This is a genomic window from Arthrobacter sp. cf158, from assembly GCF_900106835.1.
In the GTDB taxonomy this organism is placed as follows: domain Bacteria; phylum Actinomycetota; class Actinomycetes; order Actinomycetales; family Micrococcaceae; genus Arthrobacter.
The window spans coordinates 72,381-303,066 of sequence record NZ_FNNR01000003.1; the positions used below are offsets into that span (position 1 = coordinate 72,381).

Sequence of the window (230,686 nt, forward strand, 5' to 3'; positions counted from 1 at the left end):
GCTGGAGTCAGGGTCGGGGTGCTGGCGTGGCCCGGGTCGCCGGCCAGCTGCAGCGGCATGCCTGGCCGCGGTTACCTGCCCGGGCCCGGGATCAACCTGCGCACCCGTGGCTTGAAACCCAAGCCTTGGTTCCTGCACTCCCGCAGGCACCTGCCGGTGCGGCGCTTCCTGAAGCCCCGCAGACACCTGCCTGTTTGGGGTCTGGTTGCCGGTGCAGAGGAGTGTTCTGGCCCATTCGGCGGGGACGATTCCGTAGCCTTTGAGGCGGGCTGGTTCACTGTCGCCTTGAAACAAGGTCCGGTCGGTCATGACGAGGTCCAGGTTGATCCCGGCGATCCCGCCGGGTGTACCGATGGCGCGTTCGATGAGGGTGTCGGCCATGACCTGCCCACGGCTGCAGGGATCGCCCGTGGACCGGGCGGTGTCGGCGGCCCGGATGAGCGCAGCATACGCGGCCACGCCGTGGGCGACGGGCAGCAGTGCCGTCAGGTAGGTCATGGTGTCCGGTGCCGGGCGCAGACTGACCGTCCGCTCGCTCGCGGCATGACTCGCCCGCTGCGCGACGGAGCGTGGGTCACGCCGGTACGCGGCAGCCTTCACGGCCGCGATGATGGACCGGTCGCCTTTGCCGTCGAACGTTCCGGTGTCGGGGGCGAGTTCTTCATCCACCGCGCACCGGTCCTCCACAGACAAACACGCCGTCTCTTTCACCAGCAGCGTGGCGCGCCACTCGTTCAACTGGCCCGATTCCAGGGCGGCCAGGGTGCGGGGCATCTCCACCACCAACGCTTTCGCCAATCCCAACAGCCGGAAGCCACGGTGAGGGGATTCCCTCCGCGCCAACGCCACCTGAGCGCCCACCCCCTGGCCGCGCTCAGACACAGGCACACCCGCCGCAGCGTGTTCCTGCCGCTGCGCAAGATCGAAGGCCACAGCTATCCGCGCCTGAAGGCCGGTAATGGCGGACTTCAGATCCTCCAAGGCCCGCAGTTGATTGATCAGATCAGCGCTGACGGTGCGGGGCGAAGGAGGAGCATCAACCACAGGCGCCACGGCTGACACAGTGCCTGAAGCCGTGCTGGAAACGAGGGGTGAGAGTAGCGAAGGAGAAGGCTCACGGACCAGCGCAGCAGCTGGCGCCGCACCCGCTTTGTGTTCCCTCATCTGCTCCATGCTCACACTCTGCCAGCAGGCACCGACATTACTAGCTCTGCGGCTACCCCAAGCTTGCCGGGGTCCGGAAGCCCGTATCCCGTCAAGCAACAAGGGGTGCCCATAGTCCGGGGCACGAGCCATCGGGGTGGGTCGCTGAACCATCCCACCCTTGTCCGCGTCTTCACATCAGGGGAGGATATTCCACATCGTCGGGAGGTTCACCATGGTCCAGCTGGAGAAGTTCGAAAAGTACTTGATCGAAGAGTTCTATGACGATTACCGGTCGGGGGACATGTCGCATAAGACCTTCACCAGGCGGGTAGCGTTCATCATGGGCAGCATGACGGCAGCTGCGGCCGCCATGACGTTGGTGGGCTGCACGCCGGAGGAGGTTCCCCGAACCACGGATCCGATGCCCACGCCGTCGCCCACGTCCTCCGCGGCCTCGCAAGGAACTGCGGCGCCTGGGAATGCCACAACGGCAGTTCCCAATGCGAAGAGCCCATTGTCTGTTCCGGAGGGTGCTGCCGGGCTGACAACTGCCACAGTGACATTCACCTCGGGCGGGACTGAGACCAGTGGCTATCTTGCCCGGCCGGAGGGAACTCAAAAGGGCCCTGCGGTTCTGATCTGCCATGAGAACAGAGGCCTCACTCCACATATCCAGGACGTTGCCAGACGCTTCGCCAAGGAAGGCTACGCGGCGCTGGCATTGGATCTGCTGAGCAGGGAAGGCGGTACGGCGAACATGGACCCGGATGCCGTCCCGGGTGCACTCACACAGGCAGGCGCGCAACGGCACGTTAACGACTTCAAAGCCGCTTTCGGCTACCTCACTAGCCAGGATTTCGTCGAATCAGGCCGCATTGCCATGATCGGGTTCTGCTTCGGTGGCGGCATCACCTGGCAGGCATCCACCGAGATCGCAGGGCTCAAGGCGACATCGGCCTTCTACGGTCCTGCGCCGGATCTGGCCAAGGTGCCCACCATCAAGCCCGCAGTGTTTGGCGTCTACGCAGAGAAGGACGCACGGATCACCGGCGCGATGCCACAGCTGCAGGAAGCCCTGGACGCTTCAACGGTCAAGCATGAGCTCAAGGTCTACCCGGGCGTTGACCACGCGTTCCACAATGACACCGGGGAACGCTACGTCCAGGCACAGGCAACAGCTGCGTGGAACGACACACTGATGTGGTTCAAGGACAACGTTTAACCCAACCAGAGATCATCCCTGCAACCGCGCCGCCTCGCTCGCCAACTCGGCCTCCAACGTCTCGATACTCGGCAGGCTCGCCACCAAATCATCCGGCAGCGAGTCCGCCAGCGAGGTCCGCCACTCAGCGATGCCCACGGGAGCATTGAAACCACGCAGTGCGTACTCAGCCACCACGCTGTTCTTTTCTTTGCAGAGCAACAAACCAATGGTGGGCTTGTCGTCGGGATGCGCCATGAGGTCGTCCACGGCTGCCATGTACATGCCCAACTGCCCTAGGAACCCTGGCTCGAACTTCACTGCCTTGAGTTCGATCACCATGTAGCAGCGCAACTTCAAGTGGTAGAAGAGGAGGTCTGCAAAGAACTCGTCGCCGGCAATTTCCAGCCGAACCTGCTCACCGACGAAAGCAAAGCCCTGCCCCAGCTCCAGCAGGAACTTTTCAACATGCTTGACCAATTGCAGCTCCAAGTCCCGTTCGGTGTGCCGATCAGACATGGCAAGGAAATCAAAGACATACGGATCCTTGGTGGCCCGCTGCGCGAGGTCGGAATCAGTCGGCACCATGGTGGCTTTGAAGTTGGTGATGGCCTGCCCGGAGCGCTCGTGCAAGCGGGTTGAGATCTGGTGGGTCAGCACGTTGCGCGACCAGCCATGTTGGGCAGCTGCCGCTGCGTACCAAAGCCGCGTGGCGGCGTCGTCGAGCTTTTCCAGCAGGGCGATCTGGTGGTACCAAGGCAATGTTGCAAGCGGTTCTTGCAACAGTGGAAAGTCCGGCCACGCCTGCGCGAAGCTCTTCATGTACCGCAGGTTTCTGGGGGAGAAACCTTTCGCTTCAGGGAATCGAGTGCGGATGTCGGCCGACAACCGCGTCACCACTTTGGCCCCCCAGCCCTGCTCGGATTCCCGTTCTGCCAACTGCCTGCCAATGCTCCAGTAAGAGTTCAGGACCTCGCTGTTGGCGGCAGCCATCGCGCGGGTCCTGCCTGCGCGCACCTCCTGCGTCACCGTGTTGAGCAGTGCGGGATACCAGTGGGGCATGGAAGAGGCAGCAGGAACCTCCGGAAACGTGGCCTCGGTGGCGAGCTCTTGGGACGGCATGTGTCTCCTGTCATTTGCTGTTGGCATCACGCTAGGGGGAGGCACTGACAAAATAGTGGGGTGAGTGAAGCCGGTGATTTTGTGGACTACACGCTGCAGCGTGAGTCGTCGTGGGAGAAGGCCGATCAGGCCAGTGCACGCCTCGGTGACGCTTTGAAGGTCTATGGAGCCTCCGTGGGCGCAGTACGTGGAACAATCCGGGACGCACTGAAAAAGTACAAAAACCTCAGCCACGACGACATCACCGCCCTGAGCTCGGAACTATGGGACGAGCCGGTTTATGAACGCCGCCTCGCAGCAGTTGTTTTGCTGCAGACCAAGGTGGGGATTCTGGTCAATACGGACCTGACCCGCATTGAGGGCTTCATCCGGAGTGCCGGGACACGAGAACTCGTGGAACCCCTTGCCAAAGACGTCGTGCGGCCCCTGCTGGCCCGGCTCGAAGGGACCGCGGGAGAGCGTGCGGATCGCGTTCTGGAGCGTTGGGCGACCGACCCGGATGCAGAATTGCGCCGCGCCGCCGCCCTCGCCACGGGCACCCCACCCCTTGATAAGCACCATCCACCGGCCTAGCGTTTCCCTCAACATATGCCAGTGAATTGAGAGGCAGGTTGAATGATGGAATCGCTGTGGCTGGACCGCGAATCCCCCTTCACGTCCGATTCACTTCCCGATGAAAAACACTTTGACACCATAGTGGTGGGTGCCGGCATCACCGGACTCGTGGCGGCATTGCTGTTGTCCCGTGCGGGGCAGCGTGTGGTGGTCTTTGAAGCCCGCACGCTGGGTGCTGTGACCACTGGCAACACCACCGGCAAGCTGAGCCTTCTGCAAGGAGGCGTCCTTTCCGCACTGCGCGGCCAATACGCACTGAGGGTGGTGCAGGCGTACATGGAAGCCAACAAGACGGGCCAAGCCTGGCTGACGCAGTACCTCGAACAACAAGGAGTCCCGTTCCAGCGCCGCACGGCGATCACCTTCGCAACCACCGACGACGGCGGGCAGCGGCTCCGCAAGGAAGCTGCGGTTTCGAGGGACGTCGGTTTGGATGTGCATTTCAGCCGTGACCCCGGCTTGCCTTTCCCCGTGGTGGAGGCATTGGAACTGGAAGGTCAAGCGCAGTTTCACCCGATGGAGGTGTTGGATACCTTGGCCAAGGACGTCCGAAAGCACGGCGGCCTGATCGTTGAGGGCGTCCAGGTCCAGAATGTGGGATCGGATAGGCCCTTGGAAGTGTTCACCCGCAAAGGCACCTTCACAGCTGACACCGTGGTGCTCGCCACGGGAACGCCCATCTTGGACCGCGGCCTGTACTTCACCAAGCTCGAACCAAACCGTTCCTACGCCGCGGCGCTCCGGCCACAGGCCGGAACCAAAATCCCACAGGCCATGTACCTTTCCATTGACGCTCCCACCCGATCCCAGCGCACCCATCCCACCCCGGACGGAGAGTTGCTCCTGGTGGGAGGTTACGGGCACACGGGTGGGCGTGCGACATCACCGAAGAAGCACTTGGATGACCTTCTGGGATGGGCCAGCCACCATTACCCCGGGGCAGAGGTCACCCATACCTGGTCCGCGCAGGACTACCAGGCCACCAACCTCATGCCGTTCTTCGGCAAACTGCCACGTGGCCACGGCCGGATCTTCTTCGGCACGGGCTACAACAAGTGGGGGATGAGTAACGGAGTTGCCGCCGCGCTGTCCATGACCTCAGACATCCTGGGCGGCCAGTCCGATTGGGCAACCACCATTCATCACCGCGTCACGTCACCCCAAGGGGCCTTTCAGGCCGTACGGCTCAATGCCGGCACAGCCAAACGGATGATCGAGGACAAAGCCCGGGTCAGAAGCAATCCTGAGATAACGGATGAAACCCGCCCGCCAGAGGGGACCGGCGTCGTCGGACTCTACAAGGGCGAACCAGCCGCGGTGTCCACTGTTGACGGTAAAGTCTGCTTGGTTTCTGCCAGCTGCGCCCACTTGGGCGGCCTGCTGGGATGGAACGACGCCGATAAATCCTGGGACTGCCCCCTCCACGGGTCGAGGTTTACCCCGGAGGGCAAGTACCTTGAAGGCCCCGCGACGCATCACCTGCAGAAATCGGTGGGCAAGACGAGGGACTAACTCAGCCGGTTGACGCGGCGGAGGGCTTGGTCTGCGGCACGACGTTGCTGGCTGGCGGCCCGCACTGCGAGTTTCTTCTCGGTGTCCGCCGCATCCGCGTCCCTGGTGATGCCGATCAGTTCCGCCTCCAACGATGCCAAACGGTTCCGTGCTTCCTGGATCCCGGCCTTGAGCTTCTCGCGGCGATCGGCCAACTCGTTGACCACGTCCCACGCCTTGGCCGCCGTTTCTTCGGCGTTTTGGGCCTCCTTGTCAGCTGCCTCGAAGTGGCTGCGGGCCTCTTCCAGCGCTGCCTGTTGCTTGGCAGCGCGCCGATCCGCCAGTGAAGTGGCTTCTTCCTTCGGTTCCTTCTTCTTGGCAGCGGGCGGTTCCTTGGCTGAGGACGGCTGTTTCCTGGTTGGCTTGGCCTCACTTTTCGCGGTGACCTGCGAGCCAGTGTGGTCCTCAGGGCCCGCCGCGGCCACCGCACCCGTGAGGTCCACAGACTCGAGGCCGCTGCCACTGAGACCCCGCACCAAGCGGCCGGTTGCCACCGCGGCACCGGCGCCAGCGTCAGCCATCGCCGCCCTCATGGTTTGCTCGACGTCCGCTGCAGCAGCGCCGCTTAAAGGTGCTCCGAGCTCACCGGCCAGGTCCTTGGCAGCATGCACAGCCGATGCCAGCTGGCTTTGGCGCTGCTGTCCAAGATCGCGAAAGGCCGCAGCGTCGGCCGCTTCCTGGGCCGCTCTGAGGGAAACGCCAAAGCGCACGACGCCGTCAATCACCTCGGGCTTGTGCACGGCGAGCATGTTGACGGCCCAGGCGCCGGCGGTTGGCTTGGGGAGGGCGCCAACCTGCTTCGCCAGATCCTTGTCGCCGTCGTCTTTGGCCTTGCGGGCCAGAGCCGTACGCTCGGCCGTGAAATCGCGAGGTAACACGGCGTATAGCTCCTGGGCTGCGTCGCGGAGGTCCATGGAATCATCCTAGGGTTTCATCATGCCGGCTACGCTGACCCGTCCGCAACACCCAGCTGCTTAGGGTAGCCTAAGTCAGTGGACCAGATCATGAGCTTGCCCTTCGGCGTCGCCCTCGCGGCGCTCTTCGCCATCGTCATGATCCGCGTCAACGCCACCTACTGGATAGGGCGGGGAGCCGTGACAGGTTTTTCGCACACCCGATTCGGCAGTTCCCTCCAGGGTCCCAAAGCAGCCCGTGCCCAGGCCCTGATACAGCGCTGGGGACCGTACGCCGTAGTGCTTTCCTTCCTGACCATCGGCCTTCAAACGGCCATTAACCTTGCAGCAGGTGCCGCCCGCATGCCCCTCAGGCGATACCTCCCCGCCGCGATCACTGGTTCGGTAATCTGGGCCCTGCTCTACGCGACTATTGGCCTTGCCGCCCTGGAAGCCTGGCTGGCGGTAGCAGCGGCGTCGCCTATAGGAGCGGGACTGGGCGCCGCCGTGTTGGCGGCCTTGGTTGTCTGGGTGGTCGTAATTCGCCGGCGTCGGGCAGCAGCCAAATCAGCGGATACAGTGGTCTGAGTTCTACTGCTGGATCGGCGAAAGGCTCGGGTTGACTACTGCATTACCGGAACTGGCGGACGGCGGCTTTTACTACCAATCGCTGGGCGAGGGCCGCTACCGGTCCACGATCCACGCCCAGGGTGCGTGGAATCCCCACGAACAACATATGGCTCCGGCCTCGGGCATCATCGCCGATGCCTTGGTACGTCACGAGCCACGGGACGATGTTCGCCTGGCGCGGATCAGCTATGAAATCCTCGGGTTGATCCCCGGCGGCGAGTTCCAGGTCAGCACCTCAACGTTGAGGCCGGGCCGGACCATTGAATTGATCCAGGCGGAACTTTCGGCGAACGGCCGGGTGGCCATTCGCGCCGCCGCGTGGCGCATGATCACCAGCGACACCAGTGCGGTGGCTGCAATTGAAGATGAGGCCATGCCCGCCCCTGACGAATGCAAGCCCTGGGACGGCGCCAGCGTTTGGCCCGGCGGCTACATCCGTTCCTTGGAGATGCGCTTGGCCGAAGGCCACCGTCCTGGATCCGGCAGGGTATGGATCCGGACTTCGCACCCTTTGACGGATCAGGCAGACAGCACGGAGCTGGCACGGTTGATGGGGTTGGTGGACACCGCCAACGGGATTGCGGCCCGCGTTCCTCCGGGCGAGAACAGCTACATCTTCCCGAATGTGGATCTGCAGATCCACATGTACCGTGCTCCGGCCGGAGAATGGTTGGGCCTGGACAACAAGGTTTCCTTTGGGGCCGACGGCATTGGGTTGACGTCCACGGTGCTCCACGACATCAACGGACCGTTCGGCAGGGCAGAGCAGATCCTGACTTTGAGGAAGAGCTGATGGCGGGGGAGCGAACAAGCCTCACGGCATACCGTCAGCACGAATCGATGGGCGCGGCGGAGGACCTTGACTTCGCCCTGGAGCTTTTGAAACGCGCCCGCAGCGGGGAGCTGGGTCCATCGCTTCGCCTTTACCGCCCGAAGCCGACCGTAGCTTTCGGTCAGCGCGATGCCAATCTGCCGGGCTTTGGCGCTGCCGAGCTCGCGTGCAGCGACTTGGGGTTTCAGCCTCTGGTCCGCAAGGCAGGAGGGCGGGCAGCTGCCTACCACCAGGGCTCGCTGGTCATCGACCATGTAGAACCGCATCCCGATGCGATCGTTCGGGCCAAAGCCCGGTTCTCGGAGTTCGGAGAGCTGCTGGCTGGGGCGCTTCGCAGCGTCGGCGTCCACGCTGCAGTTGGTGAGATTCCGGGGGAGTACTGCCCTGGCGAGTTCAGCGTTCATGGCGAGGATCCGGACTTTCCAGCCCACCGGATCAAACTCATTGGCACCGCCCAGCGGGTGGTGTCCGGTGGTTGGCTGTTCAGTTCGGTGATCGTCGTGGAGAACTCCAAGCCCATCCGTGAGGTCCTTACAGCGAGTTATGCAGCCCTGGGCTTGGACTGGGACCCTGCAACTGCCGGCGCGGCAAATGACTTGCTGGCGCATCTTGACGTAAAGACGGTGGAGGATGCCGTGATTGAGGCCTACCGCGGCTACGCAGACGTGCTCGACGGCGACTTCCGCAGTCTTATGGCCTAGTGGCCGCAGCTCCTTTGAGCGGCCAACTTGCTGGGGCTAGTCTGAAGGAGTCAGCTACCTCATCACGCGAATCGCGGTGTCATCATGGGCCGGAAAAGGGATCCAGTGGAGGATTCGGACGTAGACCTCAGTGTCAGTCCGCCAGAAAAATCCGCCGCAGGTCTACCCAGCCTGACTGAAACACTCCCGCATGCCATGGCGTACATGGGTCCTTCGCGGGCGTGGAAAACGCTGAGGGCCGTCAATCAAAAGGACGGCTTCGACTGTATGAGTTGTGCCTGGCCCGACCCACCGGAACGCAAAGTGGCCGAATTTTGCGAGAACGGCGCCAAGGCGATCGGCTGGGAAGCGGAACCCTTAAGGATCCCAACGCGCTTCTGGGCTGAGAACACCCTGGCATCGCTGGAGCACCGGTCTGAGTACTGGCTGGGGCAGCAGGGCAGGCTAGTGGAACCCGTCTACAAAGCAGCAGGTTCGGACAGTTACGAACCTGTCCGTTGGGACCAGGCGTTTGAGATCATCGCTAAGGAATTACACGCACTCGACGCCCCGGACCAAGCAACTTTCTATACCAGCGGCCGGACCAGCAACGAGGCAGCTTTCCTTTATCAGCTCTTTGTGCGGGCCTTCGGGACAAACAATCTTCCCGATTGTTCCAATATGTGCCATGAGTCCACGGGCGTTGCCATGGGTGAGACCATTGGCGTCGGTAAATCGGCTATCTCCTACACTGACTTCGCCGCAGCCGATCTGATCATCATCATGGGCCAGAACCCTGGTACCTGCCATCCACGAATGCTCACAGCCCTTGAAGAGGCCAAGCTGGCAGGGGCGGCGATAGTTGCCGTGAATCCCCTTCCTGAAGCGGGCCTGATCAACTTCAGGAATCCGCAGAAACCGCGAGGTTTGCTTGGCCGGGGCACAGACCTTGCTGACCAGTTCCTTCAGATCCGCCTCGCCGGGGACATGGCACTCCTGCAGGCTCTCTCCAAACGCGTCCTCGACGCCGAAAGTGCGGCGCCGGGAACGGTCCTGGACCGCGAATTTATTGATCAGCATAGCCAGGGATTCGTTGGTTTCGCCGCACACCTGGCCACACTCAACGAGCATGATGTCCTCGAAGCCACGGGCCTGACGAGCCGCGACATCGATGAGCTTGCTGAAAGATATCTCCGTGCTGACAAGGTCATCATCACCTGGGCCATGGGGCTCACACAGCACAAGAAGGCCGTCCCAACCATCAAGGAGATCATCAACTTGCTCCTGCTGCGCGGGAACATTGGTAAGCCTGGGGCTGGTCCGTCACCAATCCGTGGACACAGCAACGTTCAGGGTGACCGGACCATGGGGATCTGGGAAAAGATGCCACCCCGCTTCCTGGACGCAATCCAGCGGGAGTTCGGCTTTGATCCGCCACGCAACCCCGGCCTCGATGCCGTGGACAGTATCCGCGGAATGCGGGATGGCAGGGTCAAAGTGTTGGTGGCTCTGGGTGGCAACCTTGTCCATGCGATTTCGGATACAGCTGTGGCTGAGTCTGCGGTCCGACGGACCCGCCTGTCTGTCCAGATTTCCACCAAATTGAATCGCTCGCACGTGGTGGTGGGTGAGCAGGCGTTGATCTTGCCTGCACTGGGCCGCACCGAGATCGACAGGCAAGACGGGGTGGAGCAGTTTGTCACGGTGGAAGACACCGTCTGCGCCGTGCACCGCTCGGCCGGGCCGTTGGAACCGATCGCCCCGGGGGTCTTGTCCGAGGTGGCCATTGTGACAGGCCTTGCCCAAGCTGTCCTGGGCCGCACCGTGCCCGTGGACTGGGCGGGCCTCCGCTCGGATTACGATGCCATCAGGGAACACATCTCCCACGTGGTGCCCGGTTTCGAGGACTTCAATGTCCGTATCCGCGAAAAGGACGGATTTGTGTTGCCCCACGGACCCAGGGACAGCCGGACCTTCCCCACAGCCACGGGCAAGGCCATGTTCTCTGTCAATGAGCTGGAGACCCTTCGCGTTCCCGAGGGCAGGCTCCTTTTGCAGACCATCCGGTCCCATGATCAGTTCAATACCAGCACGTATTCCATGAACGATCGTTACCGGGGTATCAAGAAGGGGCGAATGGTGTTGTTGGTCAATCCGGCGGACCTGGCGGAACTGGGCTGCAAGGACGGGGAGTACGTGGACGTCCACAGTGAGGCCGACGACGGTGTGGGCCGCGTGCTGCCCCAGTTGCGTTTGGTGTCATACCCCACAGCCAAGGGGTGTGCCGCTGCGTACTATCCGGAGGCGAACGTTTTGGTGCCCCTGGATTCGACGGCGGAGGACAGCAACACCCCAGCTTCGAAGTCGATAATTATTCGGCTTGAGCCGGCTGCCGCCCCGAAATTCGAGACGGCAGCCAGCCGACGACAATGACGAGGCCGGCCTAGTGGCCGCGCGCAATCCATTCGTCCAGGTGCGGCTTCTCCGCGCCGATGGTGGTGGAGTCCCCGTGCCCGGTGCGGACCACGGTCGCCTCCGGCAGAGGGAAAAGCCTGGTCCGGATGGAGTCGATGATGGTGGGGAAGTCGCTGTAGGAACGGCCGGTCGCGCCGGGTCCTCCTTGGAAGAGGGTGTCCCCGCTGAACAGCGTCGCTTCGCTGGCCAGGTGGAAGGACACTGAGCCTGGCGAATGCCCGGGGGTGTGGAGGGCCTTCAACGTTGACCCGGCGACTGTGAACTCATCACCATCCATGATGGCAACGTCCGGATCTATCTCGGGAAACACCGTGCGCCACAGCATCCAGTCGTCCTGGTGCAGGTGGATGGGGGCTTTGACGAGTTCCCAGAACGCGCCGGCGGAACTGATGTGGTCGTCATGACCGTGCGTGAGCAGGATGGCTTTGACCGTTCGCTCGCCCACAGCCTGGCGAATTGCTTCGGGGTTGTGGGCGGGGTCTATGACGATGCACTCGGAATCGTCGCCGATGATCCAGACGTTGTTGTCCACGTCCCAGGTTCCGCCGTCGAGGGAGAACGTCCCGGAGGTGACTACGCGATCGATGGTGACGTTGCCGGCGCTCACAGCTCAACCACCGATCGCAGTACGGCACCGTGGTGCATTTTGTCGAACGCTTCTTCCACCTGGTTGATGGTGATGCGCTCCGTCACGAAGGCGTCCAGATCCAGCTTGCCTTGCTTGTACAGGTCCACCAGCATGGGGAAGTCCCGGGAGGGCAGGCAGTCGCCGTACCAGGATGACTTGAGTGATCCGCCACGGCCAAAAACGTCCAGCAGCGGCAGTTCCAGTGTCATTTCCGGTGTGGGGACGCCTACCAGGACCACGGTTCCAGCGAGGTCGCGGGCGTAGAAGGCCTGCTTGTACGTTTCGGGACGTCCGACGGCGTCAATCACCACGTCTGCTCCGAAGCCACCGGTGAGTGCACGGATCGCCTCGACGGGGTCGCCAGAGGACGAGTCCACGGTGTGGGTTGCGCCGAGCTCCTTGGCGCGTTCGAGCTTCTTGGCGTCGATGTCCACAGCGATGATGGTGGTGGCGCCTGCGAGCGCGGCGCCCGCGATGGCTGCCACACCAACGCCACCGCAGCCGATGACGGCTACGGAGTCGCCGCGCTTGACGCCGCCGGTGTTGAGGGCGGCGCCCAAGCCTGCCATGACGCCGCAGCCGAGCAGGCCGACTGCGGCGGCATCGGCGTCGGGGTCTACCTTGGTGCATTGCCCGGCGGCCACCAGAGTCTTCTCGATAAAGGCGCCGATGCCCAGGGCCGGCGAGAGTTCAGTGCCGTCCTCGAGGGTCATTTTCTGGGTGGCGTTGTGGGTGTTGAAGCAGTACTGGGCCTGGCCGCGGTTGCACGCCCGGCAGTTGCCACAGACGGCGCGCCAGTTGAGTACCACGCGGTCTCCGGGTGCGACGTCCGTGACGTCGGGGCCCACTGCGCTGACCACGCCGGTTGCTTCGTGTCCCAGGAGGAACGGGAAGTCGTCGCTGATGCCACCGAGTTTGTAGTGGAGGTCGGTGTGGCAGACGCCGCTGGTGAGGATGTCCACCAGTGCTTCGCCGGGGCCGGGTTCGGGAACCAGGATGGTTTCGAGGGTTGCCGGTGCGCCTTTGGAGCGAACGACGACACCTTTGACTGCGTGGACCATGGAGAGCTTCCCTTCGGGATCGCGGGGAGCGGCCCGATTAAAATGCAACAGGGCCCGCTACGGATTCCATTCTGTCTATCACAGGTGGCAGACAGTGCGTGGATTGTTCCGTGCGGACCCCGGGCATGAAGCCGGCTAACAGGGCCTTATGCGGCGAGGCGGCTTTGGACCTCGGAAGCGGAGGGGTTGGTGGCCGCGGTGCCGTCCGGGAAAAGAACGGTAGGAACGGTGCGGTTGCCTCCGTTGAGCTTCTCGACGAGTTCGGCGGTGCCATCTACTTCTTCGATGTTGATCTCGGTGTAGCCGATGCCCTTGGCGTCCAACTGCTTCTTCAGACGGTTGCAGTAGCCGCACCAGGTGGTCGAGAACATGGTGATGGTGCCGGAGTCGGGAGTGAAATCCACAGAGCTCTCCTCAGTATTGGTCGTTTTCACGGGGTGGTTCGTTCCTATCAACGGTAACCCGGTGCCGAATAATTCCCGTTCGGCTGCGTAGCCGGGTTACGTCACTTCCGCGCTGGTGCGTTGACCTGGGAACGGGCAGACTGTTCGCATGTGTGGACGATATGTAATGGCCCGTGCGGTGGGTGACCTGCTCGCCGACTTCGATGCCGAACTTGAGAACGAGATTGCCCTCGAGAAGTCGTGGAACGTAGCGCCGACCGATGCGGTTCCCATCGTGCTGGAGCGGCTGGTGGATGACGAGGTGAAACGGCAACTCCATGTGGCTAAATGGGGGTTGGTGCCGTCATGGGCCAAGGATCCGAAGGGCGGTGCGCGGCTGATCAATGCCCGCAGCGAGACGCTGTTGGAGAAGCCATCCTTCAAGAAGGCAGCGGTAGCCCGCCGGTGCGCTGTTCCTGCGGATGGGTATTACGAGTGGAAAAAGGGCGAGGGCAAGAGCAAACAACCGTACTACGTGCACCCGGGGGATGGTCACGGATTGGTGTTCGCCGGTTTGTATGAATGGTGGCGGGACCAGGCTGCTTCCCCTGACGATCCAGGACGTTGGCTGCTGTCCATGTCCATCCTCACTGCCGACACGCCAACTGCTGAGTCAGCCCGGACCCGGCGCAGTGCCTCAGTGTTTGACGAACTCACTGCCCTCCACGATCGTGTTCCCTTGCCCATGAGCACAGAGACAATGGAAGCGTGGTTGGATCCGCGGGAGAAGGACGCTGAGGGCCTGGTGGAACTGGTCCGCTCCGGGGCGCACCATGCCGCTGGCGATTGGACACTGGACGCGGTGGGTGCCGCGGTCGGAAATGTCCGGAACAACTCCCCGGAACTCATTGAACCGGTGGAAGGTCTCTTCTAGCTTAGAGAGCCTCGTTCACCGGCACGCCGGACTGGAAGTCGCGGCCGTCCGCCTCACTGAAGGCTGTCATGACGTGGCCTTTGCTCAGCCCGTGGATTGCCGACATCGGGAAGTTGCCGGTGATGACGTTGCCGGAGTGTTCCACGCCTTTGATGTCGTAGTTTTCCTCTGCGCTGAGGGAATGGTTGAAGGAGTAGAACGAGATCGCCTCACCATTCATGAACTCAATACCGAGCCTGCGCTGTGAGGAATAATCTTCGCTGGCAGCAACAAGGCCCACGACGTAAGCGCCGGAGCCTGGGATGTTGCCGTCAATTTCGAAGACTGCCACAAGGTTGTCGTCTGCGGCGGAGATGTTGACCTGCTTCAGGAGTGCGTCATTGGTGCTCATTCCACAATCCTGCTCTGTGGACCCGCTGCCGTCCACCCCTGGGCTGTCATCCTTCCAGGAGACGCTGGATGCTGCGTGCCACGGCTGCGGTGTCGATGCCCTGCCCCTTGCGGGCGGTGAGCAGATGCAGGGCAAGCCCGTCGCTGTAGTCGGACACTGCTTCCGCGCGGGTCCGTGCTTCGGGCATCCCCATGCCTTGGAGAAGTTGCGCCAATGCCGATACCAAGCGCTCGTGCCCTGCGGCGACTACCTCGGGCTGGTCCAGAGCCAAAACGAAGCGTGCCCGGGTCAACTCAGCGTTTTCATGCGCGAGCCCTATGACGGCTCCGGCGAGTTGCTCCGCCAAGGATGCTGCCGACGTCGGAAATTCTAACTGTCCCTGCTGCAGCAGGAGGCGGTCCAGTTCTTCAACGCGATCGACGGCGGCGCTCACCAACGCGGCACGGCTGCGGAAGTAATTGGAGGTAGTTCCGACGGCGACACCGGCCTGGGCATCGACGGCACGATGGGTGAGCCCCTTGAGTCCTTGGGTGGCGACCACCGCGATCGCAGCGTCGGCAAGGTGGGTTCGGCGGTCATGCATGGGGGAAGTCTAGCTTCACCCCCTATCAACACTACAAATGTAGTAGTACAGTGTGGGCATGAAAAAAGTGGAGATCATTGGCGGCGGAATAGCCGGGCTGGCGCTCGCCGCCAGGCTCGATCCCGGCACGTTTGACGTCACGGTGTACGAGCAAAGGCCCCAACTCCCCACGGTGGGAACCACGCTGGCAATGTGGACCAAGGCCCAGGATGCCTTGGCCGAACTTGGGATACTCGGAGCAGCGCGGAGCAGGGGAGCCATTATCAAAACCGGCGCCCTGCGGGCTCCATCGGGAGCCCCCATGCTGTCCATGGAGGGGGAAGGGCTCATGGGGATATCCCGGCCTGAACTGCTGAGGCTTCTGGATTCTGCAGTGCCGGAAACGGTGACCCGGGTGACGCAAAGAGTGGATCACCTCCCCAGCGACACCTGGCTTACGGTGGGTGCAGATGGAGTCAACAGCGTCGTCCGCAGGCGCTGCTGGGGTGAAAGCAGTGCTGCCCGCGCAACTCCCTTTCTTGCGGTCCGCGGAGTAGTTCCGGGAACACCCTCGACTCATGACATCGGCGAATACTGGGGACGGGGAGAGATCTTCGGTTTGGCGCCTGCCGGGGGTGGAAGTAACTGGTACGCATCATTCCGTTCCGATCTTGGTCCGGACAAGGTGGATGTCCCCGAAGCGCTGGACGTGACGCGGGCCCGATACGCGCACTATTCCCCTGCTGTGCGGAAGGTACTCGCTGCGGCCTCCCCGGAAACATCGCTGGCGCAGCGCATCTGGACCACCCCACCGCTGCGCCGCTATGCACGGGGCAATGTGGTGTTGGTAGGAGATGCGGCACATGCCATGACCCCAAATCTTGGACGCGGCGCCTGTGAAGCGCTGGTAGATGCCGTGACCCTGGGTGGACTGCTCAACACGCTGCCCATGGAGGATGCGCTCGCAGCATATGGCAGGAAACGCCTACGCCGCACCCAGCAACTGAGGGTGGCATCATCGCTGATGGGGACCATAGCCCTCGCGCAAGGCATGCAGCCATGGAGGGATGCCTTGCTGACGCAGGCAGGCAAGCGGGTATCGAAGCGCCGGGAGAAAGCCCAGGAGGGTGTTCAACCTTCGAAGTAGGTTTTGCCGGGGCGTCGGCGTAAACTCGAACTATTCGAACATACTTTCGAATAAGGGTTATCCGGCGTGAAGAGGTGTGGAAATGGGGCTGTTCAGCGAGTCCGTGGACGTCGACTGTACTGACCTGGGCCAGCCACGGACAGTCCACTGGAAAGGGCACCCCTGCACAGTCATCAATGAACCTGTCCGATGGTATGAACGCCGCCAATGGTGGATCGAAGAAAGCCGCGCCCCCCTGGGCAGTGGAGCGGGACTGGTAGACCACGAGATCTGGCGGGTACAGCTTGAACCCCAGCAAGAGCAAACACCTGCCACCCATGCCATCACCCTTGACCTCGTCAGGCACGTAGGCAGCGGACGATGGCGCCTCCTTCGCATCCACGCCGCCGCGCCGGCGCATGCCGTAGAACCCGACGAAGCAGCGTGAACCTTGAGCTTCACCCACCTGCACGTTTCCACTGCCTTCAGTGCGCACTACGGCGTCTCCTGGCCCGAGGAACTCGCCCAAACAGCCGCAGCTGACGGCGCCACAGCGCTCGCCTGCACAGACCGGGACGGCCTTTACGGCACCGTCAAACACCTCAAAGCCTGCATGGACGCAGGTATCGACCCCATCGCCGGAGTAGACCTTGCAGTGTTTGACGACGACGGCGACCACCGCACCCAAGTCGCGGGCCGCGTCGTCGTCCTCGCCCACGGAAACAACAACGGAGCCGGCTACAGGGCGCTCTGCCGCCTCGTCTCGGACGCTCACGCACGAACCTCTGGAAAAGCCGGGGGAGCAGTCCCCGTTGCCGTAACCAGAGGAGAGCTCGCCTCAAGAACCCTCGATCCCACAACCCTCAAGCCCGTCCTGACGGTTCTGCTCGGACCGGACTCTGACGTCGGCCGGGCCATGGGAGGCCGCAAATACCTCCGGCCCAGAACCCTCTTCAAACAATGGATAGACGCCATGCCGCCAGGAACCCTCGTGGCCGAAACGGTGACCCACCTCAGCGCACCAGGCGAACCCCTCAGCACCGCCCACGCAGTACGGATGCTCAAGCTCGCCCTTGAATACAACATCCCGGCCATCCTCAGCAACGCAGTCCGCTATTGCGCCCAGGACGGCGCAGCAACCGCAGACGTCCTGGACTCGGCGCGGACACTGAAGTCCCTCCCGGAACTCTCCACAGCACCCATGCTGCAACCAACAGGACAGGGTTGGCTGAAGAACGCCCACCAGATGCTTCAACTCGGCAAAGAAATCATGAACGCAGCAGGCCAAGGGAAAGCCGACCTCAACAAACTCCTCGCCAACACTGAAGCGCTCGCCGACAAATGCCGCATTGATCCAGTCCTGGACATGGGATGGAAAAAACCAGTAGTACCCGAAGCCTCCATCCTTGGCATCGACTGCGACCCCATGATTGAACTTACCCAGCGCTGCGAAGCCGGAATCACCAAACGATTCCCAAGCATCTCCGGGGAAACAGAGAAGCAAATGCGCTCGCGGTTGGTGCATGAGCTTGGGATCATCGGCAGGCTCGGCTTTGCCTCCTACTTTCTGACGGTGGCTGAGGTTTCCCGGATGATCCTGGAAATGGGTGTCAGGGTAGCTGCCCGGGGATCAGGGGCATCCAGCCTGGTCAACTACCTGATCGAGATCAGCCAGGTGGATCCAATCCGCCACGATCTCATCTTTGAACGTTTCCTGTCGGGACGCCGCTCAACCCTTCCTGACATCGACCTTGACGTCGAATCTGCGGAACGGCACAACGTGTACCGTGAGATTTTTGACCGGTTTGGAGCCCAGCGTGTCACCCTGATGAGCATGCAAAACGGGTACAGGGCGCGAGGCGCAGTCCGGGATGCGGGAATGGCCCTGGGCATGGATGAGGGCGAAGTTAGCGATATTGCCAAGCAATTGTGGCGGTTCTCTGCGCGCAAGTTCCGTGAAGCCCTGGTGGAGAAGCCCGAGCTCCGTGATTTTGCCGGACGCGTTGAACGAGGAGGCCTTGAGGAAAACCAGCAACTTGACCTGTTGGTAGACCTTACAGAGAGGCTGGATCGTCTTCCCCGGCACATTTCGATGCACCCCTGTGGCGTGATCCTGGGGGATGCAACGCTCTTGGACCGTACTCCCGTTCAACCGAGCGGGCTGGGGTTGCCCATGAGCCAGTTCGACAAACACGACATGGATCCCATGGGAATGCTCAAACTTGATGTCCTTGGCGTACGGATGCAAAGTGCCATGGCCTTTGCGGTACGTGAAGTCATTCGCCTCCATCCTTCAAAAGCTGAAGTGGTTGCCGCAGGAAAGCACCCGGTTGAGCCGGGTGGAAAGGGGCCGGACTATATAGCTGCTGACGGCAGGATCGATCTTAATGCCGTGCCCTTTGATGACGAACCTACCTATGAGTTGATCCGGAGCACCCATACGCTTGGCTGCTTCCAGATTGAGTCCCCGGGTCAGCGTGAGCTCATCGGGAAGATGGCTCCGCGTGAATTTAATGACCTCATCATCGATATCTCCCTGTTCCGTCCCGGGCCCATGAAGTCGGACATGGTCCGTCCCTTCCTGGAACACAGGCACGGTTTCGCGCCGGAAATCTACCCTCATCCGGATTTGAAGCCGGTTTTGCAGGAAACCCACGGGGTTACGGTTTTCCACGAGCAGATTCTGAAGACATTCCACGTGATGACCGGCTGCGGATTGGCAAGGGCGGATGAGTTTCGCAGGGCATTAGGGGACGAAATCCATGAACCGGGAGTGGAGACCTACTTCCGGCGTGAAGCCATCAAGAAATACTCTCCCGAGGTTGTGGACAAAGTATGGGGGACCTTGAAGGCCTTTGGCAGCTTTGGTTTTTGCAAAGCCCACGGAGCCGCGTTCGCGGTGCCCACCTATCAATCGGCCTGGCTGAAAACCCACCACCCGGAAGCATTTCTCGCCGGACTTTGGGAACACGATCCCGGCATGTATCCCAAACGGCTGTTGGTGGCAGAAGCGCGGCGGTTGGGAATCCCCATCCTGCCGTTGGACATCAACAGGAGCCATGCCCAGTACAGAGTGGAAAGGATCCAGGACGGGTCAGATCGAGGCAAGCTTGGCATCCGGCTGAGCCTCACTGGGATCTATGGGCTTTCGGGGGCAGAACTCAAGAGAATCGTGGCAGGGCAACCCTTCGATTCCTTGGCTGACCTCCGGGCGCGGGGGAGAGTCAGCAAACCGAACATCAAAAGGCTTGCTCAACTGGGCGCCTTTGATTCCCTGCACAAAGATTCCGGGGGGAAAGCGAACCGGGCAGACCTCGTGCAACACCTGCAGGCGCTCCAAAGCAGTCCTGCAAGGAAGCCCACGGATGTCATCGAAGGACAGTTGTCGTTCGCTCTGGGTGATGTGGAGCTGCGGAATCTGGCTCCTGAACTTCCCGAACCATCCATGGTGGAGAACGTCAGGGCCGAGCTTGACCTCATGGCCGTGGATGTCAGCCAGCACCTCATGGACAGCCACCGGCCCCTCCTGGACAAGCTGGGGGTCACCACTGCTGACAAGCTGCTGGGTTTGCGCAACGGGACTGAAGTCCTGGTGGCCGGGGTTCGGATCGCAACCCAAACCCCGCCCATGCGTGGAGGAAGGCGCGTGGTCTTCATCAGCATCGATGACGGTACCGGCTGCGTAGATTCCGTCTTTTTCCATGAAGCCCAGGAAGAGTCAGGTCCTTTGCTGTTCGGTACACGCCTGCTGTTGATTCGTGGCACCACCAGAAGGACGGGCCCCAAGGGAATCAGCCTGAGCGCCAGCAAAGCCTGGGACCTCGGCCAGCCGGAAACGTTGCCATACACAGACCTCCTCCCTGCTGGAGGTGGAATGCCTGCTGAATACACGCACCAAGGACCACTGCATGGCATCTCCAGGAACCTCGCCATCACGGGCCTGGGAAGCTGAACCAGCGGCTCAATCCAGGATCGGCGCGCTGCTTTGGCCGCCCTCGCCGAAGCAGATACGATTGACGGTGGCTGGCTGTGGTCCCCGTACGCCACAAGCTATGAAGCCTTTAACTATGAATAGGAGACACCCGTGTCAGATGCCCAACAGATCACCCTCATCGTCGATGGCGAAGAGACCAAGGTGACGGAAGGGACTACCGGCGCGGAACTCTTCTTCGAGCGCCGCGACGTCGTTGTAGCCCGTGTCAATGGTGTGCTGAAGGACCTGGACCAGGTCCTGCCGGCCGATGCCGACATCGAAGGCGTCACCATCGAATCTCCCGATGGCCTCAACGTGCTCCGCCACTCCACAGCCCACGTCATGGCCCAGGCCGTCCAACAGTTGCGTCCGGACGCAAAGCTTGGCATCGGCCCGTACATCACTGACGGCTTCTACTTCGACTTCGACGTCGCTGAGCCGTTCACCCCGGAAGACCTGCGCCAACTGGAAAAGATGATGCAAAAAATCATCAACCAGAACCAGAAGTTCGTTCGCCGCGTGGTCACCGAAGAAGAAGCCCGCGAAGCCATGGCCAACGAGCCCTACAAGTTGGAACTTCTGGGCAAGAAGAACGAGGCAAGCGACGCCGCGGAAGGTGTGAACGTTGAGGTCGGCGCCGGCGACATCACTATCTACGACAATGTGGACAGGAAGAGCGGCGAGAGCGTCTGGTGCGATCTTTGCCGTGGCCCGCACCTGCCCAACACCAAGATCATCTCCAATGCCTTCGCGTTGACCCGCTCGTCCGCTGCCTACTGGCTGGGGAACCAGAACAACCAGCAGCTCCAGCGCATCTACGGAACGGCGTGGCCCACCAAGGAAGCCCTCAAGGCCTACCAGGAACGCATCGCCGAGGCAGAGCGTCGCGACCACCGCAAGCTGGGCGTCGAGCTTGACCTGTTCTCCTTCCCTGACGAGCTTGGCTCCGGCCTGCCCGTTTTCCATCCCAAGGGCGGCATTATCCGCAAGGCGATGGAAGATTACTCACGCCAACGTCACGTGGATGCCGGGTACGAGTTCGTCTACACCCCCCACATCACCAAGGGCCACCTGTACGAGGTATCCGGACACCTTGACTGGTACAAGGACGGCATGTTCCCTGCGATGCAGGTGGACGCGGAATTCAATGACGACGGCACTGTTCGCAAGCCGGCCCAGGACTACTACCTGAAGCCGATGAACTGCCCCATGCACAACCTGATCTTCCGCTCACGTGGGCGTTCCTACCGTGAACTTCCCCTGCGGTTGTTCGAATTCGGTTCGGTGTACCGCTATGAGAAGTCCGGCGTAGTCCACGGCTTGACCCGTGTGCGTGGAATGACACAGGACGACGCCCACATCTACTGCACGCGCGAGCAGATGAAGGACGAGCTCACCACCACGCTGAACTTCGTCCTGGGCCTTCTCAAGGACTACGGCCTGGACGACTTCTACCTGGAGCTCTCCACCAAGAACGAAGAGAAGTTCGTTGGCGAGGACTCGGCGTGGGAAGAGGCCACGCGCACACTTTCCGAAGTTGCAGCAGCATCCGGCCTGGAACTGGTTCCGGATCCGGGTGGAGCAGCATTCTACGGTCCCAAGATCTCCGTTCAAGCGAAAGACGCACTGGGCAGGACCTGGCAGATGTCCACCATCCAGTTGGACTTCAACCTGCCGGAGCGCTTTGAGCTGGAATACCAGGCGGCAGACGGAACCCGCCAGCGTCCGGTGATGATCCATCGGGCCCTCTTCGGTTCGGTTGAACGCTTCATGGGCGTCCTCACCGAGCACTACGCCGGCGCCTTCCCTGCGTGGCTGGCTCCCGTCCAGGTGGTAGGTATTCCCGTTGCCGAGACGTTCAACGACTACATGTTCGATGTCGTGGACCAGCTCAAGGCCGCAGGAATCCGGGCCGAAGTTGATGTCTCGTCGGATCGCTTCCCCAAAAAGATCCGGACGGCGAGCAAGGACAAGATCCCGTTCGTCCTGATTGCCGGAGGCGAGGACGCCGAGGCCGGTGCAGTGTCGTTCCGGTTCAGGGATGGCAGCCAGGATAACGGCGTGCCCGTGGCAGAGGCGGTTCGCAGGATCGTGGACGCCGTCAAGAACCGCGAGAGCTGACGGAACGGACACACAGACGGTGCAGGAGAACACAGGCGCGGCAGCCGGCATCCCCGGTGACGCCGACGTAACCGATGACTTCGGACTCGCGGGCGTTCCGGACGCTTTTCAGCGCCTGTGGACTCCGCACCGCATGGCTTACATCAAGGGCGGGCAGGATCAATTCAAGAACAAGGATGACTGCCCGTTCTGTGTGGGCCCCACCCGCACCGACGAGGAATCCCTGATCGTCCATCGCGGGAGGACCTGCTACGTGGTCCTCAACTTGTTCCCGTACAACCCAGGGCACCTTTTAATCTGCCCCTACCGCCACGTGCCTGACTACACGGACATCACGGTGGAGGAGACAGCAGAGTTCGCCGAACTCACGCAAACCGCCATGCGGGTCTTGCGGAAGGTGTCCAATCCGAGCGGTTTCAATCTGGGCATGAACCAGGGAGTCACCGGCGGCGCCGGTATCGCCGCGCACCTCCACCAGCATGTAGTACCGCGCTGGGGCGGGGACGGAAATTTTTTCCCCATCATCGCCCAGACCAAGGCCATTACGCAGACTCTTGATGAGGTCCGCAAGCTTGTGGCTGAAGCCTGGCCGGGGGAGTCGAATGCTCAATAGGCATGCGCGCGGCTTCTTCACTTCACTCTTTACCCCTCTGGCGCGTTGGCTCCTCAGGATCGGTGTGTCACCGGACGCCGTGACCATTGCGGGTACGGCCGGCGTGATCCTGGGTGGTTTGCTCCTCTACCCCCTTGGCCAGTTGTGGTGGGGCTCCGTAGTTGTGGCTTTCTTCGCCTTTTCGGACGTGGTTGACGGCATCATGGCACGCCTGCAAGGTCGCAGCGGGGGTTGGGGTAATTTCCTCGACTCCACCTTGGACCGGTTGGCCGATGGGGCGATCTTCGCAGGCCTCACCATCTGGTTCTTCACCAAGGGCGAGGACCCCGCCATAGGTACGGCCGCCGTCGTTTGCCTTGTCCTGGGCATGGTTGTTTCCTACGCACGGGCCAAAGCGGAGTCGCTGGGCTATCAAGCCAGCGTCGGGATTGCAGAACGGGCGGAACGGTTGGCCTCCGTGCTGCTGATCGCAGGGCTCACCGGACTTGGACTTCCGCCCGTGGTGTTGTTGGTAACCCTGATCCTGCTGGCACTGGCCAGCGTGGTGACCATAGTCCAGCGGATGTCCGCCGTGCACAAACAAGCAATGGCCGAAACGGGTGGGGCCGGCACGGCCTAGCCGCCTAAAGGCGGAACTCTTCCCATGTGAAGTGGCATCCGGCCAGAGTCGCGCGCCGGCGGTTGTGCAGCTGTCCTATGACAGGCCCGTTTGTTGCCTGCAAAGGCAGTAATGAATGTACTGCCACCTTGCAACGTGCGACTACTATTACTAGTACTTGGTCACCTTGACCTGAAAATCCGGTGTGCGCTGATTGCGGTCGTGTGGCTGCGCGTGCCTCCGGCAAGAAGGTCGTTTATCTACCCATAGGGGTTTTTGTGTCTACACCAGATGTAAGCAACGAAGCCGGTTCGTCCGCGAACAGCGTTACGGGCAGCAGCCGCGTTAAGCGGGGCATGGCGGAGATGCTCAAGGGCGGCGTCATCATGGACGTCGTTAACGTCGAGCAGGCCCGCATCGCTGAGGACGCCGGTGCCGTCGCCGTCATGGCGCTCGAGCGTGTCCCGGCTGATATCCGCGCCCAGGGTGGCGTGTCCCGCATGTCCGATCCCGACATGATCGATGCGATCATTGCCGCCGTGTCCATCCCGGTGATGGCCAAGGCCCGCATCGGCCACTTCGTCGAGGCCCAGGTTCTGCAGTCCCTCGGTGTTGACTACATCGACGAGTCCGAGGTCCTGACCCCGGCCGACTACATCAACCACATCGACAAGTGGAACTTCACCGTTCCGTTCGTGTGTGGTGCCACCAACCTTGGTGAGGCGCTGCGCCGCATCAACGAGGGCGCGGCGATGATCCGTTCCAAGGGCGAGGCCGGCACCGGTGATGTTTCCAACGCCACCGGTCACATGCGCCAGATCCGTGCCGAGATCGCCAAGCTGTCTGCCCTGCCCGAGGACGAGCTCTACGTTGCGGCCAAGGAACTGCAGGCCCCGTACGAGCTCGTCAAGGAAGTTGCCGCCACGGGCAAGCTCCCCGTGGTCCTGTTCACCGCCGGCGGTATCGCTACCCCGGCTGATGCTGCGATGATGATGCAGCTCGGCGCCGACGGCGTGTTCGTTGGCTCCGGTATCTTCAAGTCCGGCAACCCCGCCCAGCGTGCCGCCGCCGTCGTCAAGGCCACCACGTTCTACGACGATCCCGATGTGATCGCCAAGGTCTCCCGCGGCCTCGGCGAAGCCATGGTCGGTATCAACGTCGACGACATCCCGCAGCCCCACCGCCTCGCAGAGCGCGGCTGGTAAACAGCAAAAGAAGTACGACGCCGGGTCGGTCACCTTGATGAGGTGACCGGCCCGGCGTCGTTGTTACTCCAGTCCGCGACGCTTCAGGAGCGGTTCCAAGTGGGCGTCGCGGCCCCGGAATGCCCGGAATGACTCCAGGGGGTCGCGGCTGTTTCCCCTGGAGAGCAGCTCGGCACGGAACTTGTCTCCGTTGGCCCGTGACAGGCCGCCGTTGTCCTTGAACCACTCCACGGTGTCCGCGTCCAGCACTTCGCTCCAGATGTAGGAGTAGTAGCCCGCGGCGTAACCTGCCCCGGCAAAGATGTGCTGGAAGTATCCCGTGCGGTAGCGCGGCGGAATCAGCGGATGCGCGATGCCTGCCCCGGCAAGTGCCTTGGCCTCGAAGGCCAGGACGTCGTCCGGCACATTGGCTTCGGCCAGAACATGCCAGGCAATGTCCAGCAGTGCCGCCCCCAGATATTCAGTGGTAGCGAATCCTTCACCCCATAGTTGCGAGGCATTGAGCTTGTCCACAATGTCCTGGGGGAGTTGTTCGCCAGTGGAGTGATGGCGTGCGTAATTGGCCAGGACTTCGGGCCACATGATCCACATTTCGTTAACTTGGGAGGGGTACTCAACGAAGTCGCGGGGCACCGATGTTCCTGAGAATCGTGGATACGTCACATCGGAGAAGAGTCCATGGAGCGCGTGGCCGAATTCATGGAACACGGTGCGGAGTTCGTCAAGGGTCAACAGGGTGGGCTCGCCGGGTGCTGGTTTGGTGATGTTGAGGTTGTTGATGACCACCGGCCGCGTGGCCAGAAGGCCGGACTGTTCCACGAGCGAGTTCATCCATGCGCCGCCTCGCTTTGACGACCGGGTGTAATAGTCACCGAGGAACAGGCCTAAGCCACTTCCGTCCTCATTGCGGACCTCCCAGACACGGACATCGGGGTGGTACCCCTTCAAGTCGATGCGCTCGTGAAAAGTGATGCCGTAGAGCTGGGTAGCTGCATGGAACACGCCGTCTGTCAGGACTGTTTCGAGGGCGAAATAGGGTCGCAGCGCTTGTTCGTCAACCTCATACTTCTCTCTGCGGACCCTGGCGGAGTAGTACGCCCAGTCCCAGGGTTCCAGTGCATGGCCTGCGGATTGCGCCAACGCAGTGGCTTCTGCAGTGGCATTCCGCAGGGCGGCTGGGGCCAGTCTGCCCAGCATCTCTTCGACGGCGCTGAAAGTGGGGGCTGTCTGCTGGTCCACCACGAGTTCGGCAAAGTTGCTGAAGCCCAAAAGCGTTGCCTTCTCGGCCCGCAGCCCAACCGTAGCCGTCACGAGCTCGCGCACATCGAGGGAGCTGCCGTCCGTGCCGCGGGCCAAGGACCCCTCGAAGAGTCGACGGCGGACGGACCGGTTGTCCAGGGAGGCCAGGGCGGGCTGGTTGCTGGGCTGGATCAGGGTGAGGAGGTAATGGCCGTCATGTCCAGCGCTTTTCGCGGCTTCGGCGGCGGCAGCGACGTCGTCGGCCGGCAGCCCGGCCAAGTCCCCAACGTCGTTCAGCAGAAGTGCGGAACACTTCATTCCCTCCTTGACGCGCTGGCCGAACTCAGTGCCCAATCGTGAGAGCTCCGCGTTGACTTCGCGCAATCGCAATTGGCCGGCATCATCGAGTTGGATGCCTGACTGCCGGAATTCTTTGAGGTACTCCTGCACCAGGCGAACTGCCTCGGCATCAAGGTTGCCGGCATCGATGGCCGCAAACCGATGGTAGAGGTCACGGTTCATGTACACGGCATCCTGGTGGGCGGAGAACTTGGGTGATAACTCCGTCTCCAACCTCTTTATGGCATCTGACGCGTCTGCCGAGACCAACGTGAAGAATGCAGCTGCTGCCCTGTTCAAGAGCATTCCCGAACGTTCCATGGCCACGGCTGTGTTCTCGAAGGACGCGGGTTCGGGGTTGCCCGCGATCAGTTGGATTTCCTTCAGGTGCTCGGCCAGACCGGCGTCCACGGCCTCGGCGTAGTGCTCGGGGGTGATCCCGGCAAACGGCGGCAGTCCATACGGCAGGGGGCTGGGGCTCAGCAGAGGATTGGTCATGAAGTGACTCTTTCACGTAAGAATCGTGTCCTCAAGGGTGCCGCGCCCGGCTGGGCCGCTCTCCCGCCTTAGGATAAAAATCATGGGGAAGATCACATCTTCAATTGCCAGGTTCGGATCGCCAAAGGCGCTGACCGCGCTGGGAGGGGCGTTCCTGGCCGTGACCTTGGGTGCTTGCGGTGTCATCGCCGAGACTGATGATCAGAACCGCAGCAGCTCGGCCTCGGCTCCCGCCACTGAGTCGCCAACCCCCACCCGCACTCCCGCTCCAAACCCTACTCCCGGCAAGGGCCCGGCTTGTCCGGAGCTGAGGTGCACTTCCGTTACAGTGACCGGCGACATGCTGGTCCACACCCAACTGTGGCAGCAGGCACGGGCGGACGCCGCCGCTGCAGGCATACCCGGTTATACCTTCGTTCCCCTTCTGGAAGGACAGCGGCGCTACATCGCAAACAGCGATCTCGCCATCTGTCACCAGGAAACCCCCGTCGCAACGCCGGAGGGCCCGTTCTCTGCCTATCCATCCTTCAATGTGCCGCCGCAGATCATCAGCGCCTCCAAGAACGTGGGCTACCAAGCCTGCACCACGGCCAGCAACCACACGATTGACCGCGGGACGGAGGGGCTCCTGAGGACGCTGGACGCCCTCGACGCGGCCGGACTCAAGCACACAGGTTCATACCGTACAGAGGCGGCGTCCAAGGAAATATTGATGATTCAGACGGATGCGGCCAAGGTGGCCGTGATCATCGGTACTTACGGCCATAACGGACAAATTCCCGAGTACCCGTGGTTGGTCGACGAGCTGGACCCCGCGGCCATGATTGCCAAGGCAACCCAGGCCAAGGCGTTGGGGGCTGACATTGTGCTGGGCGTCATGCACGCCGGTGACGAGTATGCCAGCGAAGCCAATGCCCAGCAGCAGGACGTGGCGCATGCCCTGGTGGACAGCGGTCAGTTCACCATGATCTACGGGCACCACACCCATTCGGTGCTTCCCATCGAGAATTACAAGGGCACATGGATCGTGTATGGACTGGGCAACGGAGTCACGGAACTATCGCCCTGGTACGTGGTCAACAACGAAGGCTTGCTGGTAAGGGCACAGTTCAGCCAGAACACCGCAGGTGTGTGGACGGCTTCAGACCTGGCCTGGGCACCTTCGGTTATTGTCCGGGACCCTTACCGGTGGTGCTCAGTGGCCAGTGACGCACCGCAGGGAGTCTGCGCAACGCCCGCTGCCGATGCTGAAACCTACCAGCGAACCAAAGCTGTGGTGGAGTCCATGGGTGCGGCGACCGCCGGTGCCCATGAACTCCTGATCACCAAGGAAAAGTAGTCGCTAGCGCGGCCGACGGGCTGCGTGCTCGCGCGCGAGGCGGGCGTAGTCGTCGTCGGGCGCTCCCGGCACGAAGGTGCCGTACTTGCGTTCGGCAGCTGTCCTGATGAGGAAGTCGGCGATCGCCGGGTTCTTCGGCAACAGTGAACCGTGCAGGTAGCTGGCCACAACATTGTTGTACCGGGCACCCTCGTGGCCATCCTTGCTGTTGTTTCCGGCGCCCTTGGTGACAGTTCCGAGAGGTTCGACGCCGGGACCCAACGTGGTCTGTCCGCTGTGATTCTCGTAGCCCATGATGTCCCCGAATTCGGTGGACTTCATGATCACGTTGCCGATCAGCCGCTCGTCCGTACCGTGTGTTTCGACATCCAGGATGCCGATGCCCGGGATGACAGGTCCGGCGCTGGTTTTGAAGAACTTGCCAAAAAGTTGGTAGAGACCGCAAATGACCAGCATGGGTGCGCCGGCATCGGCCATCTCCCTGAGGCGGTCGGCGCGCGACTGGAGGTCATCCTGGATGACCAGCTGGCCGCTGTCCTGCCCCCCGCCCCCGACGATGATGTCGACGTCGTCAGGAAACTCGTCACCCACGTTGTATTCCAGCAACTCGGGCGTGTAACCGTGCCATTTGATGCGTTGCTGAAGGACCAGGGCATTGCCCCAGTCACCGTAGATGTTCATCTCCCGCGGGTAGAGCTGGAGGACGCGGATGGTTCCCTTGGCGGGCTGCGACCCCTGGGCCGTTGGCAGTGCTTCCGAGGTCATGAGACCACCTCAACTATGGTGATTTTGGCCAGTTCACGGCGAATGGCGAGCATGGAGGTGTAGGTGCAGAAGATTCGTTTGGGCTTGCCCCTTGAGCCATTGATGAAGGATCGCAATGCTGCTGTGATGTCGGGTTCCACAAGTCCGAAAGGTACGTCGTCATACTGCAGCCTCAGCGCCATGTCGTAGGCCCGAACACCGGTGAGTACTTCCACGCCATCATCCCTCAGGGATTCGAACTCGACATCCCACAGCCACGACATGTCCCTGCCGTCTGCGTAGTTGTCATTGATGGCGATCATGGTGGCGTAACCGCCGGCGGGGAAGGACTTCAGCCCAAGCCGGAAGCCGCTGGGGTTCTTCACCAACACTAATTCGAGCGGTTGTCCATCTACCGTCAGGCTTTCCCCGCGGCCAAATGCGGGGGCGACGTCGCCCAGGGCCTTCACAAGTTTGGGCGTGTCAACGGGGCCGGTCCCCAAAACGGCACGTGCCAGTGACAGCGCGGCCGCGGCATTGAAGATGTTGTAAACACCGCGCAGCTTCATCGCCGTGGTGACGGTCTCGCCGTCGAACTCAAAGTCAGCATCCTGCGCGCCTACCCGGCGGAGTACGACGTCGGCACCCGGCAGGTCAACTGCCTCACCAGCCGCCGCGGCTACGGAAGTCCCCGACGGGGAAGGGCCGCTGCCGGTACGCATCTCATCATCATTCGGAAAAGTGCTGCGGAGCGATTCGTCCAGGCCGAAGTAGCGCACGTCGGGGTGGTGGACTGCGTCCAGGCTGTTGACGGTGGTAGCTATCCGGGCAACCCGGGGATCTTCACGGTTCAGGACCACGGCGTCCGTGGTCCTGGAGGCGATGTGCTCCAGAAGCCGGGCAGTCTTGTCGATTTCGCCGAAACGGTCCAATTGGTCGCGAAGGACATTGAGCAGCAGGCTGAACCTCGGCTGGACTTTGTTCACGAAATGGACGGCGTGGGCCTCGTCGAGTTCAAGGATGGCGATGTCAGCGTCGAGCCGGCCCCGCCAATCCACGTCGCCCAGGAGCGAGGCAGCAACGCCCCGGGTGAAGTTGCTTCCGGTGCGGTTGGTGAAGACTTTCAATCCTTGGCTTTCAAGGAGTTCCACCACCATCTTTGTGGTGGTGGTTTTTCCGTTGGTTCCACTGACCACGGCCACGCCGTGGGGGAGGGAGGCCAGCGTTCGCTGCATGAAGCCGGGGTCGATTTTCTCGACCACCAGGCCGGGAAAAGCTGATCCTCCACCCCGGAGCCGGGACAGAGTGCGGACCAGCTTGCCGATGGGGACGCTGAAGGAAAGCATGCTCTGTAATATATCCCAGTCAGGGCATGCAACCGGGTCCGCAGGCGCCATGGAGGACCGCCGGTAGGGCGATGGCCACTATGATGGTCCAATGACCAACCCCCTTTCCGACGCTTCATCACGCGTGGGTTCAGGACTCCGGATCGGTGTACTGGCGCTCCAGGGCGACTTCCGCGAGCATATCCGCGCTGTGGAGGCCGCAGGTGCCACGGGCGTGGGTATCCGCAGGCCTGCCGAACTGGACGACATCGACGGCCTGATCATCCCGGGCGGCGAATCCACCACTATTGACAAACTGTCCCGGATTTTCGAACTCCGCGACCCGCTGAAGAAGCGCATCGCTGACGGCCTGCACGTCTACGGTTCCTGTGCCGGCATGATCTTGCTGGCCGATGAAATCGCTGATCCAGCGACCGACCTCGAGGGAAATCCACAGCAGACCTTCGGTGGACTGGACATCACTGTGCGGCGCAACGCTTTTGGGCGGCAGCGCGAGTCCTTTGAAACCGACCTCGATTTCAAGGGCCTGGATTTCAGTGCAGGCGATTCCGGCGTGGACCCTGTCCATGCTGTGTTCATTCGCGGCCCATGGGTTGAGCGCGTGGGTCCCACCGTGGAAGTACTGGCGCAGGTTGATCCGGACCACGCCAGCCACACGGCCACTTTGCATGGAGTGGCTAGAATTGTTGCAGTGCGTTCAGGCCACCTGCTGGCCACCTCCTTCCACCCGGAAGTGACGGGAGAGAAGCGCGTGCATGAACTCTTTATTCGAATGATCAGAGGAGAAGCGTAAAGCATGTCAGGCCACTCCAAATGGGCGACCACCAAGCACAAGAAAGCCATCATTGACGGCAGGCGTGCAAAGTCGTTCGCAAAACTGATCAAGAACATCGAAGTTGCCGCCCGCATGGGTGGCCCGGACCTTGCTGGCAACCCTGGCTTGGAACTCGCGGTTACCAAGGCGAAGAAGACCTCGGTACCCAATGACAACATTGACCGTGCCATCAAGCGTGGTGCAGGCCTCACCGGTGAGGTGGTCGACTACACCGAAATCATGTACGAGGCCCGTGGCCCGCAGGGTTCGGCATTGCTGATCGAATGTCTGACCGACAACAAGAACCGCGCCGCCTCCGAGGTTCGCCTCGCTATTTCGCGCAATGGCGGCACCATCGCCGACCCCGGCTCCGTCAGCTACCTTTTTGCCCGGAAGGGCGTAGTGGTGCTGCCGAAGAACGGCCTGAGCGAAGACGACATCCTGATGGCGGTCCTGGAAGCCGGCGCCGAGGAAGTCAAGGACAGCGGCGAGAACTGGGAAATCCACTCCGAACCGTCCGACCTCCAGGCCATTCGTGACGCACTGAAGGAAGCGGGCATCGATTACGAAACCGACGAAGCCGAATTCGTCCCGTCCATGCAGGTGGACCTTGACGTCGATGGCGCCCGGAAATTCATGAAGCTCGTGGATGCACTGGAAGACCTGGACGACGTCCAGAACGTCTACAGCAATGCGGACCTCAGCGAGGAAGTGCAGGCTGCCCTCGACGCCGACTAGGCGGGGCGGCTTTCAAGGGTGATAACAGACAGGAAGGCCCGGACTTGACTCTTCGCGTATTAGGAGTCGATCCGGGCCTTACCCGTTGCGGCATCGGTGTGGTGGACATCGAAAGAAACCGCCGCGCCACCATGGTTGCTGTGGGGGTTGTGGGAACTTCGGCGGAGTTGACGCTGGATAAGCGCTTGCTGGTCATTGCCGAAGCCATCGATGAATGGCTGGACCGGCATGAGCCGGACGTCGTCGCAGTCGAACGTGTTTTTTCGCAGATGAACGTCAGCACGGTGATGGGCGTTGCCCAGGCATCAGGCGTCGTTATTGCCGCAGCGGCACGCCGTGGCATCCCGGTGGCCTTGCACACCCCTTCCGAGGTCAAGGCCGCGGTGACCGGCAGTGGTACGGCCAACAAAGATGCCGTCACCAAGCTGGTGACAAAAATTTTGCGGCTGGATGCGCCGCCCAAGCCTGCCGATGCGGCCGATGCCCTTGCCTTGGCACTCACGCACGCGTGGCGCGCAGGCAGTGGAATGGGCTCGGCAGGTGGCGCCTCCGGAAAAGGTTCACTCACTCCTGCTCAGAAGGCATGGGCCGAAGCGGAGGCAAAAGCGCGCCGCGCGCGGTGATTGGTGCCCTGCCTTGCTAGGGTATTCGTAGATATGTTCGGATAGTCCGCTTTGGCCGCAATAATTCAGGAGCCGGGTCTTGATCAGTTTTCTCCGTGGAACCGTAGCCCACGTTGGTTTGTCCACCGCCGTCATTGACCTCAACGGCGCCGGCATGAGTGTCTTTGCCACCCCGCAGACCCTCAGCCACCTCAAGGTCGGATCTGAAGCCAAGCTCTTCACCTCCATGATCGTCAGGGAGGACTCCCTGACGCTGTTCGGTTTCGCCGATGACGACGAACGCGAAGTTTTCGATGTCCTGCTCAGCGTCAGCGGCGTGGGACCCAGGCTGGCGTTGGCTGTTCTCGCGGTCCACGAACCCGAAGCTATCCGGGTGGCTGCGCACACTGGTGATGGTAAGGCCTTTACGAAGGTTCCCGGCATTGGGCCCAAGGTCGCAGGGCGCATTGTCCTGGAACTGGCCGGAAAGTTGGTCCCGCATGGAACGGGGACGGCCGCTGCTCCGGAAACTGCCGTCAAGGCCGACTGGAAGCCGCAAGTGGTTGCGGCAATGACCAGCCTGGGATGGTCAGAGAAGGACGCCACGGGCAGCATCGACAAAGCCATGGCCGATTCTCCGGAGCTGGTGGACTCGGGAAATGTCGCCCACATCCTCCGTGCAACGCTGCGGTGGCTGGGCCAGGACGGCGCCCGCGCCGGCAACCGTGTAGGCAGCCGTGGCTGAGCAGTCTTTGGTCAGCGGGGGAGAGGAACCGGAGGAGCGGGTCATTGAGGCGGCCCTCCGGCCCAAGAACCTGCACGATTTCGTTGGCCAGCACCGGGTCCGCAAGCAGCTGGCCTTGGTGTTGGAGGCGTCAAAGATGCGCGGGCGCAGCGCCGACCATGTGTTGATGTCCGGTCCACCGGGGCTGGGCAAGACCACGTTGGCCATGATCATTGCTGCGGAAATGAACGCGCCATTGCGGATCAGCAGTGGTCCGGCCATCCAGCATGCAGGTGACCTCGCTGCCATTCTTTCCTCCTTGTCGGAGGGCGAGGTCTTGTTCCTCGATGAAATTCACCGGATGTCCCGGCCTGCCGAGGAAATGCTGTACATGGCCATGGAGGACTTCCGTGTAGACATCGTGGTGGGCAAGGGCGCCGGTGCCACGGCCATCCCCCTTGAGCTTCCGCCGTTCACCCTGGTAGGGGCCACCACACGTGCCGGCCTGCTGCCTGGGCCACTACGGGATCGTTTCGGATTTACCGGGCATCTTGAGTTTTACTCCGTAGCGGAGCTTGAACTTGTGCTTCGCCGTTCGGCAGGGCTTTTGGACCTCAAGGTGAATTCGGCCGGATTCACGGAGATCGCGGGTCGGTCGCGAGGCACGCCGCGTATTGCCAACCGTCTGCTGCGCCGTGTCCGGGACTGGGCACTGGTCCATGGCATCGATCAGATCGATGCCCGTTCCGCGTCGGCGGCCTTGGATATGTATGAAGTGGACCAGCGGGGCCTTGACCGGCTTGACCGCTCAGTGCTCGAAGCCCTCATTACCAAGTTCAACGGTGGCCCGGTGGGTCTGTCCACCTTGGCGATTGCCGTAGGTGAGGAACCAGAAACTGTAGAGACCGTTGCCGAGCCCTTCCTGGTGCGCGAGGGACTATTGGGGCGGACGCCCAGGGGCCGCATCGCAATGGCGTCTGCCTGGACCCACCTCGGCTACGCGGTGCCGTCCGGCGTCTTCGGCCAAGAGACACTGGCGTTGTTCGATGAAGAGGAAAACCACGCCGAAAGCGTAGATACCATCGGTTAACACGCCGTGTTCAGCTTTTCCCTCTAGACTGGTATGACGCTCGGCACGTTCGAGTCCTTGATCCATGCGCCCGCTTCGCGGATCTGCCAGGGACGTTGCCGTGAACCAAAACGTAAGTACAGAACGGAACTTCCCTGTGGATCCAATGACCATATTGCTGTTCGTCATGCTTGGACTCTTTGTCTTCATGATGTTCCGCCGCAACAAGAAGACCCAGCAGCAGCAGGCTGAGATGCAGTCCAAGTTCGCTCCGGGCGTCGACGTCATGACCAGCTTCGGTCTTTTTGGCCGCATCGTCTCCATCGACGAAGCCGAAAACAAGGTCGTCATCGAACTTTCCCCGGGTAACCAGGCCACGGTTCACCGCCAGGCAGTTACCAAAGTTGTTGAAACGGCTCCGGAAGAGGCGCCGGTTGTTCCGGATGATGCCTCTTCCCTGACCGTTGCGGACACTGAAGCTCCTGCCGCAGTGGAGACGCCGGACGAAACCATTGCGCGCCTCAACAAAGAGGACAAGAAGGACAACTAGCACCGTCAGTCGCGGCAACACCGCGCAAGGCAACTTCTACGGCAGCGGAGAGCCGCCGGCAGACGCTTATCCGCGTACGCCGGCGGCTGTCCGGCGATAACAGGAAGATTGATAATGGCACGGACCGGCCCCAAAAACTCAGCCCGCAGGGTGCTGACTTGGCTTGGAGCAATATTCGTTGTACTCACCGCTGTCCTGGGTGGCGGAGTGATGACTGGCAATGCCAGCTGGGCTCCCAAACTTGCTTTGGACCTTGAAGGCGGAACCCAGATGATCCTCGCACCCAAGGTAGAGGGTGCCAGTGAAATCAATGAAGAGCAGCTCAACCAGGCAGTTGCCATCATCAGGCAGCGCGTGGACGGCTCTGGTGTTGCTGAAGCAGAAATCAGCACCCAGTCAGGTCGCAATGTGGTGGTCAGCCTTCCCGGGACGCCCTCCAAGGAAACCCGCGACTTGATCCAGGCGTCGGCGGATATGAACTTCCGCCCCGTGATTGCCTCGGGCGACCCCGCTGCAGTTCCTGTTGAGTCCAGGACACCTGAAGACCAGCTGCCCAAGCCCACGGCAGAGCCCGCGAATGCCAGTGACAACAACTGGGTGACCGCTGACATCGTCAAGGAATTTGAGGCACTGGACTGCGTCAATCCTTCCACTGAACGGCGAGATCGTTCTGATCCCGCCAAGCCGCTTGTTACCTGCGAGGCAGCCACCGCGCAGACTCCGGCCATCAAGTACATTCTTGGTCCGGTTGAGGTCAAGGGCCAGGACATCGCCTCGTCCTCGTACTCCCAGGTCCAGGGCGCACAGGGATCGGTGACCAACTCCTGGGGCGTCAACATTGTCTTCAATGGCGAAGCCACTGCCAAGTTCAAGGAAGTCACTGAACGGCTCAACCAGTTCTATGTGGCGTCACAGGCGCAGGGCGGTAACGACCCCAAGGCCCAGTTCGCGATCGTGCTGGACGACAAAGTCATCTCTGCACCCCGATCCCTTGCCGTCATCACCGACGGAAAGCCGCAGATCACCGGCAACTTCACCCAGGCGTCCGCCAAAGCCCTGTCGGATCAGCTTCGCTTTGGCGCACTCCCCATCAGCTTCGAAATCCAGTCACAGGAGCAGATCTCTGCCACCCTCGGTGGCGACCAGCTGCGTCTCGGCTTGTTGGCCGGCATGATCGGCTTGCTGCTGGTGGTTGTTTACTCGCTCTTCCAATACCGGGCACTTGGACTCGTCACTATTGCGTCCCTCGTGGTCGCCGGTCTCCTGACCTACTTGGCAATTGCCATCCTGGGCTGGACCGAGAACTATCGTCTGTCGCTTGCTGGTGTTGCCGGCCTGATCGTTGCCATCGGTCAGACCGCGGACTCGTTCATTGTCTACTTTGAACGCATCCGTGATGAGCTGCGCGATGGACGCGGGCTGGTATCCGCCGTCGAGAATGGCTGGAAGCGTGCAAAGCGCACGGTGCTGGCGTCCAAGGCCGTCAACCTCCTGGCCGCGCTGGTCCTCTACTTCGTGGCTGTTGGCAACGTGCGTGGCTTTGCCTTCACCTTGGGCTTGACCGCCCTTGCCGACCTCTTGGTGGTCTTCATGTTCACGCACCCCATGCTGCAGGTCTTGGCCCGCACCAAGTTCTTCGGTGAAGGGCACCGGTTCTCCGGGCTTTCGCCGGACCGTCTTGGGGCGGTTCCCCTGTACCGCGGCGCAGGACGACTTCGGTCTCCCGAGGACAAGCCCACGCCCGTGCGTCCGCGCAACAGCGGGGCAGCAGCTGAAGCGGAACGACGCATGACCATCGCCGAACGGCGCCTCGCCGAGAAGGGCCAGTTGACTGGTTCCTCCAAGGCCACCAAGGAGGAGAAGTAATGACCACGAGCTTCGCAACCTTCGGCCATGAGCTCTACACGGGCAAGCGTTCGTACAACTTCGTCAATTCCAAGAAAATCTGGTTCATTATCGCGGCCGTCGCGGTGGCGCTGTCCATCCTGATTCCCGTCGTCAAGGGCGGGTTCAACCTCGGAATCGAGTTCCGGGGCGGCTCGGAGTTTACCGTCTCCAACGTCAGCAGCACTGATGCAAGCCTGGGCGAGAAGGCCGTCCATGACGTCGTGCCTGACGCCATTCCGCGCGTCGCGAATGTGGCAGGCAACACCATGCGGATCCAGACGGATCAATTGACTGACGACGAGACCAACCGCATCAAGGATGGTCTCACCAGCGCATACGGTGTCACCGAGAACGAGGTAACCTCGAACTTCGTTGGCCCAACCTGGGGCCAGGACGTCACCAGGCAGGCGCTCATTGGCTTGGTGGTCTTCGTTGCTTTGGCGGCGGTCCTCATGGCTCTGTACTTCAGGACTTGGAAGATGTCGCTCTCGGCATTGGTGGGCATGCTCGTCACCATGTTCACCACAGCGGGTGTCTACGCGTTGAGCGATTTCGAAGTGACGCCATCGGCCATTATTGGATTCCTGACGGTCCTTAGCTACTCGCTGTACGACACCGTAGTGGTCTTCGACAAGATCCGGGAAAACACATCTGACATCACCACGTCCACCCGGCGCACCTTCGGCGAGGAGGTCAACCTCGCGGTCAACCAAACCCTGGTCCGCTCCATCAACACCATGATGGTGGCCGTCCTTCCAGTGGCGGCGATTCTGTTCATCGGTGCGGGGCTCCTGGGCGCGGGCACACTGCGGGACCTTTCACTAGCACTGTTCGTGGGTATCCTCATCGGTACGGCAGCGACGATCTTCATCGCTGCACCGTTGTACGCCTGGCTGCGCCAGGGCGAACCTGAGCTGGTGAAGCAAGCCAAGAAGGTGGCGCACCGCCGGGCTGAAGCCACCGTTTAGGATTTCTCCAGTCCCACTGTTTGACCGAGAGCCGGCCCCCGCAGCACCGCGGGGGCCGGCTCTTTGACTTGCCGCTCCGTTCGTCATGTGCTGCCCAGTTGCAGAAGCATTCACTTGCGGGAATAGACTGGGAGAATTAAATCGGTTGTGAGGGGTACTTCTGTGGAAGAACGTGCGACGTCGGCACCACCGGCGGGCGGGGAAGATGGCCGCAATGCTGTGGCCGTCCCGGCAACAAACGTGGCTGGACGGGCTGCTGGTGCGGTTCCGGTGGATACCCCCGGTGTGCGACCTACTTTCCCAGGGCGCAGGGAGCGCACGCGATCCCGCCTTGCACGCCTCACTGGCCGCGGTGTCGCTCCGTACTCGCCGATCCTCGAGCCCCTGCTGCGTACCGTCCGGGCGAACAACCCCAAAGAGGACTTTGACCTGATCCAGCGGGCTTTCGCTATAGCCGAGCGGAGCCACCAAGGACAGAAACGCAAGAGCGGTGATCCCTACATCACCCACCCGGTGGCAGTGGCCACTATTCTTGCCGAGCTCGGCATGACGGGTACTACCTTGGCAGCTGCGCTGCTTCACGACACCGTGGAAGATACCCCTTACACCCTCAACGACCTCACCCGGGACTTTGGCCCGGAGGTTGCCATGCTCGTGGATGGTGTCACCAAACTGGACAAGGTCAGTTTTGGCGAGGCAGCGCAATCGGAAACAGTGCGCAAGATGGTCGTGGCCATGGCCAAGGACATCCGCGTGCTGATGATCAAGCTGGCCGACCGACTCCACAACGCGAGAACATGGCGGTTCGTTTCGGCTGAGTCGTCCTCACGCAAGGCGCGTGAAACCCTGGAGATTTTCGCACCGTTGGCGCACCGCCTCGGTATGAACACCATCAAGTGGGAACTGGAAGATCTCTCCTTCGCCGCACTGTATCCCAAGGTGTACGAGGAAATCGTCCGCATGGTGGGAGATCGCACACCGGAGCGCGAAAAGAGCCTTAGCGTCATTCGCAACCAGATCGCCGATGACCTCCGTACAGCGCGTATCAAAGCCACCATCACGGGCCGCCCGAAGCACTACTACTCGATTTACCAGAAGATGATCGTCCGCGATAAGGATTTTGACGACATCAACGACCTCATGGGCGTGCGTGTCCTGGTTGATTCGGTACGGGACTGTTACGCAGCCCTTGGCACCCTCCACTCGCGGTGGAACCCTCTCCCGGGACGGTTCAAGGACTACATCGCCATGCCCAAGTTCAACATGTACCAGTCCCTCCACACCACGGTGATCGGCCCGGGCGGCAAGCCTGTGGAGATCCAGATCCGCACCCATGAGATGCACCGCCGTGCGGAGTACGGTGTTGCGGCGCACTGGAAGTACAAGGACCAGCCGAACCGGACCGCGCAGGGACCCGGCAGCCCCCGCGACGGCGATATGGGCTGGCTGAGGTCCTTGGTGGACTGGCAGCAGGAAACTTCTGATCCCGGTGAGTTCCTGGACTCGCTGCGGTATGAAATCAATGCCCGCGAAGTTTTTGTCTTCACCCCCAAGGGTGAAGTCATGGCGCTGCCCGCAGGTTCTACCCCTGTTGACTTCGCCTACGCCGTGCATACGGAAGTGGGCCACCGCACGATTGGTGCACGCGTCAACGGCAAGCTGGTCCCGTTGAACAGCGAGTTGAACCACGGCGACTGGGTTGAGATCTTCACGTCGAAGGCAGAAGGAGCCGGACCCAGCCAGGACTGGCAACACTTCGTCAAGTCAGCGCGGGCACGCAACAAAATCCGTCAGTGGTTCACCAAGGAACGCCGCGAAGAAGCTATTGATCGTGGCAAGGACATGTTGACCCGTGCCATGCGGAAGCAGAACCTGCCTCTGCAGCGTCTTATGACCCACGACGCCTTGTCTGCTGTGGCGGAGGACTTCCATTACGTCGACATCTCCGGGCTCTATGCGGGGGTTGGCGATGGTCATACCTCAGCCCAGTCCGTGATGGAAAAGCTCGTAGAGCATCTGGGCGGACACGAAACACCCGACGAAGACCTCGACGAAGTCAGCATTCCCACGCAGGTAGCGAAGTCGAAGTTCTCTGACTCCGGCGTCATCGTCCGTGGTGTTGGCGACGTCTGGGTCAAGCTGGCCCGCTGTTGCACACCAGTTCCCCCGGACCCCATTCTCGGCTTCGTGACACGAGGTTCCGGAGTTTCCGTTCACCGGACTGATTGCACCAATGTCTCTGGGCTTCGGGACCAGCCGGACCGGATTGTTGAAGTGGAGTGGGCGCCCACGCAGTCCAGCGTCTTCCTGGTGGAGATCCAGGTAGAAGCACTGGACCGGAAGTCCCTCCTGTCTGACGTGACACGTATCTTGTCTGAGAACCACGTCAACATCCTCGCTGCTTCCGTTCACACATCCAGCGACCGTGTAGCGATCTCCAAGTTCGCTTTTGAGATGGGTGATCCCAAGTATTTGCACCACGTCTTGAACGCCGTCCGTCGCATTGATGGCGTCTTTGACGTCTACCGCACTACTGGTAACCGCCGGCGAAGCTAGTTCAGGTCCGGTTGGGTCAGCCTGGCCAGCGTTGCCAGTGCGCGCTTCTTGTGGGGCAGCCGTGGCGACGCTTCCACAGCTAATGTCAGCAGGCGCAATCTGATGCCAAGATCAGCCCGGTTCAGCAGCCTTCTGAGGGCGGGCAGAGCACGCTCGGCCTCAACGTGCAGGGCGATATCGGCCGCAGTCCGGAGCGGGCTGCTCACCAGTATTCCTCCCAGGCTGATCGCATCCATCTGGCCCAAGCGGACTTCATGGAGACTGCAGGGCGTGCTCCCACGCAGGCTTGAAATGCGGTGCTTCGCATCCACCAGGAGTGACAAGCGCTCCGGGGGACTGGCGCAGCCATAAATCCAGGCGGCCGTAAGCCTGCCGGCAACTACCTTGGTGCGGATCCGTTCCGGAACGGTCTGAGCCGCTGCGCGTGCCCGCAGGCGGTGGGTGACGGCAACACCCGGTGAGGCATAACTCTTGCCGTAGAGGGGCAGCAGGATGCCGTCTATGGCCATGCACTGCAATTCGTTCCAGGTAAAAATGCGGCTGGGGGAGTAGAGCTCGGAGACAACCGGCTCCGTGATAGGCAGGGCGGTGAGAGTGGGGACCATCCACCGATCATTCCGTGCCGTTGCCCAACGAGTACAGGCTCCGTCCCGGATATGTGGATAACCGGGACGGAGCCTGCAGGAGCCAATATTTCAGGACTGGCTAGGCGAGATCGCTCGCTGAACGCTGGATCTGGTCCAGCCATGCCTGGCGTGCTTCCAACGCTTCACGGGCGGCCTTGATGCGGCGCTGGTCGCCCGCCTTCTCCGCCTTTTCGAGATCGTCCTTGAGGCCGGCAATAGCTGTTTCCAGCTGGGAAAGGGCACTGTTGGTGCGGGCCTTGGTTTCCGGGTTGCTCCGGCGCCACTTCTCTTCCTCGGCGTCGCGGACCGCGTCTTCTACCTTGCGGAGGCCGGCTTCGATGCGGCCCATGTCAGCCCGGGGAACCTTGCCTGCATCTTCCCAGCGGTCCCTGATCGATTGCAGGGCCTTCTTGGCAGCGTTGAGGTCGTTGATGGGCAGGAGAGCCTGTGCTTCGGCTACGAGCTGTTCCTTGACGCCCAGGTTGGCTGTGTACTCCTGGTCGATCTGCTCGTTGGCGGCCTGACGGTTGCTGAAGAAGACATCCTGGGCAGCGCGGAACCGGCCCCAGAGAGCGTCATCATCTTTCCGGCTGGCGCGCGGCGTGGCCTTCCACTGGTCCATCAGCCTCCGGTACTCGCCGGCAGCAAAACCCCAGTCGGTGGAGGAAGAGAGAGCCTCTGCCTCGGCAATCAGGGCTTCCTTGGCGGACTTCGCAGCAGAATTGTTGCTATCCAACTGGGAGAAGTAGGCGCGGCGGTGACGATCGAAGACCGTGCGCGCGGAGCGGAACCGCTTCCAGAGGGCGTCTTCGTTGCTGCGTCCCAACCGGACGCCGCTCTTCTGCGCAGCCTTCCACGTTTCGAACAGTTCATTCATGCGGGCGCTGGAGGTCTTCCACTGGATCTGGGCAGGATCCTGGCCAGCTATTGACTCTGCTTCGGCCACAATGGCTTCGCGGGCGGCAAGTTCGCTGGCGCGTACGGCCTCATGGGCGGCTTTCTCAGACTTCTCCAGTTCCACGACCTGTGTGGAGAGGGCGTCCAAGCGGGCCTCGGCGGAACGGATGTCGCCCACCATGTTGCGCTCGGCGAGCTGCTCGCGAAGGTGCGTGACGGTCTTCTGCATGTCAGTAGCGGGAGCCTTGGACTCTACGCGGTGCTCCAGGAGGACAACCTGCGCGATGATGTCGTCGAACTTTCGGGCGAAGTATCCCAATGCTTCGTCAGGACTGACACCCGGGTACTGGCCCACAGCGATCTCCTCGCCATCCAGCGTGAGGAAGACATGGCCATCACCTTCTGCGCGGCCCCACTTGGCGGCCTCGGCGAGCGACGCCGCGGACACAGCCGGGGCGGCAGGAACGACGGCGGCGGGGGCCTTCGGGCGGGCTGCGAAGGCAGCCGGTGATGGGGCAGCGGATGGAGCCGGACGCGGTGCTGCCGGCGCCTCGGGCTTCTGTTCAGGCGCAGGCTCCGGGGTCTCCGCCCCGTTCGTTTCGGTTGCCTCGACCGCTTCCTGATTGGCCACTGCTGCTGTTTCGTCGGATTTCTGACTGTCTGTCACCGCTAAAAGTCTTTCGCTTGGAGGGACTGCTAAGGTAATGCACCCCGGGCCGGGGCCTGGAGCTGGTTACTTCAGAGAAAACGAGTCTATCGTGACAGGTGCCACAGGGGCGCCGTCGTTGGGGTTTTCGCCGGACTTGAGGCCTGCGGCAGCTATCTTGGTCACCACGTCCAGGCCGCTGGTCACCTTGCCCACCACTGAGTATCCACCCGCAGTGTCTGCGGGGATGGTGGTGTCTTTGTAAACGATGAAGAATTGGTGGCCGTTACCGTATGCGTCGTTCCCGGTGCGTGCCACGGCGATGGTCCCCGCAGGGTATTTGTTGTCCGCAGGCGCGTTTTCCAGTGGACCCCATCGATAGTTGGGGTCGTCCGTCCCCTTTTCGTCGGTGGCGCCGCACTGCAGGAGCCCGAACGTTTCGGACGTCGTCAGGCGGTGGCAGAACTTCCCGTTGTAATAGCCGGCGTCACTCAGGGACTTGAAGACTGCAGCTGCCTGTGGAGCTGCTGTGCCGTTCAACTCAATACCCACGGCACCGCCGTTCAAGGCCAGTTCACCCGTGAATGTCTTTCCTGCCGCGGTGTCCGGGCTGGGGACGTCGGCGCTGTTGGATGCGGCCGGGGAAGCTGACGGCGAACTCAGTCCGGCCTCGGCAGCGGCAAACTCCGCTTCGGTGGGGTTGGAACTGAAGACTGTCAGCTGCAGCACGACGGCGAGGACAACTGCCGCGCCGCCGGCACCAATGGCAATGGTGTTGTCGCGTTTGCGCCGTTTTCCCTGTTCCTGGCGCAGGGCACGCTTGGCTTCCATCTGCCTGATGCGACGTTTTGCTTCGCGGTCATCCCGCGACCTTGTTGCCAAGAGTCCTCCTGATTTGTCCTCAATAGATGGCGGCCGACAGGAACCCGGGCATGCTGCATTAGATGTGCACGCGCGGAAAGCATAAACTGGCTGCCGCACATAGTTTATGCATGTCCGGCTGGACGCCCGCCCTGTAAACGCCGTTCGGGCGTTTTAAAGCTGCGGCGCCGATTCCAGTTCAGCTTTCTTTGAGGAGACAATTCCCCCATGGCACGTACCGCCTCCCTGTCCGGATTCCCCGAGTGGCTTCCCCAGGAGCGGTTGGTGGAGCTTCATGTGCTGGACACTCTCCGAAAGACGTTCGAGCTGCACGGATTTTCCTCCATTGAGACCCGCGCCGTTGAGACCGTGGGGCAGCTGCTCCGCAAGGGTGAGATCGACAAAGAGGTCTACGGCCTGAGCAGGCTCCAGGATGACGAGGGAGACGCTGCAAAGTCGGATAAGGGCGATCCGAACGCGCTGGCCCTGCATTTTGACCTCACCGTTCCATTTGCCCGCTACGTGGTGGAGAACGCCGGTTACCTGGCGTTTCCGTTCCGTCGTTACCAGATCCAGAAGGTCTGGCGTGGCGAGCGTCCCCAGGAGGGCCGCGCACGCGAGTTTACGCAGGCGGACATTGACGTGGTGGGCGACGGCGAATTGCCCTTCCGCTACGACGTAGAGATCGCGCTGGTCATTGCCGAGGCACTGAGTGCGTTGCCGATTCCGGATTTCCGGCTCCGGATCAACAACCGGAAGCTGGCTGAGGGCTTTTATCGCGGCATCGGCCTGACGGACACGGCTGGTGTTCTTCGCAGCATCGACAAACTGGAGAAGATTGGCGCCGGGAAGGTTGCCGAACTGTTGAAGTCGGAGCTGGGTGCGACGGATGAGCAAGCAAGCCTTGCCCTTCAGCTGGCAAGCATCCGCACTGAAGACACGTCGTTTGTCCAGCAGGTCCGCGCCTTGGGCATCACAGATGACCTTCTTGAAGAAGGCCTCAACGAACTCGAACAGGTTATTGAGGCTGCCGTCCAGCGCGCCCCTGGCAAGGTGGTGGCCGACCTCAGCATCGCCCGCGGCCTGGACTACTACACAGGAACCGTGGTGGAGACGGTGCTCGTGGGGCATGAGCAGCTCGGTTCCATTTGTTCGGGCGGACGCTATGACGCTTTGGCGGGCAAGGGCAACCGCAAGTTCCCCGGCGTCGGGCTCTCCATTGGCGTGACGCGACTCGTCTCGCGCATCCTCAGCCAGGAATTGGCCATGGCCTCCCGATCGGTGCCCACAGCGGTGTTGGTTGCCTTGAATTCAGACGACAGCTGGTCCGCGGCGCAGGACATTGCCGCCCAGCTGCGCGGCCGGGGCATCGCCACGGAAGTTGCGGCAAAGGCCGAGAAGTTCGGCAAGCAAATCAAATTCGCTGACCGTCGCGGCATTCCCTTTGTATGGTTCACAGACGATGACGGCAAGCACCAGGTCAAAGATATCCGCTCCGGTGAGCAGGTAGACGCGGACCCGGCAAGCTGGACACCTGCGGATGAGGACCTCCACGTCCGGGTCACCACCGGCTGATAGACAGATAGTTTGTCCCGCCTCTTGGCGGGAGCCGCGGCCGGGGCGGGTAAACTCGGACGGGACCGCTTTGCAGCGGTCCCTCTAAATTTCATGCTGAAAGGAATGCTGTGCTGCGCACACATGACCTCGGATCCCTTCGCTCCGAGCACATTGGACAGACCGTTACCCTGGCCGGCTGGGTGGGCCGCCGCCGTGATCACGGTGGCGTTGCATTCGTTGACCTGCGTGACGCGTCCGGTGTCGCCCAGGTGGTTGTCCGTGAGGAAGAGGTCTTCCACGGCCTGCGGAACGAGTACGTTCTGCAGGTGACGGGTACCGTCAACAAGCGTCCCGAAGGCAACGAGAACCCGGCTTTGGCGACCGGTGAAATCGAGGTTATCGCGGACAAGGTTGTTATCCTCAACACCTCCGAGCCCCTCCCGTTCCAGATTGACGAGCACGTGGAGGTCGGCGAGGAAGCCCGGCTCAAGCACCGTTACCTTGACCTTCGCCGTCCCGGCCCCGCACGCAACATGCGCCTGCGTTCAGAGGCAAACCGTGTGGCACGCGAACTGCTGCACCAGCGCGGATACGTCGAGATCGAGACTCCCACGCTGACGCGTTCGACGCCGGAAGGCGCCCGCGACTTCGTGGTTCCGGCCCGTCTTGCCCCGGGTTCCTGGTACGCCCTGCCGCAGTCGCCGCAGCTTTTCAAGCAGCTCCTCCAAGTGGGCGGCTTCGAGAAGTATTACCAGATTGCCCGTTGCTACCGTGACGAGGACTTCCGTGCCGACCGTCAGCCGGAGTTCACGCAGTTGGACATCGAAGCCAGCTTCGTTGACCAGGACGATGTCATTGAATTGGGCGAGGCAATCGTCAAGGCCTTGTGGCAGTTGATCGACGTCGAGATCCCCACCCCGATCCGCCGCATGACGTATCTGGACGCCATGGCCAAATACGGTTCGGACAAGCCTGACCTGCGTTTTGGTGTGGAGCTGACTGAACTTACCGAGTTCTTCAAAGACACTAACTTCGGCGTCTTCAAGGCACCCTACGTCGGCGCAGTGGTCATGCCCGGTGGCGCTTCCCAACCGCGCCGTACCCTGGACGGCTGGCAGGAATTCGCCAAGCAGCGTGGACACAAGGGCCTGGCCTACGTCCTTTTCAAGGAGGACGGCGAGCTCGCCGGCCCCGTTGCCAAGAACCTCACGGATGAAGAGCGTGCCGGCCTTGCTGACGCCGTTGGCGCCAAGCCCGGCGACTGCATCTTCTTCGCTGCCGGCGAGAAGTCCGCGGCGCGTGCCCTGCTGGGTGCCGCACGTGTTGAGATTGGCCACCGCACCGGCTTGATCGATCCCAAGGATTGGGCGTTCGTTTGGATCGTGGATGCTCCCATGTTCGAGCCTGCTGCCGCTGCTGTTGCCTCTGGCGACGTCGCAGTGGGTGGGGGACAGTGGACGGCCGTTCACCACGCCTTCACCTCGCCCAAGCCGGAGTTCCTTGACACGTTTGACCAAGACCCGGAGTCGGCGCTTTCCTACGCCTACGACATCGTCTGCAACGGCAACGAGATCGGTGGCGGCTCCATCCGTATCCACGAGCGCGAAGTGCAGGAACGCGTCTTCCAGCTCATGGGACTGGACAAGGAAGACGCCGAAACGAAGTTCGGCTTCCTCCTGGAGGGCTTCAAGTACGGAGCTCCTCCGCATGGCGGCATGGCCCTCGGCTGGGACCGCGTGGTGGCTCTGCTCGCCGGCGTGGAATCCATCCGCGACGTCATTGCGTTCCCGAAGTCCGGCAACGGCTACGACCCCCTGACCGCGGCTCCTGCTCCCATCACGGCGCAGCAGCGCAAGGAAGCGGGCGTCGACTTCAAGCCCGAGGCCAAGCCTGCCGCCAAGGCAGAGGCGAAGGCCGAGTAGTACAACTGCCAAAGGCTCTCCACTGCGGTGGGGAGCCTTTGGTGTTCCTTCCAACGAAAGGTGAGGGGCAGTGGTGGATCAAGCCGCCATCGAAAGGCTCATGGACAAAGCGTGGCCCGCCATCGAGCGCGAGGACGCGGGAGGGTGGGTACTGCGGGCTTCGGAGGGAGTAACGCAGCGTGCCAATTCCGTGTGGCCACGGCAAACCTCCGGGGAAGCGGGTCTCTCTCCAGATAACAGCGTCATCGAAGCCGCCGTTCGGGCCGCAGGCGAGTGGTACCGGCGTCGTCGCCTTCCTTTGATCTTCCAGGTTTTCGAGGATGCCGGCAGTGCTGCCCTTAACGCTGTGTTGGATAGGCAGCGCTTCACCAGGCAGTCCGAAACCCGAATCATGGTTCGTGACGTGGAGGGCTTGCCGGCCGGCCAGCCGGGGCTGGAGATCACCCAACAACCCTCCGTGGAATGGCTCAAGGTCTGGTGGTCAGTAGACGGGCGTGGCGGCGAGGCCGAGATGGCCGTTGCCCGGAAGATACTCACCGCTTGCCCGTCGTTGTATGCGTTGATCAGGGACGACGACGGCGTTCCGGCCGCCGTTGGGCGCCTGGCCCTGGTGGATGGCTGGGGTGGCATTTACAGCATGGCGACGTCGGCAACGCACCGCCGGCGCGGATACGGCACACGGGTTTTGGGCGGATTGTTGGAGGCCGGCGCGCATCTGGGCCTTGAAGGATTCTGGCTGCTGGTCACGGCGGCCAATCACGGAGCGCAGTCGCTCTACACACAGGCAGGCTTCTCCGCGCACGGCAGCTACCTGTATCGGCAGGCTCCATTGCGGCGTGCCCCAGGCGGCTGCTGAACAGCAGCTTCTGGAGGACAGCTCCTGAGCAGCAGTGCTGGACAACGGCTCCTAGTCCGGGGGATCGGATACTATGACCCGCACGGAGCACGCATCCGCAGCGGCTTTGGCCAGAACGCTGGACTTGGGCTCCTGAATGTCCAGGAAGGCCAGCCGTGTGCGGCCCGCCACCGATCTGAGGGCTGGCTGGGCAAGGACTTGATCCACTGATGCCCGGTCACCGCCGGGGACGATGTACTCGATGCGCTGATCCTTGTAGATCCGGGCGGCGTGTTCGGCTGTTGCCTTGATCTCCACCAGGCGCTTACCGCTCTTCCATGCGAGGATCGTGGATCCGCTGGCAGCGGCTATCGCGTAGCCGCCTCTGCGGACCAACAGCAAGCCCAGCCCGCGTTCTTGGCTGGCCAGCGACGCCAATCGGTCCAGCTCCGTTGCACCGCGGCCCGGACGCCCGTCGGTCGGCCAGGGAGCCCGCAGCAGCGCCTTGGTGCCGTCAGCGGCACGCAGCACCAACCCACCGTCGTCGAGGTCCTCGACAGCCGGGCCATGGCTGGCCGTGAACCGTTCCACCCAACCCAGCAACCTGTCTGCGGGCACCATAGCGGTCCGGCTGCCGGATCGCTGGTGCGGGGCAGATGCTTGGCGGTCCATGGCCGATGTCTCCTTTGCTGGAACTATGAGTAGCCTATCCATGTGGAAGATCTCTTTGGTGCGGGTGCAGGACACGACGACGAGTCGGAGGATCTGCCTGCCACCGGGGGACCGTCCGACGCTCACTGGATGGCATCGCAGCGCAGCCCGCTGGCCGTGCGGATGCGGCCACGCACTCTGGACGACGTTGTAGGCCAGCAGCATTTGCTGGGTCACGGTTCGCCACTGCGCCAGTTGGCTGCAGGGGCTGAAGCGGCCGGCCCGGCTGGCCCGAGCTCAGTCATTCTGTGGGGGCCACCTGGAACCGGCAAGACCACTTTGGCGCATGTGATTGCCCGTGGTCCAGGCAGGAAATTCGTTGAATTGTCGGCCATCACCGCCGGAGTCAAGGATGTCCGGCGCGTCATGGACGAGGCACTGACAGCGCGCGATCTCTACAAGAAGACCACGGTCCTCTTCCTGGATGAGATCCATCGATTCAACAAAGCACAGCAGGATGCATTGCTACCCGGCGTCGAGAACCGCTGGGTGGTGTTGGTGGCCGCCACCACGGAGAATCCGTCGTTCTCCGTGGTCTCGCCCTTGCTGTCCCGGTCCCTTCTGCTGACGCTGAAGCCGCTCACCGACGACGACATTTCCGGTTTGCTGCAGAGGGCAGTGGCCGATGCCCGGGGCCTCGCCGGACGGGTTTCGCTCAGTGATGAGGCTTTGGAGCATCTGGTCCGTTTGTCCGGCGGTGACGCCCGCAGGGCACTCACCGCGCTGGAAGCTGCCGCTGGCGTGGCGTTCGGTGACTCTGCCGCCGTCGGGGATGTCCACTCCGTCGGGGCGGAACAGGGCGGAGCCGGAGCGGAAGAAGACAGGGTCGACGGGGACCATGACGGGAACGACGACGAAGCGGGCCTCGCCAACGACGGCGCCCCTGATGCTCCGGTACTGGTGGAACTCCGCCATACAGAGCGGGCACTTGACGCTGCTGCTGTTCGTTACGACCGTGCTGGCGACCAGCATTATGACGTGGCCAGCGCGTTCATCAAGTCCATCAGGGGCTCGGATGTAGACGCGGCCCTGCATTACCTGGCACGCATGCTGGAAGCCGGCGAGGATCCGAGGTTCGTGGCCCGACGCATCGTGATCTCCGCGGCAGAAGACATTGGAATGGCAGATCCCACGGCACTGCAGACGGCAGTGGCCGCGGCCCAAGCGGTGCAGCTGATCGGCATGCCCGAAGGCCGGATTGTCCTGGCTGAAGCCGTGGTCCACCTGGCCACCGCTCCCAAGTCCAACGCTGCCTATATGGGGTTGAACAAGGCCGTGGCTGATGTCCGGGCCGGGTTCGGTGGCGGCATTCCCATGCACTTGCGTGACGCGCACTATCCAGGCGCGAAACAACTGGGCCATGGCAAGAGCTACAAGTATGCCCACGACGAACCCCACGGAGTAGCCCAGCAGCAGTATCCGCCCGACGACCTTGTGGGTAGGGATTACTACGAGCCCACCAGTAACGGTGCCGAACGTGACATTTCGGCAAGGCTGGAAAAGCTACGCAGGATCGTGCGTGGGGAGTAACCCGCTAGCAGCACCCAGGCGGTGGATGACCACCCCGCACATGGTAGGATAGATCCTTGTCTGGCATGGCCCGACGCACAATCCCTTGAAGATTTTCTCCATAGTGCTGTGCGCCCGGGCTAGTAGCAAGAGGCAGCGGTTGGCCGATGCTCTCCCTGATGGAGGCCAGTAACACAGACACACCGCAGTAATTGGAAGGACACAAGTGGCTAACAACACTCGTGCTCGCCGTACCGCACGCCTCTCGCGTGCACTCGGCATTGCTCTGACCCCCAAGGCCGCCAAGTACATGGAGCGCCGTCCGTACGGCCCCGGCGAGCATGGCCGTGCCCGCAAGAAGCAGGACTCCGACTACGCCGTACGTCTGCGCGAAAAGCAGCGTCTGCGCGCCCAGTACGGCATCCGCGAAGCACAGATGACCCGTGCCTTCGAAGAAGCACGCCGCACCAAGGGCCTCACCGGTGAAAACCTGGTTGAGCTGCTCGAAATGCGTCTGGACGCCCTCGTGCTCCGTGCAGGTTTCGCCCGCACCATCGCGCAGGCACGCCAGCTGGTTGTGCACCGCCACATCATGGTTGACGGCATCCGCGTGGACCGCCCGTCCTTCCGCGTTGGCGAAGGCCAGCTCATCCACGTTCACAGCCGCTCCGAGGTTATGCCCCCGTTCCAGGTGGCAGCAGCCGGCGCACACGTGCTGAACAACGTACCGGCTTACTTGGACGTCAAGATCGACGCCCTGCAGGCACGCCTGGTTCGTCGCCCGAAGCGCTCTGAGGTCCCCGTGATCTGCGAAGAGCAGCTCGTCGTCGAATTCTACGCTCGCTAAATTTACGCAGCGCATACAAAGAAGCCCGTGGCACATGCCGCGGGCTTCTTTGTATGTAAGGTACCGGTGCAAAGTAGGTAAGGTACTGGGGAGGCCTTGTCCAGAGCCGATAGTCGGCTGGTGCAGGGCAGCGCAACGATCCTAGGAGAAGAGTTCTATGTCTGGTGGCGACATCGCCGGCCTCATCGCAGCAGGAGTGTTCGCGCTCCTTGTTTTGCTGTTGGCTGTGCCCATCCTGAAACTGGGCGGCGTCTTTGACGAAGTGCGGACTTCCATCCGTTCCATCAGCGACGGAGCTACGCCCCTGATGGATGAGGTGACCGCCACAGTCTCCACCACCAACCAGCAGTTGAAGAAGGTTGACGGCATCGCCTCCAACGTCTCCGATGCTTCGGCGAACATCTCTGCACTGTCTTCACTTGTAGCTGCCACAGTGGGGTCACCCTTGATCAAGGTAGCCGCCTTCAGCTACGGCGTCCGCTCGGCATTCGCGGCCCGCCGCACGCCTTCCTCCGGCCGCCGCAGCCGCTGAACAAAGCGATCGCTGGACGAGTAACCGCTGAACCAACGGGAGAACATAACCCCATGAAAAGAATTGTTTGGATGGGCATTGGCGTCGCTATCGGCGTCATTGCCTTTCGGAAAATCACCGAAGCCCAGGCCAGCATCGGCCCTGAAGGCTTGAACCGCGCTGTAGGCCGCATGGCAGATGGCTTGTTCGACTTTGCCGATGCAGTGCGTTCGGGCATGCACCAGCGTGAAGAGGACCTGCGCGCGGCGTTGGGGATCGACGAGGCCGGAGCAGGCCGCCGCTAGCCGGAGCGTTTCGCTCCCGCGCCCGCAACAGGGCAGAATGGAAAACTGCGGAACGGCACCAGCCGGTACCGCGCACATCACGTGCAGTGAATTGAGAAGGGTAAGTAATCAGCTAATGAAGTCGCAGGAGATCACCAAACGCTGGGTGGACTTTTTTGTCAGTAAGGGCCACACCGCCGTTCCTTCCGCGTCGCTCGTTTCCAGCGACCCGTCCCTTCTCTTCACTGTGGCCGGGATGGTGCCTTTCATTCCGTACCTGACCGCGCGCGAGGAGCCACCCTACAGCCGCGCCACGAGCGTCCAGAAGTGCATTCGCACCGGTGACATCGAGGAAGTTGGAAAGACGGCCCGCCACGGGACGTTCTTCCAGATGTGCGGAAACTTCTCTTTCGGGGACTACTTCAAGGAAGACGCCATCAAGTTCGCCTTCGAGTTGCTCACCAAGAGCGTTGACGACGGCGGCTATGGTCTTCCGGCTGAACGCCTCTGGGTGACGGTCTACGAAGAAGACGACGAAGCCAAAGAACTGTGGCTCAAGAACACCGGCATCCCGGCCGAACGCATCCAGCGCATGGGGAAGGCCGACAACTACTGGTCCACAGGACAGCCCGGACCTGCGGGGCCTTGCTCGGAGATCTACTATGACCGCGGCCCTGCCTATGGCATTGAGGGCGGCCCTCTCGCTGACGAGACCCGCTACATCGAAATCTGGAACCTCGTGTTCATGCAGTACCAGATCGAGAATGTTCGCTCCAAGGTGGACTTTGACATTGTGGGCGAACTACCGCAGAAGAACATCGACACCGGCCTGGGCATGGAGCGTCTTGCGATGATCCTCCAGGGTGTTGAAAACATGTACGAGACCGATCAGGTCCGTCCTGTGATCGATAAAGCCGCTGAATTGTCCGGCCGCGAGTACACCTCGGCCGAGTCCCCGGAAGACCCGCACCACACGGATGATGTCCGCATGCGCGTTGTCGGCGACCACATTCGTTCTGCCTTGATGCTCATTGCTGATGGCGTTGCGCCGTCCAATGAGGGCCGCGGGTATGTGCTCCGCCGCCTGATCCGCCGTGCCGTCCGCGCCATGCGCCTGCTGGGCGTCGAGAAAGCCTGCCTGCCCGATCTCCTGCCCGCCTCCCGTGATGCCATGAAGGGCGTCTACCCGGTGGTGGAGACTGACTTTGCCCGGATCAGCCGCATTGCTTATGCCGAAGAAAAGGCCTTCCTGCGCACGATTGCCTCCGGCACTGCGCGCTTGGAGGACGCTGTTGCCGAGTCGAAGGCTGCGGGGGTTCCGTTGTCCGGCGCCGATGCCTTCGCGCTGCACGACACCTACGGCTTCCCGATCGACCTGACCTTGGAAATGGCTGAAGAAGCCGGCCTCAAGGTGGACGAGGCCGGGTTCCGTTCACTCATGCTTGAGCAGCGGCAGCGCGCACAGGCTGACGCCAAGGGCAAAAAGGGTGGTCATGCTGACCTCAGCGCCTACCAGGAACTGCTGGGCAAGGGTGAGACCGTCTTCACGGGCTACGACGAGCTTGAAAGCGAAGCGAAGGTCCGTGGCATTGTCAGTGGCGGCCGGGCAGTAGCCCATGCTTCCACCGGTGACGAGATCGAACTCGTCCTGAACGAGACACCGTTCTATGCAGAAGCTGGTGGACAGTCTGCAGACACCGGCCTCATCACAGGCGACGGCTTCGTGGTGGAAGTACTGGACGTTCAGCGTCCCATCAAGGGCCTGAGCGTGCACAAGGCGATTGTTCGTGAGGGCGAAATCGGCTCCGATGCTTTGGTGCGCGCTGCAGTGGACCGTGAACGGCGCCACGCCGCGGAGCAGGCGCACACCGGTACGCACATCGTGCATGCCGCCCTGCACCAGATCCTGGGCCCTGAAGCTACCCAGCGTGGTTCCTACAACAAAGCGGGCTACCTGCGCTTCGACTTTGCCTGGGGCGAAGGCCTGAGCACTGCCACCCGCTCTGAAATCGAAGAGGTTTCCAACATCGCCATCCGGAACAACTTCCGGGTGGACACCAAGGTGATGGGACTGGCTGAGGCAAAGGCGCTGGGCGCTATGGCGCTGTTCGGAGAAAACTACGGCAGCGAAGTACGTGTCGTGGAGATCGACGGCGCATGGTCCCGTGAGTTGTGTGGTGGCACGCATGTGTCCAACACCTCGCTGATTGGCAGCCTATCCCTGCTGGGAGAGCAGTCTGTTGGCTCGGGAAACCGCCGTGTTGAAGCGTTCGTGGGCTTGGATGCCTTCCGCCACCTGGCCGCGGAGCGTGCCTTGGTGACTGAGCTCACCGAGCTCTTGAAGGTTCCGTCCGGACAGTTGGCGGACCGCATCTCCAGCACCCTGAACAAGCTCAAGGCAACGGAGAAGGAACTCGACCGCCTCCGCAAGGAGCAGCTCGCTGCGGCCGCCGCCAACCTGGTGGGCACCGCGAAGGATGCCGCTGGCGTGCGGGTTGTAGCCCACGACGCCGGTCAGGTGGGCGGGGCAGACGATCTGCGCAACCTTGCCCTGGATCTCCGCAGCCGCCTGGGCTCTGAAGCGGCCACCGTGGCAGTAGCCGGCGTCAGCAACGATCGTCCGGTGATCCTGATCGCTACGAACGAGGCCGCCCGTGAAGCCGGAGTCAAGGCCGGAATGTTGGTCCGCCTCGCGGCCGGTATCCTCGGCGGCGGCGGTGGTGGCAAGGACGATGTCGCCCAAGGCGGCGGCACCGACGCTGCGAAGGTCTCGGAGGCCCTCACAGCGGTGGTGGATGCGATAGCCAAGCGCTGACGGTGGCTGCGAGTACTAACAGTGGCGTCTACCCCCACGGAGTCAAGCTGGGGGTAGACGTCGGTACCGTCAGAGTGGGCCTGGCCATGTGTGATCCCGACGGAATCCTTGCCACGCCATTCAAGACCGTGGGCCGGGACGCCAAGAAGAACTCTGATGTCCGTGTTGTGGTCAAACACGCTTCGGAATTGCCGGCGGTCCAGATTTTCGTTGGCCTTCCACGCACCATGAAGGGCGAGGAACGCGCTTCCGCGGAAATGGCCATGACGTACGCCGAACTGCTGGCTGCCGAGCTGGTAAGGGCCGGTTTGGACATCCCCGTGAACCTCGTTGACGAGCGACTTTCAACTGTTACGGCACACCGCAACCTGCACGAAGCTGGCATGAGCAGCAGGAACCACCGTAAAGTGGTTGATCAGGTTGCTGCTGCTGGAATACTTCAGCACGCAATCGACATGCAAAAAGCCAGAGGAACGGACGTTGGCCGCCGAGTGCAGGCACCGGCGCAGTCCGAAAAACCCAGCAGTGCCCCAACGCTGCGGGCTGCCTCCGGCAATGAACCCGATTCTTCTACGAGGGGACTGCAACTGTGAGCCCGGTCAACAACGACCCCTCCAGCGGTACCGCCGGTGGCGGCATGCCGCTGACCCGCAAGGAGCTGCGGGCGCGGGAACGATTCCTCGCCACGCAGAACCACAACGTCGTACCCGTTCCCGAAGCGACTCCTGGGGAGACCGCCCCGCCAGCGGACGTTGAGCCCGAACTGCCCCGTCCCGTCCCCGCGGTTCCGGCGGCCTCGGCAGCTCCTCCGCCACCAGCGGTCCCGCCTGTGCCTGTGTCCCAGCCAACGGCTGCCGACAACCCTGCTGCTGAAGCCCGTCCGGCAGCCACAACTCCACCCGTTCCGGCAGCAGAGCCCGTGAATGCTGCTGAATCAGTTTCCGCGGAATCGAACCAAGACCCAGCCCCTTCCGTTGAACCCCAGGTGGAAGACAGTCAGGATGACTTAGTTAACCTCACTGAATCGCAACAGCAGGACCATGATGTCCGCCAGGACCAGCTCCCCGTTCATGACGCAGACCAGCACGCGGATGATGTTCGTGTACATGCATTCAGCGGTGATCCAGAACATCTGAACCATGGGCAGGCGGACATCCAGCACGCCGACGCGGCCGTCCATGAATACGCAGGGCACGATGCCCACCACGTCTTCGACGCCCATGGTGACCTCCACGCCGAGCATCATCTCGACGATCATCACCACGATCTGCTCCTCCCCGTTGAGCCAACGGTGTCGAAGGCAGCGGCGAAGAAGGCGCGCCGCCGCCGTCGTGTTGTCGCCCTCCTGATCACCCTCGGTGTCTTCGTAGCCGCCATTGCCATCGGAGCCCAATTCCTGAAGCCCCTGCTGGGGATGGACAAGGTGACCGACTACCCGGGCCCGGGCACGGGATCTGTGGTCATTACAGTGGCGGAGGGTTCCGGGCCGAAGATTGTGGCCACCGCCCTGGTGGAGAACAAAGTGGTGGCCGACGCCGATGCCTTCGTGAAAGAGTTCATGAAGGAAGGCGCAGAGTTGTCTCCGGGCGAATTCACGTTCCGCACGGAAATGAAGAACTCAGACGCCGTGGCGGTCCTGGCGAACAAGGACGCATCGAAGGTCATGTACTTTGCCCTGAGCGCGGGCTTACGCATCAATGAGTCGTTGGAAGCTATCTCCAAGGGCTCGGGTATCTCCATGGAGCAACTCAACGCGTTTAACCAGGCGCCTGCACAATTTGGGGTCCCGGCCAAGGCCAAGAACCTGGAAGGCTTCCTGGCTCCCGGAGAGTACCGTTTTGAGCTGGGTACGCCGGCCAAGGACATCATCCAGAAGCTGGTCTCAACCACACTGGACGAGCTCAAGTCCCAGGGCATCACTGATCCCGCCAAGCAGTACGACACCGTGACAATTGCCAGTATTGTCCAGGCAGAGGGTGGGCAGGCGGACTACGGAAACGTGGCCGGTGCCATCTACAACAGGCTGAAGCCCAACAACGTCGAAACCAGTGGCCTTATCCAATCGGATGCCACCGTGACCTACGGTTTGGGCAAGAAATCCTTCCACCTCACGGAGGAAGAAAAGGCTGACAAGTCCAACACGTACAACACGTATGCAAATGTCGGGCTCCCGGCCGGCCCCATTGGTTCACCTGGCAAGACTGCCATCGATGCCGCCGCCAAGCCCACGCAAAATGACTACCTCTACTGGGTGACCATCAACCTGGATACCAAGGAGACCAAGTTCTCCAAGACCCTGGCTGAGCACAACACTTACGTTGAGCAGTACAACGCGTGGTGCCAGGCAAATGCTGGACGGTGTGTGTGAGTCGTCGTGCCGCAGTCCTGGGGCATCCGATCTCGCATTCGAAGTCCCCGGCCTTGCACACAGCCGCCTACGCCAAGCTTGGTGTCGACATTGACTACTCGGCGATTGACGTCACCGTCGAGGCGCTCCCGTCCTTCATGAACTCGCTGCGTGGCGATGACACATGGTGTGGCCTCTCGGTGACCATGCCGCTGAAATCGGCCATGGTCCGTGAAGTGGACGAGGTCCGAGGCGCAGGCGCCCACCTGGGGGTCATCAACACTGTTGTTTTTGAGCACGACGGCGGATTGGTGCGTCGTGTGGGCTACAACACCGACGTCGCCGGGATCGTCGAGTCGGTCAGGTATGCCGGAGTGGTTTCCACGCCCCATGCCGCCATTCTTGGTGGCGGCGGTACCTCGGCAGCCGCCGTGGCTGCCGTGCACGAACTCGGTGCCGGCCACGTCGATGTTTTTGTTCGCGACGCGGGACGGGCCGGCGACGCGGAAGCTGCTGCTGCCGCCGTCGGAATTTCCCTGACCGTCCGGCCGCTCACACAAGCAGCCACGGCCATTGCTGGTACAGACTTGGTGATTTCCACCTTCCCACCGCGCGCAGCGGATGCTGTGGCGGAAGAGCTCGCCGCGCTCCCCGGAACGGGCGCAGGGGTCCTGCTGGATGTCGCTTATGATCCTTGGCCCAGCCGCCTCGCGGACGTGTGGCACGGGCACGGGGGAGCGGTGGTACCTGGGCTTGAGATGCTGATGTACCAAGCGGCGGAGCAGATCAGGCGCTTCAGCGGCTGTGACGTTGATGCCGCCGTCATAGATGTGATGTGCGACTCAGTCGGGCTTCCCCGGCGAGTGTTCTAGAGGCCTTACATGGCAGGATTGGTTATATGTTGCGTTGGTTGACTGCCGGTGAATCCCACGGTCCGGCTCTGATCGGAATTGTTGAAGGCGTGCCTGCCGGTGTTGAACTCACCAGCGGGCAGATTCGCGACGCCCTGGCGCGTCGCCGCCTGGGCTATGGGCGGGGAGCCCGCATGAAGTTTGAGCAGGACGAGGTCACCATTATGGGCGGCGTCCGCCATGGACTGACCCAAGGCGGGCCAGTGGCCATCCAGGTTGGTAACACTGAGTGGCCCAAGTGGGAGCAGATCATGTCTGCGGATCCCGTGGATCCGGAAGTCCTCGCCGATCAAGCGCGCAATGCCCCCTTGACGCGTCCCCGTCCCGGGCACGCCGACTTCACGGGTATGCAGAAGTACGGTTTCGACGAAGCCCGACCGGTTCTTGAGCGTGCCAGTGCCCGCGAGACCGCCACCCGCGTGGCACTTGGTACCGTTGCTGCCCAATTCCTGAAGCAGTTGGGCATCGAGTTGGTAAGCCACACCGTGTCCATTGCCAGCGTGACTGTTCCTGAGGGCCGGCCGCTGCCGCTGCCGCAGGACGTCCTGGCACTGGACGCTGACCCTCTCCGCTGTTTCGACCGCGAAACGTCGGACGCTATGGTGTCCGAGGTTGACGCTGCCCACAAAGAAGGCGAAACCCTCGGTGGAGTTGTTGAGGTCCTCGCCTATGGTCTGCCGCCCGGACTGGGTAGCTACGTGCACTGGGATCGTCGGCTCGACTCACGGTTGGCTGCGGCACTGATGGGCATCCAGGCCATTAAGGGTGTGGAAGTCGGTGACGGTTTCCTGACAGCTGCCCGCCGCGGTTCTGCCGCCCATGATGAGATCGTCAAGGACGGGAATGGCAGGATCGTTCGCCAGACCAACAGGGCCGGTGGCATCGAAGGTGGCATGAGCATCGGTGAAGTTCTGCGGGTTCGCGCTGCCATGAAGCCGATCGCCACCGTTCCGCGTGCTCTGCGCACCATCGACGTGAGCACCGGTGAGCCGGCCAAGGCCCACCACCAGCGTTCAGATGTGTGTGCGGTGCCCGCCGCCGGCGTCGTTGCCGAGGCCATGGTTGCCCTGGTCCTGGCCGAGGCTGTTGCCGAGAAGTTCGGTGGAGACTCCGTCGCCGAGACCCAGCGAAACCTGCAGAGCTACCTCGACAACATCCCTGCCACCCTGGACTCGGTCGGCCGGTAGTGGTCCGCCCTGTTCAGGATGGCTGTCCCGGCCGTCCCGTTGTTCTGGTGGGGCCCATGGCTGTTGGCAAGTCGGCAATTGGCCAGCAGCTGGCACAGCAGCTGGGTCTTCCCTTTGTTGACACCGACGCGGTGGTTGTCGCTGCGCACGGCAGCATCGCGGATATCTTCGCGGGCCGGGGAGAGCATGCGTTCCGCGAGATTGAAGCGCGGGCCGTCGCCAAGTCCATCGAATCTGCCACGTTGAGCCCAGCGATTATTTCGCTGGGCGGAGGCGCGGTCCTTGACTCGGGCACCCAGCAACTGCTGGGGGAGTGCACTGTGGTTTACCTTGAGTGTGACGCGGAGACGGTGGCAGATCGAATAGCCCGCAATACCGGCAGGCCTTTGCTGCAGGGCGACGCCATGACCCGTTGGGAAGCGTTGTTTGCCACCAGGCGTCCTGTCTACGAGCGACTCGCGGATATCGTCATGGACGTCCGTTCAGGATCCGTCGCGGAAATCGGCCTCCAGTTGGAGGAGCGGCTGCGCCAGTATGCAGCCTTGAAAGAGGAAGTTGAAAAGTGAGCAACGAAGCAACTGTCATCAAGGTGACCGGCCAGTCAGTTAACGAAAACTACGACGTCGTGGTGGGCCGTGGCCTTCTGGACACCCTTCCCGCCAAACTTGGTGAACGTGTGCGGCGCGTTTTGGTTATCCACCCCCGTGCCCTGCGTTTGACCGGTGATACCGTCCGCGCCGAGCTCGAGGCCGCTGGTTTTACCGCACTTACGGCTGAGATTCCGGATGCCGAAGAGGGCAAGCACATTCAGGTGGCGGCGTTTTGCTGGCAGGTGCTTGGTCAGAACGACTTCACCCGCTCTGACGCCATTGTGGCCGTTGGAGGCGGTGCGGTGACCGACCTCGCCGGTTTTGTGGCAGCCACGTGGCTCCGTGGCGTCAAGGTCATCCACATGCCCACCAGCCTGCTGGGCATGGTGGATGCCTCTGTTGGCGGTAAGACCGGAATTAATACCGCAGAGGGGAAGAACCTCGTGGGTTCCTTCCACCCGCCTGCTGCCGTGCTGGTAGATCTGGATACCCTCCAGACGTTGCCCAAGAACGAGTTGATTTCCGGCATGGCCGAGGTCATCAAGTGCGGGTTCATTGCCGACCCCGTGATCCTGGAGCTGGTTGAGCAGAACACCCACGCCGTCATGGACGCCGGCTCGGATGTGGTCCGCGAACTGATCGAGCGTGCCATCTCCGTTAAGGCGGAAGTAGTGTCCAAGGACCTCAAGGAGTCCGGTCTTCGCGAGATCCTGAATTACGGCCATACGCTGGGCCACGCCATCGAGTTGGTGGAACGCTACTCCTGGCGCCACGGCGCGGCCGTCTCCGTGGGAATGATGTTTGCTGCTGAGTTGTCCCGCAGTGTTGGGCGGTTGTCCGACGCTGACGCCGATCGCCACCGCACCATCCTGGAGGGCTTGGGACTGCCGGTCACCTACCGTCGTGACCGCTGGCAGGGTTTGCTTGACGGCATGCGCCGGGACAAGAAATCCCGCGGTGACCTTCTTCGCTTCGTTGTCCTTGATGGTGTGGCGAAGCCGGGCATCCTTGACGTGCCTGACACCTCCCTTCTGTTTGCCGCCTATCAGGAGATCGCATCATGACGATCACCCTGCGGGAAGGCGTCAGCGACTGGCCGACAGCAGGCTTTCCCGGAGTTCGAATGAATCCGGACACGTTGCTGCCCGTGGTGGTCAACGAGGACGTCATGGAGACTGCTCTGGCGGCTTCCGAGGACCCTGCTGATCGCATTATGGCGCTCCTGCTGGAAAACCAGCCCAAGGAAGCGGCGGAGCTGTTGGCTGAAGCTCGTTACAAAGATCCTGAGTCGTTCCGTCTCCGGATCTTCGAAGCAGAGGTGCACCGGGCCACAAACCGGTTGGACCGTGCGGTTCAGCTGTTCCGGCACTTGCTCCATGAAGTTCAGGGGAGTTCCAAGGAAGCAATCGTCCGCCAGTATCTGGGCCGTGCCTATTTTGTGAGTGGCAACCCGCTGGCAGCTTCCGAAGAGTTCGCCAGGGCACTGGACTTGCGGGTGGCCATGGCAGCCGATGCGGCGCTGATCTACTCTTCTGCGGTAGCCCTGCAGCGTGCCCGCAACGTGCTTGAAATGGCTTCCTGAACGCCGCTGAAATCACCGTTCGCAAGGCTCCGGGCTATTTACCGGTAGAATGGTTCTTGGATTTTTGATAAATACGAGCTGGCGGGCCGTTTGGCATGCCTGCTTGGCATAGACGAACTGGCAGCTTGAACCAGTGAGAGAAACCTGAGGATACGAGTGGCAACCACAAACGACATCAAGAACGGGACCGTACTGAAGCTCGAGGGCCAGCTCTGGAACATCATCGAGTTCCAGCACGTCAAGCCGGGCAAGGGCGGCGCGTTCGTCCGCACCAAGATGCGCAATGTTATGTCCGGCAAGGTAGTCGATAAGACATTCAACGCCGGCCTCAAGATCGAGACCGCCACGGTTGACCGCCGTGATTACCAGTACCTGTACCAGGACGGTGAAGACTTTGTCTTCATGGACACCCAGGACTACGACCAAATCACCGTCTCCGGCGCCACTGTTGGCGATGCCACCAACTTCATGCTTGAGAACCAGATGGTCAACATCGCCATCCACGAGGGCACCCCGCTGTACATCGAGTTGCCGCCGAGCGTCGTGCTCGAAATCACCTACACCGAGCCGGGCCTCCAGGGTGACCGCTCCTCGGCAGGAACCAAGCCGGCCACCGTTGAAACCGGTTACGAGATCCAGGTTCCGCTGTTCGTTGAGCAGGGCACCAAGGTCAAGGTCGACACCCGTGATGGCAGCTACCTGGGCCGGGTCAACGACTAGTGAGCGCCCGCGGTAAAGCCCGTAGCAGGGCACTGGAAGTACTTTTCGAGGCAGAGCAACGCTCCGTTTCGGCTTTTGACGCGATGACAGCGCGCCGGGAGAAGACCGACCTGGTCATCAACCCCTACACGGTGGAAATCGTGGAAGGCGTTGTTTCCATGCAGGCAACCATTGATGAGTTCCTGCAGACGTACGCCCAGGGCTGGACGTTGGAGCGGATGCCGTCGGTAGACCGCATCATCCTTCGGATTGGTGCTTGGGAGCTTCTTTACAATGATGAAGTTCCGGACGGCGTGGCAGTGAGCGAAGCTGTGGCCCTCGCCAAGACCATGTCCACGGACGAGTCGCCGGCCTTCATCAACGGACTGCTTGGCCGGCTTCAGAAGCTCAAGCCGTCTTTGCTGGCCTAGGCAACTGCCTCCGCCCGGCATGACATCAAAGGACCCGCTGACAGGAAACTGTCACCGCGGGTCCTTTTGTGTTCAAGGCGGGTCCTTTGCGTTAGTGCAGCACAGCTGCCCGTAGTCCTGGAATGGCGCGGAGGGCTTCCAGTTCATCGTGCTGATGAACCTGGACATCCCGGCCACTGAGAATTCGCTGACGCGTGAATGCCAATGTTGTGGCCCCTCTGATGAAGGCCTTCATCTGCTGCCCGCGCGCCCGGGATGAAGCCCAGCGAAGAGCCTGCCGCCGGCCCCTGGATGTGGCCAGCATTTCCACTTCGGCAGGCGTGAACCAACCCGCCCGGGCGTACTCCATGAGCCGCTGGCGCGTGAGCTTGCCTTCAGCGACCCGCAGCAAGATGATGCCCACGGCCGCTACCAGGAAAATCGGCACCTGGACCACAAAGTACGCCGCCAGGAAATCCTGGCCCATGCTGTTCCAGCGATTGTGCAGGAACATGGCGGGCAGCAAACCAATGAAGAATGCCAGCACCGCATATCCCGGGTGCCACTTCCTGGCTGCGAAACCCATGACCAGGCCGGTCGTCCCCGTGAAGATGGCATGCGCGAAAGGCGACATGACGCCGCGGAGGATGAAAATGCGTACCAGGTCCGTGCCGGGATCCGTGGACGATGCGATTTCGCGTCCGAAGTAGAGGATGTTTTCCGTGAACGCGAATCCGGCGGCAATGGTGAACGCGAACACGACCCCATCCACAGGACCGTCAAAATATTTCCGGGCTGCCAGGACCAGCACCAGCAACCCCAGTGACTTGGTGAATTCCTCCACGATGGGGGCCTGGACCGTTGCCATGAAGTAGGTAAATGCTTCTTCGCTGCTTGTAGGCGCAGCGAGTGCGAAGAGTGGCTGGATCAGGAGTGTCCCGGCAATGGACACAGCAGCACCCCAGGTGAAAGCGAACCAGAGGAGCCGTTTGGGCTCGGGTTCCCAGCGATCAATGAGGCGTACCGTCAGCAGCACCACGGACAGGGGGATGAGGGAGGCGATGAAGCCGATCACGAAGCCTGTAATTCCAGTGTTGCCCAGCAGGAACGGGACCACCAGAAGGAGGCTGGCAATGGCCAACACCGCGCCTGTGATGACCAAAGGGAGTGTCCCCATTGACCGGCGTACCGGGACCGGAGGGATGGCCCAGCTTTGCTGGGGGAGCGACGTCGGATTCCCCGGAGCGGGCTGGTAGTTGCCGGGCAGGACGCGGCCAATCCATGTGGGATTGGCTGAGGGTTCCAGATAGGGCCGCGGATAGGGTTGTCCGCCGGGCTGCCCATGAGGGTTCGAGGTCATGGGCAAGAGCCTATTCCACCCGTGGGAATGTGAGCTTAAACTCACGCCAAGGTTGCCGCCGGGCGTGAGGCGGGAAAGTGCTGCTGTGGTAGCTTTGAAAAGCAAATATTCCTTTTTTAATTCCGTCCCGTGAGGCGGGGAAAGGGGAGACGAGCGATGACTGAAGTCACTTCAGCGCACATGCCGTCGCGGGTTGTCCTCAACCAGGCAGACATTGATCGTGCGCTCACTCGTATCGCCCACGAGATCCTCGAAGCCAACAAAGGCTCCCAGGACCTGGTTCTTCTGGGCATTCCCAGCCGTGGCTATCCCTTGGCCGTGCGGCTTGCCAACAAAATCGCAGCAGCTGATCCCACGGTCAACGCCCAGGCGATCGTTGGCCAACTGGATGTCACGATGTTCCGTGACGATCTTTCCCACCAGCCCACCCGGCCGCCGCGTCACACCCGGCTTCCGTTGTCAGGCATCGACAATAAAGTTGTTGTCCTGATCGACGACGTCCTCTACTCGGGGCGCACTATCCGCGCCGCTTTGGACGCGCTGGTGGACCTCGGCCGCCCCAGGATTGTCCGTTTGGCCGTCCTGGTGGACAGGGGCCACCGCGAGCTTCCGATCCGTGCTGACCATGTGGGCAAGAACCTGCCCACCTCGTCCTCTGAGAAGGTCCGTGTCCACCTCGAGGAAATCGACGCCATGGATGGTGTGCCCGTCAACGAGGTAGTTATCGAGGCCGGCAAGTGAAGCACCTCCTTTCTACAGAAAACCTCAGCGCCTTTGACGCCATTCGGGTTCTGGACACCGCTGAAGAGATGTCCGCGGTAGGCGAGCGTGAAGTGAAGAAGCTGCCCGCACTACGGGGTCGGACCGTGGTGAACCTCTTCTTTGAGGATTCCACCCGCACCCGGATCTCCTTCGAAGCCGCAGCCAAGCGCCTCTCAGCCGACGTGATTAACTTCGCAGCCAAGGGCTCCTCGGTTTCCAAGGGTGAGTCGCTCAAGGATACGGCGCAAACACTGGCCGCCATGGGGGCGGATGCAGTGGTCATCCGCCACTGGGCCTCGGGTGCTCCGCACCGCCTGGCCGCCACGGACTGGATCGATGCGGCAGTCATCAACGCCGGCGACGGTACCCACGAACATCCCACGCAGGCACTTCTGGACGCTTTCACCATGCGCCGGCATTGGGCGCAGCTCAGGGGAACTGCTTCCACGGGGGCGGACCTCAAGGGCATGCGGGTAGCGATCGCGGGCGACGTCCTGCACTCACGCGTTGCCCGCTCGAACGTCTGGTTGCTGAAGACCCTCGGGGCAGAGGTCACCTTGGTGGCGCCACCCACATTGCTGCCTATCGGCGTCGAGCACTGGCCCTGCAAGGTCAGCTACAACCTGGACCAGACTCTTGAGGCCGGCATCGATGCCATGATGATGCTGCGTGTCCAGGGTGAGCGCATGAACGCTTCATTCTTCCCCTCAACCCGCGAGTATTCGCGACGCTGGGGATTCGACGACGCCCGGCTCCGTGCGTTGGACGAGCTCGGCATGAAGGACACCATCATCATGCACCCGGGTCCCATGAACAGGGGCCTGGAAATTTCGTCGGCCGCCGCAGATTCGCCGCGTTCCACTGTGCTTGCCCAAGTGCGAAACGGCGTTTCGGTCCGCATGGCCGCCCTCTATCTGCTGCTCTCCGGGGACTCCCGCGAAGCCGCCCCGAATGCAATCCAGTCCAGCAAGGAGACCAACTGATGGCAGAGAACACCTACCTGATTCGTGGGGCAGCCATCCTCGGCGGCGACGCTGAAGACCTGTTGATCCGCGACGGAATCATCGAAGCACGTGGTAAGGACCTCTCCGGCGAGGGCGCCACCGTCATTGACGCCCAGGGCCTGGTTGCCCTTCCCGGAATGGTTGACGTCCACACACACCTGCGCGAACCCGGCCGCGAAGACGCAGAGACCGTGGAGACCGGTACCCGCGCTGCAGCGTTGGGCGGCTTCACCGCTGTCCACGCGATGGCCAACAGCAACCCGGTGGCAGACACCGCAGGCGTCGTTGAGCAGGTCCACAGCCTGGGCCGCGCATCCGGCTGGGTGGATGTACGCCCTGTTGGTGCAGTCACCGTAGGTTTGGCCGGGGAACAACTGGCAGAGCTGGGCGCCATGGCGGATTCCCGCGCCCAGGTCCGGATGTTCTCCGATGACGGCATCTGCGTTCACGATCCCGTCATCATGCGCCGCGCCCTGGAATACGTGAAAGCGTTCGACGGCGTGGTGGCCCAGCACGCGCAGGAACCCCGCCTGACGGCCGGGGCACAGATGAACGAAGGCGCTGTCTCTGCAGTGCTCGGGCTGACAGGATGGCCGGCTGTTGCTGAGGAAAGCATCATTGCCCGCGACGTCCTGCTGGCACAGCATGTTGGTTCCCGCCTGCACGTCTGCCATGTGTCCACGGCCGGATCCGTGGAGATTGTGCGCTGGGCCAAGGCTCGAGGTATCAACGTCACTGCCGAGGTAACCCCACACCACCTGCTCTTGACCGACGAACTGGTCCGCAGCTACGACCCCGTGTACAAGGTCAATCCGCCGCTGCGCACGGACGCCGACGTGCAAGCACTGCGCGCGGGCCTTGCGGATGGCACCATCGATGTTGTTGGCACGGACCACGCCCCGCATCCCAGCGAGCACAAGGAATGCGAATGGGCGCAGGCAGCCATGGGTATGACGGGACTCGAAACCGCCCTCTCCGTGGTCCAGGAGACCATGATCGAGACCGGCCTCATGACGTGGGCCGACTTCGCGAGGGTTACATCCTTCACGCCAGCTGTCATCGGCCGCGTTGCTGACCAGGGCCGCCCGTTGGAGGTTGGCGAACCTGCGAACGTCATCCTGGTGGACCCGGCTGCGCGTTGGACCGTTGACCCGCATAAAATGGCAACCATGGGCCGCAATTCACCGTTCAAGGGCAAGGAGCTGCCCGGATCCGTGGTGGCGACCTTCTTCAAGGGCCACCCCACGGTCCTCAATGGTCAGCTCAACACGCCTTACAGGTACCCGGCAGTCAGCAGCAACTAATGGACAACCAAACACTGACCGTGCTCATCACGGTGCCGTTGATCGTCGTCGTCCTGGCGATGATCTGGTTGGGATGGCGGAACCGGCTGAGGCGACAAGCCGACCTCGGACGCCTCCCCGCGGTTCCGGAGCAGCTGACCCCGGCCACCGTGGTGGCAGATGGCCAGTATGTGGCCACCACCACGGCCGGCGACTGGCTGGACCGGATCGCGGTCCAGGGCCTTGGCATCCGGACAAATGCGGAACTGAGCATCCACGCTGAAGGCGTGCTGTTCGACCGGTCCGGTGCCGCCCCGGTGTTCATCCCCAGCGCAGCCCTGGCCGACAGCCGTGAGTCAAACGGGATGGCTGGGAAGTTCGTCGAGAAAGACGGTCTCCTGGTCATCAGTTGGAAGCTTGGCGCCAGGGAGCTCGACACTGGATTCAGGTCCAGGCACGCAGCCGACAAGCACCTCCTCCTCGAAGCCCTCCAGGAATTGATCTCCGCAGCCCCTCAGGCAGATGCCGATAGTGGAAAGTAATAAAGTGACGGATAGTACAGCAGCCACCACACCCACCCCCTCAGCAGCAGTGCTGGTGCTCGAAGACGGCCGCATGTTCCGCGGCCGCAGCTACGGAGCCCAGGGAACCGCCCTGGGTGAGGCCGTCTTCGCCACCGGCATGACCGGCTACCAGGAGACCATCACGGACCCCTCCTACGCCCGGCAACTGGTAGTCCAGACGGCTCCGCACATCGGCAACACAGGCGTCAACAGCGAGGACGCTGAATCCCGCCGCATCTGGGTGGCCGGGTACATCGTGCGCGACGCTGCCCGACGCCCCTCCAACTGGCGCTCCGAACGCAGCCTCGATGACGAACTGGTGGAGCAGGGAATCGTCGGTATCCAGGGCGTAGACACCCGCGCCATCACCCGCCACCTGCGCGAGCACAAAACCATGCGTGCAGGCATCTTCTCGGGTGACGCCGCGCAGGCTACCGACAAGGAACTGCTGGACACCGTCCTGGCCAGTGCCCCCATGGAAGGTGCAGCCCTCGCCGAGGAAGTCTCCATCGATGAGGCCTACGTCGTGGAACCCAAGGACCACGGCTGGGAGGGCGAACCGCGCTTCTCCATCGCAGCTGTTGACCTGGGCATCAAGGCCATGACACCGGTGCGCTTTGCAGAGCGCGGCGTCCGGGTTCATGTCCTGCCGGCCACGTCCACGCTGGAGGACGTCAACGCCGTCAACCCGGATGGCTTCTTCATGTCCAACGGACCTGGCGACCCCGCCACGGCGGACCACCAAGTGTCGTTGTTGCGTTCAGTTCTGGACGAGAAGCTGCCCTACTTCGGCATCTGCTTCGGCAACCAGATCCTGGGCCGCGCCCTTGGCTTCGGCACGTACAAGCTCCGTTACGGCCACCGTGGCATCAACCAGCCGGTGATGGACCGCCGCACCGGCAAGGTTGAAATCACGTCACAGAACCACGGCTTCGCCGTTGATGCTCCGATGAACGGTGCCACCGTGGCACCGGAGGAGCGTTACGGTCGCGTGGAAGTCAGCCACGTTTCGTTGAATGACGACGTCGTTGAGGGGCTAGCGTGCCTCGACATCCCGGCGTTCTCGGTCCAGTACCACCCTGAGGCCGCGGCAGGTCCACACGATGCCGCCTACCTCTTCGACCGCTTCATCGATCTCATGGCTGAGACGAAGTCCGGCGCTGCCACCACCACCGACTCCAAGACTGAGGACAAGAAGTAATGCCCAAGCGTACAGATCTCAAGAGCGTCCTTGTCATCGGTTCCGGCCCCATCGTCATCGGCCAGGCTGCCGAGTTCGACTACTCCGGTACCCAGGCGCTGCGTGTCCTCAAGGAGGAAGGCCTGCGGGTCATCCTCGTAAACTCCAACCCGGCTACCATCATGACGGACCCTGAGTTCGCCGATGCCACCTACGTTGAGCCCATCACTCCCGAGGTGGTGGAAAAGATCATCGCCAAGGAGCGTCCGGACGCCATCCTGCCCACCCTGGGAGGCCAGACGGCGCTGAACACGGCCATCGCGCTGGACAAGAACGGCGTGCTGGAGAAGTACAACGTGGAACTCATTGGTGCGAACATCGCTGCCATTGAGCTTGGCGAGGACCGCGAAAAGTTCAAGGGCGTCGTTGAGCGTTGCGGTGCTGAATCTGCCCGCAGCCACATCATCCACACCATGGACGAGGCCTTTGCTGCTGCGGAAGACCTCGGCTACCCGATGGTCGTCCGACCGTCCTTCACCATGGGTGGACTGGGCTCCGGCTTGGCCTACAACGAGGACGACCTTCGCCGCATCGTCGGCCAAGGCCTCCAGTACAGCCCCACCACCGAGGTCCTGCTCGAAGAGAGCATCCTCGGCTGGAAGGAATACGAGCTCGAGATGATGCGCGACAAGAACGACAACGTCGTTGTTGTGTGTTCCATCGAGAACTTCGATCCCGTGGGTGTCCACACCGGCGACTCCATCACGGTTGCTCCTGCCCTGACTCTGACCGACCGTGAGTACCAGAAATTGCGCGACGTCTCCATTGCCGTGATCCGTGAAGTTGGCGTGGACACCGGTGGTTGCAACATCCAGTTCGCCATCGACCCCGCCACTGGTCGGGTGGTGGTCATCGAAATGAACCCGCGAGTCTCCCGTTCCTCCGCCCTGGCATCCAAGGCCACCGGCTTCGCCATCGCCAAGATCGCCACCAAGCTCTCACTTGGCTACACGCTGGACGAGATCCCCAACGACATCACGCTGAAGACGCCGGCCTCGTTCGAGCCGACACTCGACTACGTTGTGGTCAAGGTTCCCCGCTTCGCCTTCGAGAAGTTCCCGGCAGCAGACAACACGCTGACCACCACCATGAAATCGGTGGGCGAGGCCATGGCCATGGGCCGCAACTTCACCGAAGCCCTGCAAAAGGCCCTGCGCTCCCTGGAGCAGAAGGGGTCCCAGCTGGACTTCAGCTCCGTGCCCGAATACGAGGTTGCTGAGCTCATCGAGAAGGCCAAGCGTCCCACCACGGACCGCCTGCACCAGGTGCAGCGTGCAATGCTGGGTGGCGCCAGCGTCGAGGACCTCTTCGAAGCCACCAAGATCGATCCCTGGTTCCTGGACCAGCTGCAGCTGCTCAACGAAACCGCGCAGGAGATCCGCAAGGCGGGCGTACTCACTGAGGAAATGCTGCGCAACGCCAAGCGCCACGGCTTCTCCGACGAGCAGATCGGTGCCTTGACGCACAACAACGAGGCTGTGGTTCGTGGCGTCCGCCAGGCCCTGGGTATTCGCCCGGTCTACAAGACGGTGGACACCTGTGCCGCAGAGTTCGCCGCCTACACGCCGTACCACTACTCCTCCTATGACGAGGAAGACGAGGTAGGCCTGCACTCCAAGCCCTCCGTCATCATCCTCGGCTCGGGCCCCAACCGCATTGGCCAGGGCATTGAGTTCGACTACTCCTGCGTGCACGCCTCCATGGCACTGCGCAAAGCCGGCTATGAGACCGTCATGGTCAACTGCAACCCTGAAACCGTCTCCACGGACTACGACGTTTCCACGCGCCTGTACTTCGAGCCGCTGACTCTTGAGGATGTCCTCGAAGTCATCGCCGCTGAAGAGCGTACTGGCGGCGTCATGGGCGTGTTCGTGCAGCTGGGAGGCCAGACTCCGCTGAAGTTGGCCCAGCAGCTCGCCGACGCCGGCGTTCCCATCCTGGGCACGTCCCCCGAAGCGATCGACCTCGCTGAGCACCGTGGCGCGTTTGCCCGCGTGCTGGATGAAGCCGGCCTGACCTCCCCGAAGAACGGCACCGCCGTATCCTTCGAGGACGCCAAGAAGATCGCTGACGAGATCGGCTACCCGGTTCTGGTGCGTCCGTCCTACGTCCTGGGCGGCCGTGGCATGGAGATCGTCTACGACGAAGCCAACCTGTCCCGCTACATTGCCAACGCCACGGAAATCACCCCGGACCACCCGGTGCTGATCGACCGTTTCCTTGAAGACGCCGTCGAAATCGACGTCGACGCGCTCTTCGACGGCACCGACATGTACCTTGGCGGCATCATGGAGCACATTGAGGAGGCCGGTATCCACTCCGGTGACTCCGCGTGTGTCCTTCCCCCCATCACCCTCGGCAACAACGTGATCGAGCGCGTGCGCACCGCAACCCGTGCCATCGCCGAAGGTGTGGGCGTCCGCGGTCTCATCAACATCCAGTTCGCCTTGGCTTCCGACGTCCTGTACGTCCTGGAAGCCAACCCGCGGGCATCCCGCACTGTTCCGTTCGTTTCCAAGGCAACGGGCGTGCAGATGGCGAAGGCTGCCGCGCTGATCGGTACCGGTGTCACCATCAACCAGCTCCGCAGCGCCTACAAGATGTTGCCGGAGACCGGTGACGGTTCCACGCTGCCTTTGGATGCACCGGTTGCCGTAAAGGAAGCCGTCCTGCCGTTCAGCCGGTTCCGCACACCGGAGGGCAAGGTCGTAGACTCCCTGCTCGGTCCGGAAATGCGTTCCACCGGTGAGGTCATGGGTATCGACAAGCACTTCGATACCGCTTTCGCGAAAAGCCAGGCAGCTGCCAACAATGCGCTGCCCACCGAAGGCAAGATCTTCGTCTCCGTGGCGAACCGCGACAAGCGCTCCGTGATCATGGGCGTCAAGCGGCTCTCTGACCTCGGATTCGAAATCGTCTCCACCGGCGGTACTGCAGACGTTCTGCGCCGCAACGGCATCCAGGCGACTCCGGTGCGCAAGGTGGCTGAGGGCAGCAGCGCCGAAGGTGAGGGCACCATTGCGGACCTCGTCATTGCGGGCGAGATCGACATGGTCTTCAACACCCCTTCCGGTGGTGAAGCCCGCAGCGACGGGTACGAGCTCCGCGCTGCAGCAACGTCCATCGGTATTCCCTGCATCACCACGGTTGCCGAGTTCAACGCCGCCGTTCAGGCCATTGAGGCGCTTCGCACCTACGAATGGTCGGTGACAAGCCTGCAGGAGCACGCAGCCAACCTGGCTGCCGCTGTGGAAGCTGCGCATGCCTGAGTCCGCCGCAACGCAACAAGGGCAGCAGCCGGTCCGGGAGTCTTTCGGCTCCCGGCTGGCTGCGGCCATGGCCACCCGCGGCCCGCTGTGCGTCGGCATCGACCCGCACCCGCAGTTGTTGGCGCAGTGGGGATTGAACGACGACGCCGCCGGGCTGGAGCGCTTCTCGTTGACCGTCGTGGAGGCTGTGGCTTCCCTGGCTGCAGCGGTGAAGCCGCAGGTGGCACTGTACGAGCGACACGGATCAGCAGGAATGGCTGTCCTGGAGCGAACGTTGGCTGCGTCCACGGATGCCGGTGTACTCAGCATCGCCGATGCCAAGCGTGGGGACATTGGCTCCACGATGGCTGCCTACGCCGACGCCTGGATGCGTGATGGTTCCTCCTTGGCCGCAGACTCTGTGACGTTGAGCCCATACCTTGGCTTTGAGTCGCTGCGTCCTGCGCTGGACCTCGCGGCCCAGTACGGCAGGGGAGTTTTCGTCCTTGCACTGACGTCCAATCCGGAAGGAAAGTCAGTCCAGCATGTTGGCGGAAGCGATTCGGTTGCCCGCCGGATTGTCGCAGCAGCCGCCGCGGAGAACCAGCGCTACGACGGCGTCCTTGGTTCGGTTGGGCTGGTAGTGGGCGCAACCATCGGTTCTGCGCTTGAGGAGCTGGCGATTGATCTTGGGCCTGTCCGCGGGGCCATCCTGGCTCCGGGCCTTGGCGCCCAGGGTGCTACGCCGGCTGATCTCCGCGCGACCTTTGGAGACGCGTACTCCAGCGTGCTGGCCACGTCCAGCCGCGGGATTTTGGTGGCCGGACCTGACGTTTCCGCGCTGCGCGCCGCAACCGAGGAGACACTGGACGGGCTTCGCGGGGAGTAAGTTGCCAACCCGCATTGCGCAAGCGGACTCCTGCCGGTAGGTTCAGGATCAGTCCGCGTGATCTGGATCACAATCTCGATCTGACAGGGGTTTGGCAGTGGGCCTTAAAGAGCTGACACCGCAGGAACGTTCCGATGCCCTCGAAAAGGCTGCCAAGGCACGGGCCGTGCGTGCCGCAGCCAAGGAAAGGCTCAAGCGCGGTGAGGTGAGCATTGCGGAGTTGATCTCCTCGGGCACCACTGACGAGGCGATCGCGCGCATGCGGGTGGTGGAACTGTTGGAGGCCCTGCCGGGCATTGGACCCGTCAGGGCGGCCGGGATCATGGCAGAGATTGGCATTGCCGGATCCCGGCGGATCCGGGGGCTGGGAATTCACCAGGCCCGGGCGCTGGTAGATTTTATGGATACCCAGCAAAGCATTTGACGCATCTCCCCGAAGGAATCCGTGAGCAAGAATCCTGGACTGACTGTCCTTGCAGGCCCCACTGCCGTTGGCAAGGGAACCGTATCAACGTACATCAGGGACAACTATCCAGAGGTTTGGCTCTCAGTCTCCGCCACCACCCGGGCGGCCCGTCCTGGTGAAGAGGATGGCGTCCACTACTTCTTCAAATCTGCGGAGGAGTTTGACTCGCTGATCGCCCAGGGCGAGCTCCTGGAGTGGGCGGTGGTGCACGGCCACAACCGCTACGGCACGCTCCGCAGTACGGTCAATGCCGCCATCGCCGAGGGCAAGTCCGTTCTTCTGGAGATCGACCTCCAGGGCGCGCGCCAGGTCAAGGCTGCTGTCCCTGACGCAAACTTTGTGTTCCTTGCCCCGCCCAGCTGGGATGAAATGGTCCGCCGCCTGGTGGGGCGTGGCACCGAAACGCCGGAGGAACAGCAGCGCAGGCTGGAAACCGCTAAACTGGAACTTGCTGCTGAACCGGAGTTTGACCACACCGTCATCAATGACGACGTTCGCCGGGCAGCGGACGAGCTTGTTTCACTCATGGGGCTTACCCCGCACGAGCGCTAAAGCGCTTGCAATTGTTGGCCCGCTAGAATTTGGAGAATTCGTGTCCACGAACCTTGAAGGCATCATCAACCCGCCGATCGATTCGCTGCTTGAGGCTGCCGATTCCAAGTACGGCCTGGTCATCTTCGGTGCCAAGCGTGCCCGTCAGATCAACGCCTACTACGCACAGCTGCACGAGGGCCTGTTTGAGTACGTCGGTCCGTTGGTCGACACCAAGCTGAACGAGAAGTCGCTCTCGATCGCCCTCCGCGAGATCAACGAAGGCCTCCTGGTCTCCACGCCGATCGAGCCCGCAGAATAAGCAGACTGCCTGTTGACGGAGGTCACGTGCGCATAGTCCTCGGAGTCGGGGGAGGGATCGCAGCCTATAAGGTTGCATCGCTCCTCCGGCTTTTTACTGAAGCCGGTCACAAGGTGACGGTCATCCCCACAGAAGCGGCAACCCGCTTCGTTGGGGTGGCCACCTGGGAAGCACTCTCGGGGAATCCGGTGAGCAACAGCGTCTTTGACGACGTGGAGAAGGTCAATCATGTCCGCTTGGGGCATGAGGCTGACCTGATCGTGGTTGCCCCGGCCACTGCCGATCTCCTGGCCAAAGCAGCAACCGGGCAAGCGGGCGACCTCCTCACCAACACACTCCTGATGGCCCACGGGCCGGTGCTCTTCGCTCCGGCGATGCACACTGAAATGTGGCAGCACGCCGCCACCCAGGCCAACGTGGAGACGCTGCGCAGCCGAGGCGTGACTGTGCTTGAACCAGCGTCCGGTCGCCTCACCGGTTCTGACTCCGGTCCGGGCCGGCTGCCCGAGCCGGAAGCAATCTATGCCGCCGCCATGGCGCTGGCAGAGGTTGCCGTGGACGGCGAGCCGAAGGCGTCGCCCGCCGCCTACACCCCCTTGGCTGGTCGGAAGGTCACGATTTCCGCCGGTGGGACCCGGGAAGCCCTGGACCCTGTGCGCTTCCTCGGTAACCGTTCTTCGGGCAAGCAAGGTACAGCACTGGCCGCGGCTGCACTGGCCGCCGGAGCAACGGTCCGGTTCCTGGCCGCGCATATGGACGTCGAGCCGCCTGCCGGCGTCGAGCTCATCCGCGTTGAATCAGCTTTGGAACTGCGGGAAGCGGCGCTGAAAGCTGCGGTGGATTCCGACGTCGTCATCATGGCCGCTGCTGTGGCGGACTTCCGCCCGGCAGAGATTTCGGACACGAAGATCAAAAAGGTGGACGGCGAGGATGCGCCGGTGGTGCGGCTGGTCCGGAACCCGGACATCCTTCACGAGTTGGTTGAGCGACGGAACGCCGAAGGCGGTCAGCAGCTGATTGTTGGATTCGCCGCCGAAACGGGCGACGCGCAGGGCGATGTCCTTGAGCACGCCACGGCCAAGCTCAAACGCAAGGGCTGCGATCTGCTGGTGGTTAACCAGGTGGGCGTTGGCCGCGTCTTCGGCCAGGATGAGAACTCTGTGGTCATTCTGTCCGGCCACGGTGCCGAGCCGCAGTCGGCCGCTGGCTCAAAGGCTGACGTTGCTGCTGCCGTGGTGGACCGGGTGGGCGCCGAGCTCGCACGGGTCTTCCCGGCCTTGTAACCGATCCCACACCCGAATTCTTAGCATAGGGACACACGGCAGATGCCGCCGTCCCGCAACCCAGTAAGGTGGTCGAGTGACTTTACCGCTGCACCATGAACCCCATGGCACCCCGTCCAAGCTCCGGCTCTTCACCTCCGAGTCGGTCACCGAAGGGCACCCGGACAAGATCTGTGACCAAATCAGCGACGCCATCCTTGATGCGCTGCTGGCCGCGGACCCTGAATCCCGCGTGGCCGTTGAGACCATGGCCACCACGGGGCTGGTGCACGTGGCTGGTGAGGTCACCACCGACGCCTATGTAGAGATTCCGCAGATTGTTCGCGAGACCATCCTCGGCATCGGCTATGACTCGTCCGCCAATGGCTTCGACGGCGCCCGATGTGGGGTTTCCGTTTCCATCGGGCAGCAGTCCAATGACATTGCCGGGGGAGTGTTCAATTCCTTAGAGGCCCGTGAGGGACGTCAGGAAGATGACTACGACCTCCAGGGCGCAGGTGACCAAGGGATCATGTTCGGCTACGCCAGCGATGAGACGGCGTCATACATGCCCACTCCCATCTGGCTGGCCCACCGCCTGTCTGAACGCCTCACAGAGGTCCGCAAGAACGGCGAGTTGGCATACCTCCGCCCGGACGGCAAGACCCAGGTTACGGTAGGGTACGACGGCGACCGGCCGGTTTCGGTGGAAACGGTGGTCATTTCCAGCCAGCACGCCGAGGAAGCAAGCCTGGAGCAGCTTCGGGCCGACCTCGCCAGTTACGTCATTGATCCCGTTCTGGCGGCGTCAAGCCTCGACCTCTCGCGGACGGCCAACATCCTCAACCCCGCCGGTGCCTTCGTCATCGGCGGCCCGGTAGGCGACGCCGGCCTCACCGGACGCAAGATCATCGTCGACACCTATGGCGGGTTCTCCCGTCACGGCGGCGGCGCGTTTTCCGGCAAGGATCCGTCCAAGGTGGACCGCTCGGCTGCTTACGCCATGCGCTGGGTTGCCAAGAATGTGGTGGCCGCTGGATTGGCCAAGCGCGCCGAGATCCAGATCGCGTATGCCATTGGTCAGGCACGTCCTGTTGGAACCTACGTTGAGACCTTCGGCACAGAAACGGTTGACCCCGCCCGCATCAGCGAGGCGATCGACGAACTCTTCGACCTCCGTCCCCGCGCCATCATCGACGCCTTGGACCTCAAGAGGCCCATCTACGCCAAGACGGCGGCCCACGGTCACTTTGGCCGCGACGAACCTGACTTCACGTGGGAGCGCCTGGACCGGGTTGATGACCTGAAGGAATACTTCAACGCCTGATTCCTTCCCTCCCGCCGGGTCCGCACGGCCGATGTTGTTTTGTCGGTGGTTCGTGGTTGGCTGGAGCCAGAGAGATGCCCGCAGCGGGTCGATCCCGCTGCGGGCTTTCTGCGTTGATGGTGCGCGGTAGTGGCCGCGCGATGAATTGGAGGTGAAGAGCATGGCAGGACACGAGGCCCAGCCGTCGCTGCTCCAACCATCATTGCTGCAAGGTTTTCCGGCGCGGGCACAGGTCAGCGGTCCTCCGCTGGCCGCGGTTAACCCTGTTGCCCGCGTCATCTTGGAGTCATCCCTGCCGCATCTGGACAGGCCCTTTGACTACAGCGTTCCCGCAGAGCTCGCGGAGGCGGCTGCTCCCGGTGTCCGCGTGAAGGTTAAATTCAACGGTCAGGAACTGAACGGCTTTATTGTCGAGCGGCGTGATGACTCGGATGCAGCCCACCCGCTGACGCCCTTGCATAAGGTCGTCTCCCCGGTGGCTGTCCTGGTCCCTGCTGTCTCCAGGTTGGCCGGAACGGTGGCTGCCCGGTACGCCGGGACGCTCAGCGATGTTCTCCGGACGGCTGTTCCGCCCCGGGTTGCCAAAGTGGAGAAGGAACTGTTGGCAGGGGATTTCGACGCCGACGCAGTGGACCTTAAGCCGTTCACGGACGCCCATGCCTGGGCCGCCTACTCCAACGGCGCATCTTTTCTGCAGCACCTTGCCAGTGGCGGTTCTCCCAAGGCTGTGCTCACGGCCCTCCAGGGATTCGGTCCTGAAGGATGGCCGGCCCTCATCGCGTCGGCCGTTGCCACGGTCCGGTCCTCCGGCCGTGGAGCGGTGGTGGTTGTGCCGGACTATCGGGACCTTGAACAATTGGAGGCTGCCCTCACCCAGGTACTGCCGGCATCCGATGTTGCCCGGCTCACCGCGGATGACGGTCAAACGCCTCGCTACAGGAATTTCCTGCGACTACTGAGCGGAAGTGCCGGGGTGGCCATCGGCACCCGTTCAGCGGCCTATGCGCCAGTGCGGGATCTCGGCCTGGTGGTGTGCTGGGATGACGGTGATGACCTCCACATCGAGCAGCGGGCCCCCTACGCGCATACGCGTGAAGTCCTGTTGCTACGCGCCGAGCAGGAGGGGTCAGCCTGCTTGATGGCTGCCCATAGCCGGAGTACCGAACTTCAACGCCTGGTGGAAATGCAGTGGGCGGTGCCCCTTGATGCACCACGCACAGCTGTCCGTTCCACTGTTCCCCGGGTCCTCAACACCGCGGACAGCTTCGAGCAGGAGCGCGACCCCTTGGCGCGCATTGCGCGTTTGCCAGGTGCGGCCTGGCGTGCCGCCAAGGAGGGGCTGGAACGTGGACCCGTCCTGGTGCAGGTTGCACGTGCAGGTTATGCACCATCCTTGGTGTGCGAGACATGCCGTGAGCTTGCCCGCTGCAACGCCTGCCAGGGGCCTCTGGCAGTCTCCAGCAGTTCTGCTGTGCCATCATGCCGCTGGTGCTCAACACCGGCTCCCCAGTGGCGCTGCACGCACTGCAGCGGGACCAGGTTGCGCAGGGGAGCGGCCGGCGTCATGAGGACCGCAGAGGAACTGGGGCGGGCTTTCCCGGGCGCATCAGTTGTGACTTCCTCCGGAGAGCACATCAAGGCAACTGTTCCGGACAGTCCTGCTTTGGTGGTGGCTACTGTGGGGGCAGAGCCCGTGGCACCTCACGGTTATGCGGCTGCATTGCTGCTGGATGGGAATTCACTGCTTCGGCGGGAAAATCTTCGGGCAGGGGAAGACACCGTCCGGCGCTGGTTCAACGCTGCAGCCCTGGTGAAGCCTGCCAGCCAAGGCGGTCTGGTGGTCATCACTGCGGACGACACTACTGCCACAGGAGCCCTCCTGCGGTGGGACGCTCCGGGGTACGCGTCACGGGAACTGGCCCTTCGGAAGGAACTTCAACTGCCCCCGGCGGTCCGGGTAGCATCCGTCACCGGTTCCAGGGCCGACGTCGGGCTTTTTTCTGACGCTTTCGAAGCTAGCGCCGGGGCGGTAACCGGCACCAAACTTCGTAAGGCCGGTCCCGCTCCAGTGCAGTTGTACTCCGGGCCGGGAAGCTCCGGAGAGGCGGAGGCAGACGTGCGTACGCTTTACTTCATTCCCTACACGGACGCCGCGGAAACCACGCGGGCCCTGCGGGCTGTCAAGGTAGCCAGCGCTGCCAAACGTACGTCCGGTCCGGTACAACTCCGCCTGGACGGCGTTGACGTCCTCTAGCAGGCGGCTAAGCCTTTCGCAGACGGAGGGCCACAACTTCCCTGGCTGCGGCAAGAAGTTGCTGTGCTGAAGCGTCCCAGTTGAATTCCGATGCCCGCTCCACGGACTTGCGTGAGCGCTGCTGCCAGAGACCGTCGCTTCCCAGTGCAGTCACAGCATCAGCGAATTCCGTGGGCGATTCGGGGTCAACGTAACTGACGGCGTCGCCGCCAACTTCCCGGAAGATCGGGATGTCGCTGGCGATCACCGGCGTCCCCAAGGCCATCGCTTCCACCAAGGGCAGGCCGTACCCCTCTGCGCGGGAGAGGCTGATGAGGGCGGTGGCCCGGACCAGGAGTTGGTCGTATTGGGCATCGGTCACACCGTTGTGGAACTGTACCTTCGCGCCCTCGGGAACCATGGCCTGCAGTTCTGCCCTGCGCTGGGGCGTGATCCGGCTCAGAAGATGAAGAGTGTAGTCCGGCAGGCCGGCCATCCCCCGGATCATGGTTTCCACGTTCTTGTACGGCATGAACGAACCCATATAGAGCAGGGTCTTGTCGGCGCCGGCGTCGGGGTCGCGGGGTGTCTGGCCGGGTTGGGGAGCGTTGCCCACAATCCGCACCGGCCGCTTGGTCAGCTTGTACTTGGCCATCAAAGCCTCAGTGGTGCGGCTGATGGTGGCCACCACGTCCGCCCGGTTCAGCAGGAGCCGCTGCGGCCAGAAGGCCTTGTGGTACAGCCGCCACAACAAGCGCACGGGCGCTGGGAGGAAGCCCGGGGGAGTTGGGTGTTCGTAGTAGATGAGGTCGTGCAGGGTGAGGACCAGCCCATAACGTCGACCCAGGGTGCCCATGGTCTGCATGGGACACACTACGACGTCGGCACCCAACGGGTTGACTTTCCGGGCCACGAACAACTCCAGCGGAGACAAGGGGCTGTTGACCATTACGTAGGGGACGTCGGGCAGCAGGGTGAGTTGGCGCTTGTCGCTGATCAGCATGGTGACATCGGCGATCTTTGATGTCGCGGCTATGAGGCTAGAACCGTAGCGGCTGATGCCATCGTGGTGGTCCGTTCTGGTAAAGCGGGCATCGATGACAATTTTCACGCGGGATGTTCCTCCAGGAAAGTGCGGATGGCTGCTGCTGCCGGGACCGGCGTCTCATAGTGGATTAAGTGCCCGACGCCGGGGATGACTTCCAGCGCCGCATCGGGAAGGAGCGCCATGAGTTTGTGCTGGTTGGGAAGGGTGGCAATCTCATCTTTTTCGCCGGCGACGAGGAGCACAGGAAGCGTCAATTGACCGGCAACCTCGGCCACATGTCCCGAGACCGAGGCTTTGAAGGATTCCAGCAGGCTTTTCCGGTCCGAGAACGCGCTGAAATAGGCGTCGTGTTGACCGTGGATGAAGCGACGCAGGTTCTTGTCCTTGGTTTTGGCCATAGTGATGCTCATGACGCGGACGATCGCCCGATTGCGGAGGACGGCGAGTCCCAGGCGGCTGGGGAGCTTGGCTGAGACCTGATAGTAGAGCACTGCCAGTTTGGTCATGATTCCCTTGGGACCTTCCAGTGCCGGTGCGGCAATGGGGTTAACCAGGATCAGGGGGTAGACGGCGCCTGGATGCGAGGCCGCAAAATGGCTTGCCACGATCGAACCGAACGAGTGGCCAAGCAGCACAGTTTTGGGCCCCAGACCGAGGGCGGCCATGAAGCCGCTGATGAACTGGCCGTAGCGTTCAACGCTGTGCTCGCCGTCGACGAAAGGTTCAGAGCTTCCGAACGCCGGCAGATCAGGCATGATGATGCGCATCTCCGGGAGCTGGTCCGCAACGCGCAGCAGGCCGTGGTGGTCTCCGCGGAAGCCGTGGATGACCAGGATGGTACGGGTCTTGGGGGTTGTACTGACCGGTTCGTATGTCCAGTACGCCACGGCGCTGCCGTCTACCTCCACGTCTGAGGCGTGTGTGCGCCCCGCCAAGGAGCTGCTGAAGAAATCGCTGGGGGCCTGCGCACCTTGGGGCGAGTGCGCGGTGTCCACGTTATCCATATGGTGTTCCTAGTTCACGTTGTCCGGATGCGAGCCGGTGCGGTGGTGGCGTTCCAGAGTTGCGATGCCATCCATGTCGGTGCCATCCAGATCGAAGTCGAAAATGGCGAAGTTTTCCTTGATGCGTCCCGCAGAGCTTGCCTTGGGGATGACCAGATTGCCCAGCTGAAGATGCCAGCGGAGAATAACCTGCGCCGGGGTCCGGTTGTACTTCTCCGACAAGGCCACGATCGCCGGATCGGCCAGGACCTGTCCGCGGCCAAGGGGACTCCAGGCCTCAGTGGCGATGCCGAGTTGTTCGTGCAACGTCCGGAGCCGGGTCTGCTGCAGCCACGGGTGCAGTTCGATCTGGTTGACGGCCGGAACCACCTCGGCCTTCTGCATGAGTTCTTCCAGGTGTCCCGGCTGGAAATTGGACACACCGATTGCCCGCACTTTGCCTTCCCTGTACAGGGTCTCCATGGCTTTGTAGGTCTCTGCAAACAGGCCCCGCCCGGCGCAAGGCCAGTGGATGAGGTAGAGGTCCACGTAATCGAGGCCCAGGTTGGAGATGGAGGTGTCGAACGCCCGGAGGGTGGCGTCGTAGCCTTGGTCGTCGTTCCAGACCTTTGTGGTGACGAACAGATCCTCGCGTGAAAGGGCGTGGACCGACTCCCCGGAACCTCCAGTGCCGTTGTTGGCAGCCGCAGCATCTCCGATGGCGCCGCCTATGCCCCGGCCGACGCCTACCTCGTTGCCGTACATCGCTGCGGTATCGAAACGCCTGTAGCCCTCGCCCAGGGCGGTGGCCACCAGAGCATCTGCGTCTTTGGGCGGAACCTTATAGAGGCCAAATCCCAGGCGTTCCATCTGTACGCCGTTGTTTAATGTCAGCCGGGCTGGGGATCTCATAGCAACGACTCTACCCATTCCCTGCACGAATGCTTCAGGCATGGCCGTTGAAAGTGACCAGGCGTCGCGCAGAAGCTTCGTCCAGAATGAGGTCTGTTGCCAGGCCGGCGGCCAGTGCCCCCTGGAGCCCATTGATCTTTGAAGCACCTGATACGACGCAGATCCGGCGCCTGACCTGACGGAGTTGTTCGTGGCTGGGCCCGGTGGATCGCTCATTCAGCGTGATCCCGTCCGAAGATCCATCGCTGCGGAAGAAGACGGTTGCTACATCGCCCACCACATCGTCGGCAGCCAGCACGGTGAGATCGTGTTCATCCAGGTAACCGCCGGCGTACACGTGGCTGGGGTAGTCCGAATCCACGGAGCCCACGCCAAAGATGGCGATGCTCATGCGGGCCTGTAAATCCAGGATGCGTTGCACGCTGCGCTCATTCCACATGGCCGTCTTGGTGGATGCGTGGTCAAAAAAGGCAGGAACGGGGAACTGTTCCACCCGTGCGCCGTAGGCACTGCCGAAGCGCCGCATGATGTCGCTGGCGTAGGTGATACCGGTAGTTTGCATGTTTCCCGCCCCGTTGAGCTGTACCACGATGCTGTCGTGGGTCACCTTCCGGGTCAGGTGACGGCTGACCGCGCTGAGCGTCGCGCCCCACGCCACGCCGATGATGGCATTCGAATCCACCAGGGGGCCAATGGTTCGCGCGGCCTGCATGGCCACGCGGTCCAGGGTCTCTGCTTCGTTGAGGGTGTCCAGTACAGGGACAACGTGGACATCTACCCCGTACTGGCTCCGGATCTGGCTCTCCAACTCGGGACCGGTATCAAATGGGCTGCGAATCTGGACCTGCACCAGGCCGGTTTCCCGGGCAGAGGACAGCAGCCGGGACACGGTGGATCGGGACGTCCGCAACTCGCGGGCGATCGCATCCATGGTCAGGTCCTGCAGGTAATACATCTGTGCAGCCCGGAGCGCATCCGAGTGACGTGATCGTGCCATCTCATTTCCTTACTGCACGTTTGTGCAAATAGCTTGACTCCATTTTCCACCTTCGCAAGATTAGTGGTGAACGGTGCAGCAGCGATTGGCGCGGCGCACGAACCAAGCCCAAGGGAGCAGTTTTGGGACACAACAGGATTTCCGGTACCTCACAGCACGCACAGCAGCGCGACTCCGTCGTTGCACTGCAGGAGCGGCCCACGGCAAAGGTACTCATCATCGGCGGTGGCATCAATGGTGTCGGAACGTTCCGCGACCTGGCTCTCCAGGGTGTGGACGTTGCACTTGTTGAGCGCGGTGACTACTGCCAGGGAGCCAGCGGCGCCTCGTCCCACATGATCCACGGCGGTATCCGCTACCTCGAGAACGGCGAGTTCCGCCTCGTCCAGGAATCCGTCGTTGAACGCAATCGACTCCTCCGCATTGCACCGCACTACGTCAAGCCGCTGCAAACAACCATCCCGATCTTTAGCACCTTCTCCGGCATCCTGTCCGCGCCCATGCGATTCCTAACCCACAAACAAGGCAAGCCCAAGGAACGTGGCGCGTTCCTCATCAAGGTGGGCCTGAGCATGTATGACTTCTTCTCCCGCGACGGTGGAAGCGTTCCCCGGCACCAGTTCCGTGGCCGGACCAAGGCCTTGGCGGAGCTTCCCAAGCTCCATTCGGGCATCAAGTACGCGGCAACCTACTTCGATGCCTCCGTCCATAACCCGGAGCGTTTGACCCTCGATGTCCTGCAGGATGGTGAGAAGGCCGGCCGTGGGGGAGGACTTCCGGGAGGCAGCGCCCGCGCCAGCAACTACGTATCGCTCGTCTCCATGGGATCGGACGGAGTCCGGCTCCGCGATGAGCTGACAGGCAAGGAATTCGATTTCCAAGCCGACGTCATCGTCAACACCACGGGTGCGTGGGTGGACCTCACCAACCAAGCCATGGGCGCAGTCAGCAAGTTCATGGGCGGCACCAAGGGTTCCCACATCGTGCTGGACCATCCGGAACTCCTGGCAGCCTGTAACGGCCGGGAGATCTTCTTTGAGCACACCGATGGCCGCATCGTCCTGATCTACCCCATGGGTGACCGTGTGCTGGTGGGTACAACGGACGTTGATGCGGATATGTCCGAAGACGCCGTGTGCACGGATGAAGAAATCGACTACTTCTTCGACCTGGTGGGCCACGTATTCCCCACCATCAAGGTGGAGCGCGAGCAGATCGTCTACAGCTTCGCCGGGGTCCGTCCCTTGCCCCGCCACGACGAAACCCAGCCTGGATTCGTCTCCCGCGACTACCGCATCGAACGCAGCGTCCGTACCGGCAGCGATGCCGTCACGACGCCGGGCGGCAAGGCCGCCGTCGTACTCAGCTTGGTGGGCGGTAAGTGGACCACGTTCCGTGCCTTGGCCGAACACATGACCAATGATGTCCTGCGCGAACTGGGCATGGACCGCAAAGTCTCGACGGCGAAGCTCGCCATCGGGGGTGGCGCCGGCTTCCCCTCCACTGAGCAGGGTGAGCAGGAATGGATCAAGAAGCACATGGGACCGGGCCTCGACGCTGACCGCGTAGCCGTCCTGCTGACGCGCTACGGAACACGCGCCGACGCGGTCATCGACTACTTGAACGCCGGGCACGACGCGCCGCTGCGTTCCACCCGCGAACTGAGTGTCCGGGAGCTGGCCTTCATGGCTGAGCACGAGCAGATCGGGCACCTGGTAGATGTCCTTATCCGCAGGACCTCGCTCGCATTCCGTGGCCTGGTCACCGGCGAATTGCTCAATGAGATCGCCGCAGCGCTGGCAGAGCCGCTCGGTTGGGACGCCGCTGCCCGCGAAGCGGAAATCCGCCACGCACAGGAAGTACTGCAAAGGTTCCACAAGGTTGACGTGCACAGTCTCGTAGCCTGACACCAAGCAGCGGAAAACAGCTTGACCGTCCCGGCGTGCGGCAGGGACGGAATGGGGTAGGTGGGCCCGATAGGGGGACCACCGCACCGGGACGGTTCCGGAGACAACGGAACCGTCCCAAACGGCCTCTTCACCCGCGAGGGGGCTGACAACAGAAAAATGAGGAGTCAAAGATGTCTCTTGGAATTGTTTTCCTTTCCGAAGTATTCGGAACCATGATGCTGACCCTGCTGGGTTGTGGCGTCGTGGCAAACGTTGCGCTCAAAGGCACCAAGGGCAACAACGGTGGATTCTTGATGGTGACGTGGGGCTGGGGTATTGCGGTCTTCGCGGGCGTTTTCGTGGCCGCAAAGTCCGGTGCGCACCTGAACCCGGCCGTCACCTTGGGCCTGCTGGTCAAGGGGAGCAAAGAATACGCCCCGGATGTTGCAGTCACTTTCGGCTCAACCCTGACGTACTTCGGCGGCGAACTGCTGGGCGCCTTCCTGGGCGCCGTTGTCTGCTGGCTCGCTTACAAGCAGCACTTCGATGAGGAACCCTTGGCAGCCAACAAGCTGGGTACTTTCTCCACAGGCCCGGCCATTCGGTCCACGCCGTGGAACCTCATCACGGAAATCATCGGCACGTTCGTCCTGGTGTTCGTCATCCTGACCTTCGGTGGAACCCCCTCCGGCCTCGGTCCGCTGGCAGTTGCGTTGCTGGTTGTCGGTATCGGTGTATCCCTCGGTGGCCCCACGGGCTACGCCATCAACCCTGCACGTGACCTTGGCCCGCGTATCGCGCATGCTGTCCTCCCCATCAAGGGCAAGGGCTCCAGCGACTGGGCCTACTCCTGGATCCCCGTCGTCGGACCCCTGGTTGGCGGTGCCCTCGCAGGCCTGGTGGCCATTTGGGTCCCGGACATCATGCCCGCACTCGCCGGCTAGCCGTGCACGAAACACATCGCTAATCCGCACGCTGTAGATAACCACCTGAGTAGATAACAACTTCAGACAAGGACGTCACCATGAATCAATACGTCATCGCCATTGATCAGGGCACCACCAGCTCCCGCGCCATCGTGTTCGACCACTCGGGCAACATCGTGTCCACGGGTCAGATGGAACACGAGCAGATCTTCCCGCAGGCGGGCTGGGTTGAGCACAACCCCGCCGAAATCTGGAACAACACCCGCGAGGTCATTGCCTCGGCCCTTTCCAAGGCGAACCTGACGCGGCACGACATCGCCGCCGTCGGCATCACCAACCAGCGCGAAACGGCTGTCGTCTGGGACAAGAACACCGGCGAGGCCGTCTACAACGCCATCGTCTGGCAGGACACCCGCACCCAGCCGATTGTCGATGAACTCGCCAAAGACGGAGGGCTCGAGCGCTTCAAACAGAAAGTCGGCCTGCCACTGGCTACCTACTTCTCGGGTACCAAGATCAAGTGGATCCTGGACAACGTCGAAGGAGCCCGTGAGCGTGCGGAAGCCGGCGATCTCTTGTTCGGCAACACCGACGCCTGGGTTCTGTGGAACCTGACCGGCGGTGTTGACGGGGGCGTACACGTCACCGATGTCACCAACGCCTCGCGCACCCTTTTCATGGACCTGGAGACACTGCAGTGGGATCAGGAGATCCTGGACATCTTCGGTGTCCCGGCGTCCATGATGCCCACCATCAAGTCCTCCTCCGAGGTCTACGGCCAGGTTCACACCTCGCAGTTGCTCCGTGAAACTCCTGTAGCCGGCATCCTCGGCGACCAGCAGGCGGCTACGTTCGGCCAGGCTGCATTCCAGGCCGGCGAAGCCAAAAACACCTACGGCACGGGTTGCTTCCTGATCTTCAACACGGGCGAGGAGATCGTTCACTCCAAGAATGGCCTGCTCACCACGCTCGGCTACAAGCTGGGCGATGCCAAGCCGCACTACGCCCTTGAAGGCTCCATCGCCGTCACGGGCTCGTTGATCCAGTGGCTCCGCGACAACCTGGGCATGATCAGCTCCGCCCCGGAGGTCGAGGAACTGGCCGCAGCAGTGGAGGACAACGGTGGCGTGTACATCGTCCCCGCCTTCTCCGGCCTGTTCGCTCCGTACTGGCGGGCAGACGCACGTGGCGCGATCGTTGGCCTCACGCGGTTCGCCAACAAGGGACACATCGCCCGTGCAGCGCTGGAAGCCACAGCCTTCCAGACCCGCGAGGTACTCGACGCCGTCAATGCCGACTCGGGCGTTCCGCTCACCGAGTTGAAGGTCGACGGCGGCATGGTTGCCAACGAGGCTCTCATGCAGTTCCAGGCCGACATTCTGGGCGTACCCGTAGTCCGCCCGAAGGTTGTTGAAACCACGGCCCTCGGTGCTGCCTATGCCGCGGGCCTGGCGGTCGGATTCTGGAAGGATCTCGGAGAACTGAGTGCCAACTGGAACGAGGACAAGCGCTGGGAACCGCAACTGCCGGCAGAGGAGCAGGAGCGCCAGTTGCGTCTCTGGAAGAAGGCAGTAACAAAGTCCATGGACTGGGTCGACGAGGACGTTAAGTAGCCATCTCCCGACGTTGACGGCAGCCGCGCCTGCCCCGCCCGCTTCGCGGTGCCCACCACACCCGGGCGAGGCGCGGCTGCCGTCAACTCATCCATCAGTTCTGTAAGCCGCTCGATGCGACCTGGGAGTTTGATCGTGCGCTATTGTAGATCTATGCGTGCGATCCTTCTGCTTAGCTAGCCGCCCGGCTTTCAACAGCCGTGCGGCCGCCCCTCCATTGTTGAGGGGCTTTTGTGTGTCCGGGGCTTTCCGGGAATGCAGCAGGAGGCAAAACCGCCATCGAAGAACAGAAGAGGGCAGCAGTGAGCGTTAAGCCGGAGACAGAGACCGGAACAGCACAACCAGCCGCAGCCGAAGCGCCAGAAGAAGGCGTCTACAGCTTCGCTGCGATGGAAGCCAAGTGGCCACAGGTGTGGGAAGACCTTAAAGTCTTCACGCCTGCCGACGACGGCTCGCGTGAACGCCGCTACGTGCTGGACATGTTCCCTTACCCTTCCGGCGATCTCCACATGGGGCACGCTGAAGCGTTTGCCATGGGCGATGTCGTAGCGCGCTACCTGCGCCAGAAGGGCTTTGACGTCCTGCACCCCATCGGTTGGGACTCATTCGGACTGCCCGCGGAGAACGCCGCGATCAAGCGGAACGCCCACCCCAGCGAGTGGACGTACGCCAACATCGACACCCAGGCTGCCTCGTTCAAGCGATACGCCATCTCTGCCGACTGGTCCCGCCGCATCCACACCTCAGACCCCGAGTACTACCGGTGGACCCAGTGGCTGTTCAAGCGCTTCTACGAGCGTGGCCTGGCCTACCGCAAGGACTCGCCCGTTAACTGGTGCCCCAAGGACCTCACCGTCCTGGCGAACGAGCAGGTAGTCAACGGTGCTTGTGAGCGCTGTGGCACACCTGTCACCAAGAAGTCCCTGAACCAGTGGTACTTCAAGATCACCGATTACGCCGACCGTCTGCTCCAGGACATGGACCAGCTGCAGGGCCACTGGCCGGAGCGCGTTCTGGCCATGCAGCGCAACTGGATTGGTCGCTCCGAAGGCGCCCACGTACGGTTCGTCATCGAGGAGACCGGGGACCGGGCCGAACGCGAAGTCACCGTCTTCACCACGCGTCCGGACACCCTCTACGGTGCAACGTTCTTCGTTGTCGCTGCTGACGCGCACCTGGCCTTGGATCTGGTGACCCCGGAACAGCATGACGAACTCATGGCCTACCGGGAGAAGGTTAAAGCCCTCTCCGAAATCGAGCGGCAGTCCACCGAACGCGAGAAAACGGGTGTGTTCACCGGCCGCTATGCCATCAACCCGCTCAACGGCGAAAAGCTCCCGGTCTGGGCTGCTGACTATGTGCTCGCTGATTACGGAACCGGCGCCATTATGGCCGTCCCTGCCCACGATCAGCGCGACCTCGATTTCGCCAAGGCCTTTGACCTCCCTGTCCGCGCGGTGTTGGAGACAGGTGACGAGGACCCCGCCGCGACGGGTGTAGCCACCGCCGGTGAAGGCACTCTGAAGAACTCCGGTGAGCTGGACGGCCTGTCCAAGTCCGAAGCAATTCCGGCGGCCATCGAGATTCTGGAAAAGCTGGGAACCGGCGAAAAGTTCGTCAACTTCCGGTTGCGCGATTGGCTCCTGAGCCGTCAGCGTTTCTGGGGCACGCCGATCCCCATCATCCACTGCGGTGAATGCGGCGAAGTTCCTGTACCCGATGACCAGCTGCCCGTCAGGCTCCCGGACAATCTGCGGGGCGAAGCGTTGTCCCCTAAGGGCACTTCCCCTCTGGCCTCAGCCGTCGAGTGGGTCAACGTCGAATGCCCCAACTGCGGCCGTGCTGCGCAGCGCGATACAGACACCATGGACACCTTCGTGGATTCCTCCTGGTACTTCCTGCGCTTCGTGTCGCCCGACTTCACCGATGGCCCGTTCGATCCTGAAAAGATCAACAACTGGATGCCGGTGGGCCAGTATGTGGGCGGCGTAGAGCACGCTATCCTGCACCTGCTCTACGCACGTTTCTTCACCAAGGTCATCAAGGACATCGGCCTGATCGAAGCCAACGAGCCGTTCTCGGCGCTGCTCAACCAAGGGCAGGTGCTCAACGGTGGCAAGGCCATGAGCAAGTCCTTGGGCAACGGTGTGGACCTCGGCGAGCAGCTGGACAAGTTCGGCGTGGACGCCGTCCGCCTCACCATGGTCTTCGCTTCGCCACCGGAGGATGACGTCGACTGGGCGGATGTTTCGCCGTCGGGTTCGGCCAAGTTCCTGGCCCGTGCCTGGCGTCTGGGCCAGGACGTCAGCAGCGAACCGGGCGTTGACCCGGCGAATGGCGACCGGGTCCTGCGCACCGTGACCCACAAGACCATCGCCGATGCCGCGGATCTGTTGGACAACAACAAGTTCAACGTCGTGGTTGCCCGCCTGATGGAACTGGTCAATGCCACGCGTAAGACCATTGACTCGGGCGCCGGCGCCGCTGACCCGGCCGTGCGCGAGGCCGTGGAGGCTGTAGCGGTCATCCTGAGCCTCTTCGCTCCGTACACCGCAGAAGACCTTTGGAACACGTTGGGTCACCCAGCTTCAGTTGCGAATGCAGGCTGGCCGAAGCACGACGACGCACTGCTCGTGCAGGACACTGTCACCGCCGTCGTGCAGGTCCAAGGCAAGGTCCGCGACCGCCTGGAGGTTTCGCCGGACATCACTGAGGACGGCTTGCGTGAACTCGCCTTGGCCTCCGAAAATGTCCAGCGTGCGTTGGACGGCCGCGGCATCCGCACCGTGATCGTGCGGGCACCTAAACTGGTGAACATCGTCCCTGCCTAGCAGGGATGGTGCGGCCGCCGGCACTGTGCCGGCGGCCTGCCATCATCTTTGGAGGTTGCGTGCCTGAGCGAGAACCACCCGCATGGATATGGCTTAAGGAACGAGTTGCCCGCCTCCGACAGCCCACTGCGCCGGTTCCTGTCGCTGACCAGCCGCTGGCCGCCGTCGTCAAGACCGCAGTGGTCACCGATTCTGCGGCTGCACTGCCAACCGACTGGGTGTCCGCCTTTACAGCCGATGGGCGCCTTGCCGTCGTTCCCATGCCTGTCATGGTGGGCAACGAAATCTACGGTGAAGGTGAAGACGACATCACCCAAACCCTGGCGCTGGCTTTGGCCTCGGGCGCGTCGGTGAAAACATCCCGCCCCTCGCCCGGTCAGTTTGAGCAGGCGTATCTTGCTGCCCAACGTCGCGGCTTCGAGTCCGTGGTGTCCATCCACATATCTTCAGAGCTGTCCGGGACCGCTGATGCGGCACGCCTTGCTGCTGCCCGCGTCACCATACCGGTGGAAGTTGTGGACTCACTCACCGTCGGAATGGCGCAGGGCATGGGAGTACAGAGTGCCGTGGTGGCTGCGGCTGATGGTCAGGACGCCGCAGAAGTACGGGGTTTTGCCGAGCGGCGCATGGAACGGACCAAGGTCTACTTCTACGTACCCAGCCTGGAACAGTTGAGGCGTGGCGGACGAATCGGGGCGGCGGCGTCACTTCTGGGGACGGTCCTCGCCATCAAGCCCATTCTGGCAGTCGACGGCGGAAAGATCGTCCCGCTCGAAAAGGTTCGGTCCGCTGCGCGCGCCGTGGCCCGCCTCGAGGAGATCGTTGCAGCGGACGTCGCCTCCAGACCTGCGGGCCAGCAGCGATTGGCGGTTCACCATTTTGGCAACCAGATGGAGGCCGAGGCTTTGGCTGCCCGGCTTAATGAGAAATGTCCGGACTGCCCGGCACCCCAAATCAGCGCGCTCCCGGCTGTCCTGGCGGCGCATGCCGGACTTGGTGTTCTTGCAGTCATCGTAGGGGAGAGCAGTACTCCAACCGGCTGATCCGTCGTTTGCCCTTTTCCACATAGCTCACTTCTTACGCGCCGTAATGGCAGCAGCAACCATAGGCTCGTTCCATGCCACGTCGGAACCGGGACGCTGCCCCAGATGCCGCAGCACAGGCGGTCCGGCAGCGGTTTGCTTCCCGGATGGGCACGGACACCACGGAAACTTCGCTATTACAGTTGCCCGTTGAGCCTGATCAGGCGCCGGATGACTCGTGCTCCGAATCCCAGGCGCGCAGTGCGCGGACGCGGTGGAGAACCCCCTGGCGGGTTGCGGTGGTGGTGGCCATGGTGGGAGCCGGCATCATGGCCTGGCACGTGTGGCACTCAGCCGCGGAACAACCGACGTCGGAACCTCTGAGCCGCTCAACGTCGTCCAGCCCGGGGCCACCGGATCAATCATCATCCCCGCAGCCGGTGGCCACGGACGCTGAAGCGAGTACCAAACTGCTCGTCCACGTAGCGGGCGCCGTGCAGAAACCCGGAGTGGTTTCGTTGCCGCCCGGCAGCCGCGTTTTCCAAGCCATAGATGCTGCCGGGGGTGCCACAACCAACGCCGAGCTCGGCGGCCTGAACCTCGCTGAAGTTGTCCAGGACGGGGCGAAAGTCCGTGTTCCAGCCTTGGGCGAGGCAGAACAGCCCTCCCCGTCTGCGCCTGCCGGCAGTGCTTCCGGCAGCACCGGCAATTCCACTGGAGGTGGCGCAAAGATCAACATCAACACGGCGTCACTGGAAGAGTTAGGCACGTTGCCCCGCGTGGGGCCAGTGACGGCGCAGAGAATTGTGGACTGGCGAAAAGAACACGGGCAGTTTGCTTCCGTGGACGAACTGGATGCCGTTGATGGCATTGGTCCCAAGCTTATGGAGTCCCTCAAGGACCTTGTGACGGTGCAGGGTGGCTGATGCTCCTGACCAAGCGTCTACCTCCAAGCGGGTGGACGGCAGGCTGGTGCCAGCCGTACTGGTGACGTGGTCCGCGGCCTTGGCTGGCGGTTTCCTGGGCGCTGCCTGGTCCTGGACGTTGGCAGGTGTGTTGGCCGTACTGGGAGTTGCGTTGACAGTGCTGGGCCGGCGCCGGCGGCCCGCAGGGGCACGTGCAAGGACCGTCCCGGCCACCCTTGCGTTGGCGTGCGTGCTGGGAGCTTCGGTGGCAGTCCACTGTGCTGTCACGGCAGGCGGGCGTGAGGAGGGTCCATTGGTTGAGGCTGTGGCAGGCGGGGACGGTGTTGTCATCAAGGTCCTGGTCACTGGCACTCCCGTCGCAGTCCTCACACCGGGCCGCTCAAGTGGAACCCGGTGGAGTGTTCCGGCGAACCTGATTGAGCTCACGTCCGGGGGCACGGTGGTGCGCGGCAACGCAGACCTTGTGGTGGTTGGTGGTGAAGGCTGGCAAGGTGTGCTGCCGGGGCAGAGTGTGAGAACCACGGGCACCCTCAAGGAAGTCCGCCAGGGACAGTCCCAGGCGGCTCTTCTGGCTGCGTCTTCCCCGCCGGTCATCACTGCCTCGGATGTCGATATCCGGGGGTCCGCCGCGTCCCAGCGTCAAAGCTTCGTGACCGCTGCCAAATGGTTGCCGCCGGATGCGGCCGGGCTATTGCCGGGCATGGTCACCGGTGACACCAGCGCGCTTCCGGAAAGCCTTGATGCGGATATGAAGACTACAGGCATGACTCACCTGACTGCCGTCAGCGGGGCCAATTGCAGTCTTGTCCTGGGTGCCTTCATTCTTCTGGCGCGGTGCCTAAAGCTGCCACGACCAGTTGCTGCTGCTTTCGCTGCGGCTGGACTGGCCGCATTTGTGGTGCTGGTGGGCCCCGATGCGAGCGTTCTTCGGGCGGCCGTCATGGGAATCGTTGGACTTGCGGCATTGGTTGGAGGCTTGCGGGGACGCTCCCTGACTTTCCTGTGCCTTGCGTCGCTGCTCCTGTTGTTGGTGGACCCGGCCATGGCAGCCAATGTTGGTTTTCTTTTGTCGGTTCTTGCGACGCTGGGGATTGTGCTGCTGGCCAGACGCCTGACATCGTGGATTCCTGCCATCGTGCCGCGATGGCTGGCGGCCGGGGTGGCTGTGCCATTGTCGGCGCAGCTAGTGTGCGGCCCGGTCATTGTGGCACTTCAGCCGCAGTTCACCCCGTACGCCCTGATCGCCAACGTGGTTGCTGGTCCCTTGGTTGCACCTGTGACCATACTTGGGACGATCGCAGTGCCTCTGACCACAGTCCTTCCTTGGCTGGCGGTGGTGGTGATCGCTATAGCAGGGACATGTGCAGGGGCGGTCGCTGGTGTCGCGAGGCTCTTCGCCCACCTGCCCGGCGCGGCGCTGCCGTGGGCAGAAGGCCCGGTGGGAATCGTGTCCATGGCGATCTGTTCAATGGTGACTGCTTGGTTTGTCTGGGCTGCTCTCCACCCCGCAGGTGTGATGAATCACGTCTTGTCCTTGCACGGTGCCATCGTGGTACTCCTGGAGCGCGTGGCCCCGCCCAGGCATGGCAGACTTGAAGCCTCCAAAGAAACGTCCGGAAGGAACCACCTGTGGCTGCTGCCCAAAACACCCGGGCCAAAAGTGTCGCGGCGAACACCGTCAGCTGGCGGGATGCGGCACCGGCCGCCGTAGTCCTGATCATGGGCCCGGAAGAGTACCTTGGAATCCGGGCCATGGATGGCATCCGCACCCAGGTCCGAACAGCTACCCCGGATGTCGAGCTCAGCCGGCTCAACGCCGGCGCTTACGAGGCAGGGTCTCTGGCGATGACCGTCACGCCGTCACTCTTCGGCGAAGGAAAGCTCATTGAGGTGGAGGGCCTCGAGGCGATGAATGATGCCTTCCTGGCCGACTGTTTGGCTTACCTTCAGCATCCGGACCAGGACGTCGTCCTTGTGTTGCGCCATGCAGGGGGAGTGCGTGGCAAGAAGTTGCTCGACGCCGTGAAGTCCGCTGGCTGGCCCGTCATAGATTGCCAGCCGCTGAAGAAGGACTCGGACAAGACGGCATTTGTTGTCTCTGAATTCAGGGCTGGAGGGCGTCGCATTGAGGGCGAAGCCGTCCAAGCCTTGGTCAATGCCGTAGGTGCCAACCTTTCAGAACTCGCGGCAGCTTGCAGCCAACTCATCGCTGATGCCACCACCGCGGTTACGGCGGAGACCGTGGAACGTTACTACGGCGGCCGGGTGGAAGCCACAGCATTCAAGGTGGCTGATGCTGCCATGGCCGGAAATGGGCCGGTGGCACTGTCCACCCTGCGGCATGCCTTGGCTACCGGAGTCGATCCGGTTCCCCTGGTTGCGGCGTTGGCGGCAAAGCTGCGGACCTTGGCCAAAGTTGCAGGAGCCAATGGTTCACCGGCCAGCATCGCCAAGAACCTCGGCATGCAGCCGTGGCTCGTGGAGCAGGCCCAGCGTGATGTCCGCCGCTGGACGCCGGAGGGCCTGATCCGCTCAATCCAGGTCATTGCGGAAGCGGATGCCCAAGTGAAGGGCGAGTCGCGGGACCCTGTCTATGCAGTGGAGCACGCGGTGACAGTGATTGCCACGTCAGCCAGTCGCCGCTGACACCGGCAAGCGCTGACGCCGGAAAGGGGTAACGCCGTCGCCGGTCACACAGCTTATTAAACCCAAAGGCCGGCACCCAATGGGTGCCGGCCTTTTGATCAGCTCAGTCGAACTGGAAAACCTTAGAGTGCGTTGACCTTCTTGGAGATCGCCGACTTGCGGTTTGCAGCGTTGTTCTTGTGAATAACGCCCTTGCTGACAGCCTTGTCCAGCTTGCGGCTGGCAGCAACAAGTGCAGTTCCAGCAGCATCCTTGTCAGCAGACTCAACGGCGGTGTTGACGGCGCGGATGGCCGTCTTCAGCTCGGACTTGACCGCGTTGTTACGCAGGCGAGCCTTCTCGTTGGTGAGGATGCGCTTCTTCTGGGACTTGATATTAGCCACGTATGAACTCTCTTTTTAATGCGGAAATGGTCTAGAGGGTTTTCAGGTTGGCCATCGACTGAGCGGCGTGGGGATGCCTATGGCAGCCAACCATGAGTGGCCGTCGACCTGCACGGACACACAGCTATAAAGGATAGCAGAAAGTCGAGCGTAACGCCGACCCGCGCTCAGTTCGACGTGAGCCGCGCGGCCAAGGCGCGTGAGACTTCCCTGAATTCGGACTTTCCCAGGACAGCGCCTTCACGCCTGATTGCGTTGGAATCCATGCGAATGACACGGCCTAGGTTGACCTCGCTCGGCCTGCCTTGACGGTCCCAGGGTCCAGAGCCGATGTCCACATAATCACCCGAACGTGCCCCGTTGTCGTGATCTTTGGACGTCAGCATCAGGCCAAGCAGCCACTGCTTGTCCCGTCCAACAAGAAGGACAGGACGGTCTTTGCCCCGGGTGTGATCCTCTTCGTAGGGGACCCAACTCCAGACAATCTCTCCCGGGTCGGGTTGGCCGTCCGGTTTGGGGGAGTAATTGACCTTGACGGGCCCTCTGTAGTCGCCGGGGTAGGGGATTGGTTGATGCTCGACGGCGGTTCGCCGGGTTTGCTGCCTCGGAGCGCCGACGGGCGCGCCGGCTTTGGTGGCGTTGCCTCCCAACGCCTTGAATGTTCGCCGGAGAAGTTTGCCCAGGGGGCGGAAGTCGAAAGCCATGTGACAACGCTACAACTACCCGCTGCGGACGCCTCGTACGCGATGTACGGCGAAGCGCTGGTTCATGGGAGACTAGAGGATCAGATGCGCGGCGTGTTCCGGCTGGCCTATGCCCAGTTCCAGGAATTGCCGTGTGAGTGTCGACAGTAAGGATCCTGCGTGTCTCCCATGGCCCGCACCGCACCGGTGCCCGCCGCAACAGATCCGGCCATCATCCGGAACTTCTGCATCATTGCCCACATTGACCACGGTAAGTCCACCTTGGCCGACCGCATGCTGCAGTACACCGGCGTCGTTAAGCAACGCGACATGAAGGCCCAGTATCTGGACCGCATGGATATCGAACGTGAGCGCGGCATCACCATCAAGTCCCAGGCTGTTCGCATGCCCTGGGAACTCGATGGGAACAGCTATGCGCTGAACATGATCGATACTCCTGGCCACGTCGACTTCACTTATGAAGTCTCCCGTTCCCTTGCGGCCTGTGAAGGCGCAGTGCTGCTGGTTGACGCAGCCCAGGGCATCGAGGCGCAGACCCTCGCCAACCTGTATCTGGCGATGGAAAACAACCTCACCATCATTCCTGTGCTGAACAAGATCGACCTCCCGGCCGCCCAGCCCGAGAAGTACGCGGCCGAACTTGCAAACCTCATTGGTGGCGACCCCGAGGACGTCCTCAAGGTATCCGGCAAAACGGGCGTCGGCGTTGAGGCGCTGCTGGACAAGATTGTCCGCGATCTCCCGGCTCCCGTAGGCGATCCGGATGCTCCCGCCCGGGCCATGATTTTCGACTCCGTCTATGACACTTACCGCGGCGTTGTCACCTACGTCCGTGTGGTGGACGGCATGCTCCATCCGCGTGAACGCATCCAGATGATGTCCACCCGGGCAACACACGAGCTCCTGGAGATTGGTGTGAGCTCGCCGGAGCCAACACCGTCCAAAGGCTTGGGCGTGGGTGAGGTGGGATACCTGATCACAGGCGTGAAGGACGTTCGTCAGTCCAAGGTTGGCGATACCGTCACCAACCTGGCCAAGCCGGCGTCGGAGTCGCTCAGCGGTTATGCCGACGCGAAGCCCATGGTCTTCTCCGGTCTCTATCCCCTGGACGGCACGGATTATCCGGTACTCCGCGACGCCCTCGAAAAGCTGATGCTCAACGACGCCGCGCTGGTGTACGAGCCCGAGACATCTGCAGCCCTGGGCTTCGGCTTCCGCGTAGGGTTCCTCGGATTGCTGCACCTGGAAATCACGCGTGAGCGCCTGGAGCGTGAGTACAACCTTGACCTCATCTCGACGGCTCCCAACGTGGAGTATGAGGTGACACTCGAGGACAAGAAGGTCATCCACGTCACCAACCCCAGCGAGTACCCCACCGGCAAGATCTCAGAGGTCCGCGAGCCGATGGTCTCTGCCACCATCCTGGCGCCCAACGATTTTGTGGGTTCCATCATGGAGCTGTGCCAGAGCCGACGTGGGCAAATGCGGGGCATGGACTACTTGTCCGAGGACCGCGTTGAGCTCCGCTACTGGATCCCGCTGGCCGAGATCGTCTTCGACTTCTTCGACCTCCTGAAATCCAAGACCCGCGGCTACGCTTCGCTGGACTGGAAGGCCGACGGCGAACAGGTCGCAGACCTCGTCAAGGTGGACATTCTCCTGCAGGGTGAACAGGTGGATGCTTTCAGTGCCATCACGCACCGTGACAAGGCTTATGCCTACGGTGTGATGATGACCGGCAAGCTTCGCGAACTCATCCCCAGGCAGCAGTTCGAGGTGCCCATCCAGGCTGCCATCGGATCCCGCATTATTGCCCGCGAGAGCATCCGGGCCATCCGCAAGGACGTTCTTGCCAAGTGCTACGGCGGTGACATCACCCGTAAGCGCAAACTGCTTGAGAAGCAGAAGGAAGGCAAGAAGCGCATGAAGATGGTGGGTCGCGTTGAGGTGCCGCAGGAAGCATTCATCGCAGCCCTGACCACTGACGAGTCCAAGGACAAGGCCAAGAAGTAAATGCCCAGCGTCCTACCTTTGGGCGACCCAGCACCTGCGGATGGCGTCTTGCCGCCGCAGGTGCTGGCCGGCGTCGAGCATCGCAAATTCGGGCTCTACGTGCACATCCCCTTTTGTGCCGTGCGGTGCGGCTACTGCGATTTCAACACCTATACAGCCACGGAACTCGGGGGCGGTGCCTCGCAGGATGCCTACGCCTCCACGGCTATTTCCGAGCTGGACTTCGCGGCAGTAGCCCTTGACGCCTCAGGTTTGCCTCGCCGGCCCCTCAGCACCGTCTTTTTCGGTGGTGGCACCCCCACCCTCCTCCCAGCGGAGGATCTGGCACGGATCCTGCGTGCCGCCGTCGAGCAGTGGGGGCTGGAACCCGGCGCCGAGGTGACCACCGAGGCCAACCCCGATTCCGTCACGCCTGAGTCCTTGAAGGTGTTGGCTGACGCTGGCTTCACCAGGGTCTCGTTTGGCATGCAGTCTGCCGTGCCGCACGTCTTGAAGGTGCTGGACCGGACGCATACGCCAAGCCGCGTACCACTGGTTGTGCAGTGGGCACGTGAGGCTGGACTGGCCGTCAGCCTCGACCTCATTTACGGGACACCGGGGGAGTCCATGGCGGACTGGCAGCTGTCCCTTGAAACCGCACTGTCCTACGGCCCGGACCATATCAGTGCCTATGCGCTGATCGTGGAGGATGGTACCAAGCTGGCTGCCCAGATCAGGCGTGGCGAAGTCCCTGGCATCGATGACGACGACCATGCTGCGAAGTACGAGCTTGCTGACCAGATGATCTCCGAAGCTGGTTTGAGCTGGTACGAGGTCAGCAACTGGTCCAGGACACCCGAGCAGGCTTGCCGGCACAACTTGGCCTACTGGCGCGGTGATGACTGGTGGGGCATTGGGCCGGGTGCGCACTCGCACGTGGGAGGCGTCCGTTGGTGGAACGTCAAGCACCCCACAGCGTATGCATCACGGCTTGGGTCCGGTGGTTCGCCGGCTGCCGGAAGGGAAACGCTCGACGCAGATACCCGGGAAGTCGAGCGCATCATGCTGGAAGCGCGGCTTGGGACAGGTCTGGCAGTAGACGCCCTGGATGCCATCGGACGGCATGCGATGGCCGGGCTGATTGCTGATGAGCTGGTTGACCCAGTGCAGGCGTTCAAGGGTCGCCTTGTCCTGACCCTTAAGGGTCGGCTCCTGGCTGACGCCGTCGTCAGGCGCATACTTCCCGATTAGCGGTGGTTGGCTGAGCGCGTTTCGGCACAGCCGTGTTTCGGCAGAGTCCGGCTTCGGCTCGACCGTGCCGCGTGGAGGCTACTTGATCCAGCGCAGGTTGAGCCGGTAGCGGTGCGGCTGACCATGGTTGACCCGAATTCCTGCGGATACGGAGAAGCACGTCAGGGCAACCCAGATGCCGGTGGCAATCACAGCGAAGATATTGCCCACTACCGGCAGCAGCACGAGGATGTTTGCCAGGACAGCGGCAATAGTGGGAGGCAGCGTGAAATTCAGCGCTTCCTTCGATTCCTGTGCCGTAAACGGTCCCCGGTCGCGGAAGATCAGATAGATAAGCAGGGACGGCAGGCATCCCAAAATGCCGCCGAAGTGCGCCAAAGTAGCCCACTGCCTGTCTTCGCTGGCGGTCAGCGGGAGCGCATTGGCAGGCGCACCATGGTACTGGGGCTGGCCTGCGGCGCTGCCCGGTTCTTCAGGAGCGTTCTCTGCCACGTTGTGTTCCCTTTGCTGTAAAGATGCTGCGGTGTTGCTGTCCCAGAATACCGGCCTTGGCGGGCTTCCCGGGACAAGCACCACGATGACACGTCAGTTGCTGCCGCTTTGGGGGCCCCGGTCAGGGGACTGTGAGGAAGTCGATGACTTCCTCGACGCGGCCCAGCAACGATGCCTCAAGGTCGGCGTAGCTTCGAACCGCTCCGAGGAGCCGTTGCCAGCCCAGGCCGATGTCCTCGGCGGTCTCATGGGGCCAGCCGAAGGCACGGAGAATCCCGGTCTTCCAGTCGATCCCCCGGGGCACCGAAGGCCACGCGTCGATCCCCAGCACCTTAGGCCGGATGGCTTGCCACACGTCAATGTAGGGGTGACCGACGATCAGGACATTTCCGGCAGCTCCTGGCACGGTCATGGCCTCGGCCGCAATGCGGGACTCCTTGGAACCGGCGACGAGGTGGTCCACCAGGATGCCGAGGCGGCGGGCGGGACCTGGATTAAAGGCCGCGATCGCAGATTTCAGGTCGTCCACGCCGTGGAGGGGCTCTACGACGATTCCTTCGACCCGCAGATCGTCGCCCCAGACTTTCTCGACCAGTTCGGCGTCGTGCTTTCCTTCTACCCAGATGCGGCTGGCCTTGGCCACCTGGGCGCGCTGGCCTTGCACCCTGACGGAGCCGGAGGCAGTCCGCCCCGCAGCTGCACCGGAAGCGGGTGGGCGCGCGGCGGGCGGCATCAAACGGATTGCCTGCCCTTCAAGCAAGAAGCCGTATCCGAGCTGGAACGACTTCGTCTTCCCGCGCCTGTCCTCAAGGGAAACAATGTGCATGCCGCCGGTCTTTTCTACGCGCGTGACCTCACCCACCCAGCCCGACTGGACGTCCTCAAGGACCATTCCCCGCTGGACTGGTACCTCTGGGAGTTGGCGTTTGGCAGGAGCGGACAGATCCTGCGGACCCCAATTGTCGAAAGCCAAGGAGTTCCTACCTTTGTGCTGGTTTGTGCCGGGCATCAGATCACCGTGGCTGCTGTTGCCGCCCCACCTGGCTGATCCGGGCGTTGGGCGGTTTCAATGCTAGCAACGGGGTGGCTCATACTAGACTTGTTAGCACTTGGGCATGTTGAGTGCTAAATGCGGTGATCCGTTTGCGGTCCCGCGGTGACCGGTCGGAGTGACCACGGAAGTCGTCAGGAGGTGGAGCAATGAGTGAGCCACGCAAATTGGAAGTGCTGCGGGCCATCGTTGAGGATTACGTGCATTCGAGGGAGCCTGTCGGATCGAAGGCACTCGTCGAGCGGCACCATCTTGGTGTTTCCAGCGCCACCATCAGGAACGACATGGCTGTCCTGGAAGAAGAAGGCCTCATTGCGGCGCCACACACCAGCGCCGGCCGCATTCCAACGGACAAGGGTTACCGGTTGTTCGTTGACCGTATCTCCCAGGTCAAGCCGCTGTCTGCGGCAGAACGCCGCGCGATCCATTCATTGCTTGAGGGGCCCGATGATGTCGATGACATCCTGGAGCGCACAGTAAGGCTTCTGTCGCAACTGACCAACCAAGTGGCCGTCGTTCAATACCCGCACTCCAACAGGGCCCTGGTCCGCCACGTTGAGTTCGTCCTGCTGGCACCCAAGCAAGTGCTTGTCGTCCTGATCGCGGACACCGGCAGTGTTGGCCAGAAAGTCATTGAGGCCGGTTCGGACACGAGCAATGAGGCCTTGATGCTTTTGAGGTCGCGGTTCCTCGGCAACATCGCAGGGACGCAGCTGGCACTCTTGCCGCAGGTACTTCCATCTGTGGTTGCCCTGTGTCCGCCGGAGCTTCGCAGTCTGGCCCAAACACTGGCTCACGGGCTGCAGTCGCTGAGCGACACCAGCCGGGAAGAGCGCATCCTGATGGCCGGCACAGCGAACCTCGCCCGATCCAATGTGGACTTCCCGTTGAGCATTGGTCCGGTCCTGGAGGCGCTTGAGGAACAAGTTGTCATGCTCCGGTTGTTGTCCGACATGGGGGATGACCCCCGTGGCGTCACAGTGAGCATTGGCCGTGAGAACCCCTACGACGGTTTGGCCGAGGCGTCTGTGGTTGCCACAGGCTACGGCTCAGGTGCCAAAGTGGGGATTCTCGGTCCTACAAGGATGGACTATCCCACCACCATGGCCGCGGTTCGCGCAGTGGCCCGTTACCTTTCACGCATTCTCGGCGGCTGAACGCCGGCCCGAGGAAACATTCGCAGTACAACAAGGAAGAGATACCGACTTTGAGCAGCCACTATGACGTTTTGGGAGTCTCTCCGGAAGCCACCGGGGAAGAGATCAAAAAGGCGTACCGCAAGTTGGCGAGGAAACTTCACCCGGACGTCAATCCCGGTGAGGACGTCGCAGAGCAGTTCAAGGCCGTGACCCATGCTTACGAGGTGTTGTCAGACCCCCAGAAGCGCCGCGTTTACGATGCCACGGGCAACGAGAACGGCACTGACAACGGCTTCGGCGGTGGATACTCCGGCCAGGGCTTCGCCTTCCAGGACATCTTCGACACCTTCTTTGGCGGTGGTGGAGGGCATGGCGGACCGGCGTCCCGTGTCCGTCGCGGCCAGGATGCACTCATCAGCGTCCGCATTGACCTCAAGGATGCCGTGTTCGGCGTCAACAAGAAACTTGAAGTGGACACGGCCGTTGTCTGCCCCACGTGCGACGGCAGTTGCTGCCGCCCGGGTACCCACCCGGAACGTTGCGATATTTGTGGCGGCAGCGGCCAGGTTCAGCGTGCGGTCCGCTCCATCCTGGGCCAGGTCATGACCACCGCGCCCTGTGGTTCCTGCGAAGGCTTCGGATCTGTCATCAAGGATCCCTGCAACGAGTGCAATGGACAGGGGCGTATTCGCAGCCGCCGGTCCCTGACCATCAAGGTCCCTGCCGGCGTTGCAACCGGTACACGGATCCAGCTGTCCGGACAGGGCGAGGCGGGGCCAGCGGGTGGCCCTGCAGGCGACCTTTACGTGGAGATCCGGGTCAACAACGATTCCATGTTCATGCGCGAAGGCGATGACCTTCACGCCACGCTGAGCGTGCCCATGACTGCCGCGGCCCTTGGCACGGAACTGAAGCTCGAGACCTTCGATGGCGCGCAGGACATTGATGTGAAGTCCGGCACCCAGTCAGGTGAAATCATCACCCTTCGCGGACTCGGCGTCACTCATCTGCGGGGTTACGGCCGCGGGGACCTCAAAGTGCACCTCCACGTTGAGACACCCACCAAGCTCGACCCCGCCCAGGAAGAATTGTTGCAGCAGCTCGCCAAGCTTCGCGGGGAGCAGTTCACCGAGGGAAAGCTTGTTGCCAGCGGCGGCATGTTCGCCAAGCTGCGGGACAAGCTCGGTAACCTGTAGCGGTGAGCAATCCCGTTTTCTTCGCACCAGTCGGCAGCCTCGGCCATGTGAACCCCGGTTCCACGTTTGTCCTGGAAGGGCCTGAGGCCCGGCACGCCGTCACGGTCAAGCGCCTGGCCGTGGGAGAGCCCGTTGACATCGCTGATGGTAAGGGGGCCAGGCTTACAGGGACAGTTGCCGAAGCGGGGCCTGGCACATTGACGGTCACGGCCTCGGATGTTGTGTTCGAGGATCAACCGGACGTGCGTTTGGTGCTTGTCCAAGCCCTGGCCAAGGGTGATCGCGATGAACTTGCCATTGAGACTGCTACGGAACTCGGAATAGATGCCGTGATTCCGTGGCAGTCGGAGCGCTCGATTGTGCGGTGGAAGGGAGATCGCGCGGCAAAGGCCCATGCCAAGTGGCAGTCTGTGGTCACCGCTGCGGCCAAGCAGGCCCGGCGGGCATGGATACCGGAAGTGCGGCAAATCCTGGATACCGGGGCGCTGGCCAAAGCCGTAGAGAACGCGGATCTGGCCATCATCCTTCATGAAGACGCCAAGAATCCCTTGCGTGCGGTCCTCGAGGAATTGGAGGCGTCCCGTGAAGCGCGTCGCGACGCACCTCGGGAAGTTCTCTTGATTGTGGGGCCGGAGGGCGGAATTTCGCCACGTGAGGTGACGCGTCTCAGCGACGCCGGGGCCGTGACGGCACTCCTGGGTCACCACGTCTTGCGGTCGTCGACGGCGGGTCCCGCCGCCGTCGTTCTCGCCAGCGACGTTTTGGGCCGCTGGTAGAACGAATCAGCCGACGCTGAACAGCCGGGTATCCGTAGTGGCTTCAATGGTCTTGCCGGCATCATCGACCTGCGAGACCTGCAACTCGTACTTGCCGGGCTTCAGCGTTGCACTGAAGGTGAAGACGCCGTACTGTCCAGGCTCGCCGGTCGCCTTCACCTGCCCGGTCAGGAGGCTGGCTTTTTCGCCTTTGCCCGTGTCTTGGAGGATCTGCCAGTTCACGGGTTTGGAACCGTCCGTGCTGCGGCCGTTGAACTTGACCGCACCTGCCGGCAGTGACGTATCTTCCTGCGGGTCAATAATCCACAGGGGTGCCACGAGCGATGCATCGCGCGCCATAGGTTGGCCCAGCTGCACTTGGCCGAACGCCATATAGTCCTTGTGTCCGTCAACCAGGATGACCACCTGGATTTGCTGGCCTGAATTGATCAGGCCGGAGGACGAGGCCGCCGCCGTAGCGGTGTACACCAATTGCTGGATGGCCCGCTGCGCCATCCCTGCATCAAGGTTCGAATTGAAGGCATCACGGGAAATATCGACCGTGATCACGTTCTTCCCGGAGATTGAGGTGGCCAGGCTTGCAGGTTCCTGCCAGGGCGTGAAGAAATCGTGGTCCAGGGGCTTTTGGGCCATCATGATCCGCAGCGCAGTTGTCACGGGATTTCCGTCGCCGGAGATGTCCCTGAACTCACGGTAGAGGTAGACCTCTTCCTTGCTCCGCCCGATCCAATACACGGGAATCTTGGTGGAGGCCTGGGTCGTTTCCAGGGGAGCATTGCTTGCAGGTGCGTCCTGGACGGTCAGAGACGGCGGCCCTGACGTAGCTGGAGCGCCCTCGCCATTGGCGATGCATCCGGTGAGGAAGAGGACAGCAAACATCGCAGGCACGGCCATTGCGGATTTTTTCCGTTGGCGCGCGCCTTTAGCGTTGTTGGCTGAATCCTTGATGGAGTTTCCTGTCCTGAAGTTCATGTTCAAACAGCCGTCGGCGGTGGCTGGCTGCGGGGCAGTGGTGGTCCCCGCCTATGCCAGCTTGGCACATGGCCGACGACGGTCGGCCGGGTTTTTGGGGCCGGGCGCCAACTGAAACATGATTGATACCCGCTTGATGCCGAGTTGAGACATAGAGTCCGCTATCAGCGTGGGGGCCGGAATGCGCCCGGCCGGTGAGGTTCACCGTGGGCGGTGCTGGCGTAGGATTGAGTTCATTCCGGCATCAAGGCGGGCGTCTTCAGGCGGCCGCATATGTCGAATCGATGGCGTTAATACGACCCAACCGGAGGAGAACAGGCCTGACGGCCAGCACTATGAGTGAATCTTTGAATGGGCGGCTCAGGACCGGTAACGGCAACCAGTCGCCTACCGAGTTCCCGCACACGTTACCGGGCACGCGCACGGAGATTGTCACGTTCGACAACTCCGACCAGATGGTTCACTCGCTGGGCAGCCACGACGAGGCCCTGCGGTACATCGAGGAGCAGTTCCAGGACGTCAATTTCCATGTCCGGGGCAACGAACTTTCCATGACCGGCCCTTCCACGGTTATCCCGCGAATCATGCGCCTCCTTGAGGAAGTGCGCGGGCTGGTGTCGAAGGGCACCGTGGTCACACCGGACGTCCTTCAGCAGCTCGTCTCCCTGTTGAGCACCCAGTCAGTGCAGAATCCTGCCGATGTCCTGACCCACAACATCCTGTCCAGCAGGGGCAAAACCATCCGGCCTAAGACGCTGAACCAGAAGAACTATGTGGATGCCATCGACGCAAACACGGTGATCTTCGGGATCGGCCCGGCAGGTACGGGCAAGACATACCTGGCCATGGCAAAGGCTGTTCAGGCGCTTCAAATGAAGGAAGTCAGCCGGATCATTTTGACGCGGCCCGCCGTGGAGGCGGGGGAGCGGCTGGGATTCCTTCCCGGAACCCTGAGCGACAAGATCGATCCTTATCTGCGGCCTCTTTATGATGCGTTGCACGACATGATGGACCCCGAATCCATACCGCGGCTTATGGCGGCGGGGACCATTGAAGTCGCGCCACTGGCCTACATGCGCGGACGAACGTTGAACGATGCCTTCATCATCTTGGACGAAGCACAGAACACCACCCCGGAGCAGATGAAGATGTTCCTGACCCGCCTGGGCTTCGGATCAAAAATGGTGGTGACCGGTGACGTCACACAAATCGATCTGCCCTCCGGATCCACCTCCGGCTTGCGAATAGTCCGCGAAATCCTCACCGGCATCGATGACGTCAATTTCTCACTTCTGGAGGCGGCCGACGTCGTCAGGCATCGGCTCGTGGCGGACATCGTCTCCGCATACAGCAAGTGGGATGACGCGCACAGTACTGACGCCGCAGGAACACATTTCAAGCGTGGAGAACGTAAATGAGCATTGAAGTCAATAACGAGTCCGGCGTTGCCGTGGACGAGGCGCAACTGGTGACGTTGTCCCGCTTCATCTTTGAACGGCTCTACATCCACCCCCAGGCCGAGCTTTCCATTCTCCTGGTGGACGAACCGGCCATGGAGAAGCTCCACATCGAGCTCATGGACGAGCCCGGAGCAACTGACGTGCTGTCCGTGCCGATGGATGAGCTCACTCCCGGAACTCCGGACAGGCCAACGCCACAGGGGATGCTGGGAGACATTGCCATCTGTCCACAGGTTGCCGAAGTGCAGGCCCGGAACGCCGGGCACCCTACCCAGGATGAGATGTTGCTGTTGACCACCCACGGCATACTCCACCTGCTCGGGTTCGATCATGCCGAGCCTGAGGAGAAGGAAGAGATGTTCGGCTTGCAGCGGGAACTGCTGTCTGAATTCCTGGGCAAGGATGCCCCCATGGAGACCATGCAGTGACCTGGATCATCCTGGTTGGCATGGCGCTGGTTTTCCTGAGTTTCGTCGCCCTGCTGACTGCAGCCGAGGCTGCGTTCAACTTCCTGCCCCGGCATGAAGCAGAGCAATCGATTCTTAAGAGCAAAGGCAAAGCGCTGGGTGGCATCCTCAAGGCACCCATTGCCCATATGCGCGCTTTGCGTTTCTGGCGCGTCTGGTTTGAAATGGCCGCCGCCGTAGCCGTGGCCGTGATTCTGCACAGCTTGCTGGACAATGTGTGGCTTGCCGGCCTTGCCGCCACTGGCATCATGGCCGTGATCGGATTCGTCCTGGTGGGTGTGTCGCCCAGGCAGTTGGGTCGGGCGCACTCAGGCCCTGTAGTCCGGTTCACGGCTCCATTGATCCGTTTCCTGTGCTGGATCCTTGGCCCCATTCCCGGCTGGCTGGTGGCACTCGGTCAGGCCGTGGCTCCCGGTGCTCCGAGCGGCGATGACGCCTTCGTCAGCGAAGAAGAGTTCCGCGAGTTCGTGGATCGTGCCGCGGAATCGGACATGATCGAAGACAACGAGGCCGAGCTCATTCATTCAGTGTTCGACTTTGGCGACACCCTGGTGCGTTCCGTCATGGTTCCCCGAACGGACATTGTCAGCATTGGGACGGGTTCGGATCTGGAGACGGCCATGGGCCTGTTTCTGCGTTCCGGCTATTCCAGGATCCCCGTCATTGGTGAGAATACGGATCAGATCCGTGGCATTCTCTACCTCAAGGACGTCGCGTCGGCCATGCATCGTGGCGAACCGGGCCTACAAGTCCATGATGTCGATTCACTCGCGCGCGATGTCCGCTACGTCCCGGAATCCAAACCCGTGAGCGATCTCCTCCGGGAGCTGCAGCAAGAGTCCACCCACGTGGCCATCGTCATTGACGAGTACGGCGGTACCGCAGGGCTGGTGACCCTCGAGGACCTCATTGAGGAAATCGTGGGCGAAATCGTTGATGAATACGACGCAGCCGCGGAAGAAGCGGTGGAGCTCGGTGACGGTACCTATCGCGTAAGTGCACGCATGAGCATCGATGACCTTGGCGAATTGTTTGACGTTGACCTCGACGACGACGAGGTAGACACCGTCGGTGGTCTCCTCGCCAAGGCCTTGGGTCAGGTTCCCATTGTCGGAAGCTCCGTTGAAGTGAACGGAATATCACTCAGGGCGGATAGGCTGGAGGGTCGCCGAAACAGGGTCAGCCACATCATTGCGGCAGCCATGCCAAAGGAAGACACTGACTTTGAAGACCTACTCGATGACGCCGACTCAACGCAACAGGGAGTTCCACGTGAGCAAGCAAAATAAGAATTTCGATGCCGATAGTGATTTCGGCGGCTTCCACGCAGGCTTCTCCGTGCTGGTGGGCCGCCCGAATGCCGGCAAGTCAACGCTGACCAATGCCTTGGTTGGCCAGAAGGTGGCCATCACTTCTGCCAAGCCGCAAACAACGCGCCACACCATTCGCGGGATCGTCCATCGAGATGACGCCCAGCTGATCCTGGTGGACACACCGGGACTCCACCGGCCGCGCACCCTGCTGGGAAAGCGCCTTAACGAACTTGTCGCAGACACGCTGGCGGAAGTCGATGCCATCGGATTCTGCTTGCCCGCAAATGAAAAAATCGGCCCCGGCGACAAGTACATCGCCGCGCAATTGGCCGCAGTGGGTCGCAAGCCTATTGTTGCGCTCGTGACCAAAACGGACCTCGTGGACCGCCAGGCACTGACTGAGCAGTTGCTGGCCGTAGCGGCTTTGGGGCGCGAAGTCCTTGGCGAGCAGGGCTGGGCGGACATCGTCCCCGTATCCGCCGCAGATGGTTTCCAGGTCTCTACTGTTGCGGATGTGCTGATCAGCCACATGCCGTCGTCCCCACCGCTCTACCCGGATGGGGAGCTAACGGACGAGCCCGAGGCCGTCATGATCGCCGAACTGATCCGCGAGGCCGCTCTGGAGGGGGTCCGTGATGAACTCCCTCACTCGCTGGCGGTTGTGGTGGAGGAAATCGTTCCCCGTGAAGGTCGTACGGAGGACAATCCGCTGCTGGATGTTCGGGTGAATCTCTATGTAGAGCGTCCTTCGCAGAAGGCAATCATCATCGGCAAGGGCGGAAGCAGGTTGCGTGAAGTGGGTACCAACGCCCGTAAGGGAATCGAGACTCTTCTGGGAACCCGGATTTACCTCGACTTGCACGTCAAGGTGGCCAAAGACTGGCAGCGGGACCCCAAGCAGTTGGTCAAACTCGGGTTCTAAGGGCGTCATACGTCCCGGCGTGGCTTTGGCCCGATAAGGAACTTCCCAGAATCGGCAACTATGATGACGGGAATCCACGTGTTTGAGGAAAGGTAAACCGAATAGTGCGACGTCGTGACGCCCGCCCGCAGGGCACCGGCACCGCTGGCTCCGTTGCGGCCCGCCATGGTGAGGATGCAGAGGGCACTCCCCGCCACATGAAGGAACGCAAAAGCCTGCCGCTCTGGCTGAAGATTGTCACCGGAGTAGTCTCCGTTGCGCTCGTTGCCGGGGTGGCCTTTGCCGCCTTTTGGTTCATCCGCCTGCAGAGCAATATCACCAAGGCGCCGCTGAGCGCCGGGGAGTCCCGCGATTCCGGTGAAGCGTTGGCCAACGACAAGTCTGACCGCCTGCAAATCCTGATACTTGGTTCGGACACCCGTGACGGCAAGAACTCCGGCTACGGAACGTCTGAGGACTCCACGGGCTACGGTCACTCCGATGTGATGATGCTGCTGGATATCTCCGCGGACAACAAACGCGTCAGTGTTATGAGTTTCCCCCGCGACCTCCTGGTGGACGTCCCCCAATGCACGGATCACACCAACAACCAGACGTTCCCCGCCCGCAGCGGCGTGATGATTAACGAGGCCATGGCTGAAGCCGGCATTGGTTGTGCGGTGGATACCGTCAACAAGCTGACAGGCCTGGAGATCGACCACTTCATGATGGCGGACTTCAACGCCGTCAAGGAGCTCTCCCATGCTGTTGGTGGAGTCAACGTTTGCGTCAGCGATCCGGTCTTTGACCCGGACTCCCGCCTGCGCCTGCCCAAGGGTGATTCGCTGGTGGAGGGCGAACAAGCTTTGGCCTTCCTGAGGACCAGGCACGCTTTCGGCGATGGCGGTGACCTCGGCCGTATCAAGGGCCAGCAAGCGTTCTTGTCTTCCCTGACAAGGAAACTCAAGGACGAAGGCACCTTGGGCAACCCGCAGCGGCTCCTCCAGATTGCCGACGTCGTAACGCAGAACCTGACAGTTGATGAGGGGCTGGCATCTGTGCCGTCCTTGTTGACCATTGGTGGCCGGTTGAAGGACATTGATGTTTCCAAGGTGGCGTTCGTCGCAGTTCCCACTCAGGCAGCTGCTGTGGATCCGAACCGATTGGAGCTCGTTGAACCGCAGGCGTCCCAGCTCTTCTCCGCTCTGCGTGCGGACCTTGACCTGACGACGCCAGGAGCAACGTCCAATCCGTCGTCCAGCGCGACTCCCGCGCCCCAGCCCACGGCAATGACTCCGGCGGCGCCTGCGTACGATAAAACAATCCAACCTGTAGCGGTTGCCAACGGCAGCGGTGTTGCCGCGAGGGCACAGGAAATGATGGCCGTCCTGACGGGCAATGGCTTTACCCAGGCGGTTTCGTATCTGGCGAACCCCGTGGATCAGACAGTTGTTTACTACGGAGCCGGATTTGCCGATGTGGCCGCCGACGTTGCCACGCTGTATGGAATTCCGGCGGCGCAGGTTCAGCAGGCTCCCGGCGTGGCAGGTGTGCAGCTGTATGTTGGAACCGACTTCGCGAGCGGCACGGCCTACGGTGCCACATCTGTTCCCTCCGACGTCGTCAACCAGACGGCCAAGGATGCCGTATGCCAACAAGTGAATCCGCTGTACATCGATCAGTAGAAGCCTTGGCATCAACAAGCCAAAATAAAAGGCCGGACCCGTTCTCATAGAACGGGTCCGGCCTTTCCACTTGTTCTACCAAATACTGACGCGCTCTCCGGATTCCATCCACATGCCATCCTCGGCACTCACGTTGAAGGCCTCGTGGAAGGCGTCGAGGTTCCGGGCGATGGCGTTCGTACGGAATTCATTGGGGGAGTGCGGATCGGTAGCCAGCCTGCGGATCGCTTCCTCCGTGCGGATCACCTGGCGCCATCCGGCAGCCCAAGACATGAAGAACCGCTGTTGTCCGGTAAAGCCGTCGATGACTTCCGGCTCTACTCCGCCCAAACTCAGCAGATAGGCCTTGTAGGCGATGGTGAGTCCGCCGAGGTCGCCGATGTTCTCACCGAGGGTCAGTTTGCCATTCACTTTGTGGTCCGGAGCGGCATAAGGGGACAGGGCATCGTACTGCGCCACCAACCGTGCGGTGAGTGCCTCAAACGCCGTGCGGTCTTCCTCTGTCCACCAATTCCGCAAGGCTCCGCTGCCATCGAACTGCGAGCCTTGGTCGTCGAACCCGTGCCCGATTTCGTGCCCGATCACAGCACCGATCCCGCCGTAATTCACGGCGTCGTCAGCGTCGGCATTGAAGAACGGTGGCTGGAGGATGGCGGCCGGAAACACGATCTCGTTCAGCATTGGGTGGTAGTAGGCGTTTACCGTTTGGGGCGTCATCAGCCATTTGGTGAGATCAACAGGTTTCCCGATTTCATCGAGGTGACGATCGACGTCAGCATTATGGGCGCGCTCAACGTTGCCCAGAAGGTCCGTGGGGTCGATCTCCACGGCGGAGTAGTCTATCCACTTCTCCGGGAAGCCGATCTTGGGGCGGAACGCTTCCAACTTCTTGAGCGCTTCCTTCTTGGTTTCTTCGCCCATCCACTCAAGGGAAGAGATGCTGTCCCGGTACGCCGCGATCAAGTTACCCACCAGGGTCTCCATCCGGGCTTTGTGGCCTGCTGGGAAGTGGCGGTCCACGTAGATCTGGCCGACTGCCTCGCCGAGAGCTGCTTCAACCACAGCAACGCCTCGCTTCCACCGCTCCTTGTTTTGGGGAGTGCCACTAAGGGTGGTTCCGTAGAATTCGAAGTTCGTGGTCACGAATTCCGATGACAGGTAGGGGGCAGCGGAGCTAAGGACCCTGAGCGCCAGCCACTCCTTCCACGTGTCCAGGGGCTCGGACTCCAACAGTGCGGCGGCACCGGCAAAGAAGTCCGGAGTGCTGACCACAAGCTCATTGCGTTTGGCCGCATCCACACGTGCAGCCTCGAACCATGTGTCCAGCAGGGGGAAAAGCGCTGCCGCCTGATCGGCAGTCTTCAGGTTGTAGGTCTTCTGCGGGTCCCGCAGCGTGACGTTGTCCCAGTGATGGGATGCCAGGGCGGTTTCGAGTCCCACGATCCGTTGCGAGGCTCCCTCTGCGTCAGGAAGGCCGGCCAGGGTGAACAGCCTGGCGATGTATTTGCCGTACGCTGACACAATTTCCGCAAATTTTTCATCCCGGTAGTAGGACTCATCCGGCAATCCCAGGCCTCCCTGTCCAATGTAGAGGAGGATCCGCTCAGGATTTCCGGCATCAGGGGCAGGGTAAATGGAGAACAGACCTGAGACGTCGGCGCGGAAGAGGCGGCCGATCAGCGCAGCAAGTTCCGTTGCTGTCCCCGTGGCCTCAACATCTTTGAGGCGGCCGCGGACAGGGTCCAGGCCCTTCGCATCTGCCGTGGCCTCGTCCATGAAGCTGGCATACAGGCCGCCAACTTGTTGTTCGACGCCGGTTGCTGACTCACCCTTGCTGGCAGCTTCCTCAATAATCGCCTTGACCGCCAGCTCGGCGCCGTCCCGCAGCGCGGTGAAGGTACCTTCCAATGGCCGGTCGTCAGGGATCGTTGTGCTGTTGAGCCACGCGCCATTGACGTGTTGGTACAGGTCGTCCTGGGGCCGGACGCTGTGATCGATGTTGGAAAGAGTGATCCCCGACTGTGGCACTGTGGCTCCTTGTGTGGACGCTGCAGGAGGCGTTTCCACCGTCGCGGCGTCTGCATAGTGGACGTTGTATGAGGTGTTGCACTGTCATCATACGCATCGTGTTACTGTGATTTTGTGCGTACGGCAATGCTTCTTCTTAGCTGCCGCGGCGAGGCCTGAAAGCTATCTGACGCTGGGCCATCCTCGCCGCGGAGTTCCGTTGTGTCCGGCTAAGCTTTCACTTAGTTCTTAGAGAAAAGGCCACATCATGCGTAATGCACAAAAGCCCTCCGGTATGCCGATTCACCGCTACCTGCCGTTCCAGGACCAGATCACCGTCGAGGTACCGGACCGCACGTGGCCGGACAAGGTCATCACCAAAGCGCCCCGCTGGTGCGCAGTGGACCTGCGTGACGGCAACCAGGCGCTGATCGATCCCATGAGTCCTGCCCGCAAGCTGAAGATGTTCCAGTTGCTCGTCAAGATGGGCTACAAGGAGATCGAAGTTGGTTTCCCATCGGCATCCCAGACTGACTTCGACTTCGTCCGCCAGCTCATTGAAGGTGGCCATATTCCTGACGATGTCAGCATCCAGGTCCTGACGCAGGCGCGTGAGCACCTGATCGAGCGGACTTACGAGTCCCTGGTTGGCGCCAAGCAGGCCATCGTGCACCTGTATAACTCCACGTCTGTTCTGCAACGCCGCGTCGTGTTCAACCAGGATGAAGACGGCATCCTGGACATTGCCTTGCAGGGCGCCAGGCTGTGCAAGAAGTACGAAGAGACCTTGGAAGACACCCACATCACGTACGAATACTCGCCGGAGTCCTTCACGGGCACCGAGCTCGAGTACGCCGCACGCGTCTGCAATGCGATCGCTGATGTCTTTGAGGCCTCTGCTGACAATCAGGTCATCATCAACCTGCCGGCAACCGTGGAGATGGCAACTCCGAACGTCTACGCGGACTCGATTGAGTGGATGCACCGGAACCTGCACCCCCGCGAGGGCATCATTATCTCCCTGCACCCGCACAATGACCGCGGCACTGGAGTAGCCGCAGCCGAGCTCGGTTACCTGGCAGGCGCCGATCGCATCGAAGGCTGCTTGTTCGGCAACGGTGAGCGGACCGGCAACGTGGACTTGGTGACACTGGGTTTGAACATGTTCGTCCAGGGTGTGGACCCCATGATCGATTTCTCTGATATCGACGAAGTCCGCCGCACGGTGGAGTACTGCAACCAGCTGCCTGTTCCGGAGCGTTCCCCTTACGGCGGCGACCTCGTCTTTACCGCCTTCTCCGGATCGCACCAGGACGCTATCAAGAAGGGCTTTGAAGCGCTGGAGAAGGATGCCGCAGCAGCGGGCAAGCCGGTGGATGACTTCACCTGGCAAGTCCCGTACCTGCCCGTCGATCCGAAGGACCTGGGCCGCAGCTACGAAGCCGTCATCCGGGTTAATTCCCAGTCCGGCAAGGGCGGTGTTGCCTATCTGCTGAAGAATGAGCACAACCTGGACTTGCCCCGCCGTGCACAGATCGAATTCTCCGGGGTCATCCAGCGACGTACCGATGCTGTTGGTGGCGAGGTCAGTGGCGCCCAGCTGTGGAAGATTTTCCAGGATGAGTACTTGCCTTCCGATGAGGAGCAGGCGCAGTGGGGCCGATACGCCTTGGGCAGCATCAGCACCGAGACGGACGAATCCGGTGCCATGACCATGAACGCCATTCTGCGGATTGACGGCGTGGAGGTTCGCAGGACCGGACACGGCAATGGTCCCATCGCTGCCTTGCTGGACATCCTGCACCATGACGGTGTTGACGTCCGTGTCCTCGACTACAGCGAACACGCTTTGTCCGAAGGCGGCAGCGCCAGTGCAGCAGCTTACGTCGAATGTGCCGTCGGCGAACGGGTTTTGTGGGGAGTGGGGATCGACCCCAGCACCACGACGTCTTCCCTCAAGGCGCTGATTTCGGCAGTGAACCGGGCAGTCCGGGACGCCCGAGCTTAATGCCCTCCGTGTGGTGACGGGAAATACCGTCACCACACGGTCCGGCGACCACCGCCGGACGCGGGCGTAATGCGAAGATTAGGTGTGGCCAATCCGTCGTTTGCAGCACGTTCCTATCGGGACGACGCCGTGGTGCTCCGTACCCATAAGCTGGGGGAAGCGGATCGCATCATCACCCTCTTGACCAAGCACCATGGACAGGTTCGTGCGGTTGCCAAAGGGGTTCGTAGAACCAGCAGCCGTTTCGGTGCCCGGTTGGAGCCATTCATGGTGGCGGACCTGCAACTCGTTTCCGGCCGCACGCTGGACATTGTGACGCAAGCCGTCGCGAAGGGTGCCTATGGAAGCAGCATCGCAGCTGACTACGGGCGGTTCACAGTTGCTGCAGCCATGACAGAGACTGCGGAGAAACTGACGGACGCCGATACTGAATCGGGAACTGCCCAGTACAACCTGTTGGTTGGCGCACTGGCTGCGCTCAGCCGTTCCGACCATCCTCCCGAACTCATCCTGGACTCCTACCTGCTCCGGGCACTGGCGACTGGAGGCTGGGCGCCGAGCTTTACCTCATGTGCCCGTTGCGGCCGGCCCGGTCCACATACGGCATTTGCGGCACCGATAGGCGGGATGGTGTGCGGCGACTGCAGGCCTCCCGGTTCACCGGCGCCGGCACCAGAGACGGTGGTGTTGCTCGGCGCGCTGCTGACGGGTGACTGGAGCGTCGCGGATACTTCCGACCCCCGGCATCGACGGGAAGCAGCAGGCCTGGTGGCCAGCTACCTGCAATGGCACCTGGAACGGGCATTGAAATCACTCAAACACGTGGAGCGAAGCTGACAGTGGCACTTGGAAAAAAGAGCAAGTCAACAACGGCAAGAACGGCGCCAGTGGTGGCCCCCTATGCTCATCCATCCGGGGCGGTCCCACCGGCCATTCCAAGTGAACTCATCCCGCAGCATGTGGCGATTGTCATGGACGGCAATGGCCGCTGGGCAAATCAGCGTGGACTGCCTCGCATCGAAGGACATAAGGCCGGTGAGCCTGCTCTCCTCGATGTGATGGCAGGGGCGATCGAGCTCGGAATCAAGTACGTCAGCGTCTACGCTTTTTCCACCGAGAACTGGCGCCGGTCGCCCGAAGAAGTCCGTTTCCTCATGGGATTTAACAAGGATGTACTACGTCGCCAGCGCAACCAGCTGGACGAATGGGGTGTCCGCATCCGTTGGGCGGGCCGTCGCCCACGGTTGTGGGGTTCCGTTATCAAGGAGTTGGAAGAAGCCGAGGACTATACGCGAGGCAACGACACCTGCACGTTGACCATGTGTGTTAATTACGGTGGCCGCGCCGAGATCGCCGATGCTGTTTCGGCAATTGCCCATGATGTCGCAGCGGGGCGGCTCAAGCCGGGGTCGGTATCGGAGAAGACCATCCAGAAGTACCTCGATGAGCCGGACCTCCCCGACGTGGACCTCTTCCTACGCAGCTCTGGGGAGCAGCGACTCTCGAACTTCCTGCTGTGGCAATCTGCCTATGCCGAGTTCGTTTTCATGGACACCCTGTGGCCGGACGTGGACAGGCGGACCCTGTGGGACGCCGTCGAGATCTATGCGAAACGCGACCGCCGTTACGGTGGAGCAGTGGATGCGGCCCCGCCCGCCACGTAGCACGCCTTTGCTACATCAGGGCCCTAAGTGCATCAATACGGATAGGCAGCCAGCCACACCGCGACGTCGCGATAGGCCTGTTGGCGGACGGTGCGCCTGGACAAAAAGACGTCATGGAGGGCTCCCGGGTACCGGAACACCGCGGTACGACGGGCGAGTCCGAGGGCCCGTCGTGAGGTTTCCTCCACGTCAATCACAGCATCCGCCCGCATGAGGTCAGCGGTCCATTCGGCTTGTATTCTGGTCCGCCCGGACAGCAGAACCAGCACGGGTGCGTCGATGTTCAGCTTGCGCTCCACGGCAGCATGTCCTGCCAGAACCGCCTTGGTCCAACCGGCCCGGATGGGGAAGGAAGTGCGCGGTCGCCACACAGGGTCCAGGATCCATTCGCCGTGGGCCTCGTTACTGACGCTCTCCCAGTAGGCCGGCATGTCCGGAAACCGGAAGGGGCGCTTGGGATCCGTGCGGGCAAAAGGTTCCACCAAGTGCATGGCTATGCTGCGGACGAGGCTGCTGCCCTGAAGCTCCAGCCACGGCGAGTTCAGAACCAGGGTGCCCAAACGGCCAGGGTTACGATCCGCCCAGAGCGCGGCAATCACGCCTCCCAGCGAATGGCCCAGCATGTGGATGGTGGGTGGCGTGCTGTTATTGGTCCTCGTAGCCACATCGCGTTCGATTTCCGTCAAAGCCGCCGCAAGATCCTCATCGTAGACGCTGAGGTCCGAGGTGTAGCCGGGCGTCTGTCCCGGCAGCAGGCTTCGGCCGAATTTCCGCAGGTCCACTGCATAGAAATGAAATCCTGACGCCGTCAGATACTCGGCAAGCTCAGTCTGCAGGAAGTAGTCCGCCCATCCGTGGAGGTACAGCACAGCCCTGGGGGCTCCGGAAGGATCAGCCGGAGCAGGGCGGCGCCTGCGTTTGGTAAATGACGCAAGGAAGTCGAGAATTCCATGCGGTGCTGAGTCGGCGACTGGAGGTGCATGCCTGATCAAGGTCGCCTTAGTGGTGCCCTCTTCATCCGGCGTGAGTGGAAGTTCCATGCATTCATAGCCGTGGCCAAGAATGTCGGGTTTCCACTGTGCTGCCGATTCCCCCGCGCTGGTCATATCTCCCCTTCGTGCCGTTCTTCAGGCGCTTCGTACTGCATGAATCCCTTGATCCATCGGGCCAGACGTGCGTATGCGTCCTTGCGCACCGCCGGTGCCGACAGGAAGACGTCGTGGAGGCCGCCGTCGATGCGTTCCAGGGTGACGGTCCGTCCCAATGCCATGGCGCGCAAGGCCATGACACTGACGTCAAGGACAGCATCCGAGCGGCGCATGGATTCCTGCCACACCATGCCGTTGGCGCTGGCTGACGACGCCAGTACCAGGACTGGCATCTCCAGATTCAGGCCCCGGGCAACCTGCGAATGCCCGGCAAAGACTGCATTGAGCCATCCCGCGCGGACCGGGAATGCCAAAGGTGGCCGGTACTTTTCATCAAGGGACCATTCGCCTTCGGCGGAACTGCTGATGCTCCGGAAGTAGAAGCCCCGCTCCGGCAACCTGAGGACGGTCTTGGGACGAAGCTTTGCCACCGGCGCCACCATGGCTTGCGCAGCCCGCCGTACCAAGGAGCTGCCATGCATCTCCAGCCAGGGGCTGTCAAGGATCAGGTATTGGACCTCTGCTGGGTGGCGGCTGGCCCATAAGGCTGCCACGAGTCCTCCCGTGGAATGTCCCATTAGCGTCAAGCTGCCTGCAGGCGATCCGCCGCGGTCATGCCGGATGACCTGAACAGCCTGGTTGATTTCAGCGTCGTAGTCGATCAGATTCGCCACATATCCGCCGGGGTTTCCCGCTTGCAGGCTCCGTCCGTGATTGTGCATGTCCAGCGCGTAGAAGTCGTAGCCTTGCCCGGCCCAGAACCTGGCAAGTTCGGCATTGAAGAAGTAGTCGCTCCAGCCGTGCAGAAAAAGGACGGCGCCGTGTCGCCCGGCCATTGTGTGCCCCTGGCCGGACGGTTGGGTTCTGGGCCCTGTCCTGTGGCGGATCAGCGTGGCGTGCCGGACGACGCCGTCCGGACCTGCAGCGTCAATGTCGCAGGATTGGAAGTCCGTTCCCAGGATGTCAGCGGTCCACTCCATGGCATTAGCTTAGACACTGGCGGCGGCGTCCCGTCCCGCTGCCCTCCCGGTGAAGAGGCAGCCGCCCAGGAAAGTGCCCTCCAATGCACGGTAGCCATGAATGCCACCGCCGCCGAATCCTGCAGCTTCGCCCGCCGCGTAGAGGTCCGGTATGGCCTGCCCGCCGCTGTCCAGGACCCTGGAACGCAGATCCGTTCTGAGCCCACCCAGGCTCTTCCTGGTCAGCACGGAAAGCCGGATGGCGACCAAAGGTCCGTGGGCGGGGTCCGTCAGTCGGTGCGGGGGAGCTACCCGCATCAGTTTGTCCGTAGCAAACCGGCGTGCTGCCCTGATGGCGGCGAGTTGTGGGTCCTTGCCCAGACCGCTGGCCACTTGGCTATCCCGTGCGCGAATCAGTGATTCCAGCGAGGCGGCGTTGATCCGGGGGCTTTCCGTGAGCTGGTTCATCCGGGATGCGAGTTCTGCGGGAGCCGAGGCCTGAATGAAGTCCACTCCCTTATCCAGGAACCGCTGGATGGGAGAATCGCTGCCGGGCTTCAACCGGGATGCAAGAAGCCTGATGTCCTTGCCTGTGAGATCCGGATTCTGCTCGGATCCGGACAAGGCCAGCTCCTTGAGGGCGATGGTTCTGTTGAGGACAAACCATGAATAATCGTGGCCGGTGCCGAGTATGTGGCGCAGTGCTCCCAAGGAATCAAAGCCGGGGAAGAGGGGAGCCGGCAGCTGGTGGCCCCAGGCGTCTAGCCACAGGGACGATGGGCCGGGCAGGATGCGGATGCCGTGCTTGGGCCACACAGGATCGTAGTTATGAATACCCTCCGGGTAGTGCCACATCCTGTCGCCGTTGACCACCGACGCTCCCATGGTTTCCACAGCGGATTGGAATTCTCCGTCAACGGAAGCCGGGACGCCGCTCAGCATGTAGGTGGGTGCGTTTTCTCCGGGCCATTGGCGCCGGACCATGTCATGGTTACCGCCGATACCACCGGATGTCACCACTACAGCACCGGCGCTTGCTTCGAAACCCGCGACGGCGACCCTCGCCGTCGCAGTGCCACGCACCGCCGTCGACGGTTCCAGCACCTCACCGGAAACGCCCGTGACCTTGCCCGCCGTCGTTATCAGGGAAAGGGCACGGTGCCTGAAGTGCAGGCTTACCCGGCCGGCCTCGACGCCTTCCCGCACTTTCCCGAGGAACGGTTTCACCAGCGCTGGTCCGGTGCCCCACGTGACATGGAAGCGTGGGACAGTGTTCCCGTGTCCTTGGGGTCCGTAGCCGCCACGCTCTGCCCACTGCACCAGTGGGAAGATGCCGACGCCAAGGTTCCGGAGCCATGCCCGCTTTTCACCCGCAGCGAACTCCACATAGGCCTCGGCCCACTCCCGCGCGTTGCTATCTCCGGAGCGATCAAAGGCTGCCGACGCAAGCCAATCGGACAAAGCGAGCTCAGCGCTGTCTTTGACGCCCAGGCGCCGCTGCTCAGGAGTGTCCACCATGAAGAGGCCGCCGAAGGACCAATGCGCCTGGCCGCCAATTGATGCCTCGGGCTCCTGGTCCAGCACGGCTACTGACTTGCCGGCTGCGTAGGCGGTGGCGGCGGCAACAAGACCTGACAGCCCCGCTCCCACCACGACGATGTCTGCAACAATCCTTGGGCTCGAATGATCTGCGTCACTATTATCCAGCGGCATGCGTACATGCTAGCCCCAGTGCGGGTCACGGGTTTGGTGAGTTGTCCGTAAAGCGGAAAACTAGGACCATGCGTGTTTACCCCACATTCTTCAAGCTGGCCTTCTCCTGGATGGACGCCGAGAAGGCACACAAGATCGGCTTCCAGGGAATCCGTGCTGCCCACCGTTCGGGCGCCGGCCGGATTCTTGCCAGGATGACAGCCCCGGATGCTTCCCTTCGTACGGAGGCCCTCGGGCTGACATTTCCGTCGCCGTTTGGCCTCGCAGCCGGCTTTGACAAGGAAGGGCACGGGATCGAAGCTTTGTCCGAGCTCGGATTCGGGCACGTGGAAGTGGGCACCATTACCGGCCAGGCGCAGCCCGGCAACGAGAAGCCACGCCTGTTCCGATTGATTGAGGACCGTGCGGTCATCAACCGTATGGGATTCAATAACGACGGCGCTGCTTCCGTAGCGCCGCGGCTCAAGTCCGCACGGGCTGCTTTACAAAGGCAGCACCCGGACGTTCGGCCGATTATCGGGGTTAACATCGGCAAGACCAAGCTGGTTGAACTCGACGACGCCACCGAGGATTACCTGGTCAGCGCACGCAGCTTGGCGCCCGCTGCCGATTATCTGGTGGTCAACGTCAGCTCGCCCAACACGCCGGGACTTCGGCTTCTGCAAAATGTGGAGACATTGCGTCCGCTGTTGCGCGCAGTAGGAGATGCTGCCGATGAGTCCGCTGGGCGGCATGTTCCTCTGTTGGTCAAGATCGCGCCGGACCTCTCTGATGACGACATCGACGACGTCGCGAAGCTTGCGCTGGATCTCAAGCTTGATGGCATCATCGCCACCAACACCACCATTTCCCGTGAAGGGCTGGCGTCGGACAACGTGAAGGTTGCCGCACTGGGTGCCGGGGGCCTCTCGGGAGCTCCCCTTAAGGAGCGTTCCCTCGAAGTCCTTCGGCGACTCAAGTCAGCGGTGGGTGATGAGCTGGTACTCATCGCCGTCGGTGGCGTGGAGACTGCCTCGGATGTCCAGGATCGACTGGATGCAGGGGCAACCTTGGTGCAGGGTTACACAGCTTTCCTCTACGAGGGGCCCTTCTGGGCTTCCCGCATCAACAAGGGTCTCCTGAAAAGTCGTCGACGCTCGCCCCGCCAGTAACTGCTTCCCAACAGAAAACCCCGGACCGATGGTCCGGGGTTTCTCGTTTTTTGAAGGTCTGAAGGCTGTTAGGCGGGGTATTCTCCGCGCTTTACCTGCGGCTTGGGGAGGCGGAGCTTCCGGAACTGAAGGGCACGCATGCATCCGTACCAGACCGAGCCACGTTCAACTTCGCCAAACTTTTCCGTGAGGCGCTTCCGAAGCTTGCGCGACAGGATGAAGACGTCCACGAAGACCGCGAGGAACATGATCCAGAAACCCACCAGGACGTAGCTGATACCTGCGCTGGTGGGCGGGATGATCAGGGAGATCACCACGAACAGCAAAGCGCCAAACATCAGGTATTCGCCCAGGCTGAACCGCGCGTCCACGTAGTCGCGCGTGTATCGCTTCTGGGGACCCTTGTCCCGGAGAGGCAGGAACTTCTCATCACCCGTGTCCAGCGCCTGCCGCATTTTCTGCCGCTGGTCCTGGATGGCTACCCGCTCTGCCGCCTTTGAAGCCTTGCGGTCGTTGGGCACCAAGGGGCGCTTGCGGGCCGCTTCCTGGTCCTTCCGCTTGGGCGTAGGGGTGCCCTTTCCCGCACCCGGCTCCGGGGTGGCGGCGTAGGCCTGGTCTACTACTGATTGAGCGCTGGGCTCTTCCTTTTTGCGTCCGAACACCCCTACAGAATACCCCGCAGCGAGGTGGCGCAGGTTACGTGCCCCATGCCGTGAGTCCGCCTCCGGGCCCTGCCTGCCCCGGCCTCCGGAGACGCGACGGTAAAGTGTGGGCCATGACTTCAGCACATGCGGACAACCCGCAGAACAGGCAACGGCACTCCGGCTCCACCCCCGTCGAGGCGCTGACCCGAGCGGTCAACGATTCCTTTGAGGCCACGATGGCTTCCCTCAAAGACCTGGTCAGTATCCCCGGCATAGCGTGGCCCAGCTTCGACCCCAAGCAACTTGATCTCAGCGCCGAAGCGGTCTCTTCGCTGGCTAAGGCCGCCGGTATGGAGGACGTCCGGATCCTGCGGTGCGACAAAGCCGACGGTACCCCCGGTGGTCCTGCCGTCGTCGCCCGCCGCCCTGCCGCTGAGGGCAAGCCAACCATCCTGCTGTACGCGCACCACGACGTGCAGCCGCCGGGGGATCGTAACCTCTGGAAATCGGAACCTTTTGTCGCCGAAGAGAGGGACGGCAGGCTGTATGGCCGCGGTGCGGCTGACGACAAGGCAGGCATCATGGCCCACCTGGCGGCTTACAGCGCCGTAACCAAGGTGCTGGGAAACGACTTTGGCCTGGGCGTGACGTTCTTCTTCGAGGGAGAAGAGGAGGCCGGATCACCCACCTTCCGGGCGTTCCTTGAGGAGCACCAGGAACTCTTGCGGGCAGATGTGATCGTGGTGGCCGACTCCAGCAACTGGAAGGTAGGGGTGCCCGCCCTGACCACCAGCCTTCGCGGTCTGGTGGACGGTACGTTTGAAGTGCGCGTTCTGGACCACGCCGTACACTCCGGTATGTTTGGCGGCCCGGTGCTCGATGCTCCCACGCTCTTGTCCCGGTTGATAGCTACCCTTCACGATGACGACGGCAACGTGGCCGTTGCCGGCCTGGTGGGCCGCGACGACGTAGCGGTGGACCTCACCGAAGCGGACTACCGGGCCGACGCGTCAGTGCTCGACGGCGTGAAGCTGGCAGGAAGCGGAACCATCGCCTCCCGTCTCTGGACCAAGCCGTCATTGTCCATTATCGGCATGGACGTCCCGGCCGTGGACGTCGCTTCCAACACCCTTATTCCCGCTGCCCGGGCGAAATTCAGCATGCGGCTTGCACCGGGGCAGGATCCGGACGCGGCAATGGATGCCCTCAGGCAGCATGTCGAAGCCAAGGCACCGTTCGGCGCCAAGGTGACGTTCACTCCGGGGGAGCGGGGCAACGCGTTCTCCACCGATACGTCCTCCGCTGCTGCAAGGGTGGCGCTCTGGGCGCTGGGGGAGTCCTGGGGCGTGGAGCCGGTGGAAATGGGCATTGGCGGTTCCATCCCCTTCATTGCAGACCTTCTGGAGATGTACCCCGCCGTCCAGATTCTGGTGACCGGAGTTGAAGACCCCGATTCCCGAGCGCACAGTGCCAACGAATCGTTGCACATCGAAGACTTCCGCCACGCAGTGCTGGCTGAATCCCTAATGCTTGCCCGCCTGAATGCCGAAGGTTTGACGGACTAAGCTGCAACGGCGCGCCGGGAACAACCAAATGCTGTCTGTGGTTACGTCAGGAGTTATAGCTAAGCGTCTGTGCGACGTAGCATTAGCTATAACCCGTACGTAATTGGGTAAGGGCAGGCAGCGTTCCGGCGCGGCCTCCAAGAGCTTCATAAGAAGGTAGGCCAATGAGCACTGCAACCAACGAAAACAGCACCGGAGCACAGGTCGTCTCCAACGACGAACTGCCCACGCACGAGGTCAATCTGACCGATGTCGCCGCAGGCAAGGTCCGCAGCCTCCTGGAACAGGAAGGGCGCACCGACCTTCGGTTGCGCGTTGCAGTCCAGCCTGGGGGATGCTCCGGCCTGATCTACCAGCTTTACTTCGACGAGCGCATGCTTGACGGAGACGCAGTCCGTGACTACGACGGTGTTGAAGTCGTCGTAGACAAGATGAGCGTTCCTTACCTCAGCGGTGCCAGCATCGACTTCGAGGACACCATTTCGAAGCAGGGCTTCACCATCGATAACCCGAACGCCGGCGGGTCTTGCGCCTGCGGTGATTCGTTCCACTGATGTGAGCCATCGCCGCATGTCGGCGCCACTCCGGACGTGTTTAAAACCGATCGGAGCCACGGCGCTGACATGTGCGCGAAAACCGCTTGATAGCGGTAAGCTCTACATCGGGTAGTAAAACTTTTAGTGTGCCCGGTGAGCCTTCGGCCTGCCGGGAGACAGCAACAAGAGGAAGGGCCGTCTGTGAGTTCGCAGAACCGAACCGGCAGCCGACGCATAAAGATCACATCGATCACTGGCTTGGCACTAGCCGGCGCGTTGGTTTTGACCGGATGTTCACCAGAGGTAGAGAAGGGTTGGCTGCCTACAGAGCGCGGCACGACCAACCACACTGACCGGATCATGGACCTCTGGGTCAACTCATGGATCGCCGCCTTGGCAGTCGGTATCATCACGTGGGGCCTTCTGGTCTGGTGCATCATTGCCTACCGTCGCCGCAAGGGCACCACGGGATTCCCCAAGCAGCTCAGCTACAACCTGCCGCTCGAGGTCTTCTACTTGACCATCCCGCTGTTCATGGTTCTGGTGTTCTTCTACTTCACCGATCAGGACCAGCGCGCGATCGATGACCGGTCGCAGCCTGCCGACGTCGTTGTTGACGTCCGCGGCAAGCAGTGGGCCTGGGACTTCAACTACAAAAAGGGTGAGGTCATCAATGAGGACCTCCACGAAGCCGGCGTTCAGGCTCACCTGACCGGCAACGAGGTCAACAAGGAACTCCTCCCCACCCTGTACTTGCCGGTGGGCAAGTCCGTGGACCTGGAGCTGAATTCCCGCGATGTCATCCACTCGTTCTGGGTTCCCGCCTTCCTTCAGAAGCGCGACATGATCCCGGGCAAGACGAACTACATCAGGTTCACCCCCACCAAGGAGGGCACCTTCGATGGCAAGTGTGCCGAACTCTGCGGTGAATATCACTCCGAAATGCTGTTCCGCGTCAAGGTGGTCTCCGAGTCTGAGTTCCAGGCCCACATGGATCAACTCCGCCAGGATGGCAACACGGGCCTGCTCGGTGCGGAATACGACCGCAATCCGAACCTGAACGAAAAGTAAGGGGAGCGACGTGGCTACTTACACTCAATCCGCCGGGACCCTTGAGGCTCCCGTAGTTCCTAAGTCCAAGGGACGCATCGTCGTCAACTGGATCACCTCGACGGACCACAAGACCATCGGGTACATGTACCTGATTGCGTCCTTCGTGTTCTTCTGCCTCGGTGGCGTCATGGCGCTGCTGATCCGCGCCGAATTGTTCGAACCCGGCATGCAGATCCTGCAGACCAAAGAGCAGTACAACCAGATGTTCACGATGCACGGCACCGTGATGCTCCTGATGTTTGCAACTCCTCTGTTCGCCGGCTTTGCCAACGTGATCATGCCGCTGCAGATTGGTGCTCCGGACGTTGCCTTCCCGCGTTTGAACGCCCTGGCATTCTGGTTCTTCCTCTTTGGCTCCACCATCGCCGTCTCCGGGTTCATTACGCCCCAAGGTGCAGCCTCCTTTGGCTGGTTCGCTTACGCGCCGTTGTCCAACACGACGTTCAGTCCGGGTGTCGGTGGTGACCTCTGGGTCTTCGGCCTGGCGCTCTCCGGTTTCGGAACCATCCTTGGCGCGGTCAACTTCATTACCACCATCATTTGCATGCGTGCTCCGGGCATGACCATGTGGCGTATGCCGATCTTCACGTGGAACACGCTGGTTACGGCAATTCTGGTTCTGATGGCCTTCCCGCCGCTGGCAGCTGCACTCTTCGCTCTTGGCGCCGACCGCCGCTTTGGTGCGCACATCTTTGATCCCGAAAACGGCGGCGCCGTTCTCTGGCAGCACCTCTTCTGGTTCTTCGGCCACCCTGAGGTTTACATCATCGCCCTGCCGTTCTTCGGTATTGTTTCCGAGATCTTCCCGGTCTTCAGCCGCAAGCCGATCTTTGGTTACAAGGGCCTTGTTTACGCAACGATCGCCATTGCCGCCCTGTCCGTCACGGTATGGGCTCACCACATGTATGTGACCGGTTCGGTGCTGCTTCCGTTCTTCGCCTTCATGACCATGTTGATCGCGGTTCCCACGGGTGTTAAGTTCTTCAACTGGATCGGTACTCTGTGGCAGGGTTCCATCACTTTCGAGACCCCCATGCTGTGGAGCATCGGCTTCCTGGTGACGTTCCTCTTCGGTGGCCTGACCGGCATCATCCTGGCCTCCCCGCCGCTGGACTTCCACGTCTCGGATTCCTACTTCGTGGTGGCCCACTTCCACTACGTGGTGTTCGGCACCGTGGTGTTCGCCATGTTCGCAGGCTTCTACTTCTGGTGGCCCAAGTGGACCGGAAAGATGCTCAACGAGCGTCTTGGTAAGATCCACTTCTGGCTTCTGTTCCTGGGTTTCCACGGCACGTTCCTCATCCAGCACTGGCTGGGTGTTGAAGGTATGCCGCGCCGCTACGCCGACTACATGCCGCAGGATAACTTCACGTGGATGAACCAGTTCTCCACCATCTCTTCCTTCGTCCTGGGTGCTTCTCTGTTGCCGTTCTTCTGGAACGTCTACATCACCTGGCGGAGCAACAAGAAGGTTGAAGTTGATGACCCGTGGGGCTTCGGTGCTTCGCTGGAATGGGCGACGTCCTGCCCGCCGCCGCGCCACAACTTCACTTCCTTGCCCCGTATCCGCTCCGAGCGCCCGGCGCTGGACCTGCACCACCCTGAGTTGGCCCAGGTTCACACTGCCGAAGCTCCGTCACCCGCAGCAGCCGTTTTGGGTAACGCCGACCAGAGGGACGTCCGCTCATGAAAATCGAATCGTGGCTCTTCGGAGCTGGTGTGTTCTTCTTTGTTCCCGTAGCCATTGCTTATGGCTTCCTGACCGAATGGTCTGAGTGGGTAGGCGTCCTGGGGATTCTTCTGGTTGGCGGCCTCGCCGGCATGATCGGTGCTTACCTTGGTTTCACCGGCAAGCGCATTGGCATGCGCCCAGAGGACCGTCCCGACGCCGAAGTCCACGAGGGCGCAGGCGAACAGGGGCACTTCAGTCCTTGGAGCTGGTGGCCCCTGGTTCTTGGCCTTGCATGTGCCGGCGGTTTCCTCGGCCTGGCTATTGGCTTCTGGGTGACCTACGTCGCCGGCGGGCTGGCCCTTGTTGCCTTGGTTGGCTGGGTCTTCGAATACAGCCGTGGCGACCACGCACACTAGATAATCACTAATACGATCGATGGGCCCCACCTCCAGGTGGGGCCCATCGTCGTTAAGTCACGCCTATGTCATGGCTCTGCTGGAATTGTGCCTCAGCGGGCCTCAGTGGCCTCAAGAACGGCCGATAGGGCATTGAGAGCACTCTTGACCCCGGCGGCGGTCTGATCGTCTCTGAGTGCCTCGGGTGCCACCCCCAGGAAAACTTCGCACCCGTGCCCGAAGTCTTCTGTCATTACTTCCAGCAGCGAACGGGCATCCACAGGCCGGCCATCCTTCTTGCGGATGGTCACTGGCAGGCCCGTGTCGGTGACAGCGCGGACAAACACCGCCGCAGCCCGTGCATGCAATCCGATTTCGGCGCCAACGACGGCCCTCTGCTCCGGCAAGCCAACTCCTTTGTTATGACGGACTCTCCGTCAGAAAATGATCCATACAAGCGTAGCGGGCGCTTGCATTCCTGTTCCACATCGCCGGCGGGTGGTCTAGACCTGCAGTGGCACTGAATTATCCTTGAAGTATGACTCACTTGCTGGACCATCGCTGTGGCTGAGGCATCAAGCATCGCCGGCGATATCGACCGCACCAGCGGTACCCCCATCTACGTCCAGCTGCGGGAGATACTGCGGGCATTCATTGCACAGTCGTGCCCTCCGGGATCTGCCTTGCCGTCTGAACGGGACCTGTCTGACCGATTCGGACTGGCACGCATGACCGTGCGTCAGGCCATCGATGCCCTGGTGGGCGAGGAAGTAATCGAGCGCGTGGTGGGGCTCGGAACATTCGTCCGCAAGCCCAAACTGGATCTCCAAGTGAAGCTGACCTCCTACAGCGAGGAGATGCAGCGCCGTGGCATGGTGCCTGCCGCCAAGGTTCTGAGCTTTGAGCAGATCGCTGCCAGTGCATTCCTTGCCCGTGAACTCCAAATGGAAGAGGGCACGCCGCTGGTTCGGTTCAGACGGTTGCTGCTGGCAGACAACGAGCCCATGAGTGTTGATGAGAACTTCATTCCTGCCCACCGGGTCCCTGGACTCCTCGATGAAGCACCTCCGACGTCCCTCTACAACGTGCTGAGCGAACGGTTCGGCTTGGTCATGGAGTGGGGTGAGGACATGATTGAGGCCACCGCCGCATCACCCTCCACTGCCAGATTGCTGAATGTCGACGTCGGGTCACCCTTGCTCAAGATTCAACGCCATGCCTTTGTTGCCCGTGCAATGGTGGACTATTCCGTCTCCTACTACCGCGCCGATCGCTACAAACTATGGGTTCCACTGCAGCGTCCAGGTGTTCGTCCCACCCGGAACTACTCCTCGGGATATCGCACCCAGTAGGGGCCGTTGGAACCCGCGACGCATAGACGCATAAGGGAGGGGCCCGATCCTATGGATCGGGCCCCTCCCTTATGCTGTGTGCTTGGTGCTAGTGGCTCAGGCTCTTCTGGTCTTCACCAGCTGCGATGGCCTCGTGGTGGCCATGAGCATGTGCGGCCTCAAGTTCCGCCGGCGTTGCCGGGGCAACACGGTCCTCGAAGAACCACTTGGAGAGTGCGGCGCGGCGCTTCTCCTTCCGCGTGACAACGCCGTGTTCGTTCGGTTCGGCCGGCAGGGGAGCCAGAGATTCGAATCCAACGAGCTTGTAGCGCTTGTACTCGTCCAGCGGAGCGTGGACCTCAATGAACTCACCGTGGGGGAGCCGGACAATCCGGCCCGTCTCACGGCCGTGCAGGGCAATTTCACGGTCCTTGCGCTGGAGGGCCAACGCAATGCGCTTGGTCACGATGAAGGCAATGACCGGGCCGATGAAGAACAGCGTCCGCAGCCAGTAAGTGACATCGTTCAGCGACACGTGGAAGTGCGTTGCAATGAGGTCGGAACCTGCAGCTGCCCACATCACGCAGTACCACGTGAAGCCTGCGACGCCGATGGCTGTGCGGGTAGGAGCGTTGCGCGGACGATCAAGAACGTGGTGCTCGCGGTTGTCCTTGGTGATCCAGCGTTCGATCCACGGGTACATGAACAGCACGGTGAAGATGATGCCTGCCGGCACAAGAGCGGGCAGGAGAACGTTCAGCGTCAGCGTGCGCCCAAAGATGATCCATTCGAAGTGGAAGTCATTGATGACACCCGGCATAAGGCGGAGGGCACCATCGACGAAACCGATGTACCAGTCAGGCTGGGTACCAGCGGAGACCGGCGAGGGATCGTATGGACCGTAGTTCCAGATCGGGTTGATTGTGAATGCCGCTGCCATGAGCGCCAGCACGCCGAAGACGATGAAGAAGAATCCACCGGCCTTTGCGGCGTAAACCGGACCAAGGGGGTAGCCAACGACGTTGCCGTCGTTGCGGCCCGGGCCGGGGTACTGGGTGTGCTTGTGGACAACCACCATGAACAGGTGAATGACGATCATCAGGAGGATGAGGGCCGGAACCAGGAGGATGTGCAGGACATACAGTCGGCCGATGATGGCCGTGCCCGGGAATTCTCCACCGAAGAGGAAGAAGGAGGTGTATGTACCGATCACCGGAATCGACTTGATGACGCCGTCGATGATGCGCAGGCCGTTGCCGGACAGCAGGTCATCGGGGAGGGAGTAGCCGGTGAAGCCGGCTGCCATGGCGAGGATGAGCAGTACGCCACCCACAACCCAGTTCATTTCGCGGGGCTTGCGGAAAGCACCCGTGAAGAAAACGCGCAGCATGTGGACACCCAGTGATGCTACGAACAGCAGTGCAGCCCAGTGGTGTACCTGGCGCATGAACAGACCGCCGCGGACATCGAAGGAGATGTTCAGCGACGAGCTGTAGGCAACAGACATTTCGACGTTGTACAGCGGTGTGTACGAACCCTGGTAGTGGGTCTCCGCCATGGACGGATCAAAGAAGAAGGTCAGGAAGGTACCTGACATCAGCAGGATGACGAAGGAGTACAGCGCCACCTCACCGAACATGAACGACCAGTGGTCGGGGAAGACCTTCCGGCCGAACTCGCGCAGGATGCCGGAGCCACCCACACGCTCGTCCACGAAGTTGGTGAAACTACCAACCTTGGTCTTCGGAACGAAGGGGGCTTCAGCTGTTGATGAGGCGCTCATGCTCGTCACGCTCCCAGTAACTCGGTCCTACAGGTTCTCTGAAGTCGCTGGTTGCGACGAGGTAGCCCTCTGCGTCAACTGCAATGGGCAGCTGGGGGAGCGGACGGCTTGCCGGCCCGAAGATGACCTTGCATTCCTGCGTGAGGTCAAACGTGGACTGGTGGCAGGGGCACAGAAGGTGGTGGGTCTGCTGCTCGTAGAGAGCAACAGGGCAACCGACGTGCGTGCAGATCTTGGAGTAAGCAACGATGCCGTTGTAGCTCCAGCTTTCGCGGCCCTCGGAGGGGTTCAACGAGTTCGGGTCCAGGCGCATCAGCAGAACCACGGCCTTGGCCTTCTCGTTCAGCTTGCCTTCGTGGAGTTCGTTGAGGCCCTCAGGGATCACGTGGAAGGCCGAACCAATGGTGACGTCCGAGGCCTTGATGGGGGTGCCATCGGGGTCGCGGGTCAGGCGCTTGAGCTTGCCGCCCTCGGGTGCCCACATGGTGTGCGCCAGAGCCTTGTCCGGACGCGGACCCAAGTCACCAAAGATGGCGAGAGCCGGGAGCGGAGCAAGCGCAACGGCACCAAGAAGGGTGTTGCGGATCAGCGGGCGACGCTTGATGCCGGTTTCCTCGACGATGTCGTCGACGATGCGCACAGCTGCCTGGCGATCTTCTTCTGTGCGGATAGCGTGACGCTCTTCAGACACTTCGTGATCGGGCATCAGGGCCTTGGCCCAGTGCACGATGCCGGTGCCGATACCCAGCATTGCGAACGCCGTGCCGAGTCCCAGAAGAAGGTTCTGGGTGCGGATGGTCGCAATGGTGGTGTCGTCGCCAAGGTCGATGGCAAAGTATGCCACCAGGAAGACCAGCGTACCGATGACGGAGGTGCCAAACAGAATGGCTACCTGACGCTCGGCGCGTTTTGCGGCTACCGGGTCCGTGTCAGCCAGGCGCAAACGATGCGGAGGAAGACCAGGATCCTGGAACTTCTCCACCTCATTCTGACCAGCCGTAGCTACGGTGCCCGAGTGGTTCGGACTGCCGTCACTATGGTTGCCCATAATTCGCCTCATCCTTCTCTCGTTGTCTCGACCGGGGCCGAGTTATTTTCAGTTTCAAACTGCTGACCGTGCAGCAGAAGTTTTCTTGTGTCCGGAACTAGGACGTGCGGGACGTCAGCCAGATCGTGAAAGCGATGATGACTCCCAAGCCGGCAACCCAGACGAAGAGGCCTTCAGAGACCGGGCCGAGGGAGCCCAGGTCAGCGCCACCGGGCGAACCGTTGGCTTCGATGGTCTTCAGGAAGGTGATGATGTCGCGCTTGTCTTCAGGGGTGATGTTGGAGTCATTGAAGACGGGCATGTTCTGCGGACCCGTAGCCATGGCCTCGTAAATGTGCTCTGCGCTCACACCCGCCAACGCCGGGGCGAATTTGCCGCGGGTCAGCGCACCGCCAGCAGCGGCTGCGTTGTGGCACATGGCGCAGTTGACGCGGAAGAGTTCGCCACCGTTGGCTGCATCTCCCTTGCCATCGAGGAGGTGTTCCTCGGGAATGGCGGGGCCGGCGCCGAGGGACGCAACATAGGCAGCGAGCTGCTTGGTCTGCTCCTCGTTGAACTGGGCGGGCTTCTGCTGGGCCTGCGGTCCGCTCATCTGCATGGGCATACGACCGGTACCAACCTGGAAGTCAACCGCAGCAGCGCCCACGCCGACCAGCGAGGGGCCGTCCTGGGTTCCGCTGGCACCCATGCCGTGGCAAGTGGCGCAGTTGGCGGCAAAGAGCTTGCCGCCTTCTTCTACGTCACTGGCGCTGAAGCTTGTGGTGTCGGCCTTGGCCTGGTTGACAGTTGTGGCAACGGCGTAGAGCCCACCAGTGAGGAGGAGGCCCATCAACAGCAGCGCAATGGCTGCCAGTGGGTGACGTCGCTTCTGCGAGAGTGCCTTCACGTGGTGGTTCCTTTATTCGATCCTGCGTCGGCTCCGCGAGCCGCTTCTTGAAATTCTGCCTCTTGTAGAAAAAGAGTCAAAGCCGGGCTTACTTGAGGACGTAGATGACCAGGAAGAGGCCGATCCACACGACGTCAACGAAGTGCCAGTAGTACGAGGTGACGATCGCCGACGTCGCTTCAAAGTGCCCGAACTTCTTGGCTGCGAACGCGCGGCCAATGATGAACAGGAACGCAATCAGACCGCCGATGACGTGGAGGCCGTGGAAGCCCGTTGTCATGTAGAAGGCGGAGCCGTAGGCGTTGGACGACAGGGAAACGTGCTCGGAAACGAGCATTGCGTATTCCGTGGTCTGTCCAGCAACGAAGAAGGCACCCATGATGAAGGTGAGGACAAACCATTCAGTCATGCCCCAGCGGGTGAATTGGAGCGGACCGCCGGTACGGCGGGGTTCGAGCCGCTCGGCGGCAAAGACGCCCATCTGGCAAGTAAACGAACTTGCCACAAGGACGATGGTGTTGACGAGCGCAAACGGGAAGTTGAGCTTGGCCGTCTCCTCGGCCCACATCAGTCCGGATGTGGAGCGCAGGGTGAAGTACATGGCAAAGAGGCCGGCGAAGAACATCAACTCACTGGACAGCCAAACAACGGTTCCAACAGAAACCAGATTGGGGCGGTTCAGCGTCGGGTGCGCCGGGGTACTGGGGGCATGGGTCGCAGATGTCACAAGGACATTATGTCTGTAAAAGTCCAGACTTCCCAATGCAAACCACCGATTCGGGAGACTTTTTCTACAAAGACGCGAAATCGCGCGGAAAAGTTCCCGGCCTCGTTCACATTGGTCATCGGCATGGCTGGCTGGATAGCATCAGTGAGTGACTTCTCCGGCATCGGCTCCTGCAACCAGCAATACCTGGCCAGGACTCATCTCAGCACTGATCAACGGCGACGACCTTGCAGTGGGCAACACAGAGTGGGCAATGAACACCATCATGTCCGGTGAGGCAACGCCGGCTCAGATTGCAGGGTTCCTGGTGGCGCTCCGGGCCAAGGGCGAAACGGTAGAGGAACTGGCCGGTCTGGTAGAGGCGATGGTCCAGCACGCCAATCCCATTGAGATCTCCGGCGAGAAGCTGGACATCGTTGGAACCGGCGGTGACCGACTCAACACAGTGAACATTTCCACCATGGCAGCCCTTGTAGCGGCCGGGGCGGGTGCCAAGGTGGTGAAGCACGGGAACAGAGCTGCATCGTCAACATCGGGTTCCGCTGACGTCCTTGAAGCCCTGGGAGTTCGCCTGGACCTGTCAATAGAGCGGGTAGCCAGGAACGCCGAGGAAGCGGGAATCACCTTCTGTTTTGCGCAGGTCTTCCACCCGTCATTCAGGCATACCGCGGTCCCGCGGCGTGAACTTGCCGTTCCCACGGCGTTCAATTTCCTCGGACCAATGACCAATCCTGCACACGTCCAGGCCTCTGCTGTCGGAGTTGCCAATGCCCGCATGGCACCCTTGGTGGCAGGAGTCCTTGCCCGCCGCGGAAGCCGCGGGCTGGTGTTCCGCGGCGACGACGGACTGGACGAGCTCACCCCGACGGGTCCATCCACCGTCTGGGAGATCAGGAACGGCGGAGTTACCGAGCAGGTGTTCTCTCCCGCTCAGCTGGGAATCACACCGTCCACCGTGGCCGATCTTCGCGGGGGTGACGCTGCCGCGAATGCCCAAGTGGTCCGCGAGATCCTCGCTGGTAAGGGCGGGGCCGTGCGGGATGCCGTACTGCTGAATGCCGCTGCCGGATTGGTGTCTGTTGATCTTCACGCGGACGGAAGCCTTGTGGAACGGATGCGCGCCGCCTTCGATCGGGCAGCCGAATCGATTGACTCCGGAAAAGCTGGCGAAGTCCTCGCCAAGTGGACGGCACTCAGCAGGAGTTAGCCTCCGAAGGTACCGCGTCCAGGCATACGCCCGGGATTACTCGAATCCCAGCGCGAAAGCTGCGTCCAGATCATGCTGTGAGTATGCACGGAAAGCGATGTGCGTGGTGGTGTGGACCACTGAAGCAACCTTTGAAAGCCGGTCGGCAATAACGTCCGCGAGTTCCTCGTGCTTCGTCACCCGGGCTACCGCAATCAGATCCCATTCGCCCGTGACGGAATAGACCTCACTGATGCCTTGGATAGCCGAGATCTGCTCGGCGGTCTCCGGGATGCGTGAGGCATCGGTCTTGATCAGGACGAAAGCGGTGATCACGTGGGGCCTTTCCGGAAAAGCTGCGTTGCGGACTGTTCTCAGCGTAGTGCATCCATGGGACAGCGGACCTGATCACACCCGGCGTTGCCGCTTCCGCGATGCGCGCACCACCAAGGCAACCAGAGCGCGGTATCCGACGAGGAATACTCCCAGGCTGATCAACGCCACAATGATGAAGGGCAGGACCACCGTCTGGCCGGTGGCAGCCCGCAGCAGCATCCCGACCAGCACCGATCCGAGCCAAATGCAGACGCCGGAGGGCCACACCGCCAAGGGTGAGCGCCACGCCCTCACTGCCAACCATGCGATGGCGGCTCCGGCGAGGAATGGCCATGCCGTCATGAAAGCTCCGGAGACGATGTCTCCGCGGGCGTGGGCGTCACGGCCGATGGCGGCGAAGACAAGAATCAACAGGAGGTCGGCTCCGGCCGCAGGAATCCACAATCTGGAGGATGAAAGCATGCTCCTGACACTATCCAACCCGTGACCCCCGCGCGAAGTCAGGTGGGTATACCCGGCCCCTTGCAAGCAGCGGCGGTGGCGTCCACGATGTTTGGCAAGTGGCCAGGCGGGACAAACAGCGTGGAGGAAGCCATGAGATTCATTCAGGTGGCCCAGCGGGCCGAGGACCTCAAGAGGGCAGCTGCTTTTTACTCAGCGCTCCTGGGTGTTGAGCCCAGAGCCCTTTTCGACCCTCCGGGCTTGCTGTTCTTTGAGATCGATGGTGTCCGTCTGCTGCTGGAAAAGGGCGCTCCGTCATCCCTCATTTATTTCGAGGTTGCTGATCTCCACGGAACCGTGGCCTCACTGCGGAATCGGGGCGTCAGGATCATCGCTGATGCACGGATGATCTACGCGCATGAGGACGACACCCTGGGGCCACCGGATTCCGAAGAGTGGATGGCCTTTATTGAGGACAGCGAAGCCAACACTGTGGGGTTGGTCAGCCGGATACGAACTGCGGGGCACTAGCCCGGGGTGCTTCAGCAGCCCGGCGATTGGTGCCGCCATCCGGGCAGGCGGATTCGTCGTCGTCGTGCGTTGTGTCTGTGTTCGTGCGGTACTAGCCTCGGTCAGGGGACATGCGGTCCCCGGCGATCCCGGAGGAATGGCTGATGCAGAAGATTTCCACGTGTTTATGGTTCGACGGGCAGGCGGCCGAGGCCGCGGAGTTCTACACCTCGACGTTCGACAATTCATCCATGGGACAAACGATGCAAGGGCCGGACGGCAAGGCCCTCACTGTCGAGTTCGAGATCGAGGGCCGGCAGTTCATGGGACTCAATGGCGGTCCGGTGTTTACGTTCAACGAGGCTGTCTCACTGGTGGTGAACTGTGACTCCCAGGAGGAAGTGGACAGGTACTGGGACGCTTTGCTGGTGGGGGGAGAAGAGAGCCAGTGCGGTTGGCTTAAGGACAAATTTGGTTTGTCGTGGCAGATCGTCCCCACGGCCATGTCCGGACTCCTGGCTGGACCGGACCCGGCAGGCTCCCAGCGCGCAATGGAAGCCATGCTGAAGATGCGCAAACTGGACATTAACGCCCTCCAAAAGGCCTACGACGGCGACTAGAAATTCGGGGGACAGGCGCCATGTGGCGCTGTTAGCATGGCGGCACGGTGAAGTGCGCATGCACCACACAACCATGAGGAGAATCCACCAATGACAACCCGCCTCAACCCCTACATCTCATTCCGGGACAACGCCCGGGAAGCCATCACCTTCTATGAATCCGTCTTTGGCGGAGAGCTGAACATCAGCACTTTTGGTGACTATCAGGCAAGCCAGGATCCGGCGGAAGCCGACAAGGTGATGCACTCCATGCTGGAAACGCCAGGTGGGTTGACCCTTATGGCCGCGGATACGCCCAACGGCATGGAATACAACCCCGGTGACAACGTGTCCGTGTCGCTGAGCGGCGAATCGGCTGATGAAGCCGAGCTGCGTGGCTACTGGGAGAAACTCGTCGACGGCGGTACGGTCACCGTGCCGCTCGAAGCGGCACCGTGGGGTGACATCTTCGGGATGTGCGTGGACAAGTTTGGAATCGCGTGGCTGGTGAACATCGCTGGTGCACCACAAGAACAGTAGCCACTGTCCAGTGTGATTACCCCGACGAATGCCCTGCCCTGTTTCCCGGGCGGGGCATTCGTTTTCCTTGAATCAGACAATGCGCCGGCCATCCGGCGTCAACCTTTGACCCATATGCTTGGGCGTACGCAACACGAGGGAACGGTCCATTATCTCGGCGAACGGCAACCGTTCACCGAGTTGCCGTTCAAGGACCGTCATGTCTTCTACGCGGCGGAGCCACACATTCATCAGGATGGAGTAGAGCCCTCCCGTCGTAGCGACCAGTCGCATCTCTTCCAGGCCCACCAGCTTCGCAGCAACGTTTTCGACCTCAGTGGCCGGAACCCTGAGAAAGTACCAGACCGCCACGGGCCACGGCGTGTATGTACGCGCTACTTCCAACCTCAGGACGAGGCGTTTGCCGGCCATAACGGTGGCCAGCGCGTTCTTGGCGATGGATGGGGAGACGCCCAGCTCCTCGGATATCCGGGAGAGGGAGGCCCGTGCGTCAATGCGCAGGATATCGACGACTCCTTGTTCCACGGCCGCTGAAACTCCTCTCTGTGGGGCGGCTGCATGGGGAAGGCTCATCTCAAGCTGCTGGATTTCCCGTTCGGGCAGGGAACGTAACCTCCACCGCTGCGCATCGGCCAGAAGCCTGATGCCCCGGTGGGTGCGGGTGCTGGTTATTCCGGACACTGCGGGCAGTCGGTCCAGGACGAACCTTCCAAGATCTGCATCGGTTGAGCACAAGAGTGTCACCACCAGATCCCTGCCTCCTGCGGTCTGGTCGATGGTGAGAACCTCGTCGTCGCGGGCGAGATCTTCGGTCACAGAAGCGATGCTGGACGGTGCACAGGCTATCTCCACGATTGCTCCGGTGTACTTCGCCCCGGGGCCCCTGTAGGACGTAATCCACGCAAGCCCTGACTCCTGGAGAGCGTTCCAGCGTCTTGCGAGTGTGACTGCGTCTGCCCCAACTACAGGCGCCAAGGCCGCCCATGGTGCCCGGGGGCGGAGCTGAAGTGCGTGCAGAAGGCGAAGATCCCGCTCGTCGAGATCATAATCCTGCATTGATCGCCCCCATTTCGCGGAAAGCCTGCACCGTGAGTGTATTCAACCATTTGCTGCCTACGTTTGGCCCGCCCCAGACTCCTTGAAAGGCAGCCATGTCGCCCAAAGCCGCGTCCTTAGATGATCACGCCCACGAAATGCAGGACGACTCGCAGCTGGTTGACTTGGTGCGCTCTGGCCATCTTGCCTCCTTCGAGGAGCTGTACAGGCGGCACTACGCAGTGGCCCGATATGTGGCGCGTGCAGAATCCGACAACTCCGACGAAGCCGAGGATATTGCAGCGGAAGCATTCGCCAGCGTCCTCAAGTCTTTGTGTGCGGGTGGGGGACCCAGGGAATCCTTTCAGGCCTACCTGACTACCACCGTGCGGCGTACGGCTTACCGCAGAAACCTTCAGGGGCGGAGGACTGCAACCTTGGGATACGGCAGCATGATGGACGTCCTGGTATTGGACGAGGACGTGACCATCAAGGCGTTCGAAACAACGATCCTGATGCGTGCTTTCCGTACGCTGCCGTTACGGTGGCGTGCCGTTCTCTGGTGCGTTGACGTGGAGGGCCTGAAGCCTGCTGCGACGGCACGTGTGATGGAACTGAGTCCGAACGGAGTCTCGGCACTGTTGATCAGGGCGCGGGAGGGCCTGCGGCAGGCGTACCTTCAAGAACACGTCGCTGAATCGCCCAATGACTCTTGCACGGACTTCTCGCGGCACTTGGGCAAATTTGTCCGTAACGCCGTACGCAAAGCTGCACGCGATCGTGTGGCGCGCCATGTTGCGGCCTGCCGAAGCTGCGCAGAGGCGTTGAGGCACCTTGAGGACGTCCACTCGGCCATGGAAGGAAGTTCCAGTCGGCAGGATCGCCGGAAGGCATTCGGCTAGCGCGACCTTTGGTTCCTTGTTAGTATGTCAGGACAAACTAATGAAAGGGACTGAAATGCCTCTTGTTCGAATCGACGTCAACGAAGGCAGAAGCCCTGAAGAGCTTGCAAGGCTGAGCCGCTGCATCCACGATGCCATCATTGCCGAGTATGGGATTCCGGAACGTGACTATTTCCATATCGTCACCGAGCATGCCGTTGGCCAGATCGTGGCCCAGGATGCGGGATTGGGATTCGAGCGGACAGATGGTGTGGTGATGATTCAGATCTTCACTCAGGAAGGCCGGGGCCGGGTTGCCAAAGAGGAGCTCTATGCTGCCATCGCAGCGAGCCTGGCCGGCGCTGGCGTCGCTGGCGAAGATGTCTTCCTTGGATACGTTGAAAACAGTGCCAGCGACTGGTCCTTCGGCTTTGGCCGGGCCCAATATCTCACTGGCGAACTGGCCGTACCGGCAAAATAGTCCTGCCCGGCGCGCTCTGCAGGGGCTCTCTTTTGTGATTCTCCGCAGGGACTACGTTTCGTTGTAAATATGTCAGTACAAACCTTTGACAGGACATGAATTGTGGTGCAGAGTAGTGGTTGTGGCCCCGCTCACGTGCGGTCCATCCAGGCACCGGAGCTCTCAATGTCCCGGCAGAGTTCACTACAGAAAGGTCCGCGATCACCGTGACCCACGAACTGCTCACGATCGGGCGCATCAGCGTTGATATCTACCCGAATGACATTGGAGTGGACCTGGAGGACGTGACGTCCTTCGGCAAGTACCTCGGAGGCTCGCCCTCCAACGTGGCCGTCGCCGCTGCGCGCCACGGCCGACGCACGGGTGTCATCACCCGCACTGGTGATGATGCTTTCGGCAGCTACCTTCATCGCGAACTGCACAAGTTTAATGTTGATGATTCGTTCGTGGCCCCGGTCCGGGAATACCCAACTGCTGTAACGTTCTGTGCGATCAAGCCCGCAACCGACGAGTTTCCGCTCTACTTCTACGGGCGGTTCCCTACGGCGCCGGACCTGCAGATCAAAGCCGCTGAATTGGACCTGGATGCCATCAGGAACGCAGGAATCTTTTGGTCAACTGTGACCGGCCTCTGTCAGGAGCCCAGCCGCAGTGCGCATATCGCCGCGCATCAGGCACGTCCCCGGACTGGCCTGAAGGAAGGTCAGTTCACCATCCTGGACCTGGATTACCGCCCCATGTTCTGGGCCTCCGAAGAGGAAGCCCGCGCAGAGGTCGCCAAAATCCTCCCGCATGTCACTGTTGCCATAGGCAATGACAAGGAGTGCGCTGTAGCCGTAGGTGAGGGCACACCCGACGAACAGGCGGATCGTTTACTGGCGGCCGGCGTCGAGATCGCCGTTGTGAAGCTTGGCGCGGAAGGCGTCATGGCCAAAACACGCACCGAGCGGGTCGTGTCTGCGCCCGTCCCGGTGGAGACTGTCAATGGATTGGGCGCCGGTGACTCTTTCGGCGGCGCCTTCTGCCACGGACTCTTGTCCGGCTGGCCGCTATCCGAGGTTCTGGATTACGCCAACGCTTCGGGAGCAATCGTGGCCTCTCGTCTTTCGTGCGCGGATGCGATGCCGACGCCGGATGAGGTCACCTCGCTGCTCGCCGAACGTGGCCGGCCCATCCCCGGCGCAACGCTTGCATCGTCCACCCTTGCAGAAGGAGCAGTGCGTTGAGCCTCAACGATGACCCCCGCCGCTACGAGCACTTGAGCCGGATCAGGCTGGAGGACCCCGAGGCCGTGGCCCGCGCTGCAGCCACCCGCCGCAAGCATCCGGGCCTGAAGCACGGCACCCAGAACTTCATCGTCGCGGCCGACCACCCGGCACGCGGAGCACTGTCCGTCGGCTCGGAACCGATGGCGATGGCAGACCGCCGCGACCTGCTGGACCGGCTGCAGATCGCCTTGGCCAACCCGGCAGTGGACGGCATCCTGGCATCGCCGGACATCATGGACGATCTCCTGCTCCTGGGCGCGTTGGAAGGCAAGCTGGTGTTCGGTTCCATGAACCGGGGAGGACTGGCCGGCCTGGTGAACGAGTTCGATGACCGTTTCACCGGGCACACGGCAGCAGCTTTGCAGGCTCTCGGTGCCGATGGCGGCAAAATGCTGACGCGGATCTGCCTGGGCGACCCGGACACCGTGGCAACACTCGAAGCAACGGCCAAGGCCATCGATTCGCTGGCCGAACGCAAGCTCATCGCCATGGTGGAACCCTTCCTCTCCATTCGTGATTCCCACGGCAAGGTCCGCAACGATCTCCGCGCTGACGCTGTCATCAAGTCCGTTGGCATCGCCGAGGGCCTGGGCTCCACCAGTGCCTACACATGGATGAAACTGCCGGTGGTGGATGAAATGGAACGTGTCATGGCCTCCACCACGCTGCCCACTGTGCTGCTGGGTGGGGACCCCACGGGGACCCAGGATGAAGTTTTCGCCAGCTGGCAAGCGGCCCTGGCCTTGCCAGGCGTTCGCGGCCTGACTGTCGGGCGAACTTTGTTGTACCCGCGTGACGGCGACGTAGCAGGCGCCGTTGCGACGGCCGCTTCGCTGCTGAAGAACACTGCGCCCGAGCAGGACGCTGCTGTTGAGCGCACCTTGTCAGACCGCATCCCCGTGAAAGTATCGGAGTAAAGACCCATGGGAACACCAACCCGTCGGATGACTGTGGCGCAGGCCGTGGTCGAGTTCCTTTCCAAGCAGTACACCGTGGATTCCATCGGTGGCCAGGACTACCGCGAGCGCCTTATTCCAGGGACCTTCGGTATTTTTGGGCACGGCAATGTTGCCGGCGTAGGACAGGCCTTGAAGCAGTACCAGGCTGCCGATCCGACCATCATGCCGTATTACCAGGGCCGCAATGAGCAGGCCCAGGTGCACCAAGCCGTGGGTTACGCCCGGCACACCCGTCGCCGTCAGACGTTCGCCATCAGCACCTCCATCGGTCCGGGTTCATCGAATCTGCTGACCGGTGCGGCGTTGGCCACCACTAACCGCCTGCCGGTGCTGCTGCTGCCCAGTGACACCTTCGCCACGCGCGCTGCCGACCCAGTGCTGCAGCAGCTGGAACTGCCCTACGCGTACGACATCACTGTCAACGATGCTTTCCGGCCGCTGTCCAAGTTCTTTGACCGGGTCTCAAGGCCGGAACAACTGTTTTCCGCGTTCCACCACGGTCTGCGGGTTCTCACGGACCCGGCCGAGACTGGTGCTGTGACAATTTCCCTGCCGCAGGATGTCCAGGCCGAGGCTTTCGACGTCCCGGAAGAGTTTCTGTCCGAGCGTGAATGGCGGATCCGCCGGCCCGAAGCCGATGACGACGATATCCGCCGTGCTGCGCAGGCCATCCGCGCCGCCAAGCGCCCGCTGATCATCGCCGGCGGTGGTGTCCTCTACGCCTACGCCAACCAGGAACTGGCAAAGTTTGCTGAGCTGACCGGCATTCCGGTGGGCAATACGCAGGCAGGCGTCGGTGTGTTGCCATGGGACGACGCGTTCTCCCTCGGTGCCATTGGATCAACGGGAACGACGGCGGCCAACGCCATTGCGGCCGAAGCGGATCTGATCATCGGCATCGGCACGCGCTACGAGGATTTCACCACTGCGTCCCGGACAGCGTTCCAGAACCCGGACGTGAAGTTCGTGAACATCAACGTTGCCCCAATCGACGCCTACAAGCATGGCACCACGTTGCCGATTGTCGCGGACGCCCGGAAGGCCCTGGTGAAGCTGAACCAGGCCTTGGGCGGCTACCGCGTGGGTGCTGACCTTGAACAGAAGGTAGCGGCGGAGAAGAAGCGTTGGGACGGAATCGTGGACGAGGCCTTCGAGACCCGTTACACGCCGCTTCCGGCCCAGAACGAGATCATCGGTGCCACCAACAAGGCCATGGATGACCACGACGTTGTCATCTGTGCCGCCGGCTCCCTGCCTGGTGACCTGCACAAGATGTGGCGCGTCCGTGACCCGTTTGGCTACCACGTGGAATACGCCTACTCCTGCATGGGTTACGAAATTCCCGGTGGCCTGGGGGTCAAGCGCGCAGCCTTGGCCGAAGCCGCTGCCGGTGGCCCTGATCGGGACGTGGTGGTCATGGTGGGGGACGGCTCCTACCTCATGATGCATACCGAGCTGGTCACCGCCGTCGCCGAACGCATCAAACTGATCGTTGTCCTTATTCAGAACCACGGCTACGCCTCCATCGGGTCGTTGTCCGAGTCCCTGGGCTCCCAGCGCTTCGGCACGCAGTACCGCGTCCTGGATAAGGAACGGCACAGTTTCGACGCCGGCGAGAACCTTCCCATCGATCTCGCCACCAACGCGGAATCCCTGGGTGCGAAAGTTATCCGGATCGAACCAGGGGAGCACGTCATTGACGCGCTCGGCGCCGCCATCAAGGAAGCCAAGGCAGCCCCGGAGTCAGGCCCGATCGTCATCCATATCGAGTCTGATCCTCTGCTGGACGCCCCGAGCTCCGAGTCCTGGTGGGACGTTCCCGTTTCGCAGGTCTCAGACCTTGAATCCACCCAACGGGCTTACGAGACCTACACCGACCACAAGAGCCGCCAGCGCAAGCTGCTCGGCTGATTACCGCTCACACTTCAAAGCCACAGACCAAAGGAAGTCCGCACATGTCGACGACGACCATACTGACCACCATCCACCACTTCATCAACGGCGCTGAAACTACCGGCGAAGGGGACCGCACCCAACCGGTCTACAACCCGGCCACCGGCCAGGTTTCCGCTGAACTGCGCCTGGCCAACGAAGCCGATTTGAACGCCACCGTTGCCGCAGCCAAGAAGGCTGCCGGGTCCTGGGGCGACATTTCCCTGGCCAAGCGCACCGGTGTGTTGTTCAAGTTCCGTGAACTCGTCGCCGCGCACGTGGACGAACTGGCCGAGCTGATCACCGCCGAGCACGGCAAGGTCCTCTCCGACGCGAAGGGTGAGATCGGCCGTGGGCTGGAAGTCATCGAGTTCGCTTGCGGCATCCCGCAGCTGCTCAAGGGCGATTACTCGGACCAGGTTTCCACGGGCATCGATGTCTTCTCATTCCGCGAACCCTTGGGCGTCGTGGCCGGCATCACCCCGTTCAACTTCCCGGTGATGGTGCCGTTGTGGATGGCACCGATGGCCATCGCCACCGGCAATGCGTTCATCCTCAAGCCTTCCGAGCGTGACCCGTCTGCCCCGATGCTTCTGGCCAAGCTCTGGAAGCAGGCCGGCCTGCCTGATGGCGTGTTCCAGGTCCTGCACGGCGGCAAGGAAACCGTCGACGGGCTGCTGACCCACCCCGACGTGGACGGCATCTCCTTTGTTGGTTCCACCCCGATCGCCCAATACGTCCACGAAACCGCCACCAAGCACGGCAAGCGCGTCCAAGCACTGGGCGGTGCGAAGAACCACGCGATCGTGATGCCCGACGCCGACCTCGACAACGCCGCGGACCACCTCGCCGCCGCCGCTTTCGGGTCCGCCGGTGAGCGCTGCATGGCGATTTCCGTCGCCGTCGCCGTGGGGGATGCCGCCGACCTGATCGTGAAAAAGGTCGAAGAACGCGCCCTGGCCGTGAAGGTCAAGAACGGCACCGAACCCGACGCCGAGATGGGCCCGGTCATCACCCCGGCTTCCAAGGAACGCATCGTCAAGATCGTCACCGAAGCCGAAACAGCCGGTGCGGCCATGGTGGTGGACGGACGCGACCTGGTGGTCCCCGGCCACGAAGAGGGCTTCTGGGTGGGCCCCACCGTGATAGACCACGTCAGCACCGAAATGACCGCCTACACCGAGGAGATCTTCGGACCTGTCCTGGTGGTGGTCCGTGTCGAAGACCTCGAGGCCGGCATCAAGCTGATCAACTCCAACCCGTACGGCAACGGCACAGCGATCTTTACCTCGTCCGGCGCGAACGCACGGAAGTTCCAGCGTTCGGTGACAGTGGGCATGGTGGGCATCAACGTGCCCCTGCCCGTCCCGGTGGCCTACCACTCCTTCGGTGGCTGGAAGAATTCCCTCTTCGGTGACAAGCACATCTACGGCCCCGAGGGCGTGTCCTTCTACACACGTGGCAAGGTCATCACCTCACGCTGGCCCGAACCCACCCACGCCTCCGGCGCCTCCTACAACTTCCCCTCCAACTAGTCCCTGTCGCCAGAGAAAGACAACGCTGTCATGACTGATGTTGAGAACAAGCTGATAATCGGCACTGCCCCCGATTCCTGGGGTGTGTGGTTTGCCGATGACCCGCGGCAGACTCCTTGGGAACGGTTCCTGGATGAGGTTGCCGAGTCCGGCTACAAGTGGATTGAACTGGGCCCATACGGCTACTTGCCCAACAACCCCACACGTTTGGCCGAGGAACTGAAGCAGCGGGACCTGAAGGTCACTGCAGGAACGGTGTTTACCGCCTTCCACCGCGGAGCGAAGCAGTATGACGAGGCCTGGGAGCCGGCCCGCAAGGTGGCCGAACTGACGGCAGCCATGGGCGGCGAACACATCGTGGTCATTCCAGCGATGTGGCGCGACGACGTGACCGGGGAAGCCGTTGAAAACGGTGAACTGGCCGACGAACAGTGGGCAGATCTCTTCGCGGGCCATAACCGGATGGGCAAAGTCCTGTTGGAGGACTTCGGCCTGCACCAGCAGTTCCACTCACACGCAGACTCGCATGTGGGCGCGCAAAAGGACATTGAAACGCTGCTGGCCGCCACCGATCCGCAGTACCTGAACCTCTGCCTTGACACGGGGCACGCTGAGTATTGCGGCGCTTCCAGCCTTGAGCTCATCAAGAACTACCCGGACCGTATTGGTTACCTGCACCTCAAACAGATCAACCCCGAGGTTCTTGCCGAGGTTAACGAGAAGAACATGACCTGGGCCGCAGCCAACTTGGCAGGAGTCATGACCGAGCCGCCGCACGGTCTTCCGGATTTGCGGGCCGTCATAGAAGCGGTGGAAGCGCTCAACCGGCCCATTTTTGGCATCGTGGAACAGGACATGTATCCCGTAGCGTTCGACGTTCCGATGCCCATCGCCAAGCGAACCCGCAATTACCTGTTGTCCTGCGGCTCCCGCACCAGGGTCCAGTAGCCCTTCCCCGCAACAGCTCCCCAGAAGAACCTCACGAAGGACAAATACAGTGACACAGATTCTCCGCGTTGCCGTTATCGGCGCAGGCCGCATGGGTGCGGACCACATCAAGCGCCTCAGGACCCGCATCCACGGCGCTGAAGTAGCCGCCGTCGTCGACGTTGACCTGGCACGTGCGCAAGCCGCAATTGAAGGTATAGATGGCGCCGTGGCCCTGGCCAGCGCTGATGAGGCGCTGAACAACGGCGACGTGAACGCCGTCCTGATCGCCACCCCGGGTTTCCTCCACGAGGAAATCCTCTACAAAGCACTGGAAAAGGACTTCCCGATTCTGTGCGAGAAGCCGCTGACGCCCGATGCCGACAGCGCCTGGAAAGTGGTCCAGGCCGAGCAGACGCTGGGCCACAAACGCATCCAAGTAGGCTTCATGCGCCGCTTCGACGCTGAGTACTCGGCATTGGGTGCAATCATCCGCAACAGCGAATTGGGGGAGCTGTTGATGTTGCACCACCAGCACCGAAACCCGACCACGCCTGAGGGTTTTACCAACGAGATGCTGATCAACGACTCTGTGGTCCACGAGTTCGACGCGATCCGCTACTTCACCGGTGAGGAAATCACCTCCGTGCAAGTCCGCTTGGGGAAGCCCACGCGCAGCGCCCCGAACGGCCAGCACGACCCCCAGCACGTCCTGCTGGAAACCGAGTCCGGGGTGTTGGCCGACGTCGAAATCTACGTCAACGCCAAGTTCGGCTACCAGGTGGCCACGCAGGCGTCCTTCGAGGACGGCATCGTGAGCATCGGAGGGGACAACGGCCCGTACGTCCAGACCGCGGGCAAATGGGGCGGGAACGTCACCCCAGGCTTTGAAGAACGGTTCGGCGCGGCGTACGACGTCGAGGTGCAGGCTTGGGTGGACGCCGCCCTTCGCGGCGAAATCGGCGGACCCACGGCCTGGGACGGCTACGCCACCGCAGCGTGCTGCGAGGCCGGCGTCGAGGCCCAGAAGTCCGGCGACAAGGTCAAGGTTCAGTTGAACACCAAGCCGGATCTCTACAAGTAGGGGACTGACCATGAAGATCGCACTTGACCCCACACCGTTCCACCACAGTCACAGCCTGCTGGAGTTCCCGCGCGTGGCGGCAGACCTCGGCTACAAGTACCTTCAGATGACCCCCCACGCGGACCTCATCCCCTTCTTCAACCACCCGAAGGCCGACGATGAACTCGTGGCGAAGCTCAAGGGTGCCTGCAAGGATGCCGGAGTGGAAATTGCCTCCGTCCTGCCGGTCCTGCGCTGGTCCGGTCCGGATGAGGATGCCCGTGAAGCAGCCGTCCGTTACTGGAAGCGCGCCATTCAGATCGCGGTGGATCTGGGCGTCCAGACCATGAATACGGAATTCAGTGGCCGACCGGAGAAAGCAGAGGAATCCGAGCGGGCTTTCTATCGCTCCATGGAAGAGCTGCTGCCGATCATCGAACGCGAAGGTATGGACGTCCTGATCGATCCGCACCCGGACGACTTCGTGGAAGACGGACTCGCTGCCTTGCGTGTCATTCGCGGCATCAACTCTCCGAACATTGGCATGGTCTACGTTGCCTCGCATACCTTCCACATGGGCAACTCGCCGTTGGAGATCATGCGGGCCGCGGGCGACAAGCTTCGACTGGTCCATGTCTCCGACACCATGAACCACCACGCCTCGCACGGCCTGCGGTACATCACCAATCCGCCAGGCAATGCTGTCCGCGTCCATCAGCACCTTAAGATCGGCGACGGTGACGTGAACTGGGACGAGTTCTTTGGCGGTTTGCAGGAGATCGGCTTCCTGGACAAGGAGAACACCGTGATGGTGTCATCCGTGTTTGCCGAAGACGACAACGCTGAAGAGGTGTCGCGCTACCAGCTCAAGACGATGACCGACTACGTCGCCCGGACAAAGTAGGGACAGGTAACGAGAAAAGGTACCTATGACCAAGTCTCCGTCCATCGAGACCACAACAGGCCAGCCTGCTGTTCGTCCGCAAGCCTCAGGGAAGACCGGCAAGCAGGCCGACCCCAAGAAATTCCTCCGCAAGGTTGCGTTGTTCTCCACCTTCGGCGGGCTGCTGTTCGGCTATGACACCGGTGTGATCAATGGTGCTTTGCCGTTCATGCAGAAGGACCTTGGCTTGACGCCGTTGACCGAAGGCCTTGTCACGTCGACGCTTCTGTTCGGCGCCGCCTTCGGCGCGATCAGTGCGGGCCGGCTGTCCGACCGCTTCGGTCGTCGCAAGACGATCATGGCCTTGGCCCTGATCTTCGCCGTTGCGACCATTGGCTGTTCCTTGGCGCCGACCACCGGGCTCCTTGTCCTTGCCCGCACTGTCCTGGGCCTAGCCGTCGGCGGTGCCTCGGTGATCGTTCCCGTGTACCTGGCTGAAATGTCGCCCGCCGCCCAGCGCGGCAGGATCGTCACTCAGAACGAACTCATGATCGTCACTGGACAGTTCCTGGCTTTCACCTTCAACGCCGTCCTGGGCAACCTCTTTCCGGAAGAGATGCACGTTTGGCGCTGGATGCTGGTGATTGCCACGGTTCCCGCAGTGATTCTGTGGTTCGGCATGCTGGTGCTGCCCGAGAGTCCTCGCTGGCTGGCGTCAGCCGGACGTTTCGGAGAGGTCCTGGAGGTGCTGCGATCGACCCGTAATGCGGGGGCCGTCGGCGTCGAGTTCGATGAGGTACGTCAGGCGGCCAGGGAGGACTACCAGTCCAAACTCGGAACGTTCAAGGACCTTACTGTGCCATGGATTCGCCGGATCTTTGTGGTGGGTCTCGGCATGGCAGTCATCAACCAGATCAGCGGCGTCAACGCCATCATGTATTACGGCACCACCATCTTGTCGTCCTCAGGCTTTGGGGATCAAGGTGCCCTTGTTGCCAATGTTCTCAACGGCCTCACATCCGTAGCAGCCGTCATAGTGGGCATGTACCTGATGACACGCGTGCCCCGGAAGCCCATGCTCATTGTGGGTTTGATCGGCACGGCGTCTTCCTTGACGGCCATCGCCCTCATTTCGCTGGCCCTGCCGGAAAGCGCGCTGCGGGGGTATCTGGTGTTGGTATTCATGGTGACATTTCTTGCCTCCATGCAAGGATGCATCGGCACTGTCACGTGGCTCACCATGTCCGAGATCTTTCCGATGCACGTTCGTGGGATTGGCATGGGCATCTGCGTCTTCGTTCTGTGGATGATCAACTTCCTTATCGGGTTCTTCTTCCCTCAGATGGTTGCCTGGATGGGAGTGTCAGGGACGTTCTTCATTTTTGTAGCCCTGCAGCTGTGCGCCATTGTTTGGGTGAAGCGAGCTGTCCCTGAGACCAAGGGCAAATCACTCGAAGAGCTGGAATCCTTGTTCAAGCGGGGCGCAGGGGTCCAGCAGCGCACGGGGGCCACCTCCTAAAGGGAACTGCCCCCATAGTGGGCCAGATGAACGCTAAAACGCCCGATGCCGGACGGCATCGGGCGCTTTTGCGCGTGTGATGAGGACTCGTCAGAGCGCCACCACCACGTTCTCCAGCGCGCTTCGGCGGGCGGCGTCCAGAACCTCCAGGGTTCTGATACCTTCCGACGACGGCACCGGCTCTGCGCCCTCGCCACGGACAGCCCGCGCGAACTCGGTGTAGAAGCCTGTGTAGTCCCCTTGGGCCGAGGGTACGGCTTCGCGGTGGTCCTTCCGGGAGAGGGTTCCCCAGTATTCCGGTGCATCAATGCCCCAACTCTCCCGTTCCGCAACCGGCCGCCGCCCTGCCATCAGGGCATTGGCCTGAACGTCGGAACCCGCGGCAATGTAGCTGCCCTCGCTGCCGTAGGCGCGCAGCTCCCTGGTGGTGGAGTGGTTGAGCTTACTGGCAGAAACTGTGGAGACAACGCCGGAAGCGTGGGTCATGGTGACAAAGAATCCACAGTCCGTGCGTTCGCCAAATCGTTCCGTCCAATCCAAGCTCGCATGTACATGTGTCACTGGCCCCAGGAGCCACAGCATCTGGTCAACCAGGTGGGTGCCAAGGTCACGCAAGAGTCCGCCGGCAGCACCAACTTCCAAACTGCCCGCGTCGTCCTGGTCCATGATCGAGTGCACCCGCCAGAGCTCGCCTACCCCTCCCGCGTTCAGCACCTGGGCCAGGGTCAGTATGTCGGCGTCACGGCGGCGGTTGTGGAAGACGTTCAGGACAACGCCGGCCTTGTGGGCGGCCTCCGCCAGCTGGCCTGCGGCAGCTGCCGTTGGTGCAAAAGGCTTGTCAGCCACAACATGCACTCCTGCCGTGATGGCTTCCATCACAAGGTCATACCGTGTGTGGGGCGGGGTGGTGATGGTCACGGCGTCCACCCCTGCTGCAATCAACTCGCCCAGGCTTGGATAGGTGGGCATGCCGGGGAAGTCCGATTCCACCGCTGCTTGTGTCGACTCAGAACGAGCCACGACGCCAACCAGCTCCATGCCTTCGGCTGCTTCAATGAACGGAGCATGGAAGTATCTCCCGCCGGCTCCATATCCAACAATTCCAATGCGCATTCTATGAACCTTCCTGTTGCTCTGTGGGTACAACGATGGGGACGACGCCTGGGCGCCGTCCCCATCCGGATCCGGAAAGTGAAACGTCAGGCCGTTGGGTTCAAAGAGGCGGCCAGTGCCTCATCAGCGTCCAGTAGCACCTGGGCCGCTACCTGCAAACCTTCGATGCGTCCCAAGGAGACGTCCTCATGTTCGATGTTGACCAGCATGCCTGGATCGACGTCGTGAAGCGCACGCAGGAATTCGGTCCAGAATGCGGTATCGTGGCCGCGTCCCAAAGCCACGAAGTCCCATGCAGAGTTCTTCGGCCACTCATTGGCCCATTCATCGCCGCCAAGGTTTGTCCGGTTTTCCTCCGGCGACAAGCGGCGGAAGCTGTTGTCCAACACGCCGTAGAGGGCGGCATTTGCGGTGTTGACGCGGACATCCTTTGCAGCTGCTTGGAACACCAGCGGGCCGAGTTCGCGAACCACAGCTACCGGATCCATTTGCTGCCAGAACAAGTGCGAAGCGTCCAGTTCAACGCCCACATGTGTAGCGCCGGTCAGTTCGATGAGCTTGTGGACGTCGGCTGTGTTGAAGACGATGTTCTGCGGGTGCAGTTCCAAGGCCACCTTGACGTCGTGGTCTGCGGCGAGGCGGTCCGTTTCCTTCCAAAAGTCAGTAGCTATTCCCCATTGGTAGTCGAGCACGTCAAGTGCAGCCGAGTTCCAAGCGTTGACAACCCAGTTGACGGTGGTGGCGCCCGGCTCGCTTCCGGGCAAGCCGGACATCGTGACCACGCGGTTCTGGCCCAGCCTGTGAGCCAGGCGAATGGAGCGGCGAATGTCTTCGGCGTGCTTCTCACCGATTTCGCGTTTGGGGTGCAGGGGGTTGCCGTTGCAGTTCAGGCCGGCAATCGAAACACCTGTGCCTTCGAAGATCGCCAGATAGTCGTCGCGGGCCGCATCGCTTTCCAGAATCTGGTTGAAGGTGGGCACATGCACTGCTGGCAGGAAGCCTCCAGTGTTGATCTCAATTCCTGTCAGGCCCAGATCAGCAATGACCTTCAGTGCCTCCGGCAGTGGCCGGTCATGCAGGATCGCGTTATAGGCGCCAAGTTTCACAGGGTGACCTTCTTTCCGTCGCCCAAGGCCGATTCAGTGACCGCGCCAAGGAGTTCCATGTTCCGGACGCCTTCGTCGAAGGTGGCGCAGCGGGGCAGGGAATCCGCTTCGCTCAAGCCGGCGACCTCTTCGAGGAACGCCCTGGCCTGGTAGCCGAACGCGTCGTTCTGGCCGAAGCCCACCTCCGGTGCATCCATGGCCAATCCGCCAGTGATGTAAGGGTGGCCAGGCCCGAGGATGACTTGTCGGTAGCCGTTTGCCGTCCCTGAGCCGTCATTGAGGAAGAGTTGGATCTCCGAGGGGCGGCGCTGGTCGAACTTGGCCGCCCCGTTTTCGCAGAAGACCTCGAACTGGAGGCTGTTGGCATGCCCGGCTGCAACACGGGAGACCTCGAAACTGCCGGCGCCGTTCTCGAATTCGGCCGAAAAGGCCGCGTAGTCATCGTTCTCGACGGCTTCGAAGGTGTCGCTCACAGCGGCATGGTCATGTCCCATGACGGCTCCGAGTGGCACGGGTCGCTTTCCGATGACTGTGCTCAGCCGCCCACCGTTGATTGACTTGATATCGCCGCAGAGGAACTCGGATACGTAGGCGAGGTGGCTTCCAACGTCGGCCAAAGCCCCGGAGCCCGGCCCGCCCTTATAGCGCCAGCTCATGGGCGCCGACGGGCTGAATCCATAGTCTGTCCAGTAGCGGCCACTGAAATGAAGGACATTGCCCAGGACGCCTGTGCGGATGAGATCGCGAATGTAGGCGATGCCGGGGGTGCGGCGGAAGGTGAAGCCGATGCGCGCGATGGACGCGGCGTTGCGGGCGGCCTCAGCCATGGCACGGGCATCGTCCAAAGAATCACTCAGAGGCTTCTCACACAGGACGTGCTTGCCGGCCGCCAACAGGCCTTCCACTACTTCGCGATGGAGCGAATTCGCAATCACCACGCTGACGACGTCAATATCGTCGGCTTCTGCGATGGCCTGCCACGAGGTGTCGTGGCGCGAGTAGCCAAACCGCCGGGCTGCGAGAGAGCCGAACTCAGCGTTGACGTCACCAATGGAAACCAACCGGATCCCAGGTAGGACCGGACTGTAGAGGGTAGATGCTGTGCGGTAGGCCGCCGCGTGGGCCTTTCCGGCCATACCTGCGCCGATGACCGCGACGCCAAGGCTTTCAGCCATGATTTCTCCTTTGAAAATCTGCCGCGGCGGGAACACTCAGCGGCATTTTGTAGCGCTACAATTTTGTATGCTGGATTTGAGCGTAGTCATGTCTATATGTCCTGTCAATCATTCTCCAAAGGCTGATCGGGCTGATGGGGGGTCTCTTCGGTGAACTCTGGAACCCACCAAGCCCGGCGCCCAACAATCTATGACGTAGCCAAGCTGGCCGGCGTCTCCCCATCGCTTGTCTCGCTGGTGTTGCAAAAGCCGGAACGGGTCAGTGACAAGCGGCGCGAGGCCGTCCGTGCCGCGATCGCGGAGCTGGGGTACCGTCCCAGTCGGGCGGCGACGACGCTCGCGAGCAGTCGGACCAAAAGCATTGGGCTCGTCATTGACGACTACCGGAACCTTTGGTTTGTTGACCTGCTTCGAGGGATGGAATCGGTGCTGACCGAGCAGGGGTACCAGGTCACGCTGGCGGATTCCCGGCCCGGGCAGAACCGCATCAAGGAAGCGGCCGATGGCTTGCTTGCCATGCATGTTGAGGGGTTGGTCATTGCGGCGGAGCCCGGTGATGCGACCGTGTGGGGTGCTGGTGTTCCTGTGATCGTAGCGGGCTGGCGCAACGGCGTTCCTGGCGATGCCGACCTCATTACCAACGACGACGACGCCGGAGGTGCGATGGTCGCGGACCACCTGTTGAGCCTGGGTCACCAAAAGATCGGTCATCTTTCGGGTTCCGGTGGTGCGGCTGCCCATCGCAGGGCAGGTTTTGAGGCCCGGCTCCGTCAAGCGGGGGCCTGCCCGTACATCGTGGGGGAGGAGGGGGGTACTTCGGAGGAAGACGGGTACGCCTCGGCCTCTTGGCTGCTGGATCACCATCCGGACATCACGGCGATTTTCGCGGCCAATGACACGATGGCGCTGGGCGCTTTTGGGGCCCTCAAGGCCCGCGGCCTGGCCGTGCCTGCTGACGTCTCGGTGATCGGCTACGACAATTCATCCTTGGCGAAGTCCCGCTACCTTGAACTCACCTCGGTGGACAATCGAAGTGACGTCGTGGGGGCGGACGTGGCAAGTGCGTTGCTTGCCCGGATCCGGGGCGTCATCAGCGGCTCCCAGCGGATGCTGATTGATCCGGTTGTGGTCGTTCGGGCTACAACGGCGCCTGCTCGTGAGGGGCACCCCGAGATCCTCAAGTAAAAACATACTAATGTCAGGACAAAGTATTGACATTCGTGAGCTGCATCACCATGATCTAGGTAGACGGTGCTCCTGAGGCTGCAAAGTGGCAGCCCGGACCTGGGATCAAAGGAGATTATGGTGGCGGGTTTTTCATGGCGTAAAACGATGGTGGTAGCGGCGGTAGTTCCAATCGTTGCCCTGAGCGCATGTTCGAGCACGGGTGGCAGGGCACCGGAAGCTGCCGCCGGTGGCGGGGGAGGCCAAGTAGCCACGACGGAGCGTATGAAGATCGCGCTGATCGCGCACGCTCCCGCCGGAGACACGTTCTGGGACACTGTGCGGAAAGGGGCTGAGGAGGCTGCGGCCAAGGACAATGTCGAATTGCTGTACACCTCGGATCCGGAGGCGGGCCGGCAGGCTCAGCTGATCGAGCAGGCAGTGGATCAGAAGGTGGATGGCATTGCCGTGACGTTGGCTACGCCGGATGCTCTTAAGGATGCGCTCAAGAAGGCAGCTGACGCAGGCATTCCTATTGTCAGCTTCAATGCCGGCGAAGCGGCTTCCGCCCAGCTTGGCGCCTTTACACACTTCGGTTCCAACGAGAAACTTGCCGGCGAGGCGGTGGGAGCCAGGCTCGCAGAGGGTGGCTACAAACACCCTGTGTGCGTGATCCAGGCCCAAGGGCACGTGGGGCTCGAAGCCCGGTGCGCCGGTGTGAAGGCAAAGGTGCCGGGAACCGAAATCCTCTATGTCAACGGGGCGGACATGACGTCTGTGGAGTCCACGGCAACCGCAAAACTGCAGGCGTCGAAGGACGCTGATGTGATCATCGGCCTGGGCGCCCCCATCACGCTGACACTACTGAAGTCAGTAGCCACCGCGGGGAGTTCGGCCAAGGTCGCCAGCTTTGACCTCAACAAGGAACTTGCCCAGAAGGTTGCCGACGGCAGCGTGCTGTTCACGGTTGACCAGCAGCCTTGGCTCCAAGGCTATGGTGCCGTGGATGCCCTGTGGCAGAACAAGCGGGGCGGATTCAAGGTTGGTGGCGGACAGTCAGTCCTGACAGGCCCGGCCATCGTTGATCAATCGAATGCGGCCGAAGTCCTGAAGTTTGCCGAACAGGGTATCCGCTAACAGCCCGCTGGTCGGGCTGGCGGATGCCAGCCCGACGGCAAGGAGAATCATCATGACCATTATTCAAACCAAGATCACCTCACCTGCTGGAGATGAACGGGTTGCGCGGCGAAGCGCACTGCAGAAGCTCCTTGGCCGTCCCGAGGTAGGAGCCCTCGTCGGCGCAATCGTCCTTTTCATCTTCTTTGCGTTGGTGTCCCCGACGTTTACCCAGCCCAATGCCTTGGCCACCGTTCTGTACGGCAGTTCGACCATCGGGATCATGGCAGTTGGGGTGTCACTGCTGATGATCGGCGGCGAGTTCGACCTCTCCACTGGTGTGGCTGTTATTTCATCAGCGCTCACGGCCTCAATGTTCAGTTGGTACTTCACCACCAACGTCTGGGTTGGAGTCATCCTCGCTTTGCTGGTTTCCTTGGCCATCGGTTTCATCAACGGATGGATCCTCATGAAGACCAAGCTCCCCAGCTTCATTGTCACTCTGGCTACGTTCCTGATGTTGACCGGGCTGAACCTGGGCCTCACCCGGCTTATCGGAGGATCTGTCTCCTCGCCCTCCATCTCCACCATGGATGGTTTCGACACCGCTCGTGGAGTCTTCGCGTCGTCGGTAAACATCGCAGGGATCGACGTCAAGATCACAGTGTTTATCTGGATCGGACTGGTTGCCGTAGCCACGTGGGTGCTCATGCGGACCCGGGTGGGGAACTGGATATTCGCAGTCGGCGGGGACGCGAATGCCGCCCGCGCTGTCGGCGTCCCGGTTAAAGCGACCAAGATCGGGCTGTTCATGGGTGTGGGCTTCTGTGGCTGGATCTTGGGAATGCATAACCTGTTCGCGTTCGACACCGTGCAGTCCGGCGAGGGCGTGGGCAACGAATTCCTCTACATCATCGCCGCTGTTATCGGCGGTTGCCTCCTGACCGGCGGTTACGGGTCGGCGGTGGGCGGTGCCATTGGAGCGTTCATCTTCGGCATGGCGAACAAGGGCATTGTCTACGCGCAGTGGAACCCGGATTGGTTCAAGTTCTTCCTGGGCCTGATGCTGCTGCTGGCCACCATTGTCAATCTCATCGTCAAGCGTCGCGCGGAACTCAAGTAAGGGGCACGGGAAATGAATGCCAAAGCGATCGACCAGGAAACGTTGCTCCAGAATGAACGCGACCCACTCACGCATACTCCCGTCCACCTGCTCTCCTTGGAGGGAGTGGGCAAGCACTACGGCAACATCATCGCGTTGAGCGATGTCACCATGGCCGTGGACAACGGCCGGGTCACGTGTGTGCTGGGCGATAACGGTGCCGGTAAGTCCACCTTGATCAAGATCATTGCCGGCCTGCACCAACACGACGCCGGCGTGCTGAACATTATGGGGGAGGAGCGAAAGTTCGGGTCCCCTCGCGAGGCCTTGGATGCCGGGATTGCCACCGTGTACCAAGACCTTGCAGTGGTGCCCTTGATGCCTATCTGGCGTAACTTCTTCCTTGGCTCGGAGCTCACCAAAGGCTTTGGTCCGTTCAAGAGCATGGACGTCGAAAACATGAAGGCCATCACGCTCAAGGAACTTGCCGATATGGGCATCGACTTGCGGGATGTCGAGCAACCGATTGGCCAGCTGTCCGGCGGCGAGCGCCAGTGCGTGGCCATCGCCCGCGCAGTGTATTTCGGTGCGAAAGTGTTGATCCTGGACGAACCCACGGCTGCCCTCGGCGTGAAGCAATCCGGTGTGGTCCTGCGCTACATTCTGCAGGCACGGGATCGTGGACTGGGGGTCATCTTCATCACTCACAACCCTCACCACGCTTTCCCTGTCGGCGATCGGTTCTTGTTGCTCAAGCGTGGCAAGTCCATTGGCTATTACGACATGAAGGACATCACGCTGGACGAACTCACCGCGCAAATGGCAGGTGGCGCCGAGCTCGCGGAACTTGCCCATGAACTGGAGCAACTGGGTGGTCATGGTGACGTGGTGAAAGAAGTTAAGGCCGAGGTAGCCGATGTCGCGGACGGCGTTCACGCCAGCGGTCCCAAACACAGCTGACGAAGACGTGTGGCGGGGTGCTCCGGATATTCCACTGGAGCACCCTGTCCGTGTGCGCGCAGCATGTGCAAAATTTTACAAGCCTAAAAGGGGACAGATTATGACGATCAGGGTAGGCGTCATCGGCGCCGGCATTATGGGCGCAGACCACATACGGAACCTCTCCACCACCATAGGTGGCGCGGAAGTTACCTATGTGGCGGATCTCGACGTCGATCGTGCCGCCGCGGCAGCTCCGCCGTCCGCGCGTATCACCACCGATCCATCGGAGTTGATCAACTCCAGCGAGGTGGACGCTGTGGTGGTTGCCTCGCACGATTCCACGCACTCAGGCCTGGTCCTCGAATGCTTCGAGGCCATGACCCCTGTACTGTGCGAGAAGCCCTTGGCTCCCACGCTGATGGAAAGCCTGGAGGTGGTAGCGGCTGACGCGGACATTGTGGCTGCGACGGGAGTTTCCCTGCTGTCCCTCGGTTTCATGCGTCGATTCGACCCTGGTTACGTTGCGCTGCGGAACGCCGTACAAAGCAAGGCACAGGGGGATCCGCTGATGGTCCATTGCATCAGCCGGAACGCTTCATCCGCGCCCGGTGCAACCTCGGAGTCTGCCATCACCAATTCGGCAATTCATGAGTTGGACATCATTCCCTGGCTGCTGGATTCTCCCATTACGGAGGTGTCATGGCAGGCCGGGAGAAGTACTCCTCGTGCTGGTACTGCGCTCCAGGACCCCTCTTTCATGACCATGCGGACGGCGGACGGGACGCTGACAACCTTGGAGCTGTTCTTGAACGCCCAGTACGGATACGCGACCCGTTGCGAGGTGGTTTCTGAGCTGGGTACCGCGGCCCTGCAGGATTCCTCGTTGCTGGATGTCGAACAGCAAGGAATCCGCCAATCGTCCATCCCTGCGGACTGGCGTCCGCGTTTCGCCGATGCCTACCGGTTGCAGTTGCAAGCCTGGATTTCAGCACTCGCCATGGGAGAAACGCCTTCGCTGGCCGGCGCGCAGGACGGGCTCCACGCAGCCCTGGTGGCGCAAGCCATGATCCAGTCGTTGCACAGCAGCGGCGCCTACACGAAAGTCAGCTATTCATGACCAGCACGTTCCTTCCTGAATCCCGTGTGCCGGATTCCAGGGATGCCCCCACGCTGCGCTGGGGCATCATGGGTCCGGGCTGGATCGCAGAGCGCTTCACGGAATCCATCCAGGCGCATACCGGGCAGGTGATTGCCGCCGTCGGGTCCCGTTCGTTGAGCCGGTCCAAGACTTTCGCCGAGACTTTCAACGTACCTGCGGCCTATGGCAGCTATGAAGAGCTGGCCGCCGCTCCGGACGTGGACATCGTCTACGTTTGCACACCGCACACCGGCCATCATGCGGCTGCTCTACTGGCCATCAACGCCGGCAAGCATGTGCTGATCGAAAAGCCGATCGGTCTCAATGCTGACCAGGCGCGGGACATTGCCGCACGCGCCGAGGCCTCTGGGGTGTTTGCCGCTGAGGCGATGTGGACGTTTTTCCTGCCCAAGTTTGATGTGATCCGGCAGATCCTTGAAGCCGGATCACTGGGCACCATCACTACTATCTCGGCGGAGTACGGCGAGCACTTTGATGAGACCCACCGCATCTTCAACCCGCTGCTGGCTGGTGGGCCGCTGCTGGACCTCGGCACATACCCGCTCGCCTTGGTGACCGAGGTTCTGGGTAAGCCAAGTCGACTGCATGCCTTGGGGCAGCCCCACGCATCAGGGGTGACTGCGCAATTGTCCGCCGTGATGCAGTTCGACGGCGGCGCCCAGGCCGTGGTGAACACCCACCTGCATAACTTCACGCCTACCGCAGCAACGATCGTGGGCAGCAAGGCTACGTTGTCTATCGATGGGCCCTTCAATATGCCCGGAGGATTCGATGTCACGTTCCCGGATGGCACCCGCCTGCGCCACAGCGAGCCTGTGGGCGGACACTTTGAAGGCCTGCACTACGAGGCAGCGGCCGTGGCCCGGGCTATTGCCGGCGGCAATACGTTCGTCGACCAAAGAACGCTGGCTGCTTCCATCCGCACGCTGGAGGTAGCTGATGAGATCCGGAGCCAGCTGGGCGTGGTGTTTCCCGGCGAAGCTGACCCGTCCGGGCTGCCCGCGCCTGCCTGACCCTCCCTGGCCCTGCCACCATTGAAAGGAACAGCCCATGGCTTATCTCACTTCACACTCCACCCCCCTTCCCGAGTCTGTACGAATCGGTCTGATTGGTTCAGGGTGGATGGGTGCGTTTCACGCCGAGAGCATTGCCCGCCGCGTCCCTGGCGCCGTGCTTGGCGCTATCGCCGACCCCAATCTCGGATCAGCTGAGGACCTGGCGGCATCACTCGGCGTCGCCAAGGTCACCGCCAGCCCTGAGGATGTGATGGCCGACCCCACCATCGATGCCGTAGTCATTGCCAGCCCCGCCCGCTTCCATGCCGCACTCATCACTCAGGCGGCTCTTGCCGGCAAGGATGTTTTCTGCGAAAAACCTGCCGCACAGGATCTCGACGAACTTGATGCGGCCCTGGCGGCGGTGCAGGCCGGCGGCGTCCACTTCCAGATTGGTTTTAATCGTCGATACGCGGAGGACTTCCTGGCTGCGAAGGAGGACGTGGCCGCAGGCATCATCGGCCGTCCCCAGTTGCTTCGATCACTGACCCGCGATCCTGGCAACGGCAGCATCCCGCACGCGGCCAAAGTACCGGCCTGGACCATCTTCCTGGAAACCCTGATCCATGACTTCGACACCCTCAACTGGTTCAATGAAGGGGCCGAGCCCGTGGAGGTTTACGCCGTAGCGGATGCGCTGGTGGAACCCGGGCTGCGAGACCAGGGATTTCTGGACACGGCAGTGGTCACCATCCGGTACAGCAACGGTGCCATTGGCGTTGCCGAAGCCAACTTCAGTGCCTTGTACGGTTATGACGTGCGGGGCGAAGTGTTCGGCTCCCAGGGCATGGTTCAAGCCGGCCGTGCCACGGAGACCGCGGCCCGCCGGTACGGTGCAAACGGGGCCGCGGCCAAAACGCCGCGGCTCAACGTGGAACTTTTCCGCCAGGCCTACACAGCCGAGCTCGCCGACTTCGCTGCTGTGGTGAGCGCCCGCCGCGACGGCGTACCCTCGTTGGCTGCGGCGTTTACGGTCACACCCGGCGCCGCGGACGCCCGCCGGGCGCTTGCCTGTGCCTTGGCGTGTATCGAATCGGTCAAACAAGGCGGCCCGGTGCCGGTGCCTGGTGCTTTGACCCTGCAATCGCTTCCCGCCACCTAGCTCTTCAACCACAAAGGACACTATGAGGAACATCATTCTCGGCCTCGTTGGCGTTGGGCGCATCGGCGTCATGCACGCCAACAACATCAGCGCGCTCAACGGGATTCTTCACCCCAGGGGACTCAATATCCACCTTCGGCTGACAGATGTGGCAACGGACCATGCGCAGAAAACAGCTGCAGGCCTCGGCGCTGAGTACCTGCCGTCAGTGGGGGAGCTGATTGCCTCAGGCGTGGACGGTCTGGTCATCGCCACCGGAACGGCAACCCACCCCGACCTTATCCGGGCGGGGGTGGATGCGGGGATCCCGGTTTTCTGCGAAAAGCCGGTGGCCCTGAACGTCACTGACTCGTTGCCGGTTGTGGATTACATCAAGCAGAACAATGGCGTAGTACAAATCGGCCATCAACGCCGCTTCGACGACGGCTACCTCGAAGCAAAACGCGCCTATCAATCCGGTGAGTTGGGCTGGATTCATTCCCTGCGAGCGGTCACCTGTGACATGACGCCGCCGCCCGTCGAATTCCTGGCTACGTCCGGTGGGCTGTTCCGGGACTGTTCGGTGCATGACTTCGACATACTTCGGTGGCTGACCGGCCGGGAGATCGTGGAGGTCTACGCCAAGGGATCCAACAATGGTGACCAGGCCATCGGGGATGTGGGCGATGTTGACACGGCGCTGGCCGTGGTCACGTTCGACGACGGCACGGTGGGAACGGTTTCGGCCAGCCGTTACAACGGGGCCGGCCATGATGTGCGGCTTGAGATTCAGGGCTCCCGCCGTTCGCTGATGGTGGGCCTGGACGAGCACTCCGCCCTGACATCTGCCGAAGCTGCCACTGACTTTCCTGCCGGTGAGCCGCACAGGACTTTTGCGGAGCGTTTCAACCAGGCCTACCGCTCCGAGATGGCAGCCTTCGTGGAACTGATTCTGGGGGAGCGGGAGAACCCGTGCTCGCCGGAGGACGCCGTGGCGGCATCCCGGGTGGCCGATGCGGCCCAAGAGTCTCTGGTGACGGGTGCGCCGGTGAAGGTGGACCTCGGTTCTTCCCGCTGACCCGGAAATGCCCCCTTCCTGAAACCAGCGGTCAGGAAGGGGGCACTTTTTATGAGTTTTTCCGTCTCTGGTCAGTTGGCCGCAGTGTTACGCGCCGAAGGGAAGCCGGGGGTCGATCTCTTGCTCGTCCCAGCTCTGCCGCACCCACCCGTGGTGGGGATCATCGCTGATCAGCCATTCGCGGACTGGACCGGGACCCGCCATCACGTTGAGGTAGTACAGGTCGTAGCCCGGCGCCGCCATTGCGGGGCCGTGCCAGCCGTAGGGGACCAGCACAACGTCGCCTGTCCTGACCTCCGCCGACACATCGATCGGTCGGTCGTCGGAGGCGTAGACGCGTTGGTAGCCAATGGCATCGGCATCGTCAGGTGCCCCGGAGCCTGCAGCCACCTGTGTCTCGAAGTAATAGATCTCTTCGAGGTGGGTCTCGCCGTCCTTCTCCTCGTCATGCTTGTGTGGCGGGTAGGAGGACCAGTTGCCGGCCGGGGTGATGACTTCGCAGACAATGAAGCGATCCGCCTCCAAGGCTGCGGGTGTCCCGAAATTGTGAACCTGGCGGGAGCAGTTGCCGGCGCCCCGCAGTTCCACAGGCGTCTCAGCGGCCTTGATCAGGCGAGTCGGATACGAAGCCTGCGCTGGTGCCGTGGCGACGGCGACGCGGCCGCCGTCGGCTGAGCCGATGGTGACGGTCTTTCCGGTGCCCGAATACAGAACGTCGCTGGGTCCGTTAAAGACTGACGGCCGCCCCGCGAGCGGATAGTCGACACCTTCCACGGTGGCGACAAAAGCGCCGTTGAGCGGAACCACAATGCGTTCCTCACTCGCGGCTGGAAGCTCGACGACGGCACCTGGCGCCAGTGTGGCGACCTTCAGGCCGGTATGGGCCCATCCATTGACGACGGCGGAGGAATCCGATGTTCCAAGTGAAATGTCCCAGTCGCCGTCTGTGGCGGTGCCCAGGGGGTAGACCCAGTTGGTCATGGTGGGGGAGTCCTTCGTGTTAGCGCTGTACGAGTGTCATTTCAAAGCTGTAGGAGTCGGCACGATAAACGTGGTGACCGGTTTCAACCCTGCGGCCGGTATCGTCCACAGCCGTTCGTTCCATGGTCACCAGTGCAGAATTGACGTCGGTTTCCAGCAACGGCGCTTGATAGTCGTTGGCGATCATCGCGCCGATCCGCTGCGTAGCCAGCCGGAAATTGACGCCACCCCGGCGAAGAATTGCATAGAGTCCCTCGGCTGCCAGCATGGATTCGTCCATGGTGGCGATGTCATCGCGGACCCAGTTTTCCATCAGCGCCAGCGGCTTTCCACCAACTTTGCGCAACCGCGTGAAGTGGTACACCTTGGAACCGGCCGGAAGCTGAAGCGTAGCCAGCGTGGGAGCATCCGCCTCCATGTGGGAGAAGCTCAACACCTCAGTAGTGGGCTTTTTGCCGTTGTTCGTCAGGTCATCGAACAAACTGGAAAGCTCCAGCGGCCGCCTGACCTGACTGGAGACCACCTGGGTGCCTACGCCGCGTTTGCGCACCAAGAGGCCCGAACGGACCAGTTCGTCCATGGCTTTGCGCATGGTGGGCCGGGACAAATTGAGCTGAGCAGCGAGGTCGATCTCGTTATCAAGCCGGCTGCCTGGTTCCAGGACGCCGCTGTGGATTGCCGCCTCGATGCCCTGCACTACCTGGTGGTACAAGGGCACGGGGGAGGAACGATCGATGTTGAGACCAAGTTGATTCGCCACTGAATGCTCCCCGCGTTACAGATCCAACTCAGGCGTTCACTGTCACGACGCCGGAGTATGTCACCATTTGTTCTTTTGATAGGACATGCTTTCTTTTCTCGATAGTAACAGTCGTCCGGCTGGGGTCAAGTGGGCGCGACACAGCTATGGCGTGAGGGAAGCTCGGAAATCATGTCATGACGTCAGGGCAAAACCAGGGGCGAGATCCACGGCATCCAGAAGAAAGAAACGCACTGCGCCGAAGCCGGGCGCCCGGGTCCGGAGGAGGGGCGATCACGCGTCGGATCCGTAATTACTGGTTTACTTTACATAATGTAGATTATCGGCGTTATTGGAGAGTTGCTGGAACCGGCTGTTGTGGTCGCATTGAATCACATCGAGACGACCACAACAGCCCGCTATTTGGAAACGTACGCAGCCAGGTGCTTTCCAGTCAGCGTCGACTTGCCGGCCACAAGATCTGCGGGCGTTCCGGCGAAAACGATCTTGCCGCCGTCGTGACCTGCGCCGGGACCAAGGTCAATGATCCAGTCGGCATGAGCCATGACGGCTTGGTGATGTTCAATCACAATGACTGACTTTCCCGACTCGACTAAACGGTCCAGCATTCCCAGCAGATTCTGGACATCGGCCAGGTGCAGTCCGGTGGTTGGCTCGTCCAGGATGTAAATGTCACCCTTTTCGGACATCTGCGTTGCCAGCTTGAGGCGTTGGCGCTCACCGCCGGACAATGTCGTGAGCGGCTGTCCGAGGGTCAAATAGCCCAGTCCGACGTCGGCAAGGCGGTCAAGGATCTTGTGGGCGGCTGGGGTGCGCGCCTCCCCTTCGCTGAAGAAACCCTCGGCCTCATTGACGGACATTGCAAGCACTTCTGCAATATTTCGGTCCCCCAGCTTGTACTCGAGGACTGAGGCTTGAAAGCGCTTTCCGTCACACTCTTCACATGTGGATTCCACGGTGGCCATGACGCCTAGATCCGTATAGATAACGCCGGCGCCATTACAGGTGGGGCAAGCGCCTTCGGAGTTTGAGCTGAACAGGGCAGGCTTCACACCGTTGGCTTTGGCGAACGCTTTTCGGATCGGCTCCAGCAGCCCTGTGTAGGTGGCAGGGTTGCTCCGACGCGAACCACGGATGGCTCCTTGATCGATCACCAGGACGCCGTCGCGGGCCGCCACTGATCCGTGAATCAACGAACTCTTGCCGGACCCGGCCACGCCTGTGAGAACGCAGAGAACGCCAAGGGGGATATCGACGTCGACGTCTTTGAGGTTATTCGTTGACGCGCCGCGGACCTCCAGCTGGCCATGAGCTGAGCGAACACTGCTCTTGATGGAAGCGCGGTCGTCGAGGTGGCGCCCGGTGATGGTGTCGCTCCCCCGCAGGCCGTCCAGACTTCCCTCAAAGCAGACAGTGCCACCGCCCGTGCCGGCGCCCGGCCCGAGGTCAACAACGTGATCGGCAATGGCGATGGTCTCTGGCTTGTGCTCCACCACCAGCACAGTGTTTCCCTTATCCCGCAACTGCAGCAGGAGTTGGTTCATGCGCTCGATGTCGTGGGGGTGCAGGCCGATGGTGGGTTCGTCGAAGACGTAGGTGACGTCAGTGAGGGAGGATCCCAGGTGCCGGATCATCTTGGTCCGTTGTGCCTCTCCCCCGGACAATGTACCGGCGGGCCGGTCAAGGGAAAGGTACCCCAGTCCGATTTCCGCGAACGAGTCCAGGAGGTGCTGGAGTCCCTTCAAGAGCGGAGCAACTGAAGGCTCGTCCAGATCGCGGATCCACTCTGCAAGGTCGCTGATCTGCATGGTGCATACGTCAGCGATGCTCTTGCCCTTGATCTTGGATGACCTGGCCTCAGGGCTCAACCGTGTACCTTCGCACTCAGGGCATGTGGTGAACGTGATGGCCCGCTCCACGAACGCGCGGATGTGCGGCTGAAGGGCGTCGACGTCCTTGCTCAGCATGGACTTCTGGATCTTGGGGATCACGCCTTCGTAAGTGAGATTGATGCCCTCCACCTTGATTTTGGTGGGCTCACGGTACAGGAGGTCGTGGAGTTCCTTTTTGGTGAACTTGGCGATGGGTTTGTCCATGTTGAAGAATCCGGAACCGCTGAAGATTCGCCCGTACCAGCCATCCATGGTGTAACCGGGGATGGTGAGCGCGCCCTCACTGAGGGACTTGCTGTCGTCATACAGCGCCGTCAGATCGAAGTCGTTGACCGAACCCATGCCCTCGCAGCGCGAGCACATTCCGCCCAACCGGTTGAAGGAAGCCTTCTCAGTCTTGGTCTTGCCCTCGCCCCGCTCCACTGTGATGGCCCCACTGGCTTTCACGGTTGGAACATTGAAGGAGTAGGCGTTGGGTGAGCCGATGTGGGGATGCCCCAGACGGCTGAAGAGGATCCGCAGCATCGCGTTGGCATCGGTGGCCGTGCCTACCGTTGACCGAGGGTTGGACCCCATGCGCTCCTGGTCGACGATGATCGCCGTCGTAAGTCCTTCCAGCATGTCAACATCAGGGCGGGCCAATGACGGCATGAAGCCCTGCACGAACGCGCTGTACGTTTCGTTGATCATCCGCTGCGACTCTGCCGCGATGGTGGCGAAAACCAGGGAGCTCTTACCTGATCCTGAAACGCCCGTGAAAACTGTGAGCCGCCGCTTCGGAATCTCGATGCTGACGTCTTTAAGATTGTTTTCACGCGCACCCTGGACCCGGATCAGATCGTGGGTGTCGGCAACGTGCGACTGGGGAGATTGCGTGTCAGTGCCCGCAGCAATTGTCATCATTTCTCCATCTGTTAGGCGGCGCTGCCCAACAGTCCCCCGTCGGCGTCGCCTGGCTCACACTGACCAGCCTCGATCAGTACGTTTGATTCTGCCATTGTCTTCACAGGTTTACTCACTAAGAATGAAGCATGCCGGTATACGTGAGGTCCCTTGAAACCGCAGTTCCGCCAACCATCCTCGTCCAGCAACAAGCTCGTGAAGTTTTCGCATCCCAGCCAGGCCTGACCCGGCTGGGAACGCGGCTCGTGACCACCTGCTTTGACTCCGCAGCAATTGATACGCGCTACACGGCTGTAGAAGAGCTGAGCCTGGACGCGCATCCCGAGAATCCACGGTTCTTCGATCCCGAAACCAACCGGGTCCTGAGCCCCAGTACCAAGGTCCGCAACGAAATCTTTGCCACAGAAGCAACCAAGCTCTTCGTAGAAGCCGGCAAATCTGCAGTGGCACAGGCGTCGGGCATCGATCTGGACGACATCACCCACGTCATCACTGTGTCCTGCACGGGCTTCTTCAATCCTGGACCCGACTACAAGGTGGTCCGCGCCCTGGGGCTTAACCCCGCCGTGCAGCGGTACCATCTCGGATTCATGGGCTGCTATGCCGCATTTCCCGCGCTGAAGGCGGCAAAGCAGTTCTGCGTGGCCGATCCCAATGCTGTGGTTCTGGTGATCTGTGTTGAGCTTTGCTCCCTTCACGTCAGGACCTCAAATGATCCTGACACGATCATGGGCTCAGCCATTTTCGGCGATGGCGCAGCGGCCGCGATCGTCACTGCCCGTGAACCGGAGGGGCCGGATCCCGTGATCCGGCTGGATCATTTTGAAACTGTGCTCACACCAGTGGGCGAGGAAGCAATGGCCTGGAACATTGGCGATGAAGGATTCGAGATGGTGCTGGGTTCCTACGTCCCCCACATCATAGAAGAACACATCACCGGGGCCCTGGAGCCGCTGCTGGCCAAGGAGCCTCAACTGGCTGGACTCCCCTACCGGGACATCACGCATTGGGCCATCCACCCGGGCGGCCGCAGCATCCTGGATAAGGTCGAGTCAAAGCTCGAACTGACCCAGGAACAGCTGGTCCCGGCGCGGGAAACACTTAGGGAGTACGGCAACATGAGCAGCGCCACCGTACTGTTTGTCCTGAAATACATGCTGGGGCAGAACGCCACCGAACGCGAGGAACGGATCTGCTCCATGGCCTTCGGCCCGGGGCTGACGGTGGAGACTGGCCTCTTCACGCTGGTCTCCCCCGAGCTGTGAGTCCGTGGGGATCCCTCCAACACAGGGATCTGCATTCTGTGGAGGAGATGGACAGAGCTGATTGCGACCCCCAGCGGCTGAACAAAACCTATGCCAGGTTTCCCGTGGTCAACAGGCTGCTCTCGGGGTGGCACGGGACCTACTGCACCTACGTGCGTCCTCTGCTCGCAGAAAAGGGCGCAGCATCCTTGCTGGACATTGGTTGTGGCAGCGGGGACGTGGCCCGGAACCTGGCACTCTGGGCCCAGAGGGATGGCTTCAGGCTTGAAGTGACAGCGATTGACCCGGATGAGCGGGCTTACCTGTTTGCGTCCCGGGCCATTCCTGCGGCGGGTGTGACATACCGCCAAGCACACAGCTCCGAGTTGGTAGCCGAGGGGCGGACGTTCGACGTCGTGATGTCCAACCACATCCTTCACCACCTCGACGACGCACAGCTTGCGGGTATTCTGCGTGACTCAGAAGCGCTATGCCGGGGCGTGGCCCTGCACAACGACCTCAATCGCAGCAACGTGTCATACGTGTTGTTCGCCGCAGGTTTCTGGCCGCTGGGGGTGGGCTCCTACATATGTGGTGACGGCTTGGTTTCCATCAAGCGCAGCTACACGGCTAGCGAATTGGAGTCCACGGTTCCGGAGCACTGGTCTGTGGACAGAAACGGCCCGTGGCACAACCTGCTCGTCCACAGGCGCCCTAAGTCAACGGAGCTTCGGGAGGAACGTGCTTGACGTTGTGATTGTCGGCGCAGGCCCGGTGGGCCTCTTCATGGGGCTACTTTTGCTGCAGCGCGGCCACCGGGTCCGCATTCTGGAACGCCGGAGCGACAGAAGCACCCGTTCGCGAGCCATCGGAATCCACCCTCCTGCGTTGGCTGAGCTTTCCCGGGCCGGAGTGGCCGCCCAACTTGTGGCCTCAGGTGTCCACATCCGCCGCGGCATCGCCTACAGCCGTGGACGCAGGGTGGCTGAACTCCCGTTTTCCGGGGATCCCGCCGTGCCGTTCATCCTTGCTGTCCCCCAGGCCGTCACGGAGAAAGTCCTGGAAACCGCAGTCATGGAGGTGGACCCGCAGGCAATCATTCGGGGTACGGACGTCCGCGAAGTACTGGACAACTTCCGGTCGGTGCGCGTCTTGGCCAACTCGGGGTCGAAGCTTCACCAGTTCACCGCCAGATTGGCAATTGCTGCCGACGGAGCGCACTCCAGCATCCGTCAGGGGTTACTGCCCCACTTGGCGCCGAAAAGCTATCCGGACTCGTACATCATGGGCGACTTTGCAGACGACACAGGGCACGGCAGTGACGCAGTGCTCTATTTGGAGCCCGAAGGGATTGTGGAGTCGTTCCCGCTGCCGGGTGGCGTGCGCAGATGGGTGGTGAGGCTGGGCGAACCGGATAGAGGCACGACGGCGGCCGGATTGGCTGAGTTGGTGGGGTCCAGGACGGGTGAGGTGCTTGATGCGGCAAGCAACTCCATGGTGAGCGCCTTTGAGGTGAGTTCACGTCTGGCGAAGCGGATGATTCACGGCCGCGTGATTCTCTTAGGTGACGCTGCCCATGAAATCAGTCCAATCGGCGGGCAAGGCATGAACCTGGGATGGCTGGACGCTGCGGCACTCGCGCCCATCATGGACGCTTCCCTCAAGGGAGACGATGTCGGGCGGCGGCTCCGCGAGTTCGAAAAGTTACGCCGCAGTGCCGCAGTGCGGGCGTCGAGGCAGGCGGGGCTCAACATGGCTCTGGGCAGGCCCCTGCCACCGCAGTTTATGACCACCAGGAACAAGCTCTTTGCCGCTGCGCTTGAGCTTCCCGCAGTGGCAGGATTGGTGGAGCGGCGCTTCACCATGCGCTAGTTATTCCGGCGTGGTGTAGTAGCAGTCGTAGGTGTCCTGGCTGGTGATCAAGCCATCCCGAAGCTCAAAAACAGCAGTGCTTCTGGCTCGGATGGTATCGCCGCGGTCCCAGTGTGGCAGGTCGAGGAGCAGTGTGGCGGACCAATTCATTTCAAGGACCACGCGGTTTTCCTGAGTAGTAGTCCGGACCACGTCGAAGCGCTGATCGACAACAATTTCCTTGCTGTGGTCGGCTCCCGCCAAGGTCTCTGCCAGGGTTCGGGTGGAGCCGGTTTTGGACAATGCATGTGGCCACTCTGTGAGCTTGAAGTCTTCTGCCAGGAAGGGCCGCAATTCGGCAGCTCCGCCGCCGGCTTCAACAGTCCTGACGAAACCCAGTACGTGGTCCAAGGGTGTGGAATCGCTCATTTGTCGAGCCTAGTCCATGGTCCATGGCCCCTGCCGCGCTAGGCTCGAGGCATGACGCATCAACCTCATCACGAGGCACCCAACCCCGCCACCGACTTCAATCCGATGCAGATCAGGGATGCTGTCCGCCGACTTCTTGATTCGGAGGATCTTCCGTCCATTGTCCAGGCGGGCCATCCTGTCCTGCGGCAGGTGGCCGCTCCCTTTGATGGCCAGGTTGACGACGTTGAGCTGATGGCCTTGGTGGACCGGATGCGTGATGTCATGCATGACGCGCCCGGGGTTGGCGTGGCCGCTCCCCAGTTGGGCATACCGTTGCAACTGGCGGTCCTGGAGGACAAGTATGAGGTTGATCCGGCATCGGCGGCGGTGCGTCACCGGGAACATCTGGAATTCCTCGCCATCATCAACCCGCAGTACAAGCCGCTGGGAACGGAGATTGCCTCATTCTACGAAGGCTGCCTCTCGGTTGCCGGCTACCAGGCCGTTGTGACACGGCATCGCAACGTCGAGTTGCGGTACACCACCCCTGCGGGCGAAGCCGTCGAAGAGTGGTTTTCAGGCTGGCAAGCCCGCATCGTGCAACATGAAACGGACCACCTCCATGGAACCCTTTACCTGGACCGCGCCGAAATACGTTCGCTGACCAGCAACGCAGAGCACTCGGCCCGGTGGTCTGCCCCTGGGATCGATGAGGCCCGCAGGTCTCTCGGCTTTCTCCACTGAGGCCGAACGTAGCGGGGCGGCTACACCTCCGGGGTGTTTGACGGCGTGGGAAGGTGTTGTGCCCACCAGTGAAGGATGTGCTCGAAGCGCTGCTTGCGATGATGGGGTGTCCCGGATCTGGAGAGTTCGTGGTCCTCGCCGGGGAAGACCAACAGGGCGGTCTCCACACCTTGGCTCTTCAACTGGGAGTAGTAGCGCTGTCCCTGTTCAACGGGGCAACGAAGATCATTTTCGCTATGGATCACCAGGGTGGGGGTTGTCACGGATCCGGCCACGGCCATAGGGCTCTGGGCGGCCATCTGCTCCGCAGTACCTCCGGTGTATTCGCCCCCAAAGAACCAGCCGATGTCTGATGAGCCCGTGAAGCTGACGGGATCCAGGAAGCCACGTTCCACGATCGCTGCCGTGAACCGGTGATCGTGAGCTATGGTCCAGGCCGTGAGGTATCCGCCGTAAGAACCACCCATGATCCCTACACGATCCTGGTCCAAGGCGTCGAAGGCGGCCAACGCTGAGTCCAGGAAGGCGGTGACGTCCTGCATATCCACTGTGCCCATGCGCTCCTTAAGGGCCCGGCCATGGGACTGGCCGTAGCCGGAGGACCCCCGCGGATTGCACAACACCACCGCGTACCCGGCTGCGGCGTATACCTGCGCTTCGTCGAAGTAGGCGCCGGTGTATTGCGCGAACGGTCCGCCATGGATGTTCAGCAGGACGGGGTGCGGTCCAGGCCCGTCCGGCAGCACGACCCATCCATGGACGCGGTGGCCGTCCTCGGAGGATGCCTCGAAATCCACTGGCTCGCTGACCCGTGAGTTATTTCTCAAGCCTGCTGAAAAGTCTGTCAGCAGGCGCAGTTCACTTCGTTCCAAAGATGCTACGTCGCCCACCGTGGCGGCATCCGAGTAGCTGACCGCTATTTCGCCGTTGGCTGCCACGCTTGCTCCAATGACCACCCGGGCGCCGTGGACCAAGGGCGTAATCTCGCCTTCGGCGGGAACATCCAGTAGTTCGACGCTGCCCAGAGCCGTGTTGAGCACCAGCACGCTGGCGGGACCGCTGGGCTCCAAAGGCCCGGCGACATCCAGATATTCGACGTCGGTCAGCGGCACGGACTCTCCCCCGCCGATGGGCATGACATGGAGGATGCCGTTGCGTGCCACGAAGTCCCGGCCCGTTTGACCCATGTCCTGGGCAATGTAAAAGAGCCATTGGCCATCAGTCGATGTACGGACGTCCGTGACAGTCTGTCGGATTTTGTTTGAAGGTTCGACGGCGGTTGGCTCGCCGCCGGAGGCTGCTACCCGGTAAACGGAGGTGACCAGATCGTCGTCGTGCCCTTGGTGCAGGCCGGCCACGAAATAGATCTGGGACCCGTCAGCGGAGAAGCATGGGGAATCGTGATCGGCATCGCCAAACGTGAGCTGTTTGGCTGCAGGTATCCCGCTGACTTCGCGGGCTGCCTGTTCATGGGCTGCCCGCCCGCGGGGTGCAACTGCGGGTTCGCCGCCCAGTTCCGGTACCTCTACGACGAACACTTGTTGGGGCTGGTCCCCTGTGTATCCCACGCCGTTCATCCGGTACTTATTATTCGTGATCAGGCGGGCATCTTCGCCTCCAGCAGCAACGCCGTCGACTGTTCCGTAGCGGCCCTGCTCCGGCACCCTGGCAAGGAAGGCAATCCGGTGCGAATCGGGAGCCCAGATAAAACTGCTGATGCCGTTGTGCTGATCCGTGATCCGTTGCGGTTCGCCGCCGGTCGCCTCCACCACGAACAGCTGCGGCTTGCCATCGGGATCGCTTCGGAGGAAGGCAAGAACAAGCCCATCCGGTGAAAATGACGGCGAACTGTCCCTGAATCCGCGCGTGATGCGGCGAGGGTGCTTGGTGATGTCCAACGGGACGCTCCACAGCTGTCCAACGTAGCTGTCGGCATCGAAATCCGGTCTGATGACGGAGACCACAGCTTTGGTGCCGTCAGGGTGGATGGCGGGGGCGGACACGGAATTCAGCAGGGGAAGTTGCTCTGGTTTCACGCTGGTGAGCCTAGCCCGGTGTTTTCACCACAGGTACCAGACACTCCGTCCCACCGTAGGATTGGAGCCATGTTGTCCCATGCTGTTGCTGCCCTCCGCTGTCCTGTCTGCCAAGGGGCGTTCCAGCTTAAGGAAGATCAGCCACGGAGCCTGGCCTGCGGTGCGGGGCACACCTTTGACGCCGCGAAACAGGGCTATTTCAACCTGCTGACGGGCAAGGGCACCGTCTTTGAAGCTGATTCGGCTGACATGGTTGCCGCCCGATACCGGTTCTTGGAGGGCGGGCACTACTCCGCTCTGGCCGATGCTGTTGCGGATGTTGCCGAGGGCGTACTCCGGCGACCTGATGCGTTGGTCCTCGACGCCGGGACCGGGACCGGACACTATCTCCGGGCAGTCACCGCAAAGAGCGGGGCCAGCGCCGTGGGCCTGGATATCTCCAAGTTTGCGCTTCGTCGGGCGGCTCGACTCAACCCGGAGGCTGCCAACCTGGTGTGGGACATCTGGCGGCCACTGCCCATGGCGGACCACTCCGCGGACGTGGTCATGGTGGTCTTTGCTCCACGAAACCCCGCAGAATTCGCCCGCGTGCTCCGGCCGGGCGGAACCCTTGTGGTGGTGACGCCGCGGCCCGGGCATCTCGCGGAGATCGCCGCCCGGACAGGGATGCTGGGGATCGAAGATGGCAAAGAGGAACGCCTGGTTGACAGCATGCGGGCGCATTTCGCTTCCGGAGACAGCCACACCCTGGATATCCCCTTGCTTTTGAGTGGCCCGGAGGTAGCAGATCTCGCCTTCATGGGCCCGGCCGGCCATCATCTCCACTCCGGGCAGTTGTCCGGGTTGGCAGAATCCGATGCTTCCACGACCACCACGGCCATGTTCCGGATCAGCGTGTTTACCGTGTCCTGACGTGGGGCGGTACGTCGGGCTAGGATGGGAGAACAGTGACTGTGATCCCCCTCGCGGGATCCGGGACCAAGGGGGAACGGATGTTTGAATGGCTCGGCGAGAATTGGTGGGCCCTCTGGCTCACCGTGTTCCTCGCGTTCGCAGTGGTGGAGATGCTGACTCTCGACCTCTTCTTCATCATGCTGGGCGGCGGTGCCCTTGCCGGCCTGATTGCTGACTTCGCCGGCGCCGAGTTCTGGCTGCAGATTGTTATTTTCTGCGTTGTTTCCCTCTTGATGATTGCCTTCGTGCGGCCCGTGGCGCTCAAGCACCTCCACAAGGGGCCCGAAGAACAGCGCTCCAATATCGACCGCCTTATAGGCCAGTCAGCTCTCGTCATCGAAGCCGTGAGCGGCACAAGTGGACTCGTCAAAATTGGCGGTGACGTATGGAGCGCCCGCAGCACCGCTGGCGTCATCGACGCCGGCGCAACAGTCCAGGTCACCAAAATTGACGGCGCGACGGCGGTAGTCGCCTCGTCTGCCGACAATAGCCCGCGCTGAGGCGCCCACTGATTTAGTCGGTTGCCGGGTGGGCAACCCGCCCGCGCAAAGCCGCATCAAACCACGCAATTGGGGAACGAAGGAGATGTATGGACGGCTTAGGAGGAACAGCAGCAGCAATTGTGCTGATTGTTCTCGTCATTTTTGTCATCATCGTGTTGGTCCGCTCGGTAAGGATCATCCCGCAGGCACGAGCCGGCGTCGTAGAACGACTCGGCAAGTACCAGCGCACGCTTAACCCGGGGCTCACCATACTGATCCCGTTCGTCGACAGGCTCCTGCCGCTGCTCGACCTGCGCGAACAGGTGGTGTCATTCCCGCCGCAGCCGGTCATCACCGAAGACAACCTTGTGGTTTCCATCGACACGGTGGTCTACTTCCAGGTCACCGATCCCAGAGCGGCCACGTACGAGATCGCAAACTACATCCAAGCCGTGGAACAGTTGACCACCACCACGCTCCGTAACGTGGTGGGTGGACTCAACCTCGAAGAGGCGCTGACGTCCCGCGACCAGATCAACGGCCAGCTCCGTGGTGTGCTTGATGAAGCTACGGGCCGCTGGGGAATCCGCGTTTCACGCGTTGAACTGAAAGCGATCGATCCGCCCCACTCCATCCAGGACTCGATGGAAAAGCAGATGCGTGCTGAGCGTGACCGTCGTGCCGCCATCCTGACTGCGGAAGGCACCAAGCAGTCCCAGATCCTCACCGCAGAAGGCCAGCGTCAGGCAGCCATTCTTGCTGCTGAAGGTGACGCGAAGGCAGCTATCCTTCGGGCTGACGGTGAAGCCCAGGCCATCCAGAAGGTCTTCGACGCGATTCATAAGGGAAATCCGGACCAGAAGCTCCTGGCCTACCAGTACTTGCAGACGCTCCCCAAGATCGCCGAAGGGAGTTCCAACAAGCTCTGGATCATTCCGAGCGAAGTAGGCGAGGCACTCAAGGGCATCGGTGGTGCCCTGGGAGGCAGTAACGGTGACTCACCTGCCGCCGGCCTTTTCGGTGATGAATCCGGCAAGGGGGCCCAGCCGGCCCGTACTGCCGAGTAGCCGAAACGCCTCACAAAGCAGCAGTAACCCGTACCGGACGGCCAGCCATTCTGTGGCTGGCCGTCCGGCCTTTAAGGCCCGCTTTGGGTAGAGGGACCTCATCCGCGTATAATGGGATATTTGTCCGGCTGGTTCAGTGTGGATGGAACATAAAAGCTTTGCCAGGCGTTGCAATTAGTGATGCAAGGTGTGCAGAAGTAGTCCGTAAGGAACGTGCAAACGGCTTACGGCTAGCGCGGGGTTCCTGCTCCGCGAACAGACAGAGGGAGTAATCATGAGCGATCGCAGCCTGCGGGGTATGCGTCTTGGCGCCCAAAGCATGGAAACCGAATCCGGCGTTGAACCGGCGCCGCGCCAGCGGGTCGAGTACCGCTGCGAGGATGGCGAGCAGGTCTTCGTAACCTTCTCCTCCGAAGCCGAGATCCCCCCGGTGTGGGTTTCCAAGACGGGCAAGGAAGCGCTTCTGGTTGACGGCGAGCGTCCCGTGGATGCCAACGAAAAAGCTGTACGTACCCACTGGGACATGCTGCTTGAGCGCCGGAGCCTTCCCGAGCTGGAGCAGATCCTCGAGGATCGATTGAACATCCTGCGTGAGCGTCGTGGAGAGCGTCGTTCCGCTTAGTCTGCAGCGACTGAGACAACAAAGGCCGGGTCCGTTTCCTCAAGGAAACCGGACCCGGCCTTTGTTATTGCCCAACTACTTAGCGGCTGCGGGTGACTTTCGAGTGAGCTTCGCCCAACGTGCTGCCAGTCCCCATTTGGTCACGTTGATCATGGCTTCCACCACGATGTTGCCGCTCATCTTGGAGGCGCCGAGCTCTCGCTCCACGAACGTGATGGGGCGTTCCTCGATGCGCAGGCCGAGCTTGGCCACGCGCCAGGCAAGGTCCACCTGGAACCCGTAGCCCACGGACTCGACGGCGTCCAGATTGAGTGCCTCCAGCGTGCTGCGACGGAAGGCCCGGTAGCCACCGGTAACATCCTTGATTTTTACGCCCAACATGATGCGGGCATAGGTGCTGCCAATGCGGGAGATAGCCTGCCGGTAGAGCGGCCAGTTGACCACGCTGCCACCCGGGACCCACCGTGAACCCATGGCGAGGTCGGCGCCGTCCTTGACGGCATCGAGAAGAAGCGGCAACTGCTCCGGCTTGTGGGAGCCGTCCGCGTCCATTTCCACCAGGACGTCATAGCCGGCAGCCAATCCCCACTTGAAACCGGCGATGTACGCAGCGCCGAGGCCTTCTTTGCCCTTGCGATGCAAAACATGCACCTGGCTATCCGCTGCGGCGAACTCGTCAGCCAGCTGTCCCGTACCGTCAGGGCTGTTGTCGTCAACCACCAGAACATCGGACTCGGGTACAGCAGCGCGCAGCCGCCCCAGCGTCTTGGGGAGCGATTCCAGCTCGTTGTAGGTGGGAATGATCGTCAGGACACGCAAGAAGAGGCCTTTCCTTGATGGAGCGGTCAGTGTGCCGGAGCAGCCTGGCGGCTGGCATTCTGGCGCAACTCTCCATTATAGGACGCCGGACGACTCTTCCCGGGCCGCTGTGGCGCCGGACACAACTGCCGGGAAGCTGCGGGCAGGTCCACAAGCCCAGCACCAGTGGCGCCGAACAAGGATATTCCGGACGAACTGTTTTCCGGGTCGCTGTGGACCTGCCCACTCACTTTGCCGCCACCATGAGCCCGCTCCGGCCACGGCCGAACCAGCAAGCTCCGGCAGCTGCCTCTGCAATGATGATCCGTTGAGCCTCAATGCTACGGACTCACCCCACTCTGTCAACCGGCGGTTGACCTGCGGATCCTTGCATCGGTCCAGTTCAGCACCCGATCTCCGTCATGAAATTCGGTGTCTAGGCCCGCAGTGAGTCATGGGCAAACAGTTCATGTCCCTCGCGAACCGTTTGCAGGCAGCGGGGATCGCTGCCGGTGTCGAGGGCAGGAAGCAGCGGAGTGCGGGCACGGGGGTCGGTGCTCCAGGACTGAACGCGGCTGTCCGCCACCTGAACCATCAATTCCTCGACTTCCCACACGGCGAAGCTGGCCGGTGCGCCCGGAACCAGCTGGCCCATCAACGGGTTCCGGTACTTGGCAGCCCGCCACCCTGCCCGGGTATGGCCAAGGAACGCGGCACGCGCCGAGATTCGTTGTTCGGGGTTGCTGTGCTCCAGACACGCGCGAACACTGGACCATGGTCGCAGGGGTGTCACAGGGCTGTCACTGCCAAAGGCAATGGGCACACCGCTGGCGTAAAAGGATGCGAAAGGGTTCATGGCCTGGCTGCGATCGCCGAGTCGTTGCTCGTAGAGACCTCCGGCCCTGCCCCACGCGGCATCGAACCCTGGCTGCACACTGACCGTAATGGAATACTTCGCCAGCCGCTCAATAGCGGACTGGTCAGCCAGCTCCACGTGCTCAAGGCGGTGGCCCGCTGCCCGGATCCGCTGCTCCCCTACCTCGGCAGCGGCTGCATCCAGGGCGTCCAGGACGGCACCCAGTCCGGCATCGCCAATGACGTGGAAACCCGCTTGGACGCCCAGTAAGGACGTGGCCGCAAGGTGTGTGGCGGCATCGTCCACCGAGAGATACAGGCTGCCGCGGTGCCCTGGCGCATCGGCATAGTCGTTCATGAGCGACGCCGTCCGGGAGCCGATGGAACCGTCCATGTTCAGGTCCCCCGCAAGGCCCAGTACCTTTGTTCCCAGACTGTCCAGGATGGTTTGGGCGTGATCCGCGGATCTGGCCAGTTCGCCCCAGTAAGGCAGCACTTCGGGGCTGTTCGTGTGCTCATTCCATGACGCGGCCATCCGAAGATCGTCAGGACCGCAGATGTGGGGTGCCGCCATCTCCGCCATAGCCACGTAACCGTTGGAAGCGGCCTCCTGCAGTGCCTGTGCTTGGTATGCGCGTCGTTCGCCGTCAGGCAAATGCCGCGCCGCCAGCCGGGCCGACGTGTGCGCTTGCCGCACCACATGGGCCGTACCGGAGAATCCGTCCTTCCCTTTCAATCCAGCCGCTGCTGCCAGCGAGGACGACACCAGAGCAGAGTGCACATCGATCCGCGAAAGATACACGTGCCGTCCACCCGCCGCCCGATCCAGTTCCTCAAGAGTGGGCAGTGTGGGGTCACTCCAGCCCGTCTCATCCCAACCATGGCCCAGAACTGAACCTGAGCCGCCAACGGTGGCAACGGCGTCGAGCAGTTCCTTGGCTGACCGCACCGACGCCAGCTGCAGGCCGGACAACGCGAGTCCTGTCTCCGTCAGGTGTGCGTGTGAATCCACGAAGCCAGGTGCCAGGAGTGCACCGCGGAGATCGATGATCTCCATCGATGAATCGGCGATGGAAGCAGCAGCCTGCTCGGAACCCACCCACGCAACGGTGTCGCCGTCCACCACCATGGCCGTGGCAAAGGGATCTGCGGCCGTATAAATCGACCCGTTGCGATACATGGTGACCTTGTGGTCCTTGTGGTCATGGCCGGCTGGCACGCCTGGCTGGTTCATGCGTAATGCTCCTTGAGCTTTGAAAACAGTCAATCAGTGAGACAACAAAAGGCGGTGCGCTAAGCCACTGTTGAATAGGCAACGACGCCGCGTCGAACCAAGTCGATGGATTCCCGGCAGATCCTCGCCAATCGAGGATCCAGTTGCGGGATCTTGGCCAACTGGTCCAAGAGATCCACAACCTGCTTCGCCCAGCGGACAAAGTCTCCGGCCGCCAGATCGGTGCCACTGAGCACCTCCTGCAGGTGGCGGCCCTTTGCCCACTTGTACATGGGCCACATCAGTCCCAATTCCGGCTCACCGGTGAGCGGCAGCCGGTTGTGCTCTTCCGTGTCCTCAAGCTGGGACCATTCGCGGATCACGATGTCCACGGCCGACTCGAGCGACACCGAGGGCATCTTGGGCCGGAGTCCCCGGTCCTCCCGCTTGGCCTGGTACACCAGGCAGCTGGCAAAAGATGCCAGTTCGGCAGCGTCGAGATCATTGATGGCGCCGCGTCGGATCGTCTGGGAAATGAGAAGGTCCTTCTCACCATAGATACGGCGAAGCCGCTGACCGTCTGCGCTGATGGCGACCTGTCCGGCGTCGCTGGTTTCCAAGTAGCCATAAACCGAGAGAACATCGCATACGCGGTCAAAGGTCTTGGCAATCGTATTGGTCCTGCCCTGAATTTGGCGGACCAAGCCGTCAGTTTCCCGGCGCAGCTTCCACCAGCGCTCTGACCACCGTGCATGGTCCTCCCGTTCGCTGCAGCCGTGGCACGGATGTGCCCTCAGCGACCTCCGAAGATCGGCGATCTTCTTTTCCTGGTCCGGCAACCGGGCTCCCAAGCCGAAGTCCTCGTGCCTGCTGTTGCGTCGGCTCTCCGGCGCGTCCTCGCTGATGGCGTGGCGCATTGCGGAGGCCAGGTCACGCCGCGATTTGGGCACCTTGGCGTTGAAGGATTTGGGGATCCGGATACGGGTGAGGGGCGAGACCGGTCCCTCGAGATCGTGCACCCCTATGCGGCGCAGCTGGTTATCCGACGTGAGTACGGAAGGCCTGGGCTCGCGGGCGTTTCGATCCACCTCAAGGACCACTGCGTGTCCGGCCAGTCTTCCGCTGTGGATGCTGATGACGTCGCCAGGGATCAGCCGGGTCAGGGAATCGGCCACATGGGATTTGCGGGCACGCTGGTGGTCGCGGGCCGCGAAATTCTCGGCGTCGCTGAGTTCCCGGCGCAGTTTGGAGTATTCGGTGAAATCCCCGAGGTGGCACTGCATGGATTTGGCATAGCCTGCCAGGGATTCTTCGCGTCCCCGGACCTGCCTGGCCAAGCCAACTACGGAACGGTCTGCCTGGAATTGCGCGAAGGAGGACTCCAGAATTTCGCGTGCCCGAACCCGCCCAAACTGCGCAATCAGGTTGATGCTCATGTTGTAAGTAGGCCTGAAGCTGGAATTCAAGGGGTACGTGCGTCGCGACGCCAGGCCGGCCACCGCGGCGGGATCCGTACCGGGCTGCCACAAGACTACGGCGTGCCCTTCGACGTCGATTCCACGGCGGCCCGCACGCCCGGTGAGCTGTGTGTACTCCCCTGCGGTGATGTTCACGTGCGCTTCGCCATTGAACTTTTCCAGCTTTTCGAGGACCACGCAGCGGGCGGGCATGTTCACGCCAAGGGCCAGGGTTTCGGTAGCGAAGACGGCCTTCACCAAGCCATCGGCAAAGAGCTTTTCCACCACTTCCTTGAACGTGGGCAGCATGCCCGCGTGATGGGCTGCAAAACCCCTGACGAGGCCATCGCGCCAACCCCAGAAACCGAGGACGTCCAAATCGTCAGCGGGAATCTCGTGACTCGCTTCATCCACACGCTGGGCAATAATCTGCTGCTCGTGCTCGGTGGTCAGCCATAGGCCCGAGGCCGCGCATTGCGCTACCGCTGCGTCGCAGCCTGCTCGGGAAAAGATGAACGTAATGGCAGGCAAGAGGTCCTGGCGGCGCAGGCTCTCGATCACCTGCGGACGGCTGGCTTTCCTGACGGGGCTGCGTTGTTCTGACTGCTGGCGATCGTCCCGGTAGCGGTCCTGGCGGCGACGGCTCCGTCCGCCATGGCCAAAGCGTCCGTTCATGTTCATGCGGCTTTCCGAACGGGCCATGGCAAGAAGGTCCGGATTGACCTCAAAGCCGGGTCCGGTGACCGCTTGGCGAACTTGGCTGGCCGCGGAGCGCTTGGGTGATGTTTTGCGGTGCTCTGTGGGCGCTGGCTCGCGGACGATTTCCTCAGCCTCGGAAAGATCCGGCGCTTCGGTTTCCTGCTCCCCGGGTGCCCGGGGAGCGATCTCATCGAACGTGGTATCGCCGGCAAAAAGGTCCACGATGTCCCGGCCCACCATGACGTGCTGCCATAGGGGCACGGGGCGGTGCTCGGACACGATGACGTCGGTGTCACCCCGGACGGTGTCCAGCCATGCGCCGAACTCTTCCGCGTTGGAAACGGTGGCGCTCAGGGACGCTACCTGCACTTCGCTGGGCAGATGGATGATGACTTCTTCCCAGACGGCACCCCGGAAGCGGTCGGCCAGGTAGTGGACCTCGTCCATCACTACAAAGCCAAGATCGCCGAGTGTTTCCGAATCGGCGTAGAGCATGTTCCGCAGGACTTCGGTGGTCATAACCACCACCGGGGCATCGCCGTTGATGGTGGTATCACCGGTCAACAAACCAACGTTGGCTGCGCCGTATTTTGCTGCCAGTTCTGAGAACTTCTGGTTACTCAGGGCCTTAATGGGGGTGGTGTAGAACGCTTTCAGACCGCGTTCCAATGCGAGATAGATGGCAAACTCGCCAACGATTGTTTTGCCTGCACCCGTGGGGGCTGCCACCAGAACGCCGCGCCCTTCCTGGAGTGACCTGCACGCTTCGCGCTGGAAGTCGTCCAGGTCAAAGTCCAGCGAACGGGCGAAGGACCCGAGGTACGTTTTCGACTCAGCGGCGCGCTGGGCAGCCGCCTGGTAACGGTCTGATGGAGATGAAGACCCGGCAATGGAGGACATGCATCAAGCCTAGTGGCCGAATGTCTAGAGATTCTCCAGATCCGAGGCCGGGGTGGCGATGTTCGCCGTGGCCTCGGTCTCGGCCGCCCGCTTGATGGCGCGACGCTCACGGCGGCGGTCGTTCAACACGCAGACACCAATGGCAGCGAAGAACAGGAGAAGCATGGGCGCTGCGAGGTAGAACATGCTCATGGCGTCAGCGCCGGGAGCAGCCATCGCAGCGAACAAGCACACCAGGAAGATGGTAATGCGCCAACTCTTGATGAGTTGCTTGCCCTTGACGATTCCTGCCAGGTTCAGGCCAACCAAAACCACCGGGACAAGGAAAGCGATACCGAAGGCCAGCAGGAGCCGGAGCACAAAGGCCAAGTAGATTTCGGCGCTGATGAAGTTGGATCCACCCACCGGAGTGAAGTCAGTCAGGACCCGCACGGCGTTGGGCAAAACGAGCCACGCGAGGAGGACGCCGCCGATGAAGAGCGGCACCGCTGCTGCCACGAACGACAACGCAAGTCGACGCTCTTTTTTGTGAAGGCCGGGCACGATGAAAGCCCAGAGCTGGTAAATCCACACCGGGCTCGCAAGAATCACGCCTAGGAAGACCGAAACCTGCACCATGAGGTCAAACGAACTGGCGACGCCGTCAAAGTTCAGCGTTGCGGCGCGGCCTTCTTTTTCGTTGAGATCCTTGATCGGCTTAATCAAAGCCTCCAGAAGCGGCTGGTAGACAATGAAGCCCACCACCGTTCCCAGGATGACGCCGATTGCAGCCTTGAAGAGCCGGTTCTTCAGCTCCTTGAGGTGGTCAAGGAGCGCCATCCGGGCTTCGGGGTTGGCCTTGCGCCCCTTCGTCTCAACCACTTCTTACTAGACGCGGGTGGAGGGCGGAACGTCAGTCTCGCCGTTGTTCTTGGCGTTCACGTCCGGGTGACCAACAACCTTGCCTTCGACGGCGTCGGAAGAGTCCTGGGCGTCCTTCGTTTCGGAAGAGCCGTCCTTCTTCATTTCCCGGACTTCAGACTTGAAAATACGCATCGACTGCCCAATGCTGCGCGCCATGGACGGCAGCTTCGGTGCTGCAAAAAGCACCAGAGCCAGGACGATGATGATGATGAGATGCCAGCCTTCGAGCCTCATGTGGGGAGGTCCTTTCCTTTTGGATACATCCTACGTCTATCTGAATTCAATGTCGTGCAGGTTTTGGGGCTGACCCCGCTCTGCTTTGCGCTTGACGCGCTTCTGGCGACGAACTTCCTGGCGGAAGGCTTTGGCCGTCAGGTAATCATGACGCATCTGCTCCGGTGAGGCAAAAATTGCGGAGCCCGGCTCAGGGTGGTCCTCCGTCCGTTCAACATCGGAGGTTTCGACCATAGGCGAAAGGTTGCTGAAACGTTTACCCGCATCGCCCAATTCATGAACAGTTGACATGAATTTCCTGAACAAGCGGTACCCCAGCGCCAGGTGCAGAAGCAATGAAAGGGCTATTAGCGCGATCCACAACAGGATCCAGAACCACCAAGGCATCTGAGTAGTCTAGCCAGCCGGGCTGTCAGAAGCAGAGTCGTACTGGGCCAGGGCCGCATCAAGCCAGGCACGGGCCCCCTTGCGAAGTTGCTCGGGGTGAACGATACGGACGGATCCGCCATGCTGGGAAACGAACATCGGCAGCCACTCTGCGTTCCCGAACCGTACTTCAGCGAGGAGTCCGCCGTCGGGCATTGGCGCCGTGCGTTCGGCGTAGTAATCGTCAGCCAGCCCGGCACCCTGCCGGGTCAGCTGCAGGACCACCAGGACGTCGTCATCGCTGGGAGTGAACAGGCGCGCCGGAAAGTCTTCCGCGGCCGTTGCAGACCCGGTGACATGACGGCCGTTGGGTGCCAACGCCTCCACTCTGTCCAAGCGGAAATTCCGGATGCCCGTCTTACTGTGACAGTAGGCCTCGAAGTACCATGTGTCGTCCAGAGAATAGAGCCGCAAGGGATCGACGTCTCTTTCAGTGACCTCATCCCGCTGCCGGGAGAGATACTTCAGATGGAGCTGTTGTCCATCCCTGATCGCCTGCGTAATCGTGGCAAACGCCTGCGATTGACCCGGCGCGACGGATTGGCCGGCCACGGAACCAGCCAGACGGCCGGCCTGCCCTGCGGCGCCGGTCAATTTGATGGTGACGGATTCCAGAGCACTCCCAGGCTGGTCCTCGGCCATTCCGGCCAACGCCGGCAGGTCGCCCAGCATGGCCAGGCCGGTCAGGAGCGCAGCTGCCTCCTCCTCGCTGAAACGCACCGGACGATTCAGGTCCAAGTGCTCGGAGATGTACACATGGTCGTCTTCCCACTGGATGTCCAGGAGGTCATCGGGGTAGCCCTCTGGAAGACCCGAGCAAATCAGGATCTTCAGGTCGTCAATCAGCGCTTTCCGCGTGATGCCGAAATGATCCGCTACTTCCTGGATGTGCAGCCCCTGATGGTGGACCAGGAAAGGGACCAGCTGGAGCATCCTTGCCAACTGGTCCTCGGACGTCCGCTTCCGCGCCCTGGGCGCGCGTCCAGCGTCGGGGAACTGCAGGGGTACGGACGGGGCAGCATCGACGTCAAGGGCGCCTTGGAGGCGGCGTACGACGGCGGCACACAGCTCCGCCGGGCTCACCACCAGGACGTGGGGGCCGTAGGAGGCTAATTCTTCGGCGAGCTGCTCAGGATCACGGAAGTCCACAACCAGACGGTCACGGTTGGAGCCCGCGGGCAGCGGCGTGACACTGTTCGCCCTCTTTCGCAGGGGAAGGAGGCGGTCCCTGTCCACGTCAAGGGTGGCGTGTTGGACCGGGAGCTCGTTGAGGGAGTCCAGTTCTGCCCGGACGTTGAAGGATTCCGGCGGCTCAAAAGTGCTGCCGGTCAGTACGGTAACGGCGCTGGTCATCCGCGAGAGCCTGAAAAGCCTCTTGGCCGCTCTCTCCCGGTCCAGGCCTACCAGGTACCACTGGCCAAATCGGCTGCCCAGTCCCCATGGCTCGACATCGCGGACCTCTTCGCGTCCCGAACTGACCGCGAGGTAGCCGAAACGGACCGGATGCCTGCCGTGCATGGCCGCCACGACGTCGTCGAACGCTTGTCCGGCCGGCTTGATGCGAGGCTGAACGCCCGCGGGGAGATCCACATCAGTAAAGCCACCAGCAGCCTGCAGTTTGCGGACGGCGTTGGCGGCAGCAGTACCGAGGGCAGCACGTTCCCACAGCTGGGCGGCCAACAGGAGGACGGTGCACTCAGCAGGAGTGAGACTGACTTCAGGGAGCCTGTTGGAGTCCTTGCCAATGCGGTAGCGCGTAGTGGCGGGGTCATCCACTCCAAAATTCTGCGGGTCCGTGAGGGTCTCAATCTCAAAGCCAAATTGCCTAAGATCCACCTTGTCACGCTCGAACATGCGTCCAAAAGCGACGTCATTTTCGGCGGAATCGCGGTAAACCTTTTCGCGCAGGATGGACCGTGGAAGTCCCACCTTGGTATTGAGCAAGGCCAGGAGAAGGTTCAGGAGTCGTTCAGTGCGGGATGCGGACACGGTTGCTACGTTACTAAAGACCGGCAGGAAAGCAGCAAGGCGCGTCACCAACCAGTGAAACCGGAAGGTGACGCGCCTTGCGCAAAGGTGGTGTCCTAGCGGACAGCCACGAGGTCTACCACAAAGATCAGAGCCTCGTTGGGCTTGATCGCTCCGCCGGCACCGCGGGAACCGTAGGCAAGCTCAGACGGAATCTCCAGGCGGCGGCGGCCGCCAACCTTCATGCCCAAGAGACCCTGGTCCCAGCCCTGGATAACCTGGCCAACGCCAACACGGAAGTCGAGCGGAGCGCCGCGGCCCCATGAGGCGTCAAACTCTTCGCCAGTGGACCAGGCCACGCCGACGTAGTGCGTGGAGACGGTGTCCCCGGCTTTGGCTTCCGTGCCGGTGCCCTCGATGAGGTCCGTGATGACGAGGTCCGTGGGGACGTCACCTTCCGGGAAGTCGATTTCCGGCTTGGTGCGGTCGAAGTCACGCTGACCGAATGACATGGGTACTCCTTTGATGTGGGGGACGGATTGATGTCAGGAACCAGCCTAAGCCAGTGCCCGGCAGTCGTGCAGACGACGGCCGTTGGCTACTTGACGCCGAGGATGTCCACGACGAAGACGAGGTCGCCCTTGGCTTCGCCTTGGCCTGCGTCGCCGTAGGCCAGGTCCTTGGGAATGACCAGCAGGACGCGGGAGCCGACAGTCTTCCCCTCAAGGCCCTGGGTCCAGCCCTTGATGACGCCAGTGAGCGGGAAGCTCGTGGACTTTCCGCGGTCATAGCTGGAATCGAACTTGGTGCCACCAACAAGGTTGACGCCCACGTAATTGACAGTGAGGGTGTCAGTTGACTTGACGGCTGCACCGGAACCCTTGATGAGGTCCTGGGCGATGAGTTCCTTGGGAGCGGCTACTCCGTCAACGGAGATCTGGGGAATGCCCTTGTCGTCTTCCTTAACGGTGGGGAGCCCTGCAGGAGGAGTTACTGTCTCACCTTCCGGCTTCTCCAGTACCGGCGCGGCATCCTTGGCTGAGACCAACTTGAAGATGACCAGCTGTGTGGAGGCGGGTGCAGAAGCCGTGGCATTGCCCGGTGCCGCGAAGGCGATCTGGGAACCGATCTTGGCGCCGACGATCGCGTTGTAGATCTGCTCGTTGCCTGCCTTCAGCTCGTCAGTAAGCTCGATCGGCTGAGGGCCGTTGGCGTAAGCGTCTTCCACGGTCTTACCGTCATTGCCGTCGACGGCCAGATACACCAGCTCGGCCGTCTGGCCGGCCTTAATCCGCTCTCCGTCGCCTTCGACAACCATCTTGACAGTGGTCTCGGACACGGTGAGGGGCTTGGAGAACTCAATGCCCGGGGCTTTGTCGTTTCCGTTGTCCGTCACTTTCACGGAGTCAAGCTTGGAGGTATCACCGGCTGACTGGCTGGTGGGCTCGGCTGCCGGAGTGTTTCCTCCGCACGCAGTGATGAGCAGCAGGGCAGGAAGGAGAATTGCTAGGAGTCGGCGCACAAAAAAGACACTTTCGTCGGGGCAAGGGACACTCGGAAAGACGCTAAACGCCTCCAAGCAGGGTGGCTCTTGGAAAGAGACCACTATCCAGAATAGCCCGTGAAGCTGAGAGCCAGCTTATAAAGCCGCTCAGCTCATGGAGTCCAGAAGTGCATCTACCCGCTCATCAACGCTCCGGAAGGGATCCTTGCAGAGGATTGTCTGGTGCGCGCGGTCGTTGAGCTTCAGGTGAACCCAGTCAACGGTGTAGTCACGGCCCAGTTCCTGGGCGCGGCGAACAAAGTCGCCACGCAGCTTGGCCCGCGTTGTCTGAGGCGGTGCATCAACGGCGTCCTTGACGTCTGTTTCCGTCACCAGGCGGCGTGCGGCCCCCCGCGCCTGGAGCAGGAAGAAGATACCGCGTTGCCGGGAAATGTCGTGATAGGTGAGGTCGAGTTGTGCAATACGGGGCGAATCCAGGCTCAGGTCATGTCGCCGCATATACCCGTCCATGAGCTTCTTCTTGATGGCCCAGTCGACCTCGGTGTCGATCGTGCTGGTGTCTCCGCTCTCAATGGCGTCCAGAGTCCGCTTCCACAGGTCCAGGATGAGAGGCACGTGGGCGTTGTGTGCGCCGTTGGCAGCCACGAATTCCGTGACCTTGCCCAAGTATTCGCGCTGGATATCAAGTGCGGTCAATTGCCTGCCGTTGGCCAGCCTGACCAAGGCGCGGCCGCTGAGGTCGTGGGAAATCTCACGAATGCTGCGGATGGGGTTTTCCATGCGCATGTCCCGCATGATCACGCCTGCCTCAATCATGCGAAGGATCAGGTCCACCGTTCCAACTTTGAGCAATGCCGAGGTCTCAGACATGTTGGAGTCCCCCACGATGACGTGGAGCCGGCGGTAGAACTCGGCATCAGCGTGTGGTTCGTCGCGGGTATTAATGATGGGCCTTGACCTGGTGGTGGCAGACGACACGCCCTCCCAGATGTGGTCGGCCCGCTGGGAGAACGCAAAGGTGGCGCCATGCGGGGTCTTCAAGACCTTTCCCGCTCCGGCGATCAGCTGACGCGTCACCAGGAACGGAATCAGGATTTCGGCCAGGCGGGAGAACTCCCCGCGCCGCGGAATGAGGTAGTTTTCGTGGCTGCCGTAGGAGTTTCCCGCGGAGTCGGTGTTGTTCTTGAACAGATAGACCGTGCCGTTGAATCCCTCCGCTGCCAGCCTCGATTGGGCTTCATCCACCAGGTCATCCAAGATGAGCTCGCCCGCCCGGTCATGGGCGATGAGCTGGGCGAGATCATCACATTCGGCTGTGGCATACTCCGGGTGTGATCCAACGTCCAGATAAAGCCTTGAGCCGTTGGTCAGGAACACATTGGAGGATCTGCCCCAACTGACTACCTTGCGAAAGAGGTAACGAGCCACTTCCTCAGGAGCCAGCGGACGTGAATCCGGGCTCGAGTAGGAAATCCCAAACTCCGTTTCGATGCCAAAAATTCGCTTATCCATCTCAGCTCTCCTCTGTGAGCAGGCGGGTCATGTCCTCAGGCAGGAGCCGACGGAAGGCCCTTCGGGAACCCCGGTGGCTTTCCGAAGCGCGGTACAGGACTGCGGCTTCAACGGCTGTGGCGGGCAATGCTTCGGCTTCCTTATCGGTGGCCAGGGCGCGCAGTGCCAAACGCATGGCCCCGGCGAGGTTCAACTCAGGCTCCCATGCCGCGCTGACGACGTCGGAAATCTGGTCAGCCAGGCCGCCCATCACCACAAAGCCGTTTTCGTCCGCGATGGAACCATCGAAAGTCAGCCGGTACAGGTGGTCCTGTTCTTGTGCCAGACCCACCTCGGCTACCGCCAGTTCCACCTCGAACGGCTTCTGTTCAGCGGTGAAGACGGCGCCGAGGCTCTGTGCGTACACACTGGCGAGGCCGCGGGCCGTGACGTCCTCACGATCGTAGGAGTAGCCGCGGACGTCGGCGTAGCGGACGCCTGCCTGCCGAAGACTTTCAAACTCGTTGTACTTTCCCACAGCGGCGAACGCGATTTTGTCGTAGATTTCGCCGATTTTATGCAATGAAGGCGACGGATTCTCCGCGATCAAGGCGATGCCGTCAGCGCAGCTGATAACCACTACGGAGCGTCCGCGGGCGATGCCCTTCCGGGCGAAGTCCGCACGGTCCTTCATCAGTTGCTCGGGAGAGACATAGAACTGCTGTGTCATGTCAGGCCTCCCGTCCGGCGATGGCACGCGATTCAACGATGGCCCCCGCGATGGCGGCCAAGTCCCGTTCGGGAACGCGTCGATTGCCCGCCCGATTAACCGTGTACACCACGGGCCACAGCTGGCGGACGGGATCAGGACCGCCCGTTGCCGAGTCGTCATCTGCGGCGTCGTACAGAGCCTCGACGGCGATGGCGACGGCGGCTTCTTCGGAGAGGTTTGGCTTCCACAATTTCTTCAGGGCGCCGCGGGCAAACACCGAACCGGAACCTACCGAGTGGTGTTCCTGCTCCTCGTAGCGGCCGCCCGTCACATCGTAGGAGAACAACCGCCCCACTCCGGACACTTGGTCGAACCCGGCGAACAGGGGAATGACTGCCATTCCCTGCATAGCCATGGGCAGGTTCCCGCGGATCATTGCGCCCAGGCGGTTGGCTTTGCCTACCAGGCTGAGGAGTGTGCCCTCAATTTTCTCGTAATGCTCCAGTTCAACCTGGAACAGCCGTGTGATGTCGATGGCCAGTCCCGCCGTACCGGCAATACCCAGCACGGAGTACTCGTCAGCGGGAAATACCTTCTCTATGTGCCTGCTGGCGATGATGTTGCCCATGGTGGCTCGCCGATCTCCGGCCATCAGCACTCCCCCTGCGTATGTCAGGGCAACGATGGTAGTGGCGTGCGGCGAGGATGGCACCATGCCGGCGGGTAGTGATTGATTGAAGGGAAGGAGTTCAGGACGCGAGCGTTGGAGATGCTCCGTGAAAGAAGACGTTGCCTGGGTGGCCAGGGGGCCGGTTGACGGGTCCTGCATTGCTGCACTCCTTCGACTCTGCGTTCCGATGCCCGGCGGCCTCACGCCGGCCGGGCAGTACATCCTGTGACGGTTCGTTTACTGGCCGCCCTTTTGGACGAAGGCCCTGACGAACTCTTCTGCGTTCGATTCCAGAACGCCGTCAATTTCGTCGAGGAGGTCATCCACGCCCTGTGTCGCGTCCGATGCCTGGGCTTCGGGTGCTGTGGGTGGGGCTTCCGGGACGTCTACTTCAGTTTCGGTTTCCCGGGACTGCGGTTGTTGCTGCTCCTGAGCTGCCATTTTCTTTCTCCCTACTGTCAGTCCCCTGATGCCGGAGACTTCCTACTGCCATATTGCCACGCTGCAGGCTGCTGCGTATGGCTTTGACCAGGCACGAATCTTCCTGTGGCGGGCACGCCTCAGCTCTTTACCGGGGGCGGATTCTGGCCCATCAGTTCGGCCAGGAAGGAGCCGGCGTCCTGGTGCCTCTCAAAGAGTGCACCGGTGAGGGCTTCAGTTCCGCGCAAAGGTTCGCGGGTGGGTACCCGCTGCAGCTTTCCAAGACCTGGGACGTCGAAAATGACCGAGTCCCAGCTTGCACCCACCACGTCTTTTCCAAACCGGGAGACGCACCGGCCCCGGAAGTAGGCACGGGTGTCCGAAGGAGGTTCGCCAACCGCCCGGGCAATGAGGCCGTCGTCGACGATCCGGGTCATGCGATTCCGGGACAGCAACCTGTAATAGAGACCCTTCTCGGGCCGTATATCTGACCACTGCAGGTCCACCAAGCCAAGCCTGGCATCGTTCCACGCCAGGCCATCGCGGTTTCGGTACCCGTCCAGAAGCGATCTCTTGGCTACCCACTCGACGGACGAGGCAGCGGCGCTGATGTCGCTGCCCAGAATCGTCAGCGTGGACTCCCACCGTGCCAGGACATCGTGGGTGTGGCCGTCGCCAGTCAGGGAATCAGCCACGCCTGTCTCTTGGGCGAGTTTTGCGGCCGCCTCGTAGAACATCCACTGGATATCGAGGGCGCTCACCCTTCGACCATCAAGGAGTCTCACTGTGGCGGTCAGCGTGGTGTCGTGGCTGATCGTCTGGAGCGCCTGGACGGGTTCGTGAACCTCGATCTTTGGTGCCTGTCCGGCCTCAATGAGGCTTAGGACCATGGCCGTGGTACCAAATTTGAGGTAGTTGGAGGCCTGGCTCAGGTTGGCGTCGCCGATGATCACGTGCAGGCGCCGGTACTTGTCTGCCGTTGCGTGGGGCTCGTCCCTGGTGTTGATGATGGGACGCCGGATGGTTGTCTCCAGCCCTACTTCTGCCTCGAAGAAGTCTGCCCGTTGGCTGATCTGGTAGCCAGGAGTGGAGCTGTCCTGTCCCAGACCAACACGGCCGGCACCACACACCACTTGGCGGGATACGAAAAACGGCGTCAGGCCACGGATGATGTCTCCGAAGGGTACGGACCGCGGCATGAGGTAGTTCTCGTGGGATCCGTAAGAGACGGACTTGTTGTCCGTGTTGTTCTTGTACAGGTTGATCGAAGGCAGGCTGGTGTCAGCCGCGACTTTCCGGACCGTTGCCAGGGCTACGAGGTCGCCGGCAGCATCCCAGGCCACGGCGTCCCGCGGGTTGGTCACTTCCGGGCTCGAATACTCGGGGTGCGCGTGGTCCACGTACAGGCGTGCGCCGTTGCCGAGGACCATGTTCATCAACAGCGAGCCGGACTCGTCGGCACCATCGAGTTCCAGCTCCTGGCGACCGTACGCCAAGGCGACAGCTTCGGCGTCGAGTACTGGTGGCTGGTCCGTGAGTTGGCTGGGGTCTGCGGCCGCCCGGTCGAGGGTCCAGCCACGGGCATCGTGCAGCGGTTCTTCGTCCGTGTAGTCCCAGCGGGTCTCAGCACCGCCGGCAGCCCGCTGCCGGGTGACGGTGGCGTAGGCCTGGATGATCCTTGCGGACATCATGGTGGCGTTCGCGCCGGGGGCCGACGGTGCGTGGATTCCGTATTCAGTTTCCGAACCCATGACGCGCATGGCGCCCCCGTGGGGCAACTTTTCTGCAGGCGAACCTTCGGGTCTTGCTGTCACAGGTACTGGCCCGTATTGGCAGTGGTTTCAATGGACTTGCCCGGTTCCTGCCCGGCCTTGCCCTGAACGATCGTGCGGATGTAGGTGATCCGTTCACCCTTCTTGCCGGAGATTCGGGCCCAGTCATCCGGATTGGTGGTGTTCGGCATATCCTCGTGTTCGCGGAACTCATCCACCACTGCCCGCAGCAAATGCTCGATCCGCAGGCCCTTTTGATTGTTGGTCAAGAGGTCCTTGATGGCGTATTTCTTTGCACGGTCCACGACGTTCTGCACCACGGCACCGGAGTTGAAGTCCTTGAAGTAGAGCATCTCGGTATCACCATTGGCGTAGGTGACTTCGAGATATTCGTTGGACTTCTCTGTGGAATACATTGCTTCCACGGTGCGCTGGACCATGGCGTCCACGGTCGCCTGAACATCGCCGCCGTACTCGGCCAGATCCTGGTCATGGAAGGGCAGGTCCGTGGTGATGTACTTGGCAAATATGTCCGCGGCTGCCTCGGCGTCCGGGCGTTGGATCTTCACTTTTACATCGAGCCGACCTGGACGAAGAATTGCGGGATCTATCATGTCCTCGCGGTTGGAAGCGCCGATGACGATGACGTTGTCCAACCGCTCGACGCCGTCGATCTCGCTGAGCAATTGCGGCACGATGGTGGTTTCGACGTCGGACGAGACTCCGGTACCGCGGGTGCGGAACAGTGAGTCCATCTCGTCGAAGAAGACAACCACGGGGCTGCCATCGGAGGCCTTTTCACGGGCCCGGGAAAAGATGAGGCGGATGTGCCGCTCGGTTTCTCCCACGTACTTGTCCAAGAGCTCCGGACCCTTGATGTTCAGGAAGTAGCTCTTGAGGTCCGTGTTTCCGGCGCGTTCGGCAGCGCGGGCGGCGAGGGAATTCGCAACAGCCTTGGCAATGAGGGTCTTGCCGCACCCGGGAGGGCCGTACAGCAGGATGCCCTTGGGGGCTTTGAGCCCGTGCTCGCGGTAAAGGTCCGGATGCAGGAAGGGCAACTCCACAGCATCACGGATTTGTTCAATCTGCGGTCCGAGGCCACCAATGTCCTGGTAGGTAATGTCCGGGACTTCCTCCAGGACGAGGTTCTCCACCTCGGCCCGCGGGACCTTCTCCAGCGCGTAGCCAGTACGTGAGTCCAGGGACAGCGCGTCCCCAACTTTCAGGTGGATGTTTTGGAGTGCTCCCGAAAGCCGGACCACGCGTTCTTCATCGGCACGGCCCACCACCAGGGCGCGGTCCTTGCCGAGTAGTTCCTTAAGCGTGACCAGTTCACCGGCACGCTCGTAGCCAAGTCCGGCCACCACCAGCAATGCCTCGTTCAGGAGCACTTCCTGACCGACGGCCAGCTGGTTGATGTTGACCAGTGGGCTCACGCCTACGCGCATTTTGCGGCCTGAATTGAAAATGTCCACGGACTCTTCGGTGGCAGCTTGGCCGGAGTTGCCGGCGGAGGGCTGCTTCCGGGGGTTGATCTGCACAACGGTGCCGAAACTGTAGGGTGGTTGGCCCTCCTGCTCCAAGGCGCCCTTCAAGCGAAGAATCTCGGCCTTGGCTGTCTCCAGCATGCTGACGAGTTTGCCGTTGTTCTGCGTCGCGGCCGCCAACTGGCGGTCAATGTGGCGAAGCTTGTCCCGGAGAATATTGATCTGCCGTTCTGCAACAGTCAGTTCACTCGAAGGGTCTGGCGGTTGAACAGCGGCAAGCCCCCGGCTCGCCGCTTCTTTCGCTGCGTCTGGTTCTTCCGGCGTCGGCCGCCCAAGGTCGTTGTTTGACGTATCCACGATTCATCAGCCCCTTCCTGCGCTTAACAAGACCTTAGTCCCGAAAAGCGCAGGGTGCTTGGTGACATCCGGAATGCGGACTCTATTGTGACCTTTGTCAGTTTGTGACCGGAGGATCGTCCTGGACGTTGGTTCCGGCAATGGCATCACGGGCAGCGCGGCGGAGCTTCTTGTCCGACACTGAGCGCTCCCCCACTGCGCCGGGGGTCCAGGCGTTGAGGTCTTCCTCGCTGAACTCAGTCTTGGAGGGGCGTCGCTTCACGGAGATTCCCGTGACGCCATCGGCAAGCCGGCGTGTCACCAGGAGGAAGCCGGTGTGGGCAACCATGCGGTGATCCGGGCGAACGGCCAGGCCTTCAAGGTGCCACCCGCGAACCATCGATTCCCAAGCGTCAGGCTCGGTGAACCGTCCATCCGCGCGGATGGCTTCAGCGGTGCGGGACAACTGGGTGACGGTGGCCACATAATTGATCCAGACTCCGCCCGGTGCCAGAACTGTGGCTACGGCGTCCAAGCACTCCCAGGGAGCGAGCATATCCAGCACCACGCGGTCCACGGAGCCGGGGGCCTCGGCCTTGACCACCTCTTCCTGGAAGTCGCCCAGCGAGATCTGCCAGGCGGGATGCGGGCCGCCGAAGATGGTCTCGACATTTCCCCGGGCGATGTCTGCAAACTCTTCGCGACGTTCAAAGGAGTGAAGATACCCGCCATCCCCTACAGCACGCAGCAGCGAAATGGACAGGGCGCCGGAGCCGACGCCGGCTTCCACGACGCGTGCGCCGGGGAAAATGTCAGCCATGGTGACAATCTGGCCAGCGTCCTTTGGGTAAACGACTGCTGCACCGCGCGGCATGGACAAGACGAAGTCTGAGAGCAGCGGCCTCAGCGTCTGGTACTGCTGGCCGACGTTGTTGCTGACCACGGAGCCGTCCACTTTGCCGATGATCTCATCATGGTTCAGGAAGCCGCGGTGAGTATGGAAAGCTCCGCCTACCTCCAAGGTAATGGTGTTCATGCGGCCGCGTTCGTCCGTGAGCTGCACCCGCTCGCCCACGCGGAAGGGTCCGCGGCGGCGCGCAGCGCCCGTCGGCTGCACTGCTGTGCCGGTGCCGGGCTGATCAGAACCTGCGCTGGCTTCGGGTGCGGCGGTTTCGCTGCTCATGTACTGTTCCTCGCTCCTGTACGGCTGGGCCGCAACATTTTTGCTGGCTGGTGGGCGCCAAAAAATCTCTGGGGTCGGTGGTGAACCGCCGGCATGCAACTCTACCGGCACAGGAGTCAGGCGCGCCCACTTCTGCGGGCTTCCTTACCTGTTATGGCCGTCACCACGGCCTGCTGGCGGAGAAGACCGGTAACGATGCCGTTGTGGTCCACCACAGCGTATTCGCCTCCCTCAAGCCGCGACAGGTACTGGATGAGTTCCTGCCCCTTGGACCATTCCGGGACATAAGCCCCGGCGGCCAGGGCATGCCCAACGGCAGTGACAGGCGTCGTCGTGATCGCGTGCGCGGGCACAGCGGAAGCTGCACCCAGATCCACGACGCCCTGCGGTTTGCCGTCCGGTCCGCAGATGACGACGGCGGGACTTCCGGCCGGGGAAACGGCCAGGACGTCTGCCACGGAGGCTGAGTTCGGCACGCCTACGGCGGGTTCCGCCAGGCCGGCGGCGCTCACCAAGTAGAGGCGGCTGCGGAGTTTGGCGTGGTGGATTGAGCTGGAAGCGCTCATCCACAGGAAGCCGCAGACGAGGATGGTGACCACCGTGTACATCAGGTCCGGTAACTGGCCCTTGAGGAAAGGCACAACAATGAACCAGATAACCAGGGCCACCACGATGATCCGACCGGACCAACCTGCAGCAATGGTTCCCTTGTCCTGGCTACCGGTGGCTTTCCAGACGGCCGACTCCACGAGGCGCCCACCGTCGAGAGGCATGCCCGGGAGGACATTGAAGATACCGATCACCAGGTTGGCCAGCATCAGGATGTCCGCCAGCATGCGCGGCACGCCAGTGAGCATCCCCGTGACCGTAACAGCCCACATGATGCCCGCAATGACGAAGTTCGAGGCCGGTCCGGCAAGGGCAACGATGACCGAGCGTCCGGGGGAAGCCGTAAAGTTTTCGAATTGCGTATGGCCTCCCCACAGGTTCAACACAATTTTCTCTGTCGGCCAACCGAACGCCCTGGCGCTTAATGCATGGGCCATTTCGTGCACGAGGACTGAAATGGCGAGCAGTAATGCGATCGCGAGCCCAACGAGGTATCCCCAGTAGCCAATGCCCGGGAAGTAATCCATGACGGACGGACCGTAGAAGACCACAGTGATGGCCGCAATAACGAACCAGGAATAGGCGAGGTAAACCGGAACGCCGGCGATCTTACCGAGCGGAATGCCATCCTTCTTGGTGGCAGCATGATGCGGCGCGGGGGAACTGCTCACCTAGTTTGCCCCTTCAAGCAGGTTTGCTGCTGTGAAGCGGTCATCCACAAGCTGGCCGACGTCCGCGGCAGTCCTGCCTACCAGGGTGTCCCACGTGACCATGCGGTGATCCTCTGGTAGCGGTACCTGATGGGGAATGCCGACTGTGACCACACCCGACGCGATGGCTGCTGTAGCTCCAGGCACGGAGTCCTCCAACGCCACGCAGTGGTGGATTGTCAGGGTGGGATCATCCAGTCGGAGACGTTCAACTGCGGTCAGGTAGGCCTCCGGGTGCGGTTTTCCGTTGGTGACGGTATCCCCGGTGACCATGAACTCGAAGTACGGCTTGGGAAGGCTTTCCACGACGACTCCGGCCAAGGGGCCCTCGGACATGGTCACCAGGGCGCAGCGGATTCCTGCCTCGTGGAGCTGATCCAGCAGTTCGCGGGCACCGGGCCGCCACGGGACCTCTTTGCGGACCTGGGCGATGACCTGTGCACTCAAAGTGTCAACGATTTCACGGGCCTCAAGCTTGACGCCTGCGTTCTGGAGGACTGCCGCCGAATGCAGCAAGGATTGCCCGACCAACTGCATGGCCTGCTGGTGGGACCAGGTTCCGCCGTGCGACTCCACCAGCGCGCGCTCGGCCGCGATCCAATAGGGTTCGGTGTCCACGAGTGTGCCATCCATATCCCAGAGCACGGCTTTGAGGAGGGGCTGGCTGGGTGAGGAATGCATGGTTTCAAGTCTACGTGGAACCTGGCGGGCGGCTGTGCGCGGGTTGCGCTGTGGGCGAATCGCGGACACGCTTCGGCGTGAAATGCCATGCATCCATCACGGTCTTGGACGTAGGGTGAGTGAATGAACAGTGTGGACGGGACCCCCGAAGGGCAGGACATCACCGCGGAGCCCGAGCGTTTCCTCAAGGAACCGGCGGACGGCCAGCGTGTCACCGTAATGCTTGCCGCCTTCGAGGGCTGGAATGATGCCGGCGAGGCCGCCAGCGATGCGCTGCACTATCTGAACAAACTCTGGGACGGCAAGAAGGTGGCCACGGTGGACGCCGAGGAGTACTACGACTTCCAGTTCACCAGGCCCACCGTCAGGCGTACCTCATCCGGTGCCAGGAAGGTCAAATGGCCCTCCACCCGCATCTACAAGGCGGCCGTTCCGGACAGCAACGTGGATGTGGTGTTCGTGCTCGGTACTGAACCTTCATACCGTTGGCGTGCGTACACCACCGAATTGTTGGTCCACGCGGAAGCACTCAAAGTGGACTCCGTCATTTTGATCGGTGCCTTGCTGGCCGATGTGCCCCATAGCCGCCCCATTCCGGTCAGCACCACCACGGAGGACAGTTCGCTGCGTGAGCGCCTCAACCTGGAAGCGTCCCAGTATGAGGGACCGGTTGGGATTGTGGGTGTGCTGGCAGAGTTTGCCATGCTGGCAGGGTTGCCGACGGTTTCGTTGTGGGCGGCAGTACCGCACTATGTTGCCCAGCCTCCCTCCCCCAAGGCCCAGCTCGCGATTCTGCACAAGGTGGAGGATCTGCTTCAAGTCCCCCTCGACAATCAGGCACTGGCCGAAGAGTCGGAGGCTTGGGAACGCGGAGTGGACGAACTCGCCACGGAGGACCCCGAAATTGCTGCGTACGTGCGGCAATTGGAGGAAGCCAAGGACACGGCGGATCTCCCGGAAGCCTCGGGTGAATCGATCGCACGCGAGTTTGAGCGATACCTGAAGAGGCGCGGCAAAGAACGGCCCTGAAGCACGGCTGATGCGAGGCGGCCCTGAGGTCCTGTAAAGACTGCGAACAAAAAGCAACGGCCCTGACAAGACGTCAGGGCCGTTGCTGTCTCCCGGGATGAGAAAGCCTAGAGTTCTACACCGAGCAAGGCATTAATGGCATCGGTAATGATTGCCTGGTCCTGTTCCGAGGTGTCACCCTTGGTGCGCAGAGCCTCCGCGGTCCACTGATCGACTGCGTGGATGGCTCCGGGTGCGTTGAGGTCGTTGGACAACTCGTTGCGCATAGCGGTAACCAGCGGTCCTGAAGAGCCCTCCGGAGCGTGAGCGAGGGCAAGGCGCCACTGCGAGAGCCGGTCCTTGGCGGCCTTGAACTCCTCATTCGTCCACGACCAGTCAGAACGGTAGTGGTTGGCAAGGATGGCCAGACGGATGGCTTCAGGTTCCTCTCCGGCCGCGCGGAGTTTGGAAACCAGAACCAGGTTGCCCTTGGACTTGCTCATCTTTTCGCCGTCCAGGCCCACCATGCCGGCGTGTGCGTAGTGCTTTGCCAACGGGACGCCGGAAAGGGAGTACGCGTGGCCTGCGCCCATTTCGTGGTGCGGGAACACCAGGTCTGAGCCGCCGCCCTGGACGGTAAATGGTGCCGGAAGGTACTTCTGAGCGATGACCGTACATTCAATGTGCCAACCGGGCCGGCCGTCGCCTAGCGTTGCGCCCGGCCAGCTGGGTTCGCCGTCGCGGGCTACACGCCAGAGCAGGGGGTCAAGGGCATTGCGTTTGCCCGGCCTCGCGGGGTCTCCACCGCGTTCGGCGAAGAGGGTCAACATCTCCGCCTCGCCAAGACCCGACACGTCGCCCAGGGTCCAGGCATCGGTGGCGTCCGAGCGTTTGCCGGCCATTTCGACGTCGTAATACACATCGCCATCAGGTTCACCGTCCGAACCCTGAACGCGATAGGCGACGCCGTCGGCGACCAGGCGCTCGATGGCGGGCACAATGTCCGGGATTGCCTCAACAGCACCGACGTAATGGTCTGGCGCCAAAACGTTGAGGGCGTCCATGTCGGTCTGGAACAAGTCGATCTGGCTCTGCGCCAGCTCGCGCCAATCCACGCCGGTAGCCGTGGCGCGTTCCAACAGGGGGTCGTCCACATCCGTGACGTTCTGGACGTAGGAAACGCGGATGCCGGCGTCACGCCAGACACGGTTCAGGAGGTCAAAGGCCACATAGCTGGCAGCGTGCCCCATGTGCGTGGCGTCGTAGGGAGTGATGCCGCAAACGTACATGGACTGCTCCGGCTGCCGTTCAACCTCCACCACACGGCCAAGGGCTGTGTCGAACAGGCGTAGTTGCGGCATGCTGCCGGGCAGCTCAGGAACAGGGCGGGAGGTCCACGATTTCACGACTCAACCTTAGTGCTAGGCGCTGATCACATTGAAACCGAGCAGGACATACAACGCCAGGCCAAGGAGGATCCGGTACCAAACGAAGAGCCTGTAGCTGCGCGTGGAGACGAATTTCAGGAACCAGCCGATGATGATGTAGCCCACGACAAAAGCGATGACGGTGGCAAGGGCGGTCTCAGGAAGCCCGTAAGGTCCGGACAATCCTTCGTTGGAAACTGTCTTGTAGAGCTGGTAGAGCCCGCTGCCGAACACTGCTGGAATGGCCAGCAGGAAGGAGTACCTTGCAGCGGCCTCGCGGGTGTAGCCCATCAGCAGGCCGGCGGTGATCGTGCCACCGGACCGGGAGACGCCAGGGATCAAGGCCATTGCCTGCGCAAAACCGTACAGGATGCCGTGCTTGTAGCTCAGCTGCGTGAGATCCCTCTCCTGACGGCCAGTGGCATCGGCAACAGCCAGGATCATGCCAAAGACAATCAGCATGGTGGCAACGATCCACATGCTGCGCAACACGGACTCAATCTGGTCTTGGAACAACAAACCCAGGACGATGATCGGCAGGCTGCCCAGGATGACCAGCCATCCCATGCGGGCATCCGGGTTGCTGCGCTCCACTTTGCCGGTGAGGGACCCAAACCACGCACGGACGATGCGAACGATGTCACGCCAGAAGTACACAATCACAGCGGTTTCGGTACCCAGCTGCGTGATTGCAGTGAAAGCGGCGCCGGGATCTGAGGCCCCCGGAAGGAAGGAGCCGACAATCCGCAGGTGCGCGCTTGAAGAGATCGGGAGGAATTCGGTGAGGCCCTGCACCAGGCCCAGCAAGGCTGCTTCTATCCAGTTCACGTGAATAGACCCTACGTCATGAAGTCTGGGAACTGCCCGTAAGCTAGCAGCTATGCAGCAGCGTTATGTCGGAAACAGCGGGTTCCGTGTGTCCTCTTTGTCCCTCGGAACCATGTCCTGGGCCCAGGAAACAGATGAACAGGACGCTGCAGAAGTGCTAAACGCGTTCGTTGCTGCCGGCGGCACTGTTGTTGACACCGCGGCGTCCTACGCCCAGGGGCAGGCTGAAGCGATGCTGGGGTCCATGTTGGGTGACGTGGTGGCCCGCTCAGAGCTGGTCATCTCCACGAAAGCCGGCGTGTCGTCGTCGGACTCCAGGCGCAGCATCAACGCTTCCCGCGGGGCGATGTTGTCCGCCCTCGACGCCAGCCTGGCCAGACTGGGTACCGACTACATCGACATCTGGTTCGCCCACGAGTGGGACGCCAACGTGCCGTTGGACGAAACACTGTCAGCACTTGAACTGGCCCAGCGCACCGGCCGTGCCCGCTACGTGGGAATTTCCAACTACAACGGATGGCAGACGGCAAAGGCCTCTGCCGTGGCCGGGTTCACCTTGGTGGCGAACCAGTCGGAGTACTCCTTGGTGCAACGCAGGGCGGAGCAGGAACTGATTCCAGCCGTTGAGGATGCGGGCCTGGGCCTCATGGCCTGGGCTCCCTTGGGGCGAGGGGTCTTGAGCGGCAAATACCGCGGGCAGATTCCGGCTGACTCGCGTGCGGCCCAGAGCCGTCTCGCTGCCTACGTTGAGCCCTACCTCGAGCCCAAAGCTTCCCGGGTGGTGGAGGCAGTGGCAATGGCTGCCCGCGGCCTGGGGCGGTCTCCCTTGGACGTTTCCCTGAGCTGGCTGCTCTCCCGTCCCGGCGTTGCGACGGCCATTGTCGGTGCCAGGAATGCCGTCCAACTCAAGGAAGTGCTGGACGCGCAGCTGACGGTTCTGCCAGCTGAAATTGCCCGCGCGCTCGAGGATGTTTCCGCCACGTAATGTGGTGCTATTGGCGGTCCAGGATGTCAAGGAGGTAGCTCCCATAGCCACTCTTGGAGAGTTTGGCAGCCTGCCGGCGAAGCTCATCATCGGTCAGGTAGCCCATCCGCCATGCCACTTCTTCCGGTGAGCCGATCTTCAAACCCTGCCGGTTTTCCGTGGTGCGGACGTAGTTTGATGCGTCGTTCAAGTCGCTGAACGTTCCTGTGTCCAGCCAGGCAGTACCCCGCGGGAATTTCTGTACGTGCAACCGGCCGAGTTCCATGTACTGGCGGTTGATGTCCGTGATCTCCAACTCCCCACGCGGAGAGGGCTTGAGGTCTTTCGCCATGGCAACCACGTTGTTGTCATAAAAGTACAAACCGGGGACGGCATAGTTGCTCTTGGGGACGGCCGGCTTCTCTTCAATGGAAACCGCCAGGCCGTCGTCGTCGAACTCCACCACACCGTAAGCGGACGGGTCCTTGACCCAATAACCAAAGATGGCGCCGCCGTCGACGTCTGCGTAGTGGCGCAATTGGTTGCCCATGCCTGGACCGTTGAAGATGTTGTCGCCGAGGATCAGCGCTACCTTGCCGCTTCCAATGTGGTCCTCCCCCAGGATGAACGCCTGGGCGAGACCATCCGGCGTCGGCTGCTCCGCATAGCTGAGGTTGATGCCGAACTGGGAACCATCACCGAGGAGCCGTTGGAACTGCTCTGCATCCCCTGGCGTGGTGATGACCAGGACATCCCGGATCCCTGCCAGCATCAGCGTGCACAGGGGGTAATAGATCATGGGCTTATCGAACACGGGAACCAGCTGCTTGCTGATTCCGAGCGTAATGGGATGGAGCCGCGAACCCGTTCCACCTGCAAGAACAATTCCTCGCAAACCAGCCGTCCTCACCTGTGCCCAGTCTCGCCGCGGACGGCTACTCTAGGGCCATGCAGAGAATCCTTGTCACCGGCGGGGCCGGATTCATTGGATGCAACTTTGTCCACTACATCATGGAGCACACCGGCCTGCATGTCACGGTCTTGGACAAACTCACCTACGCGGGCAGCATGGAATCACTCGCCGGGCTGCCGCCGGAACGATTCGACTTCGTCCATGGCGACATCTGCGACGCCGGCGTGGTGGAACCGCTGGTGGCTGACACCGACGGCGTGGTTCACTTTGCCGCCGAATCCCACAACGACAACTCCCTGCAGGAACCCCGCCCCTTCGTGGATACCAACCTGATGGGGACCTTCACGCTCATTGAGTCCGCGCGAAAGCATGGCACCCGGTTCCATCACATATCCACAGATGAGGTCTATGGAGACCTGTCCCTTGATGATCCGCACCGCTTTACCGAAGACTCCGTGTACCGGCCAACCAGCCCCTATTCGGCCACGAAAGCCGGCTCGGACCTGCTGGTGCGGGCGTGGGTCCGTTCGTTCGGTCTCCAGGCGACCATCAGCAATTGCTCCAACAATTACGGTCCCTACCAGCACGTGGAAAAGTTCATCCCACGGCAAATCACCAACATCCTGGATGGCAACCGGCCGCGCCTGTACGGCAACGGGCGGAATGTCCGGGACTGGATCCATGTGGAGGACCACTCGTCGGCCGTGTGGGCGATCCTGCAGGGCGGCCGCGTGGGTGAAACGTACCTGATAGGAGCCGACGGCGAGAGGTCCAACCGCGAGGTGGTGGAGTTGCTCCTTTCGCTCGCAGGTCAGCCCGACGATGCCTACGATCTGGTGACCGACAGGCCCGGCCACGACCTTCGCTACGCGATTGACTCCAGCAAACTCCGGAGGGAACTCGGCTGGCGGCCCCGGTATTCAGATTTTGAAGCAGGGCTGGCTGACACAGTGCAGTGGTACAAGGCCAACCACCATTGGTGGAGGCCCCAGAAAGCCGCCACTGAAACAAAATATGCCGGTCAAGGCCACTGACCCGTGGATCCTGCCCAGCAATTGCGCTCACGGAGCACACCCATCCCCGGACTGCTGTTGTTTGGGCTGCCCGTCCACGGGGACCACAGGGGCTGGTTCAAGGAGAATTGGCATCGGGAGAAGATGTTGGCGGCCGGGCTGCCGGACTTCGGCCCGGTGCAGAACAATATTTCCTTCAACGGTGCGCGAGGCACTACTCGAGGTATCCATGCCGAACCGTGGGACAAATTCATTTCGCTCGCCTCCGGACGGGTCTTCGGCGCATGGGTGGACCTTCGCGAAGGTCCCACGTTCGGGACGTTGTTCTGCGCGGAGCTGACGGCCCAGGATGCGATTTATGTTCCCCGCGGGGTTGGCAACGCCTTCCAGACCCTGGAAGACAATACGGCCTACACCTATCTGGTCAACGACCATTGGAGCGCGGAGGCACAGAAGGACTACACGTTCCTCAACCTGGCTGATGAACAAACGGCTGTCCCATGGCCGATTTCCTTGAACAAGGCAATTGTTTCTCCACAGGACAGAACCCATCCACGCCTGCCGGACGTGGTTCCGATGCTGGGCCGGCGCACGCTGGTCCTGGGCGCGGACGGCCAACTTGGTAAGGCCCTGCGAATGGCGTTCCACGGGGACACGACGGTGGAGTTCGCCGGCCGGGCAGATTTCGATATCACGTCCGAAGAGGCCTACACGGCGCGGGACTGGCGGAAGTACTCCACCATAGTGAACGCAGCGGCCTTCACTGGTGTGGACGCCGCAGAGACCGCAGAAGGCCGCGCAGCTGCCTGGCGTGTCAACGCAGGTGCGGTGTCCCGGTTGGCGCGTGCCGCCGTCGAGCATTCACTGACGCTGGTCCATCTCTCCAGCGACTACGTGTTCGATGGAACCGAAGACGTCCACTGGGAGGACGAAAGCCCGTCGCCGCTGGGAGTCTATGGCCAGAGCAAAGCGGCGGGCGATGGTGCTGCGGCAACGGTGCCACGGCACTACATCGTGCGGACCAGCTGGGTGGTGGGCGAAGGCCGCAACTTTGTGCGCACCATGGTTGGGCTGGCGGCTCGGGGAGCCTCGCCCGCCGTGGTGGATGACCAATGGGGCCGGTTGAGCTTCGCCACCGACATCGCCGCGGGCATCCGGCATTTGCTCACCACCAACGCCCCTTACGGCACGTACAACCTCAGCAACAGCGGCGAACGGCAGTCCTGGGCGGACATTGCCCAAGAGGTATATCGCTTGTGCGGGACGGACCCTGGCTTGGTAATGCCGGTCAGTACCGTGGCGTACGCCAAACCGGGCACCTCTCCACGCCCGCGGAGCAGTGTCCTGGATCTCTCGCGTATCCGGGACAGCGGTTTTGATCCACCCGCTGCTGCCCAACGCCTTGCTGACTATGTGATCGGTTTACAGACCTAGCGGAGTGCGCCAAAACGGCCTAAAGTTGCCCTACGGCAGCCCACAATGTGGCCGGGCCGGGAGACAACACAAGTGAACAAGATGGTCGGGCAGCGTCCGCTGTCTGCGGCGGTCCAGGCAGTGCAGCAGCCTTGGATCGCCGGCCCAATTGTTGTGCCTTGAGTTGATCCCGAATCCTGGAGAGCCCGGATGCTGCTGCCGAAGATCGCGCCCCGCAAAGACGTTGCCCCCCACCGTGCCTTGAACGTCAGAGGCACCGCAATGTTCCTGGCTCCCCACGGGCGGCCCGGGCGGCCGCCCGCGGTGCAACCTGCTGATGAGACCACGGCCAAGCCCACAAATCAGCTCATAGATCGGTGGGTGGAGCTCGGCGGAGCGCCGGTCAAACTGATGAACCATGACGACGCGCTGCAGGAGATTCTGGACCATGCAGCAGCCGTTGACGCGCGACCGTTGGGTGTATGCTCGGCCAACCTCGACCACATCCGGCACTTCGGCGCCGGCGGCCGCTGGGAGGGAACCCTGAACCAGAGGGCACCCGTTGAGTGGCTGACTTTGCTGGATGGGTCGCCCCTGGTTGCAGAAGCCCGGAGGCTTACCGACCGTTCCTGGCCGCGCCTGGCGGGCAGCGATTTGGTGGGACCCCTCTTGGACCTGGCCGGGCTACGGGGGCTGCGGGTGGGGTTCCTGGGCGGTTCACAGGAGGCCCAGAAACTCGCCCGTGAACGGTTCGCTGTGGAGCGCCCCGGGCTGGTGGTGTCAGGGTGGTGGGCGCCTGAGCGGCCTGTCCTCAGCGACCCGGAGGCATCCTCCCAACTTGCGGCAGCTATCGCTGCGAGCGGCACGGACATCCTGGTGGTGGGTTTGGGTAAGCCCCGGCAAGAACTCTGGATCGCGGAGTACGGGCCCCTGACGGGTGCAAAGGTGCTGCTTGCCTTTGGTGCTGTGGTGGACTTTCTGGCAGGCCGCATAAGGCGTGCTCCCGTCTGGGTGAGTGCTCATGGGCTGGAGTGGGCGTGGCGGCTGATGCTCGAACCGAAGAGATTGGCCCGGCGTTACCTGGTGGACGGGCCAACGGCTTACGTCACCTTGCGCAGGAGCAGCACAACGGCACCTGAATCGATGGTGCACCCTGCAGCGCCAGCCACCCCATCAGCCGTCCCGGAGCACGAGCCCAGCCGTGCTCCGGGGCAGTTCGTCCCGGTGGGCGTCCGTGCCGACGTCGCTGTGGTGGTGGTGACCTACAACAACGCCGATGACGTGGATCCTTTGCTGGCCAGCCTGCGGACGGAAACTGAAGGACAGACGATCAAGGTGGTGGTTGCGGATAACTCCCCGGACCAGGGCACCCTGGCCGCATTGTCTCAACATCCGGACGTGGTCACCGTTCCTACCGGGGGCAACTTGGGCTATGCCGGCGGCATCAATGCCGCCATGCGGGTAGCAGGCGCCGCTGACGCCTACCTGATCCTGAATCCTGACCTCCGGGTGGAGCCTGGTGCGGTGTTGGCCATGCGCCGGACGATGGCCGAGTCCGGGGCAGGGATGGTGGTGCCCGTCCTGCTGGATGACGACGGAAGTGTGTACCCCTCGCTGCGGCGTGAGCCGGGCATTCTGCGAGCGCTGGGTGACGCGGCGCTGGGTAGCCGGGTGCAGGGACGGCCGGGCTGGTTGTCGGAGATGGACTTTGATCCGGAGAGTTACCGGCATGCGCACCCGGTTGATTGGGCTACGGGTGCTGCGCTGTTGATCAGTGCCGCGGCTGCCGGCGAAGTGGGCGACTGGGATGAGCAGTTCTTCCTGTACTCGGAGGAGACGGATTATTGCCGGCGGGTGCGGGAGTCCGGCCGTCGGATTTGGTTTGAGCCGTCGGCCCGTATGTGGCATGAACGTGGGGGGTCGGGGACCTCAACAGCATTGACGGCGTTGATGGCCGTGAACCGGGTGCGCTATGCGGCGAAGTACTGTGGGCGTGCCCGGTTGCGGGCATTCACCGCGGTGGTGCTGGTTTCGGAACTCGCCCGGGTGCATAGGCCGGGGCATCGTGAGGCGGCGCTTGCGGTGGTTGATCGCCGGAGGTGGGGCAGGCTGCCCAAGGCGACTCGGCAGGTCTTTCCCGTGGGGGGTGGCGGGAATCCCCCTTCTGGAGCGGTGATCATTCCGGCGCATAATGAGGCGGCTGTTATTGCCAGGACCCTCGATTCTCTTCGGGATGCCCTTGCTTGGGGCACAGTTGAGGTCATTGTTGCCTGCAATGGCTGCACGGACAGTACGGCGTCCATTGCGTCGCGTTTCGCCGGGGTGCGTGTCCTTCATGTGGAGGCTGCTTCGAAGACAGCGGCATTGAACGCGGCTGACCAGGTGGCCAGCCTTTGGCCGCGGCTCTACCTCGACGCGGACATAGAGGTCAGTGCGGATGCGTTGGGTGCCGTTTTCGGGGCTCTCCAGGAGGGGCCGTTACTGGCTGCGCGTCCTGCGTTCCGTTACGACACCCGTGGCGCATCACCGCTTGTACGGTCTTATTACAGGGCTCGGAGCCGTGTACCGGCGAATGCCCGGGGGTTGTGGGGGGCGGGGGTTTACGCCCTGAGCAGGGAGGGTCATGACCGTTTGGGTGCTTTTCCTGACCTGACCGGGGATGACTATTACGTTGATCGGCTGTTCAGCGGGGTGGAGAAGTCTGTTCTGGAAACTGAGCCTGTGGTGGTGAGGACCCCACGGACACGGGCGGCCTTGCTTGCCATCCTCCGGCGGACGTACCGCGGGAATGCACAGCAGGATGGTTTTGCCGGCGGGCAGTCAACGTCGCGGACCTTCCGGGAGCTGTTGTGGTCCGTACGGGGGCCTCTGACTGCAGTTGACGCCGTTGTCTACGCTGCCTTCGCCGTTGCCGGACGCCGTCGTGGGTTGCTGGGCCGGAAGCCGGCGCCCGTCTGGGAGCGGGATGAAAGCAGCCGCTAGTCAGAGGCCGCAGCTCCCGCCTCCTTCGATGCGGTAGAGGTGGACGGCGTTGCCGTCGGTGAAGGTGTCGGTGAAGGTGCCATCGACGATCGGCAGGGTCCGGTCTTCGTCAAGAACGACGGCGGTGCTTCCGCCGCACTTGCTGTGAAAGGTCGCCGGCCCGCCTGTCGCCTTGTTGGCACCGGCGAAGATGTAGACCTTGCCTTCGTGGAGTTTTGTGGTGAAGTCCACGGGCCCGGTGGCTGTGGTGGCGCCGTCAAGGAAGGGGCCGTTGAGGACGGGTGCCAGCCCGGTGATTTGTTGGTTGAGTGCAGTTACCGTTGGCCGGACTTGCACTCCGCAATCGCGGAGGACGTGCTGGGAGATGCAGTCTCCCCCGAAGTTGTGGTTGAAGTAGATCACTCCCCTGGCTCCGTGGATCAGGCTGCTCCAGACTGCTGCGCGGATCTGGGGGGCGGTGATGGTGGTGGCGTTGGCTGAGTCTTTGAACGGGTGCCCGGCTTCCACAAAAGCCCAGATGGGGGTGGTGTTTCCGGCTTTTTGGAGGGTTCGAATGCGTTCAATGGTCCAGCCGTAATTTGCGGCCAGCCGGCATTCGTCCGGGGTGAGGTCCCGGGTATAGCCGATGATCGCGCCACCTTCACCTTTGGCGCAGATGCTGGGGTCGGTGAACCAGTAGGTATCCGCTGATACGACGTCCTGGATGCCTTTGAAGAACTCCACGGATTCCTCATCGGACAGCCAGAAGGCCACCCCTTTGCCGTAGTTGGCGTACAGCATTGCTCCCTGGGGTGATACGGCCCGGCGTTCTTTCTGCACGGTGTACCCACATTTGCTCTCTTCAGGGGTGCAGAGAGGACCTTCCCCTGGGTACTTGCCCGTCCAGGGTGTCCTGCCTGGCCCGGCCCACATGTCCACTTCATCGCTGAGTGCGAAGCCGGAGGCATCCGGGGATGCGAAGGTGGGGATGGCGTACATGCCCGATGCGCGCACCAATTGCAGATCGGAGTTGGCCGTCAGCTCCACGTAGGTGTTGAGGCCGGCTGCAGTGTCCAGGGCTATGTTTCCCTGATCCAGGACACTTTCGAACCATACGGCGATGGGGAAGAATCCCGGGTCGGCAGGCAGGCCGTTCTTGAAGGTGCCGTAGTAGTCCGGGCCGCCGTCCACGGGCCTCAGCGTGACTCCGTCATAGGATGCGGTAGGCCCCGTAGTGCCGGTTACTTTGTCGTCCGGCACGTTGGCACCCATGAAAGGCGGAACCCCGCTGGCAGCGGCAACTGCAATCACGATACTGGCCAGGACGGTTCCGCCCAGGATGCCGGCTGTCCTTGGTTTCACGGACTACCTTTCAGGCAGATGTTTCCTTGATGGGCGACTTGCCGCCGTTGCGGGTCCGCAGGGATTCACTCAGGGGTCCGTTGGTGGTGAAGAAAGGGTCCGCGTCGGCTGGCTTGAGGACGTCCTGGATGGTCAGTTCTTCCAGGTCGTGGCCAAGGGGTGGCTGGTCAACGTCGCGGTTCTTTTCCTGCCGTCGCCGGGACTTCGTGTTTGGCTCCCCCGCTGGTGCGGCTGAGCGGGCGCGCGACCTTGAGGACTCCAGGCCCCTTGCAATGGAGACCGCCCCGAAGGTGAGCACTACCCCTGCCACCAGCACAACGATCAGTGACCGGAGCCGGCTGGAGAACTGTTCCGTGGCGTTGTCCGGTGCGGCAACCATCAGCGATGTGTAGAGGAACCGCTCATTGGCTCCGTTGATGGATTGAATGGCAAACAGGTCTTTTTCCAACCGTGTTCCGAGGGCCTTGACGGTTGCTACTGCCTTGTCCTTGCTTTCCGAGGAGGCCGAGATTTCAATCAGGAAGGAGGCTGGCGGACGCTGCACGGTGAAGTCGGTGCTGAGTCCGTCACGAAGGAGCGCGTCTCCGGTGGTGTCGTCGTTCAAGCGCGTGCCTACCACTTGGGCGATCAGGGAGGAATCCGCGGAGCGCAGGTAGGGGTTGTCCGAGTTGAGGGAGTTGAGTTCGGGGTTCTTCTCCAGCTCGGCAGCTGTGGGGATTTTGGGGTTGACGATTGCGTAGGTTGCCTTGGCCTCATAGGACCGGGGCGCGAAGGAGTACACGTAAACGGCTGCCAGTGCCGTGACCAGCAAGACTGGCAGCACGATGAGTTTGTGGTGCCACAACGTTCTGATGACTGCTACCGGGTCCATGTGATCGCCTCGACATTCGGTGTGGAAGGTGTGCGGTTATTTCCGTTCAGGGGCGGCCCGCTGCTGTGGTGTTCTGGAGCGTTGGTTTCCCGCAGCTCGATTTCACGGCGAATCATGATCCATGTACCTCCTCCGAGGCCAACGATGAAGGGGTAGGCCAGCGCAAAGACAGGGAAGGCCATTGAGTCGAACGTCAACGAGCAACCTGCGGCCACTGCCCCGGCCGCTGCCACGGCTCCTGCCAGGCAGCGCAGGGCAGGAAGCCTGGACGCACGCGCGGCGATGAACGATGAAATGGCCGGCAGGGTCAGGTAGGCCACCATGCCGATGAAGCCCACCAGGCCCAGGGTGACCAGTGAGTTGAGGTATTGGTTGTCCAGGATGTGCAGGGCGTTGTCCGGCAAGTAGTTTCCAGGTCCCAGTCCCAGGAAGGGCAGTTCACCGAACATTTCGGCGACGCGGGGGTAGTTGTTGGTCCGCGTTGTGAGCGAAGGGTCGCTGTTGCCTGCGGTGAAGGACGAGGTCAGCGTGCCTACCAATCCGGGAATCCCGACGAACAGCGCTGCCATGGCCGCAGGGGCCGCCACAACAGCCCAACGGCGCGCGGCCTGTGGCATGAAGGGGATGAAGACGGCCAGGCCCAGGAACAGCCCGAGGACCCCGGACCGCGACACGGTGGAAGCGATGGCAACAACCAGCAGCGCGGTACCGGTCCAGTGGAACCACTTATGGCCGGTCCGGTCATACAATCCGCGCCAGATGGACAGCGGCAGCAACATGGCGCACACCACGGCCAGTTCAATGGAATGGAAGGTACTGCCGGCAACCCGTGTCATGAGACCACGTACCTGAAAGGCTGTGTTGCCGCCATTGTCTGTGAACCCGGGCATTGCCTCCTGGATCCACAGCATCGGATTGACCCGGAAGAGGAACTGGATCAGGGCCACCACGCAACAAAAGAAGGCTCCGGCAAGAATGGCACGGACCAGCGACATCGCGTTATCGAGAGTGCGGACAGCCTCACTGGTCACCAAGGCGATGCCACCGCAAGCAAGGATCAGGATCAGCCAGCGGTCCGCCGCAGCCTGGGCTGAGACATTGGTATTCCCGGTGAAACCGGAGAACAACGCCACGTAGGAGGCGCACGTTCCTACCCACAGCAGGCCGAGCCCCAAGCGTCCTGGATTACTGGACTTCAGTGGATTGTGAAGCCCAAAAAGTGCTGAAGACAGCCAGAAAGCCAAGAGCAGAAGTGCCAGCATAATAGGCACCGTTCCAACAGCTCCGATGGGTTTTATGATCATGTTGGAGGGGAAGAAGAACACTCCGAAGGCCGCGAACTTCAGCAGCAAGCCCACGTTTCCGGCGTCGCCCGTGGTCCCCTCAAGGTGGCGAAGCTGGATCTCCCGGGCCGGCGGAAAGACGAGATACCGCTTCATGCGTCTCATGTGCGGCCTCCCTGCAGGGAACCGCTGGGAGCAGCATCGGGCACGGATGCACAAGAGGATTCGACGAAGTCCGCAAACGCCCGGCGGGAGTCAGCCCAATCCAACCGCTGTCTTCCAGCGATGGCTGCTGCGCGCAGTCCGATGTCCGGGGCACTGACCACCTCTGCGAGCGCAGTGGCCAGTCCGGCAGGAGTGGCGGTGGCCCACACCGCGTCGGGGTCCGTGAGCAGCCCCGAGGCGAAGGCGGCCTCGTTGAGGACCGGTACGTTCCCCGCAGCAAGAAGTTCGCCAGGAACCAGGGAGATATTGGTAAAGGAGACAGCCAGGCCGGCGATGGTTTTGTTGTACAGCACATTCAATTGCGCGGGGGTGAGGTTGCCGTGGTTGGTGACCGGTATCTTCCATCCGGTGACGGTGTCGCCGTAGATGTGGATTTCCTGTTCCGGGTGGAGGGCGTGGAAACGTTCCAGGGCGAGCTTGGCCAGGAGGTATCCTCTCCGGTCCACGTTCTTCTTGGCGTAGTACACCACTCCTGAACGGGCACTGCCCGCGGCGGGTTTGAGGAGCCGGTACGTGGCAGTGTCGCAGCCAAAAGGTATGACAGCCTGTGGAGGCTCGCCCAGCTCGGTCCGCATGACCTCGGCGATCATTTCCCCCAGCGCCACGTTGCTCAGTCCCAGTCGGTAGCTGTCTTCGGCCAAGGCGTAAAGAAACCCATGCGGATAGAAGTATGGCTCATAGTCCTGGATGAAATAGAAGAGGTGGGCGCCGTCCGGTGCCCTGTTCGCGGCAACATGTGCCGTGGGCCAGGAACTTGCCACCATGACGTCCACCCCTTCCATCCCATATGTGGCGCTGCGAACCCCGGCACGCAGCGCCGGCCAGTGGCTTCGGATGGTCTCCTCGTGCCGGCGCACGTCGTCATCATTGACGTCGTGGAGGAACAGGGTGCACTGGTGGCCCCGTTCTTCCATTTCTTCCACCATTCGGAAGAAAGTGGTGTGTCCCCCTGATCCGGGTGCCGGTGGCGTGCAGATCCATCCCACCTTGAGGGAGCCGTTGGGAACCGGCAGCGGGGAGGAGAGGATCAGGGACCTGGAATCACAAATGTCCGACTCCGCAAGGGGAAGCGCGGGCTCTGCCAGATGCCAGGTATCGATGGCTGTGGTTGCTGCCCTGGCGGCGATGGTCCGGGCCACTGGCCTCCACCCATCCCGGCGCAATCGTCGGGCAACCAGGCGGGCAGTAACCAGCATCGGCGCTTTCATGGCCGGACCGCGTTTTCAGGACTCGTAGCTTGGGTTGTTGCGGGAACGGTTCCTTTGGTCTTGAGCAACGCCCGGACGTCCGCCAGCAGCTGTTTGCCCTGTCGGAGCGTCAGGAGTCCGTAGAGGGCTGAGCCAAGCAGGACGCCGATGGCAAGGGCCGCGGCAGTATTCTCCATGCCGCGGGTAACCAGCCAGGCGGCCGTGCCGGACAGTGTGGCGGCCAGGAACGGGGCGAGGCTTCCACGAAGAAGCTGCCATGAAGTGGTGTGCAGTACTGAGGTCAGGGACTTCACATAGAGGGGAATCACCACCAGGCACGCCACTGTGGCGTGCGCGATTCCGGCTCCCGCAATCCCCCACCACGTGATGCCGAAGTAGAGGGCGGGTGCGAGGGTGATGAGCCAAGCGACCTGGACCCAGAAAAGCCATCCGGTACGGCCCGCGCCGACGCTGAGGTCAGCGAAGAGTTCCACGAGGATCCGGGTGGCGCCGAACACGCCCAGCGTTGACAATGCGATACCGGCCGTGGCCCACGGACTTCCGTAGGCGGTCACGATCAACGGGTGGGCCAGGGCTACGACCAAGGCAGAAATTGGAAAGGCACAGTAAGAGACCCCGCTGACAAATCTGGGCGCCAGGAGCCCCAGAGTGCCTTCGGCAAAGAGCCTGCCGAACGTTGGAACCGCCGTGGCTCGGATAACGGCCGTGATGACCGAACTTGGCAGCCCGGCCAGGTTGAACGCGAGAAGGTACAAGCCCAGAGCCGTCGGATCCAGCATCCGTCCCACCAGGAGATAGTCCACGTTGAGCGTGACGAAGACCACGAGGTTGGCCATCGCCAGCGGCATGCCCAGACGCAGTATTTCCGTGGCCGCGTGACGGTCGAAACCGGGTGCGTACCGCTTCGGTGTGATGATCCAGTACCCGGCCATCGCCACAAGTTGCCCCCCGACGCGGGACCAGGCAAGAGCCATGGCACCCCATCCGTCCAGGGCCATGGGAACCACGAGCAGAAGTACGGTCATCAGGCCGCAAATGTCGACGACTACCCGCGGCTTTTGCAGGAACTCGCGCCACACCATGGTGGAGGGTACTGCGCCGATGCCCTGCAGGAGGATGGTCAGTGACAGTACCTGAATCACAGGGGTTGCCGCGGGGTCGTCGAAAGCCGCTGCCAGGGCCGGAGCCCAGAGGACAGCTGCCGCAGTCATGATGCCGCTGGTGACCAAGGCAATGGAAAACACAGTCGGGGCGATCTTGTCCGGGTCGCCGTTGCCCCGGGCCAGGGAGGCTGTAGCCCCAAGCTCAGCCATGTTCGTGGCGATGGTTTGGACCACAATGGCTACCGCGAGCGCACCAAAATGCTCAGGGGCAATCATCCGGGCCACGATGATGGTGGTGGCGAACTGCACGATCCTGCCCAGGGCCATGTTGACCCCACCCCAGAGAGTGGCGCTCGCGGCCCGGTTGCCCAGGGAACGGCCCTGTTCGCCGGCGGTCGTCATGATATCCCCGTCATGGCCCACAGGCGCCAACGGACCCGATCCAGCTGCGTATGTACGTACTGCGCAGCCGATCGCCCGGTGCCGGGCTTCTTGCCGCGGGAAGCACGCGCAATCCGGGCCTGCAGGGCATTGGCCCGGTGGATATTGCCCGGGACGTCATGAAGGCACTCAATGAACTTCCGCAGCTCAGTTGCGGCTTCCATCGCTCCGCCGCGTGTGAGCTCTTGACGTCCGAGCCGGGCAGCTTCCTTGCTCAGCGCCCTCTTAGCCCGCTGCAACTGTTGGGCCCGCTTTTCCGGGGAGCAGGGGAACCGGGGGTCCTCAAGGACCCGGAAGGCATCCAGCCGGTGTTGGAGGTCAACCACTGCGGCTGCGAACTCAGTCTGGTGCATGTTCGCACCGTGGACCCGGTAGAAAGCCTGGACCGGGCCGTTGATCCGCCCCACGTCCCAGGAAGCTGCAGCACGCAACCAATACTCCAAGTCCCCGGAATGGGGCAGTGTGGCGCTGTACGCACCAACACTGAGGACGGCCTCAGTGCGCATCACCACTTCGGGCGACAGGATGAAGTTTCGTCCGCGGGCACAAGCCAGCGCGATCCAACTTCTGCCACCCCACACCGTCCAGATAGTGCGCTCGCGTGGAGCAACCCGCGGGGGCTGATCCGTGAAGTCTTTGGGCAGGCCGTACACCATCCCCACATGCGGATGTGCTTCCATCAGCGCTGTCGCCCTGGCCAGGGCGCCCGGAGCGATCAAGTCATCAGCGGACAGCAATGTCACGTAGCGGCCGCTGGCCCGGGAAAGTCCGTCGTTGTAGGTGGCGATGTGCCCCTGGTTCACCTCGTGATGCACCACAGTGACGCGGGGATCTACGGAAGCCAGACGCCAAGCAACAGCTGCGCTGCCGTCCGTGGACGCATCATCAACCACGATCACTTCGACGTCCACGCCCTCCTGGGACAAGGCACTGTGCACAGCCTGGGGCAGGTACCGGCCATAGTTGTAGCAAGGAACCACCACGCTCACGCTGGGCGGCGCCGTAACAGGAACCGGACGCATTACTTTCACTGGACCCCCTCCAGTGCGGGAGCGCTGCCCCGCCTGATAACGCGCGCAGGAACGCCAGCCCACGTCTCGTCGTCGGGAACGTCGCTCAGGACCGCCGCACCCATGCCGATGGTTGCCTTGGCGCCAATGGTCCGGCGCTCGCGGACGCTGGCGTTCATCCCGATGTAGGCGGCCCGGCCGATGTGCACGTTCCCGCCCAGCGATACTCCCGAGGCGAACGTCGCGAAATCACTGATGACGTCGTCATGGGTAAACGTGACCCCGGGCATGGCCACCACGTGGTTGCCGATGGTCACCGAAGCGGTCATGCTCACATGCGCCAGGAGGATACTCCCCCGGCCGATCTCGCAGCCCTCCGGGACGTTGACGGATGGATCAATGGCTGTGGCGTAGCGGTCCTCGTCCAGCCCCAGCGAACGCAGCCTCATCACAACGCTCTCCCTGCCCGATCCGGATCCGATGCAGACCAGCAACAGCGCGTGCGGAAACCGGAGGGCGTCCCGTACAGGGCCCAGCACGTGGGCGCCGTCCACCACCCGCCCAAGCTTGTCCTCGTCGTCATCAAGAATCCCGATGACGTCGAAGGGGCCACTGCTGCGGACCATGGCAAGTACCTCCCGGGCGAGTCCGCTGGCCGCTATGAGGAGTAATTCGCTCATCTTCCCTGTCCTGCCGCGCGAAGTACCGAATCGATGACACGGACCTGGTCGCTCAGGGTGAGCTGGTGGTAAAGGGGAAGGATCAAGGTGTGGTCCGTCAGCCTTTCAGTGACGCTCAGGTCCGCTTGTCCGGTGTCCCTGCCGGCGTAGGCCGGTTGGCGGTGCGCCGCCATGATGCCCCGCCGTGCGGAGATTCCATCCTCGGCCAGGTGGGTCATGAGCGCATCCCTTCCCATGGCGAACCCGGGGCCGACTTCGAGCCAGCACGACTGGAAGTTGCTGATGCCGTAAGCCGGGTCATCGACCAGCCGAAGGCCGTCAATACCTGCAAAGGCGTTCGCGTAGGTGGCGGCGAGTTCCCGACGACGCTGGACGGCAGTGTGGAGGCGGCCCAGTTGAACGATTCCGACGGCGGCCTGAAGGTCTGTCATGCGGTAGTTGAACCCTACTTCGAGGTACTCCTCCGCCGGTGACAGAATGCTGGCATGGCGGTCAGCGGCCGAGACACTCATGGCATGTTCCCGGAGTCGTCGTGCCCTGTCCGCAAAGTCCTGGCGTGAGGTGGAGAGCATCCCGCCTTCACCCGTGGTGAGGATTTTCCGGGGATGGAAAGACCATGCGGCCACCTCCGCGCCGGCCCCGACAGGCATGCCGTGATACCGGGAACCGATGGCGCAGGCAGCGTCTTCCACAACGGCGATGCCCCGTGGGTCGCACAATGCGCGGAGCGGATCAATGTCAACTGGGACGCCTCCTTGATCTACGGCAATGACAGCCGTGGTGGCCGGAGTGAGGGCGGCCTCGATGGTCTGGCGGGTGACACACCCGGTCACTGGGTCCACGTCAGCAAAGACCGGCCGCGCTCCGGTATAAGTAACGGCGTTGGCGGTGGCAATGAAGGAGAAGGACGGCACCACCACGTCATCCCCGGGTCCCACGCCCGCAACCGCGAGGGCAAGATGGAGTGCGGTGGTGCAACTGGACGTCGCCACGGCGAAACCTGCGTGTTGCGCCAGTGCGAAAGCTTCCTCGAACTGGCGGACCTTAGGCCCTTGGGCAACCCACCCTGAAGCTATGACCTCGGCAACTGCGTGTGCTTCCTCTTCGCCAAGCCACGGCTTCATGACATCGATGCGTGCCAGGCGGGTCTCGGACGTCGTCATCGCGCACCCACTACCGGGGCGGAAGGGCTGCCGGATGTCCTCGCTGCAGCGATCTCCTGGCGCAAGGGCCGCCACCAGGACACCAGCGAGCGCAGGCCATCTTCCAAACCTACTGCCGCTTCGAAGCCGAGGTCCTTGCGTGCCGCCGACACGTCCGCCAAGCGCCGGGCAACGCCGTTGACTGCCCGTTCGGGTCCGTGCTCCAGGTGCAGCGGTGATTCCATGACCCTCAGCAGCGTGTGCGCCAGCTCCGCCAAGCTGGTCTCGGTTCCGCTCGCCACGTTGTAGGCCCCTTCCTGCACGCCGCTGACGGCGGCCAGGACATTGGCCCGGGCTACGTCTGCGGTGTGGACAAAGTCCATGGTTTGGTGGCCACTGCCGAAGATCAGCGGAGGCTGGCCATCGACGATTCGTTCCATCCAGCGGACCAGCACCTCGGTGTACAGCCCATGGACGTCCATCCGGGGTCCGTACACGTTGAAGTAGCGAAGGGCCACGTAGTTCAGCCCGGACATGGCACGGAAACTCCTGGCCATTCCTTCGTTGAAGGACTTCGCCGCACCATAGAAGGTGTCGTTGTTGTGGTGGTGGTGGCGTTCCTTGGTGGGGAACTCCTCGGCCATCCCATAGACGGAGGCGCTGGACGCCGTGACGAGCTTTCCCACGTTGTGTTGCGCTGAGGCCTCGAGGACGTTGAAGGTCCCATCCACCAGTACTTCGAGTGCCAGGCGCGGTTCCTCGGCGCACTGGGTGATGCGGATGGCTGCCTGATGGAAAACCAGGTCCTTGCCGACAGTGACGTCGTGGATCAGGTCCCGGTCCCGCAGATCGCCTTCCACCAGCGTGACGCGTTCACTGGCCAAGGCGCTGTCAAGGTTCGCCCGGCGACCACGGACAAGGTTGTCCAGGACGTCGACGTGGGCTGCGCCGCCGTCGAGCAGGTGGTCAACAAGGGTTGACCCGATGGTTCCGGCACCGCCTGTGACCAGCACGTTGGCGCCGAGCAGCTCTTTCACCGTGCAACCTGGAGATTGACCTCGTTGCCGGCCACCACGGTGGACTGCCCGTCCGTGCTGAGACTTTGGGTTACGGCTTCCAGCACGGACAGAACCCTGAGTCCGGATTCACCGCTGGTGCGCGGCATGGAGTGGTTCCGGATGGACGAGGCGAGTTCAGCCACTACCTGGCCCAAGGGCTCACGTTCCTGCAGGGCGGGCGACCATGTGTCTCCGAGGCGGTAGGAGATGGCGGAGTTCTTCTTGTCGGCCGCGGACCTGGGCTGGTGTTCCAGACTGACACCGCGGTCGTAGACGCTGAGGCGTTGCTGGGGGTTCAGGTCATCCCACACGAGGGTCCTCTTTGACCCTCCGATGATCATCTGCCGGATCTTGGTGGGGCTGAGCCAGTTCACATGGATGTGCACCATGGCATCGTTGGGCAGGCCGAACGTCAGGTGTCCCACGCAGTCCCTTCCTGTTCCCAAGGGATCCGCTCCGTGGGCCGCGATCTCCGTGGGGTGGAGGCCGCCGGGCAGGACGAAGTCAAGAATGGAAAGGTCGTGCGGGGCCAGGTCCCAGAAGACGTTGACGTCGGGCTGGACGAGTCCCAGGTTGATGCGCACGGAATCGACGTACAGGATGTCGCCCAGGGCACCGCTGGCTACAAGTTCCTGAATCTTCAGAACGGCGGGCGTGAAGCAGTAGGTGTGGTCGGCCATCAGGACCAGCCCCCGGGCTTTGGCTTCTTCCACCATTTCCAGGCCCTTGGCGCGGCTGTCCGCGAGCGGCTTTTCCACCAGTACATGCTTACCGGCCCGCAGCGCAGTCATCACCACTCCGTGATGGGTATGCGCCGGTGTGGCCACGGCTACAGCGTCCAGGTTGTAGGTGTCCAACAGTTCGTCCAAGGATTCGACGACGGGGACCCCACCAACAGTTTCGGCGAGCTTCAATCCGCGATCAACGTCCAGATCGCAAATGGCCACCAGTTCCCAATCGGGGCTCGCCTTCAAGTTCCTGGCGAGGTTGGGACCCCAGTAGCCCGCCCCGACCACGGCAATTCGAAGTCTCGGCCGGAGTTCGTGGCCGTTCAGTTGTCCTGATGGAATAGTTCGTATGCTCATTTCCCACTCGACTTCTGTGTTAATAGCGCGGTTCTTATTGAGTACTGCGTGACTTTCGCTAGTAGGCGCCGGATGGTCGGGTCATCGCCCGGAACGTCCGCCACATGATCATCAAGTCCCCCGCTATTGACCAGTTCTCCACGTAATACAGATCCAGCCGAACAGCTTCCTCCCACGGAAGGTCCGAACGGCCGTTGATCTGCCATAAACCGGTAATGCCCGGCTTGATCAGCAGCCGGCGATGCGTGTGCCGCTCGTAACCGCTCACCTCGCGGGAAAGGGGCGGCCTGGGTCCCACCAGGCTCATGTTGCCCACCAGGACGTTCCAGAATTGCGGCAGTTCATCCAGGGAGTATCTCCGCATCCAGCGCCCGCACCGGGTGATGCGTGGGTCGCCGCGGATCTTGAACAGCACCCCCGCGCCTTCATCCTGCTGGCTGAGGGCTTCAAGATGGGACTCAGCATCAACCACCATGGAGCGGAACTTCAGCATCTGGAACGTGGTGCCCTTCTTTCCAATCCGCTCCTGCCGGAACAGTACGGGCCCTGGGCTGTCGGCGCGGACAACGGCCGCCAGAACCAGGAGTAACGGACCCAGGACGAGCAAGGCTGTTGCTGAGACGGTCACATCCATCAGGCGCTTAAGGCTGTGCTTGCCTCCTGAGTAATGCGGAATGTCAACGTGCATCAGCGGGAGTCCCTCAACGGGCCGCCAGTGAATACGGGGACCAGCCACGTTGGTCAGGGTTGCGGCCAGGACAAGCTCGGCCGCATTCTCCTCCAGCCTCCATCCGAGTTCCTGGATGAACTGGTTGCCGCCCGGGACGGGGCCGGCCACGATGACTGCGTTGGCGCCTGTCTGACGCACGGTCCGGGCGACACCGTAAATCGAGGACAATACGGGGACCCTCAGGTGGTCAACGGCAAGGACGGCACCGCGGCGGGCGCCGGGAAGGCAGGCTCCCAGGATGTCGTAGGCGGCCCCGGACTTCCTGTTGATCTGCTTAATGACGTACCGGACGTCCTGGGGCTCTCCCACCACAATCGCCCGGGAGAGACAGCGGCCACGCGACTTCTCGTAGCTCAGCCAGCGCCGGAACCCCCAACGGCTGCCCGTCAGGGCCACTACCCCCAGGGGCAACGAAACCAGGACGAAGGAGCTGACAGCCTCCAAGCGGAAGACCACGGCCACGATGCCCAAGAAACCGAAGACGCGGAAACTGGCCGAAAGTACGCGCTTGTACTCCTCGGGACCCACTCCGAGCACTTTGGGATCCCTTGTCCGGTAGACCTCCAACGCTGCCAGCCAGGCGGTGCCGAGGATTACCCCCAACATCAGATGCGTTGTTTGAGCGGGACTGCCTTCGGCGAACGGCCCGCCGCCGGTATTGAGCACCAATCCGGCAAAGACGGCGGCGGCAACCAGCGCGGAGTCCGCCAGCCGGAGGCTGTTGGTCAACAACTGTGTCCACGTTGCACGGTCCCGGTGTGGAGCTTTTGCCCGTGAGCGGCGGTGGGTGACTGGCGGCACGAGGTCCAGGGTGACATCCGGCCTCAACGCCGCCAGTCCCGCCTTTTCAGTCCGCTGTGCAGCAGTGGACTTGTCAATCCAGGGAGACGCCGGCGGATTGACTTCGGCGACAGCGGGTTCCAAGGGAAGGGCCGACCTCACGGAGGCATGCGCGGCACCTCGCGGTGCCGCTGCCTTGCCCATTCGCAAGACTGGAACTCTTACCATGTCAGCCTTCTTTGCAGACCTGCCGTTGCCTTCCTCTCAGTGAAGCCGGGGCGGTCCGGAGGCGCACCAGTAGTCGATACTCAAGTTTGCGCAGGATTACCTATGCCCCCTACGTAGAAGTACCTAGCTGACGCTGGCATGACTACGTGCTCCACCTGCATAAATCTGCGGAATCACGGGCTGAAAGCGCCCCGGTCAACACGCAAAAGGGCACAAAAAGGCCGGCCACCCAAAGGTGGCCGGCTTTCAGGAGTTTCTAGTCCTCCACGATTTCGAGGTCTTCATCAAGGACTTCATCGTCGTCCTCGTCCTCATCATCGAAGACCTGCAGAGGAGTAACCTCGGAATACGCCTCGTAGAGTGCGTCTTCGTAAACCTCGAAGGCATCGGCGACGGCAAAGAACGCCGCTTCGACGTTGGGGTCACCCTCGCCCCGCCTGGCGGATGCGGCGGCCAAATGTTCTTCCAGGGCAGCAGTCAAAGACTGAAGCGCGACACGCGGATCGATGCTCATGACTTCACGTTAGCCGGAAAAGGACGAAAATGGAGAGGGATGAGAGAACAATTTCCCGGCAGCTCCGTGGAGCGCCAACGAGACTATGCACGTCAGTACGAATACCTCGTCCTGACGGTGGGACCTGAGGATTCGCTGCCTGACGCGCGGCGCCGTCTCGCTGAACATTCGGAGTACGGCAAGTGGGAACTCGAGCGCAGCGTGCTTTACCTCGGGGGCGGCCGGCGGTTCTGGCTGCGCCGGAAGGTCTATTCCGTGCAGCGGACTGTTTAGCCCCTAACAGCAGCCGTGGTCGCCCACACCAGCCGCTAGTCCTCCAAGGGGCCCAGCCACGCGTTGGCTACGGTGCTGTGCGCGGATTCATCGTTGGACGGATGGAAAATGCCCGCGAGCACATCCCGGTACAGTCGCTCCATTTCCGAGCCCCGGAAGTAGCTGGAACCGCCCGTGACCCGTATGGCAAGATCCACCACCAGCCGCGCGTTCTCGGTGGCGCGTGATTTGAGCCCCACCAATTTGGGGAACCACTGCGCTCCGTGATCCATCTGGTTGTCCACGTCCCGGGCAATGGAGGATATTTGCGGGGTTATCCCGTCCATGGCCAAGGCTGCATCGGCTACTTTCCACCTGATGTCAGGGTCCTGCGCGTAGCTTCGGCCACCATGCTTGGCTGATACCCGGCGTTTGACGTTTGCCACGCCCAGGGTGAAAGCGCGCTCGGCCACACCTGTATAGACGGCAGCGAGCAACGTTTCGAAACACGCGAAGATCGCGAAAACCAAGAGGTCCTTATTCGGCCCAACAGGCAGCTTGCGGAAGATGCGCTCAGGCGGGATCACGGCCCCATGCAACAACGTCGTATTCGAGGCACTGGCCCGCATTCCCAGAGTGTCCCAGTCACTGAGGGTCTCGTGCCCGGGCTCGTCACGCCGGAGAAAGCCAAAGACGAGTTCCCCTTCGCCGTCCCGTGCGTCCGCATCCTTGCCGAAGGTCCCCAGCCGGGTCCAGCCCCGTGAGAGGCTGGTGAAGATCTTCCTGCCGGTGAAACGGTAGCTTCCGTCGGGCAATGGCTCAGCGATGGTGCCGGAATCGAACAACATGGAATCGTTTCCGGCTTCGGAAATACCGAAAGCGAAAACTTCACCCTTCCCGGCTTCCTTCAGGACGAAGTCCAGCGAGGTGTCTCCCCTGGCCGACATGACCTGCGCGACGCCGGTCCACACCAAGTGCATATTGACGGCCAACGCTGTGGCCGGGGCTGCCGTGGCGAGCCGCTGCTGCAGCGCAGCTACCGCTTCGAGACCGAGTCCAAAGCCGCCGTCGGATTCCGGAACGAAAAGCTTGAGGTATCCGGCGGCCGCAAGTTCCTCCAGATCCTCGTGGAAGAACTGGTTGTTCTGGTCATAGCCGGCAGCGCGGCCGCGCAGACGTTCAAGAAGAGCGTCAGGCAGGATTTCTTCGGGAGCCATTCCGGGGCCTCCTTAGGGTGATCGCGTCTAGTAGTTGCTCAGCAGGGTATTCAGGACCCGGGCGCCGAATTGCAGGGATTCGGCAGGAACACGCTCATCCACGCCGTGGAACATACCGGTGAAGTCGAGTTCGTCGGGCAGCATGAGTGGCGCGAAGCCGTAGCCGGTGATGCCGATCTTGCTCAAGGACTTGTTATCCGTGCCGCCGGAGAGCGTGTACGGCAGAACCTTGGCCCCAGGGTCCTCGGAGTGCAGGGCATCGATCATGGCGTCCACGAGGTTGCCGGCGAACGGCACCTCGAGGGAGACGTCCTTATTGACATAACTGATGTCAATGCCGTCGCCGGCGAGTTCCTTGATGGTTTCGAACACCAGTTCCTGCTGGCCGGGCAGAGTACGGCAGTCAACAAAAGCCTCCGCCGATTCAGGGATGACGTTGTGCTTGTATCCGGAGCGCAGCAGCGTGGGGTTGGACGTATTTTGCAGAGTCGCGCCCACGAACCGGGCCACAGTACCGAGTTCCTTCAGCAGGATGTCAGGGTTTTCAGCATCAAACTCGACGCCGGTCAGCTCGGTCACGCCGTCCAGGAACTGGCGCGTAGTGGGAGTGAGCTCCACCGGCCACTTGTGCTGGCCGATCCTGGTCACGGCAGCTGCGAGGCGGGTCACAGCGTTGTCGGTGTTGATCTGCGAGCCGTGGCCTGCCCGGCCGTGGGCCACCAACCGCAGCCAGGAAAGCCCTTTTTCCGCTGTTTGCAGCAGGTAGGTCCGCTGGCCGCCGATCGTGGCGGAGAATCCGCCCACCTCCGAAATAGCCTCAGTGGCTCCGTCAAAGAGTTCCCGCCGATGTTCCACGGCGTAACGGGCGCCGTACGTGCCGCCCGCTTCCTCGTCAGCGAAAAAGGCAAAGATGATGTCGCGCTTGGGCTTGCGGCCCGTTCGGGCGAAATCCCGCATGACGGACAAGATCATGGCGTCCATGTCTTTCATGTCCACGGCACCCCGACCCCAGACCAATCCATCCTTCAGTTCGCCACTGAAGGGATCAACGCTCCACTGGTCCTTGAGTGCAGGAACAACATCCAAGTGTCCGTGCACCACCAGCGCGTCGGCTGATGGGTCTTCGCCGGCCAGGCGGGTTACCACGTTGGCCCGTCCTGGGGCGGACTCGAAAATCTCGGCATCAAGGCCCACTTCGGTGATCAGGCCAGCCGTGTACTCGGCAGCTGCGCGCTCCCCCGGACCGGTGTCGTCGCCGAAGTTGGACGAGTCAATGCGGATGAGCTCCTGGCAGATCCGGACAACTTCGTCTTCGGGGCGGATGACAGACATGGAAATTCTCCTTGCGTGGCTGGGCTGCAGGTTCCGGCGACGCGCACTGCGGATTCCGCAGCCCGTCCCGTGTCCCATCAGCCTACTCAGAAGCAGCGACCTCAGTCAGGCATTCGTTGCTCCCGGGGTCGCCGGACGTCTGTGGAAGGCGCCCTGACCAGCGTCGATTTTTCAGCCACCCGAAACCGTGTTAGAGTTTTTCTCGCTGCTTCGGAGGAAAGTAAAGCACCGGAAGGTGCGGAACGGCCCATCTGAACACCACCTGCGCGGGTGGCGGAATGGCAGACGCGCTAGCTTGAGGTGCTAGTCCTCGAAAGGGGGTGGGGGTTCAAGTCCCCCTCCGCGCACCATCACAAGGCCTGGAATCCACGGATTCCGGGCCTTGTTTGTTTTGCCGTGGATTTGCTGCCCCACCTACAATGCGAGTTTGATCACATTGTTTCTTCCCTGCTCACCTAAGGAAAACATGGCCGGTTGCGAAGACATCCTTGGTCCGGAATATGTGGCACGGACTCTTACCCTTGAGCCGGATGCGGAAGGTGCCGTCACAGCTACGCTGGTCTCCAGGAAAACGCCAAAGACCAGCAGGCGGGCAGTCCTCTACGTTCACGGCTTTGTGGACTATTTCTTCCAGACACACCTGGCAGATGAGTGGTCCAATGCCGGATTCGACTTCTACGCGCTGGATCTCCGGAAATACGGACGCTCCCTCCTCGCCCACCAGACTCCCAATTACATTGAGTCCCTTGAGAGCTATGACGAAGAGCTGGATGAGGCTGCCCGCATCATCAAGGAGGAGGACGGGCATGACGTCCTGGTGGTCCTCGGCCACTCCACCGGTGGTTTGGTCACCAGCCTGTGGGCGCATCGTCGCCGCTTCGATGGCCTGGTGGATGCGCTGGTCCTGAACAGCCCGTGGTTCGACCTCAACAAGCCCTTCCTCCAGCGCGCGGTGGGAACCGCCGTCGTCGAACGCCTTGCAAACTACCAGCCGCGGCGCCAGGTGGGCGTGCTGGGTGACTGCTACGGGCGGAACCTGCACGCCTCAACCGGCGGAGCATGGGAATTCAACCTCAGCTGGAAGCCCCTGGAGGGGTTCCCTGTCCTTGCCGGCTGGCTGCGTGCCATAAGGCGCGGACACGCCTTCGGACATCGTCCTTGATGTCCGGCACATTGCTGATCGCAGCACAAAATTGGGTCGCTTGGTCACCTTGGCAAGGATCGACGGCGGCATCCACGACCTCGCGCTCTCGGCCGAACCCGCACGGAGCCTCTTCTTCGAGGAGGTCTTCCGCTGGGCCGGTGCGTACGTGCCGCAAAGTACTGCTGGCTTTCTTCAGATCCCGGAGGATTAACAACGACGACGGCGGGCACCTTCCGGTGCCCGCCGTCGTCTTGCACTGCATCAGGTCAGCACGTTAGATCACCGCTGATACTCTTCCGGTGAAATGGCGCCGCCCGCTGCGCGGATTCCACGCCACGTAGTCCGAACGTTCCCAGCTTCCGGCCCCTGAATGGACCGTCGCGATGTCCAAGGCGACGCGTGCTGGGAGGAATACCGGTGCCTCGAAGGCGACGTCCCAGGTAAAGGACTCAGCCTTGACGGCTCCCACGTCCGCCAGGGCACGTGAGGCCAAATACATTCCATGGGCAATGGACCCGCGTAACCCCAGAGCCTTGGCAGAAAGAACGCTCAGGTGGATCGGGTTGAAATCACCGGAAACAGTGGCGTAATTCCGGCCGGTATCCAGGCCGAGTTGCCACAACGCCGTAGGATCCGGCGGCGAAAAGTCCCCAGCCCCCGTTGCCCCATTGGGGTTGCCGGGCTTATCGATGCCTGGCAGGAAGACACCTTTGGCGAGGTACGTCGAGATGCCTCGCCACAGCAAATCACCACTGGACGCCGAGCGGACCTCAGCCACAACATCCAGTTGCGTCCCCGCCCTGTGACCAGCCAGGTTTGCCGACCAGGACCGGATGTCCAAAGCCTCGGTGAACTGAATGGGCACGCGCTGCTCCACATGGTTCTTCAGATGGATCATTCCAAGGAGCGGCAACGGGAAGTCGTCGCGGTTCATGATGCTCATGGACACGGGGAACGCCAACGCGTGAACGTATCCCGCGGGAAGGATGTCGCTGGCAGTCTCCCCCACGAGGTGTTGGTACGCGGTCAAGTTGCCGACGTCGGCCCGAACGTTTCTGACCTCATGGCTGACCGCCGGCAACTTCCTTCCCGCCGATGTCCCCAGGACCCGGCGACGGGCGGCAGTTGTTGCAGCGTTGACATACAGCTTGGACAGCGATGGCAGCTCCCCAAGGACCACCGGCTGGGGCCCGGTCATGCTCCCACCAGTTGTTGACCGCACACGCGCAGAACGTCGCCGGAAATGCCACCGGCAGCATCACTGGCGAGAAAAGCGATGGCTTCGGCGACGTCCTGGGGCTGGCCGCCCTGCTTCAGCGAATTGAGCCTGCGGGCGGCCTCGCGGATGGCAAAGGGCATTTTGGCTGTCATTTCGGTCTCAATGAAGCCCGGGGCAACAGCGTTGATGGTTCCGCCGAAGGGTTCCATCAAGGCTGCCGTAGACCTCACCATGCCGATCACCCCGCCTTTGGAAGCGCCATAGTTGGTCTGGCCCCTGTTGCCGGCGATGCCGCTGGTGGACGCCACGGACACGATCCGGGACGAGTCCTTGAAGTGCTCCGACGCCAACAGGGCCTCGTTGATCCTCAGCTGCGCTGCGATGTTGACCGCGATGACCGAGTGCCAGCGGCCCTCGTCCATATTCGCAAGAAGCCTGTCGCGCGTGATCCCGGCGTTGTGGACCACGATGTCCAGCCTGCCGTGGCGTTCCACGGCGTGCTCGATGATCCGGTGGCCGGCGTCGTCCCGACTGATATCGAGTTGGAGTGCAGTACCCCGGACGGAGTTCGCAACAGCAGCCAGATGGTCCCCCGCCGCGGGGATGTCCACTGCGACTATCGTGGCACCGTCGCGGTGCAGTGTCCGGGCGATGGCGGCCCCGATGCCCCGGGCTGCCCCGGTTACCACCGCCACCTTGCCCGCCAACGGCCTCTCCGAGTCAGTGGGCAAGCTGCCCGAGGTTGAGGTGACCGTCAGGAACTGACCATCAACATAGGCCGATCGCCCGGAGAGGAAGAACCTGAGTGCACCCAAGGCTGAAGGGCTGGTGGTTGCCAGGTTGTCATGGAGCAGTATGCCATTGGCTGTCGCCCCCGAGCGCAGTTCCTTGGCCATGGACCGCAGGAGGCCATCGATGCCCTGGCGGGCGGCGGCCGAAGCCGGCGTGGGGGCAGATTGGGCTGTCCGGGAGATGGTGACCACCCGTGCGTTGGCTGCCAGGTCCCTGAGCGAGGTCCCCGCCGCCAATACAGTCTTCCCCAGGTCCCCTGGATGCTGGACGGCATCGAGGACGAGGATAATGGCGCCCAGCTTCTCCTTGGGAAGGGCATTGCGCCGTACGTCCAAGCCCCAGCCCAGGAGCGTGGTAGCGATGTCGTCGGCGCCTGCACTGTCGCCGCTGACCAGGACCGGACCGGTAACCAGCGGGGCTCCGGGCTGGTAGCGGCGGAGCTGGACGGGCTGGGGCAGACCGAGCTTCTTCGCCACGTCCCTGCCCAGTCCGCGGCTAACCAGTTGTGTGTACTTGTCTGTCATGGAATTCCCCCTACGCTGCTTCGAGAAGGGCAACGACGCCCTGGCCGCCTGCGGCGCATACGGAGATCAGGCCACGTGCGGGGCGCCCATCTACAGCTCCCTTCTCATGCAGCATCTTGGCAAGGGATGCAACAATCCTGCCACCCGTTGCCGCGAAGGGATGTCCGGCTGCCAATGAGGAGCCGTTGACGTTGAGTTTGGCGCGGTCAACTTTGCCAAGTGCCCCGTCAAGGCCCAGCCGTGTGCGGCCGAACTCCTCGTCTTCCCAGGCGGCCAAGGTGCTCAAAACGGTTCCGGCGAAGGCCTCGTGGATTTCGAAGAAGTCAATATCCTCGAACGTCAGTCCATGGCGGGCCAGCATGCGTGGAACGGCGAAGACCGGTGCCATGAGGAGGCCATCCTTTCCGTGGACGAAGTCCACAGCGGCTGCCTCACCATCAAGGACGGTGGCGAGCTTGGGCAGGCCATGAGCGTCTGCCCATTCTTCGGTTGCCAGGAGGACTGTGGACGCGCCGTCAGTCAGCGGAGTCGAGTTGCCGGCTGTCATGGTGGCCTCGGACCCGAGGCTCTTACCGAAAACGGGCTTCAACGAGGCGAGCTTTTCCAAGGTGGTGTCCGCGCGCAGGTTGGAATCGCGGCTAAGTCCACGGTACGGGGTGATGAGGTCATCAAAGAAGCCGCGTTCATAGGCGGCAGCGAGGTTGCGGTGGCTGTTGTAGGCAAGTTCGTCCTGCGCTTCGCGGGCGATCTTCCACTGGGCCGTGGTGAGCGCTTGGTGCTCTCCCATGGAAAGTCCCGTGCGGGGCTCCCCCGTATTCGGCGCGTCGGGGGCCAGGTCCTTGGGACGGATACGGCCGATGATCTTCAGCTTCTGCACGGCAGTCTTGGCTCGGTTCAGGTCCAGCAGGATCTCCCGGAGTCCTTCGCTGACGGCGATCGGAGCATCGGACGCAGAGTCCACGCCGCCGGCGATCGCTGAATCGATCTGGCCCAGTTTGATCTTGTTGGACAATCCGATCACTGTCTCCAGGCCGGTGGCGCAGGCCTGTTGGAGGTCGTAGGCCGGGGTCTCCGGGGACAACGCAGAGCCGAGAACAGCTTCACGGGTGAGGTTGAAGTCCCTGGAGTGCTTGAGCACGGCTCCTGCCGCTACTTCACCAATGCGCTCATCCTGGAGCCCGAACCTGGCGATCAACCCGTCCAATGCCGCAGTGAGCATGTCCTGGTTGGAGGACTTCACGTAGGCGCCGCCTGTCCGGGCGAACGGGATTCGGTTACCGCCCACGATGACCGCGGAGCGTAGAGGTGAGGGTGTGGGTTCCCGGGTTGCTCCCGTGGACACGTCTGCTGCAGCCATGTTTTGTCTCCTTTGATCATTGCCAGTTACTGATACCCAGCGTACCTGATACGCTGAGTATCGTGAACAGCCGCCATCAAGAATCCGCCAATGTCGCCGACGCCCCTCGGGCCGCCGTCCGTGACGCTCCCGCAGCGGCATCACCGGTTGCGCCTGGCGCGGTAGACGGGCGCGCTGCACGCTGGCAGTCCCACCGTGAAGAACGGCGCCGCGAACTGATCAAAGCCGCACGAAAGGCCGTGCATCGGCTCGGAAGCGACGCATCCATGGAGGACATCGCCGGGGCCGCCGGCACCTCAAAGTCTGTCTACTACCGTTACTTTGGCGACAAAGCCGGTCTTCAGCAGGCAATGGGCGAGGTTGTGCTGGGTCAAATGCAGCGCCGCATGCAGGAAGCAGCCCAACTTGCGCAGACTCCGCGCGAGGGCCTGCTTGCCATGGTTTCCGCCTACCTGCAGATGGCCGAATCCAGTCCCCACGTTTACGCGTTCATTACCCGGCTGAGTCCGGGAGAGGCTTCAGCGCAGGACCCCATCGCCGCATCGGGTGCGCTGGGTAACTTCTTTGAGCAAATCACGGACATGATCGCAACACCCATGCGGGAACACCTTGGCGAGGAGAGGGAGTCGGTGATCACGTACTGGCCCACCGCGGCGATAGGACTCGTGCGGAACGCCGGCGAGATGTGGTTGGGAAGCCCGGCTGGAAGCTCCAAACCCGATCAGGCCACCATGGCCGGCCAGATCACCGATTGGCTGTGCCTTGGCATAGCTCCGGCTCTCAAGACCACCACCTGACACCAGTAATGACTCATCAGTTGTCGGAACCAAAGAAGGAAGCAACATGACTGAAGTAGTGGACCGGGCCTCATCCGCCCATCAATCCTCCGGCCGCGACGATGCCGCCGCTGGGACGGAACCCGTGGTTGATGTCGCCGCCCTTGGCGAGCAGCTCCTTGGCAAGTGGGCCCACATTCGACACCAAGCCCGCGAGGTTGCAGGGAACCCGGCGGTTCAGAAGATCGAAGGGATGCACCACACCGAGCACCGCGCCCGTGTGTTCGAGCAATTGAAGTTCCTGGTGGACAACAACGCTGTCCACCGTGCCTTTCCAACCCGCCTGGGCGGATCCGACGATCACGGCGGCAACATCGCCGGCTTCGAGGAACTGGTCACAGCTGACCCTTCCCTGCAGATCAAGGCCGGCGTGCAGTGGGGTCTCTTCGGCTCGGCAGTGATGCACCTGGGGACTACTGAACATCACGATAAGTGGCTCCCCGGCATCATGAGCCTGGACATTCCCGGCTGCTTTGCCATGACCGAAACCGGCCACGGTTCTGACGTCGCCAGCATCGCGACGACGGCCACCTACGATGACGCCAGCCAGGAATTCGTCATCAACACTCCCTTCCGTGCAGCCTGGAAGGATTACATCGGCAACGCTGCCAACGACGGCCTTGCTGCCGTGGTCTTCGCCCAATTGGTAACGCAAAACGTCAACCGCGGCGTCCATGCCTTCTATGTGGAACTCCGGGATCCCGCCACCAAGGAGTTCCTGCCGGGCATCGGCGGCGAAGACGACGGTATTAAGGGTGGGTTGAACGGCATCGACAACGGCCGCCTTCACTTTACGGATGTACGGATCCCCCGCACCAACTTGCTGAACCGTTATGGTGACGTCGCGGTGGACGGAACGTATTCCTCGTCCATCGAGAGTCCGGGTCGGCGCTTCTTCACGATGTTGGGAACCCTGGTCCAGGGACGTGTTTCCCTGGATGGGGCAGCGGTCGCTGCCAGCAAGGTAGCCCTCAAGACAGCTATCCAGTACGCCACCGAGCGCCGTCAGTTCAACGCCTCGTCGGCCACTGACGAGGAAGTTCTGCTGGATTACCAGCGGCATCAGCGCCGCTTGTTCACCCGGCTGGCCACCACCTATGCGGCCAGCTTCGCGCACGAACAGCTTTTGCAGAAGTTCGACGACGTCTTCTCCGGCGCGCACGACACCGACGCCGATCGTCAGGACCTGGAAACACTGGCGGCTGCGCTCAAGCCGCTCAGCACCTGGCATGCCCTGGACACGCTGCAGGAGTGCCGTGAAGCGTGCGGTGGCGCCGGTTTCCTGATCGAGAATCGCTTTGCTTCACTGCGCGCGGACCTGGACGTGTACGTCACGTTTGAAGGGGACAATACCGTGCTGCTGCAACTCGTGGCCAAACGCCTCCTGGCCGATTACGCCAAGGAATTCCGCAGTGCGGACTTTGGTGTGCTGGCCCGCTATGTAGTGGACCAGGCGGCCGGCGTTGCCCTGCACCGGACAGGCTTGCGGCAGGTAGCCCAGTTCGTGGCCGACACCGGTTCAGTCCAGAAGGCCGCGTTGGCTTTGCGTGATGAGGAAGGCCAGCGAACCTTGCTCGCAGACCGCGTTCAGTCCATGGTGGCCGACGTTGGTGCCGCGCTCAAGGGAGCAAACAAGCTTCCCCAGCATCAAGCTGCAGCCCTGTTCAACCAGCACCAGCATGAACTCATCGAAGCGGCGCAAGCGCATGCCGAACTTCTGCAGTGGGAAGCGTTCACCGAGGCCCTGACTCACGTTACAGACGACGGAACCAAGCGCGTTCTGACCTGGCTGCGTGATCTCTTCGGCTTGTCCCTGATTGAGAAGCACCTCTCCTGGTACCTCATGAACGGACGCCTCTCCATGCAGCGTGGCCGGACAGTGGGCGCCTACATCAACCGCCTACTGGTCAAGATCCGCCCGCACGCGGTGGACCTCGTGGATGCCTTCGGTTACGGCCCGGAGCACCTCCGGGCCTCGATTGCGACGGGCGCAGAAGCCACCCGCCAGGACGCAGCGCGCCAATACTTCCGCGAGCAGCGTGCCAGCGGAAGCGCGCCTGCAGACGAAAAGACGCTCCTTGCGCAGAAGGCCAATAAGTCGCGTTAACACTCCGCCGCTGCCAGGCGGTGAACAGTTGCGGAACTTTGGTAAAGCACGACGGCGCCGTCCCCGGCAAAGGGGGCGGCGCCGTCGTGGTTTGTCCTGCTGCCGGGACGGGTGGGGGTTCCGTTTATCGAAGGACGGAGCGGTAGACCTCAAGGGTAGTTTCCGTGATGGATTCCCAAGAGA

The 230,686-nt window shown here is 61.9% G+C and carries 208 protein-coding genes and 1 tRNA gene (1 of these 209 running past the window's edge); 124 read left to right on the forward strand and 85 right to left on the reverse strand.

Annotated features, from left to right (window positions below; genetic code table 11):
• On the reverse strand, positions 1-1,173 hold a 1,173-nt coding region (locus tag BLW08_RS06375; protein ID WP_254779742.1), incomplete at its 3' end, for a 13E12 repeat family protein.
• 205 nt (positions 1,174-1,378) lie between these two features.
• Here BLW08_RS06375 and BLW08_RS06380 point away from each other — a divergent pair.
• A complete protein-coding gene (locus BLW08_RS06380) occupies positions 1,379-2,368 on the forward strand; it encodes a dienelactone hydrolase family protein (protein WP_091323979.1) in 990 nt (329 codons plus the stop codon).
• A 12-nt stretch (positions 2,369-2,380) separates the two neighbouring features.
• Here the strand turns inward: BLW08_RS06380 and BLW08_RS06385 are convergent, their stop codons facing one another.
• Positions 2,381-3,469 carry a PDDEXK nuclease domain-containing protein gene (locus tag BLW08_RS06385; protein WP_091323980.1) on the reverse strand — a complete coding sequence of 363 codons (1,089 nt, stop codon included), beginning with the start codon at positions 3,467-3,469 and terminating at the stop codon, positions 2,381-2,383.
• Positions 3,470-3,529: 60 nt separating this feature from the next.
• On the opposite strand from BLW08_RS06385, the gene BLW08_RS06390 reads away from it, so the two are divergent.
• Positions 3,530-4,042 (forward strand): DNA alkylation repair protein, encoded by a 513-nt coding sequence (locus BLW08_RS06390; protein WP_091323982.1) that lies wholly within the window; start codon positions 3,530-3,532, stop codon positions 4,040-4,042.
• Positions 4,043-4,087: 45 nt separating this feature from the next.
• Positions 4,088-5,596, forward strand: coding sequence for an FAD-dependent oxidoreductase (locus tag BLW08_RS06395; protein ID WP_091324488.1), 1,509 nt, complete (start codon positions 4,088-4,090; stop codon positions 5,594-5,596).
• Here BLW08_RS06395 and BLW08_RS06400 read toward each other — a convergent pair.
• Positions 5,593-6,549: a hypothetical protein gene (locus BLW08_RS06400; protein WP_091323984.1), complete on the reverse strand. Its 957-nt coding sequence runs from the start codon at positions 6,547-6,549 to the stop codon at positions 5,593-5,595. The two genes, BLW08_RS06395 and BLW08_RS06400, sit on opposite strands and share 4 nt — an antisense overlap.
• Positions 6,550-6,627: 78 nt before the next feature.
• Between BLW08_RS06400 and BLW08_RS06405 the strand changes: the two genes are divergently transcribed.
• The 4 genes from BLW08_RS06405 (at position 6,628) to BLW08_RS06420 (ending at position 11,103) form a co-directional block, all read left to right on the forward strand.
• The gene (locus BLW08_RS06405) at positions 6,628-7,116 is read left to right on the forward strand and encodes a DedA family protein (RefSeq protein WP_091323985.1); all 489 of its coding nucleotides are present in this window, start codon (positions 6,628-6,630) and stop codon (positions 7,114-7,116) included.
• A 31-nt stretch (positions 7,117-7,147) separates the two neighbouring features.
• The gene (locus BLW08_RS06410) at positions 7,148-7,951 is read left to right on the forward strand and encodes a thioesterase family protein (RefSeq protein WP_090825120.1); all 804 of its coding nucleotides are present in this window, start codon (positions 7,148-7,150) and stop codon (positions 7,949-7,951) included.
• Entirely contained in the window at positions 7,951-8,691 is a 741-nt protein-coding gene (locus BLW08_RS06415) for a lipoate--protein ligase family protein (protein ID WP_091323987.1), read from the forward strand. The genes BLW08_RS06410 and BLW08_RS06415 overlap by 1 nt, the downstream gene beginning before the upstream one ends.
• Positions 8,692-8,775: 84 nt before the next feature.
• Positions 8,776-11,103, forward strand: coding sequence for an FdhF/YdeP family oxidoreductase (locus BLW08_RS06420; protein WP_091323989.1), 2,328 nt, complete (start codon positions 8,776-8,778; stop codon positions 11,101-11,103).
• 10 nt (positions 11,104-11,113) lie between these two features.
• On the opposite strand, the gene BLW08_RS06425 is transcribed toward BLW08_RS06420, so the two are convergent.
• The 3 genes from BLW08_RS06425 to BLW08_RS06435 all read right to left on the reverse strand — a co-directional run bounded on the left by BLW08_RS06425 (position 11,114) and on the right by BLW08_RS06435 (position 13,238).
• Positions 11,114-11,752, reverse strand: a complete 639-nt coding sequence (locus BLW08_RS06425; protein ID WP_090825116.1) for an MBL fold metallo-hydrolase — start codon at positions 11,750-11,752, stop codon at positions 11,114-11,116.
• Complete coding sequence (locus tag BLW08_RS06430) at positions 11,749-12,834, reverse strand: S-(hydroxymethyl)mycothiol dehydrogenase (protein WP_090825114.1); 1,086 nt, start codon at positions 12,832-12,834, stop codon at positions 11,749-11,751. Before BLW08_RS06430 ends, BLW08_RS06425 begins: the two co-directional genes overlap by 4 nt.
• A 146-nt stretch (positions 12,835-12,980) precedes the next feature.
• Positions 12,981-13,238, reverse strand: coding sequence for a mycoredoxin (locus BLW08_RS06435; RefSeq protein ID WP_091324490.1), 258 nt, complete (start codon positions 13,236-13,238; stop codon positions 12,981-12,983).
• A gap of 166 nt (positions 13,239-13,404) precedes the next feature.
• On the opposite strand from BLW08_RS06435, the gene BLW08_RS06440 reads away from it, so the two are divergent.
• Complete coding sequence (locus tag BLW08_RS06440) at positions 13,405-14,151, forward strand: SOS response-associated peptidase (RefSeq protein ID WP_254779785.1); 747 nt, start codon at positions 13,405-13,407, stop codon at positions 14,149-14,151.
• Between the two features lies 1 nt (position 14,152).
• On the opposite strand, the gene BLW08_RS06445 is transcribed toward BLW08_RS06440, so the two are convergent.
• Both BLW08_RS06445 and BLW08_RS06450 read right to left on the reverse strand, forming a co-directional pair.
• Positions 14,153-14,542 carry a hypothetical protein gene (locus BLW08_RS06445; protein ID WP_090825110.1) on the reverse strand — a complete coding sequence of 130 codons (390 nt, stop codon included), beginning with the start codon at positions 14,540-14,542 and terminating at the stop codon, positions 14,153-14,155.
• 46 nt (positions 14,543-14,588) lie between these two features.
• Positions 14,589-15,125: a TetR/AcrR family transcriptional regulator gene (locus BLW08_RS06450; protein WP_091323993.1), complete on the reverse strand. Its 537-nt coding sequence runs from the start codon at positions 15,123-15,125 to the stop codon at positions 14,589-14,591.
• Positions 15,126-15,183: 58 nt separating this feature from the next.
• Between BLW08_RS06450 and BLW08_RS06455 the strand changes: the two genes are divergently transcribed.
• The 7 genes from BLW08_RS06455 to pdxS all read left to right on the forward strand — a co-directional run bounded on the left by BLW08_RS06455 (position 15,184) and on the right by pdxS (position 24,740).
• The gene (locus BLW08_RS06455; RefSeq protein WP_175538601.1) at positions 15,184-16,251 is read left to right on the forward strand and encodes an FAD-dependent monooxygenase; all 1,068 of its coding nucleotides are present in this window, start codon (positions 15,184-15,186) and stop codon (positions 16,249-16,251) included.
• Positions 16,252-16,333: 82 nt separating this feature from the next.
• A complete protein-coding gene (locus BLW08_RS06460; protein WP_091323997.1) occupies positions 16,334-16,678 on the forward strand; it encodes a DUF6504 family protein in 345 nt (114 codons plus the stop codon).
• 3 nt (positions 16,679-16,681) lie between these two features.
• Positions 16,682-20,182, forward strand: coding sequence for a DNA polymerase III subunit alpha (locus BLW08_RS06465; RefSeq protein WP_091323998.1), 3,501 nt, complete (start codon positions 16,682-16,684; stop codon positions 20,180-20,182).
• A gap of 132 nt (positions 20,183-20,314) precedes the next feature.
• On the forward strand, positions 20,315-22,324 hold the full coding sequence (gene thrS / locus BLW08_RS06470) for a threonine--tRNA ligase (protein WP_090825101.1): 2,010 nt from the start codon (positions 20,315-20,317) through the stop codon (positions 22,322-22,324).
• Between the two features lie 19 nt (positions 22,325-22,343).
• Positions 22,344-22,937 carry an HIT family protein gene (locus BLW08_RS06475; protein WP_090825100.1) on the forward strand — a complete coding sequence of 198 codons (594 nt, stop codon included), beginning with the start codon at positions 22,344-22,346 and terminating at the stop codon, positions 22,935-22,937.
• Entirely contained in the window at positions 22,927-23,556 is a 630-nt protein-coding gene (gene pgsA, locus BLW08_RS06480) for a phosphatidylinositol phosphate synthase (RefSeq protein WP_091324000.1), read from the forward strand. Before BLW08_RS06475 ends, pgsA begins: the two co-directional genes overlap by 11 nt.
• 257 nt (positions 23,557-23,813) lie before the next feature.
• The gene (gene pdxS, locus BLW08_RS06485) at positions 23,814-24,740 is read left to right on the forward strand and encodes a pyridoxal 5'-phosphate synthase lyase subunit PdxS (protein ID WP_091324002.1); all 927 of its coding nucleotides are present in this window, start codon (positions 23,814-23,816) and stop codon (positions 24,738-24,740) included.
• A gap of 63 nt (positions 24,741-24,803) precedes the next feature.
• On the opposite strand, the gene BLW08_RS06490 is transcribed toward pdxS, so the two are convergent.
• Positions 24,804-26,816: a M3 family metallopeptidase gene (locus BLW08_RS06490; RefSeq protein ID WP_091324003.1), complete on the reverse strand. Its 2,013-nt coding sequence runs from the start codon at positions 26,814-26,816 to the stop codon at positions 24,804-24,806.
• Between the two features lie 73 nt (positions 26,817-26,889).
• Here BLW08_RS06490 and BLW08_RS06495 point away from each other — a divergent pair, with 73 nt between their 5' ends.
• Positions 26,890-28,155, forward strand: a complete 1,266-nt coding sequence (locus BLW08_RS06495) for a CapA family protein (RefSeq protein ID WP_091324492.1) — start codon at positions 26,890-26,892, stop codon at positions 28,153-28,155.
• 3 nt (positions 28,156-28,158) lie between these two features.
• Here BLW08_RS06495 and BLW08_RS06500 read toward each other — a convergent pair whose 3' ends face one another.
• Together BLW08_RS06500 and BLW08_RS06505 are read right to left on the reverse strand one after the other, a co-directional pair.
• Entirely contained in the window at positions 28,159-28,920 is a 762-nt protein-coding gene (locus BLW08_RS06500; protein ID WP_090821710.1) for a type 1 glutamine amidotransferase, read from the reverse strand.
• A complete protein-coding gene (locus tag BLW08_RS06505; RefSeq protein ID WP_091324005.1) occupies positions 28,917-30,245 on the reverse strand; it encodes a Mur ligase family protein in 1,329 nt (442 codons plus the stop codon). Before BLW08_RS06505 ends, BLW08_RS06500 begins: the two co-directional genes overlap by 4 nt.
• Before the next feature lie 91 nt (positions 30,246-30,336).
• Here BLW08_RS06505 and pdxT point away from each other — a divergent pair, with 91 nt between their 5' ends.
• From pdxT to BLW08_RS06550, 9 genes are all read left to right on the forward strand, one after another.
• Positions 30,337-31,038 (forward strand): pyridoxal 5'-phosphate synthase glutaminase subunit PdxT, encoded by a 702-nt coding sequence (gene pdxT / locus BLW08_RS06510; protein ID WP_090821792.1) that lies wholly within the window; start codon positions 30,337-30,339, stop codon positions 31,036-31,038.
• A 3-nt stretch (positions 31,039-31,041) separates the two neighbouring features.
• A complete protein-coding gene (locus BLW08_RS06515; RefSeq protein WP_090821706.1) occupies positions 31,042-31,797 on the forward strand; it encodes a YebC/PmpR family DNA-binding transcriptional regulator in 756 nt (251 codons plus the stop codon).
• A gap of 44 nt (positions 31,798-31,841) precedes the next feature.
• Positions 31,842-32,420 (forward strand): crossover junction endodeoxyribonuclease RuvC, encoded by a 579-nt coding sequence (ruvC, locus tag BLW08_RS06520; RefSeq protein WP_090821705.1) that lies wholly within the window; start codon positions 31,842-31,844, stop codon positions 32,418-32,420.
• Between the two features lie 79 nt (positions 32,421-32,499).
• Entirely contained in the window at positions 32,500-33,144 is a 645-nt protein-coding gene (gene ruvA / locus BLW08_RS06525) for a Holliday junction branch migration protein RuvA (RefSeq protein ID WP_090821703.1), read from the forward strand.
• Positions 33,137-34,213 (forward strand): Holliday junction branch migration DNA helicase RuvB, encoded by a 1,077-nt coding sequence (gene ruvB / locus BLW08_RS06530; RefSeq protein WP_091324007.1) that lies wholly within the window; start codon positions 33,137-33,139, stop codon positions 34,211-34,213. The genes ruvA and ruvB overlap by 8 nt, the downstream gene beginning before the upstream one ends.
• A 145-nt stretch (positions 34,214-34,358) precedes the next feature.
• On the forward strand, positions 34,359-34,742 hold the full coding sequence (yajC, locus tag BLW08_RS06535) for a preprotein translocase subunit YajC (RefSeq protein ID WP_175538602.1): 384 nt from the start codon (positions 34,359-34,361) through the stop codon (positions 34,740-34,742).
• Positions 34,743-34,856: 114 nt separating this feature from the next.
• On the forward strand, positions 34,857-36,608 hold the full coding sequence (gene secD, locus BLW08_RS06540) for a protein translocase subunit SecD (RefSeq protein WP_090821700.1): 1,752 nt from the start codon (positions 34,857-34,859) through the stop codon (positions 36,606-36,608).
• Positions 36,608-37,597, forward strand: coding sequence for a protein translocase subunit SecF (gene secF, locus BLW08_RS06545; protein WP_091324009.1), 990 nt, complete (start codon positions 36,608-36,610; stop codon positions 37,595-37,597). The genes secD and secF overlap by 1 nt, the downstream gene beginning before the upstream one ends.
• A gap of 162 nt (positions 37,598-37,759) precedes the next feature.
• Positions 37,760-40,153, forward strand: coding sequence for a RelA/SpoT family protein (locus tag BLW08_RS06550; RefSeq protein WP_090821696.1), 2,394 nt, complete (start codon positions 37,760-37,762; stop codon positions 40,151-40,153).
• On the opposite strand, the gene BLW08_RS06555 is transcribed toward BLW08_RS06550, so the two are convergent.
• The 3 genes from BLW08_RS06555 to BLW08_RS06565 form a co-directional block, all read right to left on the reverse strand.
• Positions 40,150-40,758, reverse strand: a complete 609-nt coding sequence (locus BLW08_RS06555) for a hypothetical protein (RefSeq protein WP_090821694.1) — start codon at positions 40,756-40,758, stop codon at positions 40,150-40,152. The genes BLW08_RS06550 and BLW08_RS06555 overlap by 4 nt on opposite strands.
• Positions 40,759-40,858: 100 nt before the next feature.
• Entirely contained in the window at positions 40,859-42,343 is a 1,485-nt protein-coding gene (locus tag BLW08_RS06560) for a DUF349 domain-containing protein (protein ID WP_090821692.1), read from the reverse strand.
• Positions 42,344-42,409: 66 nt separating this feature from the next.
• Entirely contained in the window at positions 42,410-43,204 is a 795-nt protein-coding gene (locus tag BLW08_RS06565) for a peptidylprolyl isomerase (RefSeq protein WP_175538603.1), read from the reverse strand.
• A 207-nt stretch (positions 43,205-43,411) separates the two neighbouring features.
• Between BLW08_RS06565 and hisS the strand changes: the two genes are divergently transcribed.
• The 3 genes from hisS to BLW08_RS06580 all read left to right on the forward strand — a co-directional run bounded on the left by hisS (position 43,412) and on the right by BLW08_RS06580 (position 47,518).
• Positions 43,412-44,758: a histidine--tRNA ligase gene (hisS, locus tag BLW08_RS06570; RefSeq protein ID WP_091324011.1), complete on the forward strand. Its 1,347-nt coding sequence runs from the start codon at positions 43,412-43,414 to the stop codon at positions 44,756-44,758.
• A 110-nt stretch (positions 44,759-44,868) separates the two neighbouring features.
• A complete protein-coding gene (gene aspS / locus BLW08_RS06575) occupies positions 44,869-46,662 on the forward strand; it encodes an aspartate--tRNA ligase (RefSeq protein WP_091324012.1) in 1,794 nt (597 codons plus the stop codon).
• Positions 46,663-46,732: 70 nt separating this feature from the next.
• Positions 46,733-47,518, forward strand: coding sequence for a GNAT family N-acetyltransferase (locus BLW08_RS06580; RefSeq protein ID WP_091324014.1), 786 nt, complete (start codon positions 46,733-46,735; stop codon positions 47,516-47,518).
• 51 nt (positions 47,519-47,569) lie between these two features.
• Here the strand turns inward: BLW08_RS06580 and BLW08_RS06585 are convergent, their stop codons facing one another.
• The gene (locus tag BLW08_RS06585) at positions 47,570-48,169 is read right to left on the reverse strand and encodes a Vms1/Ankzf1 family peptidyl-tRNA hydrolase (RefSeq protein WP_090821683.1); all 600 of its coding nucleotides are present in this window, start codon (positions 48,167-48,169) and stop codon (positions 47,570-47,572) included.
• A gap of 42 nt (positions 48,170-48,211) precedes the next feature.
• Here BLW08_RS06585 and BLW08_RS06590 point away from each other — a divergent pair, with 42 nt between their 5' ends.
• The 14 genes from BLW08_RS06590 (at position 48,212) to nusB (ending at position 61,921) form a co-directional block, all read left to right on the forward strand.
• Positions 48,212-49,738, forward strand: a complete 1,527-nt coding sequence (locus BLW08_RS06590; protein WP_091324016.1) for a replication-associated recombination protein A — start codon at positions 48,212-48,214, stop codon at positions 49,736-49,738.
• A gap of 205 nt (positions 49,739-49,943) precedes the next feature.
• A complete protein-coding gene (gene rpsD / locus BLW08_RS06595; protein ID WP_011774968.1) occupies positions 49,944-50,564 on the forward strand; it encodes a 30S ribosomal protein S4 in 621 nt (206 codons plus the stop codon).
• Positions 50,565-50,721: 157 nt separating this feature from the next.
• On the forward strand, positions 50,722-51,096 hold the full coding sequence (locus tag BLW08_RS06600) for a DUF948 domain-containing protein (RefSeq protein WP_090821679.1): 375 nt from the start codon (positions 50,722-50,724) through the stop codon (positions 51,094-51,096).
• A 53-nt stretch (positions 51,097-51,149) separates the two neighbouring features.
• The gene (locus tag BLW08_RS06605) at positions 51,150-51,380 is read left to right on the forward strand and encodes a hypothetical protein (protein ID WP_175538604.1); all 231 of its coding nucleotides are present in this window, start codon (positions 51,150-51,152) and stop codon (positions 51,378-51,380) included.
• A 115-nt stretch (positions 51,381-51,495) separates the two neighbouring features.
• The gene (gene alaS / locus BLW08_RS06610; protein WP_090821675.1) at positions 51,496-54,174 is read left to right on the forward strand and encodes an alanine--tRNA ligase; all 2,679 of its coding nucleotides are present in this window, start codon (positions 51,496-51,498) and stop codon (positions 54,172-54,174) included.
• A gap of 2 nt (positions 54,175-54,176) precedes the next feature.
• Positions 54,177-54,767 carry a Holliday junction resolvase RuvX gene (ruvX, locus tag BLW08_RS06615; RefSeq protein ID WP_091324019.1) on the forward strand — a complete coding sequence of 197 codons (591 nt, stop codon included), beginning with the start codon at positions 54,177-54,179 and terminating at the stop codon, positions 54,765-54,767.
• Positions 54,764-56,542, forward strand: coding sequence for an endolytic transglycosylase MltG (mltG, locus tag BLW08_RS06620; RefSeq protein ID WP_091324021.1), 1,779 nt, complete (start codon positions 54,764-54,766; stop codon positions 56,540-56,542). Before ruvX ends, mltG begins: the two co-directional genes overlap by 4 nt.
• Positions 56,539-57,393, forward strand: a complete 855-nt coding sequence (locus tag BLW08_RS06625) for a shikimate dehydrogenase family protein (protein WP_090821669.1) — start codon at positions 56,539-56,541, stop codon at positions 57,391-57,393. The genes mltG and BLW08_RS06625 overlap by 4 nt, the downstream gene beginning before the upstream one ends.
• A 26-nt stretch (positions 57,394-57,419) precedes the next feature.
• The gene (aroC, locus tag BLW08_RS06630; RefSeq protein ID WP_090821667.1) at positions 57,420-58,619 is read left to right on the forward strand and encodes a chorismate synthase; all 1,200 of its coding nucleotides are present in this window, start codon (positions 57,420-57,422) and stop codon (positions 58,617-58,619) included.
• Positions 58,620-58,675: 56 nt separating this feature from the next.
• Positions 58,676-59,185 carry a shikimate kinase gene (locus BLW08_RS06635; protein WP_091324495.1) on the forward strand — a complete coding sequence of 170 codons (510 nt, stop codon included), beginning with the start codon at positions 58,676-58,678 and terminating at the stop codon, positions 59,183-59,185.
• A complete protein-coding gene (gene aroB / locus BLW08_RS06640) occupies positions 59,182-60,273 on the forward strand; it encodes a 3-dehydroquinate synthase (protein WP_091324023.1) in 1,092 nt (363 codons plus the stop codon). The genes BLW08_RS06635 and aroB overlap by 4 nt, the downstream gene beginning before the upstream one ends.
• Positions 60,270-60,791 (forward strand): tetratricopeptide repeat protein, encoded by a 522-nt coding sequence (locus tag BLW08_RS06645; RefSeq protein ID WP_090821663.1) that lies wholly within the window; start codon positions 60,270-60,272, stop codon positions 60,789-60,791. Before aroB ends, BLW08_RS06645 begins: the two co-directional genes overlap by 4 nt.
• 156 nt (positions 60,792-60,947) lie before the next feature.
• Positions 60,948-61,511, forward strand: coding sequence for an elongation factor P (gene efp, locus BLW08_RS06650; protein WP_011774957.1), 564 nt, complete (start codon positions 60,948-60,950; stop codon positions 61,509-61,511).
• Positions 61,511-61,921 carry a transcription antitermination factor NusB gene (gene nusB / locus BLW08_RS06655; RefSeq protein WP_011774956.1) on the forward strand — a complete coding sequence of 137 codons (411 nt, stop codon included), beginning with the start codon at positions 61,511-61,513 and terminating at the stop codon, positions 61,919-61,921. The genes efp and nusB overlap by 1 nt, the downstream gene beginning before the upstream one ends.
• Before the next feature lie 91 nt (positions 61,922-62,012).
• On the opposite strand, the gene BLW08_RS06660 is transcribed toward nusB, so the two are convergent.
• The gene (locus tag BLW08_RS06660) at positions 62,013-63,305 is read right to left on the reverse strand and encodes a PrsW family intramembrane metalloprotease (RefSeq protein ID WP_091324497.1); all 1,293 of its coding nucleotides are present in this window, start codon (positions 63,303-63,305) and stop codon (positions 62,013-62,015) included.
• Between the two features lie 111 nt (positions 63,306-63,416).
• On the opposite strand from BLW08_RS06660, the gene pyrR reads away from it, so the two are divergent.
• From pyrR to BLW08_RS06725, 13 genes are all read left to right on the forward strand, one after another.
• A complete protein-coding gene (gene pyrR, locus BLW08_RS06665) occupies positions 63,417-64,001 on the forward strand; it encodes a bifunctional pyr operon transcriptional regulator/uracil phosphoribosyltransferase PyrR (protein ID WP_091324026.1) in 585 nt (194 codons plus the stop codon).
• Entirely contained in the window at positions 63,998-65,005 is a 1,008-nt protein-coding gene (locus tag BLW08_RS06670; protein WP_090821659.1) for an aspartate carbamoyltransferase catalytic subunit, read from the forward strand. The genes pyrR and BLW08_RS06670 overlap by 4 nt, the downstream gene beginning before the upstream one ends.
• Positions 65,005-66,330 (forward strand): dihydroorotase, encoded by a 1,326-nt coding sequence (locus BLW08_RS06675; protein ID WP_090821657.1) that lies wholly within the window; start codon positions 65,005-65,007, stop codon positions 66,328-66,330. The genes BLW08_RS06670 and BLW08_RS06675 overlap by 1 nt, the downstream gene beginning before the upstream one ends.
• Positions 66,330-66,851 carry a PH-like domain-containing protein gene (locus BLW08_RS06680; protein ID WP_090821655.1) on the forward strand — a complete coding sequence of 174 codons (522 nt, stop codon included), beginning with the start codon at positions 66,330-66,332 and terminating at the stop codon, positions 66,849-66,851. The genes BLW08_RS06675 and BLW08_RS06680 overlap by 1 nt, the downstream gene beginning before the upstream one ends.
• A complete protein-coding gene (gene carA / locus BLW08_RS06685) occupies positions 66,832-68,073 on the forward strand; it encodes a glutamine-hydrolyzing carbamoyl-phosphate synthase small subunit (protein ID WP_090821653.1) in 1,242 nt (413 codons plus the stop codon). The genes BLW08_RS06680 and carA overlap by 20 nt, the downstream gene beginning before the upstream one ends.
• Positions 68,073-71,381, forward strand: coding sequence for a carbamoyl-phosphate synthase large subunit (gene carB / locus BLW08_RS06690; protein ID WP_091324030.1), 3,309 nt, complete (start codon positions 68,073-68,075; stop codon positions 71,379-71,381). The genes carA and carB overlap by 1 nt, the downstream gene beginning before the upstream one ends.
• Positions 71,374-72,249, forward strand: coding sequence for an orotidine-5'-phosphate decarboxylase (gene pyrF / locus BLW08_RS06695; protein ID WP_091324032.1), 876 nt, complete (start codon positions 71,374-71,376; stop codon positions 72,247-72,249). The genes carB and pyrF overlap by 8 nt, the downstream gene beginning before the upstream one ends.
• Positions 72,250-72,346: 97 nt before the next feature.
• Positions 72,347-72,673 carry an integration host factor, actinobacterial type gene (gene mihF, locus BLW08_RS06700; RefSeq protein WP_090821647.1) on the forward strand — a complete coding sequence of 109 codons (327 nt, stop codon included), beginning with the start codon at positions 72,347-72,349 and terminating at the stop codon, positions 72,671-72,673.
• A gap of 21 nt (positions 72,674-72,694) precedes the next feature.
• Positions 72,695-73,267, forward strand: coding sequence for a guanylate kinase (gmk, locus tag BLW08_RS06705; RefSeq protein WP_090821645.1), 573 nt, complete (start codon positions 72,695-72,697; stop codon positions 73,265-73,267).
• Between the two features lie 40 nt (positions 73,268-73,307).
• Positions 73,308-73,568 carry a DNA-directed RNA polymerase subunit omega gene (rpoZ, locus tag BLW08_RS06710; protein ID WP_017197559.1) on the forward strand — a complete coding sequence of 87 codons (261 nt, stop codon included), beginning with the start codon at positions 73,308-73,310 and terminating at the stop codon, positions 73,566-73,568.
• Positions 73,569-73,594: 26 nt separating this feature from the next.
• Positions 73,595-74,851: a bifunctional phosphopantothenoylcysteine decarboxylase/phosphopantothenate--cysteine ligase CoaBC gene (gene coaBC / locus BLW08_RS06715; RefSeq protein ID WP_091324035.1), complete on the forward strand. Its 1,257-nt coding sequence runs from the start codon at positions 73,595-73,597 to the stop codon at positions 74,849-74,851.
• A gap of 76 nt (positions 74,852-74,927) precedes the next feature.
• Positions 74,928-76,157, forward strand: a complete 1,230-nt coding sequence (gene metK, locus BLW08_RS06720) for a methionine adenosyltransferase (protein WP_090821641.1) — start codon at positions 74,928-74,930, stop codon at positions 76,155-76,157.
• Positions 76,158-76,317: 160 nt separating this feature from the next.
• Complete coding sequence (locus BLW08_RS06725; protein WP_090821782.1) at positions 76,318-78,411, forward strand: primosomal protein N'; 2,094 nt, start codon at positions 76,318-76,320, stop codon at positions 78,409-78,411.
• Positions 78,412-78,418: 7 nt separating this feature from the next.
• Here the strand turns inward: BLW08_RS06725 and BLW08_RS06730 are convergent, their stop codons facing one another.
• Genes BLW08_RS06730 through BLW08_RS06745 form a run of 4 tightly spaced genes read right to left on the reverse strand, consistent with a single transcriptional unit; the run spans position 78,419 to position 82,330 of the window.
• On the reverse strand, positions 78,419-79,501 hold the full coding sequence (locus BLW08_RS06730; RefSeq protein WP_090821639.1) for a glycosyltransferase family 4 protein: 1,083 nt from the start codon (positions 79,499-79,501) through the stop codon (positions 78,419-78,421).
• Complete coding sequence (locus tag BLW08_RS06735; RefSeq protein ID WP_090821637.1) at positions 79,498-80,442, reverse strand: alpha/beta fold hydrolase; 945 nt, start codon at positions 80,440-80,442, stop codon at positions 79,498-79,500. Before BLW08_RS06735 ends, BLW08_RS06730 begins: the two co-directional genes overlap by 4 nt.
• Positions 80,443-80,451: 9 nt before the next feature.
• The gene (locus BLW08_RS06740) at positions 80,452-81,333 is read right to left on the reverse strand and encodes an aldo/keto reductase (RefSeq protein ID WP_090821635.1); all 882 of its coding nucleotides are present in this window, start codon (positions 81,331-81,333) and stop codon (positions 80,452-80,454) included.
• A gap of 34 nt (positions 81,334-81,367) precedes the next feature.
• A complete protein-coding gene (locus tag BLW08_RS06745) occupies positions 81,368-82,330 on the reverse strand; it encodes a sugar-binding transcriptional regulator (protein ID WP_090821633.1) in 963 nt (320 codons plus the stop codon).
• Between the two features lie 122 nt (positions 82,331-82,452).
• On the opposite strand from BLW08_RS06745, the gene BLW08_RS06750 reads away from it, so the two are divergent.
• From BLW08_RS06750 to holA, 8 genes are all read left to right on the forward strand, one after another.
• On the forward strand, positions 82,453-84,237 hold the full coding sequence (locus BLW08_RS06750) for a glycerol-3-phosphate dehydrogenase/oxidase (protein WP_090821631.1): 1,785 nt from the start codon (positions 82,453-82,455) through the stop codon (positions 84,235-84,237).
• Positions 84,238-84,410: 173 nt separating this feature from the next.
• A complete protein-coding gene (locus BLW08_RS06755) occupies positions 84,411-85,163 on the forward strand; it encodes an MIP/aquaporin family protein (RefSeq protein ID WP_090821629.1) in 753 nt (250 codons plus the stop codon).
• Positions 85,164-85,243: 80 nt separating this feature from the next.
• Entirely contained in the window at positions 85,244-86,758 is a 1,515-nt protein-coding gene (gene glpK, locus BLW08_RS06760) for a glycerol kinase GlpK (protein ID WP_090821627.1), read from the forward strand.
• Between the two features lie 302 nt (positions 86,759-87,060).
• Complete coding sequence (gene leuS / locus BLW08_RS06765) at positions 87,061-89,589, forward strand: leucine--tRNA ligase (RefSeq protein WP_091324499.1); 2,529 nt, start codon at positions 87,061-87,063, stop codon at positions 89,587-89,589.
• A gap of 8 nt (positions 89,590-89,597) precedes the next feature.
• The gene (locus tag BLW08_RS06770) at positions 89,598-90,632 is read left to right on the forward strand and encodes a DegV family protein (RefSeq protein WP_091324501.1); all 1,035 of its coding nucleotides are present in this window, start codon (positions 89,598-89,600) and stop codon (positions 90,630-90,632) included.
• Positions 90,633-90,706: 74 nt separating this feature from the next.
• Positions 90,707-91,537 (forward strand): helix-hairpin-helix domain-containing protein, encoded by an 831-nt coding sequence (locus BLW08_RS06775; protein ID WP_090821623.1) that lies wholly within the window; start codon positions 90,707-90,709, stop codon positions 91,535-91,537.
• Positions 91,530-93,248, forward strand: coding sequence for a ComEC/Rec2 family competence protein (locus tag BLW08_RS06780; protein WP_091324040.1), 1,719 nt, complete (start codon positions 91,530-91,532; stop codon positions 93,246-93,248). Before BLW08_RS06775 ends, BLW08_RS06780 begins: the two co-directional genes overlap by 8 nt.
• On the forward strand, positions 93,167-94,183 hold the full coding sequence (gene holA / locus BLW08_RS06785; protein WP_091324042.1) for a DNA polymerase III subunit delta: 1,017 nt from the start codon (positions 93,167-93,169) through the stop codon (positions 94,181-94,183). The genes BLW08_RS06780 and holA overlap by 82 nt, the downstream gene beginning before the upstream one ends.
• Positions 94,184-94,305: 122 nt before the next feature.
• Here the strand turns inward: holA and rpsT are convergent, their stop codons facing one another.
• Together rpsT and BLW08_RS06795 are read right to left on the reverse strand one after the other, a co-directional pair.
• Positions 94,306-94,566, reverse strand: coding sequence for a 30S ribosomal protein S20 (rpsT, locus tag BLW08_RS06790; protein WP_011774926.1), 261 nt, complete (start codon positions 94,564-94,566; stop codon positions 94,306-94,308).
• Positions 94,567-94,733: 167 nt separating this feature from the next.
• Entirely contained in the window at positions 94,734-95,270 is a 537-nt protein-coding gene (locus BLW08_RS06795; protein WP_090821618.1) for a type II toxin-antitoxin system PemK/MazF family toxin, read from the reverse strand.
• 159 nt (positions 95,271-95,429) lie between these two features.
• Between BLW08_RS06795 and lepA the strand changes: the two genes are divergently transcribed.
• Positions 95,430-97,283, forward strand: a complete 1,854-nt coding sequence (gene lepA / locus BLW08_RS06800; protein WP_175538605.1) for a translation elongation factor 4 — start codon at positions 95,430-95,432, stop codon at positions 97,281-97,283.
• Positions 97,284-98,513: a radical SAM family heme chaperone HemW gene (gene hemW / locus BLW08_RS06805; RefSeq protein ID WP_090821616.1), complete on the forward strand. Its 1,230-nt coding sequence runs from the start codon at positions 97,284-97,286 to the stop codon at positions 98,511-98,513.
• A gap of 78 nt (positions 98,514-98,591) precedes the next feature.
• On the opposite strand, the gene BLW08_RS06810 is transcribed toward hemW, so the two are convergent.
• Both BLW08_RS06810 and BLW08_RS06815 read right to left on the reverse strand, forming a co-directional pair.
• The gene (locus BLW08_RS06810; RefSeq protein ID WP_090821614.1) at positions 98,592-99,005 is read right to left on the reverse strand and encodes a DUF4870 domain-containing protein; all 414 of its coding nucleotides are present in this window, start codon (positions 99,003-99,005) and stop codon (positions 98,592-98,594) included.
• 121 nt (positions 99,006-99,126) lie between these two features.
• Positions 99,127-99,978 carry a DUF3097 domain-containing protein gene (locus BLW08_RS06815; RefSeq protein ID WP_091324046.1) on the reverse strand — a complete coding sequence of 284 codons (852 nt, stop codon included), beginning with the start codon at positions 99,976-99,978 and terminating at the stop codon, positions 99,127-99,129.
• A 227-nt stretch (positions 99,979-100,205) separates the two neighbouring features.
• On the opposite strand from BLW08_RS06815, the gene hrcA reads away from it, so the two are divergent.
• The 3 genes from hrcA to BLW08_RS06830 are packed head-to-tail and all read left to right on the forward strand — an operon-like array spanning position 100,206 to position 103,167.
• Positions 100,206-101,213: a heat-inducible transcriptional repressor HrcA gene (gene hrcA, locus BLW08_RS06820; protein ID WP_090821610.1), complete on the forward strand. Its 1,008-nt coding sequence runs from the start codon at positions 100,206-100,208 to the stop codon at positions 101,211-101,213.
• Positions 101,214-101,263: 50 nt separating this feature from the next.
• Entirely contained in the window at positions 101,264-102,391 is a 1,128-nt protein-coding gene (gene dnaJ, locus BLW08_RS06825; RefSeq protein WP_091324048.1) for a molecular chaperone DnaJ, read from the forward strand.
• Between the two features lie 2 nt (positions 102,392-102,393).
• Complete coding sequence (locus BLW08_RS06830) at positions 102,394-103,167, forward strand: 16S rRNA (uracil(1498)-N(3))-methyltransferase (RefSeq protein ID WP_091324049.1); 774 nt, start codon at positions 102,394-102,396, stop codon at positions 103,165-103,167.
• Positions 103,168-103,173: 6 nt separating this feature from the next.
• On the opposite strand, the gene BLW08_RS06835 is transcribed toward BLW08_RS06830, so the two are convergent.
• Complete coding sequence (locus BLW08_RS06835) at positions 103,174-104,061, reverse strand: GerMN domain-containing protein (RefSeq protein ID WP_254779744.1); 888 nt, start codon at positions 104,059-104,061, stop codon at positions 103,174-103,176.
• 413 nt (positions 104,062-104,474) lie between these two features.
• Between BLW08_RS06835 and BLW08_RS06840 the strand changes: the two genes are divergently transcribed.
• The 5 genes from BLW08_RS06840 (at position 104,475) to BLW08_RS06860 (ending at position 109,965) form a co-directional block, all read left to right on the forward strand.
• Positions 104,475-105,557 (forward strand): PhoH family protein, encoded by a 1,083-nt coding sequence (locus tag BLW08_RS06840; RefSeq protein ID WP_091324050.1) that lies wholly within the window; start codon positions 104,475-104,477, stop codon positions 105,555-105,557.
• Positions 105,554-106,027 carry an rRNA maturation RNase YbeY gene (gene ybeY / locus BLW08_RS06845; protein ID WP_026540771.1) on the forward strand — a complete coding sequence of 158 codons (474 nt, stop codon included), beginning with the start codon at positions 105,554-105,556 and terminating at the stop codon, positions 106,025-106,027. Before BLW08_RS06840 ends, ybeY begins: the two co-directional genes overlap by 4 nt.
• Positions 106,024-107,355, forward strand: a complete 1,332-nt coding sequence (locus BLW08_RS06850; protein WP_091324052.1) for a hemolysin family protein — start codon at positions 106,024-106,026, stop codon at positions 107,353-107,355. Before ybeY ends, BLW08_RS06850 begins: the two co-directional genes overlap by 4 nt.
• Positions 107,339-108,301, forward strand: coding sequence for a GTPase Era (gene era / locus BLW08_RS06855; RefSeq protein WP_091324053.1), 963 nt, complete (start codon positions 107,339-107,341; stop codon positions 108,299-108,301). The genes BLW08_RS06850 and era overlap by 17 nt, the downstream gene beginning before the upstream one ends.
• A gap of 104 nt (positions 108,302-108,405) precedes the next feature.
• Positions 108,406-109,965 (forward strand): LCP family protein, encoded by a 1,560-nt coding sequence (locus BLW08_RS06860; RefSeq protein ID WP_091324059.1) that lies wholly within the window; start codon positions 108,406-108,408, stop codon positions 109,963-109,965.
• Positions 109,966-110,040: 75 nt separating this feature from the next.
• On the opposite strand, the gene BLW08_RS06865 is transcribed toward BLW08_RS06860, so the two are convergent.
• A complete protein-coding gene (locus BLW08_RS06865) occupies positions 110,041-111,993 on the reverse strand; it encodes a M13 family metallopeptidase (protein WP_091324061.1) in 1,953 nt (650 codons plus the stop codon).
• A 247-nt stretch (positions 111,994-112,240) separates the two neighbouring features.
• Between BLW08_RS06865 and leuA the strand changes: the two genes are divergently transcribed.
• The 3 genes from leuA to BLW08_RS06880 all read left to right on the forward strand — a co-directional run bounded on the left by leuA (position 112,241) and on the right by BLW08_RS06880 (position 115,644).
• Positions 112,241-113,980, forward strand: coding sequence for a 2-isopropylmalate synthase (gene leuA / locus BLW08_RS06870; protein ID WP_091324062.1), 1,740 nt, complete (start codon positions 112,241-112,243; stop codon positions 113,978-113,980).
• Positions 113,981-114,064: 84 nt separating this feature from the next.
• Complete coding sequence (gene recO / locus BLW08_RS06875) at positions 114,065-114,817, forward strand: DNA repair protein RecO (RefSeq protein ID WP_090821592.1); 753 nt, start codon at positions 114,065-114,067, stop codon at positions 114,815-114,817.
• 2 nt (positions 114,818-114,819) lie between these two features.
• The gene (locus BLW08_RS06880) at positions 114,820-115,644 is read left to right on the forward strand and encodes an isoprenyl transferase (protein WP_090821590.1); all 825 of its coding nucleotides are present in this window, start codon (positions 114,820-114,822) and stop codon (positions 115,642-115,644) included.
• Between the two features lie 32 nt (positions 115,645-115,676).
• On the opposite strand, the gene BLW08_RS06885 is transcribed toward BLW08_RS06880, so the two are convergent.
• From BLW08_RS06885 to BLW08_RS06895, 3 genes are read right to left on the reverse strand one after another with little or no spacing between them, the layout of a single operon-like run.
• A complete protein-coding gene (locus BLW08_RS06885; RefSeq protein ID WP_091324064.1) occupies positions 115,677-116,750 on the reverse strand; it encodes an alpha/beta hydrolase in 1,074 nt (357 codons plus the stop codon).
• Entirely contained in the window at positions 116,747-117,772 is a 1,026-nt protein-coding gene (locus tag BLW08_RS06890; RefSeq protein ID WP_091324066.1) for an alpha/beta hydrolase, read from the reverse strand. Before BLW08_RS06890 ends, BLW08_RS06885 begins: the two co-directional genes overlap by 4 nt.
• A 9-nt stretch (positions 117,773-117,781) precedes the next feature.
• Complete coding sequence (locus BLW08_RS06895) at positions 117,782-119,464, reverse strand: FAD-binding dehydrogenase (RefSeq protein WP_091324067.1); 1,683 nt, start codon at positions 119,462-119,464, stop codon at positions 117,782-117,784.
• 68 nt (positions 119,465-119,532) lie between these two features.
• On the opposite strand from BLW08_RS06895, the gene BLW08_RS06900 reads away from it, so the two are divergent.
• A complete protein-coding gene (locus BLW08_RS06900; protein ID WP_091324068.1) occupies positions 119,533-120,615 on the forward strand; it encodes a quinone-dependent dihydroorotate dehydrogenase in 1,083 nt (360 codons plus the stop codon).
• Positions 120,616-120,683: 68 nt separating this feature from the next.
• Here BLW08_RS06900 and BLW08_RS06905 read toward each other — a convergent pair whose 3' ends face one another.
• Positions 120,684-121,277: a DUF3043 domain-containing protein gene (locus tag BLW08_RS06905; RefSeq protein WP_090821580.1), complete on the reverse strand. Its 594-nt coding sequence runs from the start codon at positions 121,275-121,277 to the stop codon at positions 120,684-120,686.
• Between the two features lie 113 nt (positions 121,278-121,390).
• Here BLW08_RS06905 and BLW08_RS06910 point away from each other — a divergent pair, with 113 nt between their 5' ends.
• From BLW08_RS06910 to BLW08_RS06930, 5 genes are all read left to right on the forward strand, one after another.
• Positions 121,391-122,824, forward strand: a complete 1,434-nt coding sequence (locus tag BLW08_RS06910; protein WP_091324070.1) for a dipeptidase — start codon at positions 121,391-121,393, stop codon at positions 122,822-122,824.
• A gap of 164 nt (positions 122,825-122,988) precedes the next feature.
• Positions 122,989-123,378 carry a HesB/IscA family protein gene (locus BLW08_RS06915; RefSeq protein WP_090821577.1) on the forward strand — a complete coding sequence of 130 codons (390 nt, stop codon included), beginning with the start codon at positions 122,989-122,991 and terminating at the stop codon, positions 123,376-123,378.
• A 183-nt stretch (positions 123,379-123,561) separates the two neighbouring features.
• A complete protein-coding gene (coxB, locus tag BLW08_RS06920; protein ID WP_090821575.1) occupies positions 123,562-124,431 on the forward strand; it encodes an aa3-type cytochrome oxidase subunit II in 870 nt (289 codons plus the stop codon).
• Between the two features lie 10 nt (positions 124,432-124,441).
• A complete protein-coding gene (gene ctaD, locus BLW08_RS06925; protein ID WP_090821573.1) occupies positions 124,442-126,163 on the forward strand; it encodes an aa3-type cytochrome oxidase subunit I in 1,722 nt (573 codons plus the stop codon).
• On the forward strand, positions 126,160-126,561 hold the full coding sequence (locus BLW08_RS06930; protein ID WP_090821571.1) for a cytochrome c oxidase subunit 4: 402 nt from the start codon (positions 126,160-126,162) through the stop codon (positions 126,559-126,561). The genes ctaD and BLW08_RS06930 overlap by 4 nt, the downstream gene beginning before the upstream one ends.
• A 92-nt stretch (positions 126,562-126,653) precedes the next feature.
• Here the strand turns inward: BLW08_RS06930 and BLW08_RS06935 are convergent, their stop codons facing one another.
• Positions 126,654-126,947, reverse strand: a complete 294-nt coding sequence (locus BLW08_RS06935) for an HPr family phosphocarrier protein (protein ID WP_091324072.1) — start codon at positions 126,945-126,947, stop codon at positions 126,654-126,656.
• A 156-nt stretch (positions 126,948-127,103) separates the two neighbouring features.
• On the opposite strand from BLW08_RS06935, the gene BLW08_RS06940 reads away from it, so the two are divergent.
• Complete coding sequence (locus BLW08_RS06940) at positions 127,104-127,892, forward strand: GntR family transcriptional regulator (RefSeq protein WP_090821567.1); 789 nt, start codon at positions 127,104-127,106, stop codon at positions 127,890-127,892.
• Between the two features lie 88 nt (positions 127,893-127,980).
• Here the strand turns inward: BLW08_RS06940 and BLW08_RS06945 are convergent, their stop codons facing one another.
• The 4 genes from BLW08_RS06945 to BLW08_RS06960 all read right to left on the reverse strand — a co-directional run bounded on the left by BLW08_RS06945 (position 127,981) and on the right by BLW08_RS06960 (position 132,315).
• Complete coding sequence (locus BLW08_RS06945; protein ID WP_090821566.1) at positions 127,981-129,654, reverse strand: cytochrome bc1 complex cytochrome b subunit; 1,674 nt, start codon at positions 129,652-129,654, stop codon at positions 127,981-127,983.
• A complete protein-coding gene (locus BLW08_RS06950; protein WP_018777679.1) occupies positions 129,632-130,702 on the reverse strand; it encodes a cytochrome bc1 complex Rieske iron-sulfur subunit in 1,071 nt (356 codons plus the stop codon). The genes BLW08_RS06945 and BLW08_RS06950 overlap by 23 nt, the downstream gene beginning before the upstream one ends.
• Before the next feature lie 97 nt (positions 130,703-130,799).
• Positions 130,800-131,588 carry a cytochrome bc1 complex diheme cytochrome c subunit gene (locus BLW08_RS06955; RefSeq protein ID WP_090821564.1) on the reverse strand — a complete coding sequence of 263 codons (789 nt, stop codon included), beginning with the start codon at positions 131,586-131,588 and terminating at the stop codon, positions 130,800-130,802.
• Positions 131,589-131,676: 88 nt separating this feature from the next.
• Complete coding sequence (locus tag BLW08_RS06960) at positions 131,677-132,315, reverse strand: aa3-type cytochrome oxidase subunit III (RefSeq protein ID WP_090821562.1); 639 nt, start codon at positions 132,313-132,315, stop codon at positions 131,677-131,679.
• Between the two features lie 148 nt (positions 132,316-132,463).
• On the opposite strand from BLW08_RS06960, the gene trpD reads away from it, so the two are divergent.
• The gene (trpD, locus tag BLW08_RS06965; protein ID WP_091324074.1) at positions 132,464-133,522 is read left to right on the forward strand and encodes an anthranilate phosphoribosyltransferase; all 1,059 of its coding nucleotides are present in this window, start codon (positions 132,464-132,466) and stop codon (positions 133,520-133,522) included.
• Between the two features lie 36 nt (positions 133,523-133,558).
• Here trpD and BLW08_RS06970 read toward each other — a convergent pair whose 3' ends face one another.
• Together BLW08_RS06970 and BLW08_RS06975 are read right to left on the reverse strand one after the other, a co-directional pair.
• Entirely contained in the window at positions 133,559-133,837 is a 279-nt protein-coding gene (locus BLW08_RS06970) for an Lrp/AsnC family transcriptional regulator (RefSeq protein WP_090821559.1), read from the reverse strand.
• 72 nt (positions 133,838-133,909) lie between these two features.
• The gene (locus tag BLW08_RS06975) at positions 133,910-134,299 is read right to left on the reverse strand and encodes a DUF3054 domain-containing protein (protein ID WP_091324076.1); all 390 of its coding nucleotides are present in this window, start codon (positions 134,297-134,299) and stop codon (positions 133,910-133,912) included.
• A 132-nt stretch (positions 134,300-134,431) separates the two neighbouring features.
• Here BLW08_RS06975 and BLW08_RS06980 point away from each other — a divergent pair, with 132 nt between their 5' ends.
• The 3 genes from BLW08_RS06980 to BLW08_RS06990 all read left to right on the forward strand — a co-directional run bounded on the left by BLW08_RS06980 (position 134,432) and on the right by BLW08_RS06990 (position 135,927).
• A complete protein-coding gene (locus tag BLW08_RS06980) occupies positions 134,432-134,809 on the forward strand; it encodes a VOC family protein (RefSeq protein ID WP_091324505.1) in 378 nt (125 codons plus the stop codon).
• Between the two features lie 143 nt (positions 134,810-134,952).
• Positions 134,953-135,408, forward strand: a complete 456-nt coding sequence (locus BLW08_RS06985) for a VOC family protein (RefSeq protein ID WP_091324077.1) — start codon at positions 134,953-134,955, stop codon at positions 135,406-135,408.
• A 90-nt stretch (positions 135,409-135,498) separates the two neighbouring features.
• Complete coding sequence (locus BLW08_RS06990) at positions 135,499-135,927, forward strand: VOC family protein (protein ID WP_090821552.1); 429 nt, start codon at positions 135,499-135,501, stop codon at positions 135,925-135,927.
• A 72-nt stretch (positions 135,928-135,999) separates the two neighbouring features.
• Here the strand turns inward: BLW08_RS06990 and BLW08_RS06995 are convergent, their stop codons facing one another.
• A complete protein-coding gene (locus tag BLW08_RS06995; protein WP_091324079.1) occupies positions 136,000-136,983 on the reverse strand; it encodes an Lrp/AsnC family transcriptional regulator in 984 nt (327 codons plus the stop codon).
• Positions 136,984-137,078: 95 nt separating this feature from the next.
• Here BLW08_RS06995 and BLW08_RS07000 point away from each other — a divergent pair, with 95 nt between their 5' ends.
• From BLW08_RS07000 to BLW08_RS07045, 10 genes are all read left to right on the forward strand, one after another.
• Positions 137,079-137,864 (forward strand): RNA polymerase sigma factor, encoded by a 786-nt coding sequence (locus BLW08_RS07000; protein ID WP_091324080.1) that lies wholly within the window; start codon positions 137,079-137,081, stop codon positions 137,862-137,864.
• Positions 137,865-137,919: 55 nt separating this feature from the next.
• Positions 137,920-138,324 (forward strand): tautomerase family protein, encoded by a 405-nt coding sequence (locus BLW08_RS07005; RefSeq protein ID WP_090821546.1) that lies wholly within the window; start codon positions 137,920-137,922, stop codon positions 138,322-138,324.
• Between the two features lie 206 nt (positions 138,325-138,530).
• Positions 138,531-139,550, forward strand: a complete 1,020-nt coding sequence (gene iolC / locus BLW08_RS07010) for a 5-dehydro-2-deoxygluconokinase (protein ID WP_091324506.1) — start codon at positions 138,531-138,533, stop codon at positions 139,548-139,550.
• Entirely contained in the window at positions 139,547-140,509 is a 963-nt protein-coding gene (locus tag BLW08_RS07015) for a Cgl0159 family (beta/alpha)8-fold protein (RefSeq protein ID WP_091324082.1), read from the forward strand. The genes iolC and BLW08_RS07015 overlap by 4 nt, the downstream gene beginning before the upstream one ends.
• 6 nt (positions 140,510-140,515) lie before the next feature.
• The gene (gene iolD, locus BLW08_RS07020; RefSeq protein ID WP_175538607.1) at positions 140,516-142,462 is read left to right on the forward strand and encodes a 3D-(3,5/4)-trihydroxycyclohexane-1,2-dione acylhydrolase (decyclizing); all 1,947 of its coding nucleotides are present in this window, start codon (positions 140,516-140,518) and stop codon (positions 142,460-142,462) included.
• A gap of 44 nt (positions 142,463-142,506) precedes the next feature.
• Positions 142,507-144,018, forward strand: a complete 1,512-nt coding sequence (locus BLW08_RS07025) for a CoA-acylating methylmalonate-semialdehyde dehydrogenase (RefSeq protein WP_091324085.1) — start codon at positions 142,507-142,509, stop codon at positions 144,016-144,018.
• Positions 144,019-144,048: 30 nt separating this feature from the next.
• Entirely contained in the window at positions 144,049-144,966 is a 918-nt protein-coding gene (locus BLW08_RS07030) for a sugar phosphate isomerase/epimerase family protein (RefSeq protein WP_091324087.1), read from the forward strand.
• 49 nt (positions 144,967-145,015) lie between these two features.
• A complete protein-coding gene (locus BLW08_RS07035; RefSeq protein WP_090821534.1) occupies positions 145,016-146,029 on the forward strand; it encodes a Gfo/Idh/MocA family protein in 1,014 nt (337 codons plus the stop codon).
• Between the two features lie 10 nt (positions 146,030-146,039).
• The gene (locus BLW08_RS07040; RefSeq protein WP_090821532.1) at positions 146,040-146,912 is read left to right on the forward strand and encodes a sugar phosphate isomerase/epimerase family protein; all 873 of its coding nucleotides are present in this window, start codon (positions 146,040-146,042) and stop codon (positions 146,910-146,912) included.
• A 25-nt stretch (positions 146,913-146,937) separates the two neighbouring features.
• Positions 146,938-148,410, forward strand: a complete 1,473-nt coding sequence (locus tag BLW08_RS07045; protein WP_090821530.1) for a sugar porter family MFS transporter — start codon at positions 146,938-146,940, stop codon at positions 148,408-148,410.
• 90 nt (positions 148,411-148,500) lie between these two features.
• On the opposite strand, the gene BLW08_RS07050 is transcribed toward BLW08_RS07045, so the two are convergent.
• From BLW08_RS07050 to BLW08_RS07060, 3 genes are all read right to left on the reverse strand, one after another.
• Positions 148,501-149,523 carry a Gfo/Idh/MocA family oxidoreductase gene (locus BLW08_RS07050; protein ID WP_091324089.1) on the reverse strand — a complete coding sequence of 341 codons (1,023 nt, stop codon included), beginning with the start codon at positions 149,521-149,523 and terminating at the stop codon, positions 148,501-148,503.
• A gap of 86 nt (positions 149,524-149,609) precedes the next feature.
• Positions 149,610-150,629, reverse strand: a complete 1,020-nt coding sequence (locus tag BLW08_RS07055) for a sugar phosphate isomerase/epimerase family protein (protein WP_091324090.1) — start codon at positions 150,627-150,629, stop codon at positions 149,610-149,612.
• A complete protein-coding gene (locus BLW08_RS07060) occupies positions 150,626-151,804 on the reverse strand; it encodes a Gfo/Idh/MocA family protein (RefSeq protein WP_090821525.1) in 1,179 nt (392 codons plus the stop codon). The genes BLW08_RS07055 and BLW08_RS07060 overlap by 4 nt, the downstream gene beginning before the upstream one ends.
• Positions 151,805-151,954: 150 nt before the next feature.
• Between BLW08_RS07060 and BLW08_RS07065 the strand changes: the two genes are divergently transcribed.
• From BLW08_RS07065 to BLW08_RS07100, 8 genes are all read left to right on the forward strand, one after another.
• A complete protein-coding gene (locus tag BLW08_RS07065; protein WP_091324092.1) occupies positions 151,955-152,989 on the forward strand; it encodes a LacI family DNA-binding transcriptional regulator in 1,035 nt (344 codons plus the stop codon).
• A 120-nt stretch (positions 152,990-153,109) separates the two neighbouring features.
• The gene (locus BLW08_RS07070; RefSeq protein ID WP_090821773.1) at positions 153,110-154,105 is read left to right on the forward strand and encodes a substrate-binding domain-containing protein; all 996 of its coding nucleotides are present in this window, start codon (positions 153,110-153,112) and stop codon (positions 154,103-154,105) included.
• 52 nt (positions 154,106-154,157) lie between these two features.
• Positions 154,158-155,207, forward strand: coding sequence for an ABC transporter permease (locus BLW08_RS07075; RefSeq protein WP_091324093.1), 1,050 nt, complete (start codon positions 154,158-154,160; stop codon positions 155,205-155,207).
• 12 nt (positions 155,208-155,219) lie between these two features.
• Complete coding sequence (locus BLW08_RS07080; protein ID WP_091324095.1) at positions 155,220-156,146, forward strand: ATP-binding cassette domain-containing protein; 927 nt, start codon at positions 155,220-155,222, stop codon at positions 156,144-156,146.
• 100 nt (positions 156,147-156,246) lie between these two features.
• Positions 156,247-157,245 carry a Gfo/Idh/MocA family protein gene (locus BLW08_RS07085; protein ID WP_091324097.1) on the forward strand — a complete coding sequence of 333 codons (999 nt, stop codon included), beginning with the start codon at positions 156,247-156,249 and terminating at the stop codon, positions 157,243-157,245.
• On the forward strand, positions 157,242-158,300 hold the full coding sequence (locus BLW08_RS07090) for a Gfo/Idh/MocA family protein (protein ID WP_091324099.1): 1,059 nt from the start codon (positions 157,242-157,244) through the stop codon (positions 158,298-158,300). The genes BLW08_RS07085 and BLW08_RS07090 overlap by 4 nt, the downstream gene beginning before the upstream one ends.
• Before the next feature lie 37 nt (positions 158,301-158,337).
• Positions 158,338-159,444: a Gfo/Idh/MocA family oxidoreductase gene (locus BLW08_RS07095; RefSeq protein WP_091324101.1), complete on the forward strand. Its 1,107-nt coding sequence runs from the start codon at positions 158,338-158,340 to the stop codon at positions 159,442-159,444.
• Between the two features lie 22 nt (positions 159,445-159,466).
• Positions 159,467-160,501: a Gfo/Idh/MocA family oxidoreductase gene (locus tag BLW08_RS07100; protein WP_091324103.1), complete on the forward strand. Its 1,035-nt coding sequence runs from the start codon at positions 159,467-159,469 to the stop codon at positions 160,499-160,501.
• An 87-nt stretch (positions 160,502-160,588) separates the two neighbouring features.
• Here BLW08_RS07100 and iolB read toward each other — a convergent pair whose 3' ends face one another.
• From iolB to BLW08_RS07115, 3 genes are all read right to left on the reverse strand, one after another.
• Positions 160,589-161,482 carry a 5-deoxy-glucuronate isomerase gene (gene iolB, locus BLW08_RS07105; protein WP_091324105.1) on the reverse strand — a complete coding sequence of 298 codons (894 nt, stop codon included), beginning with the start codon at positions 161,480-161,482 and terminating at the stop codon, positions 160,589-160,591.
• A gap of 19 nt (positions 161,483-161,501) precedes the next feature.
• Entirely contained in the window at positions 161,502-162,242 is a 741-nt protein-coding gene (locus BLW08_RS07110; protein WP_090821507.1) for a GntR family transcriptional regulator, read from the reverse strand.
• A gap of 398 nt (positions 162,243-162,640) precedes the next feature.
• Positions 162,641-165,034: an ATP-binding cassette domain-containing protein gene (locus BLW08_RS07115; RefSeq protein WP_175538628.1), complete on the reverse strand. Its 2,394-nt coding sequence runs from the start codon at positions 165,032-165,034 to the stop codon at positions 162,641-162,643.
• 131 nt (positions 165,035-165,165) lie between these two features.
• Here BLW08_RS07115 and BLW08_RS07120 point away from each other — a divergent pair, with 131 nt between their 5' ends.
• From BLW08_RS07120 to BLW08_RS07130, 3 genes are read left to right on the forward strand one after another with little or no spacing between them, the layout of a single operon-like run.
• A complete protein-coding gene (locus BLW08_RS07120; protein ID WP_090821503.1) occupies positions 165,166-166,302 on the forward strand; it encodes a type III polyketide synthase in 1,137 nt (378 codons plus the stop codon).
• Complete coding sequence (locus BLW08_RS07125; RefSeq protein WP_091324108.1) at positions 166,299-167,030, forward strand: class I SAM-dependent methyltransferase; 732 nt, start codon at positions 166,299-166,301, stop codon at positions 167,028-167,030. Before BLW08_RS07120 ends, BLW08_RS07125 begins: the two co-directional genes overlap by 4 nt.
• Positions 167,023-168,153 carry an FAD-dependent oxidoreductase gene (locus tag BLW08_RS07130; RefSeq protein WP_091324109.1) on the forward strand — a complete coding sequence of 377 codons (1,131 nt, stop codon included), beginning with the start codon at positions 167,023-167,025 and terminating at the stop codon, positions 168,151-168,153. The genes BLW08_RS07125 and BLW08_RS07130 overlap by 8 nt, the downstream gene beginning before the upstream one ends.
• Here BLW08_RS07130 and BLW08_RS07135 read toward each other — a convergent pair whose 3' ends face one another.
• A complete protein-coding gene (locus tag BLW08_RS07135; protein WP_090821498.1) occupies positions 168,154-168,561 on the reverse strand; it encodes a nuclear transport factor 2 family protein in 408 nt (135 codons plus the stop codon).
• Positions 168,562-168,612: 51 nt separating this feature from the next.
• On the opposite strand from BLW08_RS07135, the gene BLW08_RS07140 reads away from it, so the two are divergent.
• Positions 168,613-169,287: a peptide deformylase gene (locus BLW08_RS07140; protein ID WP_091324110.1), complete on the forward strand. Its 675-nt coding sequence runs from the start codon at positions 168,613-168,615 to the stop codon at positions 169,285-169,287.
• Positions 169,288-169,307: 20 nt separating this feature from the next.
• On the opposite strand, the gene BLW08_RS07145 is transcribed toward BLW08_RS07140, so the two are convergent.
• The gene (locus tag BLW08_RS07145) at positions 169,308-171,323 is read right to left on the reverse strand and encodes a S9 family peptidase (RefSeq protein WP_091324111.1); all 2,016 of its coding nucleotides are present in this window, start codon (positions 171,321-171,323) and stop codon (positions 169,308-169,310) included.
• Between the two features lie 69 nt (positions 171,324-171,392).
• On the opposite strand from BLW08_RS07145, the gene BLW08_RS07150 reads away from it, so the two are divergent.
• The 4 genes from BLW08_RS07150 to BLW08_RS07165 all read left to right on the forward strand — a co-directional run bounded on the left by BLW08_RS07150 (position 171,393) and on the right by BLW08_RS07165 (position 174,448).
• Entirely contained in the window at positions 171,393-172,235 is an 843-nt protein-coding gene (locus tag BLW08_RS07150; protein ID WP_090821492.1) for a methyltransferase domain-containing protein, read from the forward strand.
• A gap of 80 nt (positions 172,236-172,315) precedes the next feature.
• Entirely contained in the window at positions 172,316-172,777 is a 462-nt protein-coding gene (locus BLW08_RS07155; protein ID WP_090821770.1) for an NfeD family protein, read from the forward strand.
• An 89-nt stretch (positions 172,778-172,866) separates the two neighbouring features.
• Positions 172,867-173,826: an SPFH domain-containing protein gene (locus BLW08_RS07160; protein WP_090821490.1), complete on the forward strand. Its 960-nt coding sequence runs from the start codon at positions 172,867-172,869 to the stop codon at positions 173,824-173,826.
• Between the two features lie 274 nt (positions 173,827-174,100).
• Complete coding sequence (locus BLW08_RS07165) at positions 174,101-174,448, forward strand: RNA polymerase-binding protein RbpA (protein WP_011774875.1); 348 nt, start codon at positions 174,101-174,103, stop codon at positions 174,446-174,448.
• 75 nt (positions 174,449-174,523) lie between these two features.
• Here the strand turns inward: BLW08_RS07165 and BLW08_RS07170 are convergent, their stop codons facing one another.
• From BLW08_RS07170 to BLW08_RS07255, 18 genes are all read right to left on the reverse strand, one after another.
• Positions 174,524-175,267: a polyprenol monophosphomannose synthase gene (locus BLW08_RS07170; RefSeq protein ID WP_090821488.1), complete on the reverse strand. Its 744-nt coding sequence runs from the start codon at positions 175,265-175,267 to the stop codon at positions 174,524-174,526.
• 415 nt (positions 175,268-175,682) lie between these two features.
• A complete protein-coding gene (locus BLW08_RS07175) occupies positions 175,683-177,335 on the reverse strand; it encodes an amidohydrolase (protein WP_090821485.1) in 1,653 nt (550 codons plus the stop codon).
• Between the two features lie 59 nt (positions 177,336-177,394).
• A complete protein-coding gene (locus tag BLW08_RS07180; protein WP_091324113.1) occupies positions 177,395-180,370 on the reverse strand; it encodes a DEAD/DEAH box helicase in 2,976 nt (991 codons plus the stop codon).
• A gap of 24 nt (positions 180,371-180,394) precedes the next feature.
• Positions 180,395-181,231 (reverse strand): twin-arginine translocase subunit TatC, encoded by an 837-nt coding sequence (gene tatC / locus BLW08_RS07185; protein WP_090821480.1) that lies wholly within the window; start codon positions 181,229-181,231, stop codon positions 180,395-180,397.
• Positions 181,232-181,237: 6 nt separating this feature from the next.
• The gene (gene tatA, locus BLW08_RS07190; RefSeq protein ID WP_090821478.1) at positions 181,238-181,507 is read right to left on the reverse strand and encodes a Sec-independent protein translocase subunit TatA; all 270 of its coding nucleotides are present in this window, start codon (positions 181,505-181,507) and stop codon (positions 181,238-181,240) included.
• Between the two features lie 36 nt (positions 181,508-181,543).
• Entirely contained in the window at positions 181,544-181,894 is a 351-nt protein-coding gene (locus BLW08_RS07195; protein ID WP_090821476.1) for a hypothetical protein, read from the reverse strand.
• 9 nt (positions 181,895-181,903) lie between these two features.
• On the reverse strand, positions 181,904-183,922 hold the full coding sequence (locus BLW08_RS07200; protein ID WP_175538608.1) for a helix-turn-helix transcriptional regulator: 2,019 nt from the start codon (positions 183,920-183,922) through the stop codon (positions 181,904-181,906).
• A gap of 95 nt (positions 183,923-184,017) precedes the next feature.
• Positions 184,018-184,413 carry an FKBP-type peptidyl-prolyl cis-trans isomerase gene (locus BLW08_RS07205; RefSeq protein ID WP_011774867.1) on the reverse strand — a complete coding sequence of 132 codons (396 nt, stop codon included), beginning with the start codon at positions 184,411-184,413 and terminating at the stop codon, positions 184,018-184,020.
• Positions 184,414-184,499: 86 nt separating this feature from the next.
• On the reverse strand, positions 184,500-185,423 hold the full coding sequence (locus BLW08_RS07210) for an FKBP-type peptidyl-prolyl cis-trans isomerase (RefSeq protein ID WP_175538609.1): 924 nt from the start codon (positions 185,421-185,423) through the stop codon (positions 184,500-184,502).
• Between the two features lie 129 nt (positions 185,424-185,552).
• Positions 185,553-186,917, reverse strand: coding sequence for a Pup--protein ligase (pafA, locus tag BLW08_RS07215; RefSeq protein ID WP_090821470.1), 1,365 nt, complete (start codon positions 186,915-186,917; stop codon positions 185,553-185,555).
• A 1-nt stretch (position 186,918) separates the two neighbouring features.
• Positions 186,919-187,626 (reverse strand): proteasome subunit alpha, encoded by a 708-nt coding sequence (gene prcA / locus BLW08_RS07220; RefSeq protein WP_090821467.1) that lies wholly within the window; start codon positions 187,624-187,626, stop codon positions 186,919-186,921.
• 1 nt (position 187,627) lies between these two features.
• On the reverse strand, positions 187,628-188,437 hold the full coding sequence (gene prcB / locus BLW08_RS07225; RefSeq protein WP_090821465.1) for a proteasome subunit beta: 810 nt from the start codon (positions 188,435-188,437) through the stop codon (positions 187,628-187,630).
• Between the two features lie 78 nt (positions 188,438-188,515).
• Entirely contained in the window at positions 188,516-188,719 is a 204-nt protein-coding gene (locus BLW08_RS07230; RefSeq protein WP_090821463.1) for a ubiquitin-like protein Pup, read from the reverse strand.
• A 119-nt stretch (positions 188,720-188,838) separates the two neighbouring features.
• Positions 188,839-190,458 carry a depupylase/deamidase Dop gene (dop, locus tag BLW08_RS07235; protein ID WP_090821461.1) on the reverse strand — a complete coding sequence of 540 codons (1,620 nt, stop codon included), beginning with the start codon at positions 190,456-190,458 and terminating at the stop codon, positions 188,839-188,841.
• A gap of 50 nt (positions 190,459-190,508) precedes the next feature.
• Entirely contained in the window at positions 190,509-192,314 is a 1,806-nt protein-coding gene (gene arc, locus BLW08_RS07240; protein WP_090821459.1) for a proteasome ATPase, read from the reverse strand.
• A gap of 97 nt (positions 192,315-192,411) precedes the next feature.
• Entirely contained in the window at positions 192,412-193,476 is a 1,065-nt protein-coding gene (locus tag BLW08_RS07245; protein WP_091324119.1) for a tRNA (adenine-N1)-methyltransferase, read from the reverse strand.
• A gap of 116 nt (positions 193,477-193,592) precedes the next feature.
• Positions 193,593-194,756, reverse strand: coding sequence for a site-2 protease family protein (locus BLW08_RS07250; protein WP_090821456.1), 1,164 nt, complete (start codon positions 194,754-194,756; stop codon positions 193,593-193,595).
• Positions 194,757-195,569, reverse strand: coding sequence for an HAD family hydrolase (locus tag BLW08_RS07255; RefSeq protein WP_090821454.1), 813 nt, complete (start codon positions 195,567-195,569; stop codon positions 194,757-194,759).
• Between the two features lie 30 nt (positions 195,570-195,599).
• Between BLW08_RS07255 and BLW08_RS07260 the strand changes: the two genes are divergently transcribed.
• Positions 195,600-196,505 carry a PAC2 family protein gene (locus BLW08_RS07260; RefSeq protein WP_090821452.1) on the forward strand — a complete coding sequence of 302 codons (906 nt, stop codon included), beginning with the start codon at positions 195,600-195,602 and terminating at the stop codon, positions 196,503-196,505.
• A gap of 107 nt (positions 196,506-196,612) precedes the next feature.
• On the opposite strand, the gene mshC is transcribed toward BLW08_RS07260, so the two are convergent.
• On the reverse strand, positions 196,613-197,890 hold the full coding sequence (gene mshC, locus BLW08_RS07265; RefSeq protein WP_091324121.1) for a cysteine--1-D-myo-inosityl 2-amino-2-deoxy-alpha-D-glucopyranoside ligase: 1,278 nt from the start codon (positions 197,888-197,890) through the stop codon (positions 196,613-196,615).
• A 15-nt stretch (positions 197,891-197,905) separates the two neighbouring features.
• The gene (locus BLW08_RS07270; protein WP_090821448.1) at positions 197,906-198,739 is read right to left on the reverse strand and encodes an undecaprenyl-diphosphate phosphatase; all 834 of its coding nucleotides are present in this window, start codon (positions 198,737-198,739) and stop codon (positions 197,906-197,908) included.
• Positions 198,740-198,791: 52 nt separating this feature from the next.
• Here BLW08_RS07270 and BLW08_RS07275 point away from each other — a divergent pair, with 52 nt between their 5' ends.
• Positions 198,792-199,724 (forward strand): aldo/keto reductase, encoded by a 933-nt coding sequence (locus BLW08_RS07275; protein ID WP_090821446.1) that lies wholly within the window; start codon positions 198,792-198,794, stop codon positions 199,722-199,724.
• A 7-nt stretch (positions 199,725-199,731) separates the two neighbouring features.
• On the opposite strand, the gene rfbA is transcribed toward BLW08_RS07275, so the two are convergent.
• A complete protein-coding gene (gene rfbA / locus BLW08_RS07280) occupies positions 199,732-200,598 on the reverse strand; it encodes a glucose-1-phosphate thymidylyltransferase RfbA (protein WP_090821444.1) in 867 nt (288 codons plus the stop codon).
• 53 nt (positions 200,599-200,651) lie between these two features.
• Between rfbA and rfbB the strand changes: the two genes are divergently transcribed.
• From rfbB to BLW08_RS07295, 3 genes are all read left to right on the forward strand, one after another.
• A complete protein-coding gene (rfbB, locus tag BLW08_RS07285; protein WP_091324123.1) occupies positions 200,652-201,650 on the forward strand; it encodes a dTDP-glucose 4,6-dehydratase in 999 nt (332 codons plus the stop codon).
• Positions 201,651-201,653: 3 nt separating this feature from the next.
• The gene (locus BLW08_RS07290) at positions 201,654-203,063 is read left to right on the forward strand and encodes a sugar nucleotide-binding protein (RefSeq protein WP_091324125.1); all 1,410 of its coding nucleotides are present in this window, start codon (positions 201,654-201,656) and stop codon (positions 203,061-203,063) included.
• Between the two features lie 189 nt (positions 203,064-203,252).
• Positions 203,253-206,024 (forward strand): WecB/TagA/CpsF family glycosyltransferase, encoded by a 2,772-nt coding sequence (locus BLW08_RS07295; RefSeq protein ID WP_091324126.1) that lies wholly within the window; start codon positions 203,253-203,255, stop codon positions 206,022-206,024.
• Here BLW08_RS07295 and BLW08_RS07300 read toward each other — a convergent pair whose 3' ends face one another.
• The 12 genes from BLW08_RS07300 to BLW08_RS07355 all read right to left on the reverse strand — a co-directional run bounded on the left by BLW08_RS07300 (position 206,025) and on the right by BLW08_RS07355 (position 219,723).
• Complete coding sequence (locus BLW08_RS07300; protein ID WP_091324128.1) at positions 206,025-207,365, reverse strand: hypothetical protein; 1,341 nt, start codon at positions 207,363-207,365, stop codon at positions 206,025-206,027. It lies immediately after the preceding gene.
• A gap of 10 nt (positions 207,366-207,375) precedes the next feature.
• Entirely contained in the window at positions 207,376-208,236 is an 861-nt protein-coding gene (locus BLW08_RS07305) for a chain-length determining protein (RefSeq protein ID WP_091324130.1), read from the reverse strand.
• Positions 208,224-209,684, reverse strand: a complete 1,461-nt coding sequence (locus tag BLW08_RS07310) for an O-antigen ligase family protein (RefSeq protein WP_091324131.1) — start codon at positions 209,682-209,684, stop codon at positions 208,224-208,226. The genes BLW08_RS07305 and BLW08_RS07310 overlap by 13 nt, the downstream gene beginning before the upstream one ends.
• Positions 209,681-210,952, reverse strand: a complete 1,272-nt coding sequence (locus tag BLW08_RS07315) for a glycosyltransferase family protein (protein WP_091324133.1) — start codon at positions 210,950-210,952, stop codon at positions 209,681-209,683. Before BLW08_RS07315 ends, BLW08_RS07310 begins: the two co-directional genes overlap by 4 nt.
• Complete coding sequence (locus BLW08_RS07320) at positions 210,949-212,457, reverse strand: oligosaccharide flippase family protein (protein WP_091324135.1); 1,509 nt, start codon at positions 212,455-212,457, stop codon at positions 210,949-210,951. Before BLW08_RS07320 ends, BLW08_RS07315 begins: the two co-directional genes overlap by 4 nt.
• Positions 212,454-213,518: a glycosyltransferase family 2 protein gene (locus BLW08_RS07325; protein WP_090821426.1), complete on the reverse strand. Its 1,065-nt coding sequence runs from the start codon at positions 213,516-213,518 to the stop codon at positions 212,454-212,456. The genes BLW08_RS07320 and BLW08_RS07325 overlap by 4 nt, the downstream gene beginning before the upstream one ends.
• Before the next feature lie 5 nt (positions 213,519-213,523).
• Entirely contained in the window at positions 213,524-214,186 is a 663-nt protein-coding gene (locus tag BLW08_RS07330; protein WP_090821424.1) for an acetyltransferase, read from the reverse strand.
• On the reverse strand, positions 214,183-215,349 hold the full coding sequence (locus BLW08_RS07335; RefSeq protein WP_091324137.1) for a DegT/DnrJ/EryC1/StrS family aminotransferase: 1,167 nt from the start codon (positions 215,347-215,349) through the stop codon (positions 214,183-214,185). Before BLW08_RS07335 ends, BLW08_RS07330 begins: the two co-directional genes overlap by 4 nt.
• Entirely contained in the window at positions 215,346-216,365 is a 1,020-nt protein-coding gene (locus BLW08_RS07340) for an NAD-dependent epimerase/dehydratase family protein (protein WP_091324139.1), read from the reverse strand. Before BLW08_RS07340 ends, BLW08_RS07335 begins: the two co-directional genes overlap by 4 nt.
• Positions 216,362-217,471 (reverse strand): Gfo/Idh/MocA family protein, encoded by a 1,110-nt coding sequence (locus tag BLW08_RS07345; protein ID WP_090821420.1) that lies wholly within the window; start codon positions 217,469-217,471, stop codon positions 216,362-216,364. Before BLW08_RS07345 ends, BLW08_RS07340 begins: the two co-directional genes overlap by 4 nt.
• A 58-nt stretch (positions 217,472-217,529) precedes the next feature.
• Positions 217,530-219,209: a sugar transferase gene (locus BLW08_RS07350; RefSeq protein ID WP_091324140.1), complete on the reverse strand. Its 1,680-nt coding sequence runs from the start codon at positions 219,207-219,209 to the stop codon at positions 217,530-217,532.
• Positions 219,210-219,465: 256 nt separating this feature from the next.
• The gene (locus BLW08_RS07355) at positions 219,466-219,723 is read right to left on the reverse strand and encodes a hypothetical protein (RefSeq protein WP_090821416.1); all 258 of its coding nucleotides are present in this window, start codon (positions 219,721-219,723) and stop codon (positions 219,466-219,468) included.
• Between the two features lie 39 nt (positions 219,724-219,762).
• On the opposite strand from BLW08_RS07355, the gene BLW08_RS07360 reads away from it, so the two are divergent.
• Positions 219,763-219,996, forward strand: coding sequence for a DUF5703 family protein (locus BLW08_RS07360; protein WP_090821414.1), 234 nt, complete (start codon positions 219,763-219,765; stop codon positions 219,994-219,996).
• 35 nt (positions 219,997-220,031) lie between these two features.
• Here the strand turns inward: BLW08_RS07360 and BLW08_RS07365 are convergent, their stop codons facing one another.
• Positions 220,032-221,192, reverse strand: a complete 1,161-nt coding sequence (locus tag BLW08_RS07365; RefSeq protein WP_091324142.1) for an acyl-CoA dehydrogenase family protein — start codon at positions 221,190-221,192, stop codon at positions 220,032-220,034.
• 27 nt (positions 221,193-221,219) lie between these two features.
• Positions 221,220-222,524, reverse strand: coding sequence for a M20/M25/M40 family metallo-hydrolase (locus tag BLW08_RS07370; protein ID WP_091324144.1), 1,305 nt, complete (start codon positions 222,522-222,524; stop codon positions 221,220-221,222).
• A 264-nt stretch (positions 222,525-222,788) separates the two neighbouring features.
• Between BLW08_RS07370 and BLW08_RS07375 the strand changes: the two genes are divergently transcribed.
• From BLW08_RS07375 to BLW08_RS24095, 3 genes are all read left to right on the forward strand, one after another.
• Positions 222,789-222,874 (forward strand) — tRNA-Leu (locus BLW08_RS07375).
• 116 nt (positions 222,875-222,990) lie between these two features.
• Positions 222,991-223,686, forward strand: coding sequence for an alpha/beta hydrolase (locus BLW08_RS07380; RefSeq protein ID WP_254779747.1), 696 nt, complete (start codon positions 222,991-222,993; stop codon positions 223,684-223,686).
• 40 nt (positions 223,687-223,726) lie between these two features.
• A complete protein-coding gene (locus BLW08_RS24095; protein ID WP_254779749.1) occupies positions 223,727-223,879 on the forward strand; it encodes a hypothetical protein in 153 nt (50 codons plus the stop codon).
• 63 nt (positions 223,880-223,942) lie between these two features.
• On the opposite strand, the gene BLW08_RS07385 is transcribed toward BLW08_RS24095, so the two are convergent.
• The 3 genes from BLW08_RS07385 to BLW08_RS07395 are packed head-to-tail and all read right to left on the reverse strand — an operon-like array spanning position 223,943 to position 227,560.
• A complete protein-coding gene (locus tag BLW08_RS07385) occupies positions 223,943-224,866 on the reverse strand; it encodes a MaoC/PaaZ C-terminal domain-containing protein (RefSeq protein ID WP_091324146.1) in 924 nt (307 codons plus the stop codon).
• Complete coding sequence (locus tag BLW08_RS07390) at positions 224,863-226,203, reverse strand: 3-oxoacyl-ACP reductase (protein ID WP_091324147.1); 1,341 nt, start codon at positions 226,201-226,203, stop codon at positions 224,863-224,865. The genes BLW08_RS07385 and BLW08_RS07390 overlap by 4 nt, the downstream gene beginning before the upstream one ends.
• Positions 226,204-226,213: 10 nt before the next feature.
• Entirely contained in the window at positions 226,214-227,560 is a 1,347-nt protein-coding gene (locus BLW08_RS07395) for an acetyl-CoA C-acetyltransferase (protein ID WP_091324149.1), read from the reverse strand.
• A gap of 62 nt (positions 227,561-227,622) precedes the next feature.
• Between BLW08_RS07395 and BLW08_RS07400 the strand changes: the two genes are divergently transcribed.
• The gene (locus BLW08_RS07400; protein WP_254779751.1) at positions 227,623-228,357 is read left to right on the forward strand and encodes a TetR/AcrR family transcriptional regulator; all 735 of its coding nucleotides are present in this window, start codon (positions 227,623-227,625) and stop codon (positions 228,355-228,357) included.
• Positions 228,358-228,403: 46 nt separating this feature from the next.
• Positions 228,404-230,503, forward strand: coding sequence for an acyl-CoA dehydrogenase family protein (locus BLW08_RS07405; RefSeq protein ID WP_091324150.1), 2,100 nt, complete (start codon positions 228,404-228,406; stop codon positions 230,501-230,503).
• 124 nt (positions 230,504-230,627) lie between these two features.
• Here BLW08_RS07405 and glgA read toward each other — a convergent pair whose 3' ends face one another.
• Positions 230,628-230,686: the 3' end of a glycogen synthase gene (gene glgA, locus BLW08_RS07410; protein WP_091324152.1), read on the reverse strand. It continues 1,138 nt past the right edge of the window; the window shows 59 of its 1,197 coding nt (coding positions 1,139-1,197); the start codon falls outside the window, past its right edge; it ends in the stop codon at positions 230,628-230,630.

What these genes read in the sequence shown, in the direction of transcription:
- BLW08_RS07135 (WP_090821498.1), bottom strand. Translation starts at nt 168,561, where the DNA reads ATGAGCGATTCCACACCCTTGGACCACGTACTGGGTTTCGTCAGGACT.
- BLW08_RS07260 (WP_090821452.1), top strand. Translation starts at nt 195,600, where the DNA reads ATGAACAGTGTGGACGGGACCCCCGAAGGGCAGGACATCACCGCGGAG.
- BLW08_RS07150 (WP_090821492.1), top strand. Translation starts at nt 171,393, where the DNA reads ATGTTGTCCCATGCTGTTGCTGCCCTCCGCTGTCCTGTCTGCCAAGGG.
- BLW08_RS07255 (WP_090821454.1), bottom strand. Translation starts at nt 195,569, where the DNA reads ATGCATGGCATTTCACGCCGAAGCGTGTCCGCGATTCGCCCACAGCGC.
- BLW08_RS07360 (WP_090821414.1), top strand. Translation starts at nt 219,763, where the DNA reads ATGAGAGAACAATTTCCCGGCAGCTCCGTGGAGCGCCAACGAGACTAT.
- BLW08_RS07330 (WP_090821424.1), bottom strand. Translation starts at nt 214,186, where the DNA reads ATGAGCGAATTACTCCTCATAGCGGCCAGCGGACTCGCCCGGGAGGTA.
- carA (WP_090821653.1), top strand. Translation starts at nt 66,832, where the DNA reads ATGCCGATAGTGGAAAGTAATAAAGTGACGGATAGTACAGCAGCCACC.
- BLW08_RS07350 (WP_091324140.1), bottom strand. Translation starts at nt 219,209, where the DNA reads ATGGTAAGAGTTCCAGTCTTGCGAATGGGCAAGGCAGCGGCACCGCGA.
- BLW08_RS07080 (WP_091324095.1), top strand. Translation starts at nt 155,220, where the DNA reads ATGAATGCCAAAGCGATCGACCAGGAAACGTTGCTCCAGAATGAACGC.
- aroC (WP_090821667.1), top strand. Translation starts at nt 57,420, where the DNA reads ATGTTGCGTTGGTTGACTGCCGGTGAATCCCACGGTCCGGCTCTGATC.
- BLW08_RS07395 (WP_091324149.1), bottom strand. Translation starts at nt 227,560, where the DNA reads ATGGCTGCAGCAGACGTGTCCACGGGAGCAACCCGGGAACCCACACCC.
- tatA (WP_090821478.1), bottom strand. Translation starts at nt 181,507, where the DNA reads ATGAGGCTCGAAGGCTGGCATCTCATCATCATCATCGTCCTGGCTCTG.
- BLW08_RS07075 (WP_091324093.1), top strand. Translation starts at nt 154,158, where the DNA reads ATGACCATTATTCAAACCAAGATCACCTCACCTGCTGGAGATGAACGG.
- BLW08_RS07295 (WP_091324126.1), top strand. Translation starts at nt 203,253, where the DNA reads ATGCTGCTGCCGAAGATCGCGCCCCGCAAAGACGTTGCCCCCCACCGT.
- BLW08_RS07040 (WP_090821532.1), top strand. Translation starts at nt 146,040, where the DNA reads ATGAAGATCGCACTTGACCCCACACCGTTCCACCACAGTCACAGCCTG.
- BLW08_RS06740 (WP_090821635.1), bottom strand. Translation starts at nt 81,333, where the DNA reads ATGAGATCCCCAGCCCGGCTGACATTAAACAACGGCGTACAGATGGAA.
- BLW08_RS07325 (WP_090821426.1), bottom strand. Translation starts at nt 213,518, where the DNA reads ATGCGTCCGGTTCCTGTTACGGCGCCGCCCAGCGTGAGCGTGGTGGTT.
- leuA (WP_091324062.1), top strand. Translation starts at nt 112,241, where the DNA reads ATGCGTAATGCACAAAAGCCCTCCGGTATGCCGATTCACCGCTACCTG.
- pgsA (WP_091324000.1), top strand. Translation starts at nt 22,927, where the DNA reads ATGCTCAATAGGCATGCGCGCGGCTTCTTCACTTCACTCTTTACCCCT.
- BLW08_RS06930 (WP_090821571.1), top strand. Translation starts at nt 126,160, where the DNA reads ATGAAAATCGAATCGTGGCTCTTCGGAGCTGGTGTGTTCTTCTTTGTT.
- BLW08_RS07345 (WP_090821420.1), bottom strand. Translation starts at nt 217,471, where the DNA reads ATGAGCATACGAACTATTCCATCAGGACAACTGAACGGCCACGAACTC.
- BLW08_RS06990 (WP_090821552.1), top strand. Translation starts at nt 135,499, where the DNA reads ATGACAACCCGCCTCAACCCCTACATCTCATTCCGGGACAACGCCCGG.
- BLW08_RS07195 (WP_090821476.1), bottom strand. Translation starts at nt 181,894, where the DNA reads ATGCCTTGGTGGTTCTGGATCCTGTTGTGGATCGCGCTAATAGCCCTT.
- BLW08_RS07365 (WP_091324142.1), bottom strand. Translation starts at nt 221,192, where the DNA reads ATGGCTCCCGAAGAAATCCTGCCTGACGCTCTTCTTGAACGTCTGCGC.
- BLW08_RS06840 (WP_091324050.1), top strand. Translation starts at nt 104,475, where the DNA reads ATGAGTGAATCTTTGAATGGGCGGCTCAGGACCGGTAACGGCAACCAG.
- pafA (WP_090821470.1), bottom strand. Translation starts at nt 186,917, where the DNA reads ATGGATAAGCGAATTTTTGGCATCGAAACGGAGTTTGGGATTTCCTAC.
- BLW08_RS06980 (WP_091324505.1), top strand. Translation starts at nt 134,432, where the DNA reads ATGAGATTCATTCAGGTGGCCCAGCGGGCCGAGGACCTCAAGAGGGCA.
- BLW08_RS07060 (WP_090821525.1), bottom strand. Translation starts at nt 151,804, where the DNA reads ATGGCTGAAAGCCTTGGCGTCGCGGTCATCGGCGCAGGTATGGCCGGA.
- BLW08_RS07025 (WP_091324085.1), top strand. Translation starts at nt 142,507, where the DNA reads ATGTCGACGACGACCATACTGACCACCATCCACCACTTCATCAACGGC.
- BLW08_RS07370 (WP_091324144.1), bottom strand. Translation starts at nt 222,524, where the DNA reads ATGTCTGTCATCCGCCCCGAAGACGAAGTTGTCCGGATCTGCCAGGAG.
- BLW08_RS06885 (WP_091324064.1), bottom strand. Translation starts at nt 116,750, where the DNA reads ATGACCAGCGCGGGGGAATCGGCAGCACAGTGGAAACCCGACATTCTT.
- BLW08_RS07045 (WP_090821530.1), top strand. Translation starts at nt 146,938, where the DNA reads ATGACCAAGTCTCCGTCCATCGAGACCACAACAGGCCAGCCTGCTGTT.
- BLW08_RS07380 (WP_254779747.1), top strand. Translation starts at nt 222,991, where the DNA reads ATGGCCGGTTGCGAAGACATCCTTGGTCCGGAATATGTGGCACGGACT.
- BLW08_RS06745 (WP_090821633.1), bottom strand. Translation starts at nt 82,330, where the DNA reads ATGGCACGATCACGTCACTCGGATGCGCTCCGGGCTGCACAGATGTAT.
- pdxT (WP_090821792.1), top strand. Translation starts at nt 30,337, where the DNA reads ATGACCAACCCCCTTTCCGACGCTTCATCACGCGTGGGTTCAGGACTC.
- BLW08_RS07050 (WP_091324089.1), bottom strand. Translation starts at nt 149,523, where the DNA reads ATGCGCATTGGAATTGTTGGATATGGAGCCGGCGGGAGATACTTCCAT.
- BLW08_RS06915 (WP_090821577.1), top strand. Translation starts at nt 122,989, where the DNA reads ATGAGCACTGCAACCAACGAAAACAGCACCGGAGCACAGGTCGTCTCC.
- BLW08_RS06945 (WP_090821566.1), bottom strand. Translation starts at nt 129,654, where the DNA reads ATGAGCGCCTCATCAACAGCTGAAGCCCCCTTCGTTCCGAAGACCAAG.
- BLW08_RS06490 (WP_091324003.1), bottom strand. Translation starts at nt 26,816, where the DNA reads ATGACCAATCCTCTGCTGAGCCCCAGCCCCCTGCCGTATGGACTGCCG.
- BLW08_RS06755 (WP_090821629.1), top strand. Translation starts at nt 84,411, where the DNA reads ATGTCTCTTGGAATTGTTTTCCTTTCCGAAGTATTCGGAACCATGATG.
- BLW08_RS07090 (WP_091324099.1), top strand. Translation starts at nt 157,242, where the DNA reads ATGACCAGCACGTTCCTTCCTGAATCCCGTGTGCCGGATTCCAGGGAT.
- BLW08_RS06975 (WP_091324076.1), bottom strand. Translation starts at nt 134,299, where the DNA reads ATGCTTTCATCCTCCAGATTGTGGATTCCTGCGGCCGGAGCCGACCTC.
- BLW08_RS07175 (WP_090821485.1), bottom strand. Translation starts at nt 177,335, where the DNA reads ATGAACCAGCCAGGCGTGCCAGCCGGCCATGACCACAAGGACCACAAG.
- secF (WP_091324009.1), top strand. Translation starts at nt 36,608, where the DNA reads ATGACCACGAGCTTCGCAACCTTCGGCCATGAGCTCTACACGGGCAAG.
- BLW08_RS06445 (WP_090825110.1), bottom strand. Translation starts at nt 14,542, where the DNA reads ATGAGCACCAATGACGCACTCCTGAAGCAGGTCAACATCTCCGCCGCA.
- BLW08_RS06635 (WP_091324495.1), top strand. Translation starts at nt 58,676, where the DNA reads ATGGCTGTTGGCAAGTCGGCAATTGGCCAGCAGCTGGCACAGCAGCTG.
- BLW08_RS06645 (WP_090821663.1), top strand. Translation starts at nt 60,270, where the DNA reads ATGACGATCACCCTGCGGGAAGGCGTCAGCGACTGGCCGACAGCAGGC.
- BLW08_RS07005 (WP_090821546.1), top strand. Translation starts at nt 137,920, where the DNA reads ATGCCTCTTGTTCGAATCGACGTCAACGAAGGCAGAAGCCCTGAAGAG.
- BLW08_RS07320 (WP_091324135.1), bottom strand. Translation starts at nt 212,457, where the DNA reads ATGACGACCGCCGGCGAACAGGGCCGTTCCCTGGGCAACCGGGCCGCG.
- BLW08_RS06555 (WP_090821694.1), bottom strand. Translation starts at nt 40,758, where the DNA reads ATGGTCCCCACTCTCACCGCCCTGCCTATCACGGAGCCGGTTGTCTCC.
- BLW08_RS06380 (WP_091323979.1), top strand. Translation starts at nt 1,379, where the DNA reads ATGGTCCAGCTGGAGAAGTTCGAAAAGTACTTGATCGAAGAGTTCTAT.
- prcB (WP_090821465.1), bottom strand. Translation starts at nt 188,437, where the DNA reads ATGCAGGACCCGTCAACCGGCCCCCTGGCCACCCAGGCAACGTCTTCT.
- BLW08_RS07385 (WP_091324146.1), bottom strand. Translation starts at nt 224,866, where the DNA reads ATGACCGGGCCCCAGCCGGTGGTCCTTGGGGAGCTGCCATCGCTGTCC.
- BLW08_RS06385 (WP_091323980.1), bottom strand. Translation starts at nt 3,469, where the DNA reads ATGCCGTCCCAAGAGCTCGCCACCGAGGCCACGTTTCCGGAGGTTCCT.
- BLW08_RS07390 (WP_091324147.1), bottom strand. Translation starts at nt 226,203, where the DNA reads ATGACAGACAAGTACACACAACTGGTTAGCCGCGGACTGGGCAGGGAC.
- BLW08_RS06430 (WP_090825114.1), bottom strand. Translation starts at nt 12,834, where the DNA reads ATGGTCCACGCAGTCAAAGGTGTCGTCGTTCGCTCCAAAGGCGCACCG.
- BLW08_RS06775 (WP_090821623.1), top strand. Translation starts at nt 90,707, where the DNA reads ATGCCACGTCGGAACCGGGACGCTGCCCCAGATGCCGCAGCACAGGCG.
- BLW08_RS06910 (WP_091324070.1), top strand. Translation starts at nt 121,391, where the DNA reads ATGACTTCAGCACATGCGGACAACCCGCAGAACAGGCAACGGCACTCC.
- secD (WP_090821700.1), top strand. Translation starts at nt 34,857, where the DNA reads ATGGCACGGACCGGCCCCAAAAACTCAGCCCGCAGGGTGCTGACTTGG.
- BLW08_RS06450 (WP_091323993.1), bottom strand. Translation starts at nt 15,125, where the DNA reads ATGCATGACCGCCGAACCCACCTTGCCGACGCTGCGATCGCGGTGGTC.
- BLW08_RS06725 (WP_090821782.1), top strand. Translation starts at nt 76,318, where the DNA reads ATGGCAGGACACGAGGCCCAGCCGTCGCTGCTCCAACCATCATTGCTG.
- BLW08_RS07180 (WP_091324113.1), bottom strand. Translation starts at nt 180,370, where the DNA reads ATGTCCTCCATTGCCGGGTCTTCATCTCCATCAGACCGTTACCAGGCG.
- hemW (WP_090821616.1), top strand. Translation starts at nt 97,284, where the DNA reads ATGCCCAGCGTCCTACCTTTGGGCGACCCAGCACCTGCGGATGGCGTC.
- BLW08_RS07205 (WP_011774867.1), bottom strand. Translation starts at nt 184,413, where the DNA reads ATGTCATTCGGTCAGCGTGACTTCGACCGCACCAAGCCGGAAATCGAC.
- BLW08_RS06895 (WP_091324067.1), bottom strand. Translation starts at nt 119,464, where the DNA reads ATGCCGCTGGATAATAGTGACGCAGATCATTCGAGCCCAAGGATTGTT.
- dop (WP_090821461.1), bottom strand. Translation starts at nt 190,458, where the DNA reads ATGCGCGTCATGGGTTCGGAAACTGAATACGGAATCCACGCACCGTCG.
- BLW08_RS07305 (WP_091324130.1), bottom strand. Translation starts at nt 208,236, where the DNA reads ATGGACCCGGTAGCAGTCATCAGAACGTTGTGGCACCACAAACTCATC.
- BLW08_RS07000 (WP_091324080.1), top strand. Translation starts at nt 137,079, where the DNA reads ATGTCGCCCAAAGCCGCGTCCTTAGATGATCACGCCCACGAAATGCAG.
- BLW08_RS06995 (WP_091324079.1), bottom strand. Translation starts at nt 136,983, where the DNA reads ATGCAGGATTATGATCTCGACGAGCGGGATCTTCGCCTTCTGCACGCA.
- BLW08_RS06735 (WP_090821637.1), bottom strand. Translation starts at nt 80,442, where the DNA reads ATGGATAACGTGGACACCGCGCACTCGCCCCAAGGTGCGCAGGCCCCC.
- BLW08_RS07085 (WP_091324097.1), top strand. Translation starts at nt 156,247, where the DNA reads ATGACGATCAGGGTAGGCGTCATCGGCGCCGGCATTATGGGCGCAGAC.
- BLW08_RS06395 (WP_091324488.1), top strand. Translation starts at nt 4,088, where the DNA reads ATGGAATCGCTGTGGCTGGACCGCGAATCCCCCTTCACGTCCGATTCA.
- BLW08_RS06950 (WP_018777679.1), bottom strand. Translation starts at nt 130,702, where the DNA reads ATGGGCAACCATAGTGACGGCAGTCCGAACCACTCGGGCACCGTAGCT.
- carB (WP_091324030.1), top strand. Translation starts at nt 68,073, where the DNA reads ATGCCCAAGCGTACAGATCTCAAGAGCGTCCTTGTCATCGGTTCCGGC.
- BLW08_RS07230 (WP_090821463.1), bottom strand. Translation starts at nt 188,719, where the DNA reads ATGGCAGCTCAGGAGCAGCAACAACCGCAGTCCCGGGAAACCGAAACT.
- BLW08_RS07140 (WP_091324110.1), top strand. Translation starts at nt 168,613, where the DNA reads ATGACGCATCAACCTCATCACGAGGCACCCAACCCCGCCACCGACTTC.
- iolD (WP_175538607.1), top strand. Translation starts at nt 140,516, where the DNA reads ATGGGAACACCAACCCGTCGGATGACTGTGGCGCAGGCCGTGGTCGAG.
- BLW08_RS07275 (WP_090821446.1), top strand. Translation starts at nt 198,792, where the DNA reads ATGCAGCAGCGTTATGTCGGAAACAGCGGGTTCCGTGTGTCCTCTTTG.
- BLW08_RS07115 (WP_175538628.1), bottom strand. Translation starts at nt 165,034, where the DNA reads ATGACAATTGCTGCGGGCACTGACACGCAATCTCCCCAGTCGCACGTT.
- BLW08_RS07120 (WP_090821503.1), top strand. Translation starts at nt 165,166, where the DNA reads ATGCCGGTATACGTGAGGTCCCTTGAAACCGCAGTTCCGCCAACCATC.
- BLW08_RS06585 (WP_090821683.1), bottom strand. Translation starts at nt 48,169, where the DNA reads ATGGACCGCCAAGCATCTGCCCCGCACCAGCGATCCGGCAGCCGGACC.
- BLW08_RS07030 (WP_091324087.1), top strand. Translation starts at nt 144,049, where the DNA reads ATGACTGATGTTGAGAACAAGCTGATAATCGGCACTGCCCCCGATTCC.
- BLW08_RS07405 (WP_091324150.1), top strand. Translation starts at nt 228,404, where the DNA reads ATGACTGAAGTAGTGGACCGGGCCTCATCCGCCCATCAATCCTCCGGC.
- BLW08_RS06985 (WP_091324077.1), top strand. Translation starts at nt 134,953, where the DNA reads ATGCAGAAGATTTCCACGTGTTTATGGTTCGACGGGCAGGCGGCCGAG.
- BLW08_RS07335 (WP_091324137.1), bottom strand. Translation starts at nt 215,349, where the DNA reads ATGACGACGTCCGAGACCCGCCTGGCACGCATCGATGTCATGAAGCCG.
- rfbB (WP_091324123.1), top strand. Translation starts at nt 200,652, where the DNA reads ATGCAGAGAATCCTTGTCACCGGCGGGGCCGGATTCATTGGATGCAAC.
- BLW08_RS06500 (WP_090821710.1), bottom strand. Translation starts at nt 28,920, where the DNA reads ATGACCTCGGAAGCACTGCCAACGGCCCAGGGGTCGCAGCCCGCCAAG.
- BLW08_RS06420 (WP_091323989.1), top strand. Translation starts at nt 8,776, where the DNA reads ATGGGCCGGAAAAGGGATCCAGTGGAGGATTCGGACGTAGACCTCAGT.
- BLW08_RS06460 (WP_091323997.1), top strand. Translation starts at nt 16,334, where the DNA reads ATGGGGCTGTTCAGCGAGTCCGTGGACGTCGACTGTACTGACCTGGGC.
- BLW08_RS07095 (WP_091324101.1), top strand. Translation starts at nt 158,338, where the DNA reads ATGGCTTATCTCACTTCACACTCCACCCCCCTTCCCGAGTCTGTACGA.
- BLW08_RS07165 (WP_011774875.1), top strand. Translation starts at nt 174,101, where the DNA reads ATGAGCGATCGCAGCCTGCGGGGTATGCGTCTTGGCGCCCAAAGCATG.
- glpK (WP_090821627.1), top strand. Translation starts at nt 85,244, where the DNA reads ATGAATCAATACGTCATCGCCATTGATCAGGGCACCACCAGCTCCCGC.
- BLW08_RS06505 (WP_091324005.1), bottom strand. Translation starts at nt 30,245, where the DNA reads ATGCTTTCCTTCAGCGTCCCCATCGGCAAGCTGGTCCGCACTCTGTCC.
- BLW08_RS06675 (WP_090821657.1), top strand. Translation starts at nt 65,005, where the DNA reads ATGGCAGAGAACACCTACCTGATTCGTGGGGCAGCCATCCTCGGCGGC.
- BLW08_RS06415 (WP_091323987.1), top strand. Translation starts at nt 7,951, where the DNA reads ATGGCGGGGGAGCGAACAAGCCTCACGGCATACCGTCAGCACGAATCG.
- BLW08_RS07355 (WP_090821416.1), bottom strand. Translation starts at nt 219,723, where the DNA reads ATGAGCATCGATCCGCGTGTCGCGCTTCAGTCTTTGACTGCTGCCCTG.
- BLW08_RS07155 (WP_090821770.1), top strand. Translation starts at nt 172,316, where the DNA reads ATGTTTGAATGGCTCGGCGAGAATTGGTGGGCCCTCTGGCTCACCGTG.
- iolB (WP_091324105.1), bottom strand. Translation starts at nt 161,482, where the DNA reads ATGACCAACTGGGTCTACCCCCTGGGCACCGCCACAGACGGCGACTGG.
- BLW08_RS06515 (WP_090821706.1), top strand. Translation starts at nt 31,042, where the DNA reads ATGTCAGGCCACTCCAAATGGGCGACCACCAAGCACAAGAAAGCCATC.
- BLW08_RS06900 (WP_091324068.1), top strand. Translation starts at nt 119,533, where the DNA reads ATGCGTGTTTACCCCACATTCTTCAAGCTGGCCTTCTCCTGGATGGAC.
- BLW08_RS06600 (WP_090821679.1), top strand. Translation starts at nt 50,722, where the DNA reads ATGTCTGGTGGCGACATCGCCGGCCTCATCGCAGCAGGAGTGTTCGCG.
- BLW08_RS06605 (WP_175538604.1), top strand. Translation starts at nt 51,150, where the DNA reads ATGAAAAGAATTGTTTGGATGGGCATTGGCGTCGCTATCGGCGTCATT.
- BLW08_RS06835 (WP_254779744.1), bottom strand. Translation starts at nt 104,061, where the DNA reads ATGGCCGTGCCTGCGATGTTTGCTGTCCTCTTCCTCACCGGATGCATC.
- BLW08_RS06400 (WP_091323984.1), bottom strand. Translation starts at nt 6,549, where the DNA reads ATGGACCTCCGCGACGCAGCCCAGGAGCTATACGCCGTGTTACCTCGC.
- yajC (WP_175538602.1), top strand. Translation starts at nt 34,359, where the DNA reads ATGACCATATTGCTGTTCGTCATGCTTGGACTCTTTGTCTTCATGATG.
- ybeY (WP_026540771.1), top strand. Translation starts at nt 105,554, where the DNA reads ATGAGCATTGAAGTCAATAACGAGTCCGGCGTTGCCGTGGACGAGGCG.
- BLW08_RS07310 (WP_091324131.1), bottom strand. Translation starts at nt 209,684, where the DNA reads ATGAGACGCATGAAGCGGTATCTCGTCTTTCCGCCGGCCCGGGAGATC.
- pyrF (WP_091324032.1), top strand. Translation starts at nt 71,374, where the DNA reads ATGCCTGAGTCCGCCGCAACGCAACAAGGGCAGCAGCCGGTCCGGGAG.
- BLW08_RS06795 (WP_090821618.1), bottom strand. Translation starts at nt 95,270, where the DNA reads ATGGCTTTCGACTTCCGCCCCCTGGGCAAACTTCTCCGGCGAACATTC.
- pyrR (WP_091324026.1), top strand. Translation starts at nt 63,417, where the DNA reads ATGACTGAAGTCACTTCAGCGCACATGCCGTCGCGGGTTGTCCTCAAC.
- BLW08_RS07160 (WP_090821490.1), top strand. Translation starts at nt 172,867, where the DNA reads ATGGACGGCTTAGGAGGAACAGCAGCAGCAATTGTGCTGATTGTTCTC.
- BLW08_RS06680 (WP_090821655.1), top strand. Translation starts at nt 66,330, where the DNA reads ATGGACAACCAAACACTGACCGTGCTCATCACGGTGCCGTTGATCGTC.
- prcA (WP_090821467.1), bottom strand. Translation starts at nt 187,626, where the DNA reads ATGACACAGCAGTTCTATGTCTCTCCCGAGCAACTGATGAAGGACCGT.
- BLW08_RS07315 (WP_091324133.1), bottom strand. Translation starts at nt 210,952, where the DNA reads ATGAAAGCGCCGATGCTGGTTACTGCCCGCCTGGTTGCCCGACGATTG.
- BLW08_RS07245 (WP_091324119.1), bottom strand. Translation starts at nt 193,476, where the DNA reads ATGAGCAGCGAAACCGCCGCACCCGAAGCCAGCGCAGGTTCTGATCAG.
- BLW08_RS06890 (WP_091324066.1), bottom strand. Translation starts at nt 117,772, where the DNA reads ATGGAGTGGACCGCTGACATCCTGGGAACGGACTTCCAATCCTGCGAC.
- hisS (WP_091324011.1), top strand. Translation starts at nt 43,412, where the DNA reads ATGGCACGTACCGCCTCCCTGTCCGGATTCCCCGAGTGGCTTCCCCAG.
- BLW08_RS07100 (WP_091324103.1), top strand. Translation starts at nt 159,467, where the DNA reads ATGAGGAACATCATTCTCGGCCTCGTTGGCGTTGGGCGCATCGGCGTC.
- BLW08_RS06440 (WP_254779785.1), top strand. Translation starts at nt 13,405, where the DNA reads ATGGCCCGTGCGGTGGGTGACCTGCTCGCCGACTTCGATGCCGAACTT.
- alaS (WP_090821675.1), top strand. Translation starts at nt 51,496, where the DNA reads ATGAAGTCGCAGGAGATCACCAAACGCTGGGTGGACTTTTTTGTCAGT.
- BLW08_RS06455 (WP_175538601.1), top strand. Translation starts at nt 15,184, where the DNA reads ATGAAAAAAGTGGAGATCATTGGCGGCGGAATAGCCGGGCTGGCGCTC.
- hrcA (WP_090821610.1), top strand. Translation starts at nt 100,206, where the DNA reads ATGAGTGAGCCACGCAAATTGGAAGTGCTGCGGGCCATCGTTGAGGAT.